This is a genomic window from Methylotenera sp., assembly GCF_036401095.1.
In the GTDB taxonomy this organism is placed as follows: domain Bacteria; phylum Pseudomonadota; class Gammaproteobacteria; order Burkholderiales; family Methylophilaceae; genus Methylotenera.
In genome coordinates this window covers 1-230,686 of record NZ_DASWWA010000001.1, presented here as the reverse complement: position 1 = coordinate 230,686, position 230,686 = coordinate 1, and the positions used below count along the sequence as shown (strand labels likewise).

General features: G+C 46.0%; 207 protein-coding genes, 1 tRNA gene, 1 pseudogene and 1 riboswitch (1 of these 210 cut by a window edge). Of the genes and pseudogenes, 93 read left to right on the top strand and 116 right to left on the bottom strand.

Annotated features, from left to right (window positions below):
• From pilQ to VGD82_RS01025, 5 genes are all read right to left on the bottom strand, one after another.
• Positions 1-748: the 5' portion of a type IV pilus secretin PilQ gene (gene pilQ / locus VGD82_RS01045; protein WP_331018618.1), read on the bottom strand. 1,412 nt of this gene lie to the left of the window's left edge; 748 of the gene's 2,160 nt are visible here — the first part of the coding sequence; the start codon lies at positions 746-748; its stop codon lies beyond the left edge, outside the window.
• A 170-nt stretch (positions 749-918) separates the two neighbouring features.
• Positions 919-1,422 carry a pilus assembly protein PilP gene (locus VGD82_RS01040; protein WP_331018753.1) on the bottom strand — a complete coding sequence of 168 codons (504 nt, stop codon included), beginning with the start codon at positions 1,420-1,422 and terminating at the stop codon, positions 919-921.
• A 47-nt stretch (positions 1,423-1,469) separates the two neighbouring features.
• Positions 1,470-2,144, bottom strand: coding sequence for a type 4a pilus biogenesis protein PilO (locus VGD82_RS01035; RefSeq protein WP_331018617.1), 675 nt, complete (start codon positions 2,142-2,144; stop codon positions 1,470-1,472).
• The gene (locus VGD82_RS01030) at positions 2,141-2,740 is read right to left on the bottom strand and encodes a PilN domain-containing protein (RefSeq protein ID WP_331018616.1); all 600 of its coding nucleotides are present in this window, start codon (positions 2,738-2,740) and stop codon (positions 2,141-2,143) included. The genes VGD82_RS01035 and VGD82_RS01030 overlap by 4 nt, the downstream gene beginning before the upstream one ends.
• Complete coding sequence (locus VGD82_RS01025) at positions 2,737-3,810, bottom strand: pilus assembly protein PilM (RefSeq protein WP_331018615.1); 1,074 nt, start codon at positions 3,808-3,810, stop codon at positions 2,737-2,739. The genes VGD82_RS01030 and VGD82_RS01025 overlap by 4 nt, the downstream gene beginning before the upstream one ends.
• A 199-nt stretch (positions 3,811-4,009) precedes the next feature.
• Here VGD82_RS01025 and VGD82_RS01020 point away from each other — a divergent pair, with 199 nt between their 5' ends.
• Complete coding sequence (locus tag VGD82_RS01020) at positions 4,010-6,499, top strand: penicillin-binding protein 1A (protein WP_331018614.1); 2,490 nt, start codon at positions 4,010-4,012, stop codon at positions 6,497-6,499.
• On the opposite strand, the gene xth is transcribed toward VGD82_RS01020, so the two are convergent.
• Positions 6,486-7,256: an exodeoxyribonuclease III gene (gene xth / locus VGD82_RS01015; protein WP_331018613.1), complete on the bottom strand. Its 771-nt coding sequence runs from the start codon at positions 7,254-7,256 to the stop codon at positions 6,486-6,488. The two genes, VGD82_RS01020 and xth, sit on opposite strands and share 14 nt — an antisense overlap.
• Positions 7,257-7,453: 197 nt before the next feature.
• On the opposite strand from xth, the gene VGD82_RS01010 reads away from it, so the two are divergent.
• Positions 7,454-8,089 carry an HAD family phosphatase gene (locus tag VGD82_RS01010; RefSeq protein ID WP_331018612.1) on the top strand — a complete coding sequence of 212 codons (636 nt, stop codon included), beginning with the start codon at positions 7,454-7,456 and terminating at the stop codon, positions 8,087-8,089.
• A gap of 94 nt (positions 8,090-8,183) precedes the next feature.
• On the opposite strand, the gene VGD82_RS01005 is transcribed toward VGD82_RS01010, so the two are convergent.
• From VGD82_RS01005 to VGD82_RS00940, 14 genes are all read right to left on the bottom strand, one after another.
• On the bottom strand, positions 8,184-10,211 hold the full coding sequence (locus VGD82_RS01005; RefSeq protein WP_331018611.1) for a M3 family metallopeptidase: 2,028 nt from the start codon (positions 10,209-10,211) through the stop codon (positions 8,184-8,186).
• Positions 10,212-10,248: 37 nt separating this feature from the next.
• Positions 10,249-10,590, bottom strand: coding sequence for a DUF4870 domain-containing protein (locus VGD82_RS01000; RefSeq protein ID WP_135278778.1), 342 nt, complete (start codon positions 10,588-10,590; stop codon positions 10,249-10,251).
• A gap of 14 nt (positions 10,591-10,604) precedes the next feature.
• Positions 10,605-12,371: a phosphoenolpyruvate--protein phosphotransferase gene (gene ptsP / locus VGD82_RS00995; protein WP_331018610.1), complete on the bottom strand. Its 1,767-nt coding sequence runs from the start codon at positions 12,369-12,371 to the stop codon at positions 10,605-10,607.
• Complete coding sequence (locus VGD82_RS00990; protein ID WP_331018609.1) at positions 12,368-12,637, bottom strand: HPr family phosphocarrier protein; 270 nt, start codon at positions 12,635-12,637, stop codon at positions 12,368-12,370. The genes ptsP and VGD82_RS00990 overlap by 4 nt, the downstream gene beginning before the upstream one ends.
• A 26-nt stretch (positions 12,638-12,663) precedes the next feature.
• Complete coding sequence (locus tag VGD82_RS00985; RefSeq protein WP_331018608.1) at positions 12,664-13,089, bottom strand: PTS sugar transporter subunit IIA; 426 nt, start codon at positions 13,087-13,089, stop codon at positions 12,664-12,666.
• Positions 13,090-13,126: 37 nt separating this feature from the next.
• The gene (rapZ, locus tag VGD82_RS00980) at positions 13,127-13,960 is read right to left on the bottom strand and encodes an RNase adapter RapZ (RefSeq protein WP_331018607.1); all 834 of its coding nucleotides are present in this window, start codon (positions 13,958-13,960) and stop codon (positions 13,127-13,129) included.
• A gap of 42 nt (positions 13,961-14,002) precedes the next feature.
• Positions 14,003-14,944 carry an HPr(Ser) kinase/phosphatase gene (gene hprK, locus VGD82_RS00975; RefSeq protein WP_331018606.1) on the bottom strand — a complete coding sequence of 314 codons (942 nt, stop codon included), beginning with the start codon at positions 14,942-14,944 and terminating at the stop codon, positions 14,003-14,005.
• A 36-nt stretch (positions 14,945-14,980) separates the two neighbouring features.
• Positions 14,981-15,307, bottom strand: coding sequence for a ribosome hibernation-promoting factor, HPF/YfiA family (hpf, locus tag VGD82_RS00970; protein WP_015833100.1), 327 nt, complete (start codon positions 15,305-15,307; stop codon positions 14,981-14,983).
• 145 nt (positions 15,308-15,452) lie between these two features.
• Entirely contained in the window at positions 15,453-17,030 is a 1,578-nt protein-coding gene (locus tag VGD82_RS00965; RefSeq protein WP_331018605.1) for an RNA polymerase factor sigma-54, read from the bottom strand.
• On the bottom strand, positions 17,027-17,749 hold the full coding sequence (lptB, locus tag VGD82_RS00960; protein ID WP_331018604.1) for an LPS export ABC transporter ATP-binding protein: 723 nt from the start codon (positions 17,747-17,749) through the stop codon (positions 17,027-17,029). Before lptB ends, VGD82_RS00965 begins: the two co-directional genes overlap by 4 nt.
• A gap of 36 nt (positions 17,750-17,785) precedes the next feature.
• Complete coding sequence (gene lptA / locus VGD82_RS00955) at positions 17,786-18,472, bottom strand: lipopolysaccharide transport periplasmic protein LptA (RefSeq protein WP_331018603.1); 687 nt, start codon at positions 18,470-18,472, stop codon at positions 17,786-17,788.
• Positions 18,465-19,172 carry an LPS export ABC transporter periplasmic protein LptC gene (gene lptC, locus VGD82_RS00950; protein ID WP_331018602.1) on the bottom strand — a complete coding sequence of 236 codons (708 nt, stop codon included), beginning with the start codon at positions 19,170-19,172 and terminating at the stop codon, positions 18,465-18,467. The genes lptA and lptC overlap by 8 nt, the downstream gene beginning before the upstream one ends.
• Positions 19,173-19,240: 68 nt before the next feature.
• Positions 19,241-19,801, bottom strand: coding sequence for an HAD family hydrolase (locus tag VGD82_RS00945; RefSeq protein ID WP_331018601.1), 561 nt, complete (start codon positions 19,799-19,801; stop codon positions 19,241-19,243).
• Positions 19,802-20,827: a KpsF/GutQ family sugar-phosphate isomerase gene (locus tag VGD82_RS00940; protein ID WP_331018600.1), complete on the bottom strand. Its 1,026-nt coding sequence runs from the start codon at positions 20,825-20,827 to the stop codon at positions 19,802-19,804.
• Positions 20,828-21,152: 325 nt separating this feature from the next.
• Between VGD82_RS00940 and VGD82_RS00935 the strand changes: the two genes are divergently transcribed.
• The 7 genes from VGD82_RS00935 to hemB all read left to right on the top strand — a co-directional run bounded on the left by VGD82_RS00935 (position 21,153) and on the right by hemB (position 28,359).
• Positions 21,153-23,138, top strand: a complete 1,986-nt coding sequence (locus VGD82_RS00935; RefSeq protein ID WP_331018599.1) for a monovalent cation:proton antiporter-2 (CPA2) family protein — start codon at positions 21,153-21,155, stop codon at positions 23,136-23,138.
• Positions 23,139-23,163: 25 nt separating this feature from the next.
• Positions 23,164-24,249 (top strand): NAD(P)/FAD-dependent oxidoreductase, encoded by a 1,086-nt coding sequence (locus tag VGD82_RS00930; RefSeq protein ID WP_331018598.1) that lies wholly within the window; start codon positions 23,164-23,166, stop codon positions 24,247-24,249.
• A gap of 170 nt (positions 24,250-24,419) precedes the next feature.
• Positions 24,420-24,983 (top strand): aminodeoxychorismate/anthranilate synthase component II, encoded by a 564-nt coding sequence (gene pabA / locus VGD82_RS00925; RefSeq protein ID WP_015833109.1) that lies wholly within the window; start codon positions 24,420-24,422, stop codon positions 24,981-24,983.
• Between the two features lie 4 nt (positions 24,984-24,987).
• Positions 24,988-26,004: an anthranilate phosphoribosyltransferase gene (gene trpD / locus VGD82_RS00920; protein WP_331018597.1), complete on the top strand. Its 1,017-nt coding sequence runs from the start codon at positions 24,988-24,990 to the stop codon at positions 26,002-26,004.
• Positions 26,001-26,450 (top strand): DUF3465 domain-containing protein, encoded by a 450-nt coding sequence (locus VGD82_RS00915; RefSeq protein WP_331018596.1) that lies wholly within the window; start codon positions 26,001-26,003, stop codon positions 26,448-26,450. Before trpD ends, VGD82_RS00915 begins: the two co-directional genes overlap by 4 nt.
• A 57-nt stretch (positions 26,451-26,507) precedes the next feature.
• A complete protein-coding gene (trpC, locus tag VGD82_RS00910; RefSeq protein WP_331018595.1) occupies positions 26,508-27,296 on the top strand; it encodes an indole-3-glycerol phosphate synthase TrpC in 789 nt (262 codons plus the stop codon).
• A gap of 64 nt (positions 27,297-27,360) precedes the next feature.
• Positions 27,361-28,359, top strand: a complete 999-nt coding sequence (gene hemB / locus VGD82_RS00905; protein ID WP_331018594.1) for a porphobilinogen synthase — start codon at positions 27,361-27,363, stop codon at positions 28,357-28,359.
• Between the two features lie 37 nt (positions 28,360-28,396).
• Here hemB and VGD82_RS00900 read toward each other — a convergent pair whose 3' ends face one another.
• From VGD82_RS00900 to rsmB, 5 genes are all read right to left on the bottom strand, one after another.
• The gene (locus VGD82_RS00900) at positions 28,397-29,023 is read right to left on the bottom strand and encodes a hypothetical protein (RefSeq protein WP_331018593.1); all 627 of its coding nucleotides are present in this window, start codon (positions 29,021-29,023) and stop codon (positions 28,397-28,399) included.
• Positions 29,024-29,129: 106 nt separating this feature from the next.
• Positions 29,130-30,446 carry a sigma-54 dependent transcriptional regulator gene (locus tag VGD82_RS00895; protein ID WP_331018592.1) on the bottom strand — a complete coding sequence of 439 codons (1,317 nt, stop codon included), beginning with the start codon at positions 30,444-30,446 and terminating at the stop codon, positions 29,130-29,132.
• Between the two features lie 34 nt (positions 30,447-30,480).
• Positions 30,481-32,610: a sensor histidine kinase gene (locus tag VGD82_RS00890; RefSeq protein WP_331018591.1), complete on the bottom strand. Its 2,130-nt coding sequence runs from the start codon at positions 32,608-32,610 to the stop codon at positions 30,481-30,483.
• A complete protein-coding gene (locus tag VGD82_RS00885) occupies positions 32,607-33,176 on the bottom strand; it encodes a DUF4390 domain-containing protein (protein WP_331018590.1) in 570 nt (189 codons plus the stop codon). The genes VGD82_RS00890 and VGD82_RS00885 overlap by 4 nt, the downstream gene beginning before the upstream one ends.
• Positions 33,154-34,452 (bottom strand): 16S rRNA (cytosine(967)-C(5))-methyltransferase RsmB, encoded by a 1,299-nt coding sequence (gene rsmB / locus VGD82_RS00880; RefSeq protein WP_331018752.1) that lies wholly within the window; start codon positions 34,450-34,452, stop codon positions 33,154-33,156. Before rsmB ends, VGD82_RS00885 begins: the two co-directional genes overlap by 23 nt.
• A gap of 137 nt (positions 34,453-34,589) precedes the next feature.
• Between rsmB and VGD82_RS00875 the strand changes: the two genes are divergently transcribed.
• A complete protein-coding gene (locus VGD82_RS00875) occupies positions 34,590-35,108 on the top strand; it encodes a hypothetical protein (RefSeq protein WP_331018589.1) in 519 nt (172 codons plus the stop codon).
• Between the two features lie 160 nt (positions 35,109-35,268).
• On the opposite strand, the gene htpX is transcribed toward VGD82_RS00875, so the two are convergent.
• The 3 genes from htpX to def form a co-directional block, all read right to left on the bottom strand.
• Positions 35,269-36,132, bottom strand: coding sequence for a zinc metalloprotease HtpX (htpX, locus tag VGD82_RS00870; RefSeq protein ID WP_331018588.1), 864 nt, complete (start codon positions 36,130-36,132; stop codon positions 35,269-35,271).
• Between the two features lie 65 nt (positions 36,133-36,197).
• Positions 36,198-37,139: a methionyl-tRNA formyltransferase gene (gene fmt, locus VGD82_RS00865; RefSeq protein ID WP_331018587.1), complete on the bottom strand. Its 942-nt coding sequence runs from the start codon at positions 37,137-37,139 to the stop codon at positions 36,198-36,200.
• A gap of 20 nt (positions 37,140-37,159) precedes the next feature.
• Positions 37,160-37,660: a peptide deformylase gene (def, locus tag VGD82_RS00860; protein WP_331018586.1), complete on the bottom strand. Its 501-nt coding sequence runs from the start codon at positions 37,658-37,660 to the stop codon at positions 37,160-37,162.
• A gap of 183 nt (positions 37,661-37,843) precedes the next feature.
• Here def and VGD82_RS00855 point away from each other — a divergent pair, with 183 nt between their 5' ends.
• From VGD82_RS00855 to VGD82_RS00845, 3 genes are all read left to right on the top strand, one after another.
• Positions 37,844-39,019, top strand: coding sequence for a LysM peptidoglycan-binding domain-containing protein (locus VGD82_RS00855; protein WP_414684447.1), 1,176 nt, complete (start codon positions 37,844-37,846; stop codon positions 39,017-39,019).
• A gap of 8 nt (positions 39,020-39,027) precedes the next feature.
• Positions 39,028-40,143, top strand: a complete 1,116-nt coding sequence (gene dprA / locus VGD82_RS00850; RefSeq protein WP_331018584.1) for a DNA-processing protein DprA — start codon at positions 39,028-39,030, stop codon at positions 40,141-40,143.
• A gap of 65 nt (positions 40,144-40,208) precedes the next feature.
• The gene (locus VGD82_RS00845; protein WP_331018583.1) at positions 40,209-40,682 is read left to right on the top strand and encodes a DUF494 domain-containing protein; all 474 of its coding nucleotides are present in this window, start codon (positions 40,209-40,211) and stop codon (positions 40,680-40,682) included.
• A gap of 156 nt (positions 40,683-40,838) precedes the next feature.
• On the opposite strand, the gene metF is transcribed toward VGD82_RS00845, so the two are convergent.
• From metF to metK, 5 genes are all read right to left on the bottom strand, one after another.
• Positions 40,839-41,681, bottom strand: a complete 843-nt coding sequence (metF, locus tag VGD82_RS00840) for a methylenetetrahydrofolate reductase [NAD(P)H] (protein ID WP_331018582.1) — start codon at positions 41,679-41,681, stop codon at positions 40,839-40,841.
• A gap of 31 nt (positions 41,682-41,712) precedes the next feature.
• Positions 41,713-42,057: a phage holin family protein gene (locus VGD82_RS00835; RefSeq protein WP_331018581.1), complete on the bottom strand. Its 345-nt coding sequence runs from the start codon at positions 42,055-42,057 to the stop codon at positions 41,713-41,715.
• Positions 42,058-42,100: 43 nt separating this feature from the next.
• On the bottom strand, positions 42,101-43,510 hold the full coding sequence (gene ahcY / locus VGD82_RS00830; protein WP_331018580.1) for an adenosylhomocysteinase: 1,410 nt from the start codon (positions 43,508-43,510) through the stop codon (positions 42,101-42,103).
• 88 nt (positions 43,511-43,598) lie between these two features.
• Positions 43,599-43,679: riboswitch (S-adenosyl-L-homocysteine riboswitch) on the bottom strand.
• A gap of 95 nt (positions 43,680-43,774) precedes the next feature.
• Positions 43,775-44,989 (bottom strand): HD-GYP domain-containing protein, encoded by a 1,215-nt coding sequence (locus tag VGD82_RS00825; protein WP_331018579.1) that lies wholly within the window; start codon positions 44,987-44,989, stop codon positions 43,775-43,777.
• Between the two features lie 150 nt (positions 44,990-45,139).
• On the bottom strand, positions 45,140-46,303 hold the full coding sequence (metK, locus tag VGD82_RS00820; protein WP_331018578.1) for a methionine adenosyltransferase: 1,164 nt from the start codon (positions 46,301-46,303) through the stop codon (positions 45,140-45,142).
• Positions 46,304-46,640: 337 nt separating this feature from the next.
• On the opposite strand from metK, the gene dapF reads away from it, so the two are divergent.
• The 6 genes from dapF to VGD82_RS00790 all read left to right on the top strand — a co-directional run bounded on the left by dapF (position 46,641) and on the right by VGD82_RS00790 (position 52,356).
• Positions 46,641-47,480: a diaminopimelate epimerase gene (gene dapF, locus VGD82_RS00815; RefSeq protein WP_331018577.1), complete on the top strand. Its 840-nt coding sequence runs from the start codon at positions 46,641-46,643 to the stop codon at positions 47,478-47,480.
• A gap of 28 nt (positions 47,481-47,508) precedes the next feature.
• Entirely contained in the window at positions 47,509-48,201 is a 693-nt protein-coding gene (locus tag VGD82_RS00810) for a DUF484 family protein (protein ID WP_331018576.1), read from the top strand.
• 13 nt (positions 48,202-48,214) lie between these two features.
• Positions 48,215-49,096: a tyrosine recombinase XerC gene (gene xerC / locus VGD82_RS00805; protein ID WP_331018575.1), complete on the top strand. Its 882-nt coding sequence runs from the start codon at positions 48,215-48,217 to the stop codon at positions 49,094-49,096.
• 85 nt (positions 49,097-49,181) lie between these two features.
• Complete coding sequence (locus VGD82_RS00800) at positions 49,182-49,763, top strand: Fe-Mn family superoxide dismutase (RefSeq protein WP_331018574.1); 582 nt, start codon at positions 49,182-49,184, stop codon at positions 49,761-49,763.
• A 166-nt stretch (positions 49,764-49,929) separates the two neighbouring features.
• Positions 49,930-50,259, top strand: coding sequence for a hypothetical protein (locus VGD82_RS00795; RefSeq protein ID WP_331018573.1), 330 nt, complete (start codon positions 49,930-49,932; stop codon positions 50,257-50,259).
• Between the two features lie 66 nt (positions 50,260-50,325).
• Positions 50,326-52,356 carry a TonB-dependent receptor gene (locus VGD82_RS00790; protein WP_331018572.1) on the top strand — a complete coding sequence of 677 codons (2,031 nt, stop codon included), beginning with the start codon at positions 50,326-50,328 and terminating at the stop codon, positions 52,354-52,356.
• 61 nt (positions 52,357-52,417) lie between these two features.
• Here VGD82_RS00790 and VGD82_RS00785 read toward each other — a convergent pair whose 3' ends face one another.
• Positions 52,418-52,816 carry a diacylglycerol kinase gene (locus VGD82_RS00785; protein ID WP_331018571.1) on the bottom strand — a complete coding sequence of 133 codons (399 nt, stop codon included), beginning with the start codon at positions 52,814-52,816 and terminating at the stop codon, positions 52,418-52,420.
• Between the two features lie 119 nt (positions 52,817-52,935).
• On the opposite strand from VGD82_RS00785, the gene VGD82_RS00780 reads away from it, so the two are divergent.
• Entirely contained in the window at positions 52,936-53,208 is a 273-nt protein-coding gene (locus VGD82_RS00780) for an oxidative damage protection protein (RefSeq protein ID WP_135276707.1), read from the top strand.
• 123 nt (positions 53,209-53,331) lie between these two features.
• Here the strand turns inward: VGD82_RS00780 and pbpG are convergent, their stop codons facing one another.
• Positions 53,332-54,336: a D-alanyl-D-alanine endopeptidase gene (gene pbpG / locus VGD82_RS00775; RefSeq protein WP_331018570.1), complete on the bottom strand. Its 1,005-nt coding sequence runs from the start codon at positions 54,334-54,336 to the stop codon at positions 53,332-53,334.
• A 177-nt stretch (positions 54,337-54,513) separates the two neighbouring features.
• Between pbpG and gcvH the strand changes: the two genes are divergently transcribed.
• Positions 54,514-54,894, top strand: coding sequence for a glycine cleavage system protein GcvH (gcvH, locus tag VGD82_RS00770; protein ID WP_331018569.1), 381 nt, complete (start codon positions 54,514-54,516; stop codon positions 54,892-54,894).
• 98 nt (positions 54,895-54,992) lie between these two features.
• On the opposite strand, the gene VGD82_RS00765 is transcribed toward gcvH, so the two are convergent.
• Genes VGD82_RS00765 through VGD82_RS00755 form a run of 3 tightly spaced genes read right to left on the bottom strand, consistent with a single transcriptional unit; the run spans position 54,993 to position 58,064 of the window.
• A complete protein-coding gene (locus tag VGD82_RS00765) occupies positions 54,993-56,063 on the bottom strand; it encodes a hypothetical protein (protein ID WP_331018568.1) in 1,071 nt (356 codons plus the stop codon).
• 39 nt (positions 56,064-56,102) lie between these two features.
• Complete coding sequence (locus VGD82_RS00760) at positions 56,103-56,525, bottom strand: DNA polymerase III subunit chi (RefSeq protein ID WP_331018567.1); 423 nt, start codon at positions 56,523-56,525, stop codon at positions 56,103-56,105.
• Positions 56,526-56,552: 27 nt separating this feature from the next.
• A complete protein-coding gene (locus tag VGD82_RS00755; RefSeq protein WP_331018566.1) occupies positions 56,553-58,064 on the bottom strand; it encodes a leucyl aminopeptidase in 1,512 nt (503 codons plus the stop codon).
• Between the two features lie 218 nt (positions 58,065-58,282).
• Here VGD82_RS00755 and lptF point away from each other — a divergent pair, with 218 nt between their 5' ends.
• A complete protein-coding gene (gene lptF, locus VGD82_RS00750; protein ID WP_331018565.1) occupies positions 58,283-59,407 on the top strand; it encodes an LPS export ABC transporter permease LptF in 1,125 nt (374 codons plus the stop codon).
• Between the two features lie 14 nt (positions 59,408-59,421).
• Positions 59,422-60,492 (top strand): LPS export ABC transporter permease LptG, encoded by a 1,071-nt coding sequence (gene lptG, locus VGD82_RS00745; protein ID WP_331018564.1) that lies wholly within the window; start codon positions 59,422-59,424, stop codon positions 60,490-60,492.
• A 43-nt stretch (positions 60,493-60,535) separates the two neighbouring features.
• On the opposite strand, the gene VGD82_RS00740 is transcribed toward lptG, so the two are convergent.
• Genes VGD82_RS00740 through VGD82_RS00725 form a run of 4 tightly spaced genes read right to left on the bottom strand, consistent with a single transcriptional unit; the run spans position 60,536 to position 62,521 of the window.
• Complete coding sequence (locus tag VGD82_RS00740; protein ID WP_331018563.1) at positions 60,536-60,976, bottom strand: RDD family protein; 441 nt, start codon at positions 60,974-60,976, stop codon at positions 60,536-60,538.
• 54 nt (positions 60,977-61,030) lie between these two features.
• Positions 61,031-61,474, bottom strand: a complete 444-nt coding sequence (locus VGD82_RS00735) for a DUF3106 domain-containing protein (RefSeq protein ID WP_331018562.1) — start codon at positions 61,472-61,474, stop codon at positions 61,031-61,033.
• Positions 61,456-61,899: a DUF3619 family protein gene (locus tag VGD82_RS00730; protein WP_331018561.1), complete on the bottom strand. Its 444-nt coding sequence runs from the start codon at positions 61,897-61,899 to the stop codon at positions 61,456-61,458. The genes VGD82_RS00735 and VGD82_RS00730 overlap by 19 nt, the downstream gene beginning before the upstream one ends.
• A 25-nt stretch (positions 61,900-61,924) precedes the next feature.
• Complete coding sequence (locus tag VGD82_RS00725) at positions 61,925-62,521, bottom strand: RNA polymerase sigma factor (RefSeq protein WP_331018560.1); 597 nt, start codon at positions 62,519-62,521, stop codon at positions 61,925-61,927.
• A 311-nt stretch (positions 62,522-62,832) separates the two neighbouring features.
• Between VGD82_RS00725 and VGD82_RS00720 the strand changes: the two genes are divergently transcribed.
• From VGD82_RS00720 to VGD82_RS00710, 3 genes are all read left to right on the top strand, one after another.
• Positions 62,833-63,063, top strand: coding sequence for a PP0621 family protein (locus tag VGD82_RS00720; RefSeq protein WP_331018559.1), 231 nt, complete (start codon positions 62,833-62,835; stop codon positions 63,061-63,063).
• Between the two features lie 66 nt (positions 63,064-63,129).
• Positions 63,130-64,722, top strand: a complete 1,593-nt coding sequence (locus VGD82_RS00715; protein WP_331018558.1) for a sensor histidine kinase — start codon at positions 63,130-63,132, stop codon at positions 64,720-64,722.
• Between the two features lie 15 nt (positions 64,723-64,737).
• Positions 64,738-66,135, top strand: a complete 1,398-nt coding sequence (locus VGD82_RS00710; RefSeq protein WP_331018557.1) for a sigma-54 dependent transcriptional regulator — start codon at positions 64,738-64,740, stop codon at positions 66,133-66,135.
• Between the two features lie 66 nt (positions 66,136-66,201).
• Here VGD82_RS00710 and VGD82_RS00705 read toward each other — a convergent pair whose 3' ends face one another.
• Positions 66,202-67,203, bottom strand: coding sequence for a sodium:calcium antiporter (locus VGD82_RS00705; RefSeq protein ID WP_331018556.1), 1,002 nt, complete (start codon positions 67,201-67,203; stop codon positions 66,202-66,204).
• Positions 67,204-67,295: 92 nt separating this feature from the next.
• Between VGD82_RS00705 and ampD the strand changes: the two genes are divergently transcribed.
• Genes ampD through VGD82_RS00690 form a run of 3 tightly spaced genes read left to right on the top strand, consistent with a single transcriptional unit; the run spans position 67,296 to position 72,124 of the window.
• Positions 67,296-67,841, top strand: coding sequence for a 1,6-anhydro-N-acetylmuramyl-L-alanine amidase AmpD (gene ampD, locus VGD82_RS00700; RefSeq protein WP_331018555.1), 546 nt, complete (start codon positions 67,296-67,298; stop codon positions 67,839-67,841).
• A 32-nt stretch (positions 67,842-67,873) separates the two neighbouring features.
• Complete coding sequence (locus tag VGD82_RS00695; protein ID WP_331018554.1) at positions 67,874-68,956, top strand: efflux RND transporter periplasmic adaptor subunit; 1,083 nt, start codon at positions 67,874-67,876, stop codon at positions 68,954-68,956.
• 12 nt (positions 68,957-68,968) lie between these two features.
• Positions 68,969-72,124: an efflux RND transporter permease subunit gene (locus VGD82_RS00690; protein ID WP_331018553.1), complete on the top strand. Its 3,156-nt coding sequence runs from the start codon at positions 68,969-68,971 to the stop codon at positions 72,122-72,124.
• A gap of 86 nt (positions 72,125-72,210) precedes the next feature.
• Here VGD82_RS00690 and VGD82_RS00685 read toward each other — a convergent pair whose 3' ends face one another.
• From VGD82_RS00685 to purM, 4 genes are all read right to left on the bottom strand, one after another.
• Positions 72,211-73,449, bottom strand: coding sequence for a dicarboxylate/amino acid:cation symporter (locus tag VGD82_RS00685; protein WP_331018552.1), 1,239 nt, complete (start codon positions 73,447-73,449; stop codon positions 72,211-72,213).
• Between the two features lie 96 nt (positions 73,450-73,545).
• The gene (locus tag VGD82_RS00680) at positions 73,546-75,075 is read right to left on the bottom strand and encodes an RsmB/NOP family class I SAM-dependent RNA methyltransferase (RefSeq protein WP_331018551.1); all 1,530 of its coding nucleotides are present in this window, start codon (positions 75,073-75,075) and stop codon (positions 73,546-73,548) included.
• Between the two features lie 59 nt (positions 75,076-75,134).
• On the bottom strand, positions 75,135-75,890 hold the full coding sequence (locus VGD82_RS00675; protein ID WP_331018550.1) for a DUF3108 domain-containing protein: 756 nt from the start codon (positions 75,888-75,890) through the stop codon (positions 75,135-75,137).
• Positions 75,891-75,989: 99 nt separating this feature from the next.
• Positions 75,990-77,039 (bottom strand): phosphoribosylformylglycinamidine cyclo-ligase, encoded by a 1,050-nt coding sequence (gene purM, locus VGD82_RS00670; RefSeq protein WP_331018549.1) that lies wholly within the window; start codon positions 77,037-77,039, stop codon positions 75,990-75,992.
• 137 nt (positions 77,040-77,176) lie between these two features.
• Between purM and VGD82_RS00665 the strand changes: the two genes are divergently transcribed.
• The 4 genes from VGD82_RS00665 to VGD82_RS00650 all read left to right on the top strand — a co-directional run bounded on the left by VGD82_RS00665 (position 77,177) and on the right by VGD82_RS00650 (position 81,013).
• On the top strand, positions 77,177-78,259 hold the full coding sequence (locus VGD82_RS00665; protein ID WP_331018548.1) for an AI-2E family transporter: 1,083 nt from the start codon (positions 77,177-77,179) through the stop codon (positions 78,257-78,259).
• Between the two features lie 4 nt (positions 78,260-78,263).
• Positions 78,264-78,920: an HdaA/DnaA family protein gene (locus tag VGD82_RS00660; RefSeq protein ID WP_331018547.1), complete on the top strand. Its 657-nt coding sequence runs from the start codon at positions 78,264-78,266 to the stop codon at positions 78,918-78,920.
• A gap of 149 nt (positions 78,921-79,069) precedes the next feature.
• A complete protein-coding gene (locus VGD82_RS00655) occupies positions 79,070-80,707 on the top strand; it encodes an NAD(P)/FAD-dependent oxidoreductase (protein WP_331018546.1) in 1,638 nt (545 codons plus the stop codon).
• A gap of 111 nt (positions 80,708-80,818) precedes the next feature.
• Positions 80,819-81,013 carry a DUF2892 domain-containing protein gene (locus VGD82_RS00650; protein WP_331018545.1) on the top strand — a complete coding sequence of 65 codons (195 nt, stop codon included), beginning with the start codon at positions 80,819-80,821 and terminating at the stop codon, positions 81,011-81,013.
• A gap of 45 nt (positions 81,014-81,058) precedes the next feature.
• On the opposite strand, the gene ahpF is transcribed toward VGD82_RS00650, so the two are convergent.
• The 5 genes from ahpF to VGD82_RS00625 all read right to left on the bottom strand — a co-directional run bounded on the left by ahpF (position 81,059) and on the right by VGD82_RS00625 (position 85,825).
• A complete protein-coding gene (ahpF, locus tag VGD82_RS00645) occupies positions 81,059-82,642 on the bottom strand; it encodes an alkyl hydroperoxide reductase subunit F (RefSeq protein WP_331018544.1) in 1,584 nt (527 codons plus the stop codon).
• 158 nt (positions 82,643-82,800) lie between these two features.
• On the bottom strand, positions 82,801-83,364 hold the full coding sequence (ahpC, locus tag VGD82_RS00640) for an alkyl hydroperoxide reductase subunit C (RefSeq protein ID WP_331018543.1): 564 nt from the start codon (positions 83,362-83,364) through the stop codon (positions 82,801-82,803).
• A gap of 201 nt (positions 83,365-83,565) precedes the next feature.
• Positions 83,566-83,883, bottom strand: coding sequence for a thiosulfate oxidation carrier complex protein SoxZ (gene soxZ, locus VGD82_RS00635; protein WP_331018542.1), 318 nt, complete (start codon positions 83,881-83,883; stop codon positions 83,566-83,568).
• A gap of 53 nt (positions 83,884-83,936) precedes the next feature.
• Positions 83,937-84,371 (bottom strand): thiosulfate oxidation carrier protein SoxY, encoded by a 435-nt coding sequence (locus VGD82_RS00630; protein WP_331018541.1) that lies wholly within the window; start codon positions 84,369-84,371, stop codon positions 83,937-83,939.
• An 8-nt stretch (positions 84,372-84,379) separates the two neighbouring features.
• Positions 84,380-85,825 (bottom strand): M48 family metalloprotease, encoded by a 1,446-nt coding sequence (locus VGD82_RS00625; RefSeq protein ID WP_414684446.1) that lies wholly within the window; start codon positions 85,823-85,825, stop codon positions 84,380-84,382.
• 107 nt (positions 85,826-85,932) lie between these two features.
• On the opposite strand from VGD82_RS00625, the gene moaC reads away from it, so the two are divergent.
• Complete coding sequence (gene moaC / locus VGD82_RS00620) at positions 85,933-86,415, top strand: cyclic pyranopterin monophosphate synthase MoaC (RefSeq protein ID WP_331018540.1); 483 nt, start codon at positions 85,933-85,935, stop codon at positions 86,413-86,415.
• Positions 86,416-86,588: 173 nt separating this feature from the next.
• On the opposite strand, the gene VGD82_RS00615 is transcribed toward moaC, so the two are convergent.
• From VGD82_RS00615 to rpe, 7 genes are all read right to left on the bottom strand, one after another.
• Positions 86,589-89,693, bottom strand: coding sequence for a CusA/CzcA family heavy metal efflux RND transporter (locus tag VGD82_RS00615; protein ID WP_331018539.1), 3,105 nt, complete (start codon positions 89,691-89,693; stop codon positions 86,589-86,591).
• The gene (locus VGD82_RS00610; protein ID WP_331018538.1) at positions 89,693-90,829 is read right to left on the bottom strand and encodes an efflux RND transporter periplasmic adaptor subunit; all 1,137 of its coding nucleotides are present in this window, start codon (positions 90,827-90,829) and stop codon (positions 89,693-89,695) included. Before VGD82_RS00610 ends, VGD82_RS00615 begins: the two co-directional genes overlap by 1 nt.
• Before the next feature lie 19 nt (positions 90,830-90,848).
• Complete coding sequence (locus VGD82_RS00605; protein WP_331018537.1) at positions 90,849-92,135, bottom strand: TolC family protein; 1,287 nt, start codon at positions 92,133-92,135, stop codon at positions 90,849-90,851.
• 233 nt (positions 92,136-92,368) lie between these two features.
• Positions 92,369-94,966 carry a bifunctional diguanylate cyclase/phosphodiesterase gene (locus VGD82_RS00600; RefSeq protein WP_331018536.1) on the bottom strand — a complete coding sequence of 866 codons (2,598 nt, stop codon included), beginning with the start codon at positions 94,964-94,966 and terminating at the stop codon, positions 92,369-92,371.
• A gap of 9 nt (positions 94,967-94,975) precedes the next feature.
• Complete coding sequence (gene trpE / locus VGD82_RS00595; protein WP_331018535.1) at positions 94,976-96,457, bottom strand: anthranilate synthase component I; 1,482 nt, start codon at positions 96,455-96,457, stop codon at positions 94,976-94,978.
• A 184-nt stretch (positions 96,458-96,641) separates the two neighbouring features.
• Complete coding sequence (locus VGD82_RS00590; protein WP_331018534.1) at positions 96,642-97,307, bottom strand: phosphoglycolate phosphatase; 666 nt, start codon at positions 97,305-97,307, stop codon at positions 96,642-96,644.
• A 119-nt stretch (positions 97,308-97,426) separates the two neighbouring features.
• Positions 97,427-98,137 (bottom strand): ribulose-phosphate 3-epimerase, encoded by a 711-nt coding sequence (gene rpe, locus VGD82_RS00585; protein ID WP_331018533.1) that lies wholly within the window; start codon positions 98,135-98,137, stop codon positions 97,427-97,429.
• Between the two features lie 117 nt (positions 98,138-98,254).
• Here rpe and hemA point away from each other — a divergent pair, with 117 nt between their 5' ends.
• From hemA to VGD82_RS00550, 7 genes are all read left to right on the top strand, one after another.
• Positions 98,255-99,499, top strand: coding sequence for a glutamyl-tRNA reductase (gene hemA / locus VGD82_RS00580; RefSeq protein ID WP_331018532.1), 1,245 nt, complete (start codon positions 98,255-98,257; stop codon positions 99,497-99,499).
• Positions 99,500-99,523: 24 nt separating this feature from the next.
• The gene (gene prfA, locus VGD82_RS00575) at positions 99,524-100,606 is read left to right on the top strand and encodes a peptide chain release factor 1 (protein WP_331018531.1); all 1,083 of its coding nucleotides are present in this window, start codon (positions 99,524-99,526) and stop codon (positions 100,604-100,606) included.
• Positions 100,607-100,622: 16 nt separating this feature from the next.
• Positions 100,623-101,501, top strand: coding sequence for a peptide chain release factor N(5)-glutamine methyltransferase (gene prmC / locus VGD82_RS00570; protein WP_331018530.1), 879 nt, complete (start codon positions 100,623-100,625; stop codon positions 101,499-101,501).
• Positions 101,502-101,661: 160 nt separating this feature from the next.
• Entirely contained in the window at positions 101,662-102,135 is a 474-nt protein-coding gene (locus tag VGD82_RS00565) for a BLUF domain-containing protein (RefSeq protein WP_331018529.1), read from the top strand.
• Positions 102,136-102,183: 48 nt separating this feature from the next.
• On the top strand, positions 102,184-103,326 hold the full coding sequence (gene metX / locus VGD82_RS00560; RefSeq protein WP_331018528.1) for a homoserine O-succinyltransferase MetX: 1,143 nt from the start codon (positions 102,184-102,186) through the stop codon (positions 103,324-103,326).
• Positions 103,316-103,933: a methionine biosynthesis protein MetW gene (gene metW, locus VGD82_RS00555; RefSeq protein WP_331018527.1), complete on the top strand. Its 618-nt coding sequence runs from the start codon at positions 103,316-103,318 to the stop codon at positions 103,931-103,933. Before metX ends, metW begins: the two co-directional genes overlap by 11 nt.
• A 44-nt stretch (positions 103,934-103,977) precedes the next feature.
• Positions 103,978-105,267 (top strand): AmpG family muropeptide MFS transporter, encoded by a 1,290-nt coding sequence (locus VGD82_RS00550; protein WP_331018750.1) that lies wholly within the window; start codon positions 103,978-103,980, stop codon positions 105,265-105,267.
• Between the two features lie 155 nt (positions 105,268-105,422).
• On the opposite strand, the gene VGD82_RS00545 is transcribed toward VGD82_RS00550, so the two are convergent.
• The gene (locus tag VGD82_RS00545; RefSeq protein ID WP_331018526.1) at positions 105,423-106,193 is read right to left on the bottom strand and encodes an exodeoxyribonuclease III; all 771 of its coding nucleotides are present in this window, start codon (positions 106,191-106,193) and stop codon (positions 105,423-105,425) included.
• A 32-nt stretch (positions 106,194-106,225) separates the two neighbouring features.
• On the opposite strand from VGD82_RS00545, the gene pyrE reads away from it, so the two are divergent.
• Together pyrE and VGD82_RS00535 are read left to right on the top strand one after the other, a co-directional pair.
• The gene (gene pyrE, locus VGD82_RS00540; protein ID WP_331018525.1) at positions 106,226-106,879 is read left to right on the top strand and encodes an orotate phosphoribosyltransferase; all 654 of its coding nucleotides are present in this window, start codon (positions 106,226-106,228) and stop codon (positions 106,877-106,879) included.
• Positions 106,880-106,938: 59 nt separating this feature from the next.
• Positions 106,939-107,622 carry a DUF4124 domain-containing protein gene (locus VGD82_RS00535; RefSeq protein ID WP_331018524.1) on the top strand — a complete coding sequence of 228 codons (684 nt, stop codon included), beginning with the start codon at positions 106,939-106,941 and terminating at the stop codon, positions 107,620-107,622.
• A 156-nt stretch (positions 107,623-107,778) separates the two neighbouring features.
• Here VGD82_RS00535 and gatB read toward each other — a convergent pair whose 3' ends face one another.
• From gatB to gatC, 3 genes are read right to left on the bottom strand one after another with little or no spacing between them, the layout of a single operon-like run.
• Positions 107,779-109,227, bottom strand: coding sequence for an Asp-tRNA(Asn)/Glu-tRNA(Gln) amidotransferase subunit GatB (gatB, locus tag VGD82_RS00530; protein WP_331018523.1), 1,449 nt, complete (start codon positions 109,225-109,227; stop codon positions 107,779-107,781).
• Entirely contained in the window at positions 109,227-110,726 is a 1,500-nt protein-coding gene (gene gatA, locus VGD82_RS00525; RefSeq protein WP_331018522.1) for an Asp-tRNA(Asn)/Glu-tRNA(Gln) amidotransferase subunit GatA, read from the bottom strand. The genes gatB and gatA overlap by 1 nt, the downstream gene beginning before the upstream one ends.
• Before the next feature lie 7 nt (positions 110,727-110,733).
• Positions 110,734-111,048, bottom strand: coding sequence for an Asp-tRNA(Asn)/Glu-tRNA(Gln) amidotransferase subunit GatC (gatC, locus tag VGD82_RS00520; RefSeq protein WP_331018521.1), 315 nt, complete (start codon positions 111,046-111,048; stop codon positions 110,734-110,736).
• Between the two features lie 299 nt (positions 111,049-111,347).
• Between gatC and VGD82_RS00515 the strand changes: the two genes are divergently transcribed.
• The 16 genes from VGD82_RS00515 (at position 111,348) to VGD82_RS00440 (ending at position 126,762) form a co-directional block, all read left to right on the top strand.
• Complete coding sequence (locus VGD82_RS00515) at positions 111,348-112,391, top strand: rod shape-determining protein (RefSeq protein ID WP_135276658.1); 1,044 nt, start codon at positions 111,348-111,350, stop codon at positions 112,389-112,391.
• A 172-nt stretch (positions 112,392-112,563) separates the two neighbouring features.
• On the top strand, positions 112,564-113,667 hold the full coding sequence (gene mreC / locus VGD82_RS00510) for a rod shape-determining protein MreC (RefSeq protein WP_331018520.1): 1,104 nt from the start codon (positions 112,564-112,566) through the stop codon (positions 113,665-113,667).
• Positions 113,654-114,133: a rod shape-determining protein MreD gene (mreD, locus tag VGD82_RS00505; protein ID WP_331018519.1), complete on the top strand. Its 480-nt coding sequence runs from the start codon at positions 113,654-113,656 to the stop codon at positions 114,131-114,133. The genes mreC and mreD overlap by 14 nt, the downstream gene beginning before the upstream one ends.
• Before the next feature lie 7 nt (positions 114,134-114,140).
• Positions 114,141-116,075 (top strand): penicillin-binding protein 2, encoded by a 1,935-nt coding sequence (gene mrdA / locus VGD82_RS00500; protein WP_331018518.1) that lies wholly within the window; start codon positions 114,141-114,143, stop codon positions 116,073-116,075.
• Positions 116,068-117,162: a rod shape-determining protein RodA gene (gene rodA, locus VGD82_RS00495; RefSeq protein ID WP_331018517.1), complete on the top strand. Its 1,095-nt coding sequence runs from the start codon at positions 116,068-116,070 to the stop codon at positions 117,160-117,162. Before mrdA ends, rodA begins: the two co-directional genes overlap by 8 nt.
• A gap of 27 nt (positions 117,163-117,189) precedes the next feature.
• Positions 117,190-118,158, top strand: coding sequence for a septal ring lytic transglycosylase RlpA family protein (locus tag VGD82_RS00490; RefSeq protein WP_331018516.1), 969 nt, complete (start codon positions 117,190-117,192; stop codon positions 118,156-118,158).
• An 18-nt stretch (positions 118,159-118,176) separates the two neighbouring features.
• Complete coding sequence (locus VGD82_RS00485) at positions 118,177-119,355, top strand: D-alanyl-D-alanine carboxypeptidase family protein (protein ID WP_331018515.1); 1,179 nt, start codon at positions 118,177-118,179, stop codon at positions 119,353-119,355.
• 9 nt (positions 119,356-119,364) lie between these two features.
• The gene (locus VGD82_RS00480; protein ID WP_331018514.1) at positions 119,365-119,646 is read left to right on the top strand and encodes an HP0495 family protein; all 282 of its coding nucleotides are present in this window, start codon (positions 119,365-119,367) and stop codon (positions 119,644-119,646) included.
• Between the two features lie 18 nt (positions 119,647-119,664).
• Positions 119,665-120,315, top strand: coding sequence for a lipoyl(octanoyl) transferase LipB (gene lipB, locus VGD82_RS00475; RefSeq protein WP_331018513.1), 651 nt, complete (start codon positions 119,665-119,667; stop codon positions 120,313-120,315).
• Positions 120,296-121,258, top strand: a complete 963-nt coding sequence (lipA, locus tag VGD82_RS00470) for a lipoyl synthase (RefSeq protein WP_331018512.1) — start codon at positions 120,296-120,298, stop codon at positions 121,256-121,258. The genes lipB and lipA overlap by 20 nt, the downstream gene beginning before the upstream one ends.
• A 65-nt stretch (positions 121,259-121,323) precedes the next feature.
• On the top strand, positions 121,324-122,634 hold the full coding sequence (gene gshA, locus VGD82_RS00465; RefSeq protein ID WP_331018511.1) for a glutamate--cysteine ligase: 1,311 nt from the start codon (positions 121,324-121,326) through the stop codon (positions 122,632-122,634).
• Between the two features lie 11 nt (positions 122,635-122,645).
• On the top strand, positions 122,646-123,581 hold the full coding sequence (gshB, locus tag VGD82_RS00460) for a glutathione synthase (protein ID WP_331018510.1): 936 nt from the start codon (positions 122,646-122,648) through the stop codon (positions 123,579-123,581).
• Positions 123,582-124,685 carry an FAD:protein FMN transferase gene (locus tag VGD82_RS00455; RefSeq protein WP_331018509.1) on the top strand — a complete coding sequence of 368 codons (1,104 nt, stop codon included), beginning with the start codon at positions 123,582-123,584 and terminating at the stop codon, positions 124,683-124,685.
• Complete coding sequence (locus tag VGD82_RS00450) at positions 124,660-125,070, top strand: NusG domain II-containing protein (protein WP_331018508.1); 411 nt, start codon at positions 124,660-124,662, stop codon at positions 125,068-125,070. Before VGD82_RS00455 ends, VGD82_RS00450 begins: the two co-directional genes overlap by 26 nt.
• Before the next feature lie 57 nt (positions 125,071-125,127).
• Positions 125,128-125,664: a Gx transporter family protein gene (locus VGD82_RS00445; protein WP_331018749.1), complete on the top strand. Its 537-nt coding sequence runs from the start codon at positions 125,128-125,130 to the stop codon at positions 125,662-125,664.
• A gap of 12 nt (positions 125,665-125,676) precedes the next feature.
• A complete protein-coding gene (locus VGD82_RS00440; protein ID WP_331018507.1) occupies positions 125,677-126,762 on the top strand; it encodes a DUF3108 domain-containing protein in 1,086 nt (361 codons plus the stop codon).
• A gap of 54 nt (positions 126,763-126,816) precedes the next feature.
• Here the strand turns inward: VGD82_RS00440 and VGD82_RS00435 are convergent, their stop codons facing one another.
• The 6 genes from VGD82_RS00435 to VGD82_RS00410 form a co-directional block, all read right to left on the bottom strand.
• Entirely contained in the window at positions 126,817-131,193 is a 4,377-nt protein-coding gene (locus VGD82_RS00435; protein WP_331018506.1) for a pilus assembly protein, read from the bottom strand.
• A gap of 9 nt (positions 131,194-131,202) precedes the next feature.
• Positions 131,203-131,868 (bottom strand): hypothetical protein, encoded by a 666-nt coding sequence (locus VGD82_RS00430; RefSeq protein ID WP_331018505.1) that lies wholly within the window; start codon positions 131,866-131,868, stop codon positions 131,203-131,205.
• A complete protein-coding gene (locus tag VGD82_RS00425) occupies positions 131,865-132,944 on the bottom strand; it encodes a PilW family protein (protein ID WP_331018504.1) in 1,080 nt (359 codons plus the stop codon). The genes VGD82_RS00430 and VGD82_RS00425 overlap by 4 nt, the downstream gene beginning before the upstream one ends.
• A 37-nt stretch (positions 132,945-132,981) precedes the next feature.
• Positions 132,982-133,359 (bottom strand): prepilin-type cleavage/methylation domain-containing protein, encoded by a 378-nt coding sequence (locus tag VGD82_RS00420; protein WP_331018503.1) that lies wholly within the window; start codon positions 133,357-133,359, stop codon positions 132,982-132,984.
• A gap of 64 nt (positions 133,360-133,423) precedes the next feature.
• Positions 133,424-133,978, bottom strand: a complete 555-nt coding sequence (locus tag VGD82_RS00415; protein ID WP_331018502.1) for a GspH/FimT family pseudopilin — start codon at positions 133,976-133,978, stop codon at positions 133,424-133,426.
• A complete protein-coding gene (locus VGD82_RS00410) occupies positions 133,972-134,415 on the bottom strand; it encodes a type IV pilin protein (protein WP_331018501.1) in 444 nt (147 codons plus the stop codon). Before VGD82_RS00410 ends, VGD82_RS00415 begins: the two co-directional genes overlap by 7 nt.
• A 243-nt stretch (positions 134,416-134,658) precedes the next feature.
• Between VGD82_RS00410 and lptM the strand changes: the two genes are divergently transcribed.
• Together lptM and lysA are read left to right on the top strand one after the other, a co-directional pair.
• Positions 134,659-134,781 (top strand): LPS translocon maturation chaperone LptM, encoded by a 123-nt coding sequence (lptM, locus tag VGD82_RS00405; protein ID WP_331018500.1) that lies wholly within the window; start codon positions 134,659-134,661, stop codon positions 134,779-134,781.
• Between the two features lie 37 nt (positions 134,782-134,818).
• Entirely contained in the window at positions 134,819-136,069 is a 1,251-nt protein-coding gene (gene lysA, locus VGD82_RS00400; RefSeq protein ID WP_331018499.1) for a diaminopimelate decarboxylase, read from the top strand.
• A 90-nt stretch (positions 136,070-136,159) separates the two neighbouring features.
• Here the strand turns inward: lysA and purU are convergent, their stop codons facing one another.
• A complete protein-coding gene (gene purU / locus VGD82_RS00395) occupies positions 136,160-137,014 on the bottom strand; it encodes a formyltetrahydrofolate deformylase (RefSeq protein WP_135276638.1) in 855 nt (284 codons plus the stop codon).
• A gap of 140 nt (positions 137,015-137,154) precedes the next feature.
• Between purU and ispH the strand changes: the two genes are divergently transcribed.
• The 4 genes from ispH (at position 137,155) to VGD82_RS00375 (ending at position 140,459) form a co-directional block, all read left to right on the top strand.
• Complete coding sequence (gene ispH, locus VGD82_RS00390; protein WP_331018498.1) at positions 137,155-138,201, top strand: 4-hydroxy-3-methylbut-2-enyl diphosphate reductase; 1,047 nt, start codon at positions 137,155-137,157, stop codon at positions 138,199-138,201.
• Positions 138,201-138,683 (top strand): dihydroneopterin triphosphate diphosphatase, encoded by a 483-nt coding sequence (gene nudB / locus VGD82_RS00385; protein ID WP_331018497.1) that lies wholly within the window; start codon positions 138,201-138,203, stop codon positions 138,681-138,683. The genes ispH and nudB overlap by 1 nt, the downstream gene beginning before the upstream one ends.
• Before the next feature lie 172 nt (positions 138,684-138,855).
• Positions 138,856-139,968, top strand: a complete 1,113-nt coding sequence (gene nadA / locus VGD82_RS00380) for a quinolinate synthase NadA (protein ID WP_414684445.1) — start codon at positions 138,856-138,858, stop codon at positions 139,966-139,968.
• A gap of 62 nt (positions 139,969-140,030) precedes the next feature.
• The gene (locus tag VGD82_RS00375; protein WP_331018496.1) at positions 140,031-140,459 is read left to right on the top strand and encodes an HIT family protein; all 429 of its coding nucleotides are present in this window, start codon (positions 140,031-140,033) and stop codon (positions 140,457-140,459) included.
• Between the two features lie 45 nt (positions 140,460-140,504).
• Here the strand turns inward: VGD82_RS00375 and VGD82_RS00370 are convergent, their stop codons facing one another.
• The 7 genes from VGD82_RS00370 to VGD82_RS00340 all read right to left on the bottom strand — a co-directional run bounded on the left by VGD82_RS00370 (position 140,505) and on the right by VGD82_RS00340 (position 149,100).
• Complete coding sequence (locus tag VGD82_RS00370; RefSeq protein ID WP_331018495.1) at positions 140,505-140,816, bottom strand: (2Fe-2S) ferredoxin domain-containing protein; 312 nt, start codon at positions 140,814-140,816, stop codon at positions 140,505-140,507.
• 51 nt (positions 140,817-140,867) lie between these two features.
• Positions 140,868-141,857 (bottom strand): TonB family protein, encoded by a 990-nt coding sequence (locus VGD82_RS00365; protein WP_331018494.1) that lies wholly within the window; start codon positions 141,855-141,857, stop codon positions 140,868-140,870.
• 4 nt (positions 141,858-141,861) lie between these two features.
• Positions 141,862-143,238, bottom strand: a complete 1,377-nt coding sequence (gene mpl, locus VGD82_RS00360) for a UDP-N-acetylmuramate:L-alanyl-gamma-D-glutamyl-meso-diaminopimelate ligase (RefSeq protein ID WP_331018493.1) — start codon at positions 143,236-143,238, stop codon at positions 141,862-141,864.
• A 4-nt stretch (positions 143,239-143,242) separates the two neighbouring features.
• On the bottom strand, positions 143,243-143,512 hold the full coding sequence (locus tag VGD82_RS00355) for a hypothetical protein (RefSeq protein WP_331018492.1): 270 nt from the start codon (positions 143,510-143,512) through the stop codon (positions 143,243-143,245).
• Positions 143,513-143,518: 6 nt separating this feature from the next.
• Entirely contained in the window at positions 143,519-147,310 is a 3,792-nt protein-coding gene (gene metH / locus VGD82_RS00350; RefSeq protein WP_331018491.1) for a methionine synthase, read from the bottom strand.
• A gap of 63 nt (positions 147,311-147,373) precedes the next feature.
• On the bottom strand, positions 147,374-148,864 hold the full coding sequence (locus VGD82_RS00345) for a YifB family Mg chelatase-like AAA ATPase (RefSeq protein WP_331018490.1): 1,491 nt from the start codon (positions 148,862-148,864) through the stop codon (positions 147,374-147,376).
• Positions 148,865-148,869: 5 nt separating this feature from the next.
• Positions 148,870-149,100, bottom strand: coding sequence for an accessory factor UbiK family protein (locus VGD82_RS00340; protein WP_331018489.1), 231 nt, complete (start codon positions 149,098-149,100; stop codon positions 148,870-148,872).
• Between the two features lie 178 nt (positions 149,101-149,278).
• Here VGD82_RS00340 and VGD82_RS00335 point away from each other — a divergent pair, with 178 nt between their 5' ends.
• The 3 genes from VGD82_RS00335 (at position 149,279) to VGD82_RS00325 (ending at position 152,145) form a co-directional block, all read left to right on the top strand.
• Complete coding sequence (locus VGD82_RS00335; protein WP_331018488.1) at positions 149,279-150,235, top strand: TorF family putative porin; 957 nt, start codon at positions 149,279-149,281, stop codon at positions 150,233-150,235.
• A 63-nt stretch (positions 150,236-150,298) separates the two neighbouring features.
• Positions 150,299-150,637, top strand: coding sequence for a P-II family nitrogen regulator (locus VGD82_RS00330; protein ID WP_015833227.1), 339 nt, complete (start codon positions 150,299-150,301; stop codon positions 150,635-150,637).
• An 11-nt stretch (positions 150,638-150,648) separates the two neighbouring features.
• Positions 150,649-152,145 (top strand): ammonium transporter, encoded by a 1,497-nt coding sequence (locus tag VGD82_RS00325; RefSeq protein ID WP_331018487.1) that lies wholly within the window; start codon positions 150,649-150,651, stop codon positions 152,143-152,145.
• A gap of 180 nt (positions 152,146-152,325) precedes the next feature.
• On the opposite strand, the gene VGD82_RS00320 is transcribed toward VGD82_RS00325, so the two are convergent.
• The 4 genes from VGD82_RS00320 to VGD82_RS00305 form a co-directional block, all read right to left on the bottom strand.
• Positions 152,326-152,565: a hypothetical protein gene (locus VGD82_RS00320; protein ID WP_331018486.1), complete on the bottom strand. Its 240-nt coding sequence runs from the start codon at positions 152,563-152,565 to the stop codon at positions 152,326-152,328.
• A 155-nt stretch (positions 152,566-152,720) separates the two neighbouring features.
• Entirely contained in the window at positions 152,721-154,160 is a 1,440-nt protein-coding gene (locus VGD82_RS00315; RefSeq protein ID WP_135276715.1) for a TolC family protein, read from the bottom strand.
• Positions 154,150-157,338: an efflux RND transporter permease subunit gene (locus VGD82_RS00310; protein ID WP_331018485.1), complete on the bottom strand. Its 3,189-nt coding sequence runs from the start codon at positions 157,336-157,338 to the stop codon at positions 154,150-154,152. Before VGD82_RS00310 ends, VGD82_RS00315 begins: the two co-directional genes overlap by 11 nt.
• Positions 157,339-157,356: 18 nt before the next feature.
• Positions 157,357-158,439 (bottom strand): efflux RND transporter periplasmic adaptor subunit, encoded by a 1,083-nt coding sequence (locus VGD82_RS00305; RefSeq protein WP_331018484.1) that lies wholly within the window; start codon positions 158,437-158,439, stop codon positions 157,357-157,359.
• A gap of 1,045 nt (positions 158,440-159,484) precedes the next feature.
• On the opposite strand from VGD82_RS00305, the gene VGD82_RS00300 reads away from it, so the two are divergent.
• The 7 genes from VGD82_RS00300 to pqqA all read left to right on the top strand — a co-directional run bounded on the left by VGD82_RS00300 (position 159,485) and on the right by pqqA (position 169,519).
• Positions 159,485-159,790 (top strand): ArsR/SmtB family transcription factor, encoded by a 306-nt coding sequence (locus tag VGD82_RS00300; protein ID WP_331018483.1) that lies wholly within the window; start codon positions 159,485-159,487, stop codon positions 159,788-159,790.
• A gap of 18 nt (positions 159,791-159,808) precedes the next feature.
• Positions 159,809-161,932, top strand: coding sequence for a bifunctional acyl-ACP--phospholipid O-acyltransferase/long-chain-fatty-acid--ACP ligase (aas, locus tag VGD82_RS00295; protein ID WP_331018482.1), 2,124 nt, complete (start codon positions 159,809-159,811; stop codon positions 161,930-161,932).
• Entirely contained in the window at positions 161,922-163,550 is a 1,629-nt protein-coding gene (locus VGD82_RS00290; protein ID WP_331018481.1) for a hypothetical protein, read from the top strand. The genes aas and VGD82_RS00290 overlap by 11 nt, the downstream gene beginning before the upstream one ends.
• A gap of 86 nt (positions 163,551-163,636) precedes the next feature.
• Positions 163,637-164,995 (top strand): MFS transporter, encoded by a 1,359-nt coding sequence (locus VGD82_RS00285; RefSeq protein ID WP_331018480.1) that lies wholly within the window; start codon positions 163,637-163,639, stop codon positions 164,993-164,995.
• 63 nt (positions 164,996-165,058) lie between these two features.
• Positions 165,059-167,023, top strand: coding sequence for an LTA synthase family protein (locus tag VGD82_RS00280; RefSeq protein WP_331018479.1), 1,965 nt, complete (start codon positions 165,059-165,061; stop codon positions 167,021-167,023).
• 33 nt (positions 167,024-167,056) lie between these two features.
• Complete coding sequence (locus VGD82_RS00275; RefSeq protein ID WP_331018478.1) at positions 167,057-169,288, top strand: lipopolysaccharide kinase InaA family protein; 2,232 nt, start codon at positions 167,057-167,059, stop codon at positions 169,286-169,288.
• A gap of 159 nt (positions 169,289-169,447) precedes the next feature.
• The gene (gene pqqA / locus VGD82_RS00270) at positions 169,448-169,519 is read left to right on the top strand and encodes a pyrroloquinoline quinone precursor peptide PqqA (RefSeq protein WP_012777389.1); all 72 of its coding nucleotides are present in this window, start codon (positions 169,448-169,450) and stop codon (positions 169,517-169,519) included.
• A gap of 133 nt (positions 169,520-169,652) precedes the next feature.
• On the opposite strand, the gene VGD82_RS00265 is transcribed toward pqqA, so the two are convergent.
• From VGD82_RS00265 to thiS, 4 genes are all read right to left on the bottom strand, one after another.
• On the bottom strand, positions 169,653-170,930 hold the full coding sequence (locus VGD82_RS00265) for a murein transglycosylase A (protein WP_331018477.1): 1,278 nt from the start codon (positions 170,928-170,930) through the stop codon (positions 169,653-169,655).
• 75 nt (positions 170,931-171,005) lie between these two features.
• Complete coding sequence (gene apaG / locus VGD82_RS00260) at positions 171,006-171,389, bottom strand: Co2+/Mg2+ efflux protein ApaG (protein ID WP_331018476.1); 384 nt, start codon at positions 171,387-171,389, stop codon at positions 171,006-171,008.
• Positions 171,390-171,543: 154 nt separating this feature from the next.
• Complete coding sequence (locus VGD82_RS00255; protein WP_331018475.1) at positions 171,544-172,347, bottom strand: thiazole synthase; 804 nt, start codon at positions 172,345-172,347, stop codon at positions 171,544-171,546.
• Positions 172,348-172,408: 61 nt separating this feature from the next.
• Complete coding sequence (gene thiS / locus VGD82_RS00250; protein WP_331018474.1) at positions 172,409-172,612, bottom strand: sulfur carrier protein ThiS; 204 nt, start codon at positions 172,610-172,612, stop codon at positions 172,409-172,411.
• 459 nt (positions 172,613-173,071) lie between these two features.
• On the opposite strand from thiS, the gene VGD82_RS00245 reads away from it, so the two are divergent.
• A complete protein-coding gene (locus VGD82_RS00245) occupies positions 173,072-173,812 on the top strand; it encodes a dienelactone hydrolase family protein (RefSeq protein ID WP_331018473.1) in 741 nt (246 codons plus the stop codon).
• 108 nt (positions 173,813-173,920) lie between these two features.
• Here the strand turns inward: VGD82_RS00245 and hemE are convergent, their stop codons facing one another.
• From hemE to VGD82_RS00210, 7 genes are all read right to left on the bottom strand, one after another.
• Positions 173,921-174,985 carry a uroporphyrinogen decarboxylase gene (gene hemE / locus VGD82_RS00240; protein ID WP_331018472.1) on the bottom strand — a complete coding sequence of 355 codons (1,065 nt, stop codon included), beginning with the start codon at positions 174,983-174,985 and terminating at the stop codon, positions 173,921-173,923.
• A gap of 81 nt (positions 174,986-175,066) precedes the next feature.
• Entirely contained in the window at positions 175,067-176,494 is a 1,428-nt protein-coding gene (locus tag VGD82_RS00235) for a glutamate synthase subunit beta (protein ID WP_331018471.1), read from the bottom strand.
• A 56-nt stretch (positions 176,495-176,550) separates the two neighbouring features.
• Complete coding sequence (locus VGD82_RS00230; protein WP_331018470.1) at positions 176,551-181,242, bottom strand: glutamate synthase-related protein; 4,692 nt, start codon at positions 181,240-181,242, stop codon at positions 176,551-176,553.
• 240 nt (positions 181,243-181,482) lie between these two features.
• Positions 181,483-182,772 (bottom strand): glutamate-1-semialdehyde 2,1-aminomutase, encoded by a 1,290-nt coding sequence (gene hemL, locus VGD82_RS00225; RefSeq protein WP_331018469.1) that lies wholly within the window; start codon positions 182,770-182,772, stop codon positions 181,483-181,485.
• Complete coding sequence (gene thiE / locus VGD82_RS00220; RefSeq protein WP_331018468.1) at positions 182,769-183,389, bottom strand: thiamine phosphate synthase; 621 nt, start codon at positions 183,387-183,389, stop codon at positions 182,769-182,771. The genes hemL and thiE overlap by 4 nt, the downstream gene beginning before the upstream one ends.
• Positions 183,390-183,403: 14 nt before the next feature.
• Entirely contained in the window at positions 183,404-184,264 is an 861-nt protein-coding gene (gene thiD, locus VGD82_RS00215) for a bifunctional hydroxymethylpyrimidine kinase/phosphomethylpyrimidine kinase (RefSeq protein ID WP_135276609.1), read from the bottom strand.
• Positions 184,265-184,288: 24 nt separating this feature from the next.
• A tRNA-Gly gene (locus tag VGD82_RS00210) sits at positions 184,289-184,362 on the bottom strand.
• A 305-nt stretch (positions 184,363-184,667) separates the two neighbouring features.
• On the opposite strand from VGD82_RS00210, the gene VGD82_RS00205 reads away from it, so the two are divergent.
• The 6 genes from VGD82_RS00205 to VGD82_RS00180 all read left to right on the top strand — a co-directional run bounded on the left by VGD82_RS00205 (position 184,668) and on the right by VGD82_RS00180 (position 193,014).
• Positions 184,668-186,095 (top strand): ArnT family glycosyltransferase, encoded by a 1,428-nt coding sequence (locus tag VGD82_RS00205; RefSeq protein ID WP_331018467.1) that lies wholly within the window; start codon positions 184,668-184,670, stop codon positions 186,093-186,095.
• A gap of 595 nt (positions 186,096-186,690) precedes the next feature.
• Positions 186,691-186,951 carry a hypothetical protein gene (locus VGD82_RS00200; RefSeq protein WP_331018466.1) on the top strand — a complete coding sequence of 87 codons (261 nt, stop codon included), beginning with the start codon at positions 186,691-186,693 and terminating at the stop codon, positions 186,949-186,951.
• Between the two features lie 142 nt (positions 186,952-187,093).
• Positions 187,094-188,374, top strand: a complete 1,281-nt coding sequence (locus VGD82_RS00195) for a TolC family protein (RefSeq protein ID WP_331018465.1) — start codon at positions 187,094-187,096, stop codon at positions 188,372-188,374.
• Positions 188,374-189,549: an efflux RND transporter periplasmic adaptor subunit gene (locus VGD82_RS00190; protein ID WP_331018464.1), complete on the top strand. Its 1,176-nt coding sequence runs from the start codon at positions 188,374-188,376 to the stop codon at positions 189,547-189,549. The genes VGD82_RS00195 and VGD82_RS00190 overlap by 1 nt, the downstream gene beginning before the upstream one ends.
• Positions 189,550-189,552: 3 nt before the next feature.
• The gene (locus tag VGD82_RS00185) at positions 189,553-192,654 is read left to right on the top strand and encodes a CusA/CzcA family heavy metal efflux RND transporter (protein ID WP_331018463.1); all 3,102 of its coding nucleotides are present in this window, start codon (positions 189,553-189,555) and stop codon (positions 192,652-192,654) included.
• 24 nt (positions 192,655-192,678) lie between these two features.
• Positions 192,679-193,014, top strand: a complete 336-nt coding sequence (locus VGD82_RS00180) for a P-II family nitrogen regulator (RefSeq protein ID WP_135276596.1) — start codon at positions 192,679-192,681, stop codon at positions 193,012-193,014.
• Between the two features lie 120 nt (positions 193,015-193,134).
• Here the strand turns inward: VGD82_RS00180 and VGD82_RS00175 are convergent, their stop codons facing one another.
• Positions 193,135-195,384 carry a primosomal protein N' gene (locus VGD82_RS00175; protein ID WP_331018462.1) on the bottom strand — a complete coding sequence of 750 codons (2,250 nt, stop codon included), beginning with the start codon at positions 195,382-195,384 and terminating at the stop codon, positions 193,135-193,137.
• 285 nt (positions 195,385-195,669) lie between these two features.
• Between VGD82_RS00175 and argS the strand changes: the two genes are divergently transcribed.
• From argS to VGD82_RS00155, 4 genes are all read left to right on the top strand, one after another.
• Positions 195,670-197,328 (top strand): arginine--tRNA ligase, encoded by a 1,659-nt coding sequence (argS, locus tag VGD82_RS00170; protein WP_331018461.1) that lies wholly within the window; start codon positions 195,670-195,672, stop codon positions 197,326-197,328.
• 9 nt (positions 197,329-197,337) lie between these two features.
• The gene (locus VGD82_RS00165; RefSeq protein ID WP_331018460.1) at positions 197,338-197,961 is read left to right on the top strand and encodes an SPOR domain-containing protein; all 624 of its coding nucleotides are present in this window, start codon (positions 197,338-197,340) and stop codon (positions 197,959-197,961) included.
• 161 nt (positions 197,962-198,122) lie between these two features.
• On the top strand, positions 198,123-198,770 hold the full coding sequence (locus VGD82_RS00160) for a thiol:disulfide interchange protein DsbA/DsbL (protein ID WP_331018459.1): 648 nt from the start codon (positions 198,123-198,125) through the stop codon (positions 198,768-198,770).
• 156 nt (positions 198,771-198,926) lie between these two features.
• Complete coding sequence (locus tag VGD82_RS00155; protein WP_331018458.1) at positions 198,927-199,727, top strand: SDR family oxidoreductase; 801 nt, start codon at positions 198,927-198,929, stop codon at positions 199,725-199,727.
• An 11-nt stretch (positions 199,728-199,738) separates the two neighbouring features.
• On the opposite strand, the gene VGD82_RS00150 is transcribed toward VGD82_RS00155, so the two are convergent.
• Together VGD82_RS00150 and ettA are read right to left on the bottom strand one after the other, a co-directional pair.
• Positions 199,739-200,494 (bottom strand): ubiquinone/menaquinone biosynthesis methyltransferase, encoded by a 756-nt coding sequence (locus tag VGD82_RS00150; protein WP_331018457.1) that lies wholly within the window; start codon positions 200,492-200,494, stop codon positions 199,739-199,741.
• Between the two features lie 9 nt (positions 200,495-200,503).
• Positions 200,504-202,168 carry an energy-dependent translational throttle protein EttA gene (gene ettA, locus VGD82_RS00145; RefSeq protein WP_331018456.1) on the bottom strand — a complete coding sequence of 555 codons (1,665 nt, stop codon included), beginning with the start codon at positions 202,166-202,168 and terminating at the stop codon, positions 200,504-200,506.
• Positions 202,169-202,313: 145 nt separating this feature from the next.
• Here ettA and VGD82_RS00140 point away from each other — a divergent pair, with 145 nt between their 5' ends.
• A complete protein-coding gene (locus VGD82_RS00140) occupies positions 202,314-202,859 on the top strand; it encodes a YaeQ family protein (protein WP_331018455.1) in 546 nt (181 codons plus the stop codon).
• 26 nt (positions 202,860-202,885) lie between these two features.
• Here VGD82_RS00140 and VGD82_RS00135 read toward each other — a convergent pair whose 3' ends face one another.
• From VGD82_RS00135 to mnmG, 16 genes are all read right to left on the bottom strand, one after another.
• On the bottom strand, positions 202,886-203,515 hold the full coding sequence (locus tag VGD82_RS00135; protein ID WP_331018454.1) for an adenylate/guanylate cyclase domain-containing protein: 630 nt from the start codon (positions 203,513-203,515) through the stop codon (positions 202,886-202,888).
• Between the two features lie 33 nt (positions 203,516-203,548).
• A complete protein-coding gene (gene glmS / locus VGD82_RS00130) occupies positions 203,549-205,390 on the bottom strand; it encodes a glutamine--fructose-6-phosphate transaminase (isomerizing) (RefSeq protein WP_331018453.1) in 1,842 nt (613 codons plus the stop codon).
• Between the two features lie 107 nt (positions 205,391-205,497).
• On the bottom strand, positions 205,498-206,868 hold the full coding sequence (gene glmU, locus VGD82_RS00125) for a bifunctional UDP-N-acetylglucosamine diphosphorylase/glucosamine-1-phosphate N-acetyltransferase GlmU (protein WP_331018452.1): 1,371 nt from the start codon (positions 206,866-206,868) through the stop codon (positions 205,498-205,500).
• A gap of 117 nt (positions 206,869-206,985) precedes the next feature.
• On the bottom strand, positions 206,986-207,411 hold the full coding sequence (locus tag VGD82_RS00120; protein ID WP_331018451.1) for a F0F1 ATP synthase subunit epsilon: 426 nt from the start codon (positions 207,409-207,411) through the stop codon (positions 206,986-206,988).
• 41 nt (positions 207,412-207,452) lie between these two features.
• Entirely contained in the window at positions 207,453-208,880 is a 1,428-nt protein-coding gene (atpD, locus tag VGD82_RS00115; RefSeq protein WP_331018450.1) for a F0F1 ATP synthase subunit beta, read from the bottom strand.
• Positions 208,881-208,943: 63 nt separating this feature from the next.
• A complete protein-coding gene (gene atpG, locus VGD82_RS00110; RefSeq protein WP_135276548.1) occupies positions 208,944-209,882 on the bottom strand; it encodes a F0F1 ATP synthase subunit gamma in 939 nt (312 codons plus the stop codon).
• Between the two features lie 23 nt (positions 209,883-209,905).
• A complete protein-coding gene (gene atpA, locus VGD82_RS00105; RefSeq protein WP_331018449.1) occupies positions 209,906-211,447 on the bottom strand; it encodes a F0F1 ATP synthase subunit alpha in 1,542 nt (513 codons plus the stop codon).
• A 49-nt stretch (positions 211,448-211,496) separates the two neighbouring features.
• Complete coding sequence (locus VGD82_RS00100; RefSeq protein ID WP_015833269.1) at positions 211,497-212,033, bottom strand: F0F1 ATP synthase subunit delta; 537 nt, start codon at positions 212,031-212,033, stop codon at positions 211,497-211,499.
• A 23-nt stretch (positions 212,034-212,056) separates the two neighbouring features.
• On the bottom strand, positions 212,057-212,527 hold the full coding sequence (locus VGD82_RS00095) for a F0F1 ATP synthase subunit B (protein WP_015833270.1): 471 nt from the start codon (positions 212,525-212,527) through the stop codon (positions 212,057-212,059).
• 77 nt (positions 212,528-212,604) lie between these two features.
• Positions 212,605-212,871, bottom strand: a complete 267-nt coding sequence (gene atpE, locus VGD82_RS00090; protein ID WP_015833271.1) for a F0F1 ATP synthase subunit C — start codon at positions 212,869-212,871, stop codon at positions 212,605-212,607.
• A gap of 76 nt (positions 212,872-212,947) precedes the next feature.
• Entirely contained in the window at positions 212,948-213,781 is an 834-nt protein-coding gene (gene atpB, locus VGD82_RS00085) for a F0F1 ATP synthase subunit A (protein WP_331018448.1), read from the bottom strand.
• Between the two features lie 34 nt (positions 213,782-213,815).
• Positions 213,816-214,154: an ATP synthase subunit I gene (locus VGD82_RS00080; protein ID WP_331018447.1), complete on the bottom strand. Its 339-nt coding sequence runs from the start codon at positions 214,152-214,154 to the stop codon at positions 213,816-213,818.
• A 196-nt stretch (positions 214,155-214,350) separates the two neighbouring features.
• Positions 214,351-215,214 (bottom strand): ParB/RepB/Spo0J family partition protein, encoded by an 864-nt coding sequence (locus tag VGD82_RS00075; RefSeq protein WP_331018446.1) that lies wholly within the window; start codon positions 215,212-215,214, stop codon positions 214,351-214,353.
• Positions 215,215-215,264: 50 nt separating this feature from the next.
• Positions 215,265-216,029: an AAA family ATPase gene (locus tag VGD82_RS00070; RefSeq protein ID WP_331018445.1), complete on the bottom strand. Its 765-nt coding sequence runs from the start codon at positions 216,027-216,029 to the stop codon at positions 215,265-215,267.
• 72 nt (positions 216,030-216,101) lie between these two features.
• A complete protein-coding gene (rsmG, locus tag VGD82_RS00065; protein ID WP_331018444.1) occupies positions 216,102-216,779 on the bottom strand; it encodes a 16S rRNA (guanine(527)-N(7))-methyltransferase RsmG in 678 nt (225 codons plus the stop codon).
• The gene (mnmG, locus tag VGD82_RS00060) at positions 216,776-218,695 is read right to left on the bottom strand and encodes a tRNA uridine-5-carboxymethylaminomethyl(34) synthesis enzyme MnmG (RefSeq protein ID WP_331018443.1); all 1,920 of its coding nucleotides are present in this window, start codon (positions 218,693-218,695) and stop codon (positions 216,776-216,778) included. The genes rsmG and mnmG overlap by 4 nt, the downstream gene beginning before the upstream one ends.
• A 279-nt stretch (positions 218,696-218,974) precedes the next feature.
• Between mnmG and VGD82_RS00055 the strand changes: the two genes are divergently transcribed.
• Together VGD82_RS00055 and VGD82_RS00050 are read left to right on the top strand one after the other, a co-directional pair.
• Positions 218,975-219,424 (top strand): DUF1924 domain-containing protein, encoded by a 450-nt coding sequence (locus tag VGD82_RS00055; RefSeq protein ID WP_209308729.1) that lies wholly within the window; start codon positions 218,975-218,977, stop codon positions 219,422-219,424.
• A 539-nt stretch (positions 219,425-219,963) separates the two neighbouring features.
• Positions 219,964-220,299, top strand: a complete 336-nt coding sequence (locus VGD82_RS00050; protein ID WP_331018442.1) for a YegP family protein — start codon at positions 219,964-219,966, stop codon at positions 220,297-220,299.
• A gap of 112 nt (positions 220,300-220,411) precedes the next feature.
• On the opposite strand, the gene mnmE is transcribed toward VGD82_RS00050, so the two are convergent.
• The 5 genes from mnmE to rpmH form a co-directional block, all read right to left on the bottom strand.
• Complete coding sequence (gene mnmE, locus VGD82_RS00045) at positions 220,412-221,761, bottom strand: tRNA uridine-5-carboxymethylaminomethyl(34) synthesis GTPase MnmE (protein WP_331018441.1); 1,350 nt, start codon at positions 221,759-221,761, stop codon at positions 220,412-220,414.
• Positions 221,748-223,391, bottom strand: coding sequence for a membrane protein insertase YidC (gene yidC / locus VGD82_RS00040; RefSeq protein WP_331018440.1), 1,644 nt, complete (start codon positions 223,389-223,391; stop codon positions 221,748-221,750). The genes mnmE and yidC overlap by 14 nt, the downstream gene beginning before the upstream one ends.
• Before the next feature lie 54 nt (positions 223,392-223,445).
• Positions 223,446-223,655: a membrane protein insertion efficiency factor YidD gene (gene yidD / locus VGD82_RS00035; protein WP_331018439.1), complete on the bottom strand. Its 210-nt coding sequence runs from the start codon at positions 223,653-223,655 to the stop codon at positions 223,446-223,448.
• A gap of 49 nt (positions 223,656-223,704) precedes the next feature.
• Positions 223,705-224,115 carry a ribonuclease P protein component gene (gene rnpA / locus VGD82_RS00030; RefSeq protein WP_331018438.1) on the bottom strand — a complete coding sequence of 137 codons (411 nt, stop codon included), beginning with the start codon at positions 224,113-224,115 and terminating at the stop codon, positions 223,705-223,707.
• A 67-nt stretch (positions 224,116-224,182) separates the two neighbouring features.
• On the bottom strand, positions 224,183-224,317 hold the full coding sequence (gene rpmH, locus VGD82_RS00025) for a 50S ribosomal protein L34 (RefSeq protein WP_015833284.1): 135 nt from the start codon (positions 224,315-224,317) through the stop codon (positions 224,183-224,185).
• Positions 224,318-224,645: 328 nt separating this feature from the next.
• Between rpmH and dnaA the strand changes: the two genes are divergently transcribed.
• The 4 genes and pseudogenes from dnaA to VGD82_RS00005 all read left to right on the top strand — a co-directional run.
• A complete protein-coding gene (gene dnaA / locus VGD82_RS00020; RefSeq protein ID WP_331018437.1) occupies positions 224,646-226,067 on the top strand; it encodes a chromosomal replication initiator protein DnaA in 1,422 nt (473 codons plus the stop codon).
• A gap of 248 nt (positions 226,068-226,315) precedes the next feature.
• Positions 226,316-227,416: a DNA polymerase III subunit beta gene (dnaN, locus tag VGD82_RS00015; protein WP_135276535.1), complete on the top strand. Its 1,101-nt coding sequence runs from the start codon at positions 226,316-226,318 to the stop codon at positions 227,414-227,416.
• A gap of 89 nt (positions 227,417-227,505) precedes the next feature.
• Positions 227,506-229,923 (top strand): DNA topoisomerase (ATP-hydrolyzing) subunit B, encoded by a 2,418-nt coding sequence (gene gyrB, locus VGD82_RS00010; RefSeq protein ID WP_331018436.1) that lies wholly within the window; start codon positions 227,506-227,508, stop codon positions 229,921-229,923.
• Positions 229,924-230,493: 570 nt separating this feature from the next.
• Positions 230,494-230,686: pseudogene (locus VGD82_RS00005) on the top strand (LexA family transcriptional regulator); the annotation flags it as partial.

The following is a 230,686-nucleotide window of genomic DNA, read 5'->3' as shown; positions in this document are numbered from 1 at the left end:
CTGACTGCTCCCAATTACCTTTAGGCTCAATAGTCATCCGTCCATTTTTGCCTTGCTTTATCGTATCGACATAAAGCACAGGTGTATTGAAGTTAATTACATTTAAACGGCGTTGCAAACTGGCGGGCACATCCGTATTAATAAAATCAATTTCGATAGTTTTACCTTTTTGTTTGATGTTGATACCTGCGGACGGATCTGACAAATCAACAATAATACGCCCTTCACCATTTTTTCCGCGCATGAAGTCTATGTTATTGATAGCTACTGCTTTACTTCCCAAAACAGGCTCTGAGAATTTTGTCTCCACCGCCGTACCTGCTGACGCCTCATTCGCCTGCAACAGAATAGTCACTTCATTACCTTTTGCTGTTGTGCTATAACCTACGTTTTTTGATAGGTTAAGTACCATACGGGTACGATCTTTACCCTGCGCCAACGTTACACTTTTTAATGCACCAGCTTCTGCTGGAATATTGTTTTTTGCTAAGCCATTACCAACCTTAGGAAAATCCAGTGCGATACGAGAAGGATTGTTTAGTGTAAACCCAGCAGGTGGATTTGCTAATGGCTCTGTAGTTCTTACACGAATATTGACGCGACCACCAGGCAGCGTTGAATAATCGACGCTCTCAATTTTATTAGTTAGTCCAGTCTGATCTTCAGCAAGAACCAAAGCCGAACCTAAGGCTAAGCCAAGCAACATAGTTGCTTGCAAAAGTTTTGATATCCAAATATTCGTTTTCATTATTTCACCTTAAATCCTACTTCCTAAAAATATAAAAATTTCTAGGGCCTAATACGCTGTCACTATAAATTGACCACCTTAAAACGAACCATTACTGCACTACATATTCAACAACTATCAATAAAGCCAAAATGCTTTAACCTAAAGCCGACAGTATCCCATGCGACTAATTACTGCTCTTGCAATACCAAGCTTGTAGTACGCTCAACCCAATCACCAGTAAGGTCGTCTTGCACAAGTTCCACTAATACTAATTCACTATCTTTAATTTGTATGACTCTACCGAAATTCTGCCCGACATAATTACCCAATTTAACTTGCTGTACCGATTCATCAGGTGTTTTAAGCAAGGCATAGGTAAGCTTACTTTTAGACAGCAAACCTACATATTTCAGACTTTCTAGCGGGTAAGCCTCCATCGGTTCTTTGGGGCGATTCAAATTAGGCTGCAGTACGCTCGATTTATTCACCGCCTTACGGGCACGAAACGGATCAACCAGCGTGCCATCAGCGTTATATTGCAAAGCCATATATGGCTGCACTTCTGGTAACGGCTTCACTCTGGGTTTAACGTCTTTAGTCGCATCACGCATATACTGATCAAGATCATCACCTTCTTCAAAGCTACAACCAGCAAGCCCTGCACTAAACACTCCACAAACCAAAAGTGGCATGATAATTGGCAAGGCAAATATTCGTTTGATAATGTCAGCCACGGTTACTATTTACCTTTCTTATCTGCTTTAGCTTTTTCGCTCTCAGCTTTACGTTTTTCTGCGATTTCACTAGCATCCAAATATCGATAAGTCTTTGCAACTGCTTCCATTACCAAGCCGCTATCATTAGGGCCAACCTTAGCATCAGGTTTAGCGTCTTTATTTTTACCCGCGACAGAAACGTCACCCAGCGTAACGATGCGTGACAATTTTGAGATGTCAGTCGCAAAAGCACCTAAATCGTGATAGGTACCGGTAACTTTAATAGATATAGGCATTTCCGCATAAAACTCTGCCTGCGTTTCTTGCCCCGGTTTAAATAACTCAAACTCCAAACCACGACTTAACCCGGCTTGGTTAATATCGGTTAATAAACCGTCAATTTGAGAGCGATCAGGCAATTGTTTCAATAGCGCGCCAAAGGTCTTTTCAATTTCAACCATCTGCGCCTGATATGCAGCTAAATTAATCGCCTGACTTTTTTTATCAAAGTAGACCTTCCTTAGCTCCTCTTCTTTTGCTTTTTCTGTATCTAACGTCTCCATTGCCGGGCTTAACAACAAATAGTATCCTAATGCGAGCAATACAAGAAAAACAACCCCGAGAAGCACTGCTTTCATTGGCGCTGGCAAACTGCCAGCGTTATTGATATCTATATTATTAAAATCTTCTAACTTCATGATTTTCTCGCACTTCCAGCTTTCGCTTTAGCACCTGCATCATCTGTTTCGGTTGTTGGCGTTTTCAAACTCACTTTAAGTGTAAATAGATTCTGTTTTTGGGCACCAACAGTAATTGCCTTAATTTCTATCAAGATAGGCGACTCCATCCAATTCGACTGGTTAAAGTTACGCACCAATGTCGCCACCCTAGCGTTGGTGTCCGCGACACCTTCGATAGTAATGACTTTACCTTCTTGTTTAATACTTTTGAGATACATGCCTTCTGGTAGCTGGCGACTGAGTTCATCAAAAACTATCACGGCCTGGCTACGGTTTGTCTGCAAATTCTCAACCACTTGCTTACGTTCGAGCATTGCGCTGATTTGCTCTCGCAAATCTTTAATGTCAGCGATTTCTTTATCTAACTTTGTAATAGCGTTATTAAGACGTTGATTACGTTCTAACTGAGACTCCACTTTACTATTGATAATAGTGTAAGCCACAAACAAAATCGCACAGGCTGCAACGGCAGTAAATAAGGCCATCAATCCAAATTCACGTTGTTTGGCTTCACGTCTTATTTGGCGATGTGGTAATAAATTGACGCGTATCATATTGCGAACCCCCGCATGGCAAGCCCACAGGCAATTAATAATGCAGGGGCATCTGTTGCGGCTTGCTGTGCCCGCACTTTGGCACTCATCGCCATGCTATGAAATGGATTAGCAACAATGGTATTGACTTGGGTGCGATCTTGCACCGTTAAAGCAATTTCTGTAATGGAAGCACAGCCGCCTGCCAGCACAATATGGTCAACACGATTATATTGCGTAGAGCTTGTAAAAAACTGCAAGGCCCTGGCAACTTCCATCGCCAGCAACTGCACAAAGGGCTGTAACACTTCACTTTCGTAACTCTCAGGCAAGCCGCCTTTACGTTTAGCGATCTCAGCCTCTTCTTGTGACAAACCGAAGCGACGCTGTATTTCTTGTGTTAGTTGTGCACCGCCAAAACTCTGTTCGCGTGCATAAATGGGTGCGTTATTATGTAGCACATTAATGTGCATCATCGTTGCCCCAACGTCCACAATCATCACAGTCTGTTCACGCCCAGAATTAGGTAGCTGACTAGAAACTAAGGTATACGCAGCCTCTGTTGCGTAAGACTCCACATCCATCACAATCACTTTCAACCCAGCGCCTTCGGCCGCGGCAACGCGATCCTCAATCTTCTCTTTACGCGCAGCAGCGATTAGAACTTCAACTTCATCTGGATTATTGGGGGCGGGACCAAGCACTTGAAAATCAATATTCACCTCATCGAGTGAAAAGGGAATATATTGATTAGCTTCAGCTTCTACTTGAACTTCCATGTCTTCTTCGCGCAGATCGGCAGACATGATGACTTTTTTGGCGATTACTGCGGATGAAGGTAAGGCCAATGCGGCACGCTTCTCACGAGAGCCGAGTAGCTTCCATCCCAACTTGATAGCATCAGCAACCTTTTCAAGGTCACCAACGTTACCATCTGCAATGGCATCTTTGGCAAGGGGGGAGATTGAATAATTCTCAAGTTTGTAACCTCCGCGCCCATCACTAATAAGCTCAACCATTTTTACTGAGGTTGAGCTTATATCTATGCCGACTAGCGGGGGTACCGATTCTGTAAAAAAGCTGAATTTCAAATTGAAATTCCTTTTCTGATTTCGTTAGTTACGAACATTTCTAATAATTTACATTAAATCCTAGCAACAACTTTAAACCCTGTAAAGCAATTTTTAATTTATTCATTTTTTTAAGCTTTATCACTCAGTTTATTCGCGTCAGCATCCATAGCAATTTATAATAACCCTATATTTTTAGTTTATAGAAATCAAATCGCCCATGACTCCAAACAAATGGTGGCACTATCTCTTGTTAACAATCATTGTTAGCGGCCTATCTGCCATTGCTTTTGTAGGGATTGCCGTTGCAATCATTTACCCCAGCCTGCCATCACTTGAAACGCTCACAGACTATCGCCCCAAACTGCCATTAAGAGTGTACTCAGAAGATGGTTACTTAATTGAGGAGTTTGGTGAGGAGCGGCGCGCATACGTCAAAATCGCAGATGTACCGAAAAACATGAAAGATGCGGTACTTGCCATTGAAGACCGTCGCTTCTATCAGCACGGTGGCATTGACACTAAAGGCATCTTGCGCGCGATTAAGAACAACCTCACCGGCGTTAGCCATGAGGGCGCCAGCACCATTACCATGCAGGTTGCCAAGAATTTTTTCACCAAACCTAATGGCAAACGCACACTGGGCACCAAAATCAACGAAGCTTTACTTGCCATTAAAATCGAGAATAACTTAAGTAAAGATAAGATTCTTGAGCTATATATCAACCAAATCTACCTAGGCCAACGCTCTTACGGCTTTGCAGCAGCGGCACAGGTGTACTTTGGCAAGCCTCTAGAGAAGCTAAACCTAGCGGAAACCGCTATGCTTGCAGGCTTACCTAAAGCACCATCTGGCTACAACCCATACATTCATCCCAAACGCGCGATTGCCCGCCAAATGGAAGTATTGCGCGATATGCAGCGCTACGGCTTTATTGAAGAGTCTGTTTACAAAAAAGCGCTTAATCAACCACTTAGATTTAAGGCATCCAGACAGTCTCGTGACTTATCTGCTGACTACGTTGCCGAAATGGTAAGAGAAAGCTTATATGCAACTTACCAAGATGAAATTTACAGTAGCGGATTAAAAGTCTACACCACCGTACGTAAAACCAATCAGGAAGCGGCAAACAGCGCGCTTAGAGATGGTATTTTGGATTACGATGCACGACAAGGCTACCGCGGACCCGAAAAGGTACTGAACCTCAACACGGCTGTGAGTGATGCCGACAAAGAGCAAATTGCAGAAGCACTTAGTGACATTGATGTCTCAAACGGGCTAGTTCCAGCTGCCATTACCAAAATTTCAGAAAAATCTATCACCGTGCATACCAAATACGGAGATGATGTTGAAATCAATGGCAAAGGCCTAGCATTGATTCAGAACACACTGAATGAGAAGAAGCCTGAGAAGCGCTTATTAAAAATTGGCGCGGTCATTCGCATTGTTAACTCCTCGCCATCTACTCAATCGGGTCAATGGCGCGTAACGCAATTGCCGCAAGTTGAATCGGCACTGATTTCCATCGACCCTGAAACCGGTGCAATTCGCGCGCTGGTTGGCGGTTTTGATTTTAACCGTAACAAATTTAACCATGTCACCCAAGCATGGCGCCAACCCGGCTCTAGCTTCAAGCCGTTTATTTACTCTGCCGCTTTAGAAAAGGGCTACACGCCAGCAACGATTGTTGAAGACGCGCCACTTAGCTTCTCATCCGAAGAAACTGGCAATAAAGAATGGACGCCACAGAACTATGACGCCACTTTTGACGGCCCTATTCGATTAAGACAGGCACTAGCAAAATCAAAAAACATGGTTGCGATACGCGTACTAGACAGCATCGGCCCGGGCTATGCGCAGGACTACATTACGCGCTTTGGCTTTGCTGCAAAAAACCACCCAGCCTACATGACCATGGCTTTGGGCGCGGGCTCGGCAACCCCAATGCAAATGGCCAGCGCTTATGCCATTTTTGCTAATGGCGGCTACCGTGTTAACCCTTACTTAATCTCCAAAATTGTTGACCAAAATGGCAAGGTAATCAGCCAAAGCAAATTCGTGACCGCTAAAAACGACGCGCCACGCGTAATTGATGCACGCAACGCATTTATCATGAATTCGATGATGCAAGACGTGGTGAGATACGGTACTGCAGCCAAAGCATCACAGCTTGGACGCAGCGATCTGGCCGGTAAAACCGGCACCACCAACGATCACTATGACGCATGGTTTACAGGCTACAGCCCTAAACTAGTAGCGGTAACCTGGGTGGGGTTCGACAAACCAAGACGCTTAGGCCGTAATGAAACCGGCGGCTCAACAGCCCTGCCAATCTGGATCAAATATATGGCAAGCGCCCTAAGAAACGTACCTCAAACCGATATGCCAGTACCCGATGGGGTGATGGCGCTACGTATAGACCCAACCACCGGTATCAGGGCTGACAATGATGAGAATGGTATTTACGAGTATTTCTATCACGAGAACCCGCCTCCCGAAGTTGAGACCGATTTACCGGGCATGCTAGAAGGCGGTGAAGCCCTGCCACCAAGTCAGCCGCAGCAGATGCTGCAACCTGATATTACTTTGCTACCTAGAAAAGAATCCGGTGCGAACAGAGCGGCGAAACCAGCTGACACTGCAAACGGCAAAGAGCAGAGCACTCATAAAACTGTAGACCAAGTGCAGCAGCTACTTAACCCGCATTAAGCTCCAACACAACCGGGGTATGGTCGGATGGGCGCTCTAGCTTACGGGGCGCCTTGTCTATATACGCAGCGGCACAGAGTGTTTTCAGCGCATCGCTAACTAGTATATGGTCGATGCGCATACCAAAATTACGCCTAAAACCCATCATGCGATAATCCCACCAACTAAAGCTTTTTTCCGGCTGCTCAAAAAGGCGGAAACTATCACTCAGCCCTAAACTCACCAAGCGACTAAAAGCTTCCCGCTCCAATGGCGAGACCAATATCTGCCCTTCCCAAGCCACAGGGTCATGGCAGTCACGGTCTTCAGGTGCAATATTATAATCACCCAACAGCGCCAATTTAGCGTGTTGCGCCAACTCACCCTTCAGCCATTCATTTAAAGCAGATAGCCAGCGCAACTTGTACTGATACTTGTCAGAGCCTACAGCCTGCCCATTTGGAATGTAAGCGCACACTATCCTTACACCATTAATATTAGCGGCAATCACTCGCTGCTGGTCATCATCGAAATTAGGGATATTGTGCTGTACATTGAGGATAGGATGACGGCTTAAAATAGCGACGCCATTGTAGGTCTTCTGGCCGATATGTACGGCATGATAGCCAAGTTCAGAAAACGCAGCATAAGGAAACTTGCTATCCTCCTGCTTGGTTTCTTGCAAACATAGCACATCCGGCTGATTTGCAGTTAACCAATCAACTACATGCGGTAATCTCACATTAAGCGAGTTGACGTTCCAAGTGGCGAGTTTCATAGGCTTAAGATAGAAATAAGTGAAGGGACTTAGGTGCGCAACTCTAGCATGCGCCTATACGTGAGTCAAAAATCTGATTCCATATATTAAATACTTCGCAGCGCAGTCAATAATCTCTAAGAAAATACCTTGGCTAGCGGTCAACGCCATATGATAAAGTCCACATTTTTAGAAAACCAGTTTAGAAAAGCTAACCAGTGATAAAAGCCGCAATATTTGACATGGATGGTCTGCTGATTGACTCAGAGCGCATCATCATGCAAGCCTGCATCAGCGCAGCACAACAAGTAGGCTTGACCTACAGTCAGGAGCAATATGTGGAGCTGATTGGTCGTGCGGGACCAGATTCCACACGCATTATGACGGCGCAATTAGGCGGCACGGAACGATTTAATCTTGTAATGCAGGGCTTAGACGCCCAATTAGCAAGCTTGAACAATACATTCCCGCTAAAGCCTGGTGTACACGCGCTACTAAAACACTACCAAGCCCACGATATTATTTGTAGCGTTGCATCCTCTTCCGCCACACACCACATTACCCAGCGCTTAAGCCAAGCAGGTGTAAGTGATTACTTTCATCAAATCACCAGTGGACAAGAGGTGGAACGAGGAAAACCTAATCCAGATATTTATTTACTTGCGGTTAAAAAACTAGGCGTACCTGCTGATGCATGTATTGCCTTTGAAGATAGTGAAATGGGCGCACGAGCAGCGATTGCCGCTGGGTTAAAAGTTGTAGTGGTGCCAGACCTTAAGCAGCCCAGTGAATTTGTAAGAGAGCACTGCCATCAAGTAGTCAACAGCCTGCGGGACTGGTTAAACTGCATTTAATGGCTTAAGCCTGAACACATTTAGTAATGGAGTTACGCCACTGCATAAATTAAAGTTGCCAGCTTACGTAACTCCTACCAAAGCAGAGTGAAGCTTAGGAGGCCATGCCGCTATGGCGCAATAGCGCATCCAAACTCGGCTCTCGTCCTCTAAATGCAACAAAGGACTCCATTGCGGGGCGACTGCCACCTTTAGCAAGTACTTCATTTTTAAAACGGGTACCCGCTTCGCCAGACAACACACCCATTTCCTCAAACAGGCTATAGGCATCGGCAGATAGCACCTCAGCCCATTTATAGCTGTAGTAACCCGCCGCGTAACCACCGGCAAAAATATGCGTGAAGCTGTTAGGGAAGCGGTTCCATTGTGGAGGGCGCATCACAGCCACTTCATCACGCACCAGTTCGATCAAGTCTAAGGCGGTGAGTTTGCCATTAGGGTCAAAGTCACCATGTAGGCGCATATCGAATAGTGAAAATTCGATTTGGCGCACCATTTGCATACCTGCCTGGAAGTTTTTCGCAGCCACCATTTTGTCAAATAGTTCACGCGGCAATTGCGCGCCCGTATCCACATGCTCTGTCATCTGGCGCAGTACTTCCCATTCCCAGCAGAAGTTCTCCATAAACTGGCTAGGCAACTCTACAGCATCCCACTCCACACCTTTAATGCCGGATACGCCGTACTCATCCACTTGCGTAAGCATATGATGCAAACCATGCCCAAACTCGTGGAACATCGTGATGACTTCATCGTGGGTAAACAGCGCAGGCTTACCGCCCACCGGTGCTGAGAAATTGCAGGTTAAATAGGCCACGGGTAACTCTACGCCGTTGGCACGCTGGCGGCGGCTAATGCACTCATCCATCCATGCACCACCACGTTTATGGTTACGCGCATAAAGATCTAGGTAGAAGTAAGCAATCGGTTGATTTTCAGCGTTACTTATCTCATAAAAGCTGGCATCAGGATGCCATACCGGCGCATCTACTTTACGCACGTGCACACCAAAAATGGTTTCTGTTACCTTAAACAAACCAGCCAGCACTTTGTGCTCAGGGAAATATTGTTTTACCTCTTGGTCAGAGAATGCATATTTATCTTGGCGCAGTTTTTCACTGACATAGGCAACATCCCAAGCTTGCATATCCGTAATACCGAGTTTATTAGCATAAGCCGTAAGTGCTTGCATGTCTTGTTGTGCATAAGGCTTGGCACGCTTAGCTAGAGTATCAAGGAAATCCGTTACCTGCTTAGGGGTATCTGCCATTTTGGTTGCGAGTGACAGCTCTGCAAAGTTATTAAAGCCCAGCAATTGCGCTTCTTCTTGCTTCAGTTTAAGAATATCGCGAATCAATTCTGTGTTGTCCCACTCAGGCTTACTCAGCTCAGAAGCTCGTGTGGCGTAGGCTCGGTATAAAACCTCACGCAACGCTCTATTATCTGCATATTGCAGTACCGGCATATAAGACGGGAAGTGCAGGCTAAACTGGTAACCTTGCCTACCATCTGCCTTAGCTGCCTCTTGTGCTGCTTCAATTGCATCTTCCGGCAAGCCGGCCAAATCTGCCAGACTCTCGACCGCATGCTTAAAATCATTAGTGTTATCGAGTATGTTTTCTTCAAACTTAGCGCCCAGCTTAGATAGTGCCTCACTCACGGCTTTGAACCTAACCTTTTGCTCAGCCGGTAACTCTGCACCACCTAATTTAAAGTCGCGCACTTCTTTATTGATAATAGTTTGCTGTGTAGCGCTCAGCGTAGTAAAGGCAGCACTTGATTGAATCGCTTTAAATTTTGCATATAAGCGCTCATCTTGCGATACATCACTGTAAAAGTCTGTCAACTTAGCTAAGTTATCGTTATACGCCTCACGTAGCTCAGGGCTATTCACCACGGCATTCATATGGCCAACCTGGCTCCAGCTACGACCTAGTTTTTCGCTATGATCTTCCAGCCTAACTGCAAAATTTTGCCAGGTTGGTGCTTCAGTACTGGTCGCTAACTCTTCAACCAGAGCGCGCCCTTCCGCAATTAAACTATCCACCGCCGGGCTCACATGCTCGGGTTTGATTTCGTTAAATTTTGGTAAGCCAGCAAAATGTAATAATGGGTTTGACACAGGTAATCCTTAAAACTGCATTAATTGATAAGACGCGCTAATTGATCAGACGTAGGCACAGTGGGTAACGATAAGTCTCGCCATTACTAGTAGAGATGGCGGCAACAATGCATAAAACAACATTGAACAGCCAAATAATTCCCAACAGCAAAAAACCCACCAAAATAGCTATCAACACACCTGCGGCAAATTGCGCGATAAGGATAGTGATTTGAAAATTCAATGCCTCTTTGGCCTGTGCTGATAAATACTCGTTATCGTCTTTCTTTAACAACCATACAATTAGAGAGGGAATAAACGAAAACAACACTCCACTTAAATGGGTAATGGTTGCGATGTTTTTATCATCATTACTTGGAACGAATAGTGCGTTACTCATGACCAGCCCTCTCCTTATTGAATCTGATTAAACTTAGCAAGATTGAGTTCAATTTTTTCTATATCAGTTAAGTTTAAAACTTTACGTGCCTGCACCTTGAGCTCAGCCAATTGGCTATGCAATACTTGCTGCTTGACGCTCAAAATGTGTGAAGGATGCATAGACAGCTGCTGTAGCCCCATGCCCAACAACAATTTGGTGAATCTTGCATCACCTGCCATCTCGCCACAGACCGATACAGACTTGCCCAGCTTGATACCGGCTTTAATTGTGATCGAAATCAATTTGAGGATGGAAGGATGCAGCGGGTTATACAAATGCGCAACCGCGTCATCGGTACGATCAATCGCCAGCGTGTATTGAATTAAATCATTAGTGCCGATTGACAGAAAATCTAGCTCGTTGGCAAACGCCTCAGCATTAATCGCCGCAGCAGGAATCTCTATCATGCCGCCCAAGGTAATGTTTTCATCAAACGGGATATTGTCTTTGCGTAAACTTTGCTTGGCACGCTCTAACAACAACTTGGTTTGCCTTAACTCGGAAAGCGTACACAGCATAGGAATTAAAATTTTGATGTGCCCATAATGCGACGCACGCAATAAAGCACGCAACTGAGTATGAAAGAGTTGCGGCTCAGCCAAACATAAACGAATTGCACGCAAACCCAATGCCGGGTTAGCGCAGCTTACAACCGTATCAGAGTTGACCTGCTTATCGGCACCTATATCCAAGGTACGAATAGTGACCGGGGCGCCCTTCATTGCCTCAGCTACGGCTTTATACGCCAAGAACTGCTCTTCTTCGTCAGGCGTATCGTGACGATTCATAAAGAGAAACTCGGTACGATACAAACCTATGCCGGTAGCTCCAGCAAGCTTTACCGCGGCCACGTCTTCCGGCACCTCAATATTGGCCAGCAAGTCGATGCTAACACCATCAATGGTCACCGCCTTGGTGCTTTTGATTCGTTTCAGCTTCTGCTGCTCTAGCTCCCACTGATCCTGGCGCAGTTTGTACTCGGCCAGAATCTCTTTGGATGGGCTAACAATGACGATACCCAAATTGCCATCGACAATAATCAATTCACCGTCGTTGATTAAGTCACGTGCACGCTGCAAAGCAACGATGGATGGAATATTAAGGCTACGTGCCAAAATGGCGGTATGCGAAGTCACGCCGCCTACATCGGTAATAAATGCGGCAAACTGATGCTGCTTAAATTGAATCGCATCGGCCGGTGAAATATCATGAGCCACCAAAATCAGCTTACGCTCCTGATGCATGGCGCTAATTTGCTGCTCACTGCTCAATTGACTCGGGTGCCCTAACAAGGCTTTGATGATACGCTCAACAACTTGAACTACATCTTGCTTCCGCTCACGGAAATAGACATCTTCAATCTGCTCAAACTGCTCAACGATATCATCCATTTGGAGCTTGATGGCCCATTCGGCATTGCATTGCTCACGCCTGATAATATCTTGAGGCACTTCAGTTAAAGACTTGTCCTCCAGCATCATCAGATGCGTACCCACAAATGCACTTAGCTCTGCCGGCGCATTTTTACGCAAACTATGGTTAATTTGTTCCAGTTCAAATTTAACACTGGCAATCGCCTCACTAAAGCGATCAATTTCAGTTTCAATCAGATGCTTAGGTAATTGATAATGCACAACCTCCAGCAAAGCATTCGACACAAGATGTGCCTGCCCGATGGCAATGCCGCTGGAAACAGCTACGCCATGAATACTAAAGCTTGGATTGGTTAAATTACTCATTCATCCTCACCGAAACGGTTATTAATCAAGTCAACCAATGTGTCGATGGCTGAAACCTCGTCAGCGCCACTGGCCTCCAAGGTCACCATAGAGCCTTTTGCTGCCGCCAGCATCATTACACCCATAATGCTTTTGGCGTTAACACGGCGGCCATTACGCGTAATCCACACCTCGCTTGCAAACTTACCAGCGGCTTGCGTGAGCTTGGTGGATGCACGTGCGTGTAACCCTAGTTTGTTAATAATTTCCAGCTCTTTACTAATCATGCTTTGGACCTAGTTATTTGTAAAATCTATTGATTGGAGGGTTCTGGCTCATAACGCTCGCACTGCTGGCCAGTGAACTGCACCACACCCTCGCGACCGCCACTGATAGCTTTTTCTACAACGACAGCAAGCGGCTGTTGCCGATACGTCATGGCGCGCACCAACATAGGCAAGCTAATGCCAGCTACACCGGCCACAATGCCGGGCTGTATCAATTTGGTGACAATGTTGCATGGCGTTGCCCCATACATATCCGACAGCACCAGTACGCCATCCCCGCTATTTAGCTCTGCAACCAAAGCCTGAGCCTTGGGCAGCATAATATTGGGGTCATCCTGACTATTTACCGCCAATGCGGCAGTTTGCGCCGGCGCACCGCCTAGCACGTGGTTGGCACATGCAATCAGGCTTTCGCCCAGTGCACCATGCGTCACAATCAAAATACCTATCATTGTTTAATACCAATCCTATTTATTTTAACTCTCAGCCTTACTTCAATTCTCGGTGTCGCGTTAAGACCTTTTGTTTATCTTTAAAGTACAGACTCAACATTTCCACCAAATACACAGAACGATGCTGACCACCTGTACAGCCAATCGCCACAGTCAGGTAACTGCGGTTATCCAGTACAAAACATGGCAACCATTTCTCAACATAACTTCTAATATCATGCATCATATCGTTCACGGTTGCATGATCTTTTAAAAAGTCCTGCACCTTTTCATCACGCCCAGTCAGATCACGTAATGCAGGGTCGTAATGTGGGTTGGGCAAGCAGCGCACATCAAACACAAAGTCCGCATCCAACGGAATGCCATGCTTAAAGCCAAACGAGGTAAATAACAAGGTCAGGCCTGTATGCTCAATAGAAACCACCTCTTTCACCCAGCCGCGCAGGGTATTGGCGCTCAAATAGCTAGTGTCAATCACATGTCCAAGACTACCTAGGCCACCTAGCAAATCACGCTCCAGCGCTATGCTTTCGGCCAGCGTGATGGAGGCCTCACTCAACGGGTGCTTACGCCTAGTCTCACTAAAGCGTTTGACCAGAGTTTCCACATTTGACTCTAAAAACAACACCTGCACATCAATATTTTGCGCCTTGAGCTGGTCAATGTGCACCGGCAGGGTTTCAATCGCAGCACTGCGGCTATCAATACTAATCGCAATGCGTTGACGGTTCGCATCTAAATGCTCAGCTATCGTATCCAGCATGGTAGCAGGCAAGTTATCGATACAGTAATAGCCGCTATCTTCCAGTGCGCGCAATGCAATACTTTTACCTGAACCAGAAAGCCCGGTGACAATAATCAGTTGTTTCATTGGTATTAATGAGTCATTGTTGTTGATGAGTCGGTACAGAAATTACTTGTGCTGCTTCATCGCGCGCTGCTGGCGCTGCATTAGCTGCTTAGTGGCGTTTACCCCACGCAGCAGCAGCATATGGTTACGCACGGCCACTTCAACCAACACAGCAATATTGCGCCCCGCAGCGATTGGTATATGAACCTTGGTCACTTTTAAGCCCAGCACCTCTTCATGCTGGGTTTTAATACTTAGTCGATCCAGCATCTGCAAAGTTTGCAGATCTGCTTTTTCTAGCTGAATAATTAAATCTAAAGGCTTGGTAGGCTTAACCGCGTTATCACCAAACAATGCACGTATATTTAAGATACCCAGGCCGCGCACTTCCAGAAAGTCCTCTAACAAGGGCGGACAACGGCCTTCAATACGTTCAGGCGATATCCTGAAGAAGTCCACAATATCATCGGCAATCAAGCGGTGTCCGCGTGAAATCAGCTCTAATGCAAGCTCACTTTTACCGATAGCCGCTTCGCCTTTAAGCAGCACGCCAAAACCCTGCACCTCCATAAACACGCCATGCACACTGATAGTTTCAGCCATCGCCTGCGCCAAGAAGTGGCTCAAAATATCCATGAGCTCAGGGCTGCGTAAAGTAGAAGTAAATAATGGAACGTTGTGAAGATTGGCTGCTGCCAATAATATATCAAGTACTTTTTCCCCGTTAGCAACAATGACAGCGGCTAGGTCGGTAGAAAATAAATTATTAATTGCACGCCCTGCGTCAGCAGTGGGCAAATTGGTAATATAGTCCATCTCAGCGCAACCCAACACCTGCACTCGGTTAGGATGTACAAAGTTAAGATGGCCTATCAGAGCCAGAGATGGTTTAGTAACTGTTTCGCTAGTGAGAGTATTTGACCCGCCGTTGAGTCCTGCAACCCAACTTAACTTGAGTTTACGGCGGGTTTGTTTGAATAGCTCAGCGACGTTAAATTGAGCCATAGTTAAGGTAACAAAAAGAATTAAATACTAAAAAACTCAGTCAATGTTTTGATGCTTAACTGCACCATTCGCTTTGTGATGATTCGTATTTTTCTCTTTATGTTTCACCACTTGACGGTCCAGCTTGTCGGTCAACATATCGATTGCACTATACATATTTTCATCTTGGCATTCTGCGTGTAAATCATTACCAGGCACATGCAGTGTAGCTTCAACCTTTTGAGCCAGCTTTTCGACACTCATGGTCACCTTGACATCGATCACATGATCAAAGTGATTGCTGATTTTAGTTAATTTACTGGTGACATAGTCACGTAAAGCGGGCGTAATTTCTAAATGATGACCTGTTAATTGTAAATTCATGACTTGCTCCTTTTGAAAATATTCCGCAAATATTAATTGTCAGAGATTCGTGATTAAGACTTACAGAACAATTTCAGTTTACAACTTTTCATTGGGTCTGTGGCAAGGAATTGAACAATTTTTTGCAGAGACTTCAACAATCAACTTATAAGGATTTTCTCAAGCTTGCCGGCGCAATGTTCATAGACTCACGATACTTTGCAATTGTGCGCCGAGCGACCACAATTCCTTGTTTTGCCAGTAAATCGGTGATCTGATTATCAGAGTACGGCTTTCTTGGGTTTTCTTGGTCCACCAGTTGCTTGATCAAGGCACGAATCGCAGTTGCTGAACAGGTACCACCCGCATCAGTTGCCACCGAGCTACCAAAAAAGTATTTAAGCTCAAAAATGCCGCGTGGCGTCAGCATGTATTTATTAGTGGTCACGCGTGAAATGGTTGACTCGTGTAAATCAAGTTCATCAGCAATCTCTCTTAATACCAGCGGTCGCATGGCAACCTCACCGTACTCCAGGAAATTACGCTGCCTGTCTACAATCGCCTGCGATACACGCAAAATGGTAGAAAAGCGCTGCTGGATATTCTTAATCATCCACTTGGCTTCCTGCATCTGGCTTTGCAGATATTGGCTGGAACTATCGCGGTTACGCTTCAAGATACCGGCATACAGCTGATTGATTTTCAGTTTAGGAATCACGCTGTCATTCAAGCTTGCAATCCAGATACCTTTTACTTTTTTGACAATTACTTCATGCTGTATGTAATGCTCTGAGCCTATATGGCTAAACGCACTGCCAGGGCGTGGGTTTAAGCTGGTAATCAACTGCTGCACCTGTTTTAAGGTTGTTTCATCACAGCCCAGCTCTTTACGCAGCTTTACAAAATCACGCGAGGCCAATACCGGCAGGTAATGCTTTGCAACTAAACAGGCCAATGCCAAATGCGGGGTATATTTGGGCAATACATCCAGTTGCAGCAGCAAACTCTCGCTTAAGCTACGCGCACCTACCCCGGGCGGATCTAAATGCTGAACATGACGCAGCGCTGTTTGTAATTCAATCGCATCGATTTCAAGCTCTTCAGGCATGAGCTCCGCGATTTCTTCTAGCGACTGCTCCAGATAGCCATCATCGTTAATACTGTCTACTAGCATTAGCGCAAGCGACTGATCACGTTCCGATAATGGCATCAATTTAAGCTGAGAGAGTAAGTGCTCACGCAAGCTAGTTTGCAGGGTTTCTTGGGGCTTGAAGTCACTGTCATCATCGGCTGGCATGGTGTTTTCATCCCAGCGACTACCGTTTGAAAACTCATCAAACTCATCATTAAACTCAGCGGAGAATGTATCCGCGTACTCTGCATTAGGCGCATCAAGCTCTGCAGACTCAGACGCATCAGCAACTCCAGACATGCTGGATTCTGAGCCACTGAACTCACCGGCAGACTCTACATACTCAGCATCAAAACTTTCAGCATCCGATTTGGCCTCACCAGCATCAAGGCTGGGGGGTGACAAGTCAGCACCATCAGTTATTGGCTCGACGGCATTGCCGTATTCATCTTCGGTGTCATCACCGCGCTCGAGCAAGGGATTGGTCTGCATCAGCACATCTATCTCTTGATTCAACTCCAGCGTGGAAAGCTGCAATAGGCGAATCGCCTGCTGCAACTGCGGAGTCAGGGATAGATTCTGTGAGAACTTTAGCTGTAAACCTTGCTTCATAGGCGGAAATCTTTACCTAAATACACTTCACGTACACTTTCGTTTGCCACAATTTCACTTGGCACGCCCGAAGCAAACACATGCCCTTGGTTCACAATATAAGCGCGATCACAGATACCTAAGGTTTCACGTACATTATGGTCAGTAATCAACACGCCAATATTGCGCGCACTTAAAAAACGGATAATTTGCTGAATATCAATCACAGCAATCGGGTCAATGCCGGCAAAGGGCTCATCCAATAAGATAAAACTTGGGTCTGATGCCAAGCAACGTGCAATTTCCACGCGGCGACGCTCACCGCCAGACAAACTCACGGCAGCACTGTCGCGGATATGCGTAATGTGCAACTCTTCAAGCAATGACTCCAAACGCGCGGACATTTCCTCTTCAGAGATATCCTGCAGTTGCAATATGGCTAAAATATTTTCAGATACTGTTAATTTACGAAAGATAGAAGCTTCCTGCGGCAAGTAGGACAAGCCCATTCTGGCCCGCATATGAATCGGCATATGGCTTAAATCTGCACCATCCAGCGCAATTTTTCCTGCGTCCAACGCTACTAAACCCACAATCATGTAAAAACTGGTGGTTTTACCTGCGCCATTAGGACCCAACAAGCCTACGACCTCACCACTTTTAATCGTTAAAGAGATGTCCTGCACTACCGTGCGGGCACCGTAGGATTTACGCAAACTTTCTACAGTTAATTCGCTCATCGTTGTTCACTTATCATGCAGTTATCGTTTCAAAAATTATTGAGCGCTGGCAGCACTTTTACTGACTTCCAAGGTGCGGCTGAACCTTGCGTCTTTTACTGTAGGAATCGAGCCATTACCACTGGAGCTTTCAGGTTTAGCCTTAGGAGCAGGTTCCACCGGTTTAATTTCCACTGGTGCTTTTTTGTTTTTAGGTTGAATTACAGCGCGCACGCGGCCCGAGCCCGGTGTCGCAGACTGCGAATTACCACCAATTACCTCGGCATACTCAGCATTAGCATCGTACATAATGTAATCACCATGCACCACATCCTCACCACGCTTCACCCACGCTTTAGTATAGAGCTGTACTTTATCCATACGCCCGTCATACTCAATGCGCTGAGCACTACCCTGAATGTATTCGCTCTTACCCTCAAGCTTTTGTCTAAAAGTGGTAGGGTTGCCTAAAGAAGTACTGTGCTGAAAACCCTCTTTATCCTCACGCACCACTAACTTATCAGCGTGTATCTCTAATGTGCCTTGAGTAAGAATCACGTTGCCGCTGTAAGTGCTGATTTGTTTGGCATCGTCGACCTTCATCGTATCCGCCTCTAAATCAATAGGCTTATCACGGTCAGCCGCTTCTGCCCAAGCGCGTCCGGCCACACCCAACAACAAGCATCCACACAACAGAAGCGTCGATAATGTACTGATATTAATAATAAAAGGCTGCCTATTCATAGCGTCTCCGAATGCGCGCATGGTTAATTGGTTTATCTTGCTGAGCGCCCAAAACTGGCTTTTTAGCCTTAGCTGGGGCGTCATTTTTGGTGTCTGGTGTCAGTGCTTTTTTTGCCTTTGTCGTGGGTCGCTCATAATGTGCGCGCACTTTGTGTAGCAAAGTCACTGTTTGCTGCTTTTGTTCGTAAATCATCCCGGTTGCGTACACGACCGTGCCAGGCGCCTGCTTAATTACTACAGGTCTATCTGTGGTTGCGTACTCTTCATTAGGCAAGATTTTTAGGGCTTCGGTTTCTATCGTCATGACACCCTTTTCACCAAAGGCTTCCCGTAGCACCAGCACATTACCCAAAACATCAACCTGCTCACCATCACTGGAAACTTTGCCGGTATCACCCTCCAGCTTGGTGTAAGGCTTATCTTTCGCAAACCGAGTAAAACGCGGCTTAACTAGGTCTGTGGAGTCTTGATCTGGAAAATGCTTCATTTCCTCCGCAGCAAGTTTATAGCGTAGTGCACCATTAACATCGGTTTGCGTGGTCACAAAGTTATGCATGATGTAATCAGGATCATGACGGCTGCTGCCATCTAGCTTAGGCGCCAACGGCTGCACTGCCTTATTAATCCAAAACGTCAGCAAAGCTAACAGCAGCAGCAAGACCAATGGAAAAACAATTGCAGATTTTGTACCTAGCTGCATACCTAAACACTCACGCTTTTCAAGCCAGACAGTATTAACCGTTTATCCATGCCGGTAACGTTTTCCACTTAGTTCGCAATGCTAGCTTGTGTTAAAAACTGTGCCATTTGCCCGTCAAATGTATCTTGCGCCTGCATAATCAACTCACAGACTTCACGCACAGCGCCGCGCCCACCTTTTTTCTGGGTGACATAGTGCGCGTACTTAAGCAGCAAATCTGGTGAGTCTGGCACAACAATTGCCAAGCCACAGCGCAACATTGGTGGCAAATCAACCACATCATCTCCCATAAAAGCACATTGCTCAGGAGCCAAGCCAGTTCGTTTCATTAAATCCTGCAAGGCAGCCAGTTTATCTTCTGCGCCTTGGTAAAAATGTTCAACGCCAGTATTTTCTGCACGCTTCTTTACCACTTCGGAGGTGCGACCCGTAATAATAGCCACATTAACACCCGTAGCTTTCAACAACTTCATACCCAAACCGTCGTGCGCATGAAACGTCTTATACTCCTGGCCATCATCACCTATAGTCAAACCGCCATCGGTCATCACACCATCTACATCCAGCACCAGCAAGCGAATTTGCTTCAGGCGCTGCGTTAGCTCTAGATTCTTTTCTGCACCGCTCACCTAAACCACCTTTGCCAATAAAAGGTCATGCATATTTAATGCGCCCACCAAATGTCCAGCAGCATCCACAACCAGCAGGCCGTTAATTTTACGCTGCTCCATAATTTCAACCGCGGCAATCGCCAACTGATCTTGATGAATGGTACTAGGGTTAACATGCATCACATCCAGAATCTTGGCCGTCATCACGTTCACATTTTGCGCAAAAGCACGGCGCAAATCACCATCGGTAAAAATACCGACTGGCTGATGCTCAGCATTCACTACTGCCGTCAGCCCCAGCCCCTTGCGCGACATCTCAAGCAAAGCCTCTGCCAGACTAGCAAACTCAGGCACATGCGGCACACCATCACCGGTACGCATCACATCACAGACATGTACTAGCAAACGGCGCCCTAAACTACCCCCCGGGTGCGACCTTGCAAAATCCTCAGCGGTAAAATCTCGTAAATCCAGTACACACAACGCCAATGCATCACCCAGCGCCAGTGCTACCGTAGTACTGGAAGTAGGGGCTAAACCCAAGGGGCAAGCCTCCCTGCTCACATGCGCGCTCAAATGGATATCTGCAGCAGTTGCCAAGCTAGAACTGTCATTACCGGTAATCGCAATAATGCTGGCACCCAAGCGCTTTAAGGGTGGAACAATTGCCAGCACCTCATCACTCTCACCAGAGTTGGATAGCGCAATCACCACGTCACCCGCGGTGATCATGCCTAAATCCCCATGACTAGCCTCCGCAGGATGCATAAAAAAGGCGGGCGTCCCCGTACTTGCCAGTGTAGATGCGATTTTTCCGCCGATATGGCCGGATTTACCCATGCCAGTGACGACCACACGCCCTTTACACTGCAAAATCAAGGAAACCGCTTCACTGAAACGACGATCCAAACGTTGCGCCAACGCCTCTATCTCACTGGATTCTAGCTGCAAAATCTCTTTTGCCAAGGCGAGCGTCTGCGCCTGATCGCCTAATTGCGATTTGCTTAATTCACTTGATTTTGTAATCTGCGTCGACGACACCATAACTTTATCTACACTTAAATTTATCTATGCTTAAAGCAATTGATTAATCACTTTAGTAACAATTAAAACCCAATCAAAATCTAATTAAAGTTTTAGGTAACTAGTATAAAAGGGAATGCTTTGAGGATAAAGCATAATGAATGATGAATATCAGAATATTTCTAAAAATAATGCATCATCGGCATAGTTTTTGCTATTGCGCTGCGCTTTTTACAAAAAACACGAAAAATCGACTAAGATATTCCAAGTTTTGGATGTGCTTTGTGAAACAATAGATAATCGTAAAAATTTAATAATAAAAAATAGCCGCTAAAAAAAGACAATTATGTCAGGTACACTTCCATTAATTCTCATCCTGCTCATCAGCTCAGTTCTGGCTGTCGCGCTTTTCCGCAAACTACAACTACCTGCCATGTTAGCCTACTTTTTAGTTGGTCTGGCTCTCGGGCCGCACACCTTCGGCGTCCTGCCGGACGATGAAGCCAGCCGCGAGTTTGCAGAGTTTGGTATCGTATTTCTAATGTTTAGTATCGGCCTGGAGTTTAGCCTACCGCAACTCTACGCTATGCGTAGAAAAGTGCTTGGCCTAGGCGGCGCGCAGGTTTTTATCACGCTGGCACTCACTATGTGCCTGGCAAAACTGGCAGGTGTCAACTGGGCAGCAGCGTTTGTGATTGGCGCGGCGCTTACTATGTCGTCCACGGCGATTGTTTCAAAAATTCTAGCAGAGCGCATAGACTTAAACTCAAGACATGGGCGTCTAAGCATTGGCGTATTGCTATTTCAAGATATTATCGTAGTACCTGTTTTAGTGTTAATTCCCGCACTGGGCGCAGCTAACGCCAATATCTTTGATGTACTGGGGCTAGCCACACTAAAAGCGATAGGCATGCTGCTGTTTTTATTTACAGTAGGCAAGTGGCTGGTAAATCCTTTGTTTAACCTAGTTGCCAGCCAGCGCTCACGTGAATTATTCGTCATGAATGTATTGATGGTGACGCTGCTTGTAGCCTTTGCCACCAAGACCGCGGGCTTATCTTACGCATTGGGTGCTTTTGTTGCCGGCATGCTGATATCCGAAACCAAATATCGCTATCAGGTTGAGTCTGACATCGCGCCGTTCCGCGACATTTTGCTGGGGCTGTTTTTTATCAGTGTCGGCATGCTGCTCAATATCGCAGAAATCATAAATAACATCGGCATTATTATGCTAACGCTATTTGGATTCATCATATTAAAAGCCATTATCGTGACAGCGGTAGTACGCTTTGTGAAATATGAAATTGGCGTTGCCATACGCACCGGTATTATTCTGGCGCAGGCAGGCGAGTTTGGCTTTGTGATTTTAGCCCTAGGTGCGGAACAAAAGTTGATTGCAGGTCCAACCCTGCAAGTGGTATTGGCCGCAGCGCTACTGTCTATGGTGATTGCACCGTTCCTGATTCAATATAATGGCCGCATCGCTAGACGCTTAGCGCGTAGTTACACCCGCAACAGTAGCCAAATAATCGAAGAAATAGATGAGGGCAGCAAGCACTTGCACAACCACGTAGTAATTTGCGGCTATGGCCGTAGCGGGCAGTATCTTGGTCGCTTTCTGAAAGAGGAAAATATCCCCTACGTTGCCTTGGATATTGACCCGTCCAGAGTATTGGAAGCCTCGGCAGCGGGCGAGAACGTTATGTTTGGCGACGCAGCCAGACGCGTAGTGCTGGAAGCCGCCGGTGCGGGCAGAGCCAAAGCCTTGATTATCAGCTATGCCGACAATCGCGCCGCCATGAAAATTTTACACATCGCACAAGAAAGCTACCCGCAATTACCAGTCATCGTGCGTACCGTAGATGATTCTAATATGGAGGCATTGCGTGAAGCTGGTGCCACCGAGGTAGTACCTGAGATTTTAGAAGGCAGCCTGATGCTGGCATCCCATGCGTTAATGCTGCTTGGCGTACCGCTCAACCGCGTAGTGAAGCGCATCAGAATCTTTCGTGAAGAACGCTACAGCATGTTTAAAGGCTATTTCCGCGGCATTTCAGATGCAGAGAATGAAGAAATCGCCAAACAGGAAGTACGCCTGCACTCAGTGATTATCACTACTGGCGCTTATGCTATTGGTCGCTGCCTCAACGATATGCAACTTAGCAGCTTTGACGTCATAATTAAAAATATTCGCCGCCCACATGCCAACAGTGCGCACATGACTAACGAAAGCCTGCTTGCTGAAGGTGACGTGGTCGTATTGCTCGGCCAACCAGCAGGCTTGGCAAATGCAGAAAACGCCCTATTAATGGGGCGCGTAGCGAACAAGTAAAACGTTTATATGATTAGAGTAACGAATGGCTAAACCACACACCATGATTATTGGCGGCGGCATTGTAGGATGCATGACTGCAATGGAGTTAATTAACAAAGGCCATCGTGTCACTATCGTTGAGCGCAATCAAATCGCCAGCCAAACCTCAGGTGAGTCATCTTGGGCTGGCGGCGGCATTATCTTTCCGCTACTGCCATGGCAATATTCTGAGCCAGTGAACGCGCTCACCAAGCACAGCGCAAACTTTTACCACGCATTATCACAGCAGCTACAACAAGAAACCGGATTACCGACCGACTTTGCACAGTCAGGCTTTTTACTGCTGCCAAAATTTGATCTCAATGCCGCTCAAACATGGTGTACGCAGAATGAAGTCAGCTTTCAACCGGTAAGGGCCAGTGCATTTGGCGTGCAATCACTTGAAGGTGAAAATGCGCTATGGCTACCCACCGTATGCCAGATACGCCCACCTTATTTAATGCAGGCAATGCGCAAATGGCTGGAGCAGCACCAAGTCACCATGCTGGAGCACACACAACTAGTACCGCTGGAGGAAAGCCAACAGCTTAGCGAATGGCAAACTACCACCGGAGAAAAACTTAGCGCCGACCAGTTTGTGGTCACCTCTGGCGCATGGAGCTTTGACCTACTCAAAGCCACCAGCGCCAAACTGAATATCAAACCGATGCGCGGGCAGATTCTGCTCTACCAGCCACAAAACAATCTAGAGCAAATGGTGTACAAAGAAGGCTTTTATATGATTCCACGCATGGATGGCTACCTGCTAGCTGGCAGCACGCTGGAAGACGTAGGCTTTGATAACGGCGTAACGGAGGCGGTACGTGAAGAGCTGCGCCTCAAAGCCGAGGCCATTATGCCTGAGCTAAAAGGTCAAGCCATCATTAAACACTGGAGCGGATTGCGCCCAGGCACCCCGGAAAACTTGCCTACCATAGGTGCGCACCCTACCATTAAAAACCTGTACTTAAATACAGGGCATTTTAGATACGGACTTACCATGGCTCCAGCCAGTGCCAAACTAATCGCAGCGATTATGGCTGGAGAAACCCCGGCACTAGACGCAACACCTTACGCCTGTGCCAGCTGACGCCGCACTCCTCCGCAGCCTTAACCGCCTATGCTGTACAAACACATCTGACTCTTTTCGCTATTTAGGCCGAATTTACCTATACGTAGATTTTAAGCATTGGTAAAATAACACTCAATTACACATAGCTTTTCACTAACGAGAAGCCAGCTAGTAAACTAGGACAGAACATGCTGCTAATGATCGACAACTATGACTCATTCACCTACAACCTGGTGCAATACCTTGGCGAACTCGGCCAAGAGGTGTTGGTATACCGCAATGATGAAATTGATTTAGCCAAAGTTGCAGAACTCAAGCCTGACCACATTGTGGTTTCGCCAGGCCCTTGCACCCCGAATGAAGCGGGCATCAGCGTGCCGTTGATTAAAGAGTTTGCAGGCAAAATTCCTTTATTAGGGGTTTGTCTGGGGCATCAAAGTATCGGTCAGGCTTTTGGCGGCAACATCATTCATGCCAAGCAATTAATGCACGGCAAAACCTCGCTGATACACCATAAAAATATCGGTGTATTTAAAGATTTACCTAACCCCTACACGGCTACGCGCTACCACTCATTGGTGATTGAAAAAGAAACTTTGCCGGACTGCCTAGAAATTACCGCATGGACCGACGACGGTGAAATCATGGGCGTGCGCCATAAAACACTGGCAGTTGAGGGTGTACAGTTCCACCCTGAATCTATCCTGACCGAACATGGACACGCGCTTTTGAATAACTTTTTGAAAGCCTAAGCCCATGAGTTATGCACAAACGCTGACCCGTTTAATTAACGGTGAAAGCTTAAGCTTTGAGGTCATGCAAGGTTTAATGCAACAAGTCATGGCGGGCGAACTCACCGCTGCACAGATTGCAGGCGTATTGGTCGCACTGCGCATCAAAGGTGAAACTGTAGACGAGATTGCAGCAGCAGCCAGCGTGATGCGCTCACTGTCAACCAAAGTAGAGATTCAGGATGCGAACCATTTAGTAGATACCTGCGGCACCGGCGGTGATGGCATACAGACTTTCAACATCTCTACGGTCAGCGCCTTTATTGCGGCGGCAGCTGGGGCAAAAGTTGCCAAGCATGGCGGCCGCTCCGTATCATCTACTTGCGGCAGTGCAGACGTCTTGGAAGCATTGGGCGTTAACGTTAACTTAAGCCCTGAGCAAGTCGCCAACTCGGTAAACCAAGTTGGCCTGGGCTTTATGTTTGCTCCCAACCACCATAGCGCAATGAAGCATGCGGCACCAGTACGGCGCGAGCTTGGCATTCGCACGCTATTTAACCTACTCGGTCCGCTGACTAACCCAGCTAACGCTAAGCGTCAGGTCATGGGCGTATTTTCACCGGACCTTACTGGTAAATTAGCGCGGGTATTAAAACAGCTAGGCAGCGAACATGTGATGGTGGTGTGTGGCGCCGATGGCATGGATGAAATTTCATTTACTGGCGACAGCTACATTGCGGAACTTAAGCACGGCGAAGTACATGAGTACACGGTAAACCCCGCCCAGTTTGGCTTAAAACTGCACGATTTGAACAGCATTAAAGTCAGTAACGCACAAGAATCTAAAGACATCATTCTCGATTTACTAGCTGGAAAAACCGGCCCGGCACGCGATATTGTGTTGCTGAATGCCGGCGCGGCAATCTATGTTTCCGGCATCGCACACACGCTGGCAGATGGCATCAGCACTGCAGCTGACATGCTAGACAACGGGAAAGCCATGCAAAAACTGCAAGCACTTATCACAGCCACCAACGCATGAATCATGCTGCCAAACACCTGTGTTATGCACTGATCCTAGCGTTTGGTTTATGTGCATGTAACCAGCCCAGTGCCGGGAACCACCAAGCAGCGCAGGCTGCAAAGCAAACTGCCACTAACAACCACAGTGTTGAGCAAGCATTTGCTGCCAAGCAAAGCAATGTGCAGGTCTCAGGTTCTGGCGTTGTCGTCAAATTGCTGTCTGATGACAACAAAGGTGCGAAGCACCAAAAATTTCTGGTAAAAATCAACCCGCAGCAAACACTGTTATTTGCGCATAATATAGACCTTGCCCCTAGAGTGCCTGTGCAAACGGGCGATACAATTTCGTTTAGCGGTGAGTATGTATATAATCCAAAAGGCGGGGTCATCCATTGGACGCATCACAGCCCTAATGGCAACCACCCTGGCGGTTGGGTAATGCACAATAACGAGAAATACCAGTAATACCATGTAGCATCACGACGGTGCCCATTGACTGATTAATGTAATAGCGAAAGCAATATGTCTGATATTCTGAATAAAATTATCGCCACAAAAACGCAAGAAGTGGCTGCGGCTAAAGCCGCAAAGCCACTAGCAGCCGTACAGCAAGAGGCTGCAGCGGCACTGGCAACGCGTGATTTTGTAGGCAGCATCCGTGCAAAAATCGCCAATATGCAAGCTGCAGTTATAGCTGAAATCAAGAAGGCTAGCCCATCTAAAGGGGTGATTCGTGCCGACTTTCAGCCTGCCGCCATCGCCGCCAGTTACGAGCAGGGTGGTGCTGCTTGTTTGTCAGTTCTGACTGATGTTGAATACTTCCAAGGGTCCCCAGAGTATCTAAAGCAGGCCCGTGCAGCATGTAGCTTACCGGTGCTACGCAAAGACTTTATGATAGACGCTTATCAGGTTTACGAAGCACGCGCTATGGGCGCGGATTGCATTCTGCTGATTGCAGCAGCGATTGATTTAGCAAAAATGCGTGAACTGGAAGCCATTGCCCATAGCTTAGGAATGGCGGTGTTGGTGGAAGTGCATAACGGCGAAGAGTTAGACCTCGCCCTACAACTGGAGACTCCACTACTCGGCATTAACAACCGTAACTTACGCACCTTTGATGTCACGCTGGACACCACGCTAGACTTGCTATCTCGCATCCCAGAACATAAAATCGTGGTTACAGAGTCTGGCATTTTCACCCAAGCCGACGTTGCACTGATGCGTCAAAACCATGTACATACGTTTCTGGTTGGAGAAGCGTTTATGCGCCAGCCTGAGCCTGGCGTTGAGTTGGCTAAGGTATTCGCTTAACGCTAGCATTCGCTCAACTATATGAGCGAATGCTGTGGCGTCCCTATTTTTATTGAGGTTTAACATGAGCTATCCATATTCTCGTCCGCGCCGCATGCGCAAAGACGCATTCTCCCGCAGCCTAATGCGTGAAAATGTGCTCACTAGCAATGACCTAATTTACCCAGTATTCGTGCTGGATGGCGAAAACCGCATTGAAGAAGTAGCCTCCATGCCAGGCGTACAACGCCAAAGCATAGACAATCTGCTGAAAACTGCCGCTGAGTGTGTAGCTCTGGGCATTCCGGCCATTGCGCTATTTCCAGTGGTGGATAGCGAGTTCAAAAGCTTAGACGCTGCTGAAGCCTACAACCCAGAAGGCCTAGTGCAACGTACGGTTGCAGCGCTCAAGGCCAACTTTCCGGAGCTGGGCGTAATTACGGATGTGGCGTTAGACCCATATACGACGCATGGCCAAGATGGCTTGATTGATGACTCCGGTTATGTACTCAACGACGAAACTATCGAGGTTTTAGTCAAGCAGGCGATCTCCCATGCTAATGCCGGTGCCGATGTAGTAGCCCCGAGTGACATGATGGACGGCCGAGTGGGCCAGATTCGTGAGGCACTGGAAAGCACGCGAAACATACACACCAAGATTTTAGCTTACTCGGCTAAGTATGCCTCTGCCTTTTATGGCCCATTCCGCGATGCCGTAGGCTCTGCTGCCAACTTAGGCAAAGGCAACAAATATACATACCAAATGGACCCTGCCAATAGCGATGAAGCCATGCAAGAGGTCGCACTGGATATTTCCGAAGGTGCAGATATGGTGATGGTGAAACCAGGCATGCCTTATTTAGACATAGTCCGCCGCGTTAAAGATGAGTTTGGCGTGCCGACATTTGCCTACCAAGTAAGTGGCGAATATGCCATGCTCAAGGCAGCAGCCCAAAACGGCTGGCTAGATGAAAAATCATGTGTATTAGAAAGCCTGCTCGCATTTAAGCGTGCTGGTGCTGATGGCATTTTGACTTACTTCGCCATGGACGTAGCACGCTGGCTGCAAGAGCCTAAGGCGTAAGCGTTTGAGTCAACACGACGCAAGTTTATAAAACTGGTTAGCTTAAGGTCAGCAACGACCTTAAGCCCTCAATGTTGACCCGATCTGCGTTGCTACCATCCGCCGCACGCTTGGTAGGCACGCGGATATCATCCACTTCAAACACGCTTAGTTTAATTAAGCCTATATCTGTTTCTAAGGTAAACACTGGCACCGTTTTGCGCCCATCGCCCTTTTTATCGCGCTTGCCGTCATTCATGATGCGATATGACTTTTCATTCACATCAAACGGAATCTGTGCGTTGAGCAAAAACATCTCCACCTCTTTAATGCTATCCGCAAACAAATGTATATGCGTTTCTGACAGCAAGCCAGCCGTGCCATCCAGCACTGCACCAGTCAAGTGTGGATTAAACTTGGCTAGCAACTGCATGGTGTACAGGGCATTTTTACGTAACTCGCGTAGATTTTCGGGCTGAGCTTCACTTAAAAATAATGCGTTATAGCGTTTGAGTTCTTCTTCAATTTCAGCGTTGGATGGCAAACTGCTATTCTCCAGCGCCCCCAGTTGCCGCCCCGCCTTCTTTTTAGCGTAGGCATAATCGGAAATACCATCCTCAGCCATCATGCGTGCGGCTTGCTGTGCAACCAGCTGGCGGATATGCAGTAAGTTCTCTTTTGACATTCTTTAAATCTCTATTGGGAGCATGGGCTGAGCACCATGCGCTAATCTCATCACGACCAAGACTGAGCGCGCCAACTCAGCATTATTATGCTTAAGGTAAAGTAGGCTAACCTTTAATTTTGACGTCTAACTGTTTAAGCTTGCGATATAAATGCGTGCGCTCAAGGCCAGAAATCTCAGCCAGTTTATTCATATTTCCCGCCACCAACTTAATGTGGTAATTGAAATACTGCCGCTCAAACTCATCTCGTGCCTCGCGCAAAGGTTGGTTAAGGTTTAACTCTGCTTCCAGCCCTGTAGGCTTCACACCAATCACCGCAGCGTCTACAATCACTTTCAACTCAGGGTGCATCTGACCGTCAAACTGATGCATTACCCGATTCACGTCATCCAGGGTGATTTTGTCACCTAAACTAGTTTGAATCAGGTTACGTACTACGGCATCCAGCTGTGCAATATCACCGGGCCAACTAGCATTGCGCAAGGCGTTGAGTGCTGCAATGTCAATCTCACGATAAGGCAAATTGGCAATTTCAAATTGCAGATTTGCAATCGTCAGCACCAAATCCGGAATATCTTCTTTATGCTCTTCTAGTGCAGGTACTCTTAGTGAAACCGCAGACAGAATTTGCAATAGGTTGTGGTCAAACAGCCCTTCAGCCTGCAGTTTTTGTAAATTATGGCTGGTACCGCAAATCACGCGCACATTGTATTTTTCGGCTTTGGTAATTAACAGTAGCAGACCCTTTTGTTCGGTCTTACTGAGCTCAGCAATTTCCGGCACATACACTACACCATCATTTGCCTGCTCTAAGATTTCTAATGGCGCATTCACCAACTGACTAAACTCAGTTAATGCTAGCCAAGGCGTGCCCGCGCTGTGCAGAAAACGCGCACACAGCTCTGCACCACAACCCAATGGCCCAATCAATAATACTGGGCTAGGTGCCACACTAGAGCTCATGGCGATTTTATCCAAACGCTCTTTTAGCGCTGCGACTATCGGACTCTTGCCTAAGCTAATTAAATTCATTTCAGACTTAGGCAACTGCTCACTATGCTTTAATGCAGTAGCAACCGTTTTAAGCAGTTTTTGCAGTGCAATAGGCTTTTCCAAAAAGTCAAATGCGCCAATACGCGTCGCCTCTACCGCAGTATCAATGGTGCCATGACCTGACATCATGACAACAGGCATGGTCAGCAAACCACCGTTAGCCCACTCTTTAAGCAAGCTGATGCCATCACAATCTGGCATCCAGATATCCAGCAAGACGACATCCGGACGCTCATGCAAACGCATGGCACGTGCGGTGGCTGCATTTTCTGCCAGTTGCACTTGGTAGCCCTCATCTTGCAAAATATCGCGCAATAGTTCGCGTATGCCTATTTCATCGTCAATCACTAATATATGTTTTGATGCCATACGGTTTTACTTGGTCAATTAAGTTAGTTGTTAATTAGCTGATGAATAGCGGAATGCTAATCGTAATAATAGCACCTGAGCCATTCGCTTCATTGCTGAATACATTTTCAATTTTAATATTGCCTTTGTGTTCCTCAATAATCTTTTTAACGATGGCCAAGCCCAAACCTGTGCCATGCGGCTTGGTGGTCATATAGGGCTCAAATACATGCAGCATCATCTCTGCAGGGAAGCCGCCGCCATTATCCTGCACGGTTAACACCAGCATGTTGTCGTGCACAGCGGTTGCAATCTGAATCAGGGGTGAGGCCGCCGATGCTAAAGCATCCTGCGCATTTTGCAACAGGTTATGCAACACCTGCCGCAGCATGGTGCTATCCCCTTTAATTAAACAAGCCTGCTCGGTGAGCGCCAACTGGATGCGCACTTTAGGTGCATCGTAAAAAGAAACAATTTCGCGGATCAACGCGTTAAGGTCAAGGCTTTCCAAGTGCGGCGTCGGTGAGCGCGCGTACTCACTGAACTCATTCACCATTTTTTTCAGTGCATCTACTTGGTTCACAATGGTTTCGGTGGAGCGCTGCAAAATCTCAGCATCAGTCGCGGCCAATTTACTATGTAGCTTATGCGCCATGCGCTCGGCTGACAATTGAATCGGCGTCAGCGGGTTTTTAATCTCATGTGCCAAACGCCTTGCCACTTCACCCCATGCTGCGTCACGCTGTGCCTGCACCATGGCGGTCGCATCATCAAACACTGCCACATAGCCGCCATCCGGCAGGCGCGTGCCTCGCAAGGTGATAATCTTCTTACCTTGCGCCGTCGCCAGCTCGACCTGCGCCTGCACCTCTTCTTTTTGCACGACATCTTGCTGCACACTCAGCGCAATAGTCTGGAAAAAACTCGCCAGATTTGGCTGCTTTTCTATGATTTTTTCTGGCGTAAAGCCAACATAAGATTCAAGGGAAATCCCAAGAATATTCACCGTGGCCTCATTAAAAGTGCGCAGCTCACTACGCTCATTGAGCGCCAGCACCCCAGATGACAAATGCGCCAGTATCGTCTCCAGGTAGCCGCGCGCCGCCTCAACCCGCGCACGGTTTCTATCGGCTGCTTTAGTTGCGTCCCCCAACTGCTGCGTCATACTATTAAATGACTGCACCAGCACACCCAGCTCGTCTTTACCATGTGCCGGCAACATGGTGCTGTAATCGCCACTCGCAATCGCCTTGGTACCCTCCGCCAGCACGGTAAGCGGTGCAGATAAGCGCCGGCTCAACACAAAGGCAATCGCCACCGCAGTAAACATGGCCAACATCATCACCAACGTCAACGTGAGCGCAAACACCTCTCTGAGCGCAGTACGGCTGTATGAGAGCTGCTGATAGTCTTGATACACATCCTGCACTGCCTCTGCCGTTGTAGCAAGCGATTTAGGCACCGGCTGCAGCAATTGCAATATACGTGTTTCACCCGAAATATCCTGCACACTCACAGGCACTAGCACACGCAGATACAAGCCTTTGTCGCCTATCGGCTCTATGTTGCCATAGATACGTTGCCGCGCTTGCCGCAGTTGTGCCACACTGGGCAAGTCCGGTAAAAAGCTACTCGCATCACCGCTGGAAACCGCCAAAATACCACCTTGCGGCGTAAACAGCGTAGCATCCTGAATCCCGCTCTTCTCACGTAAATCATTTAAGGTAGAAAAATGCGTATTAGCAGGCTGAAACGCAAGGCTAGTCGCCATGCTTTCGCCTTTTTCCTTCACATCAGCCAGCATGATTTCGAGCGCGGTTTGCCCAAGATTCAAGCCGCCTTCCAGTGCTGACTCCACCTTAACGTTAAACCAGGATTCGATTGAGCGTGTGAGAAAATTCACCGACACCAGATACACGATCAAGCCAGGGATAATCGCCATCAGCGCAAATGAGCCTAGCAGACGCAACGTAAAGCGGCTACCCATCACACGCTGGCGGATATTACGGTAAAGGCTAAACAACTGTACGCCTATCAACACCACCAGCAAGACGGCCAGCGCAATGTTTAGCCCTACCAGCAAGGTATAGTGCTCTCCAGACGCAGCGGTATTGGCACTTGCATTAGAGAGCAAGTACAGTAGCAGGCCGCCTAGTAACGCACTGGTAAAGACTATGTATTTCATTTGAATAAGTTAGGGGTCCATTCAAAGCGTTGTGAGCTGATTTTCCATTCGTTAGAGGTCATGCCCTCTATGCGTAAGGCTTTTGGCAATTTTTTCTGGTCTAAGCGCATCAGCAAAACTGCACGATACCGTTCATTTTTATCAATATCTGTCTCTTGAAACACTTTCATGTCCTGGATAATGGATAAATCCTCAACTGCCTCATCTAAGCTGGCATAGGCGCGCTGCTGATCATTGCGCGTCACAATGTATTGGCGCGTCAGTGCGTGATAACTTAAATTAACTTGCTGCACCGTAGTGACCACTTCATCATCGAACCAGTATTTTTTTGGTGAAAGCAGTTGAAATTCAATCAGGAAGCTAAACGTAAAGCCTTTTAAAATGGCCTTTTCAACTTCTGCACCAAAGTTAATTTCCGCATCGGCGTTCAGCAGATAGTCATCTTCATAAGCTGTTAAGTTTGCACTGCGCAGGCGCAAACTACTGCCCTCCGCCAATACAGCGCTTGAAAACAACACCAATGCAATGATGCAAAAAATGTGCTTAAATTTTTTGCAACAGTGCATAAAAGAAACCATCATGTGAGTTAGAGGGAATAAGCTGACCATGCGTATGAGTGACATTGTATTGCGCAAGCGCCTGCTCAATTGGCAGTTGCTGTGCATCAGCATTTTTCTGTAAAAACTGATCAATTTGCGCTTGATTTTCTTCTTTAAAAACTGAGCAAGTGACGTAAAGCAATTTACCACCCTTTGCCAGCATCTGCCATAAGCTTGGTAAAATTTTCGCTTGCTGCGCTACGAACGAGGCAACATCAGCCTCTCGTCGCAACCATTTAATATCTACATGCCGTCTCACAATGCCAGAGGCCGTGCAAGGCACATCTGCAAGAATTCTATCAAATGGTTTAGCGTCATACCAATCAGATGCTGCGGCATCACCCGCAATTAAATGTGCTTTTAAATTCAGGCGCGCCAAATTACCCTGCACGCGCTCTAGGCGTGTAGCGTCGCTGTCTAATGCAGTCATCTCTACATTAGCTAATTCTAAAATATGCCCAGTTTTACCGCCTGGCGCACAACATGCGTCCAGCACGCGCATACCTGCTTGAGCATCAATCAAATGTGCGGCTAACTGTGCGCCGTAGTCCTGTACCGACACTACACCGTCAGTAAAGCCGGGGATCTTATCTACGGCCATAGGCTTGCTCAGGATTACCGCTTGCGCACCAACCTGCGTCGCCTCGATTTCGCTACGAGCTAACAACTGCACATAGTCTACCGTGCTGATTTTTTGCGTATTCACGCGCAAGCTCATGGGCGGATGCTGATTACCCACGGTTACAATACCCTGCCAGGCCTCAGGATATTGTAACCTCAATTTATTCACCCACCATTGCGGGTAGGAGTAAGTGGCAACCTCATTTGACTTTAACTTCAGCGCTAATTGCTCTTGTTGACGTAAGAAGTTACGCAAGATGGCATTTACCAACCCCTTAGCCCAAGCTTTGACTGCTGGTCGTCTTAATTGACTAACCGCATGTACGGCCTGATTCACCACGGTAAAAGCATCCGCTTTATCATGCCTTAACTGATAAATTGCTACCAGCAATAGAGCATGAATCCGCTCATCGACTAACGGCTTTTCAAGCAAAGCTCTCAAATAAGCATCTATTTCGCCATAAAAGCGCAAGGTGCCATAACTTAAATCAGCCGCGGCGCCTTTTTGTTGCGGCGTTGCATTAGGGAAAATAGACAGGGCAGCAGGCAATGCCGTGGTCAGGTTGCGGCCTGAAAACACTTGATGCACCGCATCTGCAGCGACTTGTTGAGAAATATACAAAATTAGTTTCAATTCATAAATTGCTAAAACACTGATTTTACTTGATATCCGCCAGATTAGGGTTAAGCTATTAATTATGTTGTCATCGCACAACAACACTCATGCGTTATATGATTTCGATTCACAAGGAGATATCCATGAACAAAATAAATATATTAAAGCGATTACTGATTACTGGCTTTTTACTTGCATCTGCAAATACTGCATTTGCCGCGGATGTTGGCGTATCAATCAGCGTGGGCCAACCTGGATTTTACGGCCAGATTGATATTGGCGACTACCCATACCCACAGCCTCGGGTAATTTACAGGGAGCCTATCATTGTGCATCGTCATGTAGACGTATATGAGCCTATGTACTTACGCGTACCGCCAGGCCATTATAAAAACTGGCGTCGCTATTGTGGTCGATATGGTGCGTGCGGTCGCCCAGTGTACTTCGTGCAAGACCGCTGGTATCACGACGACTTTGCGCCGCAATACCGCGCACGCCATCGTGGTGGCTACTACGATCATAACGACTATGATGACAATCGTGGCAGAGGCGGCTGGGATGACCGTGGCAGAGATGATCGCGGCGGCCGGGGAGATCATGATCGTGGACACGGTGGTGATAAAGGCAAACATGGTAACGGCCATGGTAGAGGCAGGGACTAAGGTTGGATAGACGGGGAGCGGGAAACCTTCTCCCCGTTAACTGATATCGTTGCCCTCGTTCAGAGCTCGCCACATATTGCTGATGCAGCACTCAGCTTAATATAAGCTGAGTGCTGCGAAAAAACTATCTAGATCAGCTCGATTAAGCTAAGGCGAACTGTTAGTAGCGGTCTGCCATTGCCATTAAACGCGACACCCGCTCTTCAGTACTCGGGTGCGTACTAAATAAGCGGTCCAATGAAACACCAGACAGAGGATTAATAATCATCATTTGCGCGGTTTCCGGGTGTGCTTCTGCAGTGTGATTAGTCACCTGATGTGCATAGTGGTGAATTTTCTGTAATGCACTAGCCAAAGCGCGTGGGTCACCGCTAATTTCAGCACCAGCCTTATCCGCCTCAAATTCACGCGCCCGTGAAATCGCCATCTGGATTAATGACGCTGCCAGCGGTGCAAGCAACATCACTAGCAAGCCAACAATAGGGTTCATATGACGTTCACCCTGCTCGTTACGACCGCCGCCAAACATCATGCCGAATTGAGCAATAGAAGCAATAGCACCAGCAACGGTCGCGGAAATCGTTGAGGTTAAAGTATCTCTATTTTTAACATGGGCGAGTTCATGCGCCATGACTCCACGCAACTCTCTCTCATCTAAAATCTGCATAATGCCCACTGTAGCTGCGACTGCTGCGTGCTCAGGGTTACGTCCGGTTGCAAAAGCATTGGGCTGCGACTCATCAATCACATATACTTTAGGCATGGGCAATTGTGCATTTTCTGCCAACTGCCGCACCATTTGATAATAACTGCGAAACTGAAGATTATCTGACGTCACCTCTTGCGCACCATACATTTTAAGTACGGCTTTATCTGAGAACCAGTACGCGTGGACATTCATCGCGCCTGCTAGCACCAAGGCAATCATCATCCCGCCCGCACCACCTAATGCCGCACCAACCATGCCAAACAAGGCCACAATTGCCGCCATTAAAATCGTAGTTTTAAGCCAGTTTCCTAACATTATTTACCCTTTATCTCATGCCTAGACATTGCATAAAGTGGTGACGCTAATCTTAAAATTCAAGCTTATAACGCGCCGCCAAACTGATCTCCAGCTTTTAAAGCATGCCCTTGCGTAAACACCTGCGCACTCAAGCGCTTACCACCCGGGGCTTGTAACTCGCTGATACGCAACACGCCGCCGCCACAAGCGACCAAAATTCCATCATGCACATCCAGCACAGTACCGGGAGACGCCACACTTGGCATGTCGTCAACACTGGTTGCCATCCAAATGCGGCACACTTCACCATGCAAAAGGCTTTGCGCTACCGGAAAAGGGTTAAATGCACGCACCTGCCTTGATATTTCAACTGCACTTTTGTGCCAATCAATCATGGCTTCGGCTTTTTCTAACTTATGTGCGTAGGTGACCTGTGACTCATCTTGTGGCGTACTTGCCAGATAACCCGTTTGGGCTAACGTCTGCATCGCCTCTACCATCAAACCAGCGCCAATCGCGGCCAAGGCATCATGCAAGCCTTGCGTAGTGTCAGTTTCCGTAATCGGCACCTCACCTTTACTCACCATCGCACCCGCATCCAATGCCGGCACCACTTCCATAATAGTGACGCCGGTCTCTGCATCACCAGCCAAGAGGGAACGGTGAATCGGCGCGGCACCACGCCAGCGCGGTAATAATGAAGCATGGATGTTATAACAGCCGTATTTAGGCATCTGCAAAACAACCGTGGGGATAATTAAACCGTAGGCGGCAACGATCATGACATCGGCATGAGTTTGCGCAATTTTCGCCTGTACAGCCTCATTCTTTAAAGTTTCTGGCTGAAATACAAATAAGCCATGCTGCTCCGACAGCACTTTTACCGGGCTGGCTTTGAGCTTCATGCCGCGCCCAGCAGGACGGTCTGGCTGCGTCAGCACCATGACAATTTCATGACCAGCATTAATTAGGGCAGCCAAGGCCGGCACTGCAAAATCGGGGGTCCCCGCAAATATAATTTTCAACGAATTAACCTTTAATCAGACTATTTGCCACGATGTTGCTTGAGCATTTTGTTTTTAATTCTATTACGCTTAAGTGGTGATAAGTACTCTACAAACACCTTACCTAGCAAATGATCCATTTCATGCTGAATACATACACTCAACAAACCATGCGCTTCTAATGTAAATTTTTTACCGTCTTGATCTAAGGCTTCAACCAAAATCTTTTCTGCACGCTTCACGCTCTCGTAGATGCCAGGCACCGAGAGGCAGCCCTCTTCATACACTTGCTCGCCATCTCGCTCTAGTATTTGGGGGTTAATAAACACCTGCAACTGATCTTTGGTCTCACTAGTATCAACCAGCAGCAGTTGTATATGGTGATTAACCTGCGTTGCCGCCAAGCCTATACCTGGCGCCGCATACATGGTTTCTGCCATATCATCAATCAAGCGGCGAATAGTGGCATTCACCTCTTTTACTGGCTTAGCCACCGTGTGCAAACGCGGATCAGGATAATTAAGGATATCTAATATCGCCATAAAAACTCTTTAATATTCACATTCAAAAATTCTAAAAAAACTCAAAACCATAGCTTTTTGTATAAAAGCTTGATTCTTTAATGAATTACGTGATAAATTTAACGTAAATTCACGGTGTGTGTGGCTCAAATTGCACGCCATTGTATGTCGTCTAAATGCATCTTTGACCGGGGTCATCAACATATGTTTCGCAATATTATAACGCTGCTCATGTTTTGTTGCTTAAGCTTCAATCTGAATGCACAAGTAATTGCACTAAAAGAAGATCATCCCGATCGTCATGTTGTTGTTAAAGGTGACACCTTATGGTGGATATCCGCTCGCTTTCTTAAAGACCCATGGCTGTGGCCACAAGTTTGGCAGTTAAACCGTGACCAAATTAAAAATCCGCACTTAATTTACCCTGGTGATGTCATTGTGCTGGATCAAAGTAGCGGCAAACCGCAGTTAAAACTGTTACGCCAAACCATTACGCTAGAACCTGGTGTTGTCGTTGAGCCACTCGACCAAGCTGCGATTTCAACCATCCCGATTAATGCGATTGCACCATTTTTAAGCCAGCCACTGGTCATAGAAAAAGACCAGCTGGCAGAATCACCAAGAATTATTGCCGGCCCAGATAACCGCGTAGTGCTAAGTACTGGCACTCGTGTTTACATTAATAAAATTGAAGAAAATAAAGACCTGAACTGGTTTATTTACCGCCCGGGTGATTCGTTTATCGACCCAGACTCCAAAGAAGTGCTGGGCGTAGAAGCGACCTACCTAGGTGATTTAAGAGTTAAAAAATACGGAAAACCGGCAACCGCTGAAGTAGTTAAAGCGAAAGAAGAGATTTTTGTTAAAGACCGCTTGGTACCAAGCGGTGATGAAATTTCTGCAAACTTTACCCCGCATGCCCCGGACACGCCGATCAAAGGCCGAGTGCTCAAAATTTATGGTGGCCTAGCTGAAACCGGACCTGGGAGCATTATTTCTATCAGCCGCGGCACTAAAGATGGCGTAGAAGTAGGTCAGGTACTCGCAGTTAGTCGTTATGGCCGCATTATTAAAGACCCTGAACCAACTAAAGAAGACAAAGCAGAGGCGATGAAAGCTGATGCTAAGCCAAAATTAAAAGAGTTAAATTTTGACATTTCCACTGGTGAGGATGGCAAAGCTATTGTCAACTTTGGCAAAGACAAAGCTGAAAGTAAAACAGGAAGTTCTGAGCCAGTACTGGAGCCAGGTTATATTAAGCTACCAGATGAGCGCGTAGGTTTAATCATGGTGTTCCGCGTATTTGACCGCATTGCTTATGGCTTAGTAATGCAAGCCAACGACCCGATTAACACATTAGATTCCGTACACAACCCATAACAATACGCATGACGGTTAATCGCGAAGAAATTGCGGAAAAATCGCTATGGGTGAGCTTGGGCAGCATTTCCGGCATCGGGTCACAGACCTTTTGCCACTTGCTGAAAGCGTTTGGCAGCCCATATAACATATATGCTGCCACTCTCTCACAATTAAAAGAAGTGGTTTCAGCAAACATTGCTAATGCCATTAGCAATCAGGCAAATCAAGAGCCATCAGCGGAACTCGCGCAATGGCTAGGAGCACCCAATAATCATCTGGTCACACTTGCAGACGCAGAATACCCAAAAGCACTATTAGAAATTAGTGACCCTCCGCCTTATCTGTATGCAAAAGGTAATTTAGCATTATTAAATCAGCCCAGCATCGCAATTGTAGGTAGCCGCAATGCATCGGTACAAGGCGAAAAGAACGCAGAGGCATTTGCTTATGACCTGTGTCAGCATGGGCTTTGTATAGTCAGCGGATTGGCACTAGGCATCGATGGCGCAGCCCATCGCGGGGCACTGAGGGCCGACGGCGCAACCATTGCCGTAGTCGGCACCGGCTTGGATATTGTGTACCCGGCAAAGCATCGCGAACTTGCCCACCAAATCGCGGAACGCGGTCTGATTTTGTCTGAGTTCCCGCTAGGGACACCGTCCAAGCCGCAAAACTTTCCCAAAAGAAATCGGATTATCAGCGGTCTCAGTCTGGGCTGCTTAGTGGTAGAAGCCAATGTACAGAGCGGCTCACAAATCACTGCCCGCATGGCAGCAGAGCAAGGTCGTGAGATATTTGCGATTCCAGGCTCAATTCACTCACCAATGTCTAAAGGTTGCCACCAGTTAATTAAGCAAGGCGCCAAGTTGGTGGATTGCATACAAGATATTACCGAAGAGCTAAAGCTGCAACCAAGGCTTAACACCACATCGTCCAATACACAAATAGAGCAAGACAGCACCTCAGCAAATTTGTCAGAGCAATTGCTGCTTGATACCATGGGCTTTGAGCCTGCACCTTTGGAGCGTCTCGTTACGTTAACAGGCTTGACGGTAGCCGAAGTTTCATCCATGCTAATGTTACTGGAGCTTGATGGAAAAGTAGCCAGCTTAACAGGAGGACAATATCAAAAAATTATGTAGTTTTTAATTCAAAAATTTAATTAAACCATCTCACTTAAGTTAATCATTTAATAAGGATAAAAATTATGTTTGAAGCCCTGGTTTATATGTTCGAAAACTACATTGATACACAATACAGACCCGATAATAACACCCTCACCAGAGAGTTATTTGCCGCAGGGTTTGATGAAGAAGATATTAACGGCGCTTGCGATTGGTTCAATCAGCTTGAATCAATGACCGGCAAGCCTGAGCTATTTCAAATGGCAGACGCTGCCAACAGCAGGATATTTACAGAAATAGAACTGAAGAAAATATCGGCCGAAAGTATAGGCTTTATTTTATTCTTAGTACAAGCCAACATACTCAACACCTCACAGCGCGAACTGGTGCTGGAACTAGCCATGAACGTACCGCAAGCAATGATAGGCATTGAGGAAATGCGCTGGATAGTACTGATGACAACATGGGGCGCAAGTAAATCGGGCCCAGACAAGACAAAAGAATATTTGTTTATTGAAGATGTGCTGCTAAATGATAAAAAGCCTACACTGCATTAAATGGCTAGCCTTCACAAGCTATATTCACACTATGATGATAACTTAACTCGCCGTACCACACCGACAGTACAGTATGGCGAGTAAGTCATTTACATTGGCGACAGCCGCAAACTAAGTAAGAGCCTGAAACTAACTGGCTAGCTTTAAATCAGCTCATTAGTCCTGAACGTTCTCGATAATATTGCTGATAATATTAGACTGATTCAACGTATAGAAATGCAAGCTAGGCACACCCCAAGCCAACAAGGTTTCGCATAACTCACTCACCACATCTACACCAAACGCCCTTAGCGATGCCATGTCGTCGCCGTACTCTTCTAAACGCATTTTCAACCAACGTGGAATTTCGGCACCGCACACGCTTGAAAAGCGCGCCAATTGGGTAATATTGTAGATAGGCATAATGCCTGGTACGATCGGCACTGTAATGCCTAATGCATCACACTGATCAACAAAGCGGAAATAAGCATCTGCATTATAAAAATACTGCGTGATGGCTGAGTTTGCACCTGCGTCAACTTTACGTTTCAAGTTCAACAAATCTGCCGCTGGCGTACGAGCCTCAGGGTGAAACTCAGGATAAGCCGCCACTTCAACACTAAAATGGCTACTGGTTTCCTCTCGAATAAACGCGACCAACTCAGATGCATATCTAAAATCGCCAGCGCTTACCTCACCTGATGGAATATCGCCTCTTAACGCTACTAGGCGCTTAATTCCTTGCGCTTGATACGCATGTAGCAGATCGCGAATCTCTGACTTGCTAGATGAGATACAGGAGATATGCGGTGCAGCCTGAAAACCTTCACGCTGAATTTCCAACACCGTATCCATAGTTCGATCACGCGTAGAGCCACCTGCACCAAAGGTCACTGAAAAAAACTCAGGGTTGAACTTTGCAAGCTGGTTACGTGCTTCACGTAACTTATCCATACCTTCTGAAGTTTTAGGCGGAAAAAACTCGAAACTAACATCAAACTTCTTAGTAGTCGTTTTCATTTGTATGTCTTTATATATATTTCTTTAGTGATTATTTATCATCAACCAGTAACGCGGCCAGCAGCCATGAAAATACGCTATAGAGAACTGCGCCCAGAATACCTGCTGTTAAAGTATCTACATGGAAACCCTGTAACGACTGCCCGACAAAGTAGAATAAGACGCCATTAATAACCAATATAAATAGCCCCAATGTGAGCACCGTAATCGGCAGCGTCAACAATATAAGTAATGGCCGAATCAGTATATTGACCAAACCGATGATGAAAGACGCAAGCAAAGCACTCAAGAAACTTGCCACATGAATATTGGGCAATAGGTAAGCAACCGCCAATAATGCCAGTGCATTTAATATCCAACCCAATAGTAACTTCATGAGGCAGCTCCTTGAATGTTTCAGCCGTTAAGGCCTAACTTACTTAATAACGATATGTATCAGGTTTGAATGGACCTTGTTTCTGCACACCGATATAAGCAGCTTGCTCGTCGGTGAGTACAGACAATTGCGCATTCAGTTTCTTCAATTGCAATACAGCCACTTTTTCATCCAGATGTTTAGGTAAAGTATATACGCCTACTGGGTATTTACTTGTTTGGGTAAACAACTCAATTTGTGCAATGGTTTGGTTCGCAAATGATGAGCTCATCACATAGCTTGGGTGACCAGTACCGCAACCTAAGTTAACCAAACGGCCTTTTGCCAACAGAATGATTTTCTTACCATCTGGGAAAATGACATGGTCAACTTGCGGCTTGATTTCATCCCAAGTGTATTTTTCAAGTGAAGCAACATCAATTTCATTATCAAAGTGGCCAATGTTACAAACAATCGCTTGGTCTTTCATTTTTGCCATATGGTCATGTGTAATCACATGGTAGTTACCAGTCGCTGTCACGAAAATATCGCCATGCTCTGCCGCATAATCCATGGTTACCACGCGGTAGCCTTCCATCGCTGCCTGCAATGCACAGATTGGGTCAATTTCTGTTACCCAAACTTGAGCAGATAACGCACGCAATGCTTGTGCAGAACCTTTACCCACATCGCCATAACCTGCCACGATAGCAATCTTACCGGCAATCATTACATCCGTTGCGCGCTTGATTGCATCTACCAAAGATTCGCGACAACCGTACAAGTTATCAAACTTAGATTTAGTGACAGAGTCGTTCACATTAATCGCAGGGAAAGCCAACTTGCCTTCTTTATGCATTTGATACAAACGGTGTACGCCTGTAGTGGTTTCTTCTGTCACACCTTTGATTTGTGCCAAACGTGTTGAGTACCATGTCGGGTCAATCGCTAATTTAGCTTTAATCGCAGCAAACAGACAAGTTTCTTCTTCTGAAGTTGGGTTAGCAATCACAGATAAATCTTTTTCTGCACGCGTACCAAGATGTAACAACAATGTAGCATCTCCGCCGTCATCAAGAATCATGTTGCTGTAGCCGCCGTCAGTCCACTCAAAAATACGGTGTGTGTAATCCCAGTACTCAATCAGTGTTTCACCTTTAACCGCAAACACAGGTGTGCCACCTGCAGCGATTGCAGCAGCAGCATGGTCTTGTGTAGAGTAAATATTGCAAGATGCCCAGCGCACATCCGCGCCTAGGTCTTTTAAGGTTTCAATCAGCACTGCAGTTTGAATCGTCATGTGCAAACTACCGGTAATACGCGCGCCTTTAAGTGGCTGAGCTTTCGCGAACTCTTCACGAATCGCCATCAAGCCTGGCATTTCTGTTTCGGCAATCGCAATTTCTTTACGGCCAAAAGCCGCTAAATTGATGTCCGCAATTACGTAATCTTTAAAATCAGTCACAGTATTCATGTGTTTTCCTTGAATGTGTGACCGGGGGGAAGGGGTGTTTATTGGAAGATAATCTATCTCACCCATATCCCGTGCCCGGCACGGTTAATATTGGTGAGCGTCGTTTACTGCAGCTTTCTGAGCCTGGGAGCCTGTATGGTTAACATGCCTCGCAACGCCCCTCAGAAGATAGGCTATTATACTTGATATTATTTTTAGCGCAAATCTAGCCAGACTGCGGCTCACTTTGCATCAAGCAGCTGTTTTATATCAAGATTCTGCTGGCTACTCAGCCCATAATTTATCAACATCGAGTACACCCCAAAGCACAGGGTCTTCATGCCCAACGATCGCATCGTTTGCGCCACCTTTGGATAGATCTAATATCTCGACTGGCAATCTTGTTTTAGATTTAGTTGAAAAGAATACTTTAACGATAGGCGTTAATAAGGATTTAGGACTTTGGTCAATCACCACGGCCAAACGTCCTGACTTCAACTTCACCATAGAGCCTATAGGATATATACCTACGCTTTTAACGAAGGCCTTGAACACGACATCATCAAAATGCCCTGCCCACTGCACCATGCGCTGTAAAGATACACCGGGCTCCCAACCTTCTTTATAAGGGCGGTTTGATGTCACAGCATCATATACATCACAGATGGCGCCCATTCTTGCAAACAAACTGATCGCATCACCTTGCAAACCGTGCGGATAGCCAGTGCCATTCACTTTTTCATGATGATGCAAACAAACATCCAGGGTGAGTGGGTCTGTAATATTGGCTTGAATCAGTAACTCATGGCCGCGTTCCGGGTGCAGCTTAACCAGCGAGAACTCATCCTCAGTTAAGGCACCAGGCTTATTCAGCACATCTAAAGGGACGGCAGCTTTACCGATATCGTGCAACAAGCCGGCAAGACCAGCCTGCATTCTTTCCTCATGAGTCATGCCCAACTCTTTAGCCAAAGCAACCATCAATGCACATACGGCAACAGAGTGCATATAAGTGTAGTCATCTTTAGTTTTGAGCCTTACTAGGCTAATCAGTGCGCCTTCATTACGTGCCACCGAGGCTGCAATATCGTCGACAAACTGCATCGCAGCCTCAACTTTAATCACATTACCCATGCGCACATCATTAAACATAGAGGCAACCGCTTTTTTAGAGGCTGCAATCACCTGCTTAGCGCGAGCACGTTCCTCACCCGCCGCAATGCGCTTGATTTGAGGCTCAGAACTAGCCGTAGCCTGCTGTGCTGGCAACGCTTCAGACGAAGTCACTTCACTCTGTGCACTCGCTTCTGCCGCAACATCTAAACCTTTAGACGTATCAATCACTACCTCTTTGATACTACTCGCCTGCAGCTTTTTCAAGTCTGCTGCTTCGGTCAATTTAAACGCATTTTTCCAAAAAGGATGATCTATCCAAGCGCCTTTTAGCTCATGAACAAACATACCCAAACGGACTTGCTTTGTAGAGACGACTTTTAACATGTGATAACGATCATTTAGTTGACACTATATTAGCGCGATTACCCGGCAACCACTTAAAAATACTGCATGTAATGCACAAAAAAAGCCCCACCGTGCGTTACACATGGCGGGGCTTTGGATTCTACTACATATCTACATAATCGGAACTAACTACAAACCGGCAGCTGCACGCAACGCTGCCGCTTTATTAGTGTGCTCCCAGGTAAACTCTGGCTCGTCACGGCCAAAATGCCCGTAAGCCGCGGTTTTGGTATAGATAGGACGCAGCAAATCAAGCATTTGTACGATGCCTTTGGGACGCAAGTCAAAATGCTCTAACACCAACTGCGTCAGCACTTCGTTGGATACCTTACCTGTACCGTAGGTTTCCACCATTACGCTGGTTGGTTTTGCCACGCCAATCGCATAGCTTACCTGCACCAGGCAACGTGATGCCAAACCGGCAGCTACAATATTCTTGGCTACATAACGGCCTGCATAAGCAGCGCTACGGTCAACTTTAGATGGATCTTTACCTGAGAAGGCACCACCACCGTGAGGTGCTGCGCCACCGTAGGTATCAACGATAATCTTACGGCCAGTTAAACCGCAGTCGCCCTGCGGGCCACCAACCACAAAACGTCCGGTAGGGTTTACCAAGAACTTGATGTCGCCTTTGATTAACTCTTGAGGCAACATAGGTTTGATGATTTCTTCAATCGTGGCTTCGCGCACAGCTTCCAAACTCATGTCAGGTGCGTGCTGTGTTGATACTAATACGGTATCAATTTTGTATGGCTTGCCATCCACATATTGTACTGTCACTTGCGACTTAGCGTCCGGGCGCAGCCATGGTAAACGACCATCTTTACGCAGATGCGCTTGACGCTCCATCAAACGATGGCTCAACCAGATCGGGAGCGGCATCAATTGTGGTGTTTCATCAACTGCATAACCGAACATTAGACCCTGGTCTCCAGCGCCTTGGTCCAATGGGTCATCATGCGCACCGTCCACACCTTGTGCGATGTCTGGCGATTGCTTGTCATAAGCCACCAACACGGCACAACCTTTATAGTCAATGCCATACTCGGTATTGTCGTAACCAATGCGCTTAATCGCATCACGTGCCACTTTAATATAATCAACATTTGCTGTTGTAGTGATTTCACCCGCCAACACAACCAAACCGGTATTGGCCAAAGTTTCGGCAGCTACGCGCGCGGTTGGGTCTTGAGCCAAGATAGCATCCAGAATACTATCTGATACTTGGTCTGCTAATTTGTCTGGGTGGCCTTCAGATACTGATTCTGAAGTAAAAAGGTATTCGTTCATTCATCTGCCTTGAAAAGAAAAAAGTTTATAAGATACTTACTAAAGGCTGAAGCAAGTATTGGGGGAGGTGAATTGTACCTGAATTAGCCATTACATCAAAAAAATTACTAATTATCAATACATTACCAGCCACATAAGATAGCTAGAAACGACATTGGTTCATCAATACAAGCAACTCAGTGCGAACAAAACTGATAGTAAATGCAAGTGCGCAACATGCATTAAAAAATCTGATAAATTAATAAAGGCCTGACACATAAGCCTAACAACTGATGACAGTGACAGATAAACTGCGATTTTTTCACCTCTGGATATACATTCTCATTACAATAAACACATGGCTAAAATGATTAAATTTACAAAAATGCAAGGCGCTGGCAATGATTTCATGGTCATTGATGGCGTTACGCAATCCATCTCGCTCTCAGCAGACACAATTAAAAAACTCGCCAGCCGTCAGTTCGGTATTGGTTTTGACCAACTGCTGCTGGTTGAGTCATCAACTGTTGCAGATTTTAAATATCGCATTTTTAATGCCGATGGCAGCGAAGTTTCACAGTGTGGCAACGGTGCGCGTTGTTTTGTGCGCTTTGTGGTTGATCAAGGCTTAACCCAACAAAATGAAATCAGCGTTGAAACCGCCAGTGGCATTATCACCCCTAAGCTAGAAGCACAAGGTTTAGTCACCGTAAACATGGGTGCACCGAGGTTTACACCTGAGTCAATTCCGTTTGTTGCAGAGACTGCAGCCAATAGCTATGTGCTGGAGGTGAATGATCAGTCACATAATATTGCCGCTGTTTCTATGGGCAACCCACATGCGGTGTTAGTTGTTGATGATGTAGAAACCGCACCGGTAGAATCATTGGGCAGTGTGATTGAACATCATCCGCGCTTCCCTGAGCGCGTAAACGTTGGCTTTATGCAAATTTTAAATGAACACCACATCAAACTCCGCGTTTTTGAGCGCGGCTCAGGTGAAACGCTCGCCTGCGGCACAGGCGCTTGTGCTGCTGCAGTATCGGGCATCCAGTCTGGCCGCTTGAGCTCTCCGGTCAAAGTATCCGCGCGTGGCGGTGAGTTAAGCATCGCATGGCAAGGTGCCAACACGCCAGTGATGATGACAGGGCCCGCCGTCACCGTATTTACTGGCGAAATAGACTTAGACGCGATCTAAATTAATAATACTTAAAGAAAGTCCGACAATGACAAGCCATCAACATGAGACGATTTCTGCAGAGGATGTAAAAGACTATCTGCGTAATCACCCCAGCTTTTTCGAGAAAAATGCCACATTACTCACAGAGATTACACTACCTAACCCTCACGGCAGTGGCGTTATCTCACTCACAGAGCGCCAACAACTAGCTCAGCGCGATAAAATTCGCGTGATTGAGGCCATGATGGCTCAAATGATTGTGCATGCAGAGGAAAATGATGCCACCAGTGCCAAGGTACATAAGCTTAGTGTCAAACTGCTTAATCAACAAAGCTTCAGCGCATTGCAATCTCTGATTGCAGATACATTAAAGCTCGACTTCGCCGTAACAGACTCACTAGTACGCATTTGGGTAAAGCCAAGCAACAGTGCAATTATCCAAGACTCTGTGTTTACCCACGTCAGCGATGCTTTCAACGAATGGGTTATGTCTTTAACACAACCCTACTGTGGCGCAAAACCTGAAGTCCTTGGCGACTTGGTTGACAGCAACTTGCAATCATTTGTGATTATTCCGCTAGGTACAAAAGCTGCTGACCAACGCCCATTTGGCGTACTGATTCTTGGCTCGGTAGACAAAGATCGCTTTAAAGCAGGCATGGGCACACTTTACCTAGAGCATATAGGCGAGCTTGTAGCTGCTGCTTTACTGAACCACTTATTTGCCTTAAATCTATAAACAGAACAACATTGTGCTTCATCTAGACGCATATATTCAGCACCTCACGTTTGAACGCGGCCTAAGTCAGCTCACATGTAAAAACTATACGCGAGATATTCTACTGCTAGAGTCGCTCGCGGAAGGTGCTGATCTGCAAACACTGACTCATGCGCAAATCAGACGCTTTATCGGCAAACTGCATGCGCGTGAGTTAAGCAGTAAAAGCATTGCAAGAGCCCTTTCTGCGTGGAGAGGGTTTTATGAGTACTTGATTCACCACCAAGCTTACACGCAAAACCCGGTGCATGGCTTGCGCGCCCCCAAAGCAGCAAAGACACTGCCGCAAGCACTTTCAGTAGACCAAGCAGTTAATTTTGTTGATATTCAAGGCGATGGTGTTCTCGACCTGAGAGACCATGCTATTTTGGAGCTGTTTTACTCCTCTGGCCTACGCCTCGCCGAACTGGTTAATCTAGATATTGATCGCCTAGACTTTACTGACGGCACCATAGAGGTCACCGGTAAAGGCAACAAAACACGCATTATTCCCCTGGGCAGCCACGCGGCAAATGCCATGCAAAAATGGCTGCAAGCGCGCACCAATATATCAACGGATGAAACCAACAAACACGCAGTTTTTATCACCCAACAAGGCAAAAGAATCACACCGCGCGCAGTCCAATACAGAGTAAAAGCTTGGGCAATCAAACAAGGCGTTGGCTCAAACCTGCATCCACACATACTGCGCCACAGTTTCGCCAGCCATGTGCTGCAATCGAGCCAAGACCTGCGCGCAGTGCAAGAGATGCTCGGACACGCCAACATCAGCACTACTCAGGTGTATACGCATTTAGACTTCCAGCACCTAGCCAAAGTCTACGACAACGCTCACCCCAGAGCCAAGAAAAAATAGGCTATTTCGATAATACCCTACTAATTTACACTGTTATTATGGCAAAATAACGGTTTAGACTTTAACTCACGAACAAAGGACTATCATGGAACATCAATTACCAGCTTTACCGTACGCAAAAGATGCGTTAGTACCACATATCTCAGTAGAAACTATCGAGTTCCACTACGGCAAACATCACCAAACTTACGTTACTAACTTGAACAACCTAATTAAAGGTACTGAGTTTGAAAACTTAAGCCTAGAAGAAATCATCAAAAAATCTTCAGGTGGCATTTACAACAACTCAGCACAAATCTGGAACCACACATTCTTCTGGAATGGCATGAAACCAAATGGCGGCGGCGCTCCTGCTGGCGCATTGGCTGATGCAATCAATGCAAAATGGGGCTCATTCGACGAGTTCAAAAAAGCATTCCAAGCTTCTGCAGTTGGCAACTTCGGCTCTGGCTGGACATGGTTAGTAAAAAAAGCTGACGGTTCAGTAGATATCGTTAACATGGGCGCAGCTGGCACACCATTGACTACCGGCGACAAAGCACTGCTAACTATCGACGTATGGGAACACGCTTACTACATCGACTACCGCAATGCGCGCGCTAAATTTGTAGAAGTATTCTTAGCTTCTTTAGCTAACTGGGATTTCGCATCAGCAAACTTTGCTTAATCCAGTAGCTGTGTAATGCCGTAACAACAAAGCCTTAGCGGAAACGCTGAGGCTTTTTATTTACCCTAAAATCACAAGCGATACAAACTCATGTGACAAAACCATCTCGCTTTCTCTTTACTTTTTTAGTAAAACAAAGACTAAAACTCTGTTAGAATACGCAACTATGTTGCAAAGATTCATCATTCATATCACGCTCGCCCTGCTATTTGCATTCACGCAAATAGGCGTTGCTACGCATGAAATCAGCCACATTACGAATAGCTCGCAGCACTCACAATCTCATGAGAAATCGCAACAAAAAAATACTGTTGCCGAACAATGCGCGCAATGTATTAGCTATGCAAAAATTGCCAGTGGTGTATTAACAACCCCAACTATCACACCTGTCGGCCAGCCCGGTTTAATTGCAACACCTAGCGTACACATCTCTTTTCAGCACTATGCAAGCAGCCCTTATTCCGCCAGGGCACCACCTCAAATAGCAAGTATTTAACTAAATACCAGACAGTAAACGCCACTACGTTTGCTGATTACTCGCTTTTATTTTGAGGTTCTTGATATGCATCACGCTCCAAACCTGCAAGTGCTTAGCGCATTTGCATTTAGACCATTACTGATTGCTGTTGCTACAGCTTTTTCCATTCCCGCTATCGCCGCCGATGCCAATGTTGCTATAGACTTACCAACAGTACCTGTCACCGGCAATCCGTTAGGTGTGGCATCTGACGAGTTAGTGGTACCGATTGCGGTGATTAGCGGACGCGAACTGTCTCTAAAACGTGAAAGTACGTTAGGCGACACACTCAACGGCATCCCAGGGGTAAGTGCCACACAGTTTGGCCCCAATGCCTCTCGACCAGTTATTCGCGGTTTAGATGGTGAACGTGTACGTATCATGCAAAATGGCACCAGCATTTTAGATGCCTCTAGCTTAAGCTTTGACCATGCAGTAGGGGTTGACCCACTGATCATTGAACAAATTGATGTGGTACGTGGGCCAGCTGCGTTGCTATACGGTGGTAGCGCCGTGGGCGGCGTGGTGAACGCTATTGACCACCGGATTCCTAAAGAACAGCTAGAGGGCGCAACAGGACGCGCTGAAATGCGCTTTGGCGGCCCAAGCAACACCAGAAACGGCGCAGCAGTCATTGATGTTGGCAATGGAATAATTGCCATACATGCTGATGCTTACACACGCAGAACAGACGATCTGGATATTCCAGGCTATGCGGTATCGCGCCGTAAAAGCGAGCAAGACGGCACCCCTCGCGAGAATCGCGGCAAGCTAGTCAACAGTAGCGCTGAGGGCGACGGCGGTGCATTGGGTGCAGCCTTAACCTTTGACAATGGCTACATCGGTACATCATTTTCCACCATGAACAATAACTACGGCGTAGTCGCAGAAGAAAACGTGCGTATCGATATGAAAAGTAATCGCTGGGATGTTGCCAGTGAATTTACCGATTTAGGCGGCATGTTTAACCGCGTAAAACTACGCGCAGCACACACCGATTATGAACACCGCGAGTTAGAAAATGGCAGCGTAGGCACCACTTTTAAAAACCGCGGCTTGGAGAGTAGCATTGAACTAGGCCACCGCCCGCTAGGTGCTTTAAGCGGCGTAATTGGCTATCAGTTCAACAACACTAACTTCGAGGCGCTGGGCGAAGAGGCATTTGTCCCTAGCGTTAACACACAAAACCAAGCAGCCTATATCTATGAAGAACTTGCCATTGCTAAACACAAAATCACTTTTGGCGGGCGCTTAGGGCACACCACAGTAGACTCTAAAGATAATGCTAATTTTGGTACTGGTCAAAGCAACAGCTTTAACCCTAACAGCGTAGTGTTAGGTGGGCTATACAACATCGATAGCAACTGGTCAGTTACTGGCAACCTATCCCATAACGAGCGAGCACCTAGCTATTTTGAACTCTATGCCAATGGCGCACATATGGCTACCGGCCAATTTGAAGTAGGCAATACCGACTTTAAAAAAGAACGCTCTAAGGGCGTTGACGCGCAGCTACGTTGGAAAGATGCGAAAAACTCCTTCAGCATCGGCACTTACTACACCAGATTTAGCAATTTTATTGGGCTATTTGGCACCGGCAATGAGATTGATGTTAACGGTGAGTTCTTGCCGGAAGCTAAGTTTATGACCGTGCCAGCAGTATTCAAAGGCGTAGAAGGCGAAGCCAAATTTAATATTGCAAACAATCTAAACTTAAACCTGCTGGGCGACTACGTACATGCCAAAGACCTGCGTAATGACAAGTACTTACCGAGAATTGCGCCATTACGTCTAGGCGCGGGGTTGCACTATCAACGAAACAGCTTAGGGGCAAGGTTAGATGTGCTCAAGGCCTTTGCGCAAACCCATACCGCAGAGAATGAATTGAAAACGGATGGCTACACCAATGTTAGCGCGCTGGTTTCCTACAAGCTACCAACCAAGTTAAATTTAGAGCTATTTGCCAAAGCTAACAACCTGCTTAACCAAGAGATACGCGACCATGCCTCGTTTTTGAAAGACATCTCGATGCAGGGGCAGCGCTCAATCTTATTTGGATTGCGTGGCGATTTTTAGTGAGGTGTAACACTCGGCGCAACACCAAGCTAGATAGCCAATGTTGCGCTGATTAATAACCTTAAGCGAACAGGATTAAACCCCAAACCACCGCCACAATCAGCAAAGCAATAAACACCGCAGCACTACCTATGTCTTTAGCCTGCTTTGCCAGCGCATGATGCTCGGTAGAAGTATGATCCACCGCCGCCTCAATTGCAGAATTGAGTAACTCCACAATCAACACCAACAGCACACTTGCAATTAACATCGCCTGTTCTACTGGGCTATTACCTAAATAAATAGCCAACGGTATTAGTACGATAGCCAGAAAAACCTCTTGGCGGAAAGCATCTTCATGTACAAAAGCCGCTTTAAACCCTTCCAGCGAGTAACCAAAGGCGTTAATCAGGCGACGGATACCAGTTTTACCTTTAAACGGGCTGGTTGTTACAGGCTTATTTGGTGGTGTTGACATCATAGACTTTCTAAAAAGTTGATTACGTAGCGTTAAATTGTGAATAGTTTAATGCATGAATTTTAACATGCGCTATCATAACGGTTTAAGCAATAACGATTAGATTATATAAAAGGACTATCATGGCACGTACTGTTAACTGTATTAAACTGGGTAAAGAAGCCGATGGCATGGATTTCCCGCCGTACCCAGGTGAGTTGGGCAAACGCATTTACATGAACGTATCGAAAGAGGCTTGGGCTGTATGGTTAAAACAACAAACCATGTTAGTTAACGAAAACCGCCTCAGCTTGGCAGATCCTTCAGCACGTAAATACCTAGCGGAACAAACTGAGAAGTACTTCTTCGGTGATGGTGCAGATACTGCAAGTGGCTACGTTCCACCGAAAGAGTAATCTTTAGGCGCGGCCGATAGCGCGCAAATGCGCCCCATAAAAAACGCCAGCATATGCTGGCGTTTTTTTATCTGATTAAAACCAAGCATTACTTACTTAACAAGCTTGGTCTTTACTTTAAAACTAACCGCTAACAAAAGTCCCTAAAGAGCCACCTTCATTGGTTTCTACCCATTTACGAATACGATTAGCATCACCAATACGGGTCAACTTACCGGCTGAGTCCAACAGCACAATAATTACCGGTTGGCCAGAAATATGCGCCTGCATTACCAAGCAACGTCCGGCTTCATTAATAAAGCCAGTTTTTGACAAACCAATATCCCATTTACCACCACGCACTAAGGCATTGGTATTTACAAAACTTAAGGGGCTGCGGCGTCCATACAAGGTCACTTCCTGCGAAGCCAGCGTCGTCACCTGACGAATCTCTGCGTAGTGATAAGCTGCATCTACCATTTTTGCCAAATCTTCTGCGGTGGACACATTATTGCTATCCAAACCGGTTGAATCAACAAATCGGCTCGCGTTCATACCAAGCAACTTAGCTTTCTGATTCATCGCCTTAACAAAAGCATAGCTACCGCCTGGATAATTACGACCTAAGGCTGAAGCAGCTCTATTTTCTGAAGCCATCAAGGCTAACTGCAACAACTCTCCGCGCGTCAATGTGGTGCCCACCGCTAATCTAGAGGTGGTATGTTTCAGATAATCCACATCCTCATCAGAAATGTTCAGCAGTTCATCCATAGGTAAGTGCGCATCCAGCATCACCATCGCCGTCATCAACTTGGTGACAGATGCAATCGGTGTGGGTAAGTTGGTGTTTTTCGCAAACAATACTTCACCCGTCTGCTGGTTGATAACCAAGGCTTTGGCTGAAGCTAATTTCAGAGGAGTCGTGCCATCGTAGCTATCAACCGCAGCGATCGCTTTACGTGCAGGCAAACGAGTTTTAACACGAAGAGCACTAGACTTATATTTTACTGCTTTGTACTTGCTGGCAGATTTAGACTGCGCTGAAACATGCCTATGTTTTTTACTAGTAGTCGCATCCGCAGCCACTGGTACCAAGCAAAGCGCCAAGCTAATGTAAAATAAAGTAAACTTTCGCAATGTGCTTTTCATAATGACTTATATCTCATGGGGTTACAGCACAATACTATATAAAAACTTTAGCTTTGTCATCAAGATTTTTAAGGATTTTAGGGTTAACCCGCACTCAGGTTAAAAATAAATTAAAATTGACGTAATTTACGTTAAAATTTAAGCCAATTTCAACTCAAAAATCACAGAGCGACCAGCATGCAAACGCCACAATCTTTGTTATTCAGCCCTCAACATTTATGGACAAAAGCCACCGCTGATGGCGCGTGGGAAGCCGGCATTACCGATTATGCACAAAACCTGTTGGGCGACATCGTATTTGTTGAGACACCTGCGGTGGGCACACGCTTGAGCGCTGGTCAACCATGCGGGCTGGTGGAATCAGTGAAAACGGGGTCAGACCTGCACGCACTGATGAACGGGGTAGTGCTGGAAATTAATCAGGCGGTGATTGATTCACCAGAACAAATCAACGACCACCCATACAAGGCATGGATATTTAGATTTCAGGCTGACAACAATGCTGATGCTGAACAGCTGCTATCCGCTGCGGCATATGATGCACTAACTGACGCCTAAAAACGGCAACCTGTCTCAATAGAACTAGGCATAAAATAATAAAGCCAGATGTTAAAGCCTTGCGCTTAGAAAAATGCAAGGCTCCATCACCAGCAGAGCTAGACTACAGGAAACACCAGGCGCACAGCCTCTACCACCTTGGCAACTTCGGCTCTCACATTCGCAATCATCTCACGCTCTATGCGCGGTGTTTCTACCGCCAATACTTCATGCACTTTATTGGCTAAAGCTTGCTCGGTAGCAGGCAGTTCGGCATTTAAGCCCTGAATAAAATCATTTTTAGCGCCTTCCGCCAACACGATAAAGTCTGCCTTTAGCGTTGCGCTTAACTGCTGAGACAGCTCTTCATACAGCGCAGGGAATGTAGCACCCAGCTTCTGCTGTAGCGCCTGCTGAGATTGCAATTGAATCGCATCTAGGTAAATATTTAACTCTGATTGCGTATGCTGCGTCAGCTCTTTGTAAATAGCGGCAAGGTCTTGCGCCAAACTGGCTCGATGCTCGCTTAGGATATCTTCATGCAGCCTTGAGATTTTAGCCTGCAAATCATGCGATGCATTCTCGACTGTCAACTTCTCCAGATTGAGTAGCGATGCCTCCAACCCCTCAGTAAGCGACTGCTCTAGCTTCGGCAAAGCGGCACTTAAGTTACTTTCCACATCAAGCACCACTTGCGACTGCATCTGCGTCAAACTCTGTGCTAAGTCAGCCTTAATGATATCCACATTGGCATGTACCATTTTCGGGATTTCCGTTGCAAAGTCGGCGCGAGTTCTATCCACAAATACAGAGGTCTGCTCCATAATCGCCTGCTTCGCATTCATCAACTCTGCGCCAATTTCTTTTTTCAGCGCCTGTTCGGCATCCTGTTGTGCAGCGATGATGTGCTGGGTAAATTGCTCATGCTGCTGCTTTAAGCCACTGATGGCATCGGTTTGCCCGACTTTGATCTCAGCAGATGCATTTGACAGGCAATCCAACAACTCTTGCCGCACTTCGTCTTTAACTTTTTGTGTGACTGCATGTTCAATCTCGGCAGCAATTTGTGGCCTGATTTCCGCAGCAATCATAGCAATAAGGTCTGGCGTCACATTAAATGTATTTGCCAAGACTTGAGTTGGCAAAGCATGCACCTCGGTTAACAGTGGAATATCGTCATCTTCTTGCATGTAATTTAATGTCCTTCCAACGCGTCAATTAACGGCTAATTATGCCGCAGATTCATCAGTAGACTTGATTTGATAGCCGCGGTCTCGATAAAACTTATAACGCGCACGGGCTAAGGCTTTATCAGCATCATCAACACCAACCAACTCCACCAAGTACTTAAATCGGCTAAAAAACGGCGGATGCTCTGCCTGTAAGTTAATCAAAATATCGTCTTGCAGCAACTGTTCACCATGTTTATCCACAATAATTGCCACATCATGCTGTTCAGGACTACCAGGCTGCGCACTCGGCAAAAAACTGGTCGCCGAATGCTGCCATAGTGCATCCTGTATACGCGCAGACATCGCATCATCCTGCGTAAAAATAGTTAACTGACGCCCCTTAACTACCGCTCGGCTGCACAGGTCTGCAGCTTTTGCCAATTTATCTGGGACGTTAAAGAAAAATTCTACGCGGGTCATGATTAAAGAGTTCGCATTCAGCAAGTATTAAAGCTTCTGGCTTGCACGACCAACCAAAAACTCCGTCAGCAATGGTACTGGACGTCCAGTACCGCCCTTTTCCTTGCCAGACTTCCAAGCGGTGCCGGCAATATCCAGATGCGCCCAATCATATTTCTTGGTAAAGCGAGATAAGAAACATGCAGCAGTAATACTACCGGCCGCGCGGCCGCCAATATTGGCAATATCGGCAAAATTACTATCTAACAAAGGTTGATAGTCATCCCACATCGGCATGCGCCATGCGCGATCCAACGCCTGCTCGCCAGCCTGCAACAGTTCCTGCGCCAAGCTATCGTTATCACTGAATAAGCCGGTAGCATGATGACCAAGCGCAATCACACATGCGCCAGTCAATGTTGCAATATCCACCACAGCACTTGGTTCAAAACGTTCGGCATAGGTTAGTGCGTCACATAGAATCAAACGCCCCTCTGCATCAGTATTCAGCACCTCAATCGTTAGCCCAGACATACTGGTTAAAACATCACCCGGTCTTGTCGCGCGGCCATCTGGCATGTTTTCACAGGTAGGAATCACACCCACTACATTCAGCGGCAAATCCATCTCTGCAATGGTTTTGAACACACCTAGCACGGTAGCTGCGCCACACATGTCGTATTTCATTTCATCCATTTCTGCACCGGGCTTCAATGAAATACCACCAGTATCAAAGGTGATGCCTTTACCAACGAGTACTACTGGTTTTTGCTTTTTATCACCTTTTAGATGTTGCATCACGATGAGCTTAGGTGGCTGCTCACTACCTTGAGCCACCGCTAAAAATGAGCCCATGCCTAACTTCTGCATCTCTTCACGCTCAAGTACCTCTACACTAAAGCCGTAAGTGCTAGCCAAGGCCTGCGCCTGCTCTGCCAAGTAAGTTGGGGTACATACGTTAGGCGGTAAGTTACCTAAATCTTTGGTGAAACTTACGCCCGTACCAATTGCTTTACCATCCAACAAGCCTGACTCAGCAGCCGCAACATCTGTCGCAGTTGCAATCTGGATAGCCAGATTCTTAATCCCTTTTTTCGCTGTTTTTTCTTCCGCAGCATCCGGCTTACGCTTAATCGCATCAAAGCGATAGCTAGCGTCTAAAGCAGTTTCTACCAACTGCGCCACTTTTTTGCGTATATCTACGCCTGCTACAGGCAACTCAGCCAGCGTGGTTAACACTGCATCGGCACTAATCGCGCTCAATGCCTTCACTGAAGCACGTACCGCCTTACTATACTGCTTCTCAGAAAACTCGCCTTTTTTGCCTAAGCCCACCAGCAATACGCGGTCAGCCTGCACACCTGGCACTTGATGTAGCATCAAACTAGAATCTAGCTTGCCTTCTAAATCACCATGCGTCAGTACATTACTGATGTATCCTGCTGATAATGTATCTAGGGCTTGTGCGGCATCCGATAACTCGTGCCCTTCATACACGCCAACGATGACACAATTATGATGCTGTTTTTCCGCTGCACCCGTTTTTATGCTAAATTCCATAGTGTTAGATCCTAGTTATTATTGTTACATTAAATTTTTTGCCGAAATGTAGAATCATCACTACATGCAAACTTAACTACTCTACAATAGAGCATTAAAAATCAGCATAAATTCAATCAAATGTTTAGTAAACCACTCATCATACTAAGTTTGATTAAATTATCGCGTGTTTTACACGTAATTCATAGTCGTAAATAAATTGGTTTTCAGTCCAGCATATGCTTTTTAGGCACTCATTAATAAAAGAACTTATTTCAACCGCCGCAGGTGCGTTTTTAATCCTAATTGGGATTGTGCTCGCACAGCGCGCAGGTAATTTAGTGCGTCTTGCTGCCAAAGGCATCTTGCCTAACGATGCTATTACCACCGTGCTAGGCTTTAACATGGTGAAGTTCTTACCTATGGTGCTCTCGCTCTCATTGTTTTTGGCGGTATTAATGACTTTATCGCGCTGGTATCGTGATTCGGAGATGGTCATTTGGCTTAGCGGTGGACTCAGCATCAACAGCTGGATACGCCCTGTACTCACCTTTATTTTCCCCGTTATCATGTTTATTCTTGCGCTCAGCCTATTTGTAATGCCATGGGCCACCAGCAAAGGGGAGCTCTATCGCACTCAGTTAGAAGCGCGCGATGACTTAGCCACTATTAGCCCAGGTGTGTTTAAAGAGTCTGGCAATGGGGAGCGTGTATTTTTTATGGAAAGTTTTGACGAACTAGGCAATGTCGTCAAAAACATTTTCGTACAAACGCTGCAACACCAAAAGCTTGGCGTGATTGTAGCCGCTGAAGGGAGCCGTTATACCGAGAAAAATGGCGATAACTTTGTGCTGATGGAAAACGGTAAACGCTACGAAGGCTCCAGAGGCAGTGCAGAGTTCTCCACCACGGCTTTTGAGAAGTACGCCATCCGCATTGAGGCCAAAGAAGCAAAAGAAGAACCTCCCAGCACCCAATCCAAATCTACTAGCGAGCTAATGAGTTCAATCAGCAGCACTAACAATGCAGAACTGCAGTGGCGCCTCGCCATTCCTATTTCCGCATTGATACTATGCTTGCTCGCCGTGCCCTTAAGCGCACTAGACCCACGTGCCGGACGCTCAGCCAACTTCATCCTTGCCTTAGCTATTTACATCATTTACAACAACCTGCTCAGCATCTTTCAGGCTTGGGTCGCACAAGGTAAGCTGAGTACCTTGATCGGTTTGTGGCCGGTGCATATATTTTTTGCACTGCTAACATTTTACATGTTCTATCGACGCGGACGACAACTGCCCATAGTACCCAGTATATTTTCAATAAACTGGCTTAAAAAACGCCGCCAAGTTGCCTCGCCAAGCTAACTCATTAGCCTTTTATGAAAATCATTACCCGCTATTTATTTAAAGAAATTACTGTCAATGTACTGCTAATTACATTGGCACTAATTGCCATGTTCTCATTCTTTGACCTGATACAAGAACTGGAAAGTTTAGGCCAAGGTAACTATGGCTTAAGCAAAATCATCTTGTTTGTGGTGCTAAGCGCACCTGGCCATGTTTATGAAGTGATACCTGTCGCGGTGCTTGTCGGCTGTATGTACAGCTTGGGGCAGCTTGCACGTTACTCGGAGTTAATCGTGCTAAGAGTGAGTGGCATCTCACTTTACAGCTTGGCTGCTACTCTACTTAAAATAGGCATGGTATTTGCCATCCTCACCTTTTTTGTGGGCGAACTAATCACGCCACTTAGTGAAAAAATGGCACAACGCATACGTATCAAAGCCACCGATTCTGTGATTGTACAAGACTTCAAATCTGGCCTGTGGGTCAAAGATGGTCACAATTTTGTTAACGTGGAAGAGGTGCTGGCAGACACCACACTACTCAATATTCATATTTACGAGTTCGATGACAAGTTCAACCTACGCACTGTGAGCCATGCGCATAAAGGACTGTTTGAAGATGAGCAGTGGCATTTGAAGTCAGTGTCGCAAACCCACCTAGATAAAGACAGTAACTACGTAGAAAATTTAGACAAAGCTACTTGGCGTTCACTGATACGCCCAGAATTATTGAATGTGCTGCTGGTACTGCCAGAAAAAATGTCAGCATGGAATTTATACGCTTATATTGAGCATTTGGCTGTTAACAAACAAAAAACAACCCGCTACAAAATGGCGCTATGGGCAAAATTAGTTTACCCGCTAGCCAGCTTGGTGATGGTTATTCTCGCGCTGCCATTTGCCTTTATTCAGCAGCGTTCAACTGGCGCCAGCACTAAAATCTTTATCGGCATTATGCTGGGTATTTTATACCAAAGCCTTAACCAAACATTTATGCATCTAGGCTTATTAAACGATTGGGCGCCTGCATTTAGCGCAATCACGCCAACCGCCTTATTCCTGATTGGCGGACTGGCTATGCTACATCATATTGATAAAAGGTAAGCATCCGTTGCATGGCTCGCGCGCCGATTAAGGCGGTGATTTGTTAAATCGCGATGATTTTAGATTTGAGCAATCGATCATGCAGAAATAATCGATCTTTATCTACTACCGCCCATACAAAACCTAAACCAAACAGTACTAAACTTAAGCTGGCTAATAGATAGCGCACTAATGCAGTAGAGTTAGGCAACGGCGCGTTATTTTGCGTAACAACCTTTAAATGCCAAGCCTGCATCGCGAGTGTTTGCCCAGTTTTCATCCAACACCTAAGGTAATACGCACCTAGCATCCCCCACAAAAAAATCTGCTGCAATAAATGCTTAACTCCCTCAGTAGCGTCCCCAAACACTGCATAAAAGAAGCCTGCAAGCACCAGACATAAAGCGATGATAGTGAGCACCTCATAGAGCAAACAGGCACCCAACTTAAGTAAGCTAGGTGCCTGTGGTTTTGAGGCAATAACGGCAGATTCTTGAGGATGCATGTAAAGCTTATGTGTAATTTTGCTGAGCGTGGATACTTTGCTTAAATTAAAGCTTTAATTTAAATCTGCATCAGTGTATGTATCTGGTGAGTCTGCACGCAACTTTGCACGTTCAGATTCAGGAAGCTTTTGATACTCCAGCCATTTTTTGCGCAGTTCACTTTTCTTATCTGCGGACAAGGCATTAAACTGCTGATGCCTCTTTCTTGCGTTTTCACGCTCATAAGGCGTCATGCGGCTCCAATTGGTGAGTCGTTCCTTAACCAAAGCCTGCTTCTCAGCATTCATTTTTGGGTAGTCCTTGGCGATATCGAGCATTTTTTCACGTTGCCACGGACGCAATGTATCCCATTCAGAAGCCAGTGGATTTAACACTTTACGTTGCGCATCATTCAGCTCAGACCAAGAAACATCAGCAGCATTGGCGCATGAAGCTCCATAGACAAGCAATGCAAATACAAAAACTAGGCTCTTCAGCTTCAATTGGTATCCAACCATGCAGTAAATCCCTTGTCTGCGTATGCTTCAGGCGGCAAATCAGACGCCAGCAAGAATGCATCACTATTTTCTATTTGATGACTAACACTAAACTGTTGCACAGCAAAAATCGCAAATAACATCACACCCACAACTAACAACGCAGAAAGTATGCGGTGCTGCTCAAAGTAATGCCCCCAACGCCCACCACGCCACTGCAAAGCATGACCACTCCGGTGCAGGCTGTGGCCAGCCAACTGCGCCTCCCTATTCACTAATCGGCCTATGGCTAAGCTCCGTGCATCAGCCAAACGTGCCGCTTGAGATTCTGGTAACTTCTGCGCATGGCTATTTAGCAACTCAACCATATTGCGTGCAATCTGATCCTCAACGCTGGCGTCCAAAGCCGTTGCCTGATCGATATATTTATTTTCACTCGCGCTCATTGCTCGCTCCTATTCTTTCGAGCCATCATTTCGATTCATTCAATGTTACATTGGACAAACCTATTTTATCTAGCCCTTGTTTGCGCAATTCTATAGCTAACGCATGTACCGCTCGCGAGCAATGCGTCTTAACGCTGCCATCGGAGCATCCCATGATTTCTGCTGTTTCTGCGACATCCATCTCCTCCCAGTAACGCAACACAAATGCTTCTCGTTGACGTGCTGGTAATTTTTCTAATGCTCGCTCAATTAGCTGTATGGTTTGACTACGTGCGATTTGCACCGATGGCTCTTCGCTATCATCACCAACATCAATAGTGTCTAACGGGTCGCGGTCTTCGTTATCATCGGCGCTACCACCAAAGGCAGATAACAACGTAGTCCATAAATTGCGCACTTTTTGCCTGCGCCAATAATCGCGCATCGTATTTTGCAAAATACGCTGAAACAGCATAGGAAACTCTGTCACAGGCTGAGCACCATATTTATCGGCAAGCTTCATCATGGCATCTTGCACGATATCTAATGCCGCATGGTCATCGCGGACAGCATAAGCCGTCTGCTTAAATGCACGCCGTTCCGCTGCTGCGAGAAAGTCAGAAAGTTCCTTGGGTGTTGCCATGTTTAGATATTTAACGCCATATTTAGGTTGGTATTTTATACTGTTAACCAAATCATGTGCGTAAGTGCACCTCATATTCAGGCACACAGTATATCAGGTTTGCATTTTCCGCTAGGTCTGGCGCTGGCGGACTGGATTTGTTACAAAACCTAGAAACCAAAAGCAAGTCACGTTCGTAGTATCACCGATAGATATCTACACAGTGAATGAATAACTAACGTACTGTGATTGCAGGCATTAAAAATACTACATGGCCAGCACTTTTAGTTACAATCTGAACTTAACCATTTAAGACTTGAGTAACGTTCATTATGTGGAAACTAATTTTTTGGGCTATTGTGATTGGACTTATCATCCAGGTGATCAAGCGCAACCTGAGCGCCAAGGCAAATCGGGCGTCAGAGAACCAAAAGGCTGCCGAAGCAGGTATTGAGAACATGGTGGAGTGCGACCAATGTCATGTACACCTGCCTAGATCTGAAGCATTTTTGGTAGAGGGTAAATTCTACTGCTCTAGGGCGCACATAAAATCAGATGTATAAGCCAGCAACTGACCATTAACTGAAGATACATACGCAACATGTATATACACGCCTATGATTGACCTCATGCTTAATCAACACCTGAACTCGCAGAGTGAATTATCGCTTCAGGCGCGTACCATTCGTATCATTAATGTGTTTAGGCTAATTTTAAGCCTGATTTTTGTACTATTCTCGCTATATATAGGGCAAAAGAACTGGGGGGAAATGCAAGATGCCTCATTGTTCTTTAGCTTATCTCTGGCCTACTCACTGTTTAGTTTCACGCTGCTAATTGTGGCACCACTTAGATCCTCCGCATTGGTGTTTTTCAATCCAGTGCAAATTATCATTGATATACTTTTCATCATCGCCATTATGCATGCGGCAGGCGGCATACAAAGCGGTTTAGGGCTACTGCTCATTATCACTATTGTTACTGCCAGCCTCATCAGTAACGGGCGCTTAGCCTTATTCTATGCCGCAATTGCCACTATAGGCCTGCTGCTGGAGCAAAGCTACCGAATCGCAAAATGGGACCTGCCTGTTTCAGGCTATAGTCAACCGGTGATGCTGAGCCTGAGCTGTTTTGCGACGGCTTGGCTAGGCTATAGTTTTGCCAAGCGGATTCTGCAAAGTGAAGCACTAGCTTCTGCCCGTGGCGTTGACCTAGCGAACTTGGCGCAAGTTAATGCCCTGATTACCGAAGAAATGCAGGATAGCGTTATCGTTATAGATCAACATCTGAATATTCGCCACCACAATTCAGCCGCCATGCCGCTGCTGAGCGTGACGCAAAACGATGATGGCGAAACGGTTAAATTAAATGATAGCGCCATCGAAATCGCCCATGCTTTTACGCGCTGGATGCACGCAGATACCGCGGGAGAGCACCTGATCATTTCCATTAACAATAAAGAGCTCAAGCTCAGATTCGAGCCTATCAGCCGCGATAGCCGCTTGCACGGCGCGGTAGTATTTATTCAGGACTGGAGCCAAATTCAGTCAGCCGCCCAGCAATCAAAACTGGCAGCGCTAGGGCGCCTGACTGCCAACATTGCGCACGAAATTCGCAACCCGCTCAGCGCGATTAGCCACGCCACGCAATTACTGCAAGAAGAAAACTTTGGTGCACAAAATAATCGTATGCTGCAAATCACTGCAGATAATATCCAACGCATTGATAAAATCATTAAAGATGTGCTGGAACTCAATCGCCGTGACCGCACCAATCAAGAAAGGCTAGCGCTTAATCAATTCATCCTCGACTTTTACACGCAATTTTGTGCTGTAGAAAAATTACCTGAATCACACTTCCAGATCAATCTGCCCAAAGATGCACTATTTGTAACTTATGACCAACGCCATCTGATGCAGATTTTATGGAATTTGTGTAAAAATGGCTGGGAGCACAGCCATAAACAGGTGGGCAGTTTACAGTTAAACTGTACAAAAAATGGGCGTGCTGGTTTAAACTTAGAGGTTATAGATGATGGTGAAGGCGTCGCAGAGGAGAATCGCAGCAAGCTATTCGAGCCTTTCTACACCACCAAAACAACAGGAAACGGCCTAGGGCTTTATATTTCACGCGAGCTCGCTGAGGCCAACAGTTCGCGCCTGAAATACCAGAAACTAGACAGCGGTAGCGCGTTTATACTACAACTACAAACGATTAACTAAAGGCCATATTTTAGTATGCAACAAAGACCTAGCTGCTTAATTGTTGATGACGAAACTGACATCCGCGAATTGTTAGCGATGACGCTGGAGCGCATGGATGTTGAAACCTTTAGTGCGAGTAGCGTTGAAGAGGCCAAGGCCATGCTGAAATTACGCACTTATGCGCTATGCCTCACTGACATGCAAATGCCCAACGGCACAGGCTTAGACCTAGTTAACTATATCAATGAATTTCATTTTGGTCTGCCGGTTGCTGTAATTACCGCACACGCCAGCGCCGACAACGCAGTATGTGCGCTCAAAGCCGGTGCGTTTGACTACCTAGCCAAGCCCATCTCACTCAAGCAATTACGCCCTGTAATTGAGTCTGCACTTAAGCTCAGCGCGAGGTCCAGTCAAAGCAAACCCAATACTTTAGACATGATTGGAAATTCTGAGCCTATTCAGTATGTGCGCACCATGATTGCAAAAGTCTCGCGCAGCCAGGCACCAGTTTATATCAGCGGTGAATCCGGTAGCGGTAAAGAGTTGGCCGCGAAACTCATTCACCAGAACAGTTCGCGTGCCGATGGTGCCTTTATTGCAGTGAACTGCGGTGCGATTCCCGAAAACTTAATGGAGAGTGAGTTCTTTGGCTACAAAAAAGGAGCATTTACCGGAGCCAATCAAGACAAAGAAGGCCTATTTCAGGCTGCCAACGGCGGCACACTATTTTTAGATGAGGTCGCGGACTTGCCGCTAGCTATGCAGGTAAAGCTACTGCGGGCGATTCAAGAGAAAAAAGTGCGTATGGTAGGCGGCACGAACGAAGATGCCGTGGATGTACGCATTATTAGCGCCACGCACAAAAACTTAACCGAAATGATGGATGCAGGTCAATTTAGAAAAGACCTGTACTACCGCCTAAATGTGATTCAACTTAAGATGCCAGCACTACGCAACCGGCCTGCAGACATTCCGTTGCTTACCGAGATGCTGCTGAATAAGCTGTGTCAGGCACAGCATATTGCAACGCCTAAAATTGATGCACAAGCACAAGCGTACATTGCCAGCTTGGCATTTCCCGGCAATGTGCGTGAGTTGGAAAACATGTTAGAGCGTGCTTTAGCGCTGTGTGACGGCCAAACCATAGTTGTAGAAGACGTATTAACGGAAGGCAACCCCGACACACAGTCCATGAGTGCAAACCCAATGTTTGGCAGTAGCAATTGCAGTGAAATCAACCTGACTGACTATCTGGAAGAAATAGAGAAAAAGGCCATCATTCAGGCCTTAGATAAAACTAACCACAACAAAACCGCCGCTGCAAAACTGCTTGGCGTGACTTTCCGCACCTTACGCTACCGACTTGCCAAGTTAGGCCTGTCAAAAGAAACTGATACGGATTTAGAAGCAGATACAGAAGAAGGTTAAGCGCAGACGCAATAGCGTCATTGATTGCTGCTGCGCCGTAATCAGCACAGCAGCAACATACTCAGTTTAAGCAAGCACCAAGCATAGATAAGTTACATAAATCGCGCCATTCACCAACAGATGCCAAACGCGCAAGCCACCTTTTTGCACCAAATAGCGCAACCAGACAGCGGCGACTAGCGTTAATACTATCCCCAACAATACTTCACGGCGCGGCTCCCAAGGCGTCAGCATGATACCGATTGCCGGTAATAACGTGCCTTGGAACACCATGGCACCGGTAATATTGCCAAAAGCCAGCGTGTCTTTACCTTTACGTATCCACAAAATACTATTCACTTTTTCTGGCAGCTCTGTGGCAATAGGAATAATTAACAGTGATAGCAGCAAAGCGGAAATGCCCAGCAGGTGTGAAGCCTCTTCTACGCCGCCGATAAAGCCTTTAGCACCGCCAACCAGTAATGCCAAGCCCAAGAACAGCTGCACAAAAATAATGGCCATGTTATTAGGCAAACCAAGCTTGCATAAAAACATATCGCCGCCAGCTTCAGTCGCGTGACCATCTTCTACCAGCGCTTTTGATGCGCGCAGTGTCAACATCACGTAAACGAAGTAAATCATTACCATAGAAAAGCCTAAGCCATAGCGCACTGCACTTAGGCTATGCGGTACAAACATCGCTATCGCAGCAAAACTAAATGCGGCAATAAAAAAACTAAGGTCACGTGCCAAACCTGTACGCTCAGGGCGCAAATGTCCGTTCGTCCCTCTGCTGCGCCAAACCGACACCGCCATCAAACAGATAGAAAGCGTAGCCAACATCAGTGGCGCGCCCAAAATAGCACCTACACCGATTTCTTCATTGGTAGCAGCATTTTGCGTACCCGCTAACAGCGCCAGCAAAGGCACAGAGGTTTCTGGTAGCGCAGTGCCCACTGCCGCAAATAAAGAACCAGTCACCCCCTCAGATATGCCCAATTTTTCGCCCAAATGCTCAAGTGCGTTGGTAAACACCTCTGCCGCGATTAGAATCACGACGAGCATCAGTAACAGTTCTAAAAATACCATTTAACTTTCCTTTTTTATTTCAAGCGCCTTTTATTTCAAGCGTCACATCATTAATGTTGGCATTTTAAACTGAACTCAGCATAAAATTAGCAATGATAGAAAATTACGCGATAAATAGTGATGGTTTCGTGGCGCAGGCGCAACAAATTGCATCGCCTAACTTTGATGCCCGCCCTGAAAACGAAATCAGTTTAATCGTGATACATAACATTAGTCTGCCGCCCAGCCAATATGGCGGCAATGGGATTATTGAACTGTTCACCAATCAACTTAACCCCAATGAACACCCATATTACGCAACCATTCATACCTACAAAGTTTCTGCGCATTTTTTAATCAGGCGTGATGGCAAATTGATACAGTTTGTGTCTTGTCTAGACCGAGCTTGGCATGCAGGAAAATCTAACTGGCAAACACGTGAACGTTGTAATGATTTTTCAGTCGGAATAGAGCTTGAAGGTTCTGATTTTGAAGCTTTTGAAGAGGCGCAATACCATACCCTTAATAAATTAGTGGCATGCCTCAACAACAACTACCCGATTCAAGCTATAGTAGGGCATTCAGACATTGCACCAGATAGAAAAACCGATCCAGGCCCTTATTTTGACTGGCAAAAATTAACTCACCATCACCATTAATCACTAACCAATTTATGCAAAGATTTTTTAGCTTGACAGTATTGACGTTGCTCACCGGCATACTATTTGCCTGCGGTGCAACAGATGAAAATGCCGATAAACAGCAGGCTAATAAAAATGGCCCTAAACCCACGTTGGTGACTGTGACTACAGTGCAGAATGCGCCGGTGGAAATGACTGAAGACGGTATCGGCTCACTGGAAGGCTTGGTTGATCCGACACTAACCGCAGAAGTCGCAGCGCGAATTATCAAAGTATATGTCAGCCCAGGCGATACGGTAAAACAAGGCCAGCTCATTGCAACGCTAGACCCTACCGAGTTCAACCTGCAAGAGCGTGAAGCACAAGCTGAAGTGGCTAGAATTGAAGCACTACTCACCAACCAGACTAAAACTGTTGCCAGAAACCAGGCGCTAGTCGATAAAAAATTCATCTCGCAAAATGCGGTAGACACCAGCCTTGCGGATCAGAAAGTATTAAAAGAGCAATTAGTTGCGGCTAAAGCGCGCATCAACACTATCCGCAACAGCACGGGAAAAACTAAGATTTTTGCACCTACCGATGGTGTGGTAGAAAAGAAGATTGTAGACACTGGCGAATACGTAAAAATTGGCGACCCTATCGTACAGATTATTTCCAATAGACTGCTGCGCGCTTACATCCCGTTCCCGGAACGTGTAGGTTCACAACTAAAAGCCGACTTAAAGTTGCGGCTCACCACCCCAACCAGCAGCAACAGCGTTGAAACTGTGATTCGCGAGTTAAAACCATTGATTACAGCCAGCAATCGTAGCATTATTGTAATTGCCGACGTTAAAAATGTACCAGGCTGGCAGGCTGGAGCCAGCGTGAACGCTAGCGTGATTTTAGCTGAGCGTGCCGCGGCCATGATGGTGCCAGAACAGTGCGTAGTGCTGCGTCCGGCAGGGCAAGTGGTCTATGTGGTAAAAGGCAAGCTAGTCCAGCAAACCGTTGTAACAACAGGTGCACGCAAAAACGGACTGGTTGAAATCACCGAAGGCCTGCAAGTAAATGACGTAGTAGTAGTCGATGGGGCAGGCTTCCTGACTGACAAAGCGCCTATCAAAGTTGCCGACAAATCCGCCACACCATAAACCCAATACGCCATGACGCTACCTGAACTCTCAATTAAACGCCATGTGCTGGCCTGGATGCTATCTGGCGTCATCGTTCTGTTTGGCATTATTGCCTATAACCGAATCGGGGTAGACCGCCTGCCGGCAATCGACTTCCCCGTGATAATGGTCAACACCACCTTGCGCGGGGCGAATCCCGATGTAGTTGACACCAGCATCACCAGCGTCATTGAGTCTGCCATCAACACCACGCCGGGCATTGAACATATTCAGTCCTCGTCTTCCCCCGGTGTTTCCAGCATCAGTATTACTTTTGCTTTAGATAAAAATATTGATGTCGCCTATAACGAGGTGCAGGCCAAAGTAAATCAGGTATTACGCCGCCTGCCTGTAGATACAGACCCACCCTCCATCCAAAAAGTTGATACCAATGCGTCAGCCGTTATCTGGCTTGCATTGAGCGGTGACCGGACCATACAGCAGCTAAATCTTTATGCCAATAATGTATTAAAAAAGAAATTTGAAACGATTAACGGTGTAGGTGAAGTGTCCATCGGTGGACGCCGTGACCGCGTGATTCGCGTAAATGTAAGCCCAGAGCGCATGGCTGCTTATAAGCTGAGCGCTAATGACTTGGTGGATGCATTCAACCGCGAGCATATTCAGCTACCGGGTGGATTTCTGGTTAGCGCACAAGCAGAGCAGCTACTAAAGCTAGACCTTGAGTTTCATGACATTAAAGAACTATCCGCATTAATTGTGAGCACCAAAGATGGCGTGCCCATTCGATTAAGCGATGTAGCCAACATTGAAGACGGGCTGACTGATAATCGCCAAATCGCTCGCTACAACGGCAAACCTACTGTGGGTTTAGGCATGGTAAAAATCGCCAATGCCAATACCGTAGAAATTATTAAAGAGGTAGAACGCAGGCTGGAACAGGATATACGCCCTAACCTGCCGCCGGGGCTCAGTCTTGAGATTTCAACCAATGACTCTATTTTCATCAACCAATTAGTAGCATCACTGAAAGAGCACTTGGTAGAAGGCACCTTGTTTGCAGCCTTAATTGTGCTGATCTTTATGCGCTCGTTCAGCTCTACCGTGATGATTTGCCTGGAGATTCCTGTATCGTTACTGGGTGCAATTGCGGTCATGTATTTTGCTGGTTACACCTTCAATAGTATGACCTTACTCGCACTGCTATTACTAATCGGCGTAGTTGTAGATGATGCAATTGTGGTTCGGGAAAGCATTTTGCGCCATATGTCCGGAGAGGTGGGAGAAGTCCTGAGCCCGGCTGACCTGAAGAACCCCGCTAAAGTAGCCTTATTCCGCTCTCAAGCCACTAGACATGGTAGCAATGAGGTGGTTTTTGCCGTACTAGCCTCATCGTTATCTCTGGTTTGTATCTTTGCACCGGTAGTTTTTATGAGCGGTGTCATCGGTATGTTCTTCAAATCATTCGCCGTGGTTGTCACCTTTGGCGTACTGGTATCACTCTTCGTGTCACTCACGCTTACCCCTATGCTCTGCTCGCGCTACTTAAGCGTCACACATAAAGAAAACGCGGTGTACCGCCTCACAGGACGCGGCTTGGATTATTTGGATACGCAGTACAAAAAACTACTACACGCCACCTTGAAGCATCGTGGCTTTGTACTGATATTCACCGCCATATTTGTGGCAACATCCGGCTACCTAACACTCAAATATGTAGAAAAAGACTTTGTACCGGAATCAGACGAAAGCAGCTTTACTATTAGCCTGAAAACACCATTGGGCTCTAGCCTAGAATACACCGACTCTAGGCTACAGATGGTCGAGAGCATTTTAAAAAATCATCCAGATGAAGTAGATAGCTATTTTTCTACTATAGGCACAGGTTCACGTGGGCAGGTGAACGAAGGACGCGTGAATGTAAGGCTCAAGCCCAAAGAGCTGCGTGCAAAAAGCCAGCAAACCTTAATCAAGGCACTCAAAACGGAACTGGATCAGATTCCGGGGGCGCGCGCCATGGCAGCACCGCCTTCTGTAGTACGTGGGCAACGTTCAGAAAAACTCCAGTTCAATTTAATTGGCAACAATCTACAAGAGCTAGGCCGCATCTCCAAACTGTTACAACAAGCGCTAGGCAACAATGTCGCAATGGGTAGGGTAGATGTAGACGTACAACTTGACTTACCACAGCTCAATGTTGATATTGATCGCGCACGCGCAGCCACACTAGGCCTGAATGCACAGGAGATTGCCACAGCAATCAGCTTATATGCAGGCGGTATTAATGTTGCAAAATACAATGAAGCCGCTGGTGATGGGCAACGCTATGACATACGTATTAAAGCCGCTGAGGGTGATTTAAATAACGTACAGGATTTAAGCAAGATTTATCTGCGTAGTGAAAGCGGTGAACTGGTACGTCTAGATGCAGTTGCAACATTTAAGCAGGAGCTGGGGCCTGCAGTAATTGGTCGCTACGACCTGCAGTATGCTGTTAATTTTTATGCCAACCCAAATATGCCATTAGGCGAGGCGGTAGACTTAGTCAAAACAACTGCAGTTACTATCGTACCGCCAGAATACACATTGAGACTGACAGGACAAGCTGAAGAGTTTGGTAAAACCTTTAAAAACATACAGTTTGTATTTCTACTCGCGTTTATTTTGCTATACATGGTGCTGGCCAGCCAGTTCAACTCTTTCCTGCAACCTTTACTGGTGATGTTAGCTCAGCCACTGGCCATTATCGGCGGCCTGATTGCGCTATTAATTTCCGGTGACAGTCTCAACATGTACTCCATGATTGGCCTGGTGCTACTGATAGGTTTAGTGGCTAAAAACTCGATTCTGTTGGTAGATTTAACCAATCAGCTATTAGATAAAGTGAGAGAAAGCGGCGAAATGATTAACAAAGCACATATTAATGCAGCGTTGAGTGAGGCTTGTCCAGTGCGTCTACGCCCAGTATTAATGACTTCGCTCACCATCATATTAGCGCTACTGCCCGCAGCAATGGGCTTAGGCGCTGGCTCAGAAACCAACAAGCCATTATCTGTTGCTATTATCGGCGGCATGATTTCTTCCACCTTACTAACGTTGGTGGTGGTGCCCTCTGCCTACTCCTTGCTTATCGGCTGGGTCAGTGAACGACATGCCCGCCGCCAGCACAGTGAACCTACGCTTTAACAGCAAATTGCGCTAGGCATACTGTGTGATTAGCAAGTTAGGCACAGCTACTTAAACCCTACTGTATGCACGGTTTAAACTGGCACTTAATGTGGTGCGCCCATTGTCAGCTTCTGTACAATTAGACTGCCGATAATATCACCTTGCACATTCACGCTGGTGCGCACAGTATCCAGCAAGCGGTCTATCGGCAGTAAAATAGCAATCGCCTCAGCTGGCAGGCCTACAGACTGCAACACCATCACCATGGTTACCATGCCGGCACTAGGAATACCCGGCGCACCCATCGCGGCAATCATCGCCGTGAAAAACACTATCATTTGCTGCACTAGACTCAACTCCACGCCCATCAAGTTAGCGATAAAAATGGCGGCAATTGCCTCGTACAACGCCGTCCCGTCCATATTGATAGTGGCGCCCAGCGGCACGACAAAACCCGCGATTTCCGGCTTAACCTGCATCTGTAAGGTGGAACGCATGGTTACAGGCAAGGTAGCAGCACTGGAACTGGTTGCGAACGCAGTTAATAGCGCTTCACGGCTGCCACGAAAGAACCACAGGGGCGACTTGCCCGTCACTAAATACAAAAGCAATGGCAGTAACACCACGCCGTGCAGCAAGGTGATGCCTACAACCACTGCGGCAAACTTGGCTAAAGTATGCAGTATCGCAATATCTTGCACTGCGACCAACTTAATCAGTAACGCCATAATCCCTAGCGGTGCCAAGTACATCACCCAGCCCACTATCAGCATCGTCACGTCCAGTGCCTCTTGTAACAACTTACGCAGGTGATCAAAACGCTCACCGCCCACTACCAGAGCAACGCCTAAAATTAGTGCAAACATTACCAACGCAAGTACATCACCTTTGGCCAGAGCTGCGAATGGGTTAACAAACAAACCATGTAAAAATTGTGCGAAATACTCAGGAAGAGGCAGTTGCTTAGCCTCAAAGCCATGCATAGCATCTTGAAACATGGCCACATGCATGCCGCTACCCGGTTCGAAATAGTTCGCCGCGAGCAAACCTAAGGTGATGGCTAACGTCGTGGTTGTCACAAAATAAAGCATGGTACTCACCCATACTTTGTGCATTTGCTGATGCTGGCGCAAATTAGCAACGCCAACGGAGATAGAGCAAAACACCAAAGGCACAAGTATCATTTTAAGTAGGTCAATAAATAGTGTGCCTACTAGTCCAGCGCCATACAAACTCCCTTGCACCAGTGCATGCTGCGTCCCTAACGCCTGGAAGTACAACCCTAATCCAACACCAATGATGGATGCCAATAATATTTGCAAATTGAGGCTAGGCCACTTCATCCTGCAACGCCTTTACATAAGAAAAAAGCGCCTAGGCGCTTACTGAATAAAAAAGGGTAAGATTTTTAATCTTACCCTATCTGACTTAATCTGGCTTTAGGCTTTAACTGCTTTTGTTTTAGCCGTGCTAGCTTTTACTTTGCTCACTTTAGGCTCAACCGCGCTGTCATCTTTTGGCGCTTTAGCTACTTTAGGCTTAGGCTCTTTTTTGACAGCTGCCTTTTTAGCTTTTTTAGCCGGCACTTCTTCTGACGCTGCTTCTTCAACAACTGAAGCGGCCTCTAAAGCAGGTACAGCCTCTGCAGTAGCTTCTATCTCATTAGTTTTACTTGGCACTGGCGCAGTTGCCGCATCCAACTTCTCAAATACAGCCGCAAAGAAACCATCGGTATTATGTAAGTGCGGTAGTAGTTTCAGGTAATCACCAGTATCCAGCTCAATTTGGTGCTGCGCCAAAATCTGTGCGGCATTCAGTAATTTAAAGTCTGGGTGGGTGGCTAAGAACTGCTCTGCAATTTGCTCGTTCTCATCGCTTAACAAACTACAGGTTGCGTAAATTAAACGTCCGCCCACTTTAGTCAGCTTAGCCGCACGCGCCAGAATATTGGTCTGCTTAACATTAAGCTCAGCCACATCTTGCGGGGTTTGGCGCCATTTAAGGTCAGGATTGCGACGTAACGTGCCCAAACCGCTACATGGCGCGTCCACTAGCACACGATCAAACTTCCCGTTTAAACGTTTTAGTTTAGGGTCAGTTTCGCTACTGATTACTTGGGCATTGAGGTTGCTTAGGCCAGAACGCTTTAAACGCTGGCCTAAGTTATGTAAACGCTTTTCAGACACATCAAATGCATACAAGCGGCCGGTATTGCGCATCAGTGCACCCATTGCCAAAGTTTTACCGCCAGCACCTGCACAAAAGTCTGCCACCATCATGCCGCGTTTCACCGCAACCAAATGAGCCAATAGTTGGCTACCTTCATCCTGTACTTCAATCTTGCCTTCAGTAAACAATACGTGGCGGCCAATATTCATACGATTAGGCATACGGATACCTATCGGAGAATAAGGCGTTTTGGTCACATTGGTTTCACCAGAAGTATTTTCGGCAATAAACTTTGCCATCACGTCATCGCGCGTGCCTTTGATTGTATTCACGCGTAAATCTAACGTGGCTTGCTCATGCATGCTGCGCGCAATGGTTAAGGCTTCAGCCTCGCCGTATTGCGCTACCAGCTTATCCCATAGCCAGTCGCGCACATCAGCCTGCACCGCTAACGGCAAGTTATCGGTAGATTTAGCTTTAATCAAATGCGCCCACTCTTTTTGCTGCTCGTTCAGCATAGGCTCTAACTCACGGATACTCATGCCCTGTACGCGCAACAACCAAGCCAAAATCAGCTTACGTGCATCATCTGGGTCGTTTTCATCATTAGCTGTCACTGTGCTTAAGAAACGTAAACGACGCAATACGCCATATACACTCTCGGCTACAAATGCACGCTCTTTGGTGCCTAGGTCACGGTTATTACGGAAAAACTCACTTAACTTCGCATCAGCAGGGCTACTAAACGTTAGTAGATTAGATAAAACGATTGCAGCTTGCCGAATTAAATTAGGCGTCATATTGATTCTCTTTGTATATTTTTAATTACTTGGTAAATAGCATGGCAACATTGCCAGCGTTATTGGATACGCAACTCAGTTAAGGTTTGCTCTAGTTTGTGACCGTCTTCGTCAATCACTAAAATGCGCGCTGGTACGTAACTTTGCTCTGTGGCCAGCCACAGGTCTTTGGTCTCTGCGCCTTCATGCTCCGATGGTGTCAGGTATAGCGTTTTATACTGCATACCAGCACAATCAATAGTTTTAATGTCTGGGCTAACTTTATAGCTATATTGCTTTAGCTTTTTACCTGTTGTTACTGGTAAGGTAATCGTATTTTTTAACGATGCTCGTATAAACATGAACTGATAAGGATAGCTTGCTAAATCCTGGGTACCAGGCTTAAGCTCAGCTGTTTCTTGCTCACCCTTAATCGTCATCACCAGGCTTTTTTTCGCCCAATCAAAATCGGTGAATAATGATTTCTTTTTTTGGTTGCCCTGATGAAGCTCAAAATGGCTAGGCTTTAAACCCTGCGCCGTAATCTCACCGGTGCTGGTTAATTTACGCTCACCCAGCAACGCATATACACCAATACCCTTGGTCACACTTTCAACCGTATAGGTATTTTTACTGACCGTAAACTGCTCATGCACGTTAGCAAATGGGTCGCCATTTTTAGTCACCACGTAAGTGGCACTAATACGTTTCGGTAAGGTAAATTTTGCTGTAGCTTCTTTAGCCGGTTTGGTTTTAGAAAAAGCTGCTTGCGGCATCAACGCAAACACACCCATGCCCACAAAAAATATCACACACCATGCTTTGATTCGATTCATCACTAAAATTCCTTAATTTTAAGACACATCATGCTCAACGCATCAGCGCTACATTTGTTACACAACAAGCAGTTTTTTCTAACTGATTTAACAACAAGACTAAACAACGATAGTAGGCGCTTCGCCTGCGTTTTGTGCACGGATGTGGCCGATTTCAAACACAGTCTCACCTGAAGCCTCTAGTAGCGCTTTAGCTGCTGCAGCGTTTTCTTTTGCCATGACAATCGCCATACCGATACCGCAGTTAAATGTTTTGTACATTTCGCTCGGTACAATATTGCCCTGTGCTTGCAGCCATTGGAACAGCGGTGGCAGTTCCCAGCCTGATGCTTGAATTTCTGCGGTTAAACCTTCTGGCAATACACGTGGAATGTTTTCGGTAATACCGCCACCTGTAATGTGCGCCATGCCTTTAACCGGCATCGCTTCAATCAGTTTTAACAGAGATTTCACGTAGATGCGTGTAGGTGCCATCACCACATCTTTGAATTTTCTACCGTGGAAATCAGATTCAAAATCAATGCCTGATTTCTCAATCAATTTGCGAATGAGTGAGTAACCGTTTGAGTGCGCACCACTTGAAGCCAAGCCTAATACCACGTCACCTGCAGCAATGGTAGTGCCGTTAATCAAATTAGCTTTATCTACACAGCCTACTGCAAAACCTGCCAAGTCGTATTCGCCCGCTGGGTACATGCCTGGCATTTCTGCAGTTTCACCTCCCACCAATGCACAGCCAGATTGCTCGCAGCCTTCGGCAATGCCCTTAATCACTTGTGCTGCAACGCCAACTTCCAGCTTGCCGCATGCAAAGTAATCTAGGAAAAATAGTGGCTCTGCGCCTTGCACCAAAATATCATTAACGCTCATGGCTACCAAGTCGATACCCACAGTATCGTGCTTATTGAGCTCAAACGCTAATTTAAGCTTAGTACCCACGCCGTCGGTACCAGATACCAAGATTGGCTCTTTAAATTTTTGCGGCACCGCAAACAATGAGCCAAAACCACCAATACCGCCTAATACTTCTGGACGCATGGTACGTTTGGCAAACGGCTTAATTTGTTCAACTAATGCATCACCCGCTTCAATATCCACTCCGGCATCGCGGTAGCTAATTGAAGTTTTATCTGAATTATTGGCGCTCAAGGGGGTTCTCGCTTTCTACAAAAAGTGTGTTCTATCGTTATAATGTTATTTTAACCGAAATGCTTAGTTATCTGAAATGTTGCAAGCCTCAAAACGCAGGCTTTTCCAAAACAGCCTCACTTTACTGAAAGCGCAGAATGAACAAACACACTAATACCGTTTGGCTGGTCGCTGTTTTATCAGTGTTTGGCATCATTTACCTGCTTGGCCCAATCTTGACTCCATTCCTGATCGCCGCAATCTTGGCCTACATTGCCAACCCACTAGTGGGTAAAATCGAAGCAATTCAATTCAATAGCAAGCGTGCTAAATTTTCATTTAAACTCAGCCGCACCATCGCTACTTTGCTAGTGCTGTTATTTTTGTTCGCGGTGCTGATTATCATCATGCTCATCATGATTCCGCTGTTGCAGCATGAGTTTGTGCAACTATCGCAAAAAATCCCCGTGTATTTGAACGCAGCCAAAACCAACCTCGAACCTTGGCTACAGAAAAACTTTGGAGTTAGTGCAGAAATCGATCCTGCACAGATTCAGGCTATCCTCACCGAAAACTGGAAAACAACAGGCAATTTTGCCAAAAACATTGCACTTAGTGTGAGCAGTCATGGCATGACAGTGATTGGCTGGCTAGGCAACTTGATCCTCATCCCACTCGTGCTGTTCTATTTGCTGGTGGATTGGAATATTTTGCTACAAAAAACCAGCGCTTTATTACCACGCTCACTTTTAGGTAAAACCCAAGAAATTGCCGCAGACATTGATGCGGTACTCGCTGAGTTTTTACGCGGGCAGCTGACTGTCATGCTATTAATGAGCGTTTTCTACGCCGTGGGCTTATGGTTGGTTGGCTTGGAATTTGCGCTGCCCATCGGTATATTATCTGGCTTGCTAGGGTTTATCCCTTACTTAGGCTTTGGCTTAGGCCTTACATTGGCGGTTATTTCCGGCGTGCTGCAGTTTGGTAGCCTCCATGACTTAATCCCGCTATTGATAGTGTTTGGCATGGGACAGCTGTTGGAAAGCATGGCACTCACTCCGTGGCTGGTGGGGGACCGCATTGGCCTGCACCCGCTAGTAGTGATTTTTGCACTGATGGCTGGCGGCCAGCTATTTGGCTTTGCTGGCGTATTGCTAGCGCTACCGGTATCTGCCGCGATTGCGGTAGGCTTCAGACACGCCAAACAAAAATATCTTAGCAGTCACTTTTACTTAGGTTAGCAGTATGAACAGCACGGATCTTCATTACAAATCCCCAACTAAGCAATTATTGCTGGACATTCAGCCGCTGCCGCCACCTAGCCTAGATAACTTTATTGAGGGACAAAATGCAGAAGCGCTATACAGCCTAAAGCAAGCACTCACTCACGCTGAAGAGGCACGCTTTATTTACCTATGGGGTGCGCAGGGTAGCGGAAAGTCACACCTACTGCACGCATGTGAGCGCATGGCTAAGCAATCGAATCTGCCCCTATTTATTGCAGATGACACGCACACTTTAGATGAAGAAGCGCAAATCGCACTGTTCGATCAGTTCAACCAATTGCGTGCTTCTGGCGGCATTTTAATTTCTAGCGGCATTGCAGCCCCTACGCAAATGCAGTTACGTGATGACTTAGCCACCAGGCTAGCATGGGGCTTGGTGTACCAACTACACCCACTCACCGATGAAGAAAAAGCCCAAGCGCTGAGAACGCACGCCACAGAACGCGGCATGAAATTGCCGGATGAAGTGGTGGAGTACTGCCTGCGCTACCTGCGCCGCGACTTACCAACATTGATGGCGGTATTGGATGCGCTGGATGTGTGGTCGCTCACCGAGAAAAAACCGGTGACCGTGCCTATGTTAAAGAAATTGCTGCAGCACAACCTTGAAGCCTAGCTTGGCGCCACGCCTAATATTTGATTAGGCACTCGCGTTTCTCCTAAGTATACGAGCCTATCGCGACTATGCCATTTTTCGCTAAGCCCAACATACTGTAAAATCACACTATTGGCAGATAAACACTCCCCTTATTAAAGTGACCACACATGTTACGTATTACTGAAATCAAACTCCCGATTGAAAACGCACAATCGCTGATACACCAAACCGATGAAATTAAAGCAGCCTTGCTTAAACGCTTAGAAATTCCTGAAAGCGACTTAATTCATTTTGATATTTTTAAGCGCGGTGTAGACGCGCGTAAATCGCACGCAATTTTGTATGTGTACAGCCTGGATGTGGAGGTGAAGAACGAAGAAAAGATTCTCGCCAAGTTCCGCAAAGATGCGCACATTAAACCAGCACCAGATACCAGTTATAAATTTGTGGCTACCACCGAGATTGCACCACAGGCCAGGCCAGTGATTGTAGGTTTTGGCCCTGCCGGCATTTTTGCTGCGCTGATCTTGGCGCAGGGCGGCTTTAAGCCAATAGTACTGGAGCGTGGCAAAGAAGTGCGTAAGCGTACACAAGACACATGGGGCTTATGGCGTAAAAGTACGCTTAATCCTGAATCCAACGTGCAATTTGGTGAAGGTGGTGCTGGCACGTTCTCTGACGGTAAGCTTTATAGCCAGATTAAAGACCCTAAACACTATGGTCGCAAGGTGATTCAAGAGTTTGTAAAGGCTGGTGCGCCAGAAGAAATCATGTACGTCAGCCACCCGCACATCGGTACCTTCCGCTTAGTGGGCATGGTAGAGGAAATGCGTAAAACCATTACCGAGCTAGGCGGTGAAATCCGCTTTGAGAGCCGTGTTGATGACATTGAAATCGAAAACAATCAGGTGCAAGCCGTGGTGCTGCAAACTGGTGAGCGCCTCGCTACTAACCACTTGGTGCTGGCAGTAGGGCACAGCGCACGCGATACGTTTGAAATGGTTCATAAACGCGGCATTTATATAGAGGCCAAACCGTTCTCGATTGGCTTCCGCATTGAGCACCCACAATCCATCATCGATAAAGCCAGATACGGTAGGAGCTACAGTGAGGACTTACTCACCAAGCTTGGCGCAGCTGATTACAAGCTAGTGCATCATGCTAAAAACGGCCGTTCAGTTTACAGCTTCTGTATGTGCCCAGGCGGCACGGTGGTGGCTGCAGCATCTGAGCCTAACCGCGTGGTAACTAACGGCATGAGCCAATATAGCCGCAATGAGCGTAATGCCAATGCCGGGATTGTAGTAGGCATTACGCCGGAGCAAGATTACCCAGGCCATCCGCTGGCCGGTATGGAATTGCAGCGCCAATTGGAAAGTCAGGCATTCATCGCCGGTGGCAGTAACTACCATGCACCGGGGCAGTTAATCGGTGACTTTTTGCAAAACCAGCCATCTACCCAGTTTGGTGAAGTAACGCCGTCTTACAAGCCTGGCGTACACCTTACCAATCTAGCATCCGTATTACCAGAGTTTGCCATTACCGCTATCCGCGAGGCCATCCCAGAGTTTGCAAAACAGGTAAAAGGGTTTGACTTGGCCGACGGCGTACTCACAGGTGTGGAAACGCGTACGTCCAGCCCTATCCGTATCAAGCGTGATGATGACAGCCTAGAAAGCATTAACACCAAAGGTTTATACCCTTGTGGCGAAGGTGCCGGCTATGCAGGCGGAATTTTATCGGCGGGGGTTGATGGCATCAAAGTAGCAGAGGCGGTAGCACTTAGCATCACTGGCGCTCGCTAGCGGCAATATCCATATGGATACTTTCATGTAGCACAAGTTGGGCGTACACTGATTATTCTAACTGTTTAGTTAGCTGACTTTTTGGTCAGTGTTCACCCAAGGAGCTACAAGATGAAAGCTAACATTTGCGGAGCCGAACGCGCCGTGCGTATTATTGCTGGGCTTGCCTTAATCGCATGGGCATTATTTGCAAACGGTCCAGTTTGGGCTTGGATTGGTGTAGTGCCGTTAGTGACTGGGCTGATTAACTATTGCCCCGCCTACGGTATATTTGGCATTAGCACATGCAAAACCAAACACGAATAAATAAAAAGGCGGCTCGAAAGCCGCCTTTTTTATTGCTCGCTACCCTTATTGCCTAATCAGATAATCAAATGCGCCGAGTGAAGCTTTTGCACCTTCACCCATAGCAATAATGATTTGCTTGTAAGGCGTAGTCGTCACATCGCCAGCGGCAAATACGCCTGGTAGCGATGTAGCATTGTGGTGATTCACCTCTACTTCGCCGTACTTGCTTAGGTTTACACTACCTTTTAACCAATCACTATTTGGAATTAAACCAATCTGTACAAACACGCCATCTAACGCTAAATGCTTAGACTCACCTGTTACACGGTCGGTATAGGTCAATCCATTCATCTTGTTACCGTCGCCAGTGACTTCTGTGGTTTGCGCACTGGTAATGACGGTAACGTTGCTTAATGTACGTAGTTTTTTCTGTAACACGGCATCTGCTTTTAACTCAGTATCAAACTGTAGCAAGGTCACATGGCCTACAAAATTGGCTAAATCGATAGCGGCCTCTACCCCTGAGTTACCACCACCCACCACGGCTACTGGTTTGCCTTTAAATAACGGGCCATCGCAATGTGGGCAATAAGCAACGCCTTTGCCTCGGTATTCTTTTTCACCCGGCACATTTAGCTCGCGCCAGCGCGCACCAGTGGCAAGAATCACCGATTTACTTCTTAAAGTTGCGCCGCTTTCCAACTTCAACTCGATTAAATCTTCGTTCTTGTTGCCGTGTTTACCAGGCTCAGTTAAAGCAACCGCACGCTGTAAATTCATGATTTCTACATCATAGCTTTTCACATGCTCTTCCAGCGCCATCACTAATTTTGGCCCTTCCGTTTCTTTCACAGAAATAAAGTTCTCAATACCTAAAGTATCCATGACCTGGCCACCGAAACGTTCTGCCACAATGCCGGTACGTATACCTTTACGTGCCGCATAGATAGCTGCTGATGCACCAGCCGGGCCACCGCCCACCACCAACACATCAAAAGGCGCTTGCGCTTCTAATTTTTTCGCTTCACGCGCTACCGCACCAAGGTCGATTTTTGGCAGAATTTCATCTAGCTCCATACGGCCTGCACCAAACACTTCACCATTTAAGTAAGTGGTTGGTACGGACATAATGTCTCTGGCTTTTACTTCGTCCTGATATAGCGCACCATCAATCATCACATGCGTAATGTTGGGGTTAATCACTGCCATCATATTCATGGCCTGCACTACGTCTGGGCAGTTATGGCAGCTCAGTGATATGTAAGTCTCAAAGTGAAAGCTGCCTTCAATTGCCGCGATTTGTGCAATTTTTTCAGCCTCTAGCTTCATCGGGTGACCGCCGGTGTGAAGCAGCGCCAACACTAAAGAGGTAAATTCATGGCCCATAGGAATACCGGCAAAACGCACGCCTACCGCTTTATGCGCTTCGGTATGAGCTGCACCACGTTTTACAGCAAATGAAGGTTTACGCGCATCATCTTCCATGGTTAGCGTAATTTTGTCTGACATGCTCGCGATTTCTTCCAGCAGTTCACGCATCTCTTGCGCTGCTGGCGTTTCATCTAATGATGCAGCCAGTACGATAGGCTCACGCAACATCTGTAAATAGGTTTGCAATTGGGTTTTGATACCAGTTTCTAATGCCATGATTGCTCTCTTCTTTAAATTCTCATCTGGCTACGACGTAACGCAACCGGGTTTTACTTAAAATAAAGGCATTATCTTTTGAATAATGCCCTTGTAATTTCACTGCGCCAAGAGATGTTTGCTCGTTAGCGCAGTTATTGCTTTGCTTAAACCAATAATTAGATCTTGCCTACTAGGTCTAATGATGGAGTGATTGTTTGAGCACCTTCTTGCCATTTAGCTGGGCAAACTTGGCCTGGGTTAGCTGCTGTGAATTGTGCAGCTTTTAATTTACGTAGTGTTTCTTTTACATCACGTGCGATTTCGTTGCTGTGCACTTCAACAGTTTTAATCACGCCTTCTGGGTTGATCACGAAAGTACCGCGCAATGCTAGGCCTTCTGCGTCGATATGCACGTCAAATGCACGTGTCAATTGGTGTGTTGGGTCACCCACTAATGGGAATTTTGCTTTACCAACTGCTGGTGATGTTTCGTGCCAAACTTTGTGTGAGAAATGCGTATCGGTTGTTACGATGTACACTTCTGCACCTGCTTTTTGGAACTCAGCATAGTTGTCAGCAGCATCTTCAACTTCGGTTGGGCAGTTAAAAGTAAATGCAGCTGGCATAAAAATCACCACTGACCATTTACCCTTCATGGTTACATCGCTCACTTCAACAAATTTACCATTGTGGAAAGCTTCTGTTTTGAATGGTTGTACTTGTGTATTAATTAATGACATCGTTTTTTCCTATCTATTGATTAAAAAATTGATTAATAGAACTATAAATTCATGATTTGAATTATAGAGATAAATTTTAATAAATCCAATATATCATTTTAATGATTATGATAAGTTATATTTATCAAAAGCTGACTACAAGAAACATCGGTATCGCAACTGCTGTGAATAAACTGAATGAAATGAAGATGCGTCGCTAACTTAAGCCGGCGTCACTGCAATACTTTGCGTGGCACTTTCACCCAGATTGTCATGCCAGGTCACTTCAACCACATCACCCACCTTGGCGCCTTTTAGTCTAAAGGTTAAATATGGATTTTTAGCAATTCCCGTACCCCACTGCGCCTCTATCACCGGCTTTCCATTTAAGGTGGCCGTCAACAGCTGCACAAAATGCGCGGGCACTAATTGGTCATGGTCATCTTTTCTGCGCCCGGTTTCCATCGGGTGGCTCATCAACACTTTAACTTCGGTGTAGTCGCCCTTCAGTTGGGCGCGCATTTTCATGTTGTTATCCATGTAAACTCCTTAGTGCGCACTAGTATGCTTGTGTCGAATCATATTGAGCAGCATTAGCCGCAGCCGTTTTCTAACACGATAATATTTTTACTGCGTGTGAAATATTGCGCACCTGATTTCACAATAATTTTCAGGTCTGAGGTCTCAGCCATTTTAATGCGTGTGATCACAAACGGCTCTGCGCCATTACTGAACATAAAGTTAGCAATCAGCGGCGTAGGGTTATGTTCTACCAAAATCGCAATCGCCTCTGTATTCTCAATTTTGCTGTGTACTTCCACCTGAACGATAGCGCCATTCTCGGCGCGATCTGGCGCAATAATCACGATATCTTGCGTTGGAATTTCGGCACTGATATTTAACGAGCGCGTTGAGTCATTGATTTTTACCGCCTCAAACGCGGTTTTATTCCATAAAGCGGCCCATACCTTAAGCGGCGCTAACGCAATCAAAGTAAGCATTCCCAACAAAAAAGTTCTGCGCTGCATGTCACCCCCTACAGTTTTGCTTTTTTCTCATCACCCATCATTTGCCTGAGCTGCCTTAAGCGTGCCTCAACAATTGATTGCTGATAAAAATCGCCATCATTCGCTTTCGCCGCTAAATCCATCTGCTCGATGGCACGCGCAAGGTCATATTTTCGATAATAAGCCTCACTCTGCGCTTGATGGCTCAGTAGCACTTTATTCTGCATAGTGTACGCCTTAGCCAGCAAGTCGTACAAATAAGCATCATTAGGATATAAACCCTGCTTGGATTTCACCAACTGGATAGCCTGCTCTGCCTGCCTAGTGGCGAGATAATGCTCGGCATAGCCATAAATCAGAGCGCGACTACCTGGAAAAATCCTTAACGCTGAAGCATATTTCTCGGCCGCAGCGGCAGGTTTATCTCTAGCCACTTCTAAACGCGCTGCCAAGCTCTCTATCATAGGGTGTGGCGTAGCGTTCTTCTTAAGCCAAGCCAACTCTTTTTCCGCCTGTGCCCAAGCACTTTTACGCAACAACGCCACAGCTAAGCCATAATGCTCTGCTGCTGCATTGGCATAACACTGCTCGCGAATATTTTGCTCAAATAAATCAATTGCAGCCTGATCGCCACCCTGCAGCGCACGCAGTTTGGCTTTCACATACTGAAACTCCACACTATCAGTCACTTGCTTGTAGTGCATTTGCTCTACACGGTTAGCCACATCTGCAATACGTTCAGTGGTTAATGGGTGAGTACGCAAAAAGCTAGGGGCACTGCCCTCAGCAAAGCGCGAACCACGCTGCAAGGTTTTAAAGAACTCAGGCATGGCACGTACATCAAAACCACCTGAATCTAAAATCTGCAAACCGATACGGTCAGCCTCACGCTCGTGCTCACGGGTGTAATCCAGCTGATTCTGCACTCCTATTGCAGAAGACGCCGTGAGCGCACCGGTCGCCAACTGTGGATTAGACCTTGCCACTAACAATGCCAACGCAATGCCGGCTAAGTTCTTAAATGTATCGTACTTTTGCGAAGCTAACATACGCGCCAGATGCCGCTGCGTTACGTGGCCAATTTCATGGCCAAGCACGCTTGCAAGCTCTGATTCACTGGTTGCCGCTAAAATTAAGCCCGTATGCACACCAATCACTCCACCAGGCATAGCAAATGCGTTGATTGATGGGTCCTGCACCACAAAGAAGTTAAAGGTCTGCCGCTTATCTGGACCATTCGCTACTAATTTTCCACCCAAGGCCTGCAAGTAGTCAGACACTTCTACGTCATTCAGCACTTCATCACTCACCGCCACCTGGCGCATAATCTGCTCGGCGATTTCCTGCTCTTGCAGGGGTGAAAGTACTGTGGCTGAAACATCGCCTAAATCTGGCAACTCATTCGCGATTGCGGGATATGCATGCGCAACAGATACAACTAATAATATAATGGTAGGTAAAGTTAATTTCATCATTACTATGATAACGTTTGTAGTTGAATGTTTCATAATTCTGCGCAAATTATCCGCTATCAACCTATGCATTTCAACATAGCAGCACCCTAGATACAGAGACCTTCAAAATGACAAACCCACTTACGCACTTTGATCAAAATGGCCAAGCACATATGGTAGACATTGGCGAAAAAGCTGAAACGCATCGCATTGCCGTTGCCACAGGCATCATCAGCATGCTGCCGACAACTTTAGCCTTGATTCAAAGCGGCACCAGCAAAAAAGGGGATGTGCTCGGTATTGCCAGAATTGCAGCAATTCAGGCCGCCAAGAAAACCTCAGATCTTATCCCGCTATGCCACCCTATTTTTCTCACACGTATTGCGGTTAGCTTTGAGGTAAACGAGGCACAATCTAGCATTAGCTGTACAGTCACTTCTGAAACCTATGGCAAAACAGGCGTAGAAATGGAAGCACTGACCGCAGTGAGTGTGTGCTTACTCACCATTTACGACATGTGCAAAGCGGCTGATCGTGGCATGGTGATTTCTGAGATTAAACTGCTAGAAAAACAAGGTGGGAAATCTGGGCATTGGACGGCTGAAAAGTAAGCACCAGCAAAAGCGTGACAAAAACAAAGACTGGCAACACCGCACCCGCAAAAATCTGCATCAATAGCGTTTACCAGCTGCCTGATGATTTAGCTATAAGACTCTATAGCTAAATCACATCAAAGCAAATCGGTTATACAGCCTGTACGCTAGAAATTGCGCTGCAGTGCTCATTACTCATTATGAGCTTCTTTATTTTTTAACTCTCCCGAGAACAGCGGGAACAATAAAGGCAGCAATAGCAAGGTGAAAATCGTAGCCGTGATTAAGCCGCCAACAATCACCACTGCAAACGGGCGCTGTGTTTCAGAGCCAATACCATGCGAAAGTGCTGCCGGCAACAAGCCCAAACCAGCCATTAGCGCGGTCATTAAAATCGGACGCAATCGCACAACTGCACCCTCCATCACTGCCTCTGCGACACTACGGCCTTCTAATAGCAGGTGGTTAAATTGCTCCAGCATAATCACGCCGTTTTGTACCGATATACCAGCTAAGGCGATAAAGCCCACAGCGGCCGAGATAGAAAGATGCAGTCCGGCCAAACCTAGCCCGGCAAACCCGCCAATTAAGCTGAAAGGTATCATCAATAACACCAGCAGTGCATTACGTACAGAGCGGAATGCGCCAAATAACACCACAAATATCAGCATTAGTGACAGCGGCACAATCACTTTAAGGCGCTTGATTGAGCGTTGCTGATTCTCAAATTGACCACCCCATGTCATGGTATAGCCGGGCGGCAGTTTGACTTGCTCCTTAACCTTGGCCATCGCCTCTTTCACGAAGCTACCTTGGTCACGATCAATTAAATTGGCCTTGATTGCCACGATACGAGAAACACCCTCACGCGCCACCCTAGATGCACCCTGCTTAATGGTAACATCGGCAACTTCACCCAGAGGAATAGTGCCTGCGTTGTTAGGTAATGCTATTGGCAACTCATTAATATCATCTAAAGAGTCGCGGTAGTCCCTCGCTAGTCTGAGCGTAACGTCGAAACGACGGTCACCATCATAGAAAGTGTTGGTCGTCGTGCCACCTAATGCGGTTTGCACAGAAGCATTCACGTCATTCACATTCATACCGTAGCGCGCCAGTTTCTGACGATCCAACGTGATATCAAGCTCCGAGTTACCTGAAATGCGGATAGCCGCGACGTCTGTAGCGCCTTTAATTGAATTAAGCACTGTGGCAACCTGGTCCGACTTTTCTTCCAGAACCGCTAAATCCGGACCGAAAATTTTGACCGATATCTCACCTTTTACGCCAGACAGGGCCTCTTCCACACTATCTTGAATCACTTGAGAGAAGTTAGTTGGAATGCCCGGAATCTGATGTATTTTCGCGGAAATGTCGGCAATCAGTGCCTCTTTATTACTAAACTTCCAAGTGTCTTTAGGCTTTAAGTCAGCCAAGATTTCAATATTATTGGGGCCTTTGGGGTCGGTACCGTCATCCGGCCGTCCTACATGGCTCACCACCAGGTTGATCTCTTTATAGCTAGTTAAAACATTACGAATATTACGTTCGATTTCTTTGGTTTTTTCCAAGCCGGTGGATGGTGGCATGCTGATAGTTAGCCAGATATTGCCCTCATCCAGTTTAGGCAGGAATTCTGAACCTAATAGCGGTGATAAAACCAGCGAAAGCACTAATAAAGACACCGATGCCAAGATAACTGGCAGGCGAATTTTAACTACTTTGAGCAAAACACTGCGGTACCACTCTTGGGTGTTATGCATCCATGTACTGTGCTTCTCTGCCATGTCCGTACGCTTCATTAAGTAAGACATCAGTGCAGGCACCAGCGTAAGCGTAAGCAAAATTGAGCCTAGTAAAGCAAAGCTTAAGGTAAAGGCCATAGGTGAGAAGATTTTGCCTTCCACACGCTGGAAAGTGAAAATTGGCAAGAAAGCCAAAATAATAATCACTTTTGAAAACAGAATAGGGCGCCCCATTTCGATTGCCGTATTTTTAAGCGTAGTGACGCGCCATGAATGCGTGCCATGATGTGGGAACTCATCTACTTTGGCTAGCGAGAGTTTCACCATCAGCGCCTCTACCAACACCACCGCACTATCGATAATAATACCGAAGTCCACCGCCCCCAGTGAAATCAAATTCGCCGAAACGCCGCGAATATCCATCACGATAAAAGCAAACAACAGCGATAACGGGATAACCGCTGCAACAATCAGCGCCGCACGCCAGTTGCGTAAAAAGATGATAAGAATAGCAACCACAAGCAGCGCACCAACAATCATGTTTTCAGTCACAGTGTGCACAGTGTGATGAATCAAGCTGGTACGGTCATAAAAAGGCCGAATTTTCACACCCTCGGGCAACTTAGCATTAACCTCGTCCACCTTGGCTTTTAAGGCTTCAATCACCTTCGCGGGGTTCTGGCCTTTGTTCATCAGCACAATGCCTTCAATCACATCATCCTGATTGTTAAAAGCCACGATACCTGAGCGGAAGCGGTTACCAATCACAACCTCGCCTACATCTTTGACCAAGATAGGCTTACCCGCACTCGATAAAATAACGGTGTCGGCAATATCATCCAACGAACGATATAAACCTAATGAGCGCACAACCAGCGATTCATCGCCGCGATGCATAAGACCGCCGCCCACATTGCTGCTGCCGTTATTAAGTGCTTGATTAACCAGATCGATGCTAATGCTGTACTTCTTAAGCAGATAGGGGTCCAGCTTGACTTGGTATTCTTTGACTGCACCACCAAAACTAGTAATGTCGGCTACCCCTGGCACTGTTCTCAGCACAGGAATAATCTGCCAATCCTGAATTGCGCGCACTTCGCGCTGTGGCATATCTTTCGGGGCATCGACTAGGAATCGATAAATTTCACCCACAGCGGTTGTAAGGGGTGCCAGCGTGGGTTGATACTCTGGTGGCAGATTGACGGCTTGCAGCTTTTCTAAAACTTGCTGGCGGGCAAAGTAGTCATCTGTCTTTTCAGAAAAAGTTAGCGTCACTACCGATAAACCGGTAATTGAAACTGAGCGCATTTGCGCTAAGTTCGGCACACCGCTCATGCCATGCTCAATCGCCAACGTCACAACGCGCTCAACCTCTTCGGGCGCTAGGCCCGGCACTTGCGTAACAATGCCAACGTGCACGTCCTCAACATCAGGAAAAGCCTCAATCGGCAGGTTCTGTACAGAGACTATCCCTGCGACCACGAGGATAAATGTTGCAATCAGTACGAAAGTACGTTGTTGCAGCGAGAAGGTAATAAGTTTTTCTAGCATTATTTACCCGCTGCCAACTCTGAATTAATCAAAATAGCGCCTTTGGTGACCACACGCTCACCTGCTTTGAGGCCGTCTTTAATGGTGGCGTAGTCTCGTCCTTGCAAATCTAGGGTGACACGGCGTTTCTGAATATGCCCATGACTGGTTTCAACGAATACGTAGCTGTATAAACCCTCTGTAATCAGCGCGCTATTAGGAATGCGAATCACCTTTTGCTGTGACATGCTAAGTGGGGTCACACGCGCATACATTTCCGGGCGTAGTTTGCCCTTGCTCTCTACCGAGCAGCGCACTTGAACGCGGCGGCTGACTGGGTCGAGCATAGTACCAATAGATTGGACTTTGCCCTGAAACTCCTCATCCGGATACGCATCCACCTTGATGCTTAAGGTTTGACCAACACTCACTTTGCTAAGATCGCGTTCAGGCAGATCAATCATTGCCCAAAGATGATCTGGGTTAGTAATTACAAATAGTGGGCTTGCTGCATCGGGACGGACTTCGTTGCCGAGATTAACCTGACGGTCAACTATCATGCCCGCCATCGGCGCTTTCAACGTAAAGCTCTCATTGCCAAAGGTTGCGTGATTAATGCCCAGATTATGTAAGCGTGATTTTGTACGTTCTGCCTCAGCTTGTGATTGCGCCATATCCGCCTGCGCAGATTCCAGCTCTTTGTGTGCAACTACGCCGCCATCCACAAGCACTTTACTGCGCTCCAAGGCCTTTCTTTTTAGGTCTAAATCCGCACTGGCTTTACGGTAGTCAGCAACTGCAGAGCCCATGTCAGGTGAGTCGATAGTTAAAAGCGGCTGACCAACTTTTACGCGATCACCCAATTGCGCATGAATTTTGATAGCGCGGCCTAATACAGGAGAGCTGATGCGTGAGGTGAAATTCTCGTCAAAACTAATCTTTCCATTCATAGGCTCGGTAGTGGAGGCAACCACCTCGGCAACAGTCTCAATTTTTAGATTAGCCTCTTGCGCAGAGTTTTCTTTCAGGATTACTTCATTTTCTTGCTTGGTGTGCTGAACTGGCGAAGGCTTAGGGCCGGCCATAGCAGTTGTTGGCAGCGTGAAGGAGGCCCCAACCAGTAGAATAGTGAGTAAAGAGCTGAGTCCGTGCTTCATGTGCTTCCCTTATTAATGCTTAATTTTGATTTTCTATTCTTGTGGCTGCCTGCCATGCCGCTAGGGCTTTTGCATAATCCGCGTGGGAGGTGGCAGCATCTAACTGTATTGCGCGCAGTACACGGCGTGCATCGAGTAAGTCGGTAATGCCTGTAGCGCCATGGCTATAAGCAAACTCAGCGGCATCTGCTGCTTTTTGTGCCTCAGTCAGAATTTGCGTGTCAAAGCGATTTACTTTCTCGACGGCTGCATTTAAATCTGCGCGTGCACGCGAGATTTCACTCACCGCAGATGCACGTGCCTGCTGCTTTGCCTCCAGCGCCGATGTAAGGTCAACTTCAGCACGGCTGATTTCGCCCTGATATTCGTAGTTAGTAAATAATGGAATGGTAATCGCAGCGCCAATGGTATTGGTGTCAGCACCTGGCATTTGCCCGGGGAAGCGTTGGTATTGCAGGGCAATATTCACATCCCGTGTTTTTAATGCATTGGCAAGACGTTGATTCTCTTCCGCTTGCTTGGTGCGCGCCTCCGCTGCCAATACATCCGGCCGCGCATCTATATCTTGCGGCGTGCTGATAGTCTGGCTAACTGTAGGCCAGCCATCTTGCGCATACAAACGTGCTGCCTCATTCTCTTGCCCCATCATATAGGCAAGATTAGCTTGCGCCTTTTCACGGTTTGCTTTGGCCTGACGCATATCATTTTGTATTTTTAGCAAGTCCACGCGCATTCTGGCAACGTCGCTAGCGGCAATATCGCCGACTTTTAATCTTAGCTCGGCAGCCTGAATGGTTTTTTCGTAGGCGGCACTATTACTCGCCAGAATTTTTTCGGCCTCTTGTGCTAACAGCAAGTCGTAATAAGCATCATTAAAACTCAGCAGCAATTGCCGCTCAGCGTCTTTTAAGTCGTAATTAGAGGCTTTGATGGCATTTTTAGCGGAGGCCATGCGTAGCTCACGCTTGTCACCACGCTCTATCAACTGGCTAATTTGCACGGTTGAGTTAAGAGTTTGATCCGACAGACTGTTGCTGCCGTTAGGGTTTTTATTGGCAGTTGAGCGATTAAGGTTAAAGCTGGCAACGCCCAGTGATAAATTAGGATTAGGCTTTTGTGAGGCCGTGATCGCGTCGGCTTCTGCGCCTTGCACCATGCGCTTAGCGGAAATTAACTCTTTATTATTTTCGTGAAATAAATGCTGGGCCGCTTCCAGAGTTAAATGAGTTAAATCAGCCTCAGCGTAGGCAACGGGGAGACTGCTCAAAAAACCGAGCACCAGAATATAGGCAACTTTTTTAAACATCGTTATTCGCTATAGTTATTTTTAGTCAGAACGTGAGGGGCATCTCGGGCTGTTTTAAAATATGCAGAACTTACAATTGACCACGCTGCGTAACAAAAATTCCGCAGACACATTAAGTTTAAATTTTAGATCAAATGCCTAGAATACAACCCAATCAAAGATAGTAGTGCAAAAACAATCCAGCAGTATATCTTATCTCCACCACTCTAATTATTACGAAATTATTATCCACCCTAGCCATTAATAACGAATTCTTCAAAATTCGCTACAACTACAGGCCGGCTAAAATAATACCCTTGGAAATAATCGCAGCCAAAATCTTTAAGCAGCTCGAACTGCTCAAGCTGCTCTACACCTTCTGCCACAATGTCACAATGGATGGTCTTGCCAACGGCAAGTACCATCTGAATAATCGCGGCATCGTTAGAATCGGTGAGCACATCATGCACAAATGACTGGTCAATTTTAATTTGTGTCACTGGTAGCTTCTTCAAGTAGACTAATGATGAATGCCCTATCCCAAAATCATCCAGCGCAATGTGCACGCCCATTTGCCTCAGAATGTTCATTTTATTGATTACATCATCCATGTTATCAATGACCGATGTTTCAGTCAGCTCTAGCTTAAGTAAAACCGGGTTAATCGCCGTTTTTGCCAAAATCTCTCGCAACTCTTGAACAAAATTAATGTATAAAAATTGCTTTGCACTGATATTTACCGAGAGCTTAATTTGGCCGAGGGCAGGGCTAGCCTCCCACTCCTTTAGTTGCTGACATGCTTGTTCCAGCACCCAACGCCCGATTTTAATAATAAGATTTGTTTTTTCTGCAATTGGGATAAATTCAACCGGGCTAATTTCGCCTAAGGTCGGGTGACTCCATCTTAGCAATACCTCAGCTGCCACCACTTGTTTAGCCACATTAACGATAGGTTGGTAATTGAGGTACAACTCTTGATTAACCAACGCTAAATTCAGCGCAGACTCTAATGCAAAGTTTTTTTCTATACTCTCTTGCGTTAATTGATCATAAAAACGATAGGTATTGCCGCCGCTGTCTTTTGATAAGTACATAGCGGTGTCAGCATGTCTTAGATGATCTTCAAAAGTGAGTGCATTATCATTGAATAAAGTAACACCGATACTGGCAGAGGTAGAGAACTCAAATAGGCTTAGGTAGTAGTTCTTATTTAGTTCGGCCAATAGCTTTTGTGCAATCTCGCTTACCTGCTGATAGGCAATACTGGCATTTTGGTCCAGACTTTCTAATATCACCACGAACTCATCGCCACTTAGCCGTGCAACGGTATCTCCGGCACGCACCGTATGCTGAATGCGATGCGCCACCTCAATTAGCAGCTGATCGCCTACATCATGGCCCTTGGTATCATTGAGTACTTTAAATTTATCTAAATCAATAAATAACAACGCGCAGTAAGTCTTGGACCGTTGCGCAATCGACATGGCGTGCTGATAGCGATCTGCGAGCAAGCGCCGATTGGGCAAACTGGTTAAGGCGTCATAATAAGCAAAGTTCTCGATTTCTTGTCTGGCTCTTTTCTGCTCGGAAATATCACGCACAAAACCAGTAACTAAAGACAAATTGGCATCTTTTAAGGCAGTTAGGGTTAATTCGATAGGAAACTCACTACCATCTGCACGCATCCCGACCAACTCGATACGCTGGTTAAAAATATGCGTCACGCCTGACATTTTATATTGCTGATGGCCTGCATGATGAGCGGCTCGGTAACGTACAGGGATAATCAGCTCAGACATTGGCTGGCCCAGCACATCCTCTTTTTTGTAGCCAAAAATGCGCTCGGCTGCCGGATTAAACTCAACTAATAACCCAGCAGAATCTATGGTGACAATCGCGTCAAATGCGCCGTCGATCACTGAGCGCAGCTTTTTATCATTTTTTTGTATGGTCATATGCGCTAAATTACGCTCGGACTGCAAAGCGGAAATTAATAGCATCGTCACCACCAGCGCCACCATAAACGTCCACAGCGAGAACACGCCCTCGCTTAAATCATGGCTGTAGAAATTACCGCTGCCCTGTGACGTTACCCAGACGGCTATGCTGGATAAGATAATTACAAAGAATGAGCCGCCGACCAAACCAAAGCTCATGGAGGCCCATATCAACATGGGCAAAATCACAAACATAGATAAAATAAACTGTTTGTTTAGATCTGGCACCGCACTTACGATGATGAGTTCAACGCAAACAAATAAGATAATCCATGCCAGCAACTGGTAGCATCTGTTATTACAAGTGAATGTGCCTTTTCTGCCTAGATTGAGCACTAGCGGTAATGCCAGCAGCACACCTAGACTATCCCCTAGCCACCAAATAAACCAGATACTAGATAACTTATCGACCGGCGCAAGCCCTGTAATATATAAACTGAACATTCCGCCAGTAGCGCACACTGACATGCCGATCAGCGCGACAGCAATCATCAGAAAAATGTCTTTTTGTTTATATAAATGATGATTAAAACGAAATTTTGGCAGCAGGTATGCAGCAAGCAAGGGGCCAAGCGTATTGGTAATTGCAATCAGAATGCTGGCAGAGAAGGGTAAAACCGTTAGTTCAACTAGAAACGATGCGATAAAGACAGCAGGAATGCTGACACGTCCCCAGCGCATGATAGCGCCGACAGCAATGCCGGTAGGAAGCCAAATCAAGGTGGCCACTGACTCTTTGTAGGGCACCATCAGCCCCAGTTTAGCGGTAGTAAAGTAAGCAAACGCTACTGCTAAAAAAGTTATTAACTTTCCTTTGAAAGTCAAAAAACGATATTTAGCAATAGCGTTTTGCATCACGTGCGCTTAGCTGATATCAAGTCCATCTTGCACCAGCTCGGCAGCACGGAGAACTGCTCGCGCCTTGTTCTGCGTCTCCATCCACTCGCTTTCAGGGACAGAGTCTGCCACGATGCCGGCACCAGCCTGCACATACAGCATATTGTTTTTAATTACACCGGTTCTAATCGCGATTGCAACGTCCATATCACCATTAAACCCTAAATAACCGACAGCGCCTGCATAAATACCGCGTTTGCTCGGCTCTAATTCGTCAATGATTTCCATTGCACGTACTTTAGGTGCACCACTCACGGTACCAGCAGGGAATGTGGCCTTAATCACATCAATCGCATCCATTCCCGGCTTGAGCTTGCCCTCTACGTTACTCACAATGTGCATCACGTGAGAGTAGCGCTCTATCATCATGTTGTCAGTCACTTTAACCGAACCCGTCACCGCAACACGGCCTACATCATTACGGCCCAAATCCATTAACTGTACGTGCTCTGCGCGCTCTTTCGGGTCTGCCAACAACTCTTCTGCCAGTGCAACATCCTGCTCACGTGTCTTACCGCGTGGACGTGTGCCGGCAATCGGCCGTGCAGTCACGGTACCATTCTCAAGGCGCACTAAAATTTCAGGTGAAGCACCCACCACGTGGTGGTCACCCATGTCGTAATAGAACATATAGGGAGACGGATTCAAGCTACGCAACGCGCGATACAGCGATAGCGGCGGCGCAGAAAATTTCTGTGACATGCGCTGCGATAACACCACCTGCATAATGTCACCATCCAAAATATACTGCTGGGCACGCTTAACAGCCGCTTTGAAATTATCCTCACCAAACTCTGAACTTGCCGTGGTTTTATCCATAGCAACAGACTTTGGAATGGTGACCGTGTTTCTTAACTTTTGTACCAGCTCATTTAAGCGTTGCTTAGCCTGCTCGTAGGCGCGTGGTGCCGCAGCATCGGCGTAGACAATAAAATAAAGCTTACCGCTTAAGTTATCCACCACAGCCAACTGCTCAGACACCATTAACAGCACGTCTGGCGTATCAATCGCATCAGGCTTTACATTATTTGCTAAGCGCTTTTCAATATAGCGCACGGTTTCGTAGCCAAAATAACCAGCTAAACCACCGGTAAATCTTGGTAAACCTTCATATGGGGGGGTCTTAAAGCGCGCTTGGAAGCTTTTCACAAAATCCAGCGGGTTGGTATTCTCAACACTTTCCACCACTGTGTCGCCATCCAATACTTGGATATTTTTGCCATGCGCCACAATGCGCATTTTTGCAGGTAAACCAATAATGGAATAACGACCAAACCGTTCACCGCCCTGCACAGACTCCAGCAAGTATGAAAAAGGCTGATTGGCAAGTTTTAAATAAAGTGAAAGCGGTGTGTCGAGGTCAGCAAAAGTTTCGAGTACGAGGGGAATGCGGTTGTAGCCCTGTGCTGCCAAGGCATTGAATTCATCTTGATTAATGGTATTTAACATAAGCTTCCTAAGACTATTATTTTCGTGTTCTTAAATATCGCATGCTACATCTGCGTGTATGCGCTGCGCTTCGTGCATTAGCGTTGCCAAGAGCCCCGCCAACTGGAAGAATCATTAAGAAACTTATCGTACAAATAATCGTCTGCGATGTGCTTCATATTAGAAGTTATGTTTAAAAATATTGCTAGGTTAATAAATTAAGTAAGTCGGGCAAATCGTAGATAGTGGCATCCACCATACTTTCGTCAATTGCCCTGCCTTGATTATACCCATAAGGCACAGTAACAATATAGCATCCTGCGGCGTGCGCGGCTACTACATCTGTATCAGAGTCACCCACCAGCATAGATTCGGTTTCCAACACATCTAACTTTTTACAGATATGATGCAATTGCATTGGGTCAGGTTTCTTTTTAGGTAACGTATCCCCAGAAACAACCACCTCAAAAAAATCGAGCATGCCGGTCGCGCCCAATATCGACAGTGTGAATTTTTCAGGTTTATTCGTGACACACGCCAGCTTAAAGCCTGTGCGCTTGAGCTGGTCTAAAGTCTCTAATGCGCCGTGATATGGCTGGCTGCTGGTCACATTCTGGGCATAATATTCAAAGAACAACGCCTGCGCTTCATTGAGTAAAGCGTCATCTGGCTCGGCTAGCGTGCCATTCGCTACGCAGCGTTTAACCAGCATTTGTGCGCCTTCACCGATATAACGCGCAATTTGCGCCGGTGATTTATTAGGTAAATTTAATGCATCCAGCATCTGATTTGCCGCATAGGCAATTTCAGGCGCAGTGTTCACCAATGTACCGTCAAGATCAAACATGACGGCTTTAACATTAAATCCCATGATGATTTACTTTAGTTTCAATGACGCTGATTTTAAAGCTAGATTTAACTGCAACACACCTATTTAAAAATACCTAGCCACTAAATATTTAGCAGCTAGGCATCTTAAATATACTGCATTTATTTTACTGTTGCTAAAGATGCACGCATTTCAGCTACTACTGTGTTGTAGCGATTTGCATCAGTATCTTTAGGTGATCCAAAAATTGCTGAGCCAGCAACAAAAGTATCAGCACCTGCGCGCGCAATTTCAGCGATGTTAGCAGCATTAACGCCACCATCTACTTCCAGCCAGATTTGACGACCGGTTTTTTCGTAGTAAGCGTCGATACGGGCACGTGCCAGTTTCAATTTTTCTAAAGTTTCTGGAATGAATTTTTGACCGCCGAAACCAGGGTTCACAGACATCAACAAAATCATATCCACTTTGTCCATCACGTGGTCTAAGTAGCTTAATGAAGTAGCTGGGTTGAACACCAAGCCTGATTTACAGCCTAAATCACGCACCATCGCCAAACTGCGGTCGATATGCTCAGAAGCTTCTGGGTGGAAAGTAATAATGTTTGCGCCTGCTTTTGCAAAGTCAGGAATAATACGGTCAACAGGTTTAACCATTAAATGCACATCAATCAACGCGCCTACTTTTTTTGCAGTTTCGCGAATTGCATCACATACTAATGGGCCAATGGTTAGGTTAGGCACGTAGTGGTTGTCCATTACATCAAAGTGCACGATATCTGTGCCTGAAGTAATTACGTCTTCAATCTCTTGACCAAGTTTGGCAAAGTTTGCAGAAAGAATACTTGGGGCAATTCTAAAAGTTTTATCCATGGCAATATCCATCAAATTAAATTTATTAATCAGTTTAAAGCGTTATTTTAACCTTATTTCATACTAATAAGATGATGCTTCTTGCTTAAGATAGTCCAATCCCTCAAAATTACACTTATGCAGTTATATGTTATAGGCGTGAACCACACAACCGCCCCCATCCAAATCCGTGAGCATGTCGCTTTTAACAGCGAACATCTAGGTAGCGCCCTGCGCGAGCTAACCCTGCACGACGCTGCAGAGGCGGCGATTTTATCTACCTGTAACCGTACCGAGCTTTACTGCAGCACGGACGACCCGCAAAAGGCGCTGGCCTGGCTATCGCAATATCATAAAATCGAACCAACTGAAATCGCACCTTATATATACACACTGCCGGACGACGAAGCAGTAAAACATGCGTTCCGCGTGGCTTCCGGCCTAGACAGCATGGTGCTGGGCGAGCCGCAGATTCTAGGTCAATTTAAGCAGTCGGTAAAAATTGCACAAGATGCCGGCACGTTGGGCACCTTGCTACACAAGTTATTCCAGCGTACATTTGAAGTGGCAAAAGAAGTACGTACCAACACCGATATCGGTGCCAATTCCATTTCGATGGCAGCCGCAGCGGTCAAGCTGTCGCAGCGTATTTTCGGCGATATCAGCGAGCAAAAAGTGTTGTTTATTGGCGCCGGAGAAATGATAGAACTGTGCGCCGACCACTTTGCGGCACAAAAACCAAAAAGCATGACCATTGCCAACCGCACCATTGAACGCGGCTCCAATTTGGCACAAAAAATTAATGGTGAAGCCATACTCCTTAATGACTTACCCGCGCATTTTGCCAATTTTGACATTGTCATCACCTCCACTGGCAGCACTCTGCCTATTATCGGGCTGGGCATGGTAGAAAGCGCCATTAAAGCACGCCGCCACCGCCCGATTTTTATGGTCGACTTAGCCGTACCGCGCGATATTGAGCCTGAAGTTGCTGAATTAGATGACGTGTTCTTATATACGGTAGATGATTTAGAACAAGTGGTGTCTGACGGTATTGAAAATCGGCAGACTGCCGCAGTTGAAGCAGAAATGATAGTAGAAACACGCGTTGAAAACTTTATGCAGTGGTTTAAAAAGCGCGATGCAGTCCCCACCATTAAAGCACTGCGCGACCAAGCCGAGCATATGCGCAAGGCCGAGCTGGATAAAGCCTACAAACTGCTGCAAAAAGGTGAGGCCCCGGAAAAAGCGCTAGAAGCATTAAGTGTGGCGCTCACCAATAAATTCCTGCACGCACCTAGCCATGCCTTAAACAAAACGCATGGCGACGAGCACGCCAAACTAGAAGAGATTCTAAAAGATTTATATCAGATTAAAAGTTAAGCAGTATTACTTGAGAAATAAACAATGAAACCAAGCATGATTACCAAGCTCGCAAACTTAAGCGAGCGTTTAGATGAAATTGACCGTTTAATGAGCAGTGAAGGCATCACTGACAACATGGACAACTATCGCAAACTAACGCGCGAACATGCAGAAATAACGCCTATTGTGGAGCAATACCGCGCGTTTGAGCAGGCCGAGGCCGACATCAACGAAGCACAAACCATGCTGAATGACCCGGAGATGAAAGCGTTTGCACAGGAAGAAATTGAAGCCGGCAAAGCCAAACTAGAGTCAATTGAGGCAGCGCTGCAAACCTTGCTACTGCCTAAAGACCCGAATGATGAAAAGAACATCTTCCTAGAGATCCGCGCCGGCACTGGCGGTGATGAGTCTGGCTTATTTGCCGGCGATTTATATCGCATGTACTCTCGCTACGCAGAGCGCCAAGGCTGGAAAGTAGAAGTAATGTCAGCCAACGAAGGTGAAATGGGCGGTTACAAAGAAATTATCGCCAAAATTGAAGGTTATGGCGCCTATTCAAAACTGAAATTTGAAAGTGGCGGCCACCGCGTGCAACGCGTGCCGGACACTGAAACACAGGGCCGCATTCATACCAGTGCTTGTACCGTGGCGATATTGCCAGAAGCGGATGAAGTGTCTGATGTGACCATCAACCCGGCAGATGTGCGTATCGATACGTTCCGAGCTTCTGGTGCTGGTGGTCAGCATATTAACAAAACCGATTCAGCGGTACGCCTCACCCATGCACCTACCGGCATTGTGGTGGAGTGTCAGGAAGGCCGTAGCCAGCACGCTAACAAAGCGCAAGCTTTTGCCGTACTTGCTGCGCGCATTAAAGCCAAGCAAGTGGACGAACAGCAAAGCAAAATCGCCAGCGAGCGTAAAAGCTTAATCGGCAGTGGCGACCGCTCAGAGCGTATCCGCACTTACAACTACCCGCAAGGCCGCATTACGGACCATCGTATCAACCTGACCTTGTACAAAATCGACGCGATTACCGAAGGGGATATGGACGAGCTAATTGGCGCACTGGCAGCTGAGCATCAGGCAGACTTACTGGCCAGCTTGGGTGAAGACAATTAACAGCGAAAACAACTAATTGACGCAAACTGTTCGCAGCACATGGGTAGGCGCTCAACAGCGCCTGATTCAGGAGTTAGCATTAGATACTGGTGATGCAAAGTTTGAGGCGCAACTCCTGCTACAACACACACTCGAAGTAAACCGTGCGTGGCTGCTGGCGCACGAGCACGACACGCTACCTAGCAAGAGTGACACTGACTTTGAGGCCTTGCTGACGCGCCGCCTACTGGGCGAACCGGTTGCCTACATTTTAGGCTGCCGCGAGTTTTATGGACTAAACCTCACGGTTACGCCGGACACACTAATCCCGAGGCCAGACACCGAAACACTGGTAGAAGCCGCGTTAGAAAAAATCCCTACCGATGCAAACTGTACGATTCTGGACCTAGGCACCGGCACTGGCGCCGTGGCACTGGCGATTGCCAAGCATCGCCCACACGCACAGGTAACGGCAGTTGACGCATCCCATGCCGCACTGCGTATAGCTGAACACAACGCTAAGCAATTAGGCTTAGCGCATGTTAACTTTAGTTTAGGCCACTGGTTTTCAGCAGTAGAAGGTGAGCGATTTAACCTGATTGTCAGCAATCCGCCCTATATTGAGCAGCATGACCCGCACCTAAGCCAAGGGGATTTAAGGTTTGAGCCCATGTCCGCACTCGCTTCCGGCGCAGATGGTCTGGATGATATCCGCGAGATTATCGCGCACAGCTTGATTCACCTACTACCACAAGGCTGGCTGATGCTAGAGCACGGCTACAACCAGGCGCAGTTAGTGGCAGATTTAATGGCAGAAAGTGGCTTCGTCGATATTAAAACCATCCAAGACCTAGGTGGCAACGACCGCGTAACCATAGGCAAGAACCCACTTATAGTGAGCACTCACTGGGACTAGCAACCTTACACTTAGGCAACTGCAACAACACCCAATAACAGCTAACTTAAAAATTGCACTGGCATTCAAACCCTCACTTGCACGCCCTGCACCTGAACAAACGAGCTAAGTGAATGTCTGAAACGATAAGCACCACACCTCATGAAGGCGCACGGATCACATGCCTGAACCACTTATCTTATTAGCCTACACCAGCGTTGCAACGCACCCGATGACGCACGATGAGCTGTTATCACTACTAGACTCAGCACGCAGCTGCAACCAGCGCCATAACATCACCGGCATGCTACTGTATATGGATGACTGCTTTTTTCAAGTGCTGGAAGGTGAGGAGCACACTGTTGATGCCTTATACGAAAAAATCTGCCAGGACAAACGCAACCACCACGTGGTGAAGCTGATTAGAGAGCATATCACCCAGCGTAGCTTCACTGAGTGGACCATGAGCTATGAACATGTCACACGTGAAGAAATGGCATCTTTCACCGGCTTGACCGATTATCTTGACCAAGACCACCCAGGATTTAACGGCATGGCAGCGGGTCGCGCGCGCTTTTTGATTGAGTCATTTAAGGATGGTCTATGGCATCGCCACGACCTAACACAACAAAAATTTATACACATCGGTAGATAGCGCATTTGCAACATAAACTTTTGCAGTGCGGCATAGTATAATCAAACTATGTCTGAAAATAACTCTATCGGCATTGTTGCCCCACAAACTGCATCTTTTAGCGAGCCGCTCACCCTTAAAAGCGGCGCAGTGCTAGCGCAATTCAATCTGGTTTACGAAACCTACGGCACCTTAAATGCCAACAAGTCCAACGCGGTGCTGATTTGCCATGCGCTATCAGGCACGCACCACGTGGCAGGTAAGTATTCGGAACAAGACAAATATCCAGGCTGGTGGGACAACTTAGTAGGCCCCGGCAAACCGCTAGATACCAATAAATTTTTTGTAATTGGCGTTAACAACTTAGGCGGCTGTCATGGCAGCTCTGGCCCAGTGAGCACCAACCCTGCAACCGGTAAACCATGGGGCTCTGCATTCCCTATCGTTACCGTTGAAGACTGGGTAAACTCGCAAGCACGCTTGTTAGACCAACTTAGCATTACGCAACTGGCAGCAGTCATTGGCGGCAGCCTTGGCGGCATGCAAGCACTGCAATGGACCATTGCTTACCCGGAGCGGGTACGCCACGCTTTAGTGATTGCCTCTGCGCCCAACCTAACTGCACAGAATATAGCGTTTAACGAAGTAGCACGTCAGGCCATTATCACAGACCCTGAGTTTCATGGCGGCGACTACTATGAACATGGCGTGGTGCCGCGCCGCGGCTTGCGCATTGCACGCATGCTAGGCCACATTACCTACCTAAGCGATGACGCGATGGGTGAAAAATTTGGCCGTAAACTGAAAGACGACATCAAATACGGCTTTAATGTTGAGTTTGAAATGGAGTCTTACCTACGTTACCAAGGCGACAAGTTTGCAGGTGAGTTTGATGCAAACACCTATTTGCGCATGACGCGCGCCTTAGACTACTACGACCCGGCACTGGCTTACGATGGCGACTTAAGCAAAGCGCTTAGCCAGACCCAAGCCAAGTTCCTAGTATTGTCATTCACCAGCGACTGGCGCTTTTCACCAGCGCGCTCACGCGAAATCGTAAAAGCGCTGCTCGATAACGAAAGCACCGTCAGCTACGCAGAAGTTACTGCTGCTCACGGCCATGATGCATTCTTAATGCCAGATAAACATTACCACGCTATTTTGCGTACCTATTTAGGCAACATTGAAGTTGGTGGCAACCATGCAGAATAATGTAAATATTACAAAAAATGTCACCCAATACCGCCAAGATTTTGCGATTATCGCAAACTGGGTGAAATTTGGCAGCAAAGTACTGGATTTAGGCTGCGGCGATGGTGAGTTATTACAATTTTTACGCAGCTCATTAGAGATTAAAGGTTATGGCGTAGAAAAAGATGACACCAACCTGATTGCCTGCGTTAAAAATGGTATCAACGTGATTCAAATGGACTTAGAAGACGGCTTATCCGGCTTTGAAGACCAGTCATTTAACACCGTGATACTCTCGCAAACCCTGCAAGCCATGCATAACACAGAAGAAATTGTGCTGGAAATGCTGCGCGTAGGTAAAGAGATCATCGTGACATTCCCCAACTTCGGTTATTGGCGTAACCGCATGCAAATCACGGCAGGGCGCATGCCGGTTTCTAAAGCACTGCCGTACCAATGGTACGACACGCCTAACGTGCATTTATGCACGATTAACGACTTTGATTACTTCTGCCATCATCACAATATTGAGATTTTAGAGCGCCGCGTCATTACCGACGGCAAAGAAGTGAGCTTCATGCCTAATCTGCTGGGCAGCTTAGCAATGTACCGCTTGAAATCCAAGTAATTATTTTGCAAACCATCGCCCAGCCAACCATCCGCCAATCGCTTATGAGCAAAAAAATGCTCATCTGCGTATTCACCGGCTTTAGCTCGGGGCTACCGCTATTTATTTTAATCAGCCTGTTACCGGCATGGTTGCGCTCCGAGGGAGTAGACCTGAAATCCATAGGCTTATTTGCATTAATCAGCCTACCCTTTACCTGGAAGTTTCTGTGGGCACCGCTGTTTGATCGCTTCACGCCACCACTAGGGCGCCGTCGCGGCTGGCTGGTAGTCTGGCAGGTGTTATTACTGCTGTCGATTCCCGCATTCGGCGCCTTTAACCCCAAGTTTGATATATGGAGCATTGCCTACCTAGCCACAGTCGTGGCCTTTTTTAGCGCATGCCAAGATATCGTGCTAGACGCCTACCGCCGTGAACTGCTGATAGATGCAGAGCTAGGCCTAGGCAACGCCGTGCATGTGAACGCTTATAAAATTGCAGGCTTAGTGCCAGGCTCGCTATCACTGATTCTTGCAGACCATATGCCGTGGAGTAGCGTATTTACCATTACCGCACTATTTATGCTGCCCGGACTAGTGATGACGCTGCTAGTGACGGAGCCTGCATTAAAGTATGGCGCACCCAAAACCTTGCGCGCCGCGATTGTGGAGCCATTTAAAGAGTTTATTGAACGCAACGGTTTAAAGTCAGCATTGTTTATCCTGGCGTTTATCTTTCTGTACAAACTTGGCGACAGCATGACCACCGCGCTCGCCACGCCGTTTTATTTAGACATGGGCTATAGCAAAACTGAAATTGGCTTAATCGCCAAAAATGCAGGGCTATGGCCTAGCGTGCTAGGTGGCTTAATCGGCGGGCTGTGGATGATTCGGCTCGGCATCAATAAATCATTATGGATTTTTGGCGCAGTACAAATGCTGGCCATCTTAGGTTTTGCCTGGCTAGCAGACGAAGCAAGCAACCCCGCCGCATTCAATGCCAGCTTTGAGCTGGAGGCATTTGGTGCCAACCTCATATTGCAAGAACGTTTGCTATGGCTGGGCATGGTAATCGGGGTAGAGGCGCTGGGGGTAGGGCTGGGCACCGCGGCATTTGTGGCCTACATTGCCAAAACCACACACCCGCTGTACACCGCCACCCAGTTTGCACTGTTTACCAGCCTAGCTGCAGTACCACGCACGTTTGCCAATGCTGCAACCGGCTATATGGTGGAAAGCATGGGCTGGCGCGACTTCTTTATGCTCTGCTTTATTATTGCCATCCCCGGCATGCTGTTACTGCTAAAAATTGCCCCCTGGCATGAAACAGCAAAAGAGCTTAAAGCCAACCATTAATCACTGATGCAGAGCGCCCGTTAAGGGCATGTCAGCCGAATATATGCGCTAAAGCGCATAGAGCGAAGAAGCCTAGCTAGTTGCGCTACGCAGCGAGGCGATGAGTACCGCGTAACGAAGCAATTAACTTACGTAGTGACTTACTCCGCGCTTCCTTACGCGTAATCTATGATTAAAGGTGCATGATCGCTAAAGCGCTCATCCTTATACACACTGGTTGCTACCGCTTTAGCTGCCAAAACTGGCGTTGCAATTTGGTAATCAATACGCCAACCCACATTCTTTGCCCATGCCTGACCGCGATTACTCCACCAGGTGTAACAAGCATCCGTGGTGTCCGGATGCAATGTACGGTAAACATCTACCCAGCCCATTTCGTCAAACAACTGTGTCAGCCATGCACGCTCTTCAGGCAGAAAGCCCGAGTTCTTGCGGTTACCTTTCCAGTTTTTCAGGTCCGCCTCTTTGTGCGCAATATTCCAGTCGCCGCAAATCACCACATCACGTCCGCTTTGCACCAGCGCCTGCAATTGCGGCATAAAGCGTTCCATCACGCTAAACTTAAAGGCTTGACGCTCCTCACCGCTAGAGCCCGAGGGCAGGTACAGTGACACCACGCTCAAATTGCCAAATCTGGCCTCAAGATAACGCCCCTCACTATCGATATCCGCAATCCCCAAGCCCTCAATAACGCTATCGGCTTTAGTCTTTGCATAAATGCCAACACCGCTATAGCCTTTTTTCTCTGCATAATGGAAATAGCCGTAATAACCTTCAGGATTCAGCATTTGATCAGTCATATCACCAGCTTGCGCTTTGATTTCCTGCATGCATATGACATCCGCATCTTGTGTTTTGAGCCATGCATACAAACCTTTGTTAGTTGCAGAGCGAATGCCATTTAAATTTAACGATATAATCTTCAAAACTTCATTCCAAATAATTAACAGAAACTATCATGACCCAACCACTCGATCAATTCAGGCAAGATTTTATCGCATTTGCAATCCAAAAAGAGGTTTTAAAATTCGGTGAGTTTAAAACCAAAGCCGGCCGATTAAGCCCTTACTTTTTTAATGCCGGTTTATTTAACGATGGCGAAAGCCTGATGAAGCTGGGCGAGTTTTACGCACAAGCCATTAAAAACTCAGGTATTGAGTTCGACATGTTGTTTGGTCCAGCTTACAAAGGCATTACGTTAGCGGCAAGTATTGCCATCGCACTTGCCAAAGATGGTCACAATGTACCTTACGCTTACAACCGCAAAGAAGCCAAAGACCATGGCGAAGGCGGCGTGATTGTAGGTAGCCCGCTTAAGGGTCGAGTTCTCATCATCGATGATGTGATTTCAGCAGGCACCTCAGTGCGTGAATCTGTAGAGCTTATCAACGCCTGTGGCGCTACTGCTTGCGGCGTGGCCATTGCCATCGACAGGCAAGAGAAAGGCCTGGGCGAGCTTTCAGCAGTGCAGGAAGTCATCAATAGCAACAAAATACCGGTATGTGCGATTGCCAATTTAAACGATCTTTTAGCCTATTTACATGACAAAACCGAAATGGCGCAGAATTTGCATGCGGTTGAAGCATATCGACAAAAATATGGCGTCATTTAGTATCCTGGTTAGATAAACCTCTATTAAATGTGGCCACTGGAAAGGTTATTAAAAACAAAATGCAAAAATTGTTAAGACCGCTACCTAGTCAATCAGCACCTGTGGCCACACAATCTCTCCGTCAATTTTTAATGTACAGCATGTTTACATTAGGCTTGGGCATGCTGTTATGCACGGCACAATATGCGAAAGCAGAAGGCGGCGGCAAAATTCTGAAATGGAAGGATGAGAACGGCACCACTCACTACGGTGACAACATGCCTACCCAGTACACTAACCATGAGAACTCACTCATCAACCGCCAAGGCATCACGGTTAAGCACAACATGCCCTACAAAGATAATGCCGATGAACTGCATAAAATAGAGCAGGAAAAATCCGAGCAAGCCAAAAAAGATAAAGCACTATTGGGCGCATTTACTAACGTGGGTGAAATTGACTTAGCGTTAGAGCGCAATATTCAACTGGATAAAATTGCTTTAGAGAACTTAAAGCAAGACCGTGCTACGCATCAAAAAAGCTTAGATAGCAAAAAATCCATGGCAGCCATCTTTGAGCAAAAAAAGAAAGCCGTCCCTAAAGACCTCAAAGCCGACATTGCAGATGAGCAAGCCCAAATCAGCCGCTTAGATAAAAATATCGCTGACAAAAATACGGCGATTAGTGAGACACGCAAGCGTTTTGAAGAGGATAAAAAACGCTATACCCAACTTAAAAATGAGTCCGCTAAGTTGGCACCATAAATTAGCAGTACGCTGCAAGAAATATGTAATGCGATAGATCAAGAACGCCACTAACGCGGCTAACCTTATCTATGAATCTGTAAATAAAAAAATCCTGCGGTTAACTACCGCAGGATTTTTTATTATGGGCACTGCAAAATAATCACCTAAGCAATATTAAGCGCCTAGCTTGTTTTTCAACACTTCATTCACTTGCGCAGGGTTGGCTTTACCTTTTGAAGCCTTCATCGCTTGGCCCACCAAAGCATTAAATGCTTTTTCTTTGCCTGCTTTAAATTCTTCTACCATTGCAGCATTAGCGGCCAACACTTCATCAATAATCGCTTCAATCGCGCCGGTGTCAGAAACTTGCTTGAGGCCCTTAGCTTCAATAATGGCGTCAACTTCACCTTCACCATTCCACATCGCTTCAAACACCTGCTTAGCCGCGTTGTTGGAAATAGTGTTATCTGTGATGCGCTTAATCAAAGCCGCCAAACTCTCTGCAGTCACCGGCGATACCGCCAAGGTTTTTTCTTCCGCATTCAGTTTGGCAGAAATCGCACCCATAACCCAGTTAGCAGCTGGCTTAGCTTCTGCCCCGGCATTCACTACCGCAACAAAGTAATCCGCAAGTGCGCGGTTTGCCGTTAGCGTAGCTGCGTCATAGCCAGTTAAACCAAATTGGCTTTCAAATCTGGCTTTCATCGCTTCCGGCAACTCTGGCATTTCTGCCTGTACGCGTGCTTTATCGGCTTCGGTAATTTCTAATGGCAATAAATCAGGATCCGGGAAGTAGCGATAGTCATTGGCTTCTTCTTTGCTACGCATTGCGCGTGTTTCACCAGTATCCGGGTTAAACAGTACGGTGGCCTGCTGAATGGTGCCGCCATCTTCCAGCGTTTCAATCTGCCAGCGCGTCTCAAACTCAATCGCCTGTTGCATAAATTTGAATGAGTTCAGGTTTTTAATCTCACGACGTGTACCTAATTTCTCACTACCTTTAGGGCGCACAGATACGTTAACGTCACATCTAAAACTACCCTCTTGCATATTACCGTCGCAAATACCAATCCATTGCACCAGTTCGTGCAGTTTTTTTGCATAAGCTACGGCTTCTGCTGCTGAGCGCATATCTGGCTCGGTCACAATCTCTAGCAATGGCGTACCTGCACGGTTAAGGTCAATACCACTCATGCCTTCAACCGCACCATGCACAGACTTGCCGGCATCTTCTTCCAAATGCGCACGCGTGATGTTAATCACTTTTTCATAAGCAGCATTTTTGCCAACCGCTGGCACCTGTATGGTTATCGCCCCCTTACCCACCACCGGTAACTCATACTGGCTGATTTGGTAACCTTTAGGTAAATCTGGGTAGAAATAATTTTTACGCGCAAATACTGAGCGTGGAGCAATTTCAGCATGCACCGCTAGGCCAAACTTAATCGCACAATTCACTGCTTCCTTATTCAACACAGGTAGCACACCAGGCAAGGCGATACTCACTTCACAAGCCTGTGTGTTAGGCTCTGCGCCGTAAGTGGTAGATGCACCTGAGAAAATTTTAGTATTTGTTCTTAGTTGGGTATGAGTTTCCAACCCAATAACGACTTCCCATTCCATTATGCGGTTCCTTCTGGCTTATCCAAGTTTGGTGCTTGAGCATGCCAATCTGTCACTTGTTGATACTGATGTGCAACGTTCAACATACGTGCCTCATCAAAATAGTTACCAATAATCTGCAAACCTACTGGCAAAGCCTTACCGTCAGCGCTAGTGCTAAAACCTGCTGGCACGCTCATGCCAGGCAAGCCGGCCAGGTTGGTAGAGATAGTGTAGATATCTTGCAGATACATCGCTACCGGATCATCTACCTTCTCACCCGCTTTAAATGCAGTAGATGGCGCCGCCGGCCCCATAATCACATCACATTTTTTGAAGGCTTCTTCAAAGTCTTGCGCGATTAAACGGCGAATTTGCTGCGCTTTCAGGTAATACGCATCGTAGTAACCTGCGCTTAGCACATAGGTACCAATCAAAATACGACGCTTAACCTCTGCACCAAAACCCTCAGCACGACTCTTACAGTACATATCCATTAAATCTGTATATTCTGCGGTACGGTGACCGTAACGCACACCGTCATAACGTGACAGATTGCTAGACGCCTCAGCCGGTGCCAAAACGTAATAAACCGGAATAGATAAACCAGTATTCGGCAGTGAAATTTCTACAATTTCAGCGCCCAGTTTCTTATATTCAGCAATCGCGTCTTCAATCACTTTTTCAACGCCAGCGTCCAAACCGTCTGCAAAAAACTCTTTAGGCAAACCGATTCTTAAACCTTGCAGCGGCTTATTTGGATTTGAATTGTAAAGCTCGCGGGTATAATCTTCTTTGGCACGATTCAAACTGGTCGAATCGCGCTCATCAAAGCCAGCCATCACGTTCATCATCAACGCGCAATCTTCAGCTGACTTTGCCATCGGCCCCGCCTGATCCAAACTAGAGGCAAACGCGATCATGCCGTAGCGTGACACTACGCCGTAGGTTGGTTTTAATCCAGTAAAGCCACACAGAGAAGCTGGCTGGCGAATAGAGCCGCCAGTATCCGTACCGGTTGCCGCAGCACACAAACGTGCAGCCACTGCCGCCGCGCTACCACCGCTACTGCCACCTGGCACACTGCTATAGTCCCACGGATTTTTTACGCCGCCAAAGTAGCTGGTCTCATTAGATGAACCCATCGCAAATTCATCCATATTGGTTTTACCCAAGTTCACCGCACCGGCATGATCAAACTGTGTAATCACGTGCGCATCGTATGGTGCGATAAAATTTTCCAACATCTTGGAGCCACAAGTCGTTTTCCAGCCAACTGCGCAGAAAATATCCTTTTGCGCGATAGGAATACCAGTGAGTGGGGTAACGTTACCAGCCGCAATACGCGCATCTGCCGCCTTAGCCTGCGCCAGGGTTTTATCTTGGTCTAATGCGATGTAAGCGTTGATGGTTGGATTCAGCGCATCGATACGGTTCAGAAAAGTTTGCGTCAGTTCTACGCTAGAAATTTCTTTGTTAGCCAACATTTGGGCTAATGTTTTTAAGCTACTGTTGATCATATTGCGATTACTCGATTACTTTAGGGACAAGATACAGGCCGCTGTCCACAGCAGGCTCTGCTGAGCCGTTGCCTAGCACTGGCGAAATTTTTTGGAATGCTTCACGTTGATTGGTTTTGGTGACCACGTCATCACGCAAGCGCTGCACCACATCCTGCGAATGCGACATAGGCACAATACCATCAGTATTTACCGCCTGCATTTGCTCAATCAACCCCAAAATGCCAGTCAGTTTTGACAAGGTTGCCGCAGCGTCGCTATCACTCACTTCGACACGGGCTAGATGCGCTATTTTTTTAATATCTTCAGTACTCAGTGCCATACTTCTAACAATCCGAAATGGTTAGTTGAAATTTGATAAGTTTGCAACAAACCTACCTTTTTAATCTATTGTTTATAAATTCAAGGAACATGTCAGTAGCTCGGCAGTCATTACCCTAGCTCGACTTACGCAAAATTATCCTTGATGCACCTTAATTTTTCCAATGCATCTTAATTTTCAACAAGATATACGGTATTATAACCTGATTTTACGTGCGCCTTAATCGTGTCATCTACGATTAACTAGGGATTAAGCGCGTAAGCAGTATTAAACAAGCACCACACCACAGGAAAAACATAATGTTCGGCACTATAAGCAGCTATTTTTCAAACGATCTTGCCATCGACTTAGGCACGGCAAACACCCTTATTTACTCTCGCGGCAAAGGCATCGTGCTAGATGAGCCATCCGTGGTGGCGATTCGTCTAGAAGGCGGCCCAAATGGCAAAAAAATTCTTCTTGCCGTTGGCGCCGAGGCAAAAGGCATGCTCGGCCGAGCACCCGCCAATATTCAAGCCATTCGCCCGATGAAAGACGGCGTAATTGCTGACTTCACCATCACCGAGCAAATGCTCAAATACTTTATTCGCCGCGTGCATGATTCACGCTGGTTTGCACCAAGCCCACGCATTATTATTTGTGTGCCAGTTGGCTCTACCCAGGTTGAACGCCGCGCGATTAAAGAATCTGCAGAGCGCGCTGGTGCCAAACAGGTATTCTTGATTGAAGAGCCAATGGCAGCTGCCATCGGTGCTGATATGCCAGTATCAGAAGCCACCGGCTCTATGGTGGTTGATATCGGCGGCGGCACCACAGAAGTAGGCGTTATCTCACTTGGCGGTATCGTGTATGCCAAATCAGAGCGCGTAGGTGGTGATAAATTTGACCAAGCGATTATTGATTACATCCGCCGCAATTACGGCATGCAAATTTCAGAGCCGACTGCTGAAGCGATTAAGAAAAAAATCGGCTCTGCATTCCCAGGCTCTACAGTGCTAGAAATGGAAGTCACCGGCCGCAACCTTGCAGAAGGCTTGCCTCGCAAGTTCACCATTTCCAGCAATGAGATTCTTGAAGCACTGACCGAGCCACTCAATGCCATCGTAGGCGCAGTAAAATCAGCACTTGAGCAAACACCACCAGAACTAGGTGCAGACATTGCTGAAAAAGGCATGGTACTGACGGGCGGCGGCGCATTATTACGTGACCTAGACCGTCTACTGATTGAAGAAACCGGCTTACCAGTGATTGTGGCGGAAGATCCACTCACTTGCGTGGCACGCGGATGTGGTCGCGCTCTAGAAGAAATGGATAGACTAGGCAGCATATTTGCCTACGAGTAATCAATATCTACAAACACTAGCCTTGACGAAGGCGGCAAAAGCACTAATCGCATAGCTTGCCTGCACTCAAGTTTAGTTGTTGATTTACTTGCAGCAGAACATAGGCCGTATATTACGGCCTATGTCTTACCTATCTAACAGTATTAAAGTTTGGAACTAGAACGTACTCACAATGGCCGGTTATCATCAAAATCTGGATCAACAGCAAGCCCCAGCTTTTTTTGCGCGCGGCCCTAGCCCACTGGCACGTCTGGCGTTTTTCTCCGCACTGTCGCTTGCGCTGATGGCTACAGATTCACGCCTGCAATATTTAGGCAGCGTACGTGAGCACTTAATGGTGGTATTGCAGCCGTTGCAACTAATTGCAAATGCACCCTCTGTGCTTTATGAATCCACTAGCGAATACTTTTCCACGCATCATCGCTTACTTAATGAAAATCAGTTTCTGAGAAAGCAAGCGCTGATACAAGCTATTTCTCTGCAAAAGATGAAAGCACTCACGCTAGAAAACACTAACCTGCGCGAGCTATTGGCTGCTAATCAATCACTGGAAGAATTTAGCCAACTAGGCGAAATTCTGCATGTAGGCCGCGACCCTTTCACCAAGAAAATCATTGTTAACCGCGGTAGCAACCAACAAGTTGTTGATGGTGCGGCAGTGGTCGACGCGAAAGGGGTGATTGGTCAAGTAACACGCACTTACCCAGCTAGCAGTGAAGTCACTCTGATTACGGACAAATCACTGACCATTCCTATCCAGATAGAACGTAATGGACTGCGCGCCATTGCCTTTGGTCATGGTCGCGACAACACCTTAGACTTACCGTTTCTACCCGCAAACGTAGATATCAAGCGCGGCGACAAACTGATTACCTCCGGCATTGATGGTGTTTACCCTAAGGGTTTGGCTGTCGCCACTGTGACGGATATTCAAACTAGTGCAGACTCACCATTTGCAAGAATCGTATGCGTACCTAGCGGCGGCATTGAGAATCATAAGCAGGTGTTAATTGTGAGCATCTCACAACCAGATAGCCCTGCTAACACCAGCGCGGTTAATCATCAAACCGGCAATGCCGACACGGCAGCCCAAACAACTGCACCCACAAAGCCTAATGCAGCTCAGTTGCCTGTAAGTAAAGTGCCTGTAAACAAAACACCCGTTGCATCGGCACCAGCTACTCAAGATATAAATCAAAATAAAAAACCAGCCAACCCAACACCGGCTGTAGTCACAGAACCTAGCACTGCCAACAAACCCCATGCACAAGACTAAGTTACAAACCATCTACCTCTCACTGCTTGTGGCATTTATATGCGTACTACTGCCTTGGTCTGGCACCGCGCTTAAGGTACGCCCGGATTTTGTACTATTGGTCATTATCTTCTGGATCTTACGTGCACCCAATAAATGCAACATTGGCACAGCTTGGTTTATAGGCTTATGGGTTGACCTGGCAACCGGGGGCGTCTTCGGCCAATATGCACTGGCCTATACCGTCACCACCTTTGTGGCCGTTGTGTACCAGCGCCGCCTGGTGTTATTTAGCAACACCCAACAGTTGGTATATGTGTTGCTATTACTGATCATTTCACAACTTACCTTGCTCACCGTTAAAATATTTTCCGGTAACGATGTTTTGGGTTGGAGCTACTTCCTACCCAGCATCACCGGCGTCATCTTGTGGCAGGCAGCCGTTGCGCTTGGCTTAAACACCAGCAGACCTTCCCGTAGCAAATGATGTAAGTATGGTTGCTGAACTCAAAAACTACATTCACGAACAATATTATTTTAGGTTACGTCTAGGCGTTGCCGGCTTAATCGTACTCAGCTTATTTACGCTACTCGCGTTCCGCTTTTACTATTTGCAGATTCTGCATTACGACCACTATCAAACACTAGCAGAAAATAACCGCATTTCTCTGGTGCCGACCATCCCCAACCGTGGTTTGATTTTAGATAAAAACGGCGTTGTGCTTGCCCATAACTTTTTTGTCTACACCTTAGAAATCACACCCTCGAAAGTAAAAAACCTCGACAGCACAATTGCCGAACTAGGGCAGCTAATTGAAGTCAGCTCGCAGGATAAAAAACGCTTTAAGAAATTTAGAGAGCAAAGTCATAGTTTTGAAAGTGCGCCAATACGCACCCATCTCAATGAAATCGAAGCCGCCAAGTTTGCAGTGAACCACTTTCGCTTCCCCGGTGTTGAGATTAAATCACGCTTATTCAGACATTATCCATTGGGTAAACTTGGCTCGCACATGGTGGGCTACATAGGCCGCATTAACGATAAAGACATTGAAAACCTGAAGAAAGATGGGGTTTACTCCAACTACAAAGGCTCAGATCACATCGGCAAAAGTGGGCTAGAGCAGTTTTATGAACAGCAGCTACATGGCGTAACTGGATTTCAGCAAGTTGAGATTGATGCTGACGGCCACGCAGTCAGGGTACTATCCAGCAATGCACCGATTCCTGGTGACAATCTAATTTTATCGGCGGACAGCAAGCTACAGGAGATTGCGGAAACTGCTTTTGGCGAAAGACGCGGAGCGCTAGTCGCCATCAACCCTAAAACTGGCGAGGTGCTCACCTATGTCAGCCAGCCGACATTCAACCCCAATCTGTTTGTAGATGGCATTGATAGCGAGAATTGGAAATTACTCAACGAGTCTTTAGATAAACCTTTAATCAATCGACCGTTGCGCGGCATTTACCCACCGGGCTCTACATTCAAGCCGTTCGTGGCTCTGGCTGGACTGGAAGCCGGCAAACGCAACCCACCGTTCTCTATTCAGGATGGCGGCTTTTTCACGCTGGCTGGCAGCAGCCACCGCTACCGTGACTGGAAGCCAAGTGGGCATGGCATGGTAGACATGCAAAAAGCGATCACCGTGTCTTGTGATACTTTCTTCTATGGCTTAGCCATGGAGCTGGGTATTGAAAGGCTTACATCGTTTGTAAGCCACTTTGGATTTGGCAGAAAATCCGATCTAGACATCAAGGGCGAAATTGGCGGTTTGCTACCTACACCTGAGTGGAAAAAACGCCGCTACAAACAGCCGTGGTACCCTGGCGAAACCGTGATTGTCGGCATTGGTCAAGGTTATACCTTAGTCACGCCGTTGCAACTAGCGCAAGCGACCGCAATTCTAGCTAACAACGGTGTCGCCATGAAACCGCATTTAGTCACTAAAATTCAAAACGGCTTAACCGGCAAGCAAATGGATATCCCCGCCGTAGTGCAAGACCGCGTTGAACTGAATCCTGAAAATATGGCTATCGTGAAACGCGGCATGGTAGACGTTACATTGCCAGGAGGGACTGCGGCAAGTGTGGGTGCAAATGCGCCGTACTCTATCGCAGCAAAAACGGGTACTGCCCAAGTGATTGGCATTAAGCAAAATGAAAAGTACAACGAACATGGCATGAACGAGCGCCACCTTGACCACGCTTTGTTTATTGCATTTGCACCAGCTGAGGATCCTACTATTGCCGTAGCCGTGATTGTAGAAAATGGCCGACATGGCGGCTCTACAGCGGGGCCAATCGCGAGAAAAGTCATGGATTATTATTTGCTAGGCAAAATGCCTGCAGTTGAGCCATCAGCAGTAGCGGCACCTGTGCCGGCGAACGCTACTGGCACAACCACCATTACTGAAGAAGAATTACATGATTAGTAAAATATTTCACTTTCTATTCAAGCACTTCGATTCATTCTTAATGGCTTGTCTGTTTTTTGCATTGCTATTAAGCCTATTCGTTTTATATAGCGCATCAGGCCAGGACATTTCGCGTATCTATGCACAAGGTTTCAACGTCTTGGCGGCACTGGGTGCCATGTGGCTAGCAGCTAATATTTCCCCACTGAATTTGGAACGGGCAGCGCGGCCGCTTTATATCCTAGGCCTATTGTTGCTGATTGCTGTGGCATTATTTGGCACCATTAGCCACGGCGCGCGCAGGTGGTTAAATTTAGGCTTCATGCAAATACAGCCATCAGAACTGATGCGGATTGCAGTACCGATGATGCTCGCTTGGTATTTTGCCAGTAGAGAGGGAAAATCCAGCGCCAGCAACTTTGTGATTGGCAGTTTGCTGCTAGCCTTTCCTGTGGCGCTAATTATGAAGCAACCGGATTTAGGCACGTCCTTACTAATCGCGTCTTCTGGTTTTTATGTGCTATTTCTGGCTGGCTTAAGCTGGCGCTTTTTATTAGTCGCATCAGCCTCGCTGCTGGCATTAATGCCTGTGTTTTGGTCGTTATTACATGACTACCAAAGAAAGCGCATTGAAATATTGTTCGACCCCACCCAAGACCCATTAGGCGCGGGCTACCATACAATTCAAGCCATCATTGCCATTGGTTCTGGCGGCAGCGCAGGCAAAGGCTGGCTCAATGGCACACAAACACAGCTAGACTTTTTACCCGAGCGCACCACCGACTTTATCTTTGCGGTATTCAGCGAAGAGTTCGGCTTTTTGGGCAATATGTTGCTACTCACTTTATTTAGCCTGATTATCGCGCGCGGCCTGGTGATTGCCTCGCAAGCACAAAACACGTTTTCCAGATTGTTAGCGGGCAGTATCACGCTTAACTTTTTCTCGTATGCGTTCGTCAACATGGGTATGGTAAGCGGTATTTTACCGGTAGTTGGTGTACCATTACCCCTCATTAGTTACGGTGGCACCTCACTGGTGACACTGTATCTGGGGTTTGGTATTTTGATGAGTATCCACACCCATAAAAAACTCGTTGCAACCTAGCTGCTTGCATTACAGAGGAGAAATTTAATGGCTATTTTCCAAAAAAGCATCATCATCTTATGTATGGCGTTATTGACCGCCTGCGCCGGTACATCCAGCACAAAACCAGAACCAACCAACGCTAAAAACACAACGACTAAACAATCCAATGGCTCGAGCAAAGGCGGCGGCTATTACCTAGATGATGGCCCCGGTGACAATACAGGGATAGATTTTGACAGCATCCCGGATGCGCAGCTTAAGACAGAAAAGCCATTGGTCAGTAGCAACAAGCCTTATCAGGCTTTAGGTCAAAAATATGTGCCAATGACCAGCTATGCCCCTTATACAAAGCGCGGTGTCGCCTCATGGTATGGCAAACGCTACCACGGCAGAAAAACTTCCAGCGGTGAAGTGTACGACATGTATAGCATGTCTGCGGCGCACACCACCTTGCCGATTCCGAGCTTTGTCAAAGTCGTTAACCCTGCCAATGGCAAAGCCGTGGTAGTGCGAGTAAATGACCGCGGCCCATTCAAAAGTGACCGATTAATCGACTTATCCTACGCAGCAGCCCACAAATTGGGCTTAGTCGCCAACGGTAGCGGTATGGTGGAAGTGACCGCGATTGATACCAGCCCAGAAGCGTTAAAAAACACAGCTAATATTACTGTAGCAAAAGCGGAACTAACCAATATCAATCCAACTCCTACACAGGACCAAAGCAACAGCATCACAGACAACACACTGAGCGCGGCGCCAGCTGTCAGCAACGAAGCAAGGTCAACGAGCTACTACGTACAAGCTGGTGCTTTCAAAAATGAAGCAAACGGAGAACTGTTACAAAAGAAAATTCTTGACCTCGACCTTGCAGGCGATGCCGCTGTGACTAACGTGTATAATAATGGTTTGCATCGCGTTAGATTAGGCCCTTTTGCCAACAAAAAAGAGGCTGACATTCAAGCAAACAAAGTACGTAAGCAACTCAATATTTCCGCAATTGTTACCAATCAGTAAATCTACACATTGAATCTCATGCATATTATTAAAAAACACGTTTTAACTCGTATTATCAGCGCATCATTGCTTGCAACCAGCCTAGTTGCCGCATCATTTACCAGCCTGGCTCATGCTGGTGCAGCCCAAATTGCACCGCCACCAAGCTTGGCAGTTAAAGCTTATTTGCTTAAAGACTTTAACAACGGCTACGTGATCGCACAAAACAATGCAAGCATGCGCGTAGAGCCAGCTTCGCTAACCAAAATCATGACTGCATACTTGGCATTTAAAGCAGTTAAAAATGGCCACCTACAACTCAGCCAAACCTTGCCTGTGAGTGAGCATGCCTGGAAAACAGAAGGCTCAAAAATGTTTATTGAGCCTAACAAACCAGCAACGGTGGATGAACTATTACACGGCATGATTATTGTGTCAGGTAATGATGCGTCTATTACCCTTGCAGAAGGCATTGCAAGCTCTGAGCCATTATTTGCACAAATGATGAACAAAGAAGCAGAACGCCTAGGCATGAAAAATACCCACTACATGAACGCTACCGGTCTGCCAGACCCTCAGCACTACACTACTGCGGAAGACTTGGCGACCTTGGCGATGGCACTGATTCGCGACTTTCCAGAAGAGTACAAACGCTTATATTCAGTAAAAGAATACGCCTATAACAATATCAAACAACCTAACCGCAACCGTTTATTATGGCTAGACCCTAATGTGGACGGCATGAAAACCGGCCATACTGAATCTGCAGGTTATTGCTTAATTTCAACCGCAAAACGCGACAATACGCGTTACATCTCGGTCATTTTAGGCGCACCAACAGACACAGCGCGTGCGACTGAAAGCCAAAAATTATTAAACTACGGTTTTCAGTTCTTTGACTCAACCTTGGTATACAAACAAAACAAACCTGTGAGCAAGCTTAAAGTATGGAAAGGTGAAGTGAATGAAATCAACTCCACCACTGCCAATGACCTATACCTGACATTGCCTAAAGGCGAATATGCCAACGTAAAAGCAATTGCTTCAAGCACACAACCGCTGATCGCACCTATCAAAAAAGGCCAAGTGATTGGGCAAGTTAAGTTTGTATTAAATGGTAGAACCATTAGCGAGCGCGCATTGGTAGCGGATAGATCCGTTGCGACTGCAGGCTTGTTCGGCCGCGCTTGGGACTCTATTAAACTACTGATGCAATAAGTAATAACGATGACCGATATAGACCCACAAACCACACCGCCACTTATCGAGTTTCCATGTCGCTTTCCCATCAAGGTGATGGGAGAAACACAAGACATATTCGCGACGACGATAATTGGCCTGATTCAAACCATTGTGCCTAGTTTTAATGCGGAGCATGTAGAAATGCGCGCTAGCACTAATGGCAAATATATTAGCCTGACGTGCTCAGTGGATGTGGATTCACAAGCGCAGCTTGATGATGTTTATCGCCTATTAACTGCGCATCCTTTAGTGAAATACACGCTTTAAGATGCGCATCATCTTGCGATGCTAACCAACATTATCGTTAGAAATCTAGGCATTACCTCATTTGAAGCTACAGTCGAGGCGATGCAGCAGTTCACCACAGCTCGCACAGCCGATTCTGCCGATGAAATTTGGCTCACCGAGCACACGCCGGTTTACTCGCTAGGTCTTAACCGCAAACAGGTCGTGCCGCCTACGCGTCATGATATTGCACTTGTCAATACGGATCGCGGCGGCAAAATCACCTATCACGGGCCGGGACAAGTCATCCTTTACGTATTACTAGACTTATCCAGGCGCCATCTTAATATACGCAGTTTAGTCAGCCTGCTGGAACATACAGTGATAGAATTACTGGCGCAATACCATGTAAGCGCAGTGGCAAAACCAGATGCGCCCGGCGTTTATGTAGCCTTAGCAAACGCACAAGAGGCCAAAATTGCCTCATTAGGCTTACGTGTGAAGAACAACTGCTGTTACCACGGTCTAAGCCTGAATATAGACATGGATTTAAGTCCATTTAGCGCGATTGACCCTTGCGGCTACAAAGGGCTGGCAGTGACACAAACCAAAGACCTCGGCATTGATGCCAATATACAAACCATTGGTGAGCAGCTTGTAACAATGCTTGCCAGCAAACTAGAGCATTTGTATGACCAACGTAACCCCTAACAAAACATCCAAAGTTGCTGGTGTAAAAGAAATTGACGCGGCAAAAACATCGCGCATACCGATTAAAATTATTCCGCAGCCAGTGCAGCGCAAGCCTGACTGGATACGCATGAAAGTGCCAGATGGTGAACGCTATCAGGAAATAAAACGGGTGCTGCGTGAGAATAATTTACATACCGTATGTGAAGAAGCCAGCTGCCCCAATATCGGTGAGTGCTTTAGTGGCGGCACCGCCACCTTTATGATTTTGGGTGACATTTGCACACGCCGCTGCCCATTCTGTGATGTTGCACACGGCAAACCGTTGCCTCCAGACGTTAACGAACCGGAAAATCTGGCAAAAACCATTGCGCAGATGCGCCTAAACTATGTGGTGATTACCAGTGTAGATCGTGATGACCTGTTGGATGGTGGCGCCCAGCATTTTGTTGACTGCATTCAGGCAGTACGTGCACACTCACCCAATATCCGAATCGAAATCTTAGTGCCGGACTTTCGTGGCCGCCTAGATGTAGCCATGGAGATACTGCGTAAAGCTCCGCCTGATGTGATGAACCACAACCTGGAAACCATTCCTAGACTGTATAAACAAGCAAGACCGGGCTCAGACTATCAAAACTCATTAAATTTATTAAAAGTATTTGGTGAGATGTACCCGCATGTGCCGACTAAATCTGGCCTGATGCTAGGCTTAGGCGAAACGGATGAAGAAATTTTAGCGGTGATGCAAGATTTGCGCGCGCACAATGTCAGCATGCTGACATTGGGGCAATACCTACAGCCTAGCGTGCACCATTTACCGGTGATGCGCTATGTGGAACCTCAAATTTTTGAAACTTTAAAACAAAAAGCTGATGCAATGGGCTTTAATAATACAGCCAGTGGCCCCATGGTAAGAAGTAGCTATCATGCTGACGCTCAAGCACATCAAGTAATCACTTAACGATGGAGCTCCGGTATTGGTAATAACCTCTAAACAACCGCGTTAAAGTTTTAAAAAAGGAAAATATGGTTCCGCATTTAACAACAGCACTCAATGGCCCACTGTTATCTCTAGAAAAAAGCATGCTAAATGCCATGCCAAAAATTGAGCATTGGTTTCGCACACAATGGTTAGATCATGCAGCACCATTTTACGCGTCGGTTGATTTACGTAATGCTGGTTTTAAATTAGCCCCGGTTGATACCAATTTGTTCCCCGGTGGCTTTAACAACCTGAATCCGGATTTCCTACATTTAAGCGTACACGCGGCGATGGTCGCGGTTGAAAAAATCTGTCCGGAAGCCAGCCGTTTACTGATCATTCCTGAAAACCACACCCGCAACACTTATTATCTGCGCAATGTTGTAGAGCTTGCCAATATCCTGAAACAAGCTGGCATGAACGTAAGAATCGGCTCTATCTCGCCAGAGATTACCGAACCCACTGTGCTGGAAACCCATGACGGCCAGCCATTATTGCTAGAGCCTGTGGTGCGCGAAGGCAATCGTCTCAAGCTAGCAGCAGCTAAACTAGGGGACATCGAGCTCAGCGAGTTTGATAGCTGTGCAATTCTGCTTAACAATGATCTATCTGGTGGCATTCCAGAGATTCTGCAGAATTTAGAGCAAAACCTAATCCCACCGCTGTACGCAGGCTGGAGCACACGCAGAAAATCCCAGCATTTTGCTGCCTACAACCATGTGGCACGCGAGTTTTCAGATTTACTCGGCATTGATGAATGGTTGCTCAACCCGTATTTCGAAACCTGTGGTGAAATTGACTTTAACGCCAGAACCGGTGAAGACTGCCTTGCCGCCAAAGTAGAATCATTACTTGAGAAAATCAAACTCAAATACGCAGAATACGGCGTAACACAAGAGCCGTTTGTGATTGTAAAAGCCAATGCCGGCACCTATGGCATGGGCATTATGACCGTAAAATCACCGGATGACGTACGCGGCCTCAACCGCAAAGCACGCAACAAGATGTCCGTGATTAAAGAGGGCTTAGAAGTTACCGAGGTGATTATTCAAGAGGGTGTTTACACCTTCGAGAGCATCAACGATGCCGTTGCAGAGCCTGTGGTCTATATGATGGATCACTATGTGATTGGCGGCTTTTACCGTGTACACACCGGCAGAGGCGTGGATGAAAACTTAAACGCACCAGGCTCACATTTTGTGCCGTTAGCGTTTGAGAAACCCTGTACCTTGCCTGACTGTGCGGGCTCGCCAGATGCCACTCCTAACCGTTTTTATGCGTACGGTGTTGTTGCGCGTTTAGCATTATTAGCGGCCGCCATCGAGTTACAAGAACTAGACCCTCTTAACCAATAAAGCCTGCACCTATGAAACTAGTCTTTATTCTGGACCCGCTCGCCAGCTTAAAAAGCTATAAAGACACTAGCCTTGCCATTATGCGCGAGGCCAGTCAGCGTGACCATGAGCTGTTTGTGAGTATGCAGCATGATCTGTTCCTGCGTGGCGCACAGGCCAGAATTAACGTGCAGCAGTTTAGCTTTACGGGCGAAAGTTATGTGACTGCAGAAAAGGCAGAGTTTGCGCCCAGTGAGTTTGACGCCATCATCATGCGTAAAGACCCACCGTTTGATAACGAGTACCTTTACAGCACCTATCTGCTGGAAATCGCAGCCCAGCAAGGGGCGCGTGTATTCAACGACCCTAGTGCGATTCGTGGCTGGAATGAAAAGCTCTCTGTCACCCGCTTTCCGCAGTTTGCACCAGAGTTTCTAGTCACGGCAAATCAGGCATTAATCCGCGAGTTTCTTAACACGCATGCCGACATTGTGGTTAAACCTCTAGATGGCATGGGTGGCAGCAGTATTTTCCGCCTGACATTACAAGACCCCAATATCAGCGTGATTCTGGAAACCATTACCCAGTTTGGCTCGCAAACTGTGATGGCACAACGTTATCTGCCAGCGATTGTGCAAGGCGATAAGCGCATTATTGTCATTGATGGTGAACCATTGCCTTATGCACTGGCACGGATTCCGATGGCAGGGGAGACGCGCGGCAACCTAGCTGCGGGCGGTACTGGCGTTGCACAACCGCTCACAGAGCGTGATCGTGAAATTGCAACTACCGTTGGTAAAGTGTTAAAACAGACTGGCTTGTTCCTAGTCGGCCTAGACGTGATTGGTGAGCATCTCACCGAAATCAACGTCACCAGCCCCACTGGCATGGTGGAAATTGCCAACCAAACCGACTGTAACCCAGCCCGTATCTTTATCAATGCGCTAGAGCAACAACAGCATTCATAAATGCATAAAGGATTTAAACCGTTATTGATTGTAGCAGCATGCTGCCTAGCAATATGGGGTCTCATCGCTTACAACCAACCTCGGCTCTACCACAGCCAAAGCTATGTATTCGGCACACTGGTTGATATCAGCATTTATGGCGAGCCTGAAGCGCGCGCCAGAGCACTGACTAATCATATACTGCAAGACTTTCAGCACTTGCATCAGCAGTTACATGCGTGGAAGCCCGCAGCCGATAACCAAGCCAGTGAACTAAGCACCCTTAACGCAGCCTTCAGCTCGGGTAAGCCAGCCGTCAACATCAGCCCTCGCATGGCTGAGATCTTGTTCGACGCAAGCAAGCTATCACAGCAGTCTAATGGTTTATTCAACCCCAGCATCGGCCATTTAATTGGTGCTTGGGGCTTTCAGCGTGATGAATTTAGCGCGGTTAATATTGATAAAGAAACGATTAGCAACCTAGTTAAGGCGAATCCGCGCATGTCGGATATCGTCATTGAAAACAACACCGCCTACAGTAACAATCCCAATGTAAAACTGGATTTAGGCGGCTACGCCAAAGGTTATGCGCTAGATCAGGCGGCAGATTATTTACGCAAGCAACAGGTCAGCAATGCACTCATCAACATAGGGGGCAATATCATCGCACTGGGTCAACATGGCGATACAGCTTGGCGCGTAGGCATACAGCACCCACGCAAACCCACGGCCATTGCCACACTGGAGTTAGCCGATGGCTGGGCAATCGGCACCTCTGGTGATTACCAGCGCTATTTCATGTTAGATGGCAAACGCTATTGCCACATTATCGACCCTCGCACGGGCTACCCGGTACAGCACACGCAGGCGGTTACCGTATTAATTCCGCCACAAGCAGCGCATAGTAGCCAAGCTGGCGTATTATCTGACGTTGCATCCAAGCCGATTTTTATTGAACCATGGGCACAAAAATCAACCATTGCCGCCACTTTAGGCATTCAACATTACATGGCGATAGATCAAGCCTCTCATGCCTTTGTTACACCAGAAATGCAGACCAAACTCACTTGGCTAGATGCAGACTTTAAGAAGCATTTGCATGTTCAAGCTACCGCACTACATTAAAACCAGAATTAAAAGCAAAACCCATGTCATGCGGGCTGGTGATTGGTGCGTGCTCACCGCAGGCATTGTTCTGGTGGCGGTATTGTTTCAACAGTTATGGTCGCACGACGGTGCAACCCGCGTACAAATTCGGTTAGGCGACACCATATACGGCACATATAGCCTCAACCAGCAACGAGACATTCACGTAGAAGGTGCAATTGGCTCTGCCACCGTAAGTATCATGAATGGCAGAGCGAGATTTTCCAAATCCCCATGCCATAATCAATACTGCGTGCACCAAGGCTGGCTATCACGCTCAGGGCAGGCTGCGTTGTGCCTACCCAACCAGCTTAGTTTAGAACTGATTGGTGAAACAAAAAATTATGACTCACTCAACTATTAGCACTAGTATTACGTGGCAAATCTCTTAGACGATAAACCTATAGATGCGCGATTAACAATGCAGATTAAAACTACAATAGAAGACCATCGCATTGCTAAATTGGCCGCGCTTGCGATTGCGTTGCACATGCTAGAGGCGGTGATTCCATCACCGCTACCAGGTGTAAAACCGGGCATCGCAAACATAGTAACGCTGTATGTATTATTTAAACATGGATTTGCCAGCGCGGCTTGGGTGAGCATACTACGGGTATTTGCCAGCAGCCTGTTACTAGGGCAGTTTCTATCACCTACTTTTATGCTCAGCCTAGCCGGCGCATTGCTGAGTCTAGGTGTATTGTGGTTAAGTATGCACCTACCTAAAAAACACTTCGGCACGGTATCGTTAAGCATACTCGCTGCTTTTGCACACATAGCAGGGCAATTGATTATAGTAAGGCTATGGTTGATTCCACATGCCAGCGTGGCTTATTTAGTGCCTATTTTTGCCATGGCTGCGCTGTTTTTCGGGCTAATCAATGGCATCATTGCCCACAAGTTACTCTATAATGAAATATCTATCACAGACACCTCACCTAGAAGCAGCCACCACTAGCTAAGCAACCAAATGTTTCATACCCTTAAATCACATGCTAAAGCTCATAAAGCCCTTATAGCTGCTGTGATGGTGTCGTTGCTATTGCATACGCTATTCTTTTCGGAGTCCTCTTTCACACTGCCAGACATGGGTGATGACCATCAGCCACTCAATGTACAGTTAGTGCAAGCACCAGCACCCACCTTGGTAAGCAAAACCGTAGAAAAAATTGCACCTAAACCCAAGCCAGAAAAAACTGAAACTGCCAGTACCGAAAGTGCCACACCTGTTGATAGCACCGATACGTCCAGAGAAGATGAAATTGACTTTCCAGCAATCGACGACACAGATATACCACCGCCCCCAGCAGAGCCTGAGCCTGTTAAGCAAAGTGATGTGCCTGCGCCTACAGAACCATCAATCTCGGAGCAAGCTGCGGCAGTCGCAACACCGCAGTATATAGAAACAGAGTTTGAGGTGTTTCAAGGTGGCAATAAAAGTGTGGTAGGTAATGCACGAATCACCTTCAATATAGATAAATCCGGCAGTTACTCAATCAAAAGCACCATTGAAGCCCAAGGCATAACTGCTTTATTCTTTCAAAACCTAGTGCAAGAGAGCCAAGGCTATGTGACAGAAAACGGCTTAAAACCAAGCTATTACTCGTATCGATACGGCAACAAAAAATCACAGACTGCTAATTTTCACTGGGATGAGGGCACATTGACGATGCGTACTGAGAAGGGCGAGAAAACCGACAAATTAGAAATTGGCACACAAGATTTATTAAGCTTTATGTACCAATTCATGTTCACAGCACCAGTAGGAACTAACGCGATTAACATCACCAATGGCAAAACATTACGGAATTATAACTATCGCTTTGTGGGGGAAGAAATCATTTATTCAAAAGCTGGTGCACTAAATACAATCCATTTAATCAAAGCTAATGCGAATAATGAAGAAAAAACCGAATTATGGCTAGCCACTGACTACAAAGATCTGCCTATCAAAATCCGTAAAACTGAAAAAAATGGCAGTGTGATTGAACAGGTAATCACCAGCATTAACAGTACCCCAGCCTTAAAACTATCAGAGCCTAATGTCACTTGGTAGCATTAAAAAAATAAAGAGCGGCTTCGCCGCTCTTTATTTTTTAACAATTACTAGTTAATCTAGGAGCTCCCGCCAAATTGCCCGTTTACTTTGGAACTTGGCATTGCCACTACCAAATTCCGTGGCTACAGGTTCAAATTTTGCGTCTGCGGTTACCGCAGAAACCACTGGCTTACCCGCAATATACATCACATTGAAGCCAACAATTGGCGCATTTGTTTTCGTTGAAACCAGTCCTGTAGAGAGGTTTGGCGGCTTGCCACTATCATAACTAAAGAAATTAAAATAACTATAACCACCAGGGCTACAAACAGCATTAGATGGTATCGTCGTCGGCACCAACAGCGTACCAGCAACCAGTTGTCCTGCAACATTTTGTCGCTCAGCGGCAGTAGTAGTGTCAGAGGCAGCAGGCACGTAGAAATTTACAAACCAGCCATCACCATTGGCCATATCCACATTATTTGCCGAGCCTGTACGCGTGTTACTTGGTGCACTTAGCGTTTGCTCCACCAATGTATTACGCGGGTTATCAATGGTTGGGCCATCACTATCTTTAATTGCATAAAGTGTCTGTTGCTGTTTATTGGTAAGGTCATTTATTTCAAGATACTTACCAGTACCAACAAAAACAACACGATTCTCACCAACTTTACCTAACTCTGGTCGTGTAGTAATAGGCTGCCTGTTGTTTTGAGGGTCTCTCAATATCGCTACCAGTTTAGGGTTAGGGCTAGATGGTGTAGCGCCGATATCAAAGCGCCATAAATTACCCAATAAATCCCCACCATAAACCCAATGTGCTACATTTTCTTTCTCAGCATCGGCCACATCGGACCAAGCAGAAATCTCAGCAAGCCCACTTGGCGTTACATTGTCACCAACACCAGTACTAATATTTGCAACTAACGAAGTACCAGTGAGCGCATTCAACACATATAAAATGCCTTTACCACTCTCACTACCACCTCCATTGTTGTATCCAGATGTTAATACAACTACCCATTTATTTTCAGGGGTTTTGGTAATCACAGGATTACCGAAGCTATAGCCCATATTGTTATCGGTACGCGTGCAACCTGCGCAATCGCTATTACCAAACTCCCATAAAAGAATCGGTGAATCTGGATTAGTAATATCTAAAGCATAGTAGCCTTTACCACCACCATTCAGACCACCAACTAAAATGGTTTTCCAGCTACTTCCATCATATACATCAGATACTATAGGGTCACCATTTACATAATTCGCATGCATAGTTGCGTAATTTTTATCTGCCAACTTCCACATATTGGGGATTACCATGCTTGGCACATAAGCCCATCGCTCTTCACCTGTATCGGCATTAAAAGCGTGCAACATTCCATCATTGGTACCTATGTATACAGTCCTCCCCCTGCTCTCATTTATCCCATTAGGGTAATTGTTTTCAGTGTATTTAAATACTGGCTTACCTACAAATACCGGTGATGACTCAAGCGCATCACCCAAAAATGCCTCGCGATAACGGAACAGACGATTCACAACTGTATTGGTGCCTCGGTCTTCATACGCAGTATCTCCACGCAAGAAGTTCACTAAATTGGCTTCTTTAGCATTTGGCTGTTGTGTACTAGAATCTAACGACGTCCATTGGCTCAATTTAGGTGCCAGATAAGCCTGCTGAAAGTAAGACTGTTGAACAGGCGTCATATTTGTATAAGTAAAATTCGCAAGCGCACCGCCACTATTCATAAGAACGCGTCTAGTGCCTGAGGCAACCTTAGCAGCCATGGTGCCATGACAAGCGGCAGACACCTCGACCTTGCAATTTGTTCCATCCATAACTCCAGCAGGACAACTGCTAGCATTTGGTGTAACACAATAGTAAACACTACTACTGCCACTTGGCTGAGCCACGATAGAGCTAGGTGATGAGCATGATGCAGTCACGATATCTTCAGCACACCATACCGCAGACTCACTTACCTCTCCTGTTGTTGTATTAATTGTGCGCTGTTCTAAGTTGCCTGTCCATTTAACCGTGGTGTAGCTTGCCAAATAAGCATAATTATCGCCTTGCACAGGGTTAAGCGTGCTAGTCGCAGCTGCTGCACCAGCCCCAATTTTTGCATTAATTTGGGAAAGTGCTTCGGTTAGGCCCTTAGTAAGTTGCGCCGGATCTTTGGCACTGAAATAAGTGCCCTGCCCGTTAACCGCCGCATGCCAGAGATCATCTACCGCGGTTTCCGTATCCGCAACTGGGACTGGCCAATTCACTGTAGGACTGCCTAAGCTATTTTTAAGATTATAAAAATCCCCTGATGTTGCAGTTTTATAATCACTGCTATACATTAAAGCACCGTCAACGCCCAAACCCAAAGTAAACGTGGTCATGTGCTGTTGTGGATTGTTATCACTGCCACTCACAAATACGTTGTTCTCACACACATCCACTCCAAGTGCACCTGTGCAATTACTTAGGGCAGTAGTACGCAAATCAGTGTCATAATAATATTTGGCTACATCAGCCAAACTATTGGAGCTGGCAGTCGGGCCTTCATGCATAGGGCGCGCCGTCGACCCGCCATCTTTATTACCTACCTGCCCCGTACCTGCAACATCTTTCACATCAGCATCTGCATCTGTATTCCAATATCCATCTGTTGTTAACAATGCAAAATTCTGCTGGCAAGAGTATTGCACTGGATCGGAAGAGCCTACAGGGTTCTTACCCGCATAAATTCTGCCGACTAAGGAAAGTGCAGAGCGCAACGGAGTACTACTACTAGGTGTAATGCCAAACAGCTTGGTATACCACTGCTCCTTTTGGCTACCAGTGCCAGCATCAAACTTATCGATTGGTAAGTAATTACTGCTTTGGTTGGCGATGGTAATAAAGCCGACGCGATATCGATTATCAATCGGTTTAAAAGCTAAGCTTGCGGCGGTTTTCATCGCTTGCATACGAGTGCGGTAGTAGGTATACCAATTAGCAAAATTGGTCATTTCCTGCACATAGGTACATGTCGCCCCGCAATCTGTACGAGCGGCTGACTTAGGGTAACTGTCGTTAAGAGAAGTGATATCGGTACGGGTAAAGGTATAAGGCGGCGTAGATGAGCTAGTAACGCCACCGGTAGAGTTCACAATGCTGCCAACTGTGGCGCTATTAGTTAAACTGCTAACTTGCACATTCCCGTTACCACTAGCACCCGCAGCAACTGTAGATGTGATGGTAATTTTAGGGTTACTTGCGCCATCAGAAACTGCCGTGTATTCAGGGTTGGAGCTACAGCTATTAATTTTGGTAACAATTGCATCGGCAAGCGCATTACGTCGTGCGGAACCACTTCCTGATGAGGTAGACGATGCAGTACCACAGCCAGTGCCGGTGCCTCCCATAATTTCAATATTGTTTACCTTAACACTACCAACCGTGGTGGTGCCAGTGTTTACACTAGAAACCGTAAACGAGCCTACTGCAGCCACACCTGTAATGGCCGAGCCCACATAGCGCGGGTAGACATAAGCACCGGAGCGTGTTGATTTGCAGGTGGTCAATGCAGTGTTACTGCACCAACGCGACTTAGCCGGGAAACTATAACTGACACCAGCTACAGTCGTTGGCGTTGAGGACAATACGCAATTGACTAGCTCTGACTCACTACAATACTCTGTTGGCACCACAGAATAGTAATAGGGCGCACCAGTCACTTTAATTACATTGGTCAGCATGCTGGCAGTCATCTGCTGATCTGGCACTCCAGAAGTACGCCCATATTTAAAGGTTGCGTTTGGGTAAAGATAATCACTATTTTTTCGGCAGACACTGGTATTAGTCAGTTCACTGGCGCTAGGGTTTTGTTTAGTGCACCAAACTCGGTCAGGGTAGCTGGTCGTGAGATCCACATAATTGGCTGTTGCCAATAATTGCGTAGTATTTTGCTTATTGTAAGAGTCTGTCCTTACATTGGTAAATGTCGTTTGGTCACCTCTACTGGTACCATCTGCATTCACACCTGGCGTATAGCGAATTGCCGGATTGTAATACTGACTATTCATATCGCTATTCATAAAAGGTACATCACCCACCACGCACATATCCAGCACACGAGTCGTACCACTAACTACACCGGGGAACACATCACCTAGCGTACCAGATGAACCCGATGTGCCATCATCACCACTATCACGACAGTTTTTATCATTGGTAGCTGGACTATTAAAAACATCACTGATGTAATCAGGCGTGTAGTCCTGCTTCATACTGCCAGAGTTATCCAAAATAAACATCAGGTTGGGTAGCACGTTGGTGGTTGTAGCGTTTGCCAAAGGTACAGTGGCTAAATCAACCGTAGCAGCCTGTAGCGATACCGGCAACATACCACCTAAAAGTAACAAGCCAGTTATGGAAAAAGACGTCAACAAGGAGCGTGAGTAGTTTTTCATGATTTAATCCTAATAAACAAAGGCTTGCGTAAAACTAAGAGTATTTCTGGGACCTGCTACCCGAACGGTAACCCTGTACATTGGCTGATCACCAGCACTGGACAACTGGCCGCCAGAAGTGCCATACACCTTTGTAGATTGTGATCCTGGGCTTGTTGATGCGGCACCAAGCAAACATTTTTCTTTTGCCTTATACAGCCCTGTAGTAGGCAACACTGTACCAGCCACGCACATTCTTTCTACGACATAACTAATGGTATTACCACTACTGTCTTTACCAGCAGCAATGCCAGCACCAGAAGCCAAACTATAACCTGTAGTAAAGCGCACCTTCGCATCATCTTGAGGCGAGGCATAATAACCAGTATTTACGTTATCACTATTGAGTGCTGTTGTTTGATTCGCCTCCAGCCACTTAATAGCCGTCTCAACCCCCGTATCTGCTGATGCAGTTGCCGATTGTTTAAATGCCAAGTTCCCCGCTATCAACGTATTGGTATCTACAGACCGAATCAATGCCACCGCGGCAAGCGACATGACAACGAGTGCCATAAGCGCAAAAAACAGTACCACACCATTTTGTTTAAGCATGCTGTTCTGCTTGCTGCTAGCTTGGCGCAACACGACAGAAAAGGTACTGATTTTATTAAGTGAGTTCATGTTGAATTTACTCATAATACGTTTTTTGACCAAATAATATTACGTAGCGGAATAATGGTTTCATAAACGCGGTAACGGTAACGTTGCCAATTTTCAATTGTCGTTAAGTTAATCACAGGCGCCGGTGAGCCCGCTTCATCAGGCCAGGCAACTGGGGCATTTAAGGTTACTGTTTCTTTTTCCAGCTGCCCATTTCTCGCTACTATAGCCACTCTTACTGCTTTAATGCGATTTCTATTTGCAACAGTTAACCCTCCCGCAGCCCAGGTGCCGCTCGCATCAACCCAAGATGTTACCTTGTTATTATTCGCAGTGTCCGAAATGCCATACTGTGCCTGCATGCTAACAATTTCTGCCACACTAGACTGACCATTACGCTCAAGCATGCCATTATTAACGCCATAACTAACCGCACTCCAATTACCCAAGCAGAACAGACTAGCGCCAGATTTTGCAGCATTTGCCACCTTGCCACCACCATCAACAGCGACAGTGACTTTAGTGGTGGGAGTAACCGTTCTGATCTTGGTCATTGCGCAAACACCCTGATTCACAATCATGGCGACATGGTTAACTTTACACCCCATGTTATTATCAACAACAATTTCAGGTAATCCAGCAGGGTTACTAGATATCAGTGAAGAAAACCCACCCATAGGCGCATCACCATAACGTACAGTAATCTGGTCACTGCTCGTACCACCATCCACTATGGTTATCGGGAACATATCAAAGTCTTCAACAAATGGCGTGTCCGGGTCGTCGTACGAAGGCGATGGACTGCACTGCATGGGTGAACCTTTGGGGTCAATTTCTGGTAAACCAAATCCGGCTATTTGGACGTCTCTCTGAATATTGTATAGTGCAACATTGCCGTTGGTTTGTGCATCTGCTGTACCGGTAGTGCTGCGTTTTTGGCCTTCAAAGACTGAGAAAACTTGCATAATCACCAAAGTAACCAACATGCCAATAGCTAAGCCAACCATAATCTCAATTAAGCTGAACCCAAGCTGAGAAGTGCTTACGTCTTTGCGTTTGCAGCTGTCAAGGTACAGGATATTTGCATCATTTTTTTTAGTATTCGTTAGCATCTAAAAAGCCTCTGATTCAATATTTATCAATTGCCGATTAATTTGGTAAAACTTTAACAATTGAAGCATTCATCACCACATTATGCTGTTCGGAATCGCCTGGAGCCTGCCAAGTCACGGTCACCACAAACTGATTTAAATTTGGTTGTGTCACCGTACGTTCACCATTAGGTAACAATTGAGGGATTTTCGTCTGATTCTCTAGATAATTAATCGCGTTATCAGAATCTGCCCACATTTGGCCTATTCTTTGTTGCGCAATATAACTGGCATCCGCACGATACTTGGCATTACTAGTATTACTTAGCATTGCCCCTTGTAAGCCAACTAATGCAAGAATACCCATAGAAAAAATTACTATGGCAATTAGCGCCTCAAGCAACATTGCCCCCTGCTGCGCTTTAGCACTGCTCATACTAGAAAATGAGCGTTTGTTCAAAAAATTTGTACTATTGTTCACCTTAATACCTCTTACACAGTTAGCACTTGCGTGAGTCATTTGAGGATTGAGCAACCGCAGGATCACACATTCGTATATTCCCACCCACGCCAACCGTAATACGCAAAGCTCGACTGCCCGATACAGCCGTAGAGTTAATATCGACAGATGTAAATGACACCGGGGTGGTTGACCCTAAGTTATTAAAAACAACGGAGGTTTGTGCAGGTGGCGTTGTTAAAACAGTGATATTGGCAGTCGAACCTTCATTTTGGCTACGGCTGCGGATGGTGGCAGGACAGTCATCAACACCATCACCGTCAGAATCACCTACCGCAACAACACAACCTACCGTCCAACCAGAATTGCCAGTAAATACAAACTGAATTTGCGCGTTGCGTTTTACTGACTCTGCACGCGCCACTTGCAAACCGTTTTGAATGGACTCTGCAGCGCTACGAATACGTGTATTTTCTATCCAATCACGATAACTGGAAACACTTAAGCTTGCCAACACTGCGATGATAGCAATCCCAACCACCAGCTCTATCAAGCTATAGCCTAGCATGGTGCGTATTGGGGCTTGCACTAGCATGTGGCATCCTTACTTGTTAACCAGCAACTACCAGTAACACCATCGTATTTTGAAGATTTAACATCGCTTTGATCTACCGTATACTGAAAATTAGCCATTTCACCCACGCCATCTGCAACCAATACAAAAGCCGTAGCTGTTGCGCTACTACAACTATAAGCAAAATACTTTGCCCCACTAGCCGGCGCACAGATTCCACCTACATAAGTACGGTTATCTTGATAATACTGCTCCATCCTCACTTTCAGATTTGCCAGAGTAGAAGTCGCTTCGGCAGCCTTACCTTTTTTGACATAATCTCCATATTTTGGGAGTGCTATAGAACCCAAGATGCCAATAATTGCAACCGCAATCATCATCTCTACTAAAGAGTAACCCTTCTGAACAGCATACGACTGGTAACAGTGACTTGATTGTTTATTTAACAAGATATTCATGGCAATTTCCCTTTTTCCCTTAGCGTGAATCCTCTGCTTAATTATCGGCTATGTCTATTGGCATCCGACAAATGGTAAATTTAGCCTAACAAACGGTTATTGCTATCAATTTATAGGATCTTACCGCCTTTTGTACCAAGCTAACGGCAGGTAAAAAATGGTAGAATAGCAACTTAATTTTCTGGACTTAAGATGCGTTATCTCGCTACAAACTCATAGATAACTAACAAAAGGCTAATTTCAATGCGCGAAAAACTGATTATATTTCTGCTAATTTCAAGCAGCGCATTAAGCGCATGCGGCACCAAAGGCCCGCTATATATTCCTGAGAAAGCATACCCTCAGCCGACCACGTCCAGCAAATAAGCCCTGCATTTTTAACCCCTATCGTTAAGACATTACTGTGAATACTTTTACACTCAAAAACAATGTGCTGCATGCAGAAGATGTGGCACTTACACAAATTACAGAAAATTTTGGCTCACCTTGCTACGTATACTCAAAAAGTGCACTTAGCCAAGCTTTTGAGCGCTTTAGCGCTGGCTTTAAAGATGCGAATCATCTAGTTTGCTTCGCCGTAAAATCCAATCCTAGCCTTGCGATTCTCAATTTATTTGCTAAGCTTGGAGCTGGTTTTGACATCGTATCTGGCGGCGAGCTGGCACGTGTGATTGCCGCTGGCGGTGACCCGAAAAAGGTAGTATTTTCTGGCGTAGGTAAAACCGCAGACGAAATGCGCGCAGCATTAGAAGCTGGTATTTTTTGCTTTAACGTGGAGTCTGCTAGTGAACTAGTGCGACTAAACGATGTAGCAACCTATATGGGTAAAATCGCACCGGTTTCATTACGCGTAAACCCTAACGTTGATGCCAAAACCCATCCTTATATTTCTACCGGCTTAAAAAATAATAAATTTGGCGTGGCATATGAAGACGCGCTGGATATTTATCTGCAAGCGGCAGAAATGTCCAACATCGCCATTCATGGTGTAGATTGCCATATCGGCTCACAAATCACCGAGCTATCTCCGTTCTTAGACGCATTTGATCGCGTACTGGCTTTGGTTGATGCATTAGCTGAAAATAATATACAGATTCAGCATATCGACCTAGGTGGCGGCATCGGCATTTGCTACAGCGATGAAACACCACCGGAGTTCACCGCTTATGCAAAGGCCATGCGTGAAAAGCTGGGTAAACGCGATGTGAAACTGGTATTTGAACCAGGCCGCGCTTTGGTGGGCAATGCCGGTGTGTTAGTTACTAAAGTTGAGTATATTAAACAAACCGAAACCAAAAACTTTGCGATTGTAGATGCAGCCATGAACGACCTAATGCGTCCGGCACTCTATGACGCTTACCACGATATTAAAGCAGTAAAACCACGTGATGAAGCCACTGTGAACTATGAAATTGTCGGGCCAGTCTGTGAAAGTGGTGACTTTTTAGGGCACGACAGAGAACTGGCCTTACAAGAGGGAGATTTGTTGGCCATTATGTCTGCAGGTGCTTATGGCATGAGCATGTCTAGCAACTACAACACGAGACCACGCGTTGCCGAAGTCATGGTAGATGGCAGCGAATGCCACTTAATTAGAAAGCGCGAACAAATTGTAGATTTGTTCGCAAATGAAAGCATTTTACCGAACGGCTAATTGCCCAGCTCACTCCACCGCTAGCGATTAATACCTAACGGTGGTGACCATAAAAAAGCGAAGATTTATCTTCGCTTTTTTTATTACCGCTTAGTCAAAAATCACCGTCTTATTTGCGTATAGCAAAATACGATTTTCGATATGCCAGCTCACCGCTTTGGACAGCACCACGCGCTCTAAATCTCGCCCCTTCTGAATTAGGTCTTCAACTTGGTCACGATGCGAAATACGGTCGATGCCTTGCTCAATAATCGGACCTTCATCCAGCACTTCGGTCACGTAATGGCTGGTTGCACCAATCAATTTAACACCACGCTCAAAAGCACGATGATAAGGGCGCGCACCAATAAAAGCTGGCAAGAAAGAATGGTGAATATTAATAATGCGCTGCGGGTAACGTGACACAAAATCTGGTGACAGAATCTGCATATAACGCGCTAGCACGATCAAATCAATGCCGTAATCTGCAAACAATTTAAATTGCGCGGCCTCAGCCTGAGCTTTATTGTCTTTATTGACTTCAATATGGTGAAAATCAATGCCATAGAATTTAACTAAATTTTCGGTATCACGGTGATTACTAATCACTAACGGAATTTCACAGGCCAGCTCGCCGCTTTTGTGTCTATGCAACAAATCGGCTAGGCAATGGTCATACTGCGATACCATGATGGCAACACGCGTTTTATGCTGAGACAACTTAAGTTGCCACTGCATACTGAATTTGTTGGCAACCTCAGAGAATGCATGATTAAAGCTGGCTTCATCCAGATTAAAACCGGTGAGGTCCCATTCCACGCGCATTAAAAATAGATTATTTTCCGCATCTTGATGCTGGTCTGCGTGTAAAATATTGGCATTGTGCTGAAGCAAGAAATCAGCAATGGCTGCGACAATGCCTTTAGTGTCTGGGCAAGTAATCAGTAAGGTTGCAGTATTTTTCATAGTAAAAATTTATAATCTAGCTAATTCTGGCATTAAACGACGCCTAACTAACCGACAATATTTTTAAAGTTAATTATTTTAAAAGAAGCAATTATACCTGATGCGCTTAGCGCCTGATGCAATTTGAATGTGGATGATATATGAACACCGAGCAATCTACGCCTAATCAGCAAGTTCTGAACGAAATAACACCGAATGATGCTACGATCGTACTCGCTAACCCGCGCGGTTTCTGTGCAGGGGTTGATCGTGCCATTATTATTGTGGAACAGGCACTAGAGAAATTTGGTGCGCCCATTTATGTGCGCCACGAAGTTGTGCATAACAAGTTTGTAGTAGACGAACTGCGTGCAAAAGGTGCCGTATTTGTTGAAGAGTTGGATGAAATACCTACCGGCAGCATCGTGATTTTTAGCGCGCACGGTGTATCTAAAGCGGTAAGGGCGGAAGCAGAGTCGCGCGGCCTCACTGCCTATGACGCCACCTGTCCGCTGGTGACCAAAGTGCATATAGAAGTGGAAAAAATGCGCAAAGCCGGTATGGAAATCGTAATGATAGGGCACAAAGGCCACCCTGAGGTTGAAGGCACTATGGGGCAGGTTGAGCAAGCGGACAACAGCACCATCAATACCGGCATGTATTTGGTGGAAACTCCAGAAGACGTTGCTGCGTTAACTGTCAAAGACCCGAGCAAGCTGGCTTATGTTACGCAAACTACACTCTCCATGGATGATGCGGCACTGGTCATCAATGCACTCAAGGCAAAGTTCCCGCAGATTAACGCACCTAAGAGTGATGACATTTGCTACGCCACGCAAAACCGACAAGATGCAGTAAAGATTATGGCGCAAGACTGTGACTTAGTAATTATTGTGGGCTCACCTAACAGTTCCAACTCCAACCGTTTGCGCGAAGTAGCTAAAAACCAAGGCATTGAAGCCTATATGGTAGATAACGCTAGCTATTTAAAACCAGATTGGTTAATTAACAAGAAAAAAGTTGGGGTGTCTGCTGGTGCATCTGCGCCTGAAATATTGGTGCAAGAAGTTATCGCACAATTGCAAAGCTTTGGTGCCGGCCAAGTACAAGAATTACAGGGCGTGGTGGAGAGCGTAGTGTTTCAGTTGCCGAAGAACCTGACGAGCGCAGCTAAAACCAATTCAGCCAAGTCACCCTCTAACCATTAATGCAGCCCGCACCAACCTTGAAAACCTATAAAACCCCAGTTTCTGCACTTGTACTTATTTACACACCAGATTTAAAAGTATTGATTATGGAGCGTGCAGACAAAGCTGGGTTCTGGCAATCTGTAACCGGCAGTATCGAAGGTGACGAAACACCGCATCAGGCTGCGGCCAGAGAGCTAGCCGAAGAAACCGGCTTAGATGCAACACAATATACTTTGGAAGATTGGAACGTGTCTAATGTATATGAAATTTACCCTCACTGGCGCCATCGCTATGCTCCTGGCGTCACTGAAAACCGAGAACACTTATTTGGCTTGATGCTACCGAGCGCCTTGCCCGTTAAGCTAGCACCAAACGAACATTTGCAATATGAATGGGTCGATTGGCGCGAGGCTGCTAAACGGGTATTTTCATGGACAAACGTAGATGCATTAAGACGATTAGGTGAACGACATCAATTAACTTTAGGAAACATAGAATAAGTGCCTACGCGTGCAAATCACATCGTTGTGCGGTACTCGCAACCTCGATGTACAACTTGTACTATCTCGGCTTCTGCGTTCCGGACGCCTTGTGCTTCATACCGCTCGTCGACTTATTCCATGTTTCCGTTATAAAATATACGCTTTAGCGTGTGCACTTTTAGAAAATACTATGTCTATTGCAACCATACCAGCCGCCCCGATTAAATTCGAGAAATTTCAAGCGACAGACGACGCTGACTGTCAGCGCCGTATCATTGCCGCCAAAGAGAAATTAGGTAAACGCCTTGTTATTCTAGGTCATCATTATCAGCACGAGAGCGTATATCGTCATGCCGATTACACTGGCGACTCACTTAAACTGTCACGCTACACTGAAAACCTGGACGCTGAATACATCGTATTTTTAGGTGTGCACTTCATGGCTGAGGTCGCAGACATTTTAAGCCGCCCAGAGCAAATTGCAATTCTGCCTGACCTTGCCGCTGGCTGCTCGATGGCGGATATGGCCAACCTTGCTAAAGTTGAGCGCAGCTACCGTGAGCTTAACAAAGTACTTAACTTTGATGAGCAAATCACGCCAATTACTTATATTAACTCCGCTGCTGACCTTAAAGCGTTTTGCGGTGAGCATGGTGGCATTGTGTGTACCAGCACCAACGCGCCAAAAATTCTAGAGTGGGGATTCGCACAGCGCGAAAAAGTGCTGTTCTTCCCTGACCAGAACTTAGGCCGCTGGAGCGGTTACAAAATGGGCATCCCGCTAGAACAAATGCCAGTGTGGGACCCAGACCAACCGCTAGGCGGCTTAACCGTAGAGCAAATTAAGAATGCGAAGATTTTGCTGTGGAAAGGGCACTGTGCTGTGCACCAGATGTTCCGACTGCAGAACATAGAAAAATTCCGTGTCGAGCATCCAGATGGGTTCGTGATTTCACACCCAGAAGCGCCGTTTGAAGTTTGCCAGCACTCTGACTACGTAGGCTCTACTGAATACATCTTAAAAACCATCAGCGACGCACCTGCCAACACTAAATGGTTAGTAGGTACTGAATTAAACCTGGTAAACCGCTTGGCCGAGCAAATGAAGGCTGAAGGCAAGCTGGTACAATTCATGAGCCATGTAGTGTGCGAATGCTCTACGATGGCACGTATAGACCCACAACACTTGGCTTGGGTGCTGGAGAATCTGGTAGAGGGTAAAGTTGTAAACCAGATCAAAGTACCTGCGCACGAAGCTAAACTGGCGAAATTAACGTTAGATCGCATGCTAGCGGCCTCTTAAGCACGCATGCTCTTGCATACAACACCCTAGCCTAGCGATTTGCATTAAGAGGTATTTAAAAATTGACTTGTCCATTATGCGGCCCTACACCCCATGAAATCTTATGGCTAGATGACTTCTGCCGTGTGGTGTTGCTTAACGATGAAGATTACCCAGCTTATTGCCGTGTAGAGTTGCTAGAGCACGTTAAAGAAATGTCCGACCTGACACCGCAAGACCGTGCACGTGTGATGAAAGTAGTGTTTGCGGTGGAAACTGCGTTAAGAACAGCGTTTAACCCGGACAAAATCAATTTAGCCAGCCTTGGTAATAAAACCCCGCACATCCACTGGCACGTGATTCCGCGCTTTGAGCATGATAAACACTTCCCCAACTCGCATTGGGGACAAGCGGCACGTGAAAGCCACCCCTCGCTGCTTAATGCGCAAACTAAACAGGCCCTGGCTGACAATATGGGCACACTGATTGAGTGCGCACTTGGCTCTAGTTAAATTGCTAAAATTGACGCTTTACAGCAAACTAGCAATTTACTTAGCTTAGACCAACAAACGCTCAACTATTTTGCCATTGATTAAGTGGCTTTCAATAATTTCATCAATATCATCGTTATCGACAAAGGTGTACCACACAGCCTGCGGGTACACCACCATCACTGGCCCATCATTACAGCGGTCTAAACAGCCAGCACGGTTGATGCGCACTTTACCTTTACCATTCAAGTTCAGCTTTTTCACCCGCGACTTCATATGGTCAAAAGCCTGTTCAGCGCCATGGTCCATACAACAGGCGGCTCCGCCCTCACGCTGGTTAAGGCAAAAAAATACGTGGTGTTCGAAATGGCTAGTCATAATTTTCTCGTATCAATTTCACTGGCAACAACAGCACTTAAAAAGCCTGCATTACTCTGTAGCCAAGCTTTCTTCTTTGGTAAAGGTCCATGTTCTGGTGATGCTCAGCACGTCTATCTCTTTACGTACATCATCAGGAAACCTAGCGTAGGGCGCGCCTAGCTCAACAATATGCCGTGCTGCGGCATCCAGAACTTTATGCCCAGAACTGCGGTTGATTTCTACAGATTCAATGCTGCCATCGGCTTTTATAGATACCGTCATCTGTAATTGACCATATAGCTTTAGGTTTTTTGCAGCTTCTGGATAATTAAGGTTGCCAATTTTCTCTACTTTTTGGCGCCAGGCTTCTACATATAGCGCATAGCGATACTCCTGCGCGCGGCCTCCGACAAATTTGCGCTTGGGTCGTTTTTGATACTCATCCTGCTGCTTGGCAATCAATGCCTCCAAACGGTCCATCTCCAGCGCGGCGGCAGTAATATCCTGAATATTAACCTTCTTACTCAAATTCTCTTGAGGCGCGGTCTCGGCCTCGGTAGCACTCACCTTTTGCACCGGCTGAGATTCAACCTTATGCGCGGCTTCTAGCTGTGTCATTAATGCCTGCGCCTGCTTTTCCAGCGCAGCAACATTTTTCTTCGATTGCTTCTCTTCTGCTGGCTGCTCTGCCGATTTGGCTGCTTGCTTTGCGTTCACCACGGGTTTAAGCGTTACGTCTGCCTGCTGCTGCTTGAATGCAGGCAATGCGGTTTTCATCTTGCGGTCTAAATCTGTATTGCCGCCACGGTCTAAATTGGCTTGTGCATACACCTCGGTATTTTGCGGTTTTGACTTGGTTTTGGTATTAACCAACATCACCTCAAGTACTGGCAATTTATCACGAAACTTTTTAAGTTCAGGCTCAAAATGAATACTGAGAATGACCAAGTGCACCAGCAAAGAGATACTCAGCGCAATGGTCATCACACGCATTGTTTTAATTTTTACAATGAGTGATGCCAATGGGTTTAGCGCTGTTTTTGCGGGTTGCTTGCTCAAATGTTTACACTTCTTTTAACGCATCGAGCAATTTTTGGTGAATACCGCCAAAACCACCATTACTCATAATCAACACATGGTCCCCCGCAACCGCCACTTGCTTAATGGCCAGGATCAACTGGGTCAGATCGTCGTACACTTGGGTTTTATTGGCGATGGGCGCAAGTGCAGCTCCGGTATCCCAGCCTAAATTAGCTTGATAACAGAATACCAAATCAGCCTGCGCCAAACTGGCCGGTAGCGCGTTTTTCATCACACCCAGCTTCATGGTGTTAGAACGTGGCTCCAATACTGCCAAAATGCGAGCTGCACCTACTTTGGCACGCAAGCCGGCAATAGTGGTTTCGATGGCTGTAGGGTGATGTGCAAAATCATCATACACCACCACACCACGGCTCTCACCGCGCACTTCCATACGGCGTTTTACGTTTTTAAATTCGGTCAATGCTGCGATACTGACATCAACCGCAACACCTGCGTGGCGAGCTGCTGCAATGCTTGCTAGCGCATTCATGCGATTGTGTTCACCTAACAAGCCCCATGCTACATGCCCTTGCATTTGGCCTTTATAGATGACATCAAAACTACCGTCACCTTGTGCGTTAATCGCTTGCCAGTCGTCGTCAGTGCCAAACTTTTCTACAGGTGTCCAGCAGCCTTTATCTAGTACGCGTTGCAAGCTGCTTTCTTTACCATTAGCAACCACCAAACCCTGCTGCGGTACAGTTCTCACCAAGTGATGGAACTGCTTTTCAATTGCATTCAAATCTTCAAAAATATCAGCATGGTCAAACTCCAGATTGTTCAACACCGCAGTGCGTGGGCGGTAATGAACAAACTTGGAACGCTTATCAAAGAAGGCGGTGTCATATTCATCAGCCTCAATCACGAAGAATGGCGATACGCTGTTTTTATCTTGCACTGGCATTTGTGGCAAACGTGCTGACACTGAGAAATTCTCAGGCACCCCGCCAATCAGGAACCCAGGCGCCAAACCTGCATACTCCAATATCCACGCCAACATTGAGCTGGTTGTGGTTTTGCCATGCGTACCAGCCACGGCTAGCACCCACTTACCTTGCAGCACGTTCTCTGCCAGCCATTGCGGCCCTGAAATATACGGCAAGCCTTGATTTAAAATCGCTTCCATTAAAGGGTTGCCGCGCGACACCACATTACCAATCACATATATATCTGGATTAAGTGCGGTTTGCGATGGGTCGAAGCCCTCAATCAACTCTACGCCTTGTGCCTCTAGCTGTGTACTCATTGGCGGATAAACATTGGCGTCACAACCTGTGACTTTATGCCCTGCGGCTTTAGCCAGCACCGCAATACCGCCCATGAATGTACCGCAAATACCTAATATGTGAATGTGCATAAAGTTATTTCAAAAAATCGATTAAAAATTGTAAGAGCTGAACAATCCCTCTTACTAAATGGTGCGCACGTTCTTCTCCATTATTAAAGAGGAGATACGCGAAGAATGCTAGTAAGCTTAAACCCAATACCCAACCTAATAACCTTGCAAACTTACGCCTCTTATCACTGACAGGATGCTTTTTCTCCGCCGTCATTTCCATAAAGATAAAAGGCAAAATCAGAGGTAAAGCGGCAACAGTCATAACAATTAATAGAAAAAGAAGATTTTCCATATCCACTTACGCTAAGTTTGGCGCTAACCAACGCTCTAAATAGTCTTTAGTTAGCCCTCTACGCTTTGCCATATCTTCCAACTGATCTGTGCCAATTTTATCCACACTGAAATATTTACTTTCCGGATGTGCAAAATAGAAACCTGACACCGCAGCTCCTGGTGACATCGCAAATGATTCGGTCAATGCCATGCCAATAGTCTCCGCTTGCAGCAACTTAAACATATCTGGCTTAACCGTATGATCCGGGCAAGCAGGGTAGCCCGGTGCAGGGCGAATACCTTGGTATTGCTCTTTAATCAAGGCTTCTTTACTTAAGTTTTCATTCGGCGCATAGCCCCAGAAATCAACGCGCACGCGCTCATGCATATATTCAGCAAACGCTTCCGCCAGCCTGTCGGCCAAGGCTTTGAGCATGATGCTGCTATAGTCATCATGCGCGTCTTCAAACTTCTTCTCGTGCTTTTCAATGCCTAAGCCAGCGGTCACGGCGAACAAGCCGATGTAATCCGGCGTGCCTTTAGGTGCGATAAAATCGGCCAGACATTGGTTAGGGCGTGCGATGCCGTCAATCACAGGTTTTACGGTTTGCTGGCGCATACCGTAGTAGGTAAAGGCGATATTTTCACGTGTTTCATCGGTGTAGATCTCAATATCGTCATCCCCCGCACGATTGGCAGGATGCAATGCAACCACACCGTTGGCGGTGAGCCAGCGCCCATCGATGATTTTTTTCAGCATCAACTGCGCTTCATTGAACAACTTTGTGGCTGCATCGCCCACTACCTCATCTTTTAAAATAGCAGGGTAGAAGCCTGCCAAGTCCCAAGTCTGGAAGAATGGCGTCCAGTCGATGTATTGGGCAATGATGCTGAGGTCTGCATTTTTAATCTCACGGCGGCCGATAAACTTAGGTTTTACTGGCGCATCCTCACCTGCAAATGAAAGGTCGGCCATATTAGCGCGCGCTTCGGCGATAGTGAGCATAGGCGTGCCTTTTTTATTGGCATGCTGGGTGCGAGCTTTTTCGTAATCGGCCTGAATCTCCGCCAAATACGCACCGCGCGTTTCTGGCGTAAGTAAGTTTTGCATCACCGTTACAGAGCGTGAAGCATCCGCTACATAAACAATGGGGCCGTCATAATGCGGTGCAATTTTCACTGCGGTATGCGCGCGTGAAGTTGTGGCACCTCCAATTAACAATGGCATTTTCTGTTCTTTAAAGTACGGGTCGCGCTGCATTTCACGCGCAACGTGTGCCATTTCTTCCAGTGAAGGGGTGATCAAGCCGGACAAGCCGATGATGTCCGCATTCTCGGCTTTGGCCATAGCTAAAATCTCAGAGGCAGGCACCATCACACCCATATTCACCACCTCAAAGTTATTACATTGCAGCACGACGGAAACGATGTTTTTGCCAATGTCATGCACATCGCCTTTTACCGTTGCAATCACCATTTTGCCTTTAGGCTTGGCTACAATACCGGTACGTGCTTCATCCGCAGCTTTTTCTGCCTCAATAAACGGGATCAAGTGCGCTACAGCTTGTTTCATCACGCGCGCAGATTTCACCACTTGCGGCAGGAACATCTTACCTTGGCCGAACAAGTCGCCCACCACGTTCATACCATCCATCAGTGGGCCTTCAATCACATGAATCGGCCGGCCGCCAGCCGCAGCAACTTTTTGTCGGGCTTCTTCGGTGTCTTCTACAATAAATTCGGTGATGCCATGTACCATGGCGTGGCTCAGGCGCTTTTCAACCGGCACTGGATTTTCTGGGGTACCACGCCACTCCAGCGTCGCTGCCTCTTTTTTGCCGCCAGCCACTAGGGTGCTGGCAATCTCAATCATGCGTTCGGTAGCGGCTAGTGGATTATTAGGGTCAACCACACGGTTAAGCACCACATCTTCCACGCGCTCTTTGAGTTCAGCCGGCAGGTCGTCATACACGCCCATCATGCCGGCGTTAACGATACCCATGGTCATACCGGCCTTGATGGCATGGTATAAAAATACGGTGTGAATCGCTTCACGCGCGGGGTCGTTACCTCTAAAGCTGAAGCTCACGTTGGATACGCCGCCAGAAATTTTGGCATACGGCAGATGCTGTTTAATCCAGTGCGTCGCATTGATAAAATCAACCGCGTAGTTGTTATGCTCTTCAATACCCGTCGCAATCGCGAAAATATTCGGGTCGAAAATAATATCTTCCGGCGGGAAATCCAGCTCTTTCACCAGCAAATCATAAGCGCGCTTACAAATTTCAATCTTACGCTCAAAGGTATCGGCCTGACCTTTTTCGTCGAACGCCATCACAATGGCAGCGGCACCGTAGCGCTTACATAACCTCGCCTGACGTATAAACTCCTCTTCGCCTTCTTTCATGGAAATCGAGTTAACGACGGCCTTACCTTGCACACACTTTAAGCCTGCTTCAATCACTGACCATTTACTAGAGTCGATCATGATCGGCACGCGCGCGATATCCGGCTCTGACGCCACCAGATTCAGGAAGTGCGTCATGGCTTTAATCGCGTCCAACATGCCTTCGTCCATGTTGATATCGATGACCTGCGCACCGTTTTCTACCTGCTGGCGCGCCACGGTCAGCGCTTCATCGTACTGCTCGTTGATAATCAAGCGAGCAAAAGCTTTGGAGCCTGTTACATTGGTACGCTCGCCTACGTTCACAAATAGCGAATCGTCATCAACGACGAACGGCTCTAAGCCAGACAGCTTCAAAGTGCGTGGTAATACCGGCAACTGACGTGGCGGTAAGTCTTTAATTTCGTTATAAATGGCATTGATATGCGCGGGCGTGGTACCGCAGCAGCCGCCGGCAATATTTAAGAAGTTGCTCTGCGCAAACTCTTTTACCAAGCTTGAGGTAACGTCCGGCGTTTCATCAAAACCAGTGTCGCTCATTGGGTTGGGCAAGCCAGCATTGGGGTAAATACATACAAAAGTATCTGCAATCGAAGACAGCTCTTCTACATAAGGGCGCATTAAAGTGGCGCCTAATGCGCAATTCAAGCCGATGGTGAGCGGCTTGGCATGGCGCACAGAATGCCAGAACGCGGTTACTGTTTGGCCGGATAAAATACGGCCAGAAGCATCGGTCACCGTGCCTGAAATCATAATTGGCAGGGTATAACCTACCTCTTCAAAGAAAGCATCAATCGCGAATAGTGCGGCTTTACAGTTAAGTGTATCAAAAATGGTTTCTACCATTAAGATATCTGCACCACCTTCTACCAGCGCACGCGTTTGCTCCAAGTAAGCATTTACTAACTGATCAAAATTCACATTACGTGCAGCAGGGTCGTTCACGTCAGGTGAGATAGAAGCTGTTTTAGGGGTAGGGCCCAATGCGCCAGCCACAAAACGCGGTTTATCAGGCGTGCTGTATTTTGCACAAGCGGCCTTTGCTAACTTAGCTGCCTCTACGTTCATTTCATACACCAGATGCGCCATATGGTAGTCATCTTGTGCAACAGCCGTAGCACCAAAGGTGTTGGTTTCTATGATATCTGCACCAGCCGCCAGATATTTTTCGTGAATTTCTTGAATAATGCCTGGCTGAGTTAAGGTCAATAATTCGTTATTGCCTTTTACAAACAACTCACGCTCACCTGCAGGTGCCTTGAAGTCAACAAAGCGTTCACCACGATAATCAGCTTCTGTCAGCTTATATTGCTGAATCATGGTTCCCATCGCACCATCTAAAATCAGGATTCGCTGCGCTAATAAAGCACGTAATTGGGTTTCTATCGGGGAGGGTGTTAATTGAGCCATGAAAATCAGTCGTTAAAATTTTCTCAATTTTATCATGCAAGCATCAGGTTGCTAAATCTAGTTCTATACTTCGCCGCGTCTATATTGCACAGCCTCGGCAAGGTGCGCAGGTTTAATCTGAGCGTCTCCTGCTAAATCGGCAATACTACGCGCAACTTTTAAGATACGGTGATAAGCGCGTGCGGATAAATTAAGGCGTGATATTGCAGTTTTTAATAAAGCCAAACCTGCGGTATCAAGCTGACAGTGTGTCTCAATTTCAGCACTGCCAAGCGCAAAGTTCGCTTTACCTTGGCGTTGCAGTTGTATATCGCGTGCTTTTTCAACGCGGGCACGAATGGTCTCACTTGCTTCTGCATCCGCAGCTTTAGTAAGCTCATCCTCTTTTAAGGCCGCGACTTCTATATGTAAATCGATACGGTCTAACAGCGGGCCAGAAATTTTGCCTTTATATCGAGTAACCTGATCTGGTGTACAACGGCACTTATTGTTGAAATGCCCTAAATATCCACACGGGCAAGGGTTCATGGCGGCAATTAACTGAAATTGGGCTGGAAAATCAGCCTGACGTGCCGCACGCGAAATCGTGATATGGCCACTTTCCAAAGGCTCCCGCAGCACCTCCAGCACTTTACGGTCAAACTCGGGAAGCTCATCTAAAAATAAAACCCCGCGATGCGCCAATGAAATTTCACCTGGGCGCGGAACGCCACCACCACCCACCAAAGCCACGCCGGAAGCCGTGTGATGGGGAGCTCTAAATGGACGCCGCTTCCAATGCTCTATTTTATATTGTCCATTGAGCGACTGTAACGCAGCTGATTCGAGCGCCTCATCTTCTGCCATGCTAGGCAAGATGCCCACAAAGCGGCTTGCCAGCATACTTTTACCAGTGCCAGGGGGGCCGCTCATAATCACGCTATGACCGCCAGCCGCAGCAATCTCCAACGCACGCTTAGGGCCAGACTGCCCTTTCACCTCATTAAAATCAGGATAAATAATGGATTGCGCTTGGCGCTCTGCATCTAGTTGCACCAATAGTGTGCGCCCGCTTAAATGCGCGCACACTTCTAGCAAGTCTTTTGCAGGATAGATAACTGCATCATCCACCAATGCCGCCTCTAATGCGCTTTCGCTAGGTAAAATAAAGGCGCGCCCACTTTGATAAGACTTATAAGTCATGGCTAATGCGCCGCGAACTGGGCGCAACTCACCGGTTAACGCCAGCTCACCCGCAAATTCGTATTGAGATAGAGCCGCTGCTGGAATCTGGCCACTGGCCGCCAGTATACCCAATGCAATTGGTAAGTCGTAACGCCCGCTCTCTTTGGGCAAATCTGCAGGTGCCAAATTCACCGTAATGCGTCGTGCCGGGAATTCAAACTGAGCTGTTTGCAATGCCGCACGCACGCGGTCTTTACTCTCTTTCACCTCAGCCTCAGGCAAGCCCACTATTGTAAAGCTAGGTAAGCCATTAGCCAGATGCACCTCCACCACTACTTGTGGTGCATCCATACCGGTTAGCGCACGACTATACAATACGGCTAAGCTCATATCGCTTATTTTCCTTCTAGTTCAGCTAGCCTAGCCTCAAGCGCTTCTAGCTTTTCCCGTGTATGACGTAACACTTCTGCCTGCACCTCAAACTCCTCCCGTGTCACAAGCTCCATTTTGGTGAATGCGCCCTTTAATAGTGCATTTAGGTTTTTTTCAACATCTGCCAAAGGCGATGTTGCCATTACCTCTTTGATTTTATTAGATATTTCGTTAATTTTATGTGTATCCAACATATTAAATTCCTTAGTAATAAAGTCTAGTTTAGCAGATTATTTATCAGCATTACATAAACGCACCAATCATACAATTCAATATCACATTGATTTTAAACACTTTTATTATTGGCACGGCAATTGCTTAATCAAAATCGTAGAATTTTTAGATAACCTTTTTTAACTTGGAGTTAATAGCATGCGTAAATCAATACTAACACTAGCTGTTTTAAGTACTCTCGCTTTACCTTCGTTTGCCTCAGCGGCAGAAGAAGCTGCAGAAACAACAGCCAAAGCACCAGAATCTGCTTGGTCATTAACATCAAACGTTGGCTTTGTTTCAGATTACTACGCACGTGGTATTTCACAAAACTGGCACAAACCTGCCCTGCAAGGTGGTTTTGATGTAGCTCACTCAAGCGGCTTTTATGCTGGCGTTTGGGGCTCAAGCATTACACCAAACACATTCCCAGATGCTACTGTTGAGTTAGATGCATACGCTGGCTACAACGGTTCAATTCCTGCTGTTGAAGGCTTAGGCTATACAGTTGGTGCGATTGGTTACTTCTATCCGGGCGGTAGCTGGAAAAAATACAGAGCATCAAATGCAGTTAACCCTAATGACCAATTGACACCTCACGGCGGCCGTTGGGACACTTATGAAGCTAACTTTGGCTTGTCATACAAATGGCTAAGCGCTAAAGCTTCTGTGACATTAGGCGATTGGTTTGGCGCTGAGAAGAAAACTGGTTGGGACGGCGGCACTAGCGGCACAACTTACCTTGAATTGAATGCTGCTTACCCATTGCCATGGGAAGGCCTGACATTGGTTGGCCATATTGGTCATTTAAATGTTGCGGGTAAACTGAACTTGGCTTATGCAGACGGTAACGGTAACTTGCCAAGTACTTCTATTTCAAATGAAACAAACCCTGACTACACCGATTGGAAAATTGGTTTAAGCAAAGCATTTAAAGTTGCTAACTCTGAAGGCTGGAATGCTGGGTTGTACTGGGTAGAGTCAAACAATGACGATTACTGGGGTTCAAAAGGTTACGGCGGCACAAGCTTTAACGGCAAAGGCACTGCGACCAAAGCACAAAGCAAAGATCTAAATGACGGACGTCTGATTGTGACTATCGGTCGCACGTTCTAAATTTTTCAGTAGAATAACGGGCGTAGCGCCCGTTATTGTTCTTAACAACTAAAGGAGACATACATGAAATTTGTATCCGCAATTATCAAGCCGTTTAAGCTTGACGAAGTGCGCGAGGCACTTTCAATTATCGGTGTACAGGGTATTACTGTAACCGAAGTGAAGGGTTTTGGACGCCAAAAAGGCCATACTGAGCTGTATCGTGGCGCTGAGTACGTAGTAGACTTTTTACCAAAAGTTAAACTAGAAGTTGCAATTAAAGATGAGTTACTAGACCAAGTAGTAGATGCGATTGAAAAATCTGCAGCTACAGGTAAGATTGGCGACGGTAAGATTTTTATCTTTAATCTAGAAGAAGTCTACCGCATTCGTACCGGTGAAACCGGTGTAGAAGCTCTATAAGGGGATCAATAATGAAGAAACTACTCTCGATGTTTGCGTTAGTTACCATGTTGGGTTTCGGCTTCACAGGTAACACATACGCAGAAGATGCTGCGCCAGTGGCTGAAGCCGCGACCGCGGTTGCGCCAGCTGCCGAAGCAGCTGCTGCTGCAGTTGCACCTGCTGCGACAGAAGTTGCTCCGGCAGCTGCGCCTGCACCAGTTCCAAACAAAGGTGACACAGCATGGATGTTAATTGCAACCGTACTGGTAAGCTTAATGGTAATTCCTGGCTTGGCATTATTTTATGGTGGTTTGGTTCGCCAAAAAAATATGCTTTCTGTATTGATGCAAGTATTCATGATTTTCTCGCTCATGGGTGTGTTATGGGCAATTTATGGTTACAGCGTTGCATTTACAGGTGGCAGCCCATACTTTGGCGGCTTAAGTAAAGCATTCTTGGCTGGCGTTACTCCTGAGTCATTAGGTGCAACATTCAGCAAGGGTACTTACATTCCTGAATTAGTATTCGTTGCTTTCCAATTAACCTTTGCAGCAATTACGCCAGCATTGATCGTTGGTGCATTTGCTGAGCGCATGAAGTTCTCTGCAATCTTGGTATTCATGGTGTTATGGTTCACATTCTCATACTTGCCATTAGCACATATGGTTTGGTACTGGGACGGTCCTGATGCGATTACTACTGCGGCTTCACTTGAAACTGTAGTTGCTAACGCAGGCTGGTTATGGGCTAAAGGTGCATTAGACTTTGCAGGCGGTACAGTAGTACATATCAACGCTGGTGTTGCTGGCTTAGTAGGTGCCATCATGGTTGGTAAACGTATTGGTTACGGTAAAGAAGCAATGACTCCTCATAGCTTAACCTTAACTATGGTTGGTGCAGCCTTACTATGGGTGGGCTGGTTTGGTTTCAATGCTGGTTCTAACCTTGAAGCTAACGGTTATGCAGCACTTGCTTTAGTAAACACATTTATTGCAACTGGTGCAGCAACATTGTCTTGGACATTCTCTGAGTGGTTGCTAAAAGGCAAACCATCAATGTTAGGTGCAGTATCTGGTGCGGTAGCAGGTTTAGTAGCAATTACACCAGCTTGTGGCTTTGTAGGCCCAATGGGTGCAATCGTGATCGGCTTGTTAGTATCTCCAATCTGCTACTTCATGGTGGCTAAAGTGAAATACGTACTTGGTTACGATGACGCATTAGATGTATTCGGTATCCACGCAATTGGTGGTGTATTCGGTGCATTAGCTACTGGCGTGTTTGTTAACCCAGCACTAGGTGGTGTAGGTGTAGTTGATTATGTAGCAAACGGCGTAGCAGCTTACGACTTTGGTGCACAAATGACTGCTCAAATTTATGCTGTAGTAACTGCAATTGTGTTATCAGCAGTGGTTTCATTCATTGCTTTCAAAATTGTAGACGTGTTAATTGGCTTACGTGTAAGCGAAGAGGCTGAACGTGAAGGCTTAGATACAAGCCAACACGGTGAGCGTGCATATCACAACTAGTAGTACATAGCTGTAAAAGAAAAGGGGCGCATTTGCGCCCCTTTTTTATACCTAATGACAGACAGTATCAATCAGCATTTCAGTCTAACCACAGTAATAGCAATTATTTAGCTACCCTTATTATGGTTACACCATAACTCGCATCATCACACTGTCACTCGTCTATGGCTAAATAAGTACTTATTTAGCCTTTATTTCCATGTAAGGTCTCTTACCTAAAAACTGGGTTTTTAACGCATCATGTTGATGCGATGCCTCATCATCCACAGCTTGATTGGCACTTACTTTATTAGCATCTGCGGGCTGCATATCAGCCTGCTGCACTTGTGTGGTGCTGCTTGGATCTTTGCCTTCATCCGCACTTGCATTAATGCTCACAGCAAGCCCTAAAGTATAAATAAATAATACGAATAACTTCATTAGTACTCTCCTAACTCTAATTTAAAGTTGAAAATATCCCTCAAGCATTTAAAGCTTAATCAATCGCTCACAATGGGTAATAGGGTAAAGGGGTATTGATTAGCATGATGTAATGCGACTTAAGCGCACACATCATGCTAACTGTTACTTACAGACTACTTCCAGCCGCCGCCTAGTGCTCGGTATAAATTCACCATCGCACTAATCTGCTTCTGTTTGGTTTCAATCAGCTCACTTTTTGCCTCCAGCGCTTCACGCTGGGTTAACAAAATCTCTAAATACTCTGCTCGGGCAGATTTAAAGAGCTGATTCGCCACATCCACAGACTCAGTTAAAGCCTGAACTTGTGTCGTTTTGAGTTGATAATTTTTCTCTAGATTATCAATATTAGACAGCTGGTTCGCGACCTCACCATACGCATTAATAATGGTCTTTTCGTAATCATAGGCAGCTTGTATTTGCGTTGCATTTGCATTTTTATACACGGCTGTAATGGCATTACGATTCACCAATGGCGCCATCATATCGCCCGCCAGTGTGTACATTAAAGACTCTGGCGTATTGAGCAGATACCTAGGGTTAAATGCTTGAAAGCCAACGCCGGCACGTATGGCGAATGAAGGGTAGAAGTTAGCCTTAGCCACTTGGATATTCAAATCTGCTGCTGCTAATTCCAACTCGGCTTTTCTTATATCAGGGCGGTTTTCCAGCAATTGCGCAGGTACGCCTGCCTGAATCATCTTAGGCTTAATCTCCATAAAGCCGGCACTTGCTCTTTGTATCGGCTGTGGCGTTCTACCAAGTAGGAAGTTAATGCGATTCTCCAGCTCGACTTGCTGCTGTTTAATCACGTACTGCCTACTTTGGTTTTTCTTCACTTCCGCCTCAAAGCGCTTTACTGCCAGAGAGGTCGCTCTAGCGTATTTTTTAAGCTCTTTAGTCACTTCTAGGGCATTTTGCTGAATCTTAATATTCTGCTCTAAGTTATCCAGCTGATTATCTAGCGCGATTAACTCATAATAAGCATTGGCAATTTCTGCCACCAAATTGGTCACTAAGAAGTTTTTGCCCTCTATCGAAGCCATGTACTCCATGCCGGCAACTTTTGTAGCGTTTCTCAGCTTTTTCCAAACGTCTAACTCCCAAGAAGAATACAAGCCAAATTGGTAGTTAGGTAAAGGGTCTGGAAAGGCCTTACCTTCTTTAATTTCCAGACTTTCCTCTACTGCACCATTACGTGTAAAGCGGCCAACTTTTTCTACTTCCGCACCTGCACCAAAGCTCACAAACGGCAGATACTCACCTCGGCGTGCCTGAATCTCATTTTTGGCCATGCTAATGCGCTGCGCCATGATATTCACTTCTTTGTTGTTGGCAATTGCAGTGTCTATCAAGCCTGGCAAATAGGCGTCGTCAAAAAAATCCTTCCAGTTCACATTGGCAGTATTTTCCGTACTTTGCGCTTGGTTATTAAATTGCTCAGGCAGCTTAGTGTCCGCCTTTTTAGTTGTTAATAAAGGGATGGAACACGCCTGCATCGAGAGGGCTAACGCCCCCGCGACCGCTAATCGAATATAAATAGGTTTATTTGTCATCATCTTTATCTTCATCTTTATTGTAGTGATATAGCTCTGTAAGAGGTTTGAACTCTTCATTTTTAATCAATGATTTGCCTTCTTCCATTTTTGCAAATAGATAGTAAAGGCCAGGAATCAAGATCACGCCAAAGATAGTACCGAACAGCATGCCACCTAAAGCTGAGCTACCAATCGTACGGTTACCAACAGCACCCGCACCTGTTGCAACTACTAATGGAATCAAGCCTGCAATAAATGCAAACGATGTCATCAGAATTGGGCGGAAACGCGCTCTAGCACCTTCAATGGCAGCTTCGGCAATCGACATACCTTGCTCGTGTTTTTGTACTGCAAATTCCACAATCAACACGGCATTTTTGCCCAGCAAGCCCACCAGCATCACCAACCCCAGCTGCGCGTAAACGTCATTGGCAAGGCCCAGTGTTTTAAGCAGGAAGAACGTACCAAACACACCCGCCGGTAATGACAGAATCACAGCTAACGGTAGCAAGAAGCTTTCATACTGCGCGGCCAGCACCATGTACACGAAAACCAAGACCACCGCAAAAATGATCATCGCCTCGTTACCGCGCTTAGCCTCGTCAAAAGACAAGCCTTCCCAGCCAATGTCATAGCCATGCGGCAAGGTTGCCGCAGCCACTTCTTGCACGGCCTTAATCGCATCATCAGTGGTGTAGCCTTTAGCTGGCGTTGCACGAATCGTGGCTGAGTTATACAAGTTGTAACGGGTAATCTCGTTTGGCCCTTGTATTTTCTTCATTTTCATAAAGGATGAGTAAGGCACCATTTCGCCTTCTTCATTTTTTACGTAATAGTTCAAAATATCACTCGGATATCTACGGAACTCAGGACCAGACTGCGTATACACCCGGAAGAAGTTATTGAAGCGGATAAAGCCTTGCTCAAAGGTACTACCAATCAAGATATTGAGGTTATCCATAGCCTTACCAATAGACACGCCTTTTTGCATGGCAGCCTTATTGTCGATATCTAACTCATATTGCGGGTAATTCGCGGCATAGAACGTAAACAAACCGGTCAGCTCTTTACGCTTGCCTAATTCCGCCATAAAGTCCTGATTGATCTTGTCAAACTCGTGATAATCCGTGCCATTGGTTTTGTCTAACAAACGCAATGCCAAACCAGAAGCTGCACCATAACCAGGCACCGCAGGTGGTTCAAAGAACTCGACGATTGCACCAAAGTTTTTGGTTTTCTCTTCTAGCTCTTCAATAATTTGCTGCACAGATTTATCGCGTTTTGACCAGTCTTTCAAGTTAATCAAACAAGTACCGGCATTAGAACCACGACCTTCGGTCAGAATCTCATAACCTGCCAAGGCAGATACAGACTCAATCCCTTCAATCTTCTTAGCCTCTACCTGCAACGCACGCGCCACCTTGTTGGTTGCTTCTAGCGTAGTGCCTGGTGGTGTTTGAATAATTGCGTAAATTTGCCCCTGATCTTCACCCGGAATGAAACCGGCAGGTAAGGTTTTGTTGATGGTGAAGGTAGCAAAAGAAAAACCTACCAAGGCTAAAATAGTCACCACTCTTAGCGTAACTATTTTGCTTAAGAAGTTGGTGTAACGCCCTGTCAGCTTCTCAAACAGGCGGTTAAACACATCGATGAAATAGCCAATCGGTGTTTTTCTTTTAACGTGCCCATGATGATTTTTCAGCAACATCGCGCACAACACTGGTGTAAGTGATAGCGCAACCACGCCTGAAATCACGATAGATGCCGCCATGGTAATAGAGAACTGACGGTAGAACACGCCCACAGGCCCCGTCATAAAGGCCACTGGCACAAACACCGCGGTCATCACCAAGGTAATCGCAACAATCGCACCGCCAATTTCACTCAATACTTGCTGAGTCGCTTTGTATGGGCTTAATTCGGCATTTTCTTCCATTTTGGCATGCACCGCCTCTACCACCACGATCGCGTTATCGACCACAATACCAATCGCCAGCACCAGCGCGAACAGGGTAATCAGGTTGATGGTAATGCCAAATATCTGCATGCAGAAGAAAGTACCAATCAAGGATACCGGCACCGCCAAGATAGGAATTAAGGTAGAACGCCAATCTCCAAGGAAGATAAACACAACCAAGGCCACTAAGATAAATGCCTCAACCAGCGTGTGTAGCACCTTCTCAATCGAAGCATCCAGGAATTTAGAAACGTCATAGTCAATTTCATATTCCATGCCAGCAGGGAAAGTGCCTTTTAGCTCCTCCATTTTCTCCTTAACTTGCTCAATTACCTCACTCGCGTTACTGCCGTAGTTCTGCTTTAAAATAATCGCAGATGATGGATAGCCATCTTTATTTGAGTAAATATCAAAGAACTCACTACCTAACTCCACCTTGGCTATATCTTTAAGCTTTAAGATTTCGCCATCAGAGTTTGCACGGATAATAATGTCTTCATATTGCTCAGGCTTGTTATAGCGCCCTTGGTAAACCAACACATACTCTTTTGACTGCGCAGCAATGCCTGAGCTCTGACCCAAACGACCTGGGCGGCCAATAATGCTCTGCTCGTTCATTGCCTTCATGACTTCTTCAACCGAGACTTTATAAGCACGCATTCTGTCTGGGTTTAGCCAAATACGCATCGCGTATTGGCGGCTACCAAGAATCTTGGCACTGGCAATACCGTTTACACGCTGTATCTCAGGAATCAGATTGACGTTGGCGTAGTTGTATAAAAACTTCTCATCAGCATCTTTATCTTTACTGAACAAGTTAATGTACATCAGCATACTAGGCTGCACGCGCTCTACCACCACACCCTCTAACTGCACTAACTCAGGCAGGCGACTCATCACCTGATCCAAACGCGTTTTCACGTTAATCATCGCCTGGTTGGGGTCAGTACCTAAGCCAAAAATCACTTGGATAGTCGCTTCACCCGCACTGGTAGCATCTGACACGATGTATTTCATGCCAGGCACGCCGTTAATGGCACGCTCAATGGTAATGAGCGATGACTGCACCAACACATCGGCACTCGCGCCTGGGTAGGCTAAAGACACAATAACGCGTGGCGGCGCAATGTCAGGGAACTGCGAAGTAGGGAGCGTCCTAATCGACAAAAATCCAAGAAAGACAATAATCAGCGACAGCACTATGGCCATCACCGGTCTTTTGATAAATATATTAAACATATAGGGTCTCTTCTTTCACTATTCAGCGTGAAGTTCTAATTGTGAAAGTACTTTGTCAGGTGCTACAAAATTAACGCCGATTTTCTGGCCGTTATGCACCTTGCGCAAACCCTCTACCAAGACCTTGTCATCATCTTTTAAGCCGCTTTTAATGACGAACACATGTGGCAACTCAGCAGCGATGGTAATTAACCTTTGCTCCAGCTTGTTCTCTTTGTTCACTACATAGACATAGGTTTTATCCAGTATTTCAAAGGTCGCTTTTTGTGGAATAAGCATGGCATTTTTGTAAGGAATATCGATCAAGATATTGCCGGTCTCACCATGGCGAAGAATCTGATTAGGGTTAGCAAATACTGCCCTAAATTCGATGTTGCCGGTTTTGTTGTCAAAGTCCGCTTCTATGGTTTCAATCACACCTGGCTGGTCAAACATTTCACCATTCGCCATTTTCAACCTAACATTCACGGGTGCTTTTGTAGTTTTGGCAATTTTGTAATCCAGATACTCTGACTCAGGCACATTGAAATAAACCCACATTTTGCTAATGTCAGACAGCGTGGTTAATAAATCACCTTCATCTACTAGACTACCGTTTCGCGCATTAAAGTGATCCATCACCCCGCTAAATGGCGCGTTAATATCGGTAAAATTTAAATGCGTCTGTGCAAGCTTAACCTCAGCCTCGGCTTTATCCAGCCGAGCCCTGGCTAGCGCCAACTCATTAGGTGAAACGATATTTTTTTCGGATAAGGCTTTAGTATTTTGATACTCAATCCGCACCACTTCAGCCTCAGCTTTAGCCTTTTGCAAATCTACCTGATACAGATTAGGCATGATTTTAAACATGCGCTGACCCTGCTTTACCGCCTGGCCTTCATCTACAAAAATATCTTGCAGATAGCCACGCTCCAGCGCTCTTAATTCAATATGCCTGAACGCATGAATCTGGCTCACATACTCTTTAACAATGGCCGTGTCTTTACGCAGAGGCTGCGTGACCTCAAGCTTTGCCTCTTCCTCTTTCGCCTCTTCTGAATGGTGGCAGCCAGTGATGAGCAATACGGTAAGGCCTAATGCTACAAACAATTTATTAATCATATTAATTTCTAATTTCTAAAATTTAAAAAAGATTTGAAGCTCAACTAAGTTGCTGTTAGCAACTTCAGTAGCCGCTAGTTCGCTGTGATTACACCAAGAATAAAAACACTCAGTGAGTCATACGCAGACAAGCTGGGGCGACTTTGCTAAATACAGTCAGTAAAACAAATGATTTGAAGACTAAGAGTTAACGCATACCAGTGCTTGAAACATACGCAAAATCATCACCGCGGGTGCAGTGGGCATCAGCTATATGCAAAGCAAGATGTAATACATGACTAGTCTGTTAAATCTGAGCGGCACAAGAATACCAACTCATGTTAAACCGACTAGTTGAGTGGGGGAGAGCGGGGTCGTACGTGTGAAAGAAACGTCAAACGAGGGAAAACCTCGTTCAAGAATACAAATGAAATGAAAAATACACTGGCAAAAATAAAGACAATGCTAGATAGCATGATGTCTCGCGGAGGCCTATCCTGTGGCGGAGGCTCGGAGTCACCTGTTGCACTTTGTATTTCAGCTACGCGTAAACGCGGCGCATCGTCGTTATATGAAGAACTATCGGAGAATTGGGCCAGAAAAACAAATCCAAGCACGGCAATCAGCACTGTTAGCGATAACAGTCTGATTCTAAACGCTACTGAATTTAAGCTTTGGTCCATAAGGTTGTTTGTACAATCCTGTATTTTGTATAAATATTAAGCAAACTTTCACTTAATTATTTGGAAACATACTATATGAAAAGCACTACTTTAACAATGATTCAATCACATACAACTAAAATGTTGTAAATAACACTGCATTACTCAGCACGAGCCGACAACTGAATAAATTAAGCCCAGCAAACCAAAACCTTGTGTGTGTAGACAGGCCAAAGCGAAATAGTTCCAATCAGCGTGCTGACATGACTGCCGCCACCAAAACCAGTCAAAAAATCTTAAGCTTTGCGACACGAGTAACTAATAGCAATCTATTTACGCATTAATCAACCTGGCTTTATACAAAACCGCTTGACTTTCATAACTAAATAACTAATTATTTAGTTATGAAGAGTGTGACAGAGATTCCAACTAGCTTTAAAAATACCGCTGATATTTTCATCGCCTTAGGTGATGAGCATAGGCAACTGATTCTGCTTGCCTTTGAAAAGGGTGAGAAACTAAACATTCTGCAAATTGTTTCCACCACCACCCTCAGCCGTACCGCAGTGACGCATCACTTAAAAGTATTACACCGCGCAGGTGTATTGGCGTCAGAAAAAATAGGCAAAGAAGTCTTTTTCTGGATTAATAGCCCGCTAATTTCCAATGCACTGCAACAAGTTCTGCATTACATCCAAAACGAAACCTGATTAACGCATGGAGAAAGTATGATTGCAACGCTGTTACAACTGTTTTGCCGCATCATTTTCAGAGTAGATGTCTCTGGAGTTGCCAACCTGCCTAAACAAGGCAAGTTGTTGATTATTGCAAACCACGAATCCTTTTTAGATGGCTTGCTGCTAGGCTTATTTTTGCCGATTCGCGCCACATTTGTTGTGCATACCACCGTATTAAACCATTGGTTTTTTAGACAAGTATTACGCCTAACTCCCTACTTGGCAGTAGACCCAACCTCACCGCTCGCCATGAAAAAAGTCATTAAGTTGCTGGAGGCAGGCAAACCTGTGGTGATTTTCCCCGAAGGGCGCATTACACTCACCGGCTCGTTAATGAAAGTCTATGACGGCCCCGGCTTTGTCGCGGCAAAAACAGACGCCATGATTTTACCAGTACGCATTGACGGTGCAGCACGCTCTTACTTTAGCCGCCTCCGTGGTAGCCACCCCAGAAAACTATTCCCTAAAGTCACCATCAGTATCTTGCCTATACGCCACATTAGCATGCCGCAAGCGCCTACCGCTAAAGCTAGACGTAGGCTGGCCGGTGACGCCATGCGCCGTGAGATGCAAAACATGCTGTTTAGCTCTGCGCCTATCAGCACTTTGTTTAGTGCGTTTCTGGATGCGGTTAAAACCTATGGGCGCGGCACCATGCTGGTGGAGGACATGCGCCAAGTTGAAGAAAGCTATGGCGACTTGCTGAAAAAGAGCCTTGCATTAGGGCGCTTGACGAACAAAATCAGCAGCAAGCATGAAAACATTGGCGTACTTATGCCCAATGTCACCAACACCATTTGCCTGATATTTGGCATGAGTGCCTTTGGCCGCGTGCCGGCGATGCTGAACTACACCGCAGGTAGCGCTGGCATTCAAAACGCATGTACCGCAGCCAGCGTTAAAACCATCATCAGCTCGCGCGAGTTCATTAAAGCCGCCAAGTTAGAAGAAGTCATCTCCGGCTTGAAAAGCATCAAAATCGTCTATCTTGAAGACCTATTCAAACAACTCACCTGGCTAGATAAATTATGGCTGATGGGCTTTGCACTATGGCTACCTAAACTGGCTACCCAAAAATGCAAATCAAATGACCCAGCCGTCGTGCTGTTTACATCAGGCTCCGAAGGCAAGCCCAAAGGCGTGGTACATACGCACACCAGCATCTTGGCGAATATTGCACAGATTAAATCCGTGATTGATTTCTCCATGCAGGACAAATTCATGATGGTGCTACCGCTGTTCCATGCATTTGGCTTCACTTGCGGCGCAATCATGCCTTTAGTGGCTGGCAGCAAGCTATTTGTATATCCATCACCATTACATTATCGGGTGATACCCGAGGTGATTTACGACCGCGGTTGTACGGTGCTGTTCGGCACTAGCACTTTCTTAGCTAACTATGCCAAATTCGCCAATCCTTATGACTTTTATAAATTACGTTATGTAGTAGCAGGCGCAGAAAAGCTCAATGAAGAAGTACGTAAAACCTGGATGGATAAATTTGGCATCCGCATACTAGAAGGCTATGGCGCCACCGAGTGCGCACCGGTACTTGCCGTAAACACGCCCATGGCCAACAAACTTGGCTCAGTAGGCGCGCTTATGCCTAGCCTAGAATCCAAACTAGAAAGCATCCCCGGCATTGAGCACGGTGGCTTGCTCTCAGTACGCGGGCCCAACGTTATGCGCGGTTATTACCTGTTTGATAACCCTGGCGTGATACAAGCACCTAAAGACCAGTGGTATAACACCGGCGATATTGTAGAGATTGATGCCGATGGCTTTGTGTTTATCAAAGGTCGCGTCAAACGCTTTGCTAAAGTAGCGGGCGAAATGGTTTCTCTGGAAACGGTAGAGGCTATTGCTAACCATGCCTCAACCCAGCATCAGCATGCCGCCACCACACAAACTGACTTGCAGCGTGGAGAAAACATCATTCTTTACACGACAGACGCAACACTCACTCGCGAGCTTCTTAGCGCTAGTGCTAAAAAGCTCGGCAGCCCTGAGCTTGCGATTGCACGCAAGATTATCCTGATAGAAGAGCTACCGTTATTAGGAACCGGAAAAACTGATTATGTAACTTTGAAACAGATGGCAGAAAATGAAAAATAATAATTCAAGAACTAAAATATTCGCTATTGGCGTATCGATTATCACGTCTTTTTATAGTTTAACAAGCGTAGCAGAGAGTCAATTTAGTCATGCATTAAACGAAAATAATTTGCTAGGCCTCTACCGCACCAATCAGTTCCAACTAAATCAGGGGGATTGCAAGAATTGTGCGATAACACCACAAGCATCGTGGTATTTCAAGCAGGAAACAATTGCCATACCACTGAACAATTCACATAGTTTTGATCCAAATTTAAGCGCTCAAGATGATGTCAAACAATGGCATAAGGGCCAACTATCTGCCACTAACGCTATGCCACCTTTGGTATGGCTAGGCTCACCACATGTTGCGGTGGGCAAACTCAGTCAAGATGGAAAATTGCTGGAAAGTGAAAATAGCAAAACTCCGCTAGCGATTACACCAAAAATCGAAAGCAATCAGTCTTACTATAACGAAGCTAGCGAACAGCATTTCGCTGGGCGCAATTTAGTAATGCGTGGCACGGCGGATCAAACTAACTTTACTGCACGCAGTATTTGGCCATTGGATTACAACCTAGATTTGAATCAAATCCCCTACCAACCACTTGCTGATCAGGAAACTATTGCTAGTTTAATACGTGACCAAAATGGCGGTGCATCAGCACCATTTTCTGCGCGTATTTTGTATAAGAATCCTAATCTGACTAGCTTGCAAAATAAGCCTGTATTGAGCTTTGTACTTAATGGCGCACAGGGTGACGATGATGAAGCGCATGGTGGCCACTTTGCAGTTGCTACCGGGCGCTTTGGTGCACAGGGTGAGTGGCATGATTGGCTGGTCAATAACTTCTACAACCTAAGCTCTGTTAGCGAAAAAGGTATTATTGCCGCCAGTTTACCGATGGATAGCTATCTAGGTGACTTAAATAGTGGTCAGTCTTGGTACCGTCCATCCTATATGCTGGTGGCGGTACTAAAAAATGACCGCAGTGCAGCCACTTATCAAAGCGCAGTTAACCGCGTCATGCAGCATTTTTACCGACAAGATTTCTTATACCGTCACGCAGGGGTCAATTGCGCAGGCATTAATTTGGAAACTTTACGCTCGCTTGATTGGAACATCCCCAAACTTGGTGCAACCAATTTACCAAAAGCCTTTGCAGCGCTTCCATATAAAGCGTTGAGCGATATGAGCCTGGAAAGTGGCCTCAAAGCATACGACTACCTGAGCGCAGAGCAAACCAATTTATATCCTTTTGTTGCATTTGAAACGATAGGTAATGACTTACTAAGTCGTATTGCTAAAAATCAAGCCAATAGTGCATTTGAAAAACAGCTGGCAGAAGACTTGGAAGCAATTATTTATGTGCATATTCCGCAATTCCCTTCTTCTCGGGCCATGGGTCAGGCGCCCGTCGCCTCTTTGGATGAGTATATAGCACGGACACCAGCGGATATGTCTCAATGGAAAATTATCCCGGTAGGCGCACGTCATTTTCCTGACACGTTAAAAGACAAAAATGCACCAACTGAGCCAATTCGCCCTGCCTACTATGGCTTAATTGTATGGCTAGTCATTTTGATATTGGCGCTACTTGGCGTGCGAAATATTTTCCAAAAATTACGTAAAAAATAGTTACAGCTACAACAAATGCATAGCTAGACAACAACTCTCCAACCAATAAAGATGCAAAACAAACCAAATAACAGAAGGGAAAACCCATGAGCAACCAGTTTCAATTGATGCGAGAAAAACGTTTTCGTCCGTTTTTCTTTACCCAGTTTTTAGGCGCATTTAACGACAATGTGTTTAAAACTGCACTGATCACGCTGGTAGCATTTCACACCGCTAAACTCACCGCCATAGATGGCAGCACACTGGCGACCTTGCTGCCTGGTTTATTCATTCTGCCATTTTTTCTGTTCTCCGCCACTGCGGGGCAATTGGCAGATAAATATGAAAAGTCACGAATCATCCGTTTAGTTAAAGTGTTTGAGATTGGCATTATGCTGTTTGCCAGTGCTGGTTTTTTTCTGCATAACATCTGGCTGTTAGCCACCGCATTATTGATGATGGGCATGCACTCCACACTGTTTGGACCAGTGAAATATGCCTACTTGCCGCAACACTTGAACGAGCATGAAATCGTGGGCGGCAACGGCATGGTGGAAATGGGCAGTTTTGTGGCGATTCTACTTGGGCAAGTATTGGGTGCGTGGCTCGCCATGCAAAACGGGCATGCCACATTAACCAGCATCACCGTGTTAGGCATCGCCATACTTGGCTACTGGACTAGCCGCGGCGTGCCTAACTCACCGGCAGCAGCACCTAAGCTCAGTATCAACTGGAACCCGATCACCGAAACCTATAGAAGTGTCAAGTTTATCTGGCAGCACCAGACTATCTGGCTCACCATTATTGCTATTTCTTGGTTCTGGTTTTATGGCGCGACGCTACTGGCGCAATTCCCTAACTTTGCAAAAAACATACTGCATGGTGATGAAAGCCTATTCATTTTATTGCTGTCAATTTTCTCATTGGGCATAGGCATAGGCTCGCTGATGTGTGAAAAGCTTTCCAAGGGGAAGGTCGAGCTTGGTCTGGTACTGTTTGGCGGGGCTGGTTTAACCATATTCGGCGTTGATTTATACTTTGCCAGTGCCAGTATCCATGAGGGCTTAAACAATAAAGTCTTGTTGGATTACGCGGCATTTATCGCAAAGCACTACGATGCAGAAGGGCACTTAATTTTCACTTATTGGCGTTTACTTGCAGATATTGCATTGATTGGTGTGTTTGGTGGCTTATATATCGTGCCGCTGTACGCATTTATCCAAACCCGCGCTGAAAAAAGCCATCAGTCACGCGTGATTGCAGCCAACAATATTCTAAATGCGCTGTTTATGGTGACTTCGGCATTATTTTCTGTATATGTTTTCAATATGGGATTGAACATTCCACAGTTATTTTTAGTCACAGCACTGCTCAATATCATCATCATGATGTATTTATGCATTCGGCAGCCTGTTTACTTGCGGTCCTTTATTGGCTGGCTAAAGCCCAACCATAAACGCCTCTAAACATCAGGCATAAAAATATCTTTAACCTTATAATAGCAAAACTATTTTATTGTCTGCACGCTCATGCCTTTAATCAAAAAATTACATTTATCCATCTGGAAACTCTCTTCTAAATTAGGCCCGTTTGCACCATTTATTGCCATGCTGATCTTGGGCCTGGTAATCTTATCTGCAACACGCTTAGGCCTAGTTTTATGGAAGTTTGAGCGCGTCACCAGCACTGGCAAACTAGCAGAGATTTTACTGCAAGGCATACGTGTAGACGTGATTCAGCTCTGTTTAATCGCCTTTATACCATTGCTGCTGGCGCCTATATTAGCAACCCAGCGCATGTTCAAGGCTTGGCAAAAATTCAGCTATGTTTGGGTGAGCATTGCACTGGTGCTGCTGGTGTTTTTAGAAGCCGCCACCCCAGGCTTTATTAGTGAGTACGATGTACGCCCTAATCGAATTTTTGTGGAATACCTTAAGTACCCACATGAAGTATTTAGCATGCTGTGGGGCGGCTTTAAGCTGGAAATCTTTAGCGCCCTAGGCGCAGTGGCATTAGCTGTATGGCTAGTGCATAAATTTATGCGCCCTTGGCTCACCATGTCCTCTGGCTGGTCTAATACTAAAGTCTGGCTGGTATGGCCACTTATCGTTATTCTGGCGGCTTTGGGCATACGCTCCACCTTGGGCCATCGTCCTGCCAACCCGGCTTTGTTTGCAATCACCGCAGATAACATGGTAAACAGTCTGGTACTTAACTCGGGCTACTCTGTGGTTTATGCCACTTACAATTTAATGAAGGAAACTAAGTCTAGCGACATATACGGCAAAATGCCGCGTGAGGAGATATTTAGCATCACCGGCACTAAAGATGCGGACATTCCAACCCAGACCACGCTACACCCTAGCCACAAGCGCGACAAGCCGCTGAATCTGGTAATTATTCTGCAGGAAAGTCTAGGCGCAACTTTTGTGGAATCGTTAGGCGGTGTTCCGGTCACCCCCAACTTAGAAAAACTAAAAGAACAAGGCATCTGGTTTGAACAGCTTTACGCAACCGGCACCCGTTCCGTGCGTGGCATTGAGGCCGTGGTTACGGGCTTTCAGCCAACCCCAGCGGATAGTACGGTCAAACTGTCAAAATCACAAAAGAACTTTTTCAGCATTGCCGCATTGTTAGAAAAACAAGGCTACAACACCGAGTTTATCTATGGTGGTGAGTCACATTTTGACAATATGCGCAGCTTTTTCTTAGGCAATGGCTTTAACCAGATTGTGGACCAGAAGGATTTTAAAAATCCTGTGTTTTCTGGCAGCTGGGGCGTTTCTGACGAAGACTTACTGAACAAAACGCATGAACAACTAATGGCGCACCACCAAGCTGGCAAGCCATTTTTCACGCTGGCGTTCTCATCTTCTAACCACGCGCCGTTCGAGTTTCCGGATGGCCGCATTGAACTATATGAGCAACCTAAAGCCACGGACAACAATGCGGTGAAATACGCAGACTACGCCATCGGCGAGTTTTTCAAAAAAGCCCAGCAAAGCCCTTATTGGAAAGATACGGTATTTTTGATAGTGGCAGACCACGACATCCGCGTGCGCGGTGAAGCCTTGGTGCCGATTACCCACTTCCATATCCCTGCGCTTATTTTAGGTGCAGACATCAAGCCGCAACGCTATACCGGGCTGGCAAGCCAGCTAGATTTACCGGTTACCATGCTTTCACTGATGGGCATACAAGGCCAGCACCCAATGACTGGGCGTGATTTATCCAGCCTGGCTGCCGACACACCAGGGCGTGCCATGATGCAATACAACGACAATTATGGCTGGATGGAAGAAAGCCCACAGGGTAAACAAGTGGTGGTGTTACGCTCCGGCAAGGTGCCAGCGCACGGCACATATGACACAAAAACCAAGCGCATGACTGAAGTAGCGCCACCGACAAATGCCAAGGAACTCGAGCAGCGCGCTTTGGCCAATGTACTGCTGCCAGACCTACTATACAACGAACAGCGTTACCATTTACCGTAAACTTGCATGAACAACTTAACTAAACAACGTAGCATGCTGACCTGGTCTATTATCAGAAAAGGTCTGCTCTATATTTTCAGCGGAAAAATGCGCATCAAACAAGCGCACCTTCCGCCCAGTCAGCATTTGGTACCAAGCAACTTCATCGGGATTTGCGTGGCATCTGCCGCCGACCCTGCCATGGATGATTATGTAGTCACCGAGCTGCTGGCCTTAGGCATTAAACAGGTACGCCTAGACTTTACATACGGTGATTTGGAAAGTTTTAACGCACGCTTCCTGCAGCGCTTAATTAACGATGGGTTTCACGTCACGTTGCACTTGATACAGCCATTCCGCAATGCCAAGAACATGGAAAGTAAAACGGAGCAGGCAACATGGCAAACTTTCCTCGATAACGTAATCAGCCGCTTTGGTAGGCAGATCACACGCATAGAAATCGGCAACACCATCAACAGAAAACGCTGGACCGGCTATACGCCTGATGGCTTTAGCGCGGCATGGAACATTGCTTATACCAGCATCAAACAGCAGCAGATTGAGCTAGCAGGCCCTAACGTCACTGATTTCGAGCCTATCTACAACATCGGCATCTTAAGCCAGCTTAAAGCCAAGCAACAATTACCTGATGTACACAGCAACAATCTATTTTCAGAGCGTGTTTCGGAGCCGGAGCGCTTTGACCACCGCATCTTGAAATACCGCTGGGCCACTATCTTTAAATACAACTTGGTCAAAAAAGCGCGCTTGCTCAGAAAAGTCGGCACTGACTTCGGTATTAAACGCTTTATTTCACCTGTGGCATTTTGGGCAATTTATCGCATCCAACGCTTACTGCCGGATGGCGAACAGAAACAAGCCGACTATGCAGCGCGTTACATGATATTAAATGCCGCCTCTGGTGCGTTAGACCAAGCGTTCTGGGGTGCGTTTATCTGCCACCGTGAAGGCCTGATTGACGATGGCCTGTTAGATGCAGAATACCCAGCACTGGAGCGCGTTACCCACTATGCCAGCGTAGATGGCAAACTTGAGAACTTCTGGCGCCATGCCAGCTTTCACGCCATCAAGACCGTGGCCGCCATGATTCAAGGCGCGGAATATATCAAACCAATCTCCAGCGCCAATGGACTGGAGATTCACCACTTTCAGACTAATGAACACAATATCCACGCACTATGGACCATCAATGGCAAAGTGGCTTTACTGCATGACATTTATGACAGCGCTGATATCAGCACCGGTGAAATCATCCACCGTGACGGCCACCTATTGACTGCACCAACCCACCTTATTTGCGAGTCGCCAATCTATATCCGCTGGCCCAAGAGTCATACGGTTAACATTAAAGGCAGCTGCGGCCTTGCGCAAGACTTAGCCATCCATGCGCATATTGCAGCGCTGCAATACTTCCCGTTCCGCCAAGGCCATTGGTTTGGCATGATATTGGCACGTAGTGCCGAGGATGCCTTGCTGATAGGCGAGCGCTTACACCCAGATACACTGGTGAGCCCGCAAAAATCAAGCGCACTACGCCATGCGCGCAATGCGATCTGGGCACTCACTGACCCGCGTAACCCAAATGCACAAGTCACCGTTAAACAGCCAGTTAAAATGTATCCACACAAGGCATTTTTGGATAGATTCAAACCGAGCAAAGCCAAACGTAGCTGGAATGGCGCTGTTGAACTGTTAAGGCGTGGTATCAGCACCGCACACCCGGTGGCTTTTTTTGAGCAGACCGGCGACAAAACGCTCAAACAGAATTTCTATATCTGCGACTACGTCAAAGCCGATTGTTCGGTAGGCGAAATGTTCGTACATTTTGCCAAAGGTAATAAGGAGTTTCCTTTTGCCGGCAAAGACTATGCAATCCGTGCAGAGGACGCTTATACGCAGCTAGCGCAATACCTGCACCGCATGCATCAAACCGGCACCTTCTTTAGGGACTTATCCGGTGGCAATGTATTGGTGCAGCTACAAGACAACCGCCAATTGGCGTTCTCATTGATTGATACCGCACGCGCGCATTTTTATACACACCCAACTGCAATGAAGTATCGTATTTCAGACTTAGCCAGAGTTTGTAACAAGCTGCATTGGGCCGGGCGTGAACGCTTTATGGGCTTGTACCTCGCCAATATCGGCAGAAAACTTACTCTGCAGATCAAACTCTCATTCTATTTGTATGACTTTAAAGTGGCATTCAAGAGAAAATTTGGGCGCAAAGGCATTAAAAAATTAAAACAGAAATTTAAAAAGTAAAGCCAGACTGACAAACAAAGCTGCTTCTAATGATTTTCACTAGCCTGCTTTAATGAACAAAGTCATGCTACAAAGTCAGGCTAGCCGTAATATCTCTATCACGTAATGCAATTGTATTTAAGCAAATGCGGGACGAATTTATATAAAAGGAGAATTACTATGTGGACAACACCAGCTGCTACTGAAATGCGTTTCGGTTTTGAAGTTACAATGTACGTAATGAACAAGTAATATCTTACGTATAAATAAAAAGGGTGCTAATGGCACCCTTTTTATTTGTCTGCACCATCTAGATACAACAAATTCTTTGTCCTGGAAGACTTAGCCCATGCGTATAAGCCCACTTGAGATACCAGCCATTATGTTATTGGGCTTTAATCACAAAGCCTTTAGGTAAAAACACCCAAATCTTACCGGTTTGCTTCATGGCGCCAGCTTTAGCACCTGCACTGGCACCAGCTCCCCAGAAAAAGTCTGCACGCACGCCGCCTTTAATCGCCCCGCCAGTATCCTGAGCCATCATCAAACGTTTTAACGGTTTGCTGGTATTAGGCTCTGTGGTCGATAAAAACACCGGCGCACCTAATGGTACAAACTTAGGGTCAACCGCCACACTGCGCTCAGCCAAAATGGGCACGCCCAACGCGCCTAGAGGTCCAGGCAAGCCTGCTGGCAGCTCTCTAAAGAACACATAGCTAGGGTTCTGATTCAATAAATCGCGTAGCTTATCTAAATTATTACGCGCCCAGTTCTTAATACCCTGCATAGAGGCTTGTGCTAAGGTCAGCTCGCCGCGCTCTATCAACAAACGGCCAATCGAATTATAGGTATGGCCGTTCTGATCCGCATAACCTACGTGTATCTGCTCGCCAGTATCTAGCTGCACCAAGCCTGAACCCTGAATCTGCAAAAAGAACACGTCAATAATGTCATCGATATACACAAACTCGCGCCCCTTTACTGGTGAAGTGTCTGTTTCAATCTCGGCACGATTGTAATAAGGCACCAATTTATTACCGACTAAACGGCCACGCACGCGCTTGTATTTCAACTCTGGGAACAAACTATCCAGCTCTACCGTAATCAGGTCATCTGGTGTGCCATACAACGGGTTAGGGTACTTGGCAGACTTGGTACGGCTACCTTTTAGCATAGGTTCATAATAACCAGTAATCAAGCCTTGCTCTGAACCATCCAGATTGCTCGCTTTGTACACTGAGAAATATTCCTGAAAATAGCTCAGCACCACCTGCGTTTGCGGCTTACTTGCGGTGTCAGCGTTGAGTTTTTGCGCGGCGCTGCAGGCGTTCTTCCACATCGGTTTATTCACCAGAGTAGAGCAGCTTTGCATCCATGCCGGCCAAGCCAAGCTAAGGTTATCTGCTTGCAAGCCATCTATATCGTTCCAGTCTGCGGTTTGTAGCAAACTGTAGTCAGGTAGTTTTGCCATTTGCTTTTGCTGTTCAGCCGTGACCTCAGCAGGTTTGCTGCCTGCGGGCACTTGTACCGGTGCGCCGGTAGCACAATCACATTTTGCCTGTGGCGGGGCGGGGGCTGTCACTGGTTTGCTGGCGGTGTTTGCACATGCTGTGGCAAGCAAAGTGAGCACTACAAGCAAAGTATTCTGTGCAATTTTTTTCATTTTGATCACAAGTCTAGTGTGGAATATTTAATACTGAAAGGAGTGTGGCTCAGCCGTTGTTTAGTGCAAGATTCCTTAATGCAATATCCTAGGCATCGCCAGCGCAAAAGGCGCAATCACTGCATCAAATTGTGTACCGTCTTCCGCTACCATTTGGTAGGCACCATGCATCTCGCCCATAGGCGTGTTAATCAAAGTGCCGCTTGTATATTCATAATGCTCTGCAGGCTTGAGCAAAGGCTGCGCGCCCACGACGCCCAGGCCGCGAATCTCTTTACGCTCGCCATTGGCCTCAGTCACCACCCAATGGCGGCTGATTAGCTGCGCTGCAACATTACCGGTATTAATAATGGTCACATGGTATGCAAACGCATATTGATTATTTTCAATATCGGATTGCTCAGCGATAAAAGTGACTTCTACTTTTACCGTGCATTCATAATATCTGGCGCTACTCATCTCGTGTTCAATACCTAACCGACCGTGCAAAAGTAATAAAATTCATAAGCTAACTTACGCGCTTTAATCTGCGCGCACCGTGCTGCAACAACAGGAGCAGGGCACCGACTATTGCATTAAATACACTGGCGCGACAGAAATAAGCCTATATGGCTTATTTCGAGATTAAGCCTGTGGTTGGTGAGCTAGGGCTGGCTGAATATAGCTTTTTAGGCATACGTCCAGCCAAATAGGCTTCACGGCCAGCCTCCACTGCTTTCTTCATAGCGCTAGCCATTAGTACTGGGTCTTTAGCCGCAGCAATCGCAGTATTCATCAACACACCCTGACAGCCCAGCTCCATTGCGATAGCCGCATCCGAAGCCGTACCCACACCAGCATCAACTAATACCGGGATTTTTGCATTTTCAATGATGATTTGCAGATTCCACGGGTTTAAGATGCCCATGCCAGAGCCAATTAAAGAAGCTAATGGCATCACAGCGCAACAGCCAATCTCTTCCAGCTGCTTGGCAATAATCGGGTCATCAGAGCAATATACCATCACCTCAAAGCCGTCCTTTACTAGAGTTTTGGCAGCAGCTAATGTCTCTGTCATATTCGGGTATAAAGTGTTAGGGTCACCCAGTACTTCTAACTTCACTAATTGATGACCATCTAATAATTCACGCGCCAAACGTAATGTACGCACGGCTTCATCTGCAGAATAACAGCCGGCGGTATTCGGCAAATAAGTAAACTCTTCCGGCGGCAAAAAGTCCAGAAGTGAGGGCTCACCTGCGGTTTGACCAATATTGGTACGGCGAATCGCCACCGTAATAATTTCTGCACCGCTCGCGTCAATTGCCGCACGGGTCTCTGCAAAGTCTTTATATTTACCAGTGCCTACCAATAAGCGTGATTGATAGGTCTTATTTGCTATTTTCAATAAATCTGACAACTTATTATCCTTCATCATTCATTAATCGCGATTTTACAATCGTGTAGTCTATTCAATGTACGATTAGTCAACGTACCGACTAGCCGCCGCCGACTGCGCCGACTATCTCTAATTTGTCGCCATCTGACAGCTTAGTATGTTCAAACTGGCTACGTGGCACAATTTCACCATTGAGTTCTATTGCCAAGCGTTTTCCTACTAATTCAAGCTGATCTACCAGCTGTGCGATATTCATCTGCGCTAGTTCAAAACTGCGCGCTTTTCCATTTATTGTAAGTTGCATAGAAATTGCCATGTGATTAAATCAGGAAACCATATATGTTTTACCTAGATGCGTCTGACCTAGCAGATAGGAATTAACCTGACATTGTATGAACAAGCGTGATTTGTTTATACAAATAGATTCAAAACAACATTTTACGGAAATAGTAGTGCTCTTAGCAAACCTTAATTTAGGGAAACACACATTAAGCCACCACGTAGAAATGTTGCCTCGTTGCATGCTACGCAATAGCTCACAGCATAGCGCATATTAGCTAAGTTGATGCGCCCATAACTTATCCGCCTCACGCACTTATTCCATGCGCCCTCAGCTAAATATAGTTTTTGATTAGACTGGCCACTTATCGCAGAAAGTGCCTGATTTTCCTGCGAATAAGGCGCACATATCCCACAAAAAACACGTGTGGCGTTGTACAATATCTCGAGTTTTTTATTTGAAAAGTCTATTCAGAGAGCTATCATGAACATTCAAAGTAACATTGCCGACCTTAACACACCAACCGGGGTTATGCGCACTTATATTCACCGCCCAACAGGCGATGGAAAGTATCCTACTGTTTTATTCTATTCAGAGATTTTTCAGCAAACCGGCCCAATTGAGCGTGCCGCTAAAATCATTGCCAGCCATGGCTACGCAGTATTAGTACCGGAAGTGTTTCACGAGCTTAACCCAATTGGCACTGTATTGGGCTATGACGATGCAGGCCGAGATAAAGGCAATGCTGACAAATCTGCAAAAGACGTAGAGGGCTACGACACTGACAACGCGGCAATGATTGCGTTTGTGAAACAACAAGCTTGGTATAACGGTAACATCGGCGCAATGGGTTTCTGTATCGGCGGCCACTTAGCGTTCCGCGCTGCATTACAACCTGAAATCAAAGGTACTGCATGCTTCTATGCTACAGACCTGCACACACAAGTGATTCCTAACAAGCCTGGTCAACACAGCATGGAGCGCCTAAGCGACATTACTGGCGAGCTATTGATGATCTGGGGTAAACAAGACCCGCATATCCCTGCAGCTGGCCGTGCAGATGTGTATAAAAAGTTAGGCGACACCAACATCACATTCACATGGCATGAATTTAATGCTCAGCACGCATTTATGCGCGATGAAGGTGAACGTTACGATCCACAAACTGCAATGATTGGTTACCAACTGGCATTGAATTTGTTTAGCCGTACGTTGCATCAATAATCCATACTTATTCGCTATTCATTAGCGTATACCGAAAAAAAAGCCTGATCATATTGATCAGGCTTTTTTAATGTCGTTTATCCAGCTAGTTGTGGATAAAATGGCAAATTACACATGGTATTGCTGGCTATGCGCTCTAATTGCAGCGAGCATGGCTGCCGCGTTTTCTGGTGGTGTCCATTGTGTGATACCATGACCCAAGTTAAACACGTGGCCATGACCTTTGCCATAACTTGCTAACACACTGACCACTTCTTTCTCAATCGCTTCTGGTGTTGATAACAAAATAGCTGGGTCTAAATTGCCTTGTAACGCCACTTTATCGCCCACACGCTTGCGTGCGCTGCCGATATCTACAGTCCAATCCAAGCCCAATGCATCTGAGCCAATTTCGGCCTGTGCTTCCAACCACAAACCGCCACCTTTGGTGAATACGATACTTGGCACTTTACGGCCATCATTGGTTTTAATTAAACCATTCACAATTTTTTGCATGTAATTGAGTGAGAACTCGGTATAGGCATTGTGTGACAACGCACCACCCCATGAGTCAAATATCATCACCGCCTGTGCACCAGCCATAATCTGTGCGTTCAGATATTGAATCACCGTCTGCGCTGTGGTTTCTAAAATATGGTGCAATAAATCCGGACGTGCGTACGCCATTTTCTTCGTGGTTAAAAAGTCGGTACCGCCTTTACCTTCCACCATGTACGTGGCTAGCGTCCACGGACTGCCAGAGAAACCGATTAAAGGTACGCGACCATCTAATGCCTTACGGATACTGCTCACAGCATCAAACACATATTGCAATTTAGCCATGTCTGGTACCACTAGTTTTTGAATATCGGCCTCTTGCTGCAAGGTGCGCTCAAATTTAGGACCTTCACCTTCTTCGAAGTACAGACCCAAGCCCATAGCATCTGGCACGGTTAAGATATCTGAAAACAGAATCGCAGCATCTAGTAGCGGGTAGCGATCCAAAGGTTGCAGCGTCACATCTGTCGCAAATTGTGCATTTTTGCAAAGCTGTAAAAAACTGCCTGCTGTTTTACGACTCTCACGATACTCAGGTAAATAGCGGCCTGCTTGGCGCATCATCCACACTGGTGTGTAATCCGTTGGTTGGCGCATCAGCGCTTTTAAGAACGTGTCGTTTTTTAATTGATTCATTTGATTACCTAAATAAAAAAGGACACAAAGTGGTTTTACTTTGCATCCTTTATTTTTACATTGTCATACTTTAAATTTAACTTAACGTGGCAATACTGATGAACCCATTAAAAATTCATCTACTGCACGCGCAGCCTGACGGCCCTCGCGGATTGCCCAAACCACTAAAGACTGACCACGGCGCACATCACCAGCAGCAAATACTTTATCTTTGTTGGTTTTGTAACTTGCATCGCCTTCAGTCGCCGCTTTAGCGTTGCCGCGATTGTCTTTCTCTACGCCAAACGCTTCTAGCAATTTTTGGATTGGTGACACAAAGCCCATCGCCAAGAATACTAAATCTGCAGGAATGGTGAATTCAGAGCCAGCAACTTCAGTCATTTTGCCGTCTTTCCACTCTACACGTGCACCTTTGAGTGCAACCACTTTACCATTCTCGCCAATCAATTCTTTAGTAGTGATTGACCAATCACGGTTAGCGCCTTCTTCATGTGAACTTGAAGTACGTAGTTTCAATGGCCAATTTGGCCATACCAACTCTTTGTTCTCTTTTTCAGGTGGTTGTGGCATCAACTCAAATTGAGTAATGCTTGCAGCGCCATGACGGTTTGAAGTACCTACGCAGTCAGAACCCGTATCACCGCCACCAATCACAATCACGTGCTTGCCTGTAGCTTTAATTTGGTCAGGAATGCTATCACCAGCCACCACTTTGTTTTGCGGTGTCAAAAAGTCCATCGCAAAATGTACGCCATCCAACTCACGACCAGTCACTGGTAAATCACGTGGTTGCTCTGCACCCGCTGCTAACACCACAGCATCAAACTCAGCTACTAAATCGTCAGCATTCACGTTTTCGCCCACGTGCTGATTAACACGGAACTCAACGCCTTCCACTTCCATTTGCGCCATACGGCGGTCGATGTGTGATTTTTCCATTTTGAAGTCAGGAATGCCGTAACGTAACAAACCACCGATGCGGCTGTTTTTTTCCAGCACAACAACACTGTGACCAGCGCGCGCCAACTGCTGCGCAGCAGCCAAACCAGCAGGGCCAGAACCAACCACAGCCACTTTTTTACCGGTTTTATTCGGGTTTACTTGTGGTTGTACCCAGTCGTTTTCCCAAGCTTTATCAATAATCGCATGCTCGATAGATTTAATACCAACCGCATCCGCATTGATGTTAAGCGTACATGCCGCCTCACATGGAGCAGGACAGATACGACCTGTGAACTCTGGGAAGTTATTGGTTGAATGCAATACATCAATCGCACTACGCCAATCTTGGTGATACACCAGATCATTCCAGTCAGGAATGATATTGTTGATCGGACAACCCGTTGTACAAAATGGAATACCACAGTCCATACAGCGTGCACCTTGCTGTTTAGCTTGGTCATCTGTTAAATGCAGTACAAATTCTTTGTAATTCTTAACGCGATCCTGTACAGGCAAATTTGCCTCTGACAGACGTTCAAATTCCATAAATCCCGTTACTTTACCCATACTATAAGGCCTTTTCCCAAAAGAGTCTCTTTACTTGTTTCATATTAAAAGCGACTCTAGGCCGCTACTAGCGCTTTATCTTCAGCCAATTCAATCAAGGCGCGTTTATATTCGTTTGGCATCACTTTAACAAACTTAGCACGTGCATTATCCCAATCAGCAAGCAGCGCTTTAGCACGCTCACTACCAGTGTATTCAGCATGCTTGTTGATTAAAGCAAGCAAGGTCACTTCATCAGGTTGATTCAAATGGTGCACCGCATCAGCCGCTACGTTGTCAACGTGCTCAACCTTCTCTAAAGACACCATGCCCATGTTGCAACGTTTTGCAAATAAGCCATCTTCATCGTAAACATAAGCTACGCCGCCGCTCATACCAGCCGCAAAGTTTTGGCCAGTTACACCTAGCACCACCACAGTACCACCTGTCATGTATTCGCAACCGTGGTTACCAACACCTTCAACTACTGCTGTAGCGCCTGAGTTACGTACACAGAAACGCTCACCTGCTACGCCGCTGAAATAACTTTCACCAGTTGTTGCACCGAACATCACAGTGTTACCCACAATAATGTTCTCGTGTGAAATACCACGGAATGTTTTTGGTGGTTTAATCACGATACGGCCGCCACATAGGCCTTTACCTACATAGTCATTGCCTTCGCCTGTGAGGTCAAAAGTAATGCCTTTAGCCAGGAATGCAGCGAAGCTTTGGCCAGAAGTACCAGTGAAGTTCACATGGATAGTATCGTGCGGTAAACCAGCGTTACCGTAGCGCGTAGCTACCTGATTTGACAGCATAGTACCCACAGTACGGTTAGTGTTAGTGATTGCAATATCCAACACAACTTTCTCGCCTTTTTCTAGCGCAGGTGCTGCTAATGCTACTAACTTGTTATCCAGTGCATTCACCAAGCCGTGGTCTTGCACGTCATTGTTTTTACGTGACACGCTAGCTGGCATGTCTGGTTGGTGGAACACTTTACTGAAATCTAAGCCGCTGATTTTCCAGTGGTCGATACCTGCTTGCATATCCAACAAGTCTGGACGGCCAATTAAGTCGTCAAACTTAGCGATACCCATAGAAGCCATTAATTCACGCACTTCTTCAGCGACAAAGAAGAAGTAGTTCACCACGTGCTCTGGTTGACCTGTAAAGCGTTTACGCAATTCTGGATCTTGTGTAGCAACGCCAACTGGGCAAGTATTCAAATGACACTTACGCATCATGATACAGCCCTCAACCACTAGCGGCGCTGTCGCGAAACCAAACTCATCTGCACCTAATAGGGCACCGATCACTACGTCACGGCCAGTCTTCATTTGACCGTCAACCTGCACCACGACACGGCCGCGCAATTGGTTTAATACCAAGGTTTGCTGTGTTTCAGACAAACCTAGCTCCCACGGCGCACCAGCGTGCTTAATAGAAGAAATTGGCGATGCACCGGTACCGCCATCATGACCTGCGATCACGATATGGTCAGATTTTGCTTTTGCCACACCAGCAGCAACCGTACCCACACCAGTTTCAGATACTAATTTCACTGAAATAGAAGCTTTCGGGTTGGCATTTTTCAAATCATGAATGAGCTGTGCCAAATCTTCAATTGAATAAATGTCATGGTGCGGAGGAGGTGAGATCAAGCCTACACCTGGCACAGAGAAACGCAATTTAGCGATGTACTCTGATACTTTATGGCCAGGTAATTGACCACCTTCACCCGGTTTTGCACCTTGTGCCATTTTAATTTGGATTTGGTCTGCATTTGCCAAGTACTCAGCTGTCACGCCAAAACGGCCTGATGCCACTTGCTTAATGCTAGAACGCATTGAATCGCCAGCTTTTAGATTGATGTTGCTTTCAATCAGCTTGCTGCCGAGCACGTCTGCCATGGTGGTTGCATTAGCCACAGGGATAAAGCGTTTAGCGTCTTCACCACCTTCACCGGTATTAGATTTACCGCCAATACGATTCATCGCAATCGCTAACGTTGCATGCGCTTCGGTTGAGATAGAACCCAATGACATCGCACCTGTTGCAAAACGTTTAACGATTTCTTTCGCAGGCTCAACAGAGTCTAACGAAATTGCTGCAGCGGCTGGTTTGATTTCAAACAGACCACGTAGTGTCATGTGGCGACGTGATTGATCGTTAATTAACTTAGCGTACTCTTTATAGGTGTCATATTTACCAGTACGTGTTGCATTTTGCAACTTGGCTACTGACTCTGGTGTCCAAGTGTGCTCTTCACCACGCACACGGTAAGCATACTCACCGCCAGCTTCTAGATGATTTGCTAACACAGGATCGGTACCGAAAGCTGCGGTATGTAAGCGCACGGCTTCTTCAGACACTTGGTCTAAGCCGATACCTTCAATATTAGTTACAGTGCCAGTAAAGTACTGTTCAACAAACTCACTGTTTAAACCAATGGCTTCAAAAATCTGCGCGCCACAGTAAGACTGATAGGTAGAAATGCCCATTTTAGACATAACTTTGTACAAGCCTTTGCTAACTGCTTTCACAAAGTTCTTGTTTGCAGTGTAGCTATCGGTCGCCAAGTCTTTGATTGTCTCAAAAGTGAGCCATGGACAGACAGCCTCTGCACCATAACCTGCCAACAATGCAAAGTGATGCACTTCACGCGCTGAGCCGGTATCAACCACCAAGCCAGTGCTAGTTCTTAAGCCTGCTTTTACCAAATGCTCGTGAGTTGCAGAGCATGCCAATAGGGCAGGGATAGCCACGCGATCTACACTTACATTGCGGTCAGATAAAATTAAGATATTAAAACCATTTTGCACAGCATCAGACGCTGCTTTCGTGATGCTGGCAACCGCGGCTGCCATACCAGCTTTACTCTGTGCTGCTGGGTAAGTAATGTCTAATACCAATGATTTATATTGGTTTTGCGTCAAGGTAGCAATTGCTTTCAATTGCTCCAATTCATCCAGCATCAACACTGGTTGACTTGCCTCTAAACGCATTGGCGGCGTAGTTTCATCTAAACCTAACAAGTTTGGTTTAGGGCCGATAAATGTAATCAATGACATCACTAACTCTTCGCGAATCGGGTCGATTGGCGGGTTAGTCACTTGTGCGAACAATTGCTTGAAGTAGTTGTATAAGACTTTAGGTTTAGCCGACAACACTGGCAATGCAGCGTCGTTACCCATAGAACCTGAGCCCTCTTCACCGCTTTGAATCATAGGCTGCAAGATAAACTTGATGTCTTCTTGAGTGTAACCAAATGCCTGTTGTGTATCTAACAAATCAGCCGCAAGCTCTAGCTCGCCTTGTACTTTTGGCATATCGCTCAAGAAGTAGCGTGATTTCTCAATCCATTGTTTATATGGTTTAGCTGTAGCAAGCTGATGCTTCACTTCAGCATCATCAATAATGCGACCTTGCTCCATATCGATCAGCAACATTTTGCCTGGCTGTAAGCGCCATTTTTTAACGATCTTCTCTTGCGGGAATGTCAACACACCCATTTCAGATGCCATCATCACGATGTCATCATCAGTTACCAAGTAACGTGCTGGACGCAAGCCATTACGGTCTAGCGTAGCGCCAACCATACGGCCGTCTGTAAATGCAACCGCAGCCGGGCCATCCCATGGCTCCATCAGTGCTGCGTGGTATTCGTAGAATGCACGACGCTCTTCATCCATCAAGGGATTGCCTGACCATGCTTCTGGGATCAACATCATCATCGCGTGCGGCAAGCTATAGCCACCCGCCACTAATAACTCTAAACAGTTATCAAAACAGGCTGAGTCAGACTGACCTTCAGCGATTAATGGCCATAATTTTTCTAAATCTTCGCCAATCACGGTTGAGCGCATTGCTTCGTGACGTGCCGCCATCCAGTTCACGTTACCTTGTACGGTATTGATTTCACCATTATGCGCAATCATGCGGAATGGATGTGCTAAATCCCAAGCAGGGAAGGTATTGGTAGAGAAGCGCTGATGCACTAATGCTAGAGCTGAAACAACGCTTTCATCGTTTAGATCTTGGTAGTAAATGCCAACTTCGTTAGCCAGCAACATACCTTTGTACACGATAGTACGTGATGACAATGAAGGCATATAGAACGCTGCATTGTCGGTTAATTCCAGCGCACGTACTGCATGCTCGATACGTTTACGAATCACGAACAGTTTACGCTCGAACACGTTTTGATCAGCAGTAGTGGTAGCGATAAATACCTGACGCATGGTCGGCTCTACATCACGTGCCGCTTGTGCAATATTGCTGTTATCAACCGGCACATCACGCCAGCCTAGCAAGGTTTGCTTTTCTTCTGAGATGATTTGTGTGAATAGGGCTTCACAGGCAGCACGATTATTTGCATCTTGCGGCAAAAATACATTACCTACCGCATATTGACCGGCCGCAGGTAGCTCAATACCAAGCTTAGCAGCTTCTTTGCGCATAAATGCGTCTGGCATTTGCATCAACAAACCAGCACCATCACCCAATTTAGGGTCATAGCCGGTAGCGCCACGGTGCGTTAGGTTGGTTAGAAGCTCCAAACCTTTTTGCACAATATCGTGACTTTTCTTACCTTTAATATGCGCTACGAAACCAACACCACAAGCATCGCGCTCGTTAGAAGGTCTGTATAAACCTTGTTTTGCTGGTCGCCCTGCGTACAAATCAGGATTAACTGCAACTGCATCATCATGTGCAGCCAGTGCGTTTTCAGAACCAATTTGCTTACTTAAATCTGTTGCCATATTATCTAATCACAAAACATTTAGCGGAACCTTCAAGTTTACCGCTAAATGCCTATGAGTTCAATAAGATAGGAATGAAAGATAAATATTTTTTTATCAACAAGCCCAAAACAATTGTATAGAGCCAACTTAAATCAGGCTTGCCAAATCAAGTTAAGAGAACACAGCAACCGTTTCAAACAAAGAACAAAGCAAACAATCGAGCAAAGCTAACAGGCAAAGCAAGCTTTGCCTAATTAACTAGCGCGCAGCAACTGCCGCAAAGGCTTTTTTAGCCGCAGCCAAGGTGAAAGCAATGTCGTCATCCGTATGCGCCGCAGATACGAAGCCGGCCTCGAATGCTGACGGGCCCAAATAAATACCGGCATCCAACATGCTGTGGAAGAACTGATTGAAGTTTTCTTTATTGGTCTGCATCACCTCAGCAAAGCTGGTAGGGCATTGCTCACTAAAATACAAACCAAACATACCGCCAACGTTTTGCGCACTAAAAACAACGCCTGCTTCTTTTGCCACAGCCACCAAGCCATCCACCAGCTTTTTAGTTTTTACGGTAAGTTTTGCGTGGAAATCTGGCTCTTGAATTAGCTTCAAGGTTTCCAAGCCTGCAGTCACTGCAACCGGGTTGCCAGACAAAGTACCTGCTTGATACACCGCACCCAACGGCGCTAGGCACTGCATAATATCCTTACGGCCGCCAAATGCGCCCACAGGCAAGCCGCCGCCGATTACTTTACCCAAAGTGGTCATATCCGGTTTAATGCCATATAAAGCCTGCGCACCACCCAGATGCACACGGAAGCCGGTCATCACCTCATCAAAAATCAGCACTGCACCGTGCTGCGTGCAGAGCTCGCGTAAGGTTTGCAAGAACTCCATATGCGGCACCACCAGGTTCATATTGCCCACAACCGGCTCAATAATCACACAGGCAATTTCATCGCCCGCTGTTGCAAACAGCTCTTTTAATTGCTGCGTATTGTTGTATTCAAGCGTCAAAGTATGCGCTGCAACTTCCGCCGGCACACCCGCTGAACTAGGCTCACCAAAGGTGAGCAAACCAGAACCTGCCTTTACCAATAAAGCATCTGAATGACCGTGGTAACAGCCTTCAAACTTAACCAACTTATTACGGCCAGTAAAACCACGTGCCACGCGAATCGCGCTCATGGTCGCCTCTGTGCCACTACTCACCAAGCGCACTTGCTCCATGCTAGGCACTAGCTTGTTAATCAGCGCTGCCATTTCCAGCTCTAAGCCAGTTGGCGCGCCAAATGACAAACTGTTGGCTGCAACTGCTTGCACAGCACCAATCACGTCCGGGTGCGCGTGACCAACAATCATCGGTCCCCAAGAGTTAATGTAATCAATGTACTCTTTACCATCTACATCCCACAGCTTAGAGCCTAGGCCTTTTTTGAAAAATATAGGGGTACCGCCTACACTGCGGAACGCACGCACCGGCGAATTTACACCGCCAGGAATAAGTTGTTGTGATTTTTCAAAAAGGGCTTGATTGGATGAGGTCATGATTGAAATAGCTTTGTAAATTGTTGAGAGGTTAATTTTACGTCATCTGCATTAAAAATTGCATTGATGACCGCTATAGAGCTTGCGCCAGCAGCAATCGCTGACGCTGCGTTTTCTAGTGTGATGCCACCAATGGCGACAGCGGGCACCTTAAGTTCGGCTTTCGCCTGTGTGAATAAATGCAAACCAGCTACCGGCGCATTGGGCTTGGTGCTGGAAGCAAAACAGGCGCCAAACGCCACATAGTCTGCGCCTAACTGCTGCGCAGCAACAGCTAAATCAAAACGGTTGTAACAAGACGCACCTAGTAGCTTATTGCCACCTAATCTAGCCCTGGCCTCAGCTAAATTGCCGTCATCTGCGCCCAAATGCACACCATCTGCATCCAGCGTCAGACACAGCTTAATAGAATCATTGATAATAAATGGCACTTGGTATTGACGGCACAGAGACAGCAAGGCCCGAGCCTGCTGAGTTTGCAGTTTATGATTAGCTAGTTTGTTACGATACTGCAAAACGCCAATCCCGCCCTGTAGCGCAGCCTCTACCTTGGTAAGCAAGACATCGGTATCTTGCTCATCTGGCGTAATTGCGTAAAGCCCTTTAATTGCCCACATGTGAATACTAATATTTAATGCGTTTTAACACTGCCATCACCGCTATTGATAGCAGGATCTTCTTCATCGCGCGCCCAGAACATACGGTCTGGAATATACTGACCCATGCCAGGCCTGAAGCCGTTTTTAAGGGTTTGCCATGTGTACTCTTGCGCTTCTAGCACTGCATCTTCAATACTGAGGCCATGCGCCATGCAGGCAGCAATCGCGCTGGTCAAGGTGCAGCCAGAGCCATGGTAACTACCGGGTAAACGCTCCCATTTATAGGCTTTAATCAGCTTATCCTCACCATAAAGGGTGTTAGTCACTTCCGTAGTGCGCTCATGCGTGCCTGTAATCAGCACATACTCACTCCCCATTGCCAGCAAACGCGCTGCGCTTTCGTCTAGAGAGGTCAAACCTACCTCTTCCGCTTCATCTGCAAACGCAAAGCGACGCGCTTCTAAACTATTAGGAGTAATCAATGTAGCCTGCGGGAACAACAGCTCCACCATGGCTTCCATCATTTCATCATTACTTAAATCATCGCCACGGCCAGAGGTTAAGATCGGGTCTATTAGCAAAGGGATGTCAGGGTAATCTGCCATGATTTCAGCAATCACCGCGATATTCTCTACCGAGCCGAGTAAACCCAACTTAAAGGCGGACACTTGCACGTCTTCTAAAATAGCACGCGCTTGATCATTGACCCAGTCCGGGTCCATCGCCAGCACGCCATCGACACCCACGGTATCTTGCGCAGTGATGGCTGTCACCACAGACAAAGGATGGCAACCGATACTGGCAAATGTAAGGATATCAGCCTGCAGCCCAGCACCGCTACTGGGGTCTGTACCTGCGAATGTCAAAACTGATGGAGGTGCTTGGTTGGCCATAATATTGTCGCTAATTGCTAAAGGTGGAGCGGGTGACGGGAATCGAACCCGCGTATCGAGCTTGGGAAGCTAGCGTTCTACCATTGAACTACACCCGCCAAAAACTGAATTATACTCTAATCAATTCAAGTTAATGATTAAGCCATGAAAACGGTAGCTTGGAGACTAACTCAATCAGGCTTATTCAATACCGATGCCACCTTTATTGCAGGTATGCGCTAACCTAGCTTGTATAAATCCTGCAAAATCTGTATTCTTTTCTGGTAATCATGCTATTCAACAGCTGACAAATAAGAAAGTAACACACTGATTAATATCATTAAATTTCGCACCAACTGATAATGGCATAACTCTTGCCCCGTTATCTCGATCAAGCCAATAAAGGCGTAGGTTAAAAAACAGCATGTCGCGCACTCAAACAAAAGCTTTTCTCTATTTCACTGCATTAATTTTATTTGTCATCACATTACGCATCATTTTGATGACAAGCATGCCCCTGCTCGACACCACTGAAGCGCGCTATGGCGAGCTGGCACGCGTGACCGCAACTGGCAGTTACTGGCTGATGCCACACATGTCGGCAAGCCAGCCCTTCTTCGCTAAACCGCCACTTGCCACATGGTTTGCCGCCTCTAGCTGGCTGGCATTTGGTCACAACGAGTTTTCGCTGAGATTGCCATCTTTACTACTGGTGCTGTTATCTTGCCTAGCACTTTTATATGGCGCACAAAGCCTCAAGCTGACACGTCAGCAATGGCTGTTTGCCTCGTTTGTGATACTAACTGCACCTATAGGCTATATTAGCGCTGGTGCAGTAATGACTGATGCGACCCAGCTTGCCGTCATTACTTGGGCCATGGTCTTGTTATGGCGCCTGCAGACAAGCGCCCAACCACTAAAGTTAGATCAATATGGTTTATGGGCAGCACTGGGAATAGGGGCCATTACCAAGGGTCTGGCTACTTGGGCGCTGATTGGCTTACCGGTTTTATTATTCTGGGCCTGCTCATCGCGTGAAGTTATCTATCACCACATCAAAAAAATATGGTTTTGGCCAGGCATTCTCCTCTTCACCGGCTTAGTCTTGGCCTGGTATATTCCTGCAGAAATCTACTACCCTGGCTTTCTGAAGTATTTTATTGTGGGTGAACATTTCCAGCGGTTTTTAGAACCAGGCTGGAAAGGCGACATGTATGGCATGGCTCACCGCCAGGCGATAGGCATGATCTGGGTATATTGGGCGCTATCTATCGCTATCTGGTTGCCAATATTTATTTACGGCATGGTTAAAGATAAGCCGCTCATCAACGCCACCTTAGATACGCAGACAAAATGGCTGTGGGCGTGGGTGCTGGCACCATTGCTGTTTTTTACGCTGTCACGCAATATCATATGGACATACACCCTAACAGCATTGCCCGCTTTTGCACTATTAACGGCTAATTTTTGGCCGACATTAAGCAGCCGTTTTAAGAAAACAATGCAAGTATTAATCGCATCCTGGTTGATTTTGGCCACAGTAGCCAGCCTGGTATGGATTCCGCAGCAAGCTGAAAACAGATCAGCACGCAAGCTGATACAGCAAGCACAAAGCCAATACGCAAACCTGCCCCTGTATGCTTATAGCTCTGATGAGTTCTCAGTAAGCTATTACAGCAGTGGGAATGTTCATGTAGTCAATGATTACGACGCCCTGCTTACATTACTGAAACAGCCAGATAAACTGTTAATTACCAGCAAAAAACTCGCTCCGCAGCTAGTAGCAAAAGAGCAGGCTACCATCATTGGTAGCAATAATTACCATGCGTTATTGATGACAAAACACCCGTAGGCCAAGACCTGCGGGCAATTAGCAAGCCAATTTGAAGCTGACGTAGGCAGATTGAGTCGTCATCTGTAAATCACGGAACCATCACAACAAACGTATTGTCTCACCATAGCATCTGGATAAAAACAACCGCGGAGAATGGTGAATCAGATGAGTTTGTGGCGAGATCCCGCCTAAGCAAATTTGGGAGTCGCGTGGTTTTAAGCACAAGCTGGCAGAGCAATGCGAGTGATACGCTTATGGTAAAGTCTAATGTCAAGGATACGACGTGCAGGACACGTTCCATGGGCATGAAACAATGGTTATCCATCATCATTGGCGCTTCACTTGCATTGCTCTGTTAGTTTGTCAGGGTGCTCACGCAAGTTACAGCAGAGATCACAACACATAAGAAGCATGTTTATAGATAGGATTAGAGTAACTTGTATAATCATTTCAAATTTGACTAAATCCCATCCGCAATGGACAATAGGCAACTGTATTATCAATTACCAGTATTTCCAATTACTTAAAGTACGCTTCCAAATCAACGCTATACTCAATGCTCTATAAATTGCTATCTATAAAATCAATCGCTCGGCTGATTTCGATTATCGGAATGTTGACGGCGCTTGCTGCCATTACGCAGTTGAATATTGATTTATACGAAAATAAAATCATTGAAAATGCGCAGCTTTCAGCAACGCAACCCGATAAAGATAGCAATCGCGACTTAAGTGACACCATTGTTGACATCATTCCTCGTTCCACCCATTGGTATAGCACCTACATCATGCTGTACCACGACTATGAAAACTATCAAGAGCCTACGCCGCTCTTGTACCTAAGACCACCCCTACCAAGCCACTCTTTGGCTTAACTCTTGCTTGCCAATCATTTGAGATTGGCATTTGCACAGAACCCACACGCACGACTAGCGCATAAAGCTATAGGCCACGTATGGTCTATAGCCGGACGACGCTGATTGTTGCGCTTACTTCCAACACAAAGGAAAAGAATTCATGCCTGCATTTGGTGCAAATTCAGGGGCCATTTCCCCCCGAACGATAGCTTTAACATTTATTTTGTTGGGAGGCATCGTTGCCAGTTTCACAGCAACGGCCGCACCCAATTACTCCATCAATCAAATCATTACCATTGCTGCGGAGCAAAACCCGCTACTTAATATTTACAAAGCGCGTGAAGATGCAGCTTCGGCTTCGGTTATCACGGCAAAAACTTATGCCAACCCGGAAATTGAACTGCTAGGCGGACCTACTCGCTACAGAACCCCGGGCGGGCAGGGCTCCAGCGGCAATTGGGTCGTGGGCATCTCCCAGCCCTTGGACTACCCAAGTGTGCGCAATGCCAAAATCAATGTGGCGGAGCATAATATTGCAGTAGCGGCACTTAGCACTGAGGTCACCAAACGCGAGTTAATCACGCGCGTTAAAAGTGCTTTTTATGATGTATTGCAACGCGAGGCTTTTCTTAGCCTAACCGAAGCTGACTATAAATTATTAAAAGACATTCGTGACCGAGTAAAACTAAGAGTTGAAGTTGGCGAGTCCCCCAAATACGAACTCATTAAAGCCAACACAGAAGCGCTGGCTGCTGAGCGCGATTACCAATCGGCCAAAACACGTGTGGTGGAGGGCAAAGCTTATTTAAGAGGCCTAGTCAGCGCCGCCATCCCTGAAGACTACACCTTAAGCGGTGAACTGCCGATTGCAAGCAGTCTGCCGCAAATTGATACCTTGCGTGAGCAAATGAGCGAGTCACCACAGCTCAAACAAATTCGTGCCGCCATCAAAACCTCTGAAGCCAATTTGCGCTTACAGGATGCGCTGCGTAACCCGGGGCTAAGCCTGAAAGCCGGGGTCGAGCAAGACCCTGATTTACGCCAGTTCCGCATCGGGGTGGCAATTCCTATCCCAGTTTGGGACAAACGTAGCGGCCCAATCGCGCATGCAGCGGCAGAGCTGAGAGAAGTACAGGCGGTGCTCAGCGACCGCGAACTCACCATTCAACGCGATATAGAGTCTGCCTACCAACGCTACCTGATTGCACAGCAGCAAGTTTCCGCGTTTGAGGATGGCCTGCTTGAGCAGGCTGAGTCTGTACTTAAAGTTGCTGAAGCCGCCTATCGCTTTGGCGAGCGCGGTATTCTGGATTATTTAGATGCGCAGCGCACTAAACGCTCAGTCAGAAAAGACTACTTATCTGCACGCTACGAATATATAAACGCCATGCTAACAATAGAACGTTTGCTTGGTTATGAACTTTTGGAGGTTAAACCATAATGACTGCTCAACCTATTACTACCCACCGCTTCTTTGGCAAAAATCTGCTACTGGCTTTTTGCATGGTTGGCATCATGTTAACGGGCTGTTCCTCAAAAGAAGAGGCCGCGCCAGCTAAAGCAAAAACCAAGGATGTAGATATCGTTGACATTACCAACCAACTCGCCAAACAAGTCACCCTGCACACCACAGGTAAGATTGAGATGCGCGACACCATGCGCCTGCCTGGCACCATACAGGTGGATGAACAGCGCATGGCGAGAATTGGCGCCTCCGTGACTGGGCGGGTGAAAGACATTGAAGCCACCTTAGGCCAAAAAGTAAATAACGGCCAAGTGCTCGCCACCTTAAACAGTACAGAGTTAGCGCAAAGCCAACTGGTTTACATTAAAGCCGCGCAACAGATAGGCCTGCAAACCAAGGCAGTGAGTCGCGCCAAGCTACTGCAAGAAGCAGACGTAATCGGCTCGGCTGAACTGCAACGTAGAGAGGCCGAGTTAAGCGCAGCACAGGCAGACTTAAACGCAGCACGCGACCAATTGATTGTACTGGGCATGAGTGAGTCGGCGATAGATAAACTGTCTAAATCCGGCCAGATTCATTCATACAGCAATGTAGTGTCACGCATTAGCGGTAACGTGATTAGCCGTAAGGTTAACCTGGGGCAAGTGGTACAGCCGGCTGAGGAGCTGTTTATCATTGCCGATCTATCGCATGTCTGGGTAGTAGCGGAAGTGCCTGAACAACAAATTGACCTGATTAAAATTGGTGAAGAGGTGCTGGTGGAAATTCCTGCACTACATAATAAACAATACACAGCAAAGCTGATCTACGAAGGTGACGTTGTCAACCCCGAGACCAGAACCGTAACCGTGCGCTGCGACATTGAAAACTCTGACCGTGAAATCAAGCCGGATATGCTGGTTTCTATGCTGATTAAATCTAGCCCGGAATCCAAATTGGCCCTGCCGTTGCAAAGCATTGTGCGTGAAAACGACAAAACTTATGTTTACGTACAGCTAGCACCCAATAAATTCCGCCTGCGTGAAGTAGAGCTCGGGCCAGAATACATGGACATGGTGACCATCACCAATGGTATTTCTGAAGGCGAAGTAGTCGTCAACGACGGCGCGTTCCATGTAAATAACGAACGTAAAATTAAAGAATTGGAGTAAAGCATGATTGAATCTCTGATTCGCTCGGCGCTCAAACAGCGCCTGATCGTACTGGTCATCGCCGTAGCGCTGATGATGGCCGGCATCTTTGCATTACAAAAGCTATCCGTGGATGCATTTCCGGATGTGACCAACGTACAAGTACAAATTGCAACCCAAGCCACCGGCAAGTCACCGGAAGAAGTAGAGCGCTTTATCACCGTGCCGTTAGAAATCGGCATGACAGGCTTACCCGGCCTTACCGAGATGCGTTCCCTCAACCGTAATGGACTATCGCTGATTACCTTGGTATTTACGGACAATACCGACGTTTATTTTGCGCGCCAGTTGGTGATGGAACGCCTGATGGAGGTGATGGATAAAATGCCGCAAGGCGTCACCCCCATTTTAGGGCCAGTAGCTACGGGTTTGGGCGAAATTTACCAATACACGCTAGATAATCCGGCAGACGGCGAAACCAAGCTAAGTGCGGAAGAACTGACAGAACGACGCTCGATTCAGGACTGGATAGTGCGTCCATTGCTACGCGGTATTCCTGGGGTGGCAGAAATCAACTCTCAGGGTGGTTATGTTAAGCAGTATCAGGCGCTGGTTAACCCAGACAGGATGAACCACTACGGCCTGAAATTACAGGACATCTACTCCGCTTTAGCCAAAAATAACGCAAACAGTGGTGGTGGTGTATTACCGCAATTTGCAGAGCAGTACCTGATTCGCGGTGTGGGTTTAATCGAAAGCTTGGACGACATTCGCAATATCGTACTGAAAGAGCAAAGCGGCGTGCCAGTATTTATGCGCGATGTGGCCGAAGTGAAATTAGGCCATGAAGTACGCGTGGGTGCCGTGATGAAAAATGGCTACACCGAGTCTGTAGGCGGCATTGTGATTATGATGCGCGGCGGGAACGCCAAAGAAGTGGTCAGCCGCGTTAAAGAGCGTGTAGAAGAAATTAACGCCAAAGGCATGCTGCCAGATGGCCTACAAATTGTGCCGTACTACGACCGTAGTGAGCTGGTAGATGCAGCACTGTTTACCGTGAGCAAAGTGCTGGTAGAAGGCATTATTTTAGTGGTGCTGATTTTGTTCCTGTTCTTGGGCGACGTACGCTCTAGCGTGATTGTGGTGGCCACCTTGATTTTGACACCGCTCATCACTTTTATGGCCATGAATCATTATGATATTTCTGCCAACCTGATGTCACTGGGCGGCCTCGCTATTGCCATCGGTCTGATGGTGGATGGCTCGGTAGTGGTGGTAGAAAATGCATTCCACCATCTGGGACATAGGCAGGGCGAAAGTAAAATCCGGGTGGTACTAGAAGCTGCATCAGAAGTAGCAACACCGGTGCTGTTTGGTGTGGGTATTATCATCTTGGTGTTTTTACCGCTGATGACCCTGCAAGGCATGGAAGGCAAAATGTTTGCGCCATTAGCGCTTACCATTGCCATCGCGCTGTTTGTATCGTTGATTATTTCCTTAACACTATCGCCGGTACTTTGCTCTTACATCCTGAAAGGTGGCTCTGGCGAAGATACTAAATTTATCCAATTTATCAAAAGACCTTACCTCAAAATGCTGAACTGGGTACTGGTAAATGATAAAAAAACCATTGCTGGCGCAACCGGCGTATTTATTGCGGCGCTGTTGGTGGTGCCATTGTTGGGTACTTCATTCATTCCAGAAATGAAGGAGGGCTCTATTGTGCCGGGTATTAATCGCGTGCCAAATATTTCACTTGAAGAATCGATCAAGATGGAAAATGAAGCGATGCGCTTAATCATGGAAAAAGTGCCTGGGGTAAAATCTGCTATGTCAGGCATCGGCCGTGGTGAAAGCCCCGCAGACCCGCAAGCGCAGAATGAATCTACCCCTATCATCAGCCTTAAGCCGCGCAGTGAGTGGCCAGAGGGTTGGACCCAGGATGACATTGCGGACAAAATGACCGAGGTGCTGACTGAAGGCCTGCCCGGTGTGCAAATCGTGATGGCGCAGCCTATTTCGGACCGCGTGGATGAATTGCTCACCGGCGTGCGTTCTGACGTTGCGGTCAAGATCTTTGGCGACGACATGGGCAAACTCAAAAGCAAAGCTGAGGAGATTGTTAAAATCGCCGGCGCCATCCCCGGTGCGGTGGATTTACGTGTAGAGAAAATATCTGGTCAGCAATATCTGAATATCACGGTGAACCGCCAGGCCATTGCGCGCCAAGGCATTAACGCTTCAGATATTCACGATATTATTGAAACCGCGATTGGCGGGAAAATTGCCACCGATATCTACGAAGGCCAACGCCGCTTCTCCGCTGCGGTGCGCTTTCCGGATAGCTTCAGGAATAATGTGGAGTCTATAGGTAATATTCTCGTCACCTCGCCCAATGGCTCGCGCGTAGCACTCCGAGATTTAGCTAAAATCGAAATCAAAGACGGCCCAGCGCAGATTAGCCGTGAGCTGGGTAAACGCCGTATCGTGGTAGCAATTAACGTGAAAGACCGTGACTTAGGCGGCTTTGTGGCTGAGCTGCAATCGGTGCTGACAGACAAAGTTAAACTGCCGGATGGTTATTATCTGGAGTATGGCGGTCAATTCCAAAACATGGAACGTGCGTTAAATCACTTGATGATTATCGTACCGGTAACGGTAGCTGCGATATTCTTCCTGCTGTTCCTGCTGTTTAACTCGATTCGCTTTGCCACTATGATCATTATGATCTTGCCATTCGCCTCGATTGGCGGAATTTTTGCGCTGCTAGTGACTGGCGAGTATTTATCCGTACCAGCCTCGGTAGGGTTTATTGCACTGTGGGGTATTGCGGTGCTTAATGGGGTGGTGCTGGTATCGTATATCCGCTCATTGCGTGAAGAGGGCAAAGGTCAGATGGAAGCGATTATTGAGGGTTGCAAACAAAGGTTCAGGCCGGTGATGATGACAGCCACTGTGGCGATGCTGGCATTGGTACCGTTCTTGTTTGCCACCGGCCCAGGCTCAGAAATACAACGTCCATTGGCAATTGTGGTGATTGGCGGGCTAATCAGCTCAACGCTACTGACATTAGTGGTATTGCCGACGCTATACCGCATCTTTGAAGAATCAAAAATTGAAGCTTAACCAGTCGTTGAAAGGGATTGTTTAATGAAAGAAATTAGAGCAGTTATACAACCGCATCGTTTAGCAAAAATTCGCTCGTCCCTGCGCAACATCAAGGGCTTTCCGGGCATGACGGTAAGCAAGGTGGATGGCTGCGGCCACCACTTGGCAAAACCTGCCCAAGGCATACGTGAGGAGCTAACGGACTACAGCCCCAAAGTGATGATTATCATGGTGGTGAGCGACGACTTGCTAGAAGGTATTTTGCAAACTATAGTAGAAATCGGCCATACCGGCCAAGTAGGTGACGGCATTGTTTGGGTAACGCCAGTAGAGCGCTTTATCCGCCTCTCTGAGCAGATTAATGTCGTAGATTGTTAGATTGAAAAGTCATAAACCGTAGTAACGCAGTAGTATCTATGTCACTTGTTATTGGTCACTATGTATTGTGCTCGAACACAACTCAGCGAATCAGTACAAGTGGCGTAGCTGCTGCGCCCATCAGAACTCCAACGGATTCACATCCACCGCCCATCTCACTTTAGCCGCTATCGGCTCAGACCTTAACTGATGTACCAATTGCGTCAACAGCTTTTGCAATGCCGGCCGCTGGTGCGCATGCATCAAGATATAGCCGCGTTCCATGCCTTTTAGGCGCTCCATTTGCGGTCGCACCGGGTCATAAGTCACTACATGCTGGCTTAAGGCGCGCGCACCTGTAAATGCCAACTGCAAAAATTGCTGCACCAAGGCAAAATCATGTGCCTCTGCGCGCAGTAATGCGGTAAACACATAAGGTGGAAACTGCACCTGCTCACGTTCCTGCAGCAAATCATTGGCATAACTTGCGTAATCCTGGCTGCGTAACGCATTAAATAACGCGTGGTCTGGAAAAGCCGTTTGAATAATCACTTGCCCAGCTTTATCAGCACGCCCGGCGCGACCAGCTACTTGCATCAACTGCGCAAACAAACGCTCACTCGCCCTAAAATCCGGGCTATGCAGCGCGCTATCGGTATCTATAACGCCTACTAGCGTTAAATTAGGGAAGTCATGCCCTTTCGCCAACATCTGCGTGCCCACCAGAATATCAATTTCCTGATTATGCACACGGTCTAATATCTCCACCAAAGCATGTTTGCGGCTAATGCTGTCGCGATCCACGCGTGCAATACGTGCAGTGGGCAATAATGCAGCCAAGGTTTGCTCCAAACGCTGCGTACCATGCCCGGTCGGGTGCAAATCAGCATCACCGCAGCTTGGGCATTGGTGCGGAATGCGTTGCTCATGCCCGCAATGGTGGCAGCGTAACTTTTTCTGCCCCAAATGCACCACTAAACGGCTGCTGCAGCGCGTGCAAGGCGCAATCCAATGGCATGCTGTACATAGCAACACTGGCGAATAACCACGGCGGTTGATAAATAATAGCGACTGTTCCTTGCGCTCCAAGCGCAGGCGTAATCCAGCAATCAACTGAGGCGTTAAGCCATGCTGCAAGTTCACTTTGGTGGTATCAATACAGTCAATTTTGGGCAGCTGGGCAGCGGTCACCGCGCGCTGTTTTAATGTGAGCAAGCCATATTTATTAGTCTGGCTAGGCGCAGCGCTTACCCCTTGCACTTGGCTACCCATCGCGTTGTACCAGCTTTCCAGCGCCGGGGTGGCAGATCCCATCACCACCGGAATATTCAGGCGTTTGGCACGTACCAAGGCAACATCGCGTGCATGGTAGCGCATGCTATCTTGCTGCTTGTAAGAGCTGTCATGCTCTTCATCAATCAAAATCAGCTTAAGATTAGGGATAGGCGTAAAAATTGAAAGCCGCGTGCCAATAATAATTTGTGCAGTGCCAGATTGCGACAGCTGCCAGTTATGTAAGCGCTCACTCTCACTCAAGCTACTATGCAAACTCACTAGATTATATTGTGGCAAGCGTGCCCTAAACCTAGCCTCTAGCTGCGGCGTCAAGTTAATCTCGGGCACTAGCACTAGCACCTGAGCAGCACCATCGGCATTTGGCTGTTGCAAAACATGCTGCATTAAACGAATATAAACCTCGGTTTTGCCACTGCCGGTAATCCCGTGCAGCAGCCAAGCCTTAAACGCCTGTATCTCCTGCGTAATGCTCGCCACCGCCGCCGCCTGCTCTGCATTTAGCGCGGGCTGCGGTGTTTCCTGTATCGCCGGCACGCGCTTTACCGCCAGCACCTGCTCCGTTTCAGCATAACCCAAACTAACCAGCTCTTTTGCTGCCTTACGCGCACTGCCAGACAGTGCATCTAGCGCTGCCTCTGTTTGCGCACCATCAGTTTGCAAAGCTTGCAACACTAGGCGCAACACGCGTTGCCGCTTGGGTAAGGATTCCAAATCCACTTGCTTGCCGGCACCCGTGATTTGATATAAATATTGCTTACGTGCAACAGCTGGCGCCACTTGGCGTAAACGCGCAGGTAAGGCCGCAAGCAAAGCCTGCCCAAATGGATAGTGATAATAATCCGCACTAAATTTAATTAGGCTTAATACTTCCGCATCCAGCGGGGCTTCATCACTAAATACCTGAGTGACGGGCTTAAGCTTCTCGATCGGAAAATCACTGCTATCAGCTAATGCCATCACAATACCAATTTGATTGCGGCGCCCAAATGGCACCAGCACTCGCTGGCCAATTTCTACAGCCTGACCCGCACTTAAATAATCAAATAAGCGCGCCAGCGGTACATCGAGTGCAATTTGTAAAATGGGTTTTGGCAATGGTGATGACGTTATGGATTAAAAGTTAATATGAATTAAAAGTGGTAACAACTAAAGCCGCTTTATGGTTAAAAAATGGGTGAAAACCAGCCATCTATTATGCGGCTTTTAGCGCCAATTAAAGCATTTAACCCCATCTTTATCCGCACTTTTTTCATCTAGCTGCTGATTATCTGCAGCCCTAGAGCGGGCATAACCACTGCAACTTCAACACTTAGCATGCTCAGCACTAATATATGCACCAATATGGGTTAAAATACCGTTTTTAGATTTTACGTAATTATTGTGAAAACACATCTTACCCAATTACTAACGACTGCCGCAAAAGCGATTGCGCCAGAAATTACCGACCTAACGATTGTATTAGAGCGCCCAAAATCAGCCGACCATGGCGATTTTGCCACAAATTTGGCCTTGGTTTTGGCTAAACCGCTAAAACAAAACCCACGCGCTATCGCCACCCAGATTATTGAAGCCTTGCCAGCCAGCGAATATATCGCCAAAACTGAAATTGCAGGCGCCGGCTTTATTAACTTCTTTTTAAGCCCGCAATCTAAACAGGTTGTGATTAAAGACATTCTCAATGCGGGTGCGCAATATGGCCGCAACAACAACGGCCAACAGCAAAAAGTACAGGTAGAGTTTGTATCTGCTAACCCAACTGGCCCTCTGCATGTGGGTCATGGCCGCGGCGCGGCGGTGGGCGACTGCTTGGCACGCCTCTTGGATGCCAACGGCTGGAATGTGACCCGTGAGTTCTACTACAACGATGCCGGTGCACAAATCGACAACCTGACTATCTCTGTACTGGCAAGATGCAAAGGCATCTCTACCGAGCACGAGAGCTTTCCGGAAAATGGCTACCGTGGTGAATACATCAACGATATTGCAGCAGCGTTCTTAGCCAAACATACCGTGGTTGCAGACGACATTGAAGTGACCGCTAGTGGCGACATCAATGATTTAAACTCCATCCGCGCCTTTAGCGTGGCGTATCTACGCCACGAGCAAGATTTAGACTTAAAAGCGTTTCAAATCAAGTTTGACGTGTTTTCACTAGAAAGCGCGCTGTACACCACAGGCAAAGTGGAGCAAACGGTTCAAGATTTGATTAAAAGCGGTCACACCTACGAACAAGATGATGCTCTGTGGCTTAAAACCACAGACTTTGGTGATGACAAAGACCGCGTCATGCGCAAGACCGATGGCGGCTACACTTACTTTGTACCAGATGTAGCCTACCACACCGACAAATGGAACCGCGGCTTTGTACGCGTAATTAACGAGCAGGGCGCAGACCACCACAGCACCATCACCCGTGTACGCGCAGGCTTACAGGCGCTGGATATCGGCATCCCTAAAGGCTGGCCAGATTACGTGTTGCATCAAATGGTCACCGTAATGCGTGGTGGCGAGGAAGTTAAACTTTCTAAACGTGCAGGTAGCTATGTCACCTTGCGTGACCTGATTGAAGAAGTAGGCTGTGACGCCACGCGCTACTTCCTAGCTGCACGCCGTGCTGACTCACAATTGGTGTTCGATATTGATTTAGCGCGTAGCCAAAGCAATGACAATCCGGTGTATTACATACAATATGCACATGCTCGCATTTGCAGCGTGCTTAGCCAATGGAATGGTGACGCAAGCAGCCTAGCACACGTCAACCTGAGCCCGCTAACCACCGCGCACGAAACTGCGTTGATGCATCGCTTAAGCGAGTACCCGGAAGTAGTGGCCAATGCGGCTACCGAGTTGGCACCGCATGTAGTAGCTAATTACTTAAAAGAGCTAGCCAGTGACCTGCACAGCTACTATAACGAATATAAATTCTTAATTGATGATGAGCAGTTAAAACTCGCTCGCTTAAGTTTAATTAGCGCTACTCAGCAAGTGCTTAAAAACGGCCTAGATTTACTGGGTGTCGCTGCTAAAGAAAGAATGTAAGGAATCATTATGAGTAGGGATTACAAACCTAGACCAGAACGTTCGTCCAAGCCAAGCCAAGGCAATCCATTTGTCACCGGCTTATTAATCGGGTTTTTACTCGGTGTGGCCGCGTCTTTAGCGGTAGTGATGATGATTAAGGGGGAAGAAAGCCCGTTTGCCGATTTAGCCTCACCGAATAAACCGGTCTCTGAAAAAATCGCAGATACTGCTAAGGAAAATGCTGCTCAGGATAACGAAGCCGCCGTAGAGGACAAAACTAAATCGGCTGAAACTGCTGAAGACAAAACGCGTTTTGACTTCTACACCATACTGCCTGGCAGCGAGCGCCAGGTAACAACTGAAGAAGTAAAAAGCAAAGAGCAAAGCACTGATTCATCAGCAAAAAACACCTACTTTTTACAGGTAGGCGCGTTTCAGACTGAAGATGAGGCCGACAACATGAAAGCCACGCTGGCCTTACAAGGCTTTGAGGCAGTGGTGCAAACCGCTACCATCCCTAACAAAGGGGTTTGGCACCGAGTACGCGTGGGGCCGCTCAAAAATCTGGAGCTGATTAACAAAACTAAGGCTGATTTAGCCAGCAATGGTTTTAAATCTGATTTAATTACCATCAACAATGAAACCCAATAGGTTCAGTGCTGGTCAATGCAAGGTAGTCGTAACCAACAAACAGTATAGATAAAAAATAATTGTCAGCCAAATTGCAAGATAAGACGTTTAAGATGACACGTTTGTTGAATAGCTGAATTTTTAATTACAAATTTAAAGAATCGTTAACAAGGATAATATCAATGAAAAAATTATTAACCGCTTTAATGTTGCTAGCCTCATTTAGCGTAATGGCTGAGCCGCAAATAGGCAAAGACTTTGATCGCACAGCACAAACTATCAATACCGACAATCCAAACAAGATTGAAGTTATTGAGTTGTTCTGGTACGGCTGTGGGCACTGCCACAGCATGGAAGCACCTATCAACGCATGGATAAAAAAATTACCTGCAGACGTAGCATTTAAACGCGTACCAGGGCTGCCGCACCAAGCATGGGCGCCAATGGCAAAAGCTTACTACGCAATGGAAACACTCGGTGTTTTAGAAAAATTACACACACCATTATTTGAAGCGATTCACACTAAAAAATCACTCAATCCTACAGATGAAAAAGCAGCAATTAACTGGGTTACGCAACAAAGCGGTCTAGATAAAAGAAAAGTGGAAGAAGCTTTTGGCTCATTCGCTACTAACACCAGTTTGAATCGCGCGGCTAATATCTTCCGTTCTTCAGGCGCTACTGGCGTACCTAGCTTAATTATCAATGGCCAATTCATTACTTCAAGCACCATGGCAGGCAACAATGATGCGGCGTTAAAAACTGCTGACTACATCATCGCTAACATTCGTGCCGATAAAGCCAAGGCAGCTGCCCCAGCAAAAAAGTAACAGCCTCACCGCACTGGTTTAAAGCTTTTTATGAAAAGCTGTTTAATTGGTAAATTGGTCTGGCTGACCTAAACTTAAAACCCCGTTTCTGCTACATTGCAAAGCGGGGTTTTATATTTGTATGACCTGTCATTCAACAATTAACAATAATGGAAGATGGCGATGAAAGTTTTTATCACAGGTGCATCCAGCGGCATAGGTGAAGCACTTGCATATGAATATGCCAAGCGCCACCCAGGCAAAGATACAATCATTGGCATGGTAGCAAGGCGTAGTGAGCACTTACAGGCATTACAGCAGACCTTGGAAACCAGCTATAGCGTCAAATGTGCAGTTTATGCGTTAGACGTACGCGATGGCGAGGCACTGAGCTCTGCCGCCCAGCATTTTATACAGCACTATGGCGCACCTAACGTGGTGATTGGTAGCGCAGGGGTCAGTAGCGGCACACTCACCGAAAATGCAGAGGACACCAATGCATTTAAGGCCGTGATGGATATCAATGTGATTGGCCTCGTGAATACATTCCAGCCATTTATTCACGCCATGCATCTAGCCGCTAGTAGCGGACAGTCAGCGCAGTTGGTTGGCATCGCAAGCGTAGCGGGTATTCGCGGCTTGCCAGGGGCTGGCGCATACAGTGCGTCTAAAGCCGCCGCCATTGCCTACCTGGAAAGCCTGCGCGTGGAGATGCTGCATCACAATATCGCTGTCACCACGATTGCTCCGGGCTACATCCGCACGCCAATGACCGATATCAACACCTATAAAATGCCATTTTTAATGGATGTAGATATTGCGGCACACAAGTTTGTGAATGCCATTGTGCGCAAGCGACGTTTTGTAGTCATCCCTTGGCAAATGGGCTGGGTGGCAAGGCTGCTGCGGCTAATTCCGCCTGTACTTTGGGACAAGCTTGCAAAGAATGCCCCACATAAACCCAGAATTAAAGTCTGATCGAAGATGGGCTAGGCATTCGGTTTGCCAAGCGGCTTGCGTGCAGTATGTATGGCGGCGATGCCTAGCGATAGTCTCTCAAATTCAACTGCCTCGAACCCATGTTGCAACAACTCCTGAGCAAACGCCTCTGCCGTAGGAAAATCACGAACGCCCTGCAGCAAATATTTGTATGCAGATGCATCACCACCAGTGGCTATCCAACCAAGTACAGGCATACAAAAAGACATATACGCCAGATAGATGCGATGTAGGAATCTCCATTGTATGTTGGATGCTTCCAATACTATTAGTCTACCGCCAGGTTTGAGAACACGTAGCGCCTCTTGGACGGCAAGATGCCGATTACAAATTTTTAGCCCTAGTGAAATCGAATAGGCATCCACAGTATCTGTTTGAATGGAAGGCATGCTCTCAGCATCTAGCAGCTTCAGACTCACACTTCCATTCAGTGAGCGTAAGCGTTGCTCGGCGATAGCAAGCATCTTTGCACTCACGTCTGAGGCAATTACAGTGCGCCCTTGAGTTGAGGCAATAGCCATTACTCGTACAATAATGTCCCCAGTTCCACTGGCTCCATCAAGTAATGTATTCCATCTTTCGCCTGCTATTCTCTTTGCAACACGCCTTTTCCATAACCGATGAATGCCAAAGCTAAAGATATCGCTGAGCTTATCGTAACGTGATGCAATCCGACCAAATACATCATCATTTTGCCACGTAAATTCAGCAGCGTTGTGATGTGCAGGAGGTTTGCCATCCGTCATTGACGATGCCTAACGTGCAATCGGCTTATAGCGTATACGCTTAGGTTTCGCGCCTTCTTCACCTAAACGTTTACGTTTATCAGCTTCATATTCCTGATAGTTACCGTTAAAGAAAGTCCATTGCGATTCGCCTTCAGCCGCCAAGATGTGTGTGGCGATACGGTCTAAGAACCAGCGATCATGCGAGATTACCAGCACGCTGCCTGCAAACTCCAGCAATGCATCCTCCAGCGCACGTAGTGTTTCCACATCTAAGTCGTTTGACGGTTCATCCAGCAGCAATACGTTGCCACCAGAAATCAGTGTTTTCGCTAAATGCAAACGTCCGCGCTCACCACCTGATAGTTGACCCACGATTTTCTGCTGGTCACCGCCTTTAAAGTTAAAGCGGCCGATGTAAGCGCGAGACGGTGTTTCGTAACGGCCTACGGTTAAGATGTCTGAGCCGCCTGAAATCTCATCAAACACGGTCTTATCATTGCTTAGTACATCACGGCTTTGGTCTACATAAGCTAACTTAACGGTTTGGCCGATGTTCACTTCACCGCTATCAGGCTGCTCTAAACCTGTAATCATTCTAAACAAGGTAGATTTACCGGCACCGTTCGGGCCGATAATGCCCACAATCGCGCCGGCAGGGATGCTAAAGCTCAAGTTATCAATCAGTAAACGGTCTTTAAACGCCTTGCTCACGCCATTAAACTCAATGACTTGGTCGCCTAAACGCTCACCAGCAGGGATAAAGATCTCCTGTGTTTCGTTACGTTTTTGGTACTCGGCACTCGCTAACTCTTCATAGCGTGCAATACGCGCCTTGCTCTTCGCCTGACGCGCTTTCGGGTTCTGGCGTACCCATTCCAGCTCAGTATTCAACGCTTTGCGGCGTGATGACTCTTGTGACTCCTCTAACGCCAAACGTGCTTGCTTTTGGTCTAACCAGCTAGAGTAATTGCCTTTCCATGGAATACCATGACCGCGGTCTAACTCTAAAATCCATTCTGCCGCATTATCAAGGAAATAACGATCATGGGTAACTGCCACCACAGTGCCTGGGAAGCGCACTAAGAACTGCTCTAACCACTCTACAGACTCTGCATCCAAATGGTTGGTAGGCTCATCTAGCAGCAGCATATCTGGCTTAGATAACAGCAACTTACATAAGGCCACACGGCGCTTCTCACCACCTGATAACGGGCCAATCTTGGCATCCCATGCTGGTAAACGCAGCGCATCTGCTGCAATTTCTAATTGATGCTCAACGTCAGATCCACTGGCAGCGATAATATTCTCATAACGCGCTTGCTCTTCTGCCAGCTTATCAAAATCTGCATCTGGCTCGGCATACGCCGCGTACACTTCCTCTAGCTTTTGCTTGGCTTCCATCACCGCGCCCATACCGCTTTCCACTTCTTCACGCACGGTTTTATTCGGGTCTAACTGCGGCTCTTGCGGCAAATAGCCAATTGAAATATTAGGCTGCCATTGCACCTCACCCTCAAACTCTTTATCTGCGCCCGCCATAATGCGCAGCACCGTTGATTTACCCGAGCCGTTTAAACCCAGCAAACCAATCTTCGCCCCTGGGAAAAAAGACAAAGAGATATCTTTAATAATCTGTTTTTTAGGGGGAACAATCTTGCTCACGCGGAGCATCGACATTACATATTGGGCCATGATGTTATCTTGCAAATTTAAAAATGAAAGCTTAACAGAAAGCCCGCCTGCTTGCTCGCTATCACCAACTCTAATCAATGATTGCCAATGAATAAGGCAAGGGGAATGTAGGTATAATGTGCCAACAATATAAGGCACCGCTTAAATGGCAATCAAATCCACAATTTATAAAATCGATCTGCAAGTTTCTGATATGGACCGTCATTATTACCAGCAGCACAGTTTGACGATTGCAAAACACCCGTCAGAAACTGACGAGCGCGTCATGGTACGGCTGATTGGGTTTGCGATGTATGCTAATGAGTCACTGATATTCGGCAAAGGCTTGAGTGATGATGAAGAACCAGATTTGTGGCAAAAGGATCTGACCGGCGCCATCGAGTTATGGATGGATGTTGGTCTACCAACAGAAAAAGATATTCGCAAAGCAGCAGGTCGCGCCAAGCAAGTGGTTGTTATGCTTTATGGCGGACGAGTAGCAGATATGTGGTGGACGGCCAACAGTAAAGCCTTACTTAAAATCAACAACCTCACTGTGATTAACTTACCTGACACGAAAGAGCTAGCGAATATTGCTGAGCGTGGCTTTAATATCAGCTGCACCATTCAAGATGGACAAATCATGGTAGGGCATGACGGCGGCACTTTAGACATTACACCTGTGATTTTTAAAGAGCCAAGCAATTACTAACTTGTTAGTTTCTTAGTTAAAGATATTTACTTAGAAAAAATGACTTTGTAGGCAGAGTTTGTACCAGCTGGTGCATGCTCTAACTTTTGATAAGCCACCCCTGCAAAGTCCGCGCAAGCTTGTTGAAATGCACCTGTCACTAGCGTTTCACCTTGTTTAGCGACATCTTCACCCAGCTTACAGGCAGCATTTACCTCTGCGCCAAACACTTCAGTATTGCCTACACGTAAAATCTTACCAAAACCCAAACCCACACACAGATGAACTCTTTCCTGCTCCAGTTTGGCTTCATTGTAGGGAATTAAAGTCTGCTGCATCACCAGCGCGCACTGTAAGGCTTTTTGTGGCTTACGAAAAATCACTAAAAAAGAGTCACCATCTGTTTTAAGCAAAAAACCCTCATGTTGCTCAATCACTGGCAACAGCAAGCGCTCAGACTCATAAATCGTCTGCAGAAAATGAATGATGCCATACTCTGCAACTCGGCGAGAAAATCCCGCCAAGTCGGTCATCATCACGCACCACTCTTCGCCAAATAAATCCCAAATACGCTGATCTATTTCTACCTTATTTGCATCAGGCAATAACCTCTGAGCAATCAAGTCATATAAGCGACCCTCAGAGTTTTGCATAACGGTTTTAGAGTTGTGACTCATCACTTTCCAGTTTTTAAGTGTGCTAAGCGAAACTTACTCTACGGTGACTGACTTCGCCAAATTCCTAGGCTTATCTACATCCGTACCCTTCAATAGGGCCGCATGGTAGGCCAGCATCTGTACCGGTATCGTGTGCAAAATAGGGGAGAGCACGCCGACATGGCGCGGGGTACGTATCACATGCACGCCTTCAGACTCGGTAAAGTGGCTATCTGCATCAGCAAACACAAACAACTCGCCACCGCGCGCTTTGACTTCCTGCATGTTAGATTTTACTTTTTCTAGCAATGCATCATTTGGTGCAATTACTACCACCGGCATAGCGCTATCTACCAGCGCCAGGGGGCCGTGTTTAAGCTCGCCGGCAGGGTAAGCCTCGGCATGGATGTAAGAAATCTCTTTAAGCTTCAAAGCGCCCTCTAAGGCGATAGGGTAGTGTATGCCGCGCCCTAAGAATAAGGCATGCTGCTTATTGGCAAATGATTTTGCCCATTCGCGGATTTGCGGTTCTAAGTTCAGCGCATGTTGCACGCTACCAGCTAATTGGCGTAATGCGCCTAAATGCGATTGCTCTGTCTCTTTATCGAGTAAGCCACGTTGTTTTGCCAACGTTGCTGCCAAGGTGAATAAAGCAACTAATTGCGTGGTGAATGCTTTGGTAGACGCCACGCCAATTTCTGCGCCGGCACGTGTGTAAAACACTAATTCAGACGCGCGTGGGATTGCGCTCTCCTGCACGTTGCAAATCGCTAGGGTGAGATGCTGACCTAAGGCTTTGGCATGTTTTAGCGCTTCCATCGTGTCTAGGGTTTCACCAGACTGTGAAATCGTCACGATTAATTGACGTGGATTAGGCACGGACTCGCGGTAGCGATATTCACTGGCAATTTCTACATTAGTAGGCACTTTGGCAATGCTCTCTAACCAGTATTTGGCAGTTAGCGCAGCATAATAACTGGTGCCGGCAGCCAAAATTAAAATGCTATCTACTTGCTCAAACACAGAGGCTGCACCTTTGCCAAATAGGGCAGGTGAGAAGTGATTGTCATCAATCAGCGCTTCTATCGTATCGTTTAACGCACGAGGCTGTTCATGAATCTCTTTTTGCATGAAGTGCGAATATGGGCCCAACTCTAAGCTGGCGAGCGATACATCACTCATATGAATTTTACGTGTTACTTCAATGCCATCGCGACCTAAAATAGTCACACCTTCACGGTGAATATCCGCTACATCACCATCTTCTAAATAAATCACTTTGCGGGTTACTGATAGCACAGCAGAAACATCTGAAGCAATAAAGTTTTCGCCTTCACCTAGGCCAATCAATAGTGGGCAGCCTAAACGCGCGGTAACCATATGTTCAGGTTCTTTTATTGAAATCACACTGATGGCAAACGCGCCCGTAAGTTCAGCCACCGCTTTTTGTGTAGCAGCTAATAACGATAAATCTTTATGGTAATAATGAATGAGGTGTGCAATGACTTCGGTATCAGTTTGTGAAGTGAACTCATAACCTAATGCTTTTAAGCGTGTGCGCTGTTCATCATGGTTCTCAATAATGCCGTTATGCACAACAGCCACTTCACCACCCAATTGGCTAGGTGACATATGCGGGTGGGCATTACTTTCCGTCACACCGCCATGCGTAGCCCAACGTGTGTGACCGATACCAACCAAACCACTTAGCTTTGACTCATTCGCCTTTTCTGTCATTGCTGAAACACGGCCAACTGCACGCACGCGCGCAATGCCGGTATCGTTTAATACAGCAACACCAGCTGAATCATAGCCTCTATATTCTAGGCGGCTTAAACCCTCAATCAAGGTTGAAACAACATTTCTATTTGCTACTGCACCTACAATGCCACACATAGTTTTACTCTCTTAAAAATTTTTATCTTGATTGCTTCACATCACCAGATGCTTATTAGCGGCGATGCCGCTATATATTTTTCGATGCTTAAATCACGAATAAGGAATTATTTTTTAATCTTTTGTGGTCGCTTCCAACCCGTAATCGTCTTTTGCTCTTTTGCACGGCAGAAGGTAAGAGCATCTGCCGGTGCATCTCTGGTAATTGTAGAGCCGGCTGCAATGGTTGCGTTTTTGCCTATGGTAATAGGCGCTACCAATTGTGAATCAGAGCCAATAAAAGCACCGTCTTCAATCACCGTTCTAAATTTATTGGCGCCATCATAATTACAGGTAATGGTGCCTGCGCCTATGTTCACCGCCTTACCGACAGTACTATCACCCACATAGCTCAAATGGTTGATCTTACTGCCTACGTCAACCTGTGCATTTTTCAGCTCTACAAAGTTACCAACGTGCGTTTCGGCAGCAAGGGTAGTGCCAGGACGTAAACGCGCAAACGGGCCTATCTTGCTGTTTTCGCCCACGGTGGTGTCATCAATATGTGTAAACGCGGCAATCTGCGTGCCCGCGGCAATTACTGCATTCTTAATCACGCAGTTCGCCCCAATTTTCACGCGGTCGCCTAGCGTCACCTTACCTTCAAATACACAGTTCACGTCAATCTCTACATCGCGATCACAATGCAAATCACCACGTACATCAAGACGTGCCGGGTCTTTTAAGGTTACGCCTTGTTGTAATAATGTTTGTGCGATTCTTGCCTGATGCACGCGTTCAATTTGTGCCAAATCTGTTTTGGCATTGATACCGGTTACAGACCACTCATCAGCTGTAATTTCGGCTACTACACTCACTTTATCTTGCACTGCTAACGCCACAATATCGGTTAAGTAATATTCGCCTTGTGCATTATTGTTGGTGATTCTTGATAGCCAGCTTTTAAGATATACATTTGGCATTGCCATAATGCCGGTATTTACCTCAACAATCGCACGCTGCTCTGCAGTCGCATCCTTATGTTCGACAATGGCATGAACCGCACCGTTAACATCGCGCACTATACGTCCATAGCCGCTAGGGTCAGCTTTATTAAACGATAGAATCGCCAGCTTGCTATCTGCCTGTGCAATCAACTTGCGACATACGTCCACATCAACTAGCGGCACATCGCCTAGCAATATTAGCGTATCTGCGTCCGCTTCTAAATAGGGGAGAGCCTGCTGCACAGCGTGACCAGTGCCGTGCTGTTCTGCCTGATTGACCCAGGTAATTTCTTCGTGACTAAAAGCATCTTTTACCCGTTCCCCACCAAAACCATAGACCACGATAATCTTATTGGGCATTAATGCTTTAGCGCAATTAATCACATGCGCCAGAATTGGTTGCGCACCAACCACATGTAAGACTTTAGGTAAATCAGAATGCATACGAGTACCTTTACCCGCTGCCAATATCACGATATTTAATTTGTTCATGTGTTATTTAGGTCTGTTTCTATGAGCACTGATTTATTTGCACTGCTTCTATTCGGAAAGTATAACAAAAAAGGCAACCGAGGTTGCCTTTTTGCTTTTACACCATCTTCAACGCGATTAATGCGTTTTCTTGCGTAAGCGCTCGATAGTTTGAATCTGTGCCACGGCCTCAGACAATTCTGCCTGTGCTGTTGCATAGTCAATATCTGAAGATCTGTTTTTAAGTGCTTCTTCAGCAGCTTCTTTTGCAGCAATCGCTTTAGCTTCATCCAAGTCGTGGCCACGTACTGCTGTGTCAGCCAATACAGTCACCACACCAGGTTGCACTTCTAACAGGCCACCTGAGATAAAGATTAACGTTTCTTCAGCTTCGTTCGTTTGCTTAATACGCAAAGCGCCAGGCTTGATGGTAGTGATCATTGGTGCATGGTTAGGGTAGATACCTACTTCACCAGCACTTGCAGGAGCAACTACAAACTCAGCTTCACCTGAGAATATACTTGCCTCTGCACTAACTACATCAATATGAACAGTATTTGCCATTATTTTTCCTTAAAGCGTTTAACTAATTAACCAAGCAAAACTTAGTTAAGTGTTTTAGCTTTCTCAACAGCCTCTTCAATACCGCCAACCATGTAGAAAGCTTGCTCTGGCAAGTGATCGTATTCACCAGCAACAATCGCTTTAAAGCCTTTGATTGTTTCTTTTAGTGGTACGTATTTACCTGGCGCGCCTGTAAACACTTCAGCAACGTGGAATGGTTGTGATAAGAAACGTTGGATTTTACGTGCACGACCAACAGCCAATTTATCTTCTGGTGACAACTCATCCATACCCAAAATCGCAATAATGTCACGTAATTCTTTGTAACGTTGCAATGTTTGTTGTACTGAACGTGCAACTTGGTAGTGCTCTTCACCAACCACTAATGGGTCTAATTGACGTGAGGTTGAATCCAATGGGTCTACCGCTGGGTAGATACCTAAAGAAGCAATGTCACGTGACAACACAACAGTTGAGTCCAAATGTTGGAACGTAGTTGCTGGTGATGGGTCAGTCAAGTCATCCGCTGGTACGTAAACCGCTTGGATAGAAGTAATAGAACCTGTTTTAGTTGAAGTAATACGCTCTTGTAAACGGCCCATTTCATCAGCTAGGGTAGGTTGGTAACCTACAGCTGAAGGCATACGGCCTAACAACGCAGATACTTCAGTACCGGCCAATGTGTAACGGTAAATGTTGTCAACGAAGAACAACACATCACGGCCTTCGTCACGGAATTTCTCAGCCATAGTCAAACCTGACAAAGCTACGCGTAAACGGTTGCCTGGTGGTTCGTTCATTTGACCGAATACCATCGCTACTTTTGATTCTTTCATGTCGTCTAGTTTAATAACGCCAGCTTCAGCCATTTCATGGTAGAAGTCGTTACCTTCACGAGTACGCTCACCCACACCTGCAAACACTGATAAACCTGAGTGTTGTTTAGCGATGTTGTTGATCAACTCCAACATGTTAACTGTTTTACCTACACCAGCACCACCGAACAGACCAACTTTACCACCCTTAGCGAATGGGCAAACCAGGTCAATCACCTTGATACCTGTTTCTAACAGGTCAACTGATGGAGATAATTCTTCAAAGCTAGGTGCTTTTTGGTGAATAGAACGGCGCTCGTCTGAATCGATAGGGCCAGCCTCATCGATTGGGCGACCTAACACGTCCATAATACGACCTAAAGTACCTGTACCTACTGGCACTTGAATTTGTGCGCCAGTTGATTTAAACGCAGTACCACGTGCAAGACCATCAGATGAGCCCATGGCAATAGTACGCACAATGCCGTCACCTAGTTGTTGTTGCACTTCCAATGTCAAACCAGCTTCCGCTTGGCTTGATGCGTCATCAATAATCAACGCTTCAAATACTTTTGGCATTTGATCACGTGGAAACTCAACGTCAACCACCGCGCCAATACATTGCACTACTTTACCAATATTTGCTGTACTCATCTTTTTTCCTCGACTCAAACGTACTGTTAGTCAGATATTACTTTAATTAAATTCTTTGCTTGTTTATGCAACCGCTGCTGCACCACCAACGATCTCCGAGATCTCTTTGGTAATCGCGGCTTGACGTGCTTTGTTGTAAACCAGTTTCAATTCGCCAATCACGTTTTTCGCATTATCAGACGCTGACTTCATCGCCACCATACGTGATGATTGCTCAGATGCCATATTCTCAGACACTGCGTTGTAAACTAATGACTCGATGTAACGTACCATCAACTGGTCAATCACTGGTTTAGCTTCAGGCTCGTAGATGTAATCCCAATGACCTTTAGCCGCACCGATTTCAAGCGCACTTTTAACAACAGCACTAGCACTCAACGCTTCAGATTTCTCTGTGGTTGGATGTGTACCCAAGCGCTCAGCCGTCAATGGAAGCAATTGCTCAATCACTGGCTCTTGCTTCATAGTGTTGATGAACTTGGTGTAGCAAATATGCAACTGATCAATTTCACCAGCGGTGTAAGCGTCTAGCATTACCTTAATCGTACCGATGAGTTTATCCAAATGTGGCACATCACCTAAACCGGTAATGTGAGATTTCACATTGGCACCAACGCGGTTCATAAAGGTGTAGCCTTTATTACCAATCGCGCTCACAGACAATTTCTTGCCTTCTGATTCCCAAGTTTTCATTTGGTTAACAGTTAAACGCAACACGTTAGTATTTAAACCACCGCACAGACCTTTGTCTGAGCTCACAACGATAATGCCAACATTCTTAACATTGTCACGCTTTAACAGGAAAGGGTGCTTATATTCAGAATGCGCCAATGAAAGGTGAGCTGCAACATTGCGAATTTTCTCAGCGTATGGACGTGATGCACGCATTCTGTCCTGCGCTTTACGCATTTTAGAAGCGGCAACCATCTCCATCGCTTTTGTGATCTTGCGTGTATTTTCTACACTCTTGATCTTGGTTCTAATTTCTTTACTACCAGCCATTTTAGTGTCCTAATAGTTAGATATTAGTAAGCAGTCGTCGCTTTAAAGTCTTGAATTGCTGCATCAAGTGCTTTTTCGTTATCGCCGCTTAAGTCTTTGCTTGATTCAATCGCGTCAGCTAATGCTTTGTATTTAGAAGCGATGAAGCCGTGCAGTTTGCCTTCGAATGCTAGTACTTTGTTAGTAGCTACGTCATCAAAGTAACCTTTGTTTGCTGCAAACAAGGTGATTGCCATGTTTGAAACGCTCAATGGTGCGTATTGCGCTTGTTTCATCAACTCAGTAAACATACGACCGCGGTCTAGTTGTTTACGTGTAGCTTCGTCCAAATCAGAAGCGAACTGCGCAAACGCAGCCAATTCACGGTATTGCGCTAATGCTAGACGCACACCGCCGCCCAATTTCTTAATTACTTTAGTTTGTGCAGCACCACCTACGCGAGATACTGAAATACCAGCGTTGATCGCAGGACGGATACCAGCGTTGAACAAGTCAGTTTCCAAGAAGATCTGACCATCAGTAATAGAAATCACGTTAGTTGGAACGAATGCAGAAACGTCACCAGCAGCTGTTTCAATCACTGGCAATGCAGTCAATGAACCAGTTTTGCCTTTAACAGCGCCGTTAGTGAATTTCTCTACATACTCTTCGTTTACACGAGCTGCGCGCTCTAACAAACGTGAGTGGATGTAGAACACGTCACCTGGGTAAGCTTCACGGCCTGGTGGACGGCGTAATAGCAATGAAATTTGACGGTAAGCAATCGCTTGTTTAGTCAAGTCATCATAAACGATCAATGCATCTTCACCGCGGTCACGGAAGTATTCGCCCATAGTACAACCAGCGTATGGAGCTAAGAATTGCAATGCTGCTGAGTCAGAAGCTGAAGCTGCAACTACGATGGTGTATGCCATCGCGCCGTTTTCTTCTAGTTTACGTACCACGTTAGCGATAGTAGAAGCCTTTTGGCCAATCGCAACGTAGATACAGGTCATGTTTTGACCTTTTTGGTTGATGATCGCATCAACCGCAACTGCTGTTTTACCTGTTTGACGGTCACCAATGATCAACTCACGTTGACCACGGCCTACTGGCACCATAGAGTCAACTGATTTCAAACCAGTTTGTACTGGTTGTGACACTGATTTACGTGCAATCACGCCAGGAGCCACTTTTTCAATTTTGTCAGTTAGTTTAGCGTTAACTGGACCTTTACCATCGATAGGCTGACCCAATGCGTTCACTACGCGGCCAACTAATTCTGGACCTACTGGCACTTCCAAGATACGACCTGTACATTTACATGTGTCGCCTTCAGTAATGTGCTCGTAATCACCTAAAACCACTGCACCCACTGAGTCACGCTCTAAGTTAAGCGCAAGGCCAAATGTGTTGCCTGGGAATTCGATCATCTCGCCGGCCATCACGTTTGAAAGACCGTGAATACGAACGATACCGTCAGTTACTGAAATAACAGTACCTTGAGTACGCGCTTCAGCACTGGTAGAAAAATTTTCTAATCTGCTTTTAATCAGTTCACTGATTTCTGATGTAGATAACTGCATGTAAACTCCTAATAGTTTCTTTGCCTAAAGTTAGGCCATTGCCTGCGTCTTATGCCGTAAGCGTATAGGCTAAATTTTGTAACTGACCTTTGACGGATGCGTCGATCACGGTATCGCCAACAACAATTTTGATGCCACCAATGAGTTCTGGGTCAACAGAAACACTAGCCTCAATCTTTTTACCAAACTTAGCTTCTAAGCGTTTTACCAGGTCTTTAACCTCTGCCGCACTCGGTTTAGCTGCTGCGATGATCTCAGCGTCCAACGTACCTTCATCTTGTGCTTTTAACGCCTCAAATGCGCTTGAAATTTCTGGCAAAATGGATAAACGACCATACTCAACTAAAACTTTGACAAGATTTTGTCCGTTTTCATTAAGTTGATCGCCACACACTTTCAAGAAAGTTGCTTGCAAATCACTGCTAACAACTTTAGGGTCTTGAATATAGGCTTTAATTTGTGCGTCATTTGTAACGGCAGCGGCAAAACCCAACATCTCAGACCATTTGCCAAGTGCCTTTTGCTCACGACCCAATTTATAAGCCGCTACTGCATAAGGTCTTGCGATGGTTGATATTTCAGCCATGTGATTTCCTTTATCCCTTAGCCTTAAAGTTCTGCAGCTAGTTTAGATAGCATTTCGCTATGAGCATTTGCGTCGATTTCTTTACGCAAAATCTTTTCAGCGCCGGCGATAGCCAATGCTGACACTTGCGCACGCAAACCTTCTTTAGCACGGTTTACTTCTTGATCGATTTCAGCTTTAGCACCAGCTAAAATACGGTCGCCTTCAACCTTAGCATTGCCTTTAGCTTCTTCAACGATTTGTGAACCGCGTTTTTCAGCTTGCGCAATAATCTCGCTTGCCTTTTGTTTTGCTTCAGCCAATGTCACTTCTGACTTTTTAGCTGCAACTTCTAAAGCACTGCGGCCTTCTTGCGCTGCTGCCAAACCATCAGCAATTTCTTTTTGGCGCGTTTCAATCGCTTTTAATAGCGGCGGCCAAACGAATTTCACTGTGAACCAAATCAACACAGCGAATGCGATAGCTTGTGCGATAAGTGTAAAGTTAATGTTCATTTTTGATCCATTTTGTTAATCATAAAAGCACTAGTCATTAAACTGATGTTAATGACTAGTTAGCTTAATTTTGCTAATTACTGAGCAACTACGCTTAATAATGGGTTAGCAAATGCAAACATCATTGCAAGACCAACACCGATAATGAATGAAGCGTCAATCAAACCTAATAGCAAGAATACTTTACCTTGCAAAGCTGGGATCATTTCTGGTTGACGAGCAGCGCCTTCCAAGAAACTTGCACACATAATACCAATACCGATACAAGCACCAGCAGCGCCCAAACCAATAATTAAACCAATACCAACGCCTGTGTAGGCTTGAATCAATGCTAATGCATCCATGTTATTACCCTCTCTAAAATTAAACTTACAACCAACTACAAAAAATAAAACTACTTAAATACCAAACAAAACTTAACTAGTGACCTTCATGTGCCATGGCTAAATAAACAACCGTTAACATCATGAAAATAAACGCTTGTAACGCAACAATCAGAATGTGGAAGATAGACCAGCCAGCACCCAGAATTGCACCTGCGATAGTGCCGGTTAAGCCTGTAGCAGCCCACATACCTAGCAACAAGAAGATAACCTCACCAGCATACATATTGCCGAACAAACGTAGTGAGTGTGAAAGTGGTTTTGATACGTATTCAATCAAATTGAACATAAAGTTAGCTGGCCATACCCAGATTTTGGTACCGAATGGTGCACAGAACAGCTCGTGAATCCAACCACTAAGGCCTTTAACTTTGATTGCAAAGAAAATCATTAAAATCCACACAGATAAAGCCAAAGCAAAGGTGGTGTTAATGTCAGATGTAGGTACTGCACGCCACTTAGCATGCTCACCACCAAAGAATGAAACGATACCAGCCACCCAGTCAACCGGTAAAAAGTCCATGGAGTTCATTGCAAACACCCACAAAAACACGGTTAGCGCGGTAGGTGCGATGAAGCTGTGACGATTTCCGTGGAAAATATTTTTAACTTGGTCATCAATGAAACCAAACACCAGCTCAACAAAAGCTTGTGTTTTTGTTGGCACGCCAGCAGTCGCCTTACGCGCCACCAACCAGATCAAACCCATCACAATCAAACCCAGTGCTACTGACATCACAAACGTATCTACGTGTAATGTCCAGAAACCTGCACCTTCGTTTAATGGTTGCGCATTAAAACTTAAGTGATGCTCGATATAAGCTGAAGGGGTGAGTGCGTGTTGTGCGTTATCTGCGTGTTCTGTAGCCATAATCTAATATTTTTCTAACTGACGTTTGTTTAAATTACACGTTTAACTTACTGAGGGCTGCACCTGAAAACAATGCGGCAGCCGCCAAACCAGCAATCAGTGCAAACGGCACCAATTGTTTATAAAAACTAAATACGATAACCAAAATTACAATTATCATTAAAATCTTAACGGCTTCTGCTTTGAGCAGGTTAATCAATATTGCTGAAGCATCCGTTTTATTTGCTCCACGCTTGGCAACCAAACTTGCCACATACGCACCAAGCACCACACTTAAACCACCAAATATGGCTGAAATTGCAGCGGGCACACCTGAAGCAAAATACATAACTACCGCCACAGCCAATGTAGCAACTAGCTGAATTTTAAGCATTTTACTAAAAACATCTGATGTATTTAATGCTGACAATGACTTAAATCCAGTTAATTTAAAAGCTTATTTAACGCCTGATCATGCACGGCTTTACGTACCTATTTTTGCCACGCAAAGACCATGAAGTAGCAAAGACCGCGATTTTGAATTATTAGCGGTTTTTAGTCAATAGCTAAGTTGTAAGTAAATGAAACACTTAGCGTGCAATTCTGCTGATAATATCGTCTAACTGATCTAAATTTGTGTAGTTGATTTTCAACACGCCGGCACCATTCGCATTTGCCTTAATGCTCACACTGGCACCGAGCTTATCACTTAAGGTTTCCTGCAGCCTGATTACATCCTGATCCTCTTTCACCACCGGTGCTGGTTTTGCAGCTGCGGTTGCGGGTTGCTCAGCCAGCTTTTTAACCAACACCTCCGCTTCACGCACTGACAAGCGCTGATGCACAATCTGCTCAGCCAACATTACTTGCTGCGCGCCTTCCAGCCCAACCAGCGCACGTGCGTGCCCCATATCCAACTTACCATGCATCAGCATTTCTTGTACCGCATCGGTCAAGGTGAGCAAGCGTAGTAGGTTAGACACAGCTACACGAGAGCGTCCAACGGATTCTGCGGCTTTTTCATGCGTCATGGAAAATTCATCAATCAAACGCTTGATGCCTTGCGCTTCTTCGAGCGGGTTCAGATTTTCGCGCTGAATATTTTCAATCAGCGCCATGGCCAATGCTGACTCGTCCGCTATTTCACGCACCAGTACCGGCACTTCGAGTAAGCCTGCACGTTGACTGGCGCGCCAGCGGCGCTCACCGGCAATAATCTCATACTGCTCATCCGCCAGTTGGCGCACCAGAATAGGCTGCATAATGCCTTGTGCTTTAATTGAGTCAGCTAGCGTCTTCAGCGCAGCTTCATCCATATAACTTCTTGGCTGATATTTACCAGGGCGCAACTGCTCAACTTTTAGCATCATGAGCGAATCTGCCTCGCCAACACTCCCCATATCCCCAGCGAGTAGGGCATCAAGGCCACGCCCTAAACCTTTTAACTTAACCATATCTGCTTCTCTTTTAACTTATATTTTTTGGACAAAGCCTAAAACCCGCTTTAGACACTTTCTCTATTGGTAATTTCTTGCGCCAGCTCCATGTATGCCACCGCACCTTTAGAGCTTTTATCGTAATTCAATACCGGTACGCCATAACTTGGCGCCTCGGCTAAACGAATGTTGCGCGGAATCACAGTCTTGTAGACCTTATCGCCAAAGTGGCTAATTAATTGTGCAGAAACCTGCTGAGCTAACATATTGCGGTTATCAAACAGCGTACGTAGCAAACCTTCAATTTCTAAAGTTGGGTTTAAATGCGCGCGCACTTTTTTGATGGTATTCACCAAATCAGACAAACCCTCCAGCGCGTAATATTCACACTGCATAGGAATCATCACCGCATTAGCAGCAGTGAGCGCATTTACTGTGACCAAATTGAGGGCAGGGGGGCAATCTAGCAACACGAAGTCATAACTATCACCCAATTTTGCAATTGCTGCTTTGAGGCGATTCTCACGGGCCAACTCGTTTACCAGCTCAACTTCAGCACCAGCCAACTCTCGATTTGATGGCGCAATATCAAATCCGCCTTTTTCGCTGGTTACCACAACTTCTTTTAATGTTTTTTCACCAATCAGCACATGATAGATACTTAACTTCAGATGCGCTTTATCTATCCCGCTGCCAGTACTTGCATTTCCTTGTGGGTCCAAATCTATCAACAACACACGCTTACCCAAGCTAGCCAGACTTGCTGCCAAATTGACGCAAGTTGTAGTTTTACCTACACCACCTTTTTGATTTGTGATTGCCAATATTTTCATTATATTTTTCTTTGCATTTTTAATGATTACACGTGTACCTGATGTGGCACTCAAAACTGCTCAGTTACCCAATTACTTATTTTGCTTTAACACCACTAAATGACGCTCAGCATCTAAACCCGCTACTTTCAAGGGGCGAATTTCTGTAGGCTGAATACTGCTCTTTTTAAACTCATGCTCAGGTATAACACCTTTCATCGCTAGCCATGAGCCACCATCCACTAGCAAATGTTTGGTCAGCTTGATAAACAGCGCGATTTCTGAAAAAGCACGGGAGATGATGACATCAAACATTTCAGGCATCTCTTTGCTTGGTACCGCTTGCTCCTCAATACGCCCATGAATGACAGTAAAGTTTGTCAAACCTAGCTCAGCTTTTACCTGGCGCATGAAGCTCACTTTTTTCTGCACCGCATCAATCGCAGTTACCTGTAGCCCTGGCAAGCAAATCGCCAGCGGTATGCTCGGCAGGCCGGCACCTGCACCAACATCAAGTAAGCGTTTACATTCAATATGTGCCAACACAGATAAGCTATCTAATATATGCAGCGTTACCATTTCTATAGGTTCGCGTACCGCGGTCAGGTTATGCACCTGATTCCATTTGTAGATTAACGCAACGTAATCGAGTAGCTTTTTCTTTTGCTCAGGAAGCAGGGTGATTCCCATCTCATCTAAACCACTCTCCAGTTTCGCCTGCAACTGGGCACGATCGTCCTGCTTGAGATTTTTTGGCATAGCGGCCGTCATGCTACATTGCCCATATCAGTGTTGGTATTATCTAAGCTCTTTGCACGTGATTTACGTTTTAAGTAAACCAACAATAGGGAAATTGCCGCAGGTGTAATGCCAGAAATACGACTAGCCTGACCTATGGTCTCTGGCTTATGCGCATTTAATTTTTGCTGAGCTTCTATCGGCAGACCATGAATTTCTCGATAATCTAAATCTTTAGGCAACAAAGTATTTTCTTGCCCTCGGCTACGTGCCACTTCTTCTATCTGACGATCGATATAGCCTTGGTATTTGGCGGCAATTTCCACCTGCTCACGCACGGCTGGCTCTAGTTCGCCCAAATCCAAACCATCCAAGCTAAGCACGGCATCGTAACTTACTTCTGGACGGCGCAATAATTCAAACAAACTATATTCATGCTCTAGCGGCTTACCAAACACTGTTTGCATAACTTCCGCACTCAAGTTGGCAGGCTGTACAAAGGTTTTTTTCAAACGTTCCTGCTCACGCTCAATCGCCTCTTTTTTGCGGCTAAATGCTTCCCAGCGTACATCATCCACCAAGCCAAGCTTTCTTCCAATCTCGGTCAAACGCATATCTGCATTATCTTCGCGCAGCTGTAAGCGGTATTCTGCACGGCTAGTGAACATACGGTAGGGCTCACTTACGCCACGTGTAATTAAATCATCCACCAACACACCCAAGTAGGCTTCATCACGTGCGGGGCACCATGCCTCTTTACCTTGCGCATACAATGCTGCATTGGCACCAGCCAGCAAACCTTGTGCCGCAGCTTCTTCGTATCCGGTTGTACCGTTAATCTGCCCGGCAAAGAACAAGCCTTGCACTGCTTTTGTCTCTAAACTTGACTTCAAGCCGCGCGGGTCATAATAATCATATTCAATTGCATAACCTGGGCGCAGGATATGCGCATTCTCTAAACCGCGCACTGAGCGCACTAAGGCAAGCTGAATATCAAAAGGCAAACTGGTTGAAATACCATTCGGGTAAATTTCATTTGTTGCCAAACCTTCAGGTTCTAGGAAAATTTGATGCGACTCTTTATCAGCAAAGCGGTGAATTTTATCTTCCACGCTAGGGCAGTAGCGTGGGCCCACACCTTCAATCACGCCGGTATACATTGGTGAACGATCTAAACCGCTTCTAATGATATCGTGTGTACGCTCATTGGTATGGGTAATCCAGCAGGGTAGTTGTGCAGGGTGCTGTGCAGCATTACCTAAAAATGAAAATACTGGCACCGGGTTATCACCTGGCTGCTCAGTCATCACAGAATAATCAATGGTGCGGCCATCAATACGCGGTGGCGTACCGGTTTTCAATCGGCCTGCAGGCAAACCGATTTCTCGCAAACGTACTGCCAGCGAAACAGAAGGTGGATCACCAGCGCGACCGGCTTGATAATTTTGCAAGCCCACGTGTACCAAGCCACCCAAGAACGTACCGGCAGTTAACACCACAGATTTTGCAGCAAAACGCAGACCAATCTGCGTCACCACGCCAGCAGCGCGCTCACCTTCCAAAATAATGTCATCTACCGCCTGCTGGAATAACCAAAGGTTTTCTTGGTTTTCCAGCCTATATCGAATCGCCGCTTTATATAAAACACGGTCCGCTTGTGCACGCGTTGCGCGTACAGCAGGGCCTTTACTTGAGTTTAATATGCGAAACTGGATACCACCTTCATCGGTAGCGGCCGCCATTGCGCCACCCAATGCATCAATCTCTTTAACTAAATGCCCCTTACCAATACCACCAATACTCGGATTACAAGACATTTGGCCTAGGGTTTCAATATTATGTGTGAGCAATAAGGTTTTTTGGCCCATTCTTGCACTCGCAAGCGCCGCCTCAGTACCGGCATGACCACCGCCGACCACAATCACATCAAAAATATCAGGAAAATTCATATTTTAATCACAAAAAAACGTTATTACTCAAGAGGTAGCAGTTTAACTTAAACTCAAGTTTAGGTCATGCATAACGCTACTTATAATCAATGTTTCACGTGAAACAATCAAAATTTACCGCACAGTCATAATTTCTTCACAAAATAGCAATAAAATTCATATTAATCGATATCATGCAAGCTATAATTGGTTTAGAATTAAGGCATATTATAACAATCACAATCAATATACTTTTTTAACAAGATTTGGTTTTATTGGTTTATTACTAAGGAGTCGCACGTGAAACACACCCATATCATTTTGGCCACGTTACTAGGTTTTGCTTCACTTACAGCCCATGCTGCGCAAGCAAATGTTACTAACGCCGAAGCGTTAACAAAAAAATACATCGGCATTGCTCAAACGGTTAATCCAGAGTTTGTATCTTCTGTAACAGAAGGTAAGATGTTCTTTAACCGCAAGATCAAAATGCCTAACGGCAAAGAAATGGCCTGTGCTTCATGCCATACGACTAACCCAGCTAACCCAGGTAAACATGCACTAACTGGCAAATCAATCGAGCCACTTTCACCTGCAGTTAACAACAAACGCTTTAAAGATATTGAAAAAGTTGAAGAGAAATTCACTGAACACTGCAATGAAATTATCGGCGCAGATTGTACAGCAGCTGAAAAAGCTAACTACATCATCTATCTATTAACTGAAAGAACACCTTCAGCTAAAAAATAATTAGCTACCGTTAATTTAAAAGCAGAGCTTCTTACGAAACTCTGCTTTTTTTACGCCCACATACATCTATAGCGCCAAATAAATCTACAACAAAACAACAAAATAATTTGTTACCGCTCAATTACCACAGCCTCACCAGCAACAGCAACAGCAACAGCAACAGCAACAGCAACAGTCAATTCTAACAACACATCAAACTAGGCCAGGCAAATCAACAAATCTCGTCATCGCCGTTCCGCATCCACTATTAAATAAGCACATACAACGCTACTCACCTACAAATTACAGAGTTACCCTCAACACAATACATAACAAACTTTACTTGCTAACAACAAATAATCACCACTTTATATAAGGCTTTCTATGTAGCATGCAGGCATATTGTTATGTTTCACGTGAAACAATTCACCTTTTTACCAACTACACCCACAAGCATCACTCATTGGTATTGACTTGCACACTCATGCGCGCCTATAGTACATATAGCAATTGGCGTAGAAACTAAGATTAGACCGACAAATAATACTAAGGAGAATTTTATGGCTGGGAAATTTGAATTAAAAACGGCAAAAAGTGGTCAATTTCACTTTAATTTATTGGCAGGTAACGGCCAAATTATCTTGCAGTCTGAAATGTATGAGACTAAAGCCAGCGCACTAAATGGCATCGCCTCAATTCAAAAAAATGCAGCTGATGACGCCCGCTATGAGCGCTTAGTTTCAAAAACTGATAAGCCATACTTTGTACTTAAGGCTGGCAATCATCAAGTGATTGGCCAGAGCCAGCTATATGAAAGCGAAGCTTCACGTGACAATGGCATTGAATCTGTGAAGAAAAATGGTCCAGAAGCAATTATTACAGACCTGACAGCTTAGAATTAAAAAAATAGCGCCATCTAGGCGCTATTTTTTATCCAACAATCTTAACTGTATATGTTTAATTTGACAGCATATGGCAACTTAGCGCTTGCCTTAAGTGAATCTTAATTTATTTACCAATACAGAATTTAGAGAAAATTTCACCCAACAAATCATCAGGTGAAAACTCCCCAGTAATGGTACTTAAAGCCTCTTGCGCCAAACGCAACTCCTCTGCCACCAATTCTGCAGATTTAATCTGGCTCGCGGCCAATTCTAAATGCTCAGCAACCTCAGTCAATGCAGATATATGCCTGGTGCGCGCCATAAAAACCCCCTCAGCATTATTCTGGTAGCCAGCTAATTTCAGTAGGTGATTTTTTAGCAGATCAATCCCTACACCGGTTTTTGCAGAAATATAAATATGCGTAGCTTGGTCTTTTTCTTCAATCAAAGCTGGTTCTTGCGTCACATCAATTTTATTATGCACCCAAATTTTAGGGATTTCTTGCGGCAACCTAGTTAAAATCAATTTTTCCGTCTCGGTAATACCATGAGCTGCATCCACCAATAATAATGCGATATTGGCCGTTTCTGTGGCTCGCCAAGTTCGCGCAATGCCAAATTTTTCTACTTCATCGTCAGTTTCACGCAGGCCGGCGGTGTCTATCACATGTAAAGGCACACCATTAATTTGTATCGCATTTTTAATAGTGTCACGTGTCGTTCCTGCAATTGAGGTGACAATAGCAACTTCTTCTCCAGCCAGTTGGTTCATCAAACTAGATTTACCAACATTAGGCTGACCAACCAATACGACATTAATACCTTCTCGTAATAAGCTGCCTTGCTTGGCTTTTGCAAACACCGACCGCATCTCAGCAATAATCGCGTCTAATTTATCCGCAACTCGACCTTGAGTAATGAAGTCAATTTCTTCTTCAGGAAAATCCAAACACGCTTCTACATACATGCGTAAATCAATTAATTTTGAGAGTAGGGTATTAATACGCTCCGAAAACTCACCAGACAATGAGCGTACCGCACTTTTAGCGGCCTCTATGGTGGCAGCATTTATGACATCAGCAACCGCCTCTGCCTGCGCTAAATCCATCTTATCATTGAGATAAGCACGCCGCGTAAACTCACCCGGCTCAGCTTGGCGTGCACCAAGTGCAATACATCTAGCTAGCAATATTTGCATTAGCGCTGTACCGCCATGGCCTTGCAACTCAAGCACGTCTTCGCCGGTATAGGAGTGTGGATTAGGGTAAAAAATGGCGATGCCGCGATCGATTAAATCGCCATCGGCCTGCTGAAAATCGAGATAAGCTGCGTGACGCGGTTTGGGACAATGCCCGAGCACACTGACCGCAATAGCTTGAGATAAAGGGCCTGATACCCTTACTACGCCAATACCGCCAGCGCCACTTGCGGTGGCGATGGCGGCAATGGTATCTGAGGAGTTAGTGATGTTCACCTGATTTTTTTACGTGGCTTTGTTTTTTCGCAACGGTTTCTGCGTGAATCATTTTATTAACATACCATTGCTGTGCAATAGAAAGTACGTTATTAACCAACCAATACAAGACCAAACCTGCAGGGAAGAAGAAGAAGAAAACGCTAAATACCACAGGCATCCAAGTCATTACCTTAGCTTGCATAGGGTCTGTAGGCTTAGGATTAAGTTTAGTCTGCACAATCATGGTAGCGCCCATGAGTATCGGCAAAATATAGAATGGGTCAATTGCTGACAAATCCTGAATCCAGCCGAAGAACGGTGCATGACGCAACTCGATAGAACCCAACAGCACCCAATAAAGTGCAATAAAAACAGGAACTTGAATCAAAATAGGGAAGCAGCCACCCATAGGGTTGATCTTCTCTTTTTTGTAGAGATCCATCATTGCTATCTGCATTTTTTGGCGGTCATCGCCGAATTTTTCTTTCATAGACTGTAAACGTGGCGCCAACTCACGCATTTGCGCCATACTGCGATAACCAGAAGCAGAAAGTTTAAAGAATGCAGCTTTAATCAAGATAGTGAGCAAGATAATTGCTACACCCCAGTTTTGTACCAAAGAGTGAATTTTTGATAATAACCAGAATAATGGCGATGCAATCACTGTTAACCAGCCGTAGTCAACGCTATATTCCAAGCCTGGTGCCGCTGCAATCAAGTCAGCCTTGGTTTGTGGGCCAGAGTAGAGACGGGCAGGCACAGCAAGAGTAGCGCCAGGCTGAATAGTAGTTAATGTACTTTTAGTACCAATTCTATAAATATTACTGCTTAGCTTTTCTGTATAAAACTTACGTGCTAAGCCATCTTTAGGAATCCAGGCGCTTACAAAATAGTGCTGCAGAATACCAACCCAGCCATCGCTGGAAGTGATATTTAATGGCTCTTTCGCCATGTCTTTAAATGCAAGCTTTTTAAATTTGCTTGCTTCTGTATAGTATGTACCGCCGGTAAAGGTTGGCATTAAGGCAGAGCCTTGATTAGACTCGCTATCATGCACGATTTGATAATAAACAACTGGTGTAATAGCAGCGCTTGTATCGTTTTTAATTTCGTAATTAACGTCAATTTCGTAGCGATTACGATGGAAAGTGTATACCTTATTGACTGTCACGCCGTTGCTAACCGCACTTAAGCGCACTTCAAGCTTATCTTGACCATCTTGCATCAGGTAGCTTGGTGCAGTGCTGGTGAATAGCGTATTGTGGGTAGGTAAGTCTTGGCCGATTAAACCAGTTTGCGCTACATAAAGCATAGGCTTAGCTGCGTCATCTAACAACAAGTAATTAGATTGGCTATTATTTGCACGGTGTTTACGTAGTTCTAATTTACGTAAATCGCCCCCCACGGTGCTGATGTTAATTTTATATAAATCAGTGGTGACAGCAATGTTTTGGCCTGATTTCAGTGCATACCCAGTGTCAACCGGGGTATCAATGGCACCTGCAGCACCTACATCTGCGCTAGGAACTGAGCCTACAGTAGCAACTGGCGCTACGGCAGCTGGAGCATGTTTAGTTTGCCATGCATCCCATAACATCAAAATAGACATCGAAAAAATTACGAATAATACTAAACGTCTTGTATCCATATTGTTTTATAAGCAATCTATATAAATATTAGTAATGCAACTTAAAAGAGGGTATTAAGGTACCGGATCATGCCCACCCTCACACCAGGGGTGACAGCGACACAATCGGTGGACCATGTAATAAGTACCGCGCGCAGCACCATGCTTTTGAATTGCCTCTACTGCATATTGTGAGCAAGTAGGGTAAAAGCGGCATTGCTGTCCCAAAAAAGGACTCAAAATTAATTGATATCCCTTAATTAACCAAATCAATAAACGCGACATTGCCGTTATCACAAAAAAATCATGCGCACAGTGTAGCTATCATCATGCATTATAAAGGCTGATTACCTTTTAATGGTGAAGCATTGCTGTTGTTTTGCTGTGAATTTAATGAGGTACGTAGATTAATCTTACTCAGCAAAGAATCAAACTCTTGCACTACAGATAAAAAGTCTTTTTTATTGAATTTTTTCTGCACGCGCACCACCAAATCTAGAGGGTTAATGCTATGTTGATGCAGGCGAAAAAACTCGCGCAACACACGCCGCATGTAGTTTCTGTGTACTGACGACTTCGCCGTCTTTTTGCCAACCACTAAACCTAGGCGAGCGTGACCTAAACTATTAGGTTGATAGTGCACTGCTAAATACTGTGCAAAAATACGTTTGCGGAAATTAAAAACGGATGAAAATTCATCCGTTTTAATAAGCTTAGCTTTTTTCGTAAACCTAAGCGTGCGCACTATATTAAGTTTTTACTGTAATTAAACTGACACATACAGCGAAAGTAACGCCAATGGCGTTACTAACTTATAGACCTAAGCGTGAACGACCTTTAGCGCGACGAGCAGCAATAACAGCGCGACCACCTTTAGTTTTCATACGAACTAAAAAGCCATGTGTACGTGCGCGACGTGTTTTAGAAGGTTGATATGTACGTTTCATGTGAATCTCCGACGAGCAAAATGCTACAAAGGGCGCTATTAGACCCGATAACACAGTGTTTTGTCAACGTTTATTTACTTTTATTAATCAAGCTAACTTTTTAATTATTATCAGTTTTAATTTATAAAAATTTTATTCGTTAATTTTGAAAATGGCTGTGGATAAGTTGTGATAAACCAGCTAAAATGCAGTGGATAGATTAGCGTTTAGTTGTACGCAATTTTACCAAAAAATAAAATAAAAACAATAAGTTAATCATTCATACAATCGTTGTTATTTCAATACGTTAGTTAAAAATAACTGTACAAACTAAGGTATATCACTACAGATGGAAAATTTTTGGCCTGCTTGTCTTTCTAAATTTCAGAAAGAACTTTCAGCACAACAATTCAATACTTGGATCAAACCGCTGCATACCGAAGTTAACGGTGATGCTGTGCGCATCTTTGCGCCTAACCGCTTTGTGATGCAATGGGTTAAAGATCGATTTCTGAAAAAAATTGAACAATTTGCGGAAGAGCTCAAGCCTAATATTCAAATTGAATTAGTACTCGGCGATGCCGCGACCAAAGCCAACGCTGATGAGCCAGTTAAAAAACCTGTTGCTAAAGTAGCTACTGAAAATAAAATAGCAGTGAATGAAATTAAGTCAGAGAGTATCAAGCAAAATTTAAGTGAAGTATTAGCCAAGACTAAAAAAACCACAGGCACTGCTAATAAAAACGTAGATACTTCAAATTTAAACCCTACATTCAATTTTAATAATTATGTAACAGGTCGCGCTAACCAATTAGCACGCGCGGCAGCGATACAAGTAGCTGAGAATCCAGGCAGCGCTTATAACCCATTATTTATCTATGGTGGTGTAGGTTTAGGTAAAACCCACTTACTACAGGCAATCGGTAACGAATTAAGACTACATAACCCAGATGCAAAAATTCGATACTTGCATGCTGAGCGCTATGTATCTGATGTAGTTAAAGCCTATGAACATAAAGCGTTTGATGAGTTTAAACGCCAATACCACTCTCTTGATTTATTGCTAATCGACGATATTCAGTTTTTTGCTAAAAAAACACGCACACAAGAAGAATTTTTCTATGCGTTTAACTCACTAATTGAAGCAAAAAAACAAATTGTTATTACTTGCGATACTTACCCTAAAGAAATTGCCGACGTAGATGAACGTTTAAGAACACGCTTTAGCTGGGGTTTAACCGTTGCAGTTGAGCCGCCAGAACTAGAAATGCGCGTAGCGATTTTGCTTAAAAAGGCAGAGGCAGTAAATCTTAACCTGCCTGAGGATGTTGCATTTTTTATCGCTAAGCAAATTAGATCTAGCGTACGCGAATTGGAAGGTGCCTTAAACCGCATTATTGCGATGTCTAAGTTCACGGGCCACGCCATTGACGTACATCTCGCTAAAGACGCACTACGTGACTTAATAGCGGTACGTGGCCGCCAAGTGACGATGGAAAACATCCAGAAGACAGTTGCTGACTACTACAAGATTAAAGTAGCAGAGATGTATAGCAAAAAAAGAACACGTAATTTTGCACGTCCCAGACAAATTGCCATGGCATTATCACGTGAGTTGACTAACCATAGCTTCCCTGAAATTGGAGAGGCATTTGGTGGCAGACATCACACTACAGTAATGCATGCATGTGATGAGATTGATTTATTAAGACAAAATGACGCAACAATTGCCAGAGATATAGGGTTTTTAGTACAGGTAATTAGAGATTAAACAGTAAGAATCAGCTAAATTTTCTTCAATGGGGTTAAGGATAAGTTGTGGATAAAATTAGCAAAAGGTTGTGATTAAGAAATTTTGGAAATTTAATCAACAATTGACCCACAGTAGATTATGTTTTTACCAAGATAAAAAAAATTGTTGCAAGCTATTGAAAATATTAAACAAAAAGTAGTTATGCACAAAAAAATGCAACATTATTATTGTTATTATTTTATATATATATTATTTAGGTTATAGAGATGAATATACAAATCAACCGTGAAACGTTATTAAAACCGTTAACTTCAGTTACAAGCATTGTAGAAAAAAGACATACGCTACCTATTTTGTCTAACTTATTACTTGAAACTAAACAAAACAAAATTCACCTCACGGCAACTGATTTAGAAATGCAAATTTCATTATCTGTGGACAGCGCAACTACTAATGATTTTTCAACTACCATTTCAGCTAAAAAATTATTAGATATTTGCAGATCATTACCTGATAACTCTGATATCAATATGGCGACTAATGACAGTCGTATTACAGTTAAAGCAGGTAAGAGCCGTTTTAATCTACAAACATTACCTGCTGCTGACTATCCGGTCATGACTAAAACGCAGTCACAAGGTACGGTAATTACTATTCCGCAAAGACAGTTAAAAGAATTACTGAAACAAGTAGAATTTGCGATGGCGCAACAAGACATTCGTTATTACTTAAATGGCTTGTTAGTTGAGGTGGTTGCTAACCGTTTAAATATTGTAGGTACTGATGGCCATCGGTTGAGTTTCACATCAACAGAATTAAAAGAAAACTATGAAAAACAAGATGTTATCTTGCCTCGTAAGACAGTAATTGAGTTGATTAAACTGTTAGATGATAGTGAAGAAGATGTGAATGTAGAGATTGCTAATAACCAAGTTAACTTTAGTTTTGGTAATATTAGACTGATTTCTAAAGTAATTGATGGCAAGTTTCCAGATTACAACCGAGTAATCCCTACAGGTCATCAAAATACATTTACCACTGAACGTTTAGGTGTACTGTTAGCAATGCAACGCGCATCTATTTTATCGAATGAAAAATATCGCGGTATTCGCATGGTATTAAGTAATAATAATTTGAAATTAATTAGTACAAACAGCGATCAGGAAGAAGCTGAAGAAGAATTAGAAATCGCTTACGGTAGTGATACGCTGGATATTGGCTTTAATGTCACCTATCTCATTGATGTACTTAACAATACCAATAGCGAACAAGTAACTTTCTCATTTGCTGATGCAAATAGTAGCTGCTTGATTACCTTGCCGAATAACCCAGATTACAAATATGTTGTGATGCCAATGCGCATCTAACCAGTGTTTCACGTGAAACAAAGCTTTAGTATTTTTATATCCAAAAAAATATTAAATTTAAAGATAACTTTAAAGTAAAGAAAATAAGTATGAGTGAAAACAACGCAATATCACCAGATTACGATTCATCCAGTATTAAAATATTGGAGGGCTTAGATGCTGTACGTAAGCGCCCGGGTATGTATATCGGTGATACATCAGATGGTTCAGGCTTGCACCATATGGTGTTTGAGGTGCTGGATAATGCTATTGATGAAGCATTAGCTGGTCATTGCGATGATATTAAAGTGATTATTCATCCAGATAACTCGGTAAGTGTTGCTGATAATGGCCGTGGTATTCCTACAGATATTAAATATGACGACATCAAAGCAGTAAAACGTTCAGCTGCTGAAATTGTGATGACGGAACTCCATGCAGGCGGTAAGTTTGACCAAAACTCTTACAAAGTGTCTGGTGGTTTGCATGGCGTTGGCGTATCTGTGGTTAATGCGTTGTCAGATTGGCTAAAACTAAAAATTTACCGCAACGGTAAAGTACATCAAATGGAGTTCCGTCGCGGCGAGGCGGTTGCACCTCTTGCTGAAACAGGCGTAACGGATAAAAAGGGCACAGAAGTACACTTTTTAGCTTCAGTAGAAACCTTTATGTTGGTTGAATACCATTTTGAAATTTTAGCTAAGCGTATTCGTGAGCTGTCATTCTTGAATAATGGCGTAAAAATTGAATTGATTGACCAACGCACAGGCAAAAGTGAAAACTTTGCTTATTCCGGCGGCATCAAAGGCTTTGTGGAGTATATGAACCGCAGTAAAACGGTGCTACATCCTAAAACGTTTTATGCATCAGGCGAAAAAGATGGCATGACCATTGAAGTTGCGATGCAATGGAACGATTCATACAGTGAAACCGTGCAATGTTTTACCAATAATATTCCACAGCGCGATGGCGGCACTCACTTAACAGGCCTACGCACAGCAATGACTCGTACTTTAAACCAGTATATTGAACAAAGTGAACTGGCTAAAAAGGCAAAAGTAGAAACAACCGGCGATGATATGCGCGAAGGGATTACCTGCGTACTATCAGTAAAAGTACCTGACCCTAAATTTTCATCTCAAACCAAAGATAAACTGGTCTCTAGTGAAGTGCAGCCAGTGGTGTCTGAGGTTGTTGCGGCAAAATTGGCTGAGTTTTTACAAGAAAACCCAGCTGATGCCAAAATTATCTGCGGCAAAGTCGTAGAAGCAGCACGTGCTAGGGAAGCAGCACGTAAAGCCCGTGAGATTACTCGCCGCAAAGGGGTAATGGATACTATGGGTCTGCCTGGTAAGTTGGCAGATTGCCAAGAAAAAGACCCGGCACTTTGTGAAATTTACCTAGTCGAGGGTGACTCTGCGGGTGGTTCTGCCAAACAAGGGCGTGATCGTAAAAATCAGGCGATTTTGCCGCTAAAAGGTAAAATTTTGAACGTAGAAAAGGCACGTTTTGATAAGCTACTAGGTTCACAAGAGATTGCAACGCTGATTACAGCGCTGGGCACCAGCATTGGAAAAGCGGATTTTAGTGCTGAAAAATTGCGTTATCACCGTATTATTATCATGACCGATGCTGACGTTGATGGTGCACATATTCGTACACTGTTACTCACATTCTTCTACCGTCAAATGACAGAGCTAGTGGAGCGTGGCCATATTTACATTGCGCAACCTCCGCTCTACAAAGTAAAACAGGGTAGGGATGAACGTTACCTCAAAGATGAGCAGGAGTTAGATATTTACCTACTGCAATCTGCGCTGAAAAATGCCGAGTTAGACACAAAAACCAATGCTGGCACCTTAAAAGACGAGGCTTTATCTGAAATTGCCAAGCAAGTTGTTCTGACAGAAGCGGTAATTCGCCGTATTGCCTCACTGTATGACGAGAGCGTCCTACGTGCGATTCAGGATGCAGGTGCAATTGATTTAAGTACAGAAGCTAGTGCAAATGCGATCGCTGAAAAATTACGCCCTATCTTAGGCGCAGTTGGAAGTGAAGTAATTGTCGCATTTGACGCAGAAACTAACGCTTACCGCTTGGAAATTAACAAATACGTACACGGCAACCTACAATGCTGCGTGATTAATGCTGAGTTTTTAAACAGTGGTGATTACAGACAATTGCTAAAAACCTCAAATATGCTCAACGGTTTAGTGGGTGTAGGGGCCATCGTTAAACGTAACGAAAAAGAGCAAACCGTATCTACGTTCAAACAGGCATTGGATTGGCTGCAGGGTGAAGCGAAAAATACACTGAATATTCAACGCTATAAAGGTCTTGGCGAAATGAACCCAGAGCAGTTATGGGAAACCACCATGGATCCGAAAGTGCGTCGTTTACTCAAAGTACAAATTGATGATGCGATTGCCGCAGACGAGATATTCACAACCCTGATGGGCGATAATGTTGAACCTAGACGCGCATTTATTGAAAATAATGCGCTAGGAGTGGGTAATTTAGATGTTTAAGTTTGTAGGTTCTCACTGATTTCTAGATTTTTCTCAAAAGTCTAGATTTTGCTGGTAATAGTTTTATTTCATATTGAAGACGCGGAAAGTTTATATAGTCTTTCATCATAAAAAGAAAAGCCCGTAAGGGCTTTTCTTAAATCTATACAAAAAAACTCTTAAGCTTTAGCAGGTTTTTTCTAGTATTTTCTAGATTTACCAGTACGTAGAGTATGTTTCCCCTAATCTTTTAATTATAAATTCACCATTAATGCCAGCAAGTACGGCATCTACTACCTTGGCAGTCATTGAGCGAGTCACTACAGCTTTGTCACTAGGCAACTAACCAACATCTACCATCGGGAGTTTTTGATGGTCACAAAGAGAGTTGCATCTTTTTGATCAATTAAATAATCATTTGTATCCAATCTTCATCTATGTTCGCTTCAGCGGTTTGATGGAAAGCCTGCAGATACCTTGGAAAAGTAAATAGGAAGTGATAGATTGGCTTGTCATTATGAACAATTCGATTGATAATGAGAACAAACGTTCTTTTTAATGATAGTTATACCTAAATATAGGATATTCCACATGACTGATTTCAATAAAGTGCATGAATCTGATATTGAAAAACTGGGACAGTTAAGAGACTACTTTTCTAGCTATCGCTCGTTGCCAAGTTACAGCTACATGCAAACGCTGTTAAACGTGAAATCAAAAAATACGGTTGCCCAATTGGTAGCTCGCTTGAAATTGATGGGGTTTCTGGAGATTGCCCCGGACA

Excerpts from the sequence above, each read along its gene's own strand:
- ispH (WP_331018498.1), top strand. The coding sequence starts at position 137,155 with ATGAACACCGAGCAATCTACGCCTAATCAGCAAGTTCTGAACGAAATA.
- VGD82_RS00535 (WP_331018524.1), top strand. The coding sequence starts at position 106,939 with ATGCAAAAATTGTTAAGACCGCTACCTAGTCAATCAGCACCTGTGGCC.
- VGD82_RS00790 (WP_331018572.1), top strand. The coding sequence starts at position 50,326 with ATGCATCACGCTCCAAACCTGCAAGTGCTTAGCGCATTTGCATTTAGA.
- thiD (WP_135276609.1), bottom strand. The coding sequence starts at position 184,264 with ATGGCCAACCAAGCACCTCCATCAGTTTTGACATTCGCAGGTACAGAC.
- VGD82_RS00230 (WP_331018470.1), bottom strand. The coding sequence starts at position 181,242 with ATGGCAACAGATTTAAGTAAGCAAATTGGTTCTGAAAACGCACTGGCT.
- ahpC (WP_331018543.1), bottom strand. The coding sequence starts at position 83,364 with ATGTCATTAATTAATACACAAGTACAACCATTCAAAACAGAAGCTTTC.
- VGD82_RS00730 (WP_331018561.1), bottom strand. The coding sequence starts at position 61,899 with ATGAGCGCGAGTGAAAATAAATATATCGATCAGGCAACGGCTTTGGAC.
- VGD82_RS00135 (WP_331018454.1), bottom strand. The coding sequence starts at position 203,515 with ATGAGTCACAACTCTAAAACCGTTATGCAAAACTCTGAGGGTCGCTTA.
- VGD82_RS00255 (WP_331018475.1), bottom strand. The coding sequence starts at position 172,347 with ATGATGAAGGATAATAAGTTGTCAGATTTATTGAAAATAGCAAATAAG.
- VGD82_RS00140 (WP_331018455.1), top strand. The coding sequence starts at position 202,314 with ATGGCAATCAAATCCACAATTTATAAAATCGATCTGCAAGTTTCTGAT.
- VGD82_RS00965 (WP_331018605.1), bottom strand. The coding sequence starts at position 17,030 with ATGAAGCAAGGTTTACAGCTAAAGTTCTCACAGAATCTATCCCTGACT.
- VGD82_RS00100 (WP_015833269.1), bottom strand. The coding sequence starts at position 212,033 with ATGGCTGAAATATCAACCATCGCAAGACCTTATGCAGTAGCGGCTTAT.
- dprA (WP_331018584.1), top strand. The coding sequence starts at position 39,028 with ATGACGGTTAATCGCGAAGAAATTGCGGAAAAATCGCTATGGGTGAGC.
- VGD82_RS00915 (WP_331018596.1), top strand. The coding sequence starts at position 26,001 with ATGAATCATGCTGCCAAACACCTGTGTTATGCACTGATCCTAGCGTTT.
- VGD82_RS00265 (WP_331018477.1), bottom strand. The coding sequence starts at position 170,930 with ATGAAAAAAATTGCACAGAATACTTTGCTTGTAGTGCTCACTTTGCTT.
- lipB (WP_331018513.1), top strand. The coding sequence starts at position 119,665 with ATGCTAACCAACATTATCGTTAGAAATCTAGGCATTACCTCATTTGAA.
- VGD82_RS00900 (WP_331018593.1), bottom strand. The coding sequence starts at position 29,023 with ATGTCAAAAGAGAACTTACTGCATATCCGCCAGCTGGTTGCACAGCAA.
- ahcY (WP_331018580.1), bottom strand. The coding sequence starts at position 43,510 with ATGAATACTGTGACTGATTTTAAAGATTACGTAATTGCGGACATCAAT.
- pabA (WP_015833109.1), top strand. The coding sequence starts at position 24,420 with ATGCTGCTAATGATCGACAACTATGACTCATTCACCTACAACCTGGTG.
- VGD82_RS00765 (WP_331018568.1), bottom strand. The coding sequence starts at position 56,063 with ATGCAAGAAGATGACGATATTCCACTGTTAACCGAGGTGCATGCTTTG.
- VGD82_RS00180 (WP_135276596.1), top strand. The coding sequence starts at position 192,679 with ATGAAAGAAATTAGAGCAGTTATACAACCGCATCGTTTAGCAAAAATT.
- VGD82_RS00280 (WP_331018479.1), top strand. The coding sequence starts at position 165,059 with ATGCCTTTAATCAAAAAATTACATTTATCCATCTGGAAACTCTCTTCT.
- gyrB (WP_331018436.1), top strand. The coding sequence starts at position 227,506 with ATGAGTGAAAACAACGCAATATCACCAGATTACGATTCATCCAGTATT.
- trpC (WP_331018595.1), top strand. The coding sequence starts at position 26,508 with ATGTCTGATATTCTGAATAAAATTATCGCCACAAAAACGCAAGAAGTG.
- VGD82_RS00415 (WP_331018502.1), bottom strand. The coding sequence starts at position 133,978 with ATGCTAGTGCAAGCCCCAATACGCACCATGCTAGGCTATAGCTTGATA.
- VGD82_RS00335 (WP_331018488.1), top strand. The coding sequence starts at position 149,279 with ATGCGTAAATCAATACTAACACTAGCTGTTTTAAGTACTCTCGCTTTA.
- VGD82_RS00600 (WP_331018536.1), bottom strand. The coding sequence starts at position 94,966 with ATGCAAAACGCTATTGCTAAATATCGTTTTTTGACTTTCAAAGGAAAG.
- VGD82_RS00320 (WP_331018486.1), bottom strand. The coding sequence starts at position 152,565 with ATGAAGTTATTCGTATTATTTATTTATACTTTAGGGCTTGCTGTGAGC.
- VGD82_RS00275 (WP_331018478.1), top strand. The coding sequence starts at position 167,057 with ATGCTGACCTGGTCTATTATCAGAAAAGGTCTGCTCTATATTTTCAGC.
- VGD82_RS00355 (WP_331018492.1), bottom strand. The coding sequence starts at position 143,512 with ATGGAAAATCTTCTTTTTCTATTAATTGTTATGACTGTTGCCGCTTTA.
- VGD82_RS00590 (WP_331018534.1), bottom strand. The coding sequence starts at position 97,307 with ATGGGATTTAATGTTAAAGCCGTCATGTTTGATCTTGACGGTACATTG.
- thiS (WP_331018474.1), bottom strand. The coding sequence starts at position 172,612 with ATGCAACTTACAATAAATGGAAAAGCGCGCAGTTTTGAACTAGCGCAG.
- VGD82_RS00310 (WP_331018485.1), bottom strand. The coding sequence starts at position 157,338 with ATGTTTAATATATTTATCAAAAGACCGGTGATGGCCATAGTGCTGTCG.
- aas (WP_331018482.1), top strand. The coding sequence starts at position 159,809 with ATGATTGCAACGCTGTTACAACTGTTTTGCCGCATCATTTTCAGAGTA.
- rpe (WP_331018533.1), bottom strand. The coding sequence starts at position 98,137 with ATGGATAAAACTTTTAGAATTGCCCCAAGTATTCTTTCTGCAAACTTT.
- VGD82_RS00785 (WP_331018571.1), bottom strand. The coding sequence starts at position 52,816 with ATGATGTCAACACCACCAAATAAGCCTGTAACAACCAGCCCGTTTAAA.
- gatC (WP_331018521.1), bottom strand. The coding sequence starts at position 111,048 with ATGGCACTGAGTACTGAAGATATTAAAAAAATAGCGCATCTAGCCCGT.
- VGD82_RS00685 (WP_331018552.1), bottom strand. The coding sequence starts at position 73,449 with ATGAAGTGGCCTAGCCTCAATTTGCAAATATTATTGGCATCCATCATT.
- glmS (WP_331018453.1), bottom strand. The coding sequence starts at position 205,390 with ATGTGTGGCATTGTAGGTGCAGTAGCAAATAGAAATGTTGTTTCAACC.
- trpD (WP_331018597.1), top strand. The coding sequence starts at position 24,988 with ATGAGTTATGCACAAACGCTGACCCGTTTAATTAACGGTGAAAGCTTA.
- VGD82_RS00610 (WP_331018538.1), bottom strand. The coding sequence starts at position 90,829 with ATGAAGCACGGACTCAGCTCTTTACTCACTATTCTACTGGTTGGGGCC.
- VGD82_RS00315 (WP_135276715.1), bottom strand. The coding sequence starts at position 154,160 with ATGACAAATAAACCTATTTATATTCGATTAGCGGTCGCGGGGGCGTTA.
- VGD82_RS00855 (WP_414684447.1), top strand. The coding sequence starts at position 37,844 with ATGTTTCGCAATATTATAACGCTGCTCATGTTTTGTTGCTTAAGCTTC.
- VGD82_RS00655 (WP_331018546.1), top strand. The coding sequence starts at position 79,070 with ATGTTACGTATTACTGAAATCAAACTCCCGATTGAAAACGCACAATCG.
- VGD82_RS00490 (WP_331018516.1), top strand. The coding sequence starts at position 117,190 with ATGGCTATTTTCCAAAAAAGCATCATCATCTTATGTATGGCGTTATTG.
- pbpG (WP_331018570.1), bottom strand. The coding sequence starts at position 54,336 with ATGAAAAGCACATTGCGAAAGTTTACTTTATTTTACATTAGCTTGGCG.
- VGD82_RS00625 (WP_414684446.1), bottom strand. The coding sequence starts at position 85,825 with ATGATGAAATTAACTTTACCTACCATTATATTATTAGTTGTATCTGTT.
- VGD82_RS00305 (WP_331018484.1), bottom strand. The coding sequence starts at position 158,439 with ATGATTAATAAATTGTTTGTAGCATTAGGCCTTACCGTATTGCTCATC.
- VGD82_RS00480 (WP_331018514.1), top strand. The coding sequence starts at position 119,365 with ATGACCGATATAGACCCACAAACCACACCGCCACTTATCGAGTTTCCA.
- VGD82_RS00195 (WP_331018465.1), top strand. The coding sequence starts at position 187,094 with ATGCCTGCATTTGGTGCAAATTCAGGGGCCATTTCCCCCCGAACGATA.
- pyrE (WP_331018525.1), top strand. The coding sequence starts at position 106,226 with ATGACCCAACCACTCGATCAATTCAGGCAAGATTTTATCGCATTTGCA.
- metX (WP_331018528.1), top strand. The coding sequence starts at position 102,184 with ATGTCTGAAAATAACTCTATCGGCATTGTTGCCCCACAAACTGCATCT.
- VGD82_RS00935 (WP_331018599.1), top strand. The coding sequence starts at position 21,153 with ATGTCAGGTACACTTCCATTAATTCTCATCCTGCTCATCAGCTCAGTT.
- trpE (WP_331018535.1), bottom strand. The coding sequence starts at position 96,457 with ATGTTAAATACCATTAATCAAGATGAATTCAATGCCTTGGCAGCACAG.
- hemL (WP_331018469.1), bottom strand. The coding sequence starts at position 182,772 with ATGACCTCATCCAATCAAGCCCTTTTTGAAAAATCACAACAACTTATT.
- VGD82_RS01030 (WP_331018616.1), bottom strand. The coding sequence starts at position 2,740 with ATGATACGCGTCAATTTATTACCACATCGCCAAATAAGACGTGAAGCC.
- VGD82_RS00940 (WP_331018600.1), bottom strand. The coding sequence starts at position 20,827 with ATGGTGTCGTCGACGCAGATTACAAAATCAAGTGAATTAAGCAAATCG.
- VGD82_RS00650 (WP_331018545.1), top strand. The coding sequence starts at position 80,819 with ATGAAAGCTAACATTTGCGGAGCCGAACGCGCCGTGCGTATTATTGCT.
- VGD82_RS00340 (WP_331018489.1), bottom strand. The coding sequence starts at position 149,100 with ATGTTGGATACACATAAAATTAACGAAATATCTAATAAAATCAAAGAG.
- VGD82_RS01020 (WP_331018614.1), top strand. The coding sequence starts at position 4,010 with ATGACTCCAAACAAATGGTGGCACTATCTCTTGTTAACAATCATTGTT.
- ettA (WP_331018456.1), bottom strand. The coding sequence starts at position 202,168 with ATGGCCCAATATGTAATGTCGATGCTCCGCGTGAGCAAGATTGTTCCC.
- ptsP (WP_331018610.1), bottom strand. The coding sequence starts at position 12,371 with ATGAGTAATTTAACCAATCCAAGCTTTAGTATTCATGGCGTAGCTGTT.
- purU (WP_135276638.1), bottom strand. The coding sequence starts at position 137,014 with ATGAAAAATACTGCAACCTTACTGATTACTTGCCCAGACACTAAAGGC.
- xth (WP_331018613.1), bottom strand. The coding sequence starts at position 7,256 with ATGAAACTCGCCACTTGGAACGTCAACTCGCTTAATGTGAGATTACCG.
- ampD (WP_331018555.1), top strand. The coding sequence starts at position 67,296 with ATGATAGAAAATTACGCGATAAATAGTGATGGTTTCGTGGCGCAGGCG.
- hpf (WP_015833100.1), bottom strand. The coding sequence starts at position 15,307 with ATGAATTTACAATTAACAGGTCATCATTTAGAAATTACGCCCGCTTTA.
- VGD82_RS00660 (WP_331018547.1), top strand. The coding sequence starts at position 78,264 with ATGAACAGCACGGATCTTCATTACAAATCCCCAACTAAGCAATTATTG.
- lptC (WP_331018602.1), bottom strand. The coding sequence starts at position 19,172 with ATGCAGCTAGGTACAAAATCTGCAATTGTTTTTCCATTGGTCTTGCTG.
- VGD82_RS00825 (WP_331018579.1), bottom strand. The coding sequence starts at position 44,989 with ATGTTAAAAGTCGTCTCTACAAAGCAAGTCCGTTTGGGTATGTTTGTT.
- moaC (WP_331018540.1), top strand. The coding sequence starts at position 85,933 with ATGACAAACCCACTTACGCACTTTGATCAAAATGGCCAAGCACATATG.
- VGD82_RS00150 (WP_331018457.1), bottom strand. The coding sequence starts at position 200,494 with ATGACGGATGGCAAACCTCCTGCACATCACAACGCTGCTGAATTTACG.
- dapF (WP_331018577.1), top strand. The coding sequence starts at position 46,641 with ATGGCTAAAATGATTAAATTTACAAAAATGCAAGGCGCTGGCAATGAT.
- atpG (WP_135276548.1), bottom strand. The coding sequence starts at position 209,882 with ATGGCTGGTAGTAAAGAAATTAGAACCAAGATCAAGAGTGTAGAAAAT.
- thiE (WP_331018468.1), bottom strand. The coding sequence starts at position 183,389 with ATGTGGGCAATTAAAGGGCTTTACGCAATTACGCCAGATGAGCAAGAT.
- VGD82_RS00445 (WP_331018749.1), top strand. The coding sequence starts at position 125,128 with ATGCAGATTAAAACTACAATAGAAGACCATCGCATTGCTAAATTGGCC.
- VGD82_RS00890 (WP_331018591.1), bottom strand. The coding sequence starts at position 32,610 with ATGAAATACATAGTCTTTACCAGTGCGTTACTAGGCGGCCTGCTACTG.
- VGD82_RS00440 (WP_331018507.1), top strand. The coding sequence starts at position 125,677 with ATGTTTCATACCCTTAAATCACATGCTAAAGCTCATAAAGCCCTTATA.
- VGD82_RS00930 (WP_331018598.1), top strand. The coding sequence starts at position 23,164 with ATGGCTAAACCACACACCATGATTATTGGCGGCGGCATTGTAGGATGC.
- VGD82_RS00155 (WP_331018458.1), top strand. The coding sequence starts at position 198,927 with ATGGCGATGAAAGTTTTTATCACAGGTGCATCCAGCGGCATAGGTGAA.
- VGD82_RS00810 (WP_331018576.1), top strand. The coding sequence starts at position 47,509 with ATGACAAGCCATCAACATGAGACGATTTCTGCAGAGGATGTAAAAGAC.
- lptB (WP_331018604.1), bottom strand. The coding sequence starts at position 17,749 with ATGAGCGAATTAACTGTAGAAAGTTTGCGTAAATCCTACGGTGCCCGC.
- VGD82_RS00720 (WP_331018559.1), top strand. The coding sequence starts at position 62,833 with ATGTGGAAACTAATTTTTTGGGCTATTGTGATTGGACTTATCATCCAG.
- VGD82_RS00710 (WP_331018557.1), top strand. The coding sequence starts at position 64,738 with ATGCAACAAAGACCTAGCTGCTTAATTGTTGATGACGAAACTGACATC.
- atpD (WP_331018450.1), bottom strand. The coding sequence starts at position 208,880 with ATGAGTACAGCAAATATTGGTAAAGTAGTGCAATGTATTGGCGCGGTG.
- yidD (WP_331018439.1), bottom strand. The coding sequence starts at position 223,655 with ATGTCGCGTTTATTGATTTGGTTAATTAAGGGATATCAATTAATTTTG.
- lptG (WP_331018564.1), top strand. The coding sequence starts at position 59,422 with ATGAAAATCATTACCCGCTATTTATTTAAAGAAATTACTGTCAATGTA.
- rsmG (WP_331018444.1), bottom strand. The coding sequence starts at position 216,779 with ATGACGGCCGCTATGCCAAAAAATCTCAAGCAGGACGATCGTGCCCAG.
- VGD82_RS00455 (WP_331018509.1), top strand. The coding sequence starts at position 123,582 with ATGCATAAAGGATTTAAACCGTTATTGATTGTAGCAGCATGCTGCCTA.
- lptM (WP_331018500.1), top strand. The coding sequence starts at position 134,659 with ATGCGCGAAAAACTGATTATATTTCTGCTAATTTCAAGCAGCGCATTA.
- mrdA (WP_331018518.1), top strand. The coding sequence starts at position 114,141 with ATGGTTGCTGAACTCAAAAACTACATTCACGAACAATATTATTTTAGG.
- VGD82_RS00565 (WP_331018529.1), top strand. The coding sequence starts at position 101,662 with ATGCCTGAACCACTTATCTTATTAGCCTACACCAGCGTTGCAACGCAC.
- VGD82_RS00985 (WP_331018608.1), bottom strand. The coding sequence starts at position 13,089 with ATGATAGGTATTTTGATTGTGACGCATGGTGCACTGGGCGAAAGCCTG.
- VGD82_RS01000 (WP_135278778.1), bottom strand. The coding sequence starts at position 10,590 with ATGAGTAACGCACTATTCGTTCCAAGTAATGATGATAAAAACATCGCA.
- VGD82_RS00050 (WP_331018442.1), top strand. The coding sequence starts at position 219,964 with ATGGCTGGGAAATTTGAATTAAAAACGGCAAAAAGTGGTCAATTTCAC.
- VGD82_RS00755 (WP_331018566.1), bottom strand. The coding sequence starts at position 58,064 with ATGGAATTTAGCATAAAAACGGGTGCAGCGGAAAAACAGCATCATAAT.
- VGD82_RS00515 (WP_135276658.1), top strand. The coding sequence starts at position 111,348 with ATGTTCGGCACTATAAGCAGCTATTTTTCAAACGATCTTGCCATCGAC.
- gatB (WP_331018523.1), bottom strand. The coding sequence starts at position 109,227 with ATGGAATGGGAAGTCGTTATTGGGTTGGAAACTCATACCCAACTAAGA.
- VGD82_RS00605 (WP_331018537.1), bottom strand. The coding sequence starts at position 92,135 with ATGTTTAAAAAAGTTGCCTATATTCTGGTGCTCGGTTTTTTGAGCAGT.
- htpX (WP_331018588.1), bottom strand. The coding sequence starts at position 36,132 with ATGTTAGGAAACTGGCTTAAAACTACGATTTTAATGGCGGCAATTGTG.
- VGD82_RS00120 (WP_331018451.1), bottom strand. The coding sequence starts at position 207,411 with ATGGCAAATACTGTTCATATTGATGTAGTTAGTGCAGAGGCAAGTATA.
- VGD82_RS00760 (WP_331018567.1), bottom strand. The coding sequence starts at position 56,525 with ATGACCCGCGTAGAATTTTTCTTTAACGTCCCAGATAAATTGGCAAAA.
- apaG (WP_331018476.1), bottom strand. The coding sequence starts at position 171,389 with ATGAGTAGCGCCAGATATTATGAATGCACGGTAAAAGTAGAAGTCACT.
- VGD82_RS00430 (WP_331018505.1), bottom strand. The coding sequence starts at position 131,868 with ATGAGTAAATTCAACATGAACTCACTTAATAAAATCAGTACCTTTTCT.
- VGD82_RS00410 (WP_331018501.1), bottom strand. The coding sequence starts at position 134,415 with ATGAATATCTTGTTAAATAAACAATCAAGTCACTGTTACCAGTCGTAT.
- ahpF (WP_331018544.1), bottom strand. The coding sequence starts at position 82,642 with ATGGCATTAGAAACTGGTATCAAAACCCAATTGCAAACCTATTTACAG.
- VGD82_RS00550 (WP_331018750.1), top strand. The coding sequence starts at position 103,978 with ATGAGCAAAAAAATGCTCATCTGCGTATTCACCGGCTTTAGCTCGGGG.
- VGD82_RS00845 (WP_331018583.1), top strand. The coding sequence starts at position 40,209 with ATGTTTGAAGCCCTGGTTTATATGTTCGAAAACTACATTGATACACAA.
- VGD82_RS00185 (WP_331018463.1), top strand. The coding sequence starts at position 189,553 with ATGATTGAATCTCTGATTCGCTCGGCGCTCAAACAGCGCCTGATCGTA.
- VGD82_RS00435 (WP_331018506.1), bottom strand. The coding sequence starts at position 131,193 with ATGAAAAACTACTCACGCTCCTTGTTGACGTCTTTTTCCATAACTGGC.
- VGD82_RS00740 (WP_331018563.1), bottom strand. The coding sequence starts at position 60,976 with ATGCATCCTCAAGAATCTGCCGTTATTGCCTCAAAACCACAGGCACCT.
- lptF (WP_331018565.1), top strand. The coding sequence starts at position 58,283 with ATGCTTTTTAGGCACTCATTAATAAAAGAACTTATTTCAACCGCCGCA.
- hemE (WP_331018472.1), bottom strand. The coding sequence starts at position 174,985 with ATGAATCAATTAAAAAACGACACGTTCTTAAAAGCGCTGATGCGCCAA.
- VGD82_RS00420 (WP_331018503.1), bottom strand. The coding sequence starts at position 133,359 with ATGAGCAGTGCTAAAGCGCAGCAGGGGGCAATGTTGCTTGAGGCGCTA.
- VGD82_RS00330 (WP_015833227.1), top strand. The coding sequence starts at position 150,299 with ATGAAATTTGTATCCGCAATTATCAAGCCGTTTAAGCTTGACGAAGTG.
- VGD82_RS00325 (WP_331018487.1), top strand. The coding sequence starts at position 150,649 with ATGAAGAAACTACTCTCGATGTTTGCGTTAGTTACCATGTTGGGTTTC.
- VGD82_RS00800 (WP_331018574.1), top strand. The coding sequence starts at position 49,182 with ATGGAACATCAATTACCAGCTTTACCGTACGCAAAAGATGCGTTAGTA.
- VGD82_RS00425 (WP_331018504.1), bottom strand. The coding sequence starts at position 132,944 with ATGCTAACGAATACTAAAAAAAATGATGCAAATATCCTGTACCTTGAC.
- mreD (WP_331018519.1), top strand. The coding sequence starts at position 113,654 with ATGCACAAGACTAAGTTACAAACCATCTACCTCTCACTGCTTGTGGCA.
- VGD82_RS00160 (WP_331018459.1), top strand. The coding sequence starts at position 198,123 with ATGAAAAAATTATTAACCGCTTTAATGTTGCTAGCCTCATTTAGCGTA.
- lptA (WP_331018603.1), bottom strand. The coding sequence starts at position 18,472 with ATGAATAGGCAGCCTTTTATTATTAATATCAGTACATTATCGACGCTT.
- hemB (WP_331018594.1), top strand. The coding sequence starts at position 27,361 with ATGAGCTATCCATATTCTCGTCCGCGCCGCATGCGCAAAGACGCATTC.
- VGD82_RS00615 (WP_331018539.1), bottom strand. The coding sequence starts at position 89,693 with ATGCTAGAAAAACTTATTACCTTCTCGCTGCAACAACGTACTTTCGTA.
- VGD82_RS00095 (WP_015833270.1), bottom strand. The coding sequence starts at position 212,527 with ATGAACATTAACTTTACACTTATCGCACAAGCTATCGCATTCGCTGTG.
- metF (WP_331018582.1), bottom strand. The coding sequence starts at position 41,681 with ATGAAAACGACTACTAAGAAGTTTGATGTTAGTTTCGAGTTTTTTCCG.
- atpA (WP_331018449.1), bottom strand. The coding sequence starts at position 211,447 with ATGCAGTTATCTACATCAGAAATCAGTGAACTGATTAAAAGCAGATTA.
- VGD82_RS00895 (WP_331018592.1), bottom strand. The coding sequence starts at position 30,446 with ATGGCATCAAAACATATATTAGTGATTGACGATGAAATAGGCATACGC.
- VGD82_RS00705 (WP_331018556.1), bottom strand. The coding sequence starts at position 67,203 with ATGGTATTTTTAGAACTGTTACTGATGCTCGTCGTGATTCTAATCGCG.
- VGD82_RS00735 (WP_331018562.1), bottom strand. The coding sequence starts at position 61,474 with ATGGTTGGATACCAATTGAAGCTGAAGAGCCTAGTTTTTGTATTTGCA.
- VGD82_RS00245 (WP_331018473.1), top strand. The coding sequence starts at position 173,072 with ATGAACATTCAAAGTAACATTGCCGACCTTAACACACCAACCGGGGTT.
- VGD82_RS00285 (WP_331018480.1), top strand. The coding sequence starts at position 163,637 with ATGAGCAACCAGTTTCAATTGATGCGAGAAAAACGTTTTCGTCCGTTT.
- VGD82_RS00300 (WP_331018483.1), top strand. The coding sequence starts at position 159,485 with ATGAAGAGTGTGACAGAGATTCCAACTAGCTTTAAAAATACCGCTGAT.
- rapZ (WP_331018607.1), bottom strand. The coding sequence starts at position 13,960 with ATGAAACAACTGATTATTGTCACCGGGCTTTCTGGTTCAGGTAAAAGT.
- nadA (WP_414684445.1), top strand. The coding sequence starts at position 138,856 with ATGTCTATTGCAACCATACCAGCCGCCCCGATTAAATTCGAGAAATTT.
- VGD82_RS00715 (WP_331018558.1), top strand. The coding sequence starts at position 63,130 with ATGCTTAATCAACACCTGAACTCGCAGAGTGAATTATCGCTTCAGGCG.
- VGD82_RS00885 (WP_331018590.1), bottom strand. The coding sequence starts at position 33,176 with ATGCACTGTTGCAAAAAATTTAAGCACATTTTTTGCATCATTGCATTG.
- gshA (WP_331018511.1), top strand. The coding sequence starts at position 121,324 with ATGGTTCCGCATTTAACAACAGCACTCAATGGCCCACTGTTATCTCTA.
- VGD82_RS00080 (WP_331018447.1), bottom strand. The coding sequence starts at position 214,154 with ATGCTTAAAATTCAGCTAGTTGCTACATTGGCTGTGGCGGTAGTTATG.
- VGD82_RS01040 (WP_331018753.1), bottom strand. The coding sequence starts at position 1,422 with ATGCCACTTTTGGTTTGTGGAGTGTTTAGTGCAGGGCTTGCTGGTTGT.
- dnaA (WP_331018437.1), top strand. The coding sequence starts at position 224,646 with ATGGAAAATTTTTGGCCTGCTTGTCTTTCTAAATTTCAGAAAGAACTT.
- VGD82_RS00675 (WP_331018550.1), bottom strand. The coding sequence starts at position 75,890 with ATGAATCGAATCAAAGCATGGTGTGTGATATTTTTTGTGGGCATGGGT.
- VGD82_RS00485 (WP_331018515.1), top strand. The coding sequence starts at position 118,177 with ATGCATATTATTAAAAAACACGTTTTAACTCGTATTATCAGCGCATCA.
- VGD82_RS00370 (WP_331018495.1), bottom strand. The coding sequence starts at position 140,816 with ATGACTAGCCATTTCGAACACCACGTATTTTTTTGCCTTAACCAGCGT.
- VGD82_RS00630 (WP_331018541.1), bottom strand. The coding sequence starts at position 84,371 with ATGCAGCGCAGAACTTTTTTGTTGGGAATGCTTACTTTGATTGCGTTA.
- VGD82_RS00075 (WP_331018446.1), bottom strand. The coding sequence starts at position 215,214 with ATGGTTAAGTTAAAAGGTTTAGGGCGTGGCCTTGATGCCCTACTCGCT.
- VGD82_RS00450 (WP_331018508.1), top strand. The coding sequence starts at position 124,660 with ATGTTCAAGCTACCGCACTACATTAAAACCAGAATTAAAAGCAAAACC.
- VGD82_RS00190 (WP_331018464.1), top strand. The coding sequence starts at position 188,374 with ATGACTGCTCAACCTATTACTACCCACCGCTTCTTTGGCAAAAATCTG.
- lipA (WP_331018512.1), top strand. The coding sequence starts at position 120,296 with ATGACCAACGTAACCCCTAACAAAACATCCAAAGTTGCTGGTGTAAAA.
- prfA (WP_331018531.1), top strand. The coding sequence starts at position 99,524 with ATGAAACCAAGCATGATTACCAAGCTCGCAAACTTAAGCGAGCGTTTA.
- rpmH (WP_015833284.1), bottom strand. The coding sequence starts at position 224,317 with ATGAAACGTACATATCAACCTTCTAAAACACGTCGCGCACGTACACAT.
- VGD82_RS00070 (WP_331018445.1), bottom strand. The coding sequence starts at position 216,029 with ATGAAAATATTGGCAATCACAAATCAAAAAGGTGGTGTAGGTAAAACT.
- VGD82_RS00200 (WP_331018466.1), top strand. The coding sequence starts at position 186,691 with ATGTTGACGGCGCTTGCTGCCATTACGCAGTTGAATATTGATTTATAC.
- def (WP_331018586.1), bottom strand. The coding sequence starts at position 37,660 with ATGGCGATATTAGATATCCTTAATTATCCTGATCCGCGTTTGCACACG.
- atpB (WP_331018448.1), bottom strand. The coding sequence starts at position 213,781 with ATGGCTACAGAACACGCAGATAACGCACAACACGCACTCACCCCTTCA.
- metK (WP_331018578.1), bottom strand. The coding sequence starts at position 46,303 with ATGAACGAATACCTTTTTACTTCAGAATCAGTATCTGAAGGCCACCCA.
- metH (WP_331018491.1), bottom strand. The coding sequence starts at position 147,310 with ATGGCTCAATTAACACCCTCCCCGATAGAAACCCAATTACGTGCTTTA.
- VGD82_RS00205 (WP_331018467.1), top strand. The coding sequence starts at position 184,668 with ATGTCGCGCACTCAAACAAAAGCTTTTCTCTATTTCACTGCATTAATT.
- VGD82_RS00235 (WP_331018471.1), bottom strand. The coding sequence starts at position 176,494 with ATGGGTAAAGTAACGGGATTTATGGAATTTGAACGTCTGTCAGAGGCA.
- rodA (WP_331018517.1), top strand. The coding sequence starts at position 116,068 with ATGATTAGTAAAATATTTCACTTTCTATTCAAGCACTTCGATTCATTC.
- mpl (WP_331018493.1), bottom strand. The coding sequence starts at position 143,238 with ATGCACATTCACATATTAGGTATTTGCGGTACATTCATGGGCGGTATT.
- VGD82_RS00165 (WP_331018460.1), top strand. The coding sequence starts at position 197,338 with ATGAGTAGGGATTACAAACCTAGACCAGAACGTTCGTCCAAGCCAAGC.
- VGD82_RS00680 (WP_331018551.1), bottom strand. The coding sequence starts at position 75,075 with ATGACGCCTAATTTAATTCGGCAAGCTGCAATCGTTTTATCTAATCTA.
- gcvH (WP_331018569.1), top strand. The coding sequence starts at position 54,514 with ATGCAAACGCCACAATCTTTGTTATTCAGCCCTCAACATTTATGGACA.
- mreC (WP_331018520.1), top strand. The coding sequence starts at position 112,564 with ATGGCCGGTTATCATCAAAATCTGGATCAACAGCAAGCCCCAGCTTTT.
- mnmG (WP_331018443.1), bottom strand. The coding sequence starts at position 218,695 with ATGAATTTTCCTGATATTTTTGATGTGATTGTGGTCGGCGGTGGTCAT.
- dnaN (WP_135276535.1), top strand. The coding sequence starts at position 226,316 with ATGAATATACAAATCAACCGTGAAACGTTATTAAAACCGTTAACTTCA.
- VGD82_RS00795 (WP_331018573.1), top strand. The coding sequence starts at position 49,930 with ATGTTGCAAAGATTCATCATTCATATCACGCTCGCCCTGCTATTTGCA.
- soxZ (WP_331018542.1), bottom strand. The coding sequence starts at position 83,883 with ATGGATAACAACATGAAAATGCGCGCCCAACTGAAGGGCGACTACACC.
- glmU (WP_331018452.1), bottom strand. The coding sequence starts at position 206,868 with ATGAACAAATTAAATATCGTGATATTGGCAGCGGGTAAAGGTACTCGT.
- VGD82_RS00725 (WP_331018560.1), bottom strand. The coding sequence starts at position 62,521 with ATGGCAACACCCAAGGAACTTTCTGACTTTCTCGCAGCAGCGGAACGG.
- hemA (WP_331018532.1), top strand. The coding sequence starts at position 98,255 with ATGCAGTTATATGTTATAGGCGTGAACCACACAACCGCCCCCATCCAA.
- nudB (WP_331018497.1), top strand. The coding sequence starts at position 138,201 with ATGCAGCCCGCACCAACCTTGAAAACCTATAAAACCCCAGTTTCTGCA.
- VGD82_RS00780 (WP_135276707.1), top strand. The coding sequence starts at position 52,936 with ATGGCACGTACTGTTAACTGTATTAAACTGGGTAAAGAAGCCGATGGC.
- VGD82_RS00290 (WP_331018481.1), top strand. The coding sequence starts at position 161,922 with ATGAAAAATAATAATTCAAGAACTAAAATATTCGCTATTGGCGTATCG.
- yidC (WP_331018440.1), bottom strand. The coding sequence starts at position 223,391 with ATGGATACAAGACGTTTAGTATTATTCGTAATTTTTTCGATGTCTATT.
- VGD82_RS00345 (WP_331018490.1), bottom strand. The coding sequence starts at position 148,864 with ATGAGCTTAGCCGTATTGTATAGTCGTGCGCTAACCGGTATGGATGCA.
- atpE (WP_015833271.1), bottom strand. The coding sequence starts at position 212,871 with ATGGATGCATTAGCATTGATTCAAGCCTACACAGGCGTTGGTATTGGT.
- metW (WP_331018527.1), top strand. The coding sequence starts at position 103,316 with ATGCAGAATAATGTAAATATTACAAAAAATGTCACCCAATACCGCCAA.
- gshB (WP_331018510.1), top strand. The coding sequence starts at position 122,646 with ATGAAACTAGTCTTTATTCTGGACCCGCTCGCCAGCTTAAAAAGCTAT.
- VGD82_RS00835 (WP_331018581.1), bottom strand. The coding sequence starts at position 42,057 with ATGAAGTTACTATTGGGTTGGATATTAAATGCACTGGCATTATTGGCG.
- VGD82_RS00665 (WP_331018548.1), top strand. The coding sequence starts at position 77,177 with ATGAACAAACACACTAATACCGTTTGGCTGGTCGCTGTTTTATCAGTG.
- VGD82_RS00990 (WP_331018609.1), bottom strand. The coding sequence starts at position 12,637 with ATGATTAGTAAAGAGCTGGAAATTATTAACAAACTAGGGTTACACGCA.
- VGD82_RS00690 (WP_331018553.1), top strand. The coding sequence starts at position 68,969 with ATGACGCTACCTGAACTCTCAATTAAACGCCATGTGCTGGCCTGGATG.
- VGD82_RS00875 (WP_331018589.1), top strand. The coding sequence starts at position 34,590 with ATGAACAAAATAAATATATTAAAGCGATTACTGATTACTGGCTTTTTA.
- gatA (WP_331018522.1), bottom strand. The coding sequence starts at position 110,726 with ATGATCAACAGTAGCTTAAAAACATTAGCCCAAATGTTGGCTAACAAA.
- hprK (WP_331018606.1), bottom strand. The coding sequence starts at position 14,944 with ATGGCTCAATTTAACGTCGCTGAGCTATTCAAACAAACCCGCCGTAAA.
- VGD82_RS01035 (WP_331018617.1), bottom strand. The coding sequence starts at position 2,144 with ATGAAGTTAGAAGATTTTAATAATATAGATATCAATAACGCTGGCAGT.